At 69.3% G+C, this 230,686-nt stretch carries 189 protein-coding genes, 2 tRNA genes and 1 riboswitch (1 of these 192 cut by a window edge); of the genes, 116 read left to right on the top strand and 75 right to left on the bottom strand.

The window, feature by feature from the left end:
- Positions 1-195: 195 nt before the first annotated feature.
- Complete coding sequence (locus tag L324_RS18660; protein WP_037310189.1) at positions 196-510, bottom strand: DMT family transporter; 315 nt, start codon at positions 508-510, stop codon at positions 196-198.
- A gap of 11 nt (positions 511-521) precedes the next feature.
- A riboswitch (guanidine-III (ykkC-III) riboswitch) is annotated at positions 522-590 on the bottom strand.
- A gap of 326 nt (positions 591-916) precedes the next feature.
- On the opposite strand from L324_RS18660, the gene L324_RS18665 reads away from it, so the two are divergent.
- The 4 genes from L324_RS18665 to L324_RS18680 are packed head-to-tail and all read left to right on the top strand — an operon-like array spanning position 917 to position 9,966.
- Positions 917-2,194, top strand: a complete 1,278-nt coding sequence (locus L324_RS18665) for a hypothetical protein (protein WP_037309757.1) — start codon at positions 917-919, stop codon at positions 2,192-2,194.
- Positions 2,181-4,319 carry a CHAT domain-containing protein gene (locus L324_RS18670; RefSeq protein WP_152546906.1) on the top strand — a complete coding sequence of 713 codons (2,139 nt, stop codon included), beginning with the start codon at positions 2,181-2,183 and terminating at the stop codon, positions 4,317-4,319. Before L324_RS18665 ends, L324_RS18670 begins: the two co-directional genes overlap by 14 nt.
- Positions 4,316-8,956, top strand: a complete 4,641-nt coding sequence (locus tag L324_RS18675) for an ATP-binding protein (protein ID WP_152546907.1) — start codon at positions 4,316-4,318, stop codon at positions 8,954-8,956. Before L324_RS18670 ends, L324_RS18675 begins: the two co-directional genes overlap by 4 nt.
- Positions 8,953-9,966 carry a hypothetical protein gene (locus tag L324_RS18680; protein WP_037309763.1) on the top strand — a complete coding sequence of 338 codons (1,014 nt, stop codon included), beginning with the start codon at positions 8,953-8,955 and terminating at the stop codon, positions 9,964-9,966. Before L324_RS18675 ends, L324_RS18680 begins: the two co-directional genes overlap by 4 nt.
- Before the next feature lie 9 nt (positions 9,967-9,975).
- Here the strand turns inward: L324_RS18680 and mptB are convergent, their stop codons facing one another.
- Positions 9,976-11,415 (bottom strand): polyprenol phosphomannose-dependent alpha 1,6 mannosyltransferase MptB, encoded by a 1,440-nt coding sequence (mptB, locus tag L324_RS18685; RefSeq protein ID WP_037309770.1) that lies wholly within the window; start codon positions 11,413-11,415, stop codon positions 9,976-9,978.
- A 111-nt stretch (positions 11,416-11,526) separates the two neighbouring features.
- On the opposite strand from mptB, the gene L324_RS18690 reads away from it, so the two are divergent.
- A complete protein-coding gene (locus L324_RS18690) occupies positions 11,527-12,162 on the top strand; it encodes a DUF4230 domain-containing protein (RefSeq protein WP_037310194.1) in 636 nt (211 codons plus the stop codon).
- A gap of 146 nt (positions 12,163-12,308) precedes the next feature.
- Entirely contained in the window at positions 12,309-12,818 is a 510-nt protein-coding gene (locus L324_RS18695; RefSeq protein WP_037309773.1) for an SRPBCC family protein, read from the top strand.
- A 4-nt stretch (positions 12,819-12,822) separates the two neighbouring features.
- On the opposite strand, the gene L324_RS18700 is transcribed toward L324_RS18695, so the two are convergent.
- Positions 12,823-14,073: a cation:proton antiporter gene (locus tag L324_RS18700; protein ID WP_037309776.1), complete on the bottom strand. Its 1,251-nt coding sequence runs from the start codon at positions 14,071-14,073 to the stop codon at positions 12,823-12,825.
- Positions 14,074-14,163: 90 nt separating this feature from the next.
- On the bottom strand, positions 14,164-15,120 hold the full coding sequence (locus L324_RS18705; RefSeq protein ID WP_037310197.1) for a helix-turn-helix transcriptional regulator: 957 nt from the start codon (positions 15,118-15,120) through the stop codon (positions 14,164-14,166).
- A 92-nt stretch (positions 15,121-15,212) separates the two neighbouring features.
- Between L324_RS18705 and L324_RS18710 the strand changes: the two genes are divergently transcribed.
- From L324_RS18710 to L324_RS18720, 3 genes are all read left to right on the top strand, one after another.
- On the top strand, positions 15,213-15,776 hold the full coding sequence (locus tag L324_RS18710; RefSeq protein ID WP_037309783.1) for a DinB family protein: 564 nt from the start codon (positions 15,213-15,215) through the stop codon (positions 15,774-15,776).
- 173 nt (positions 15,777-15,949) lie between these two features.
- On the top strand, positions 15,950-16,720 hold the full coding sequence (locus L324_RS18715; RefSeq protein WP_037309786.1) for a carbon-nitrogen hydrolase family protein: 771 nt from the start codon (positions 15,950-15,952) through the stop codon (positions 16,718-16,720).
- Positions 16,717-18,408: a flavin monoamine oxidase family protein gene (locus L324_RS18720; RefSeq protein WP_037309788.1), complete on the top strand. Its 1,692-nt coding sequence runs from the start codon at positions 16,717-16,719 to the stop codon at positions 18,406-18,408. The genes L324_RS18715 and L324_RS18720 overlap by 4 nt, the downstream gene beginning before the upstream one ends.
- On the opposite strand, the gene L324_RS18725 is transcribed toward L324_RS18720, so the two are convergent.
- The 4 genes from L324_RS18725 to L324_RS18740 form a co-directional block, all read right to left on the bottom strand.
- Positions 18,372-18,884 (bottom strand): VanZ family protein, encoded by a 513-nt coding sequence (locus L324_RS18725; protein WP_037309792.1) that lies wholly within the window; start codon positions 18,882-18,884, stop codon positions 18,372-18,374. The genes L324_RS18720 and L324_RS18725 overlap by 37 nt on opposite strands.
- Before the next feature lie 28 nt (positions 18,885-18,912).
- The gene (locus L324_RS18730) at positions 18,913-19,458 is read right to left on the bottom strand and encodes an isochorismatase family protein (RefSeq protein WP_081736393.1); all 546 of its coding nucleotides are present in this window, start codon (positions 19,456-19,458) and stop codon (positions 18,913-18,915) included.
- A 10-nt stretch (positions 19,459-19,468) separates the two neighbouring features.
- The gene (locus tag L324_RS18735; protein ID WP_037310203.1) at positions 19,469-20,452 is read right to left on the bottom strand and encodes a TolB family protein; all 984 of its coding nucleotides are present in this window, start codon (positions 20,450-20,452) and stop codon (positions 19,469-19,471) included.
- Between the two features lie 79 nt (positions 20,453-20,531).
- Positions 20,532-21,395, bottom strand: a complete 864-nt coding sequence (locus L324_RS18740; RefSeq protein WP_037309794.1) for an alkaline phosphatase family protein — start codon at positions 21,393-21,395, stop codon at positions 20,532-20,534.
- Between the two features lie 259 nt (positions 21,396-21,654).
- Here L324_RS18740 and L324_RS18745 point away from each other — a divergent pair, with 259 nt between their 5' ends.
- Positions 21,655-22,332, top strand: a complete 678-nt coding sequence (locus tag L324_RS18745) for a MerR family transcriptional regulator (RefSeq protein ID WP_235783571.1) — start codon at positions 21,655-21,657, stop codon at positions 22,330-22,332.
- A gap of 217 nt (positions 22,333-22,549) precedes the next feature.
- On the opposite strand, the gene L324_RS18750 is transcribed toward L324_RS18745, so the two are convergent.
- The 4 genes from L324_RS18750 to L324_RS18765 form a co-directional block, all read right to left on the bottom strand.
- A complete protein-coding gene (locus tag L324_RS18750; protein ID WP_037309796.1) occupies positions 22,550-24,154 on the bottom strand; it encodes a purple acid phosphatase family protein in 1,605 nt (534 codons plus the stop codon).
- Between the two features lie 164 nt (positions 24,155-24,318).
- A complete protein-coding gene (locus L324_RS18755; RefSeq protein ID WP_037309798.1) occupies positions 24,319-24,597 on the bottom strand; it encodes a hypothetical protein in 279 nt (92 codons plus the stop codon).
- Between the two features lie 183 nt (positions 24,598-24,780).
- The gene (glpK, locus tag L324_RS18760) at positions 24,781-26,730 is read right to left on the bottom strand and encodes a glycerol kinase GlpK (protein WP_037309800.1); all 1,950 of its coding nucleotides are present in this window, start codon (positions 26,728-26,730) and stop codon (positions 24,781-24,783) included.
- 13 nt (positions 26,731-26,743) lie between these two features.
- Complete coding sequence (locus L324_RS18765) at positions 26,744-27,511, bottom strand: IclR family transcriptional regulator (RefSeq protein WP_037310208.1); 768 nt, start codon at positions 27,509-27,511, stop codon at positions 26,744-26,746.
- A gap of 151 nt (positions 27,512-27,662) precedes the next feature.
- On the opposite strand from L324_RS18765, the gene L324_RS18770 reads away from it, so the two are divergent.
- From L324_RS18770 to glpD, 3 genes are read left to right on the top strand one after another with little or no spacing between them, the layout of a single operon-like run.
- Complete coding sequence (locus L324_RS18770; protein WP_037309809.1) at positions 27,663-28,484, top strand: MIP/aquaporin family protein; 822 nt, start codon at positions 27,663-27,665, stop codon at positions 28,482-28,484.
- 24 nt (positions 28,485-28,508) lie between these two features.
- Positions 28,509-30,026: a glycerol kinase GlpK gene (gene glpK, locus L324_RS18775; protein ID WP_037309812.1), complete on the top strand. Its 1,518-nt coding sequence runs from the start codon at positions 28,509-28,511 to the stop codon at positions 30,024-30,026.
- Positions 30,027-30,031: 5 nt separating this feature from the next.
- On the top strand, positions 30,032-31,744 hold the full coding sequence (glpD, locus tag L324_RS18780; RefSeq protein ID WP_037309815.1) for a glycerol-3-phosphate dehydrogenase: 1,713 nt from the start codon (positions 30,032-30,034) through the stop codon (positions 31,742-31,744).
- An 83-nt stretch (positions 31,745-31,827) separates the two neighbouring features.
- Here the strand turns inward: glpD and L324_RS18785 are convergent, their stop codons facing one another.
- Entirely contained in the window at positions 31,828-32,559 is a 732-nt protein-coding gene (locus tag L324_RS18785; RefSeq protein ID WP_037309818.1) for an SDR family oxidoreductase, read from the bottom strand.
- Between the two features lie 115 nt (positions 32,560-32,674).
- Between L324_RS18785 and L324_RS18790 the strand changes: the two genes are divergently transcribed.
- Positions 32,675-33,151 (top strand): RrF2 family transcriptional regulator, encoded by a 477-nt coding sequence (locus L324_RS18790; protein WP_037310211.1) that lies wholly within the window; start codon positions 32,675-32,677, stop codon positions 33,149-33,151.
- Here L324_RS18790 and L324_RS18795 read toward each other — a convergent pair.
- Complete coding sequence (locus tag L324_RS18795) at positions 33,148-34,455, bottom strand: MFS transporter (RefSeq protein ID WP_037310214.1); 1,308 nt, start codon at positions 34,453-34,455, stop codon at positions 33,148-33,150. The genes L324_RS18790 and L324_RS18795 overlap by 4 nt on opposite strands.
- A 67-nt stretch (positions 34,456-34,522) precedes the next feature.
- Between L324_RS18795 and L324_RS18800 the strand changes: the two genes are divergently transcribed.
- The 3 genes from L324_RS18800 to L324_RS18810 all read left to right on the top strand — a co-directional run bounded on the left by L324_RS18800 (position 34,523) and on the right by L324_RS18810 (position 38,544).
- Complete coding sequence (locus tag L324_RS18800; RefSeq protein WP_081736394.1) at positions 34,523-35,473, top strand: Lrp/AsnC family transcriptional regulator; 951 nt, start codon at positions 34,523-34,525, stop codon at positions 35,471-35,473.
- Positions 35,474-35,562: 89 nt separating this feature from the next.
- The gene (locus L324_RS18805; RefSeq protein ID WP_037309821.1) at positions 35,563-35,781 is read left to right on the top strand and encodes a hypothetical protein; all 219 of its coding nucleotides are present in this window, start codon (positions 35,563-35,565) and stop codon (positions 35,779-35,781) included.
- 186 nt (positions 35,782-35,967) lie between these two features.
- Complete coding sequence (locus L324_RS18810) at positions 35,968-38,544, top strand: glycoside hydrolase family 3 protein (RefSeq protein ID WP_037309824.1); 2,577 nt, start codon at positions 35,968-35,970, stop codon at positions 38,542-38,544.
- A 275-nt stretch (positions 38,545-38,819) separates the two neighbouring features.
- Here the strand turns inward: L324_RS18810 and L324_RS18815 are convergent, their stop codons facing one another.
- Positions 38,820-40,019, bottom strand: a complete 1,200-nt coding sequence (locus L324_RS18815; RefSeq protein WP_037309827.1) for an oxygenase MpaB family protein — start codon at positions 40,017-40,019, stop codon at positions 38,820-38,822.
- A 115-nt stretch (positions 40,020-40,134) separates the two neighbouring features.
- Between L324_RS18815 and L324_RS18820 the strand changes: the two genes are divergently transcribed.
- Entirely contained in the window at positions 40,135-40,764 is a 630-nt protein-coding gene (locus L324_RS18820; RefSeq protein WP_152546909.1) for a TetR/AcrR family transcriptional regulator, read from the top strand.
- On the opposite strand, the gene L324_RS18825 is transcribed toward L324_RS18820, so the two are convergent.
- Positions 40,718-41,383: a TetR family transcriptional regulator gene (locus tag L324_RS18825; RefSeq protein ID WP_037309830.1), complete on the bottom strand. Its 666-nt coding sequence runs from the start codon at positions 41,381-41,383 to the stop codon at positions 40,718-40,720. The two genes, L324_RS18820 and L324_RS18825, sit on opposite strands and share 47 nt — an antisense overlap.
- An 80-nt stretch (positions 41,384-41,463) precedes the next feature.
- Between L324_RS18825 and L324_RS18830 the strand changes: the two genes are divergently transcribed.
- Positions 41,464-42,885: an FAD-dependent monooxygenase gene (locus L324_RS18830; protein ID WP_051173965.1), complete on the top strand. Its 1,422-nt coding sequence runs from the start codon at positions 41,464-41,466 to the stop codon at positions 42,883-42,885.
- 25 nt (positions 42,886-42,910) lie between these two features.
- Here the strand turns inward: L324_RS18830 and L324_RS18835 are convergent, their stop codons facing one another.
- Complete coding sequence (locus L324_RS18835; protein WP_037309833.1) at positions 42,911-43,882, bottom strand: aldo/keto reductase; 972 nt, start codon at positions 43,880-43,882, stop codon at positions 42,911-42,913.
- Between the two features lie 2 nt (positions 43,883-43,884).
- The gene (locus tag L324_RS18840; RefSeq protein WP_037309835.1) at positions 43,885-44,685 is read right to left on the bottom strand and encodes an SDR family oxidoreductase; all 801 of its coding nucleotides are present in this window, start codon (positions 44,683-44,685) and stop codon (positions 43,885-43,887) included.
- A 301-nt stretch (positions 44,686-44,986) separates the two neighbouring features.
- On the opposite strand from L324_RS18840, the gene L324_RS18845 reads away from it, so the two are divergent.
- From L324_RS18845 to L324_RS18865, 5 genes are read left to right on the top strand one after another with little or no spacing between them, the layout of a single operon-like run.
- Positions 44,987-51,337, top strand: coding sequence for a type I polyketide synthase (locus L324_RS18845; RefSeq protein ID WP_037309839.1), 6,351 nt, complete (start codon positions 44,987-44,989; stop codon positions 51,335-51,337).
- A gap of 8 nt (positions 51,338-51,345) precedes the next feature.
- Positions 51,346-55,401 carry a beta-ketoacyl synthase N-terminal-like domain-containing protein gene (locus L324_RS18850; protein ID WP_037309842.1) on the top strand — a complete coding sequence of 1,352 codons (4,056 nt, stop codon included), beginning with the start codon at positions 51,346-51,348 and terminating at the stop codon, positions 55,399-55,401.
- Positions 55,402-55,416: 15 nt separating this feature from the next.
- Positions 55,417-55,716, top strand: coding sequence for a phosphopantetheine-binding protein (locus L324_RS18855; protein ID WP_037309845.1), 300 nt, complete (start codon positions 55,417-55,419; stop codon positions 55,714-55,716).
- 4 nt (positions 55,717-55,720) lie between these two features.
- Positions 55,721-56,506 carry an alpha/beta fold hydrolase gene (locus tag L324_RS18860; RefSeq protein ID WP_037309848.1) on the top strand — a complete coding sequence of 262 codons (786 nt, stop codon included), beginning with the start codon at positions 55,721-55,723 and terminating at the stop codon, positions 56,504-56,506.
- Positions 56,503-57,648 carry a glycosyltransferase gene (locus tag L324_RS18865; protein ID WP_037309850.1) on the top strand — a complete coding sequence of 382 codons (1,146 nt, stop codon included), beginning with the start codon at positions 56,503-56,505 and terminating at the stop codon, positions 57,646-57,648. Before L324_RS18860 ends, L324_RS18865 begins: the two co-directional genes overlap by 4 nt.
- A gap of 142 nt (positions 57,649-57,790) precedes the next feature.
- Here L324_RS18865 and L324_RS18870 read toward each other — a convergent pair whose 3' ends face one another.
- Both L324_RS18870 and L324_RS18875 read right to left on the bottom strand, forming a co-directional pair.
- Positions 57,791-58,642 carry an ABC transporter permease gene (locus L324_RS18870; RefSeq protein WP_037309853.1) on the bottom strand — a complete coding sequence of 284 codons (852 nt, stop codon included), beginning with the start codon at positions 58,640-58,642 and terminating at the stop codon, positions 57,791-57,793.
- On the bottom strand, positions 58,639-59,583 hold the full coding sequence (locus L324_RS18875) for an ATP-binding cassette domain-containing protein (protein WP_037309856.1): 945 nt from the start codon (positions 59,581-59,583) through the stop codon (positions 58,639-58,641). Before L324_RS18875 ends, L324_RS18870 begins: the two co-directional genes overlap by 4 nt.
- Before the next feature lie 331 nt (positions 59,584-59,914).
- Here L324_RS18875 and L324_RS18880 point away from each other — a divergent pair, with 331 nt between their 5' ends.
- From L324_RS18880 to L324_RS18930, 11 genes are read left to right on the top strand one after another with little or no spacing between them, the layout of a single operon-like run.
- On the top strand, positions 59,915-60,691 hold the full coding sequence (locus tag L324_RS18880) for a hypothetical protein (protein ID WP_037309859.1): 777 nt from the start codon (positions 59,915-59,917) through the stop codon (positions 60,689-60,691).
- A gap of 2 nt (positions 60,692-60,693) precedes the next feature.
- Positions 60,694-61,497 (top strand): MlaE family ABC transporter permease, encoded by an 804-nt coding sequence (locus L324_RS18885; RefSeq protein WP_037309862.1) that lies wholly within the window; start codon positions 60,694-60,696, stop codon positions 61,495-61,497.
- A gap of 4 nt (positions 61,498-61,501) precedes the next feature.
- Positions 61,502-62,341, top strand: a complete 840-nt coding sequence (locus tag L324_RS18890) for an MlaE family ABC transporter permease (RefSeq protein ID WP_007033208.1) — start codon at positions 61,502-61,504, stop codon at positions 62,339-62,341.
- Positions 62,338-63,561 carry an MCE family protein gene (locus L324_RS18895; RefSeq protein WP_037310227.1) on the top strand — a complete coding sequence of 408 codons (1,224 nt, stop codon included), beginning with the start codon at positions 62,338-62,340 and terminating at the stop codon, positions 63,559-63,561. Before L324_RS18890 ends, L324_RS18895 begins: the two co-directional genes overlap by 4 nt.
- A complete protein-coding gene (locus L324_RS18900; protein WP_037309866.1) occupies positions 63,558-64,571 on the top strand; it encodes an MlaD family protein in 1,014 nt (337 codons plus the stop codon). The genes L324_RS18895 and L324_RS18900 overlap by 4 nt, the downstream gene beginning before the upstream one ends.
- Positions 64,568-65,578: an MCE family protein gene (locus L324_RS18905; RefSeq protein ID WP_235783572.1), complete on the top strand. Its 1,011-nt coding sequence runs from the start codon at positions 64,568-64,570 to the stop codon at positions 65,576-65,578. Before L324_RS18900 ends, L324_RS18905 begins: the two co-directional genes overlap by 4 nt.
- Positions 65,578-66,582, top strand: coding sequence for an MCE family protein (locus L324_RS18910; RefSeq protein WP_037309868.1), 1,005 nt, complete (start codon positions 65,578-65,580; stop codon positions 66,580-66,582). Before L324_RS18905 ends, L324_RS18910 begins: the two co-directional genes overlap by 1 nt.
- A complete protein-coding gene (locus tag L324_RS18915; protein ID WP_037309872.1) occupies positions 66,579-67,553 on the top strand; it encodes an MCE family protein in 975 nt (324 codons plus the stop codon). The genes L324_RS18910 and L324_RS18915 overlap by 4 nt, the downstream gene beginning before the upstream one ends.
- Positions 67,553-68,653, top strand: a complete 1,101-nt coding sequence (locus L324_RS18920; protein ID WP_037309875.1) for an MCE family protein — start codon at positions 67,553-67,555, stop codon at positions 68,651-68,653. The genes L324_RS18915 and L324_RS18920 overlap by 1 nt, the downstream gene beginning before the upstream one ends.
- 5 nt (positions 68,654-68,658) lie before the next feature.
- The gene (locus L324_RS18925) at positions 68,659-69,162 is read left to right on the top strand and encodes an Rv1363c family protein (protein WP_037310233.1); all 504 of its coding nucleotides are present in this window, start codon (positions 68,659-68,661) and stop codon (positions 69,160-69,162) included.
- 10 nt (positions 69,163-69,172) lie between these two features.
- Positions 69,173-69,817 (top strand): hypothetical protein, encoded by a 645-nt coding sequence (locus L324_RS18930; protein ID WP_037309878.1) that lies wholly within the window; start codon positions 69,173-69,175, stop codon positions 69,815-69,817.
- A gap of 481 nt (positions 69,818-70,298) precedes the next feature.
- Here L324_RS18930 and L324_RS18935 read toward each other — a convergent pair whose 3' ends face one another.
- From L324_RS18935 to L324_RS18950, 4 genes are all read right to left on the bottom strand, one after another.
- Positions 70,299-71,543: a PucR family transcriptional regulator gene (locus L324_RS18935; RefSeq protein WP_037309881.1), complete on the bottom strand. Its 1,245-nt coding sequence runs from the start codon at positions 71,541-71,543 to the stop codon at positions 70,299-70,301.
- Between the two features lie 31 nt (positions 71,544-71,574).
- Positions 71,575-72,765: a PucR family transcriptional regulator gene (locus tag L324_RS18940; RefSeq protein WP_037309883.1), complete on the bottom strand. Its 1,191-nt coding sequence runs from the start codon at positions 72,763-72,765 to the stop codon at positions 71,575-71,577.
- Positions 72,766-73,104: 339 nt separating this feature from the next.
- Positions 73,105-74,115: an alpha/beta fold hydrolase gene (locus L324_RS18945; RefSeq protein WP_037309886.1), complete on the bottom strand. Its 1,011-nt coding sequence runs from the start codon at positions 74,113-74,115 to the stop codon at positions 73,105-73,107.
- A 383-nt stretch (positions 74,116-74,498) separates the two neighbouring features.
- On the bottom strand, positions 74,499-75,719 hold the full coding sequence (locus tag L324_RS18950; RefSeq protein WP_152546911.1) for a PucR family transcriptional regulator: 1,221 nt from the start codon (positions 75,717-75,719) through the stop codon (positions 74,499-74,501).
- Between the two features lie 315 nt (positions 75,720-76,034).
- Between L324_RS18950 and L324_RS18955 the strand changes: the two genes are divergently transcribed.
- Positions 76,035-77,231, top strand: a complete 1,197-nt coding sequence (locus L324_RS18955) for a PucR-like N-terminal domain-containing protein (RefSeq protein ID WP_037309889.1) — start codon at positions 76,035-76,037, stop codon at positions 77,229-77,231.
- A gap of 78 nt (positions 77,232-77,309) precedes the next feature.
- Here the strand turns inward: L324_RS18955 and L324_RS18960 are convergent, their stop codons facing one another.
- Together L324_RS18960 and L324_RS18965 are read right to left on the bottom strand one after the other, a co-directional pair.
- Positions 77,310-78,524, bottom strand: coding sequence for a lipase family protein (locus L324_RS18960; protein ID WP_037309892.1), 1,215 nt, complete (start codon positions 78,522-78,524; stop codon positions 77,310-77,312).
- Positions 78,525-78,555: 31 nt separating this feature from the next.
- Positions 78,556-79,128, bottom strand: a complete 573-nt coding sequence (locus tag L324_RS18965; RefSeq protein WP_037309896.1) for a hypothetical protein — start codon at positions 79,126-79,128, stop codon at positions 78,556-78,558.
- A gap of 497 nt (positions 79,129-79,625) precedes the next feature.
- Here L324_RS18965 and L324_RS18970 point away from each other — a divergent pair, with 497 nt between their 5' ends.
- The 7 genes from L324_RS18970 to L324_RS19000 all read left to right on the top strand — a co-directional run bounded on the left by L324_RS18970 (position 79,626) and on the right by L324_RS19000 (position 88,943).
- A complete protein-coding gene (locus L324_RS18970) occupies positions 79,626-80,855 on the top strand; it encodes a DUF6801 domain-containing protein (RefSeq protein ID WP_037309899.1) in 1,230 nt (409 codons plus the stop codon).
- A gap of 73 nt (positions 80,856-80,928) precedes the next feature.
- Positions 80,929-82,050 (top strand): DUF6801 domain-containing protein, encoded by a 1,122-nt coding sequence (locus L324_RS18975; RefSeq protein ID WP_037309902.1) that lies wholly within the window; start codon positions 80,929-80,931, stop codon positions 82,048-82,050.
- Positions 82,051-82,197: 147 nt separating this feature from the next.
- A complete protein-coding gene (locus L324_RS18980) occupies positions 82,198-84,444 on the top strand; it encodes a heavy metal translocating P-type ATPase (RefSeq protein WP_037309905.1) in 2,247 nt (748 codons plus the stop codon).
- Positions 84,445-84,490: 46 nt separating this feature from the next.
- Positions 84,491-86,368 (top strand): serine/threonine-protein kinase, encoded by a 1,878-nt coding sequence (locus L324_RS18985; protein ID WP_037309908.1) that lies wholly within the window; start codon positions 84,491-84,493, stop codon positions 86,366-86,368.
- Positions 86,369-86,813: 445 nt separating this feature from the next.
- Complete coding sequence (locus L324_RS18990) at positions 86,814-88,658, top strand: serine/threonine-protein kinase (protein ID WP_037309915.1); 1,845 nt, start codon at positions 86,814-86,816, stop codon at positions 88,656-88,658.
- 100 nt (positions 88,659-88,758) lie between these two features.
- Positions 88,759-88,833: transfer RNA gene (locus tag L324_RS18995), tRNA-Val, on the top strand.
- Positions 88,834-88,868: 35 nt separating this feature from the next.
- Positions 88,869-88,943, top strand: a tRNA-Val gene (locus tag L324_RS19000).
- 33 nt (positions 88,944-88,976) lie between these two features.
- Here the strand turns inward: L324_RS19000 and L324_RS19005 are convergent.
- Genes L324_RS19005 through L324_RS19020 form a run of 4 tightly spaced genes read right to left on the bottom strand, consistent with a single transcriptional unit; the run spans position 88,977 to position 97,177 of the window.
- Positions 88,977-90,470 (bottom strand): MFS transporter, encoded by a 1,494-nt coding sequence (locus L324_RS19005; RefSeq protein ID WP_037309917.1) that lies wholly within the window; start codon positions 90,468-90,470, stop codon positions 88,977-88,979.
- On the bottom strand, positions 90,467-94,666 hold the full coding sequence (locus L324_RS19010; RefSeq protein WP_037309921.1) for a type I polyketide synthase: 4,200 nt from the start codon (positions 94,664-94,666) through the stop codon (positions 90,467-90,469). The genes L324_RS19005 and L324_RS19010 overlap by 4 nt, the downstream gene beginning before the upstream one ends.
- Positions 94,663-96,408 carry a fatty acyl-AMP ligase gene (locus L324_RS19015; protein WP_037309922.1) on the bottom strand — a complete coding sequence of 582 codons (1,746 nt, stop codon included), beginning with the start codon at positions 96,406-96,408 and terminating at the stop codon, positions 94,663-94,665. Before L324_RS19015 ends, L324_RS19010 begins: the two co-directional genes overlap by 4 nt.
- Positions 96,409-96,445: 37 nt before the next feature.
- Complete coding sequence (locus tag L324_RS19020; protein ID WP_037309924.1) at positions 96,446-97,177, bottom strand: hypothetical protein; 732 nt, start codon at positions 97,175-97,177, stop codon at positions 96,446-96,448.
- A gap of 447 nt (positions 97,178-97,624) precedes the next feature.
- Between L324_RS19020 and L324_RS19025 the strand changes: the two genes are divergently transcribed.
- Genes L324_RS19025 through L324_RS19035 form a run of 3 tightly spaced genes read left to right on the top strand, consistent with a single transcriptional unit; the run spans position 97,625 to position 100,736 of the window.
- On the top strand, positions 97,625-98,671 hold the full coding sequence (locus tag L324_RS19025; RefSeq protein WP_051173966.1) for an alpha/beta hydrolase: 1,047 nt from the start codon (positions 97,625-97,627) through the stop codon (positions 98,669-98,671).
- Complete coding sequence (locus L324_RS19030) at positions 98,668-99,501, top strand: SDR family NAD(P)-dependent oxidoreductase (RefSeq protein WP_037309927.1); 834 nt, start codon at positions 98,668-98,670, stop codon at positions 99,499-99,501. The genes L324_RS19025 and L324_RS19030 overlap by 4 nt, the downstream gene beginning before the upstream one ends.
- The gene (locus tag L324_RS19035) at positions 99,498-100,736 is read left to right on the top strand and encodes a glycosyltransferase (RefSeq protein ID WP_037309930.1); all 1,239 of its coding nucleotides are present in this window, start codon (positions 99,498-99,500) and stop codon (positions 100,734-100,736) included. Before L324_RS19030 ends, L324_RS19035 begins: the two co-directional genes overlap by 4 nt.
- A 123-nt stretch (positions 100,737-100,859) precedes the next feature.
- Here L324_RS19035 and L324_RS19040 read toward each other — a convergent pair whose 3' ends face one another.
- Positions 100,860-101,300 carry an SRPBCC family protein gene (locus L324_RS19040; RefSeq protein WP_037309933.1) on the bottom strand — a complete coding sequence of 147 codons (441 nt, stop codon included), beginning with the start codon at positions 101,298-101,300 and terminating at the stop codon, positions 100,860-100,862.
- Positions 101,301-101,444: 144 nt separating this feature from the next.
- On the opposite strand from L324_RS19040, the gene L324_RS19045 reads away from it, so the two are divergent.
- The 3 genes from L324_RS19045 (at position 101,445) to L324_RS43895 (ending at position 103,592) form a co-directional block, all read left to right on the top strand.
- Positions 101,445-102,248, top strand: a complete 804-nt coding sequence (locus L324_RS19045) for an LLM class flavin-dependent oxidoreductase (RefSeq protein WP_037309936.1) — start codon at positions 101,445-101,447, stop codon at positions 102,246-102,248.
- Positions 102,249-102,488: 240 nt separating this feature from the next.
- Positions 102,489-103,463, top strand: coding sequence for a TerC/Alx family metal homeostasis membrane protein (locus tag L324_RS19050; RefSeq protein ID WP_152546912.1), 975 nt, complete (start codon positions 102,489-102,491; stop codon positions 103,461-103,463).
- A gap of 3 nt (positions 103,464-103,466) precedes the next feature.
- Complete coding sequence (locus L324_RS43895; protein WP_268871925.1) at positions 103,467-103,592, top strand: hypothetical protein; 126 nt, start codon at positions 103,467-103,469, stop codon at positions 103,590-103,592.
- Positions 103,593-103,602: 10 nt separating this feature from the next.
- On the opposite strand, the gene L324_RS19055 is transcribed toward L324_RS43895, so the two are convergent.
- Positions 103,603-103,905 carry a hypothetical protein gene (locus tag L324_RS19055; protein ID WP_081736395.1) on the bottom strand — a complete coding sequence of 101 codons (303 nt, stop codon included), beginning with the start codon at positions 103,903-103,905 and terminating at the stop codon, positions 103,603-103,605.
- On the opposite strand from L324_RS19055, the gene L324_RS43620 reads away from it, so the two are divergent.
- The 3 genes from L324_RS43620 to L324_RS19070 all read left to right on the top strand — a co-directional run bounded on the left by L324_RS43620 (position 103,871) and on the right by L324_RS19070 (position 107,073).
- A complete protein-coding gene (locus L324_RS43620; protein ID WP_081736396.1) occupies positions 103,871-104,230 on the top strand; it encodes a hypothetical protein in 360 nt (119 codons plus the stop codon). The two genes, L324_RS19055 and L324_RS43620, sit on opposite strands and share 35 nt — an antisense overlap.
- Positions 104,231-104,596: 366 nt before the next feature.
- Positions 104,597-105,376, top strand: a complete 780-nt coding sequence (locus tag L324_RS19065) for a hypothetical protein (protein ID WP_051173967.1) — start codon at positions 104,597-104,599, stop codon at positions 105,374-105,376.
- Positions 105,373-107,073, top strand: a complete 1,701-nt coding sequence (locus L324_RS19070; RefSeq protein ID WP_037309948.1) for a serine/threonine-protein kinase — start codon at positions 105,373-105,375, stop codon at positions 107,071-107,073. The genes L324_RS19065 and L324_RS19070 overlap by 4 nt, the downstream gene beginning before the upstream one ends.
- A gap of 45 nt (positions 107,074-107,118) precedes the next feature.
- Here the strand turns inward: L324_RS19070 and L324_RS19075 are convergent, their stop codons facing one another.
- Entirely contained in the window at positions 107,119-107,955 is an 837-nt protein-coding gene (locus L324_RS19075; RefSeq protein ID WP_037309952.1) for a DUF2382 domain-containing protein, read from the bottom strand.
- A gap of 388 nt (positions 107,956-108,343) precedes the next feature.
- Between L324_RS19075 and L324_RS19085 the strand changes: the two genes are divergently transcribed.
- Positions 108,344-109,945 carry an ABC-F family ATP-binding cassette domain-containing protein gene (locus tag L324_RS19085; RefSeq protein ID WP_037309958.1) on the top strand — a complete coding sequence of 534 codons (1,602 nt, stop codon included), beginning with the start codon at positions 108,344-108,346 and terminating at the stop codon, positions 109,943-109,945.
- A 4-nt stretch (positions 109,946-109,949) separates the two neighbouring features.
- Here L324_RS19085 and L324_RS19090 read toward each other — a convergent pair whose 3' ends face one another.
- The 3 genes from L324_RS19090 to L324_RS19100 all read right to left on the bottom strand — a co-directional run bounded on the left by L324_RS19090 (position 109,950) and on the right by L324_RS19100 (position 114,212).
- Entirely contained in the window at positions 109,950-110,774 is an 825-nt protein-coding gene (locus L324_RS19090; protein ID WP_037309963.1) for a class I SAM-dependent methyltransferase, read from the bottom strand.
- Between the two features lie 698 nt (positions 110,775-111,472).
- The gene (locus L324_RS19095) at positions 111,473-112,486 is read right to left on the bottom strand and encodes a YdcF family protein (RefSeq protein WP_037309966.1); all 1,014 of its coding nucleotides are present in this window, start codon (positions 112,484-112,486) and stop codon (positions 111,473-111,475) included.
- 106 nt (positions 112,487-112,592) lie between these two features.
- Entirely contained in the window at positions 112,593-114,212 is a 1,620-nt protein-coding gene (locus tag L324_RS19100) for an ABC-F family ATP-binding cassette domain-containing protein (RefSeq protein WP_037309969.1), read from the bottom strand.
- A gap of 63 nt (positions 114,213-114,275) precedes the next feature.
- Between L324_RS19100 and L324_RS19105 the strand changes: the two genes are divergently transcribed.
- Positions 114,276-114,632 (top strand): DUF6412 domain-containing protein, encoded by a 357-nt coding sequence (locus L324_RS19105; protein WP_037310248.1) that lies wholly within the window; start codon positions 114,276-114,278, stop codon positions 114,630-114,632.
- 69 nt (positions 114,633-114,701) lie between these two features.
- Positions 114,702-115,541 (top strand): membrane protein insertase YidC, encoded by an 840-nt coding sequence (gene yidC, locus L324_RS19110; protein WP_037309972.1) that lies wholly within the window; start codon positions 114,702-114,704, stop codon positions 115,539-115,541.
- A 50-nt stretch (positions 115,542-115,591) separates the two neighbouring features.
- On the opposite strand, the gene L324_RS19115 is transcribed toward yidC, so the two are convergent.
- Entirely contained in the window at positions 115,592-115,987 is a 396-nt protein-coding gene (locus L324_RS19115) for a beta/gamma crystallin domain-containing protein (RefSeq protein WP_235783573.1), read from the bottom strand.
- A gap of 35 nt (positions 115,988-116,022) precedes the next feature.
- The gene (locus L324_RS19120) at positions 116,023-116,589 is read right to left on the bottom strand and encodes a CGNR zinc finger domain-containing protein (RefSeq protein WP_037309974.1); all 567 of its coding nucleotides are present in this window, start codon (positions 116,587-116,589) and stop codon (positions 116,023-116,025) included.
- Positions 116,590-116,670: 81 nt separating this feature from the next.
- On the opposite strand from L324_RS19120, the gene L324_RS19125 reads away from it, so the two are divergent.
- The gene (locus L324_RS19125; protein WP_037309976.1) at positions 116,671-117,843 is read left to right on the top strand and encodes an epoxide hydrolase family protein; all 1,173 of its coding nucleotides are present in this window, start codon (positions 116,671-116,673) and stop codon (positions 117,841-117,843) included.
- 148 nt (positions 117,844-117,991) lie between these two features.
- Here L324_RS19125 and L324_RS19130 read toward each other — a convergent pair whose 3' ends face one another.
- Positions 117,992-120,277, bottom strand: a complete 2,286-nt coding sequence (locus tag L324_RS19130) for an excinuclease ABC subunit UvrA (protein ID WP_051173968.1) — start codon at positions 120,275-120,277, stop codon at positions 117,992-117,994.
- A 57-nt stretch (positions 120,278-120,334) separates the two neighbouring features.
- Between L324_RS19130 and L324_RS19135 the strand changes: the two genes are divergently transcribed.
- Positions 120,335-121,294 (top strand): helix-turn-helix transcriptional regulator, encoded by a 960-nt coding sequence (locus L324_RS19135; protein WP_235783574.1) that lies wholly within the window; start codon positions 120,335-120,337, stop codon positions 121,292-121,294.
- 48 nt (positions 121,295-121,342) lie between these two features.
- On the opposite strand, the gene L324_RS19140 is transcribed toward L324_RS19135, so the two are convergent.
- Entirely contained in the window at positions 121,343-121,810 is a 468-nt protein-coding gene (locus L324_RS19140) for an Lrp/AsnC family transcriptional regulator (protein ID WP_037309983.1), read from the bottom strand.
- A gap of 162 nt (positions 121,811-121,972) precedes the next feature.
- On the opposite strand from L324_RS19140, the gene L324_RS19145 reads away from it, so the two are divergent.
- Complete coding sequence (locus L324_RS19145; RefSeq protein ID WP_037309986.1) at positions 121,973-125,422, top strand: indolepyruvate ferredoxin oxidoreductase family protein; 3,450 nt, start codon at positions 121,973-121,975, stop codon at positions 125,420-125,422.
- A gap of 219 nt (positions 125,423-125,641) precedes the next feature.
- Positions 125,642-125,809, top strand: coding sequence for a hypothetical protein (locus L324_RS42820; RefSeq protein ID WP_161780864.1), 168 nt, complete (start codon positions 125,642-125,644; stop codon positions 125,807-125,809).
- Positions 125,810-126,092: 283 nt separating this feature from the next.
- Here L324_RS42820 and L324_RS19150 read toward each other — a convergent pair whose 3' ends face one another.
- Positions 126,093-127,343 carry a lipase family protein gene (locus L324_RS19150; RefSeq protein ID WP_063624603.1) on the bottom strand — a complete coding sequence of 417 codons (1,251 nt, stop codon included), beginning with the start codon at positions 127,341-127,343 and terminating at the stop codon, positions 126,093-126,095.
- 372 nt (positions 127,344-127,715) lie between these two features.
- Between L324_RS19150 and L324_RS19155 the strand changes: the two genes are divergently transcribed.
- The gene (locus L324_RS19155) at positions 127,716-128,342 is read left to right on the top strand and encodes a DUF1707 SHOCT-like domain-containing protein (protein ID WP_037309990.1); all 627 of its coding nucleotides are present in this window, start codon (positions 127,716-127,718) and stop codon (positions 128,340-128,342) included.
- Positions 128,343-128,350: 8 nt separating this feature from the next.
- Here the strand turns inward: L324_RS19155 and L324_RS19160 are convergent, their stop codons facing one another.
- Entirely contained in the window at positions 128,351-129,643 is a 1,293-nt protein-coding gene (locus L324_RS19160) for an ArsB/NhaD family transporter (protein ID WP_037310260.1), read from the bottom strand.
- A gap of 251 nt (positions 129,644-129,894) precedes the next feature.
- Between L324_RS19160 and L324_RS19165 the strand changes: the two genes are divergently transcribed.
- Positions 129,895-130,341 (top strand): CBS domain-containing protein, encoded by a 447-nt coding sequence (locus L324_RS19165; protein ID WP_037309993.1) that lies wholly within the window; start codon positions 129,895-129,897, stop codon positions 130,339-130,341.
- Positions 130,342-130,348: 7 nt separating this feature from the next.
- On the opposite strand, the gene L324_RS19170 is transcribed toward L324_RS19165, so the two are convergent.
- Positions 130,349-131,137: an ABC transporter permease gene (locus tag L324_RS19170; protein ID WP_235783575.1), complete on the bottom strand. Its 789-nt coding sequence runs from the start codon at positions 131,135-131,137 to the stop codon at positions 130,349-130,351.
- Positions 131,134-132,117, bottom strand: coding sequence for an ABC transporter ATP-binding protein (locus L324_RS19175; RefSeq protein ID WP_235783576.1), 984 nt, complete (start codon positions 132,115-132,117; stop codon positions 131,134-131,136). The genes L324_RS19170 and L324_RS19175 overlap by 4 nt, the downstream gene beginning before the upstream one ends.
- 169 nt (positions 132,118-132,286) lie before the next feature.
- Between L324_RS19175 and L324_RS40975 the strand changes: the two genes are divergently transcribed.
- Complete coding sequence (locus L324_RS40975) at positions 132,287-132,832, top strand: hypothetical protein (RefSeq protein WP_051173970.1); 546 nt, start codon at positions 132,287-132,289, stop codon at positions 132,830-132,832.
- A gap of 77 nt (positions 132,833-132,909) precedes the next feature.
- On the opposite strand, the gene L324_RS19190 is transcribed toward L324_RS40975, so the two are convergent.
- Complete coding sequence (locus L324_RS19190) at positions 132,910-133,332, bottom strand: hypothetical protein (protein WP_037309995.1); 423 nt, start codon at positions 133,330-133,332, stop codon at positions 132,910-132,912.
- Positions 133,333-133,486: 154 nt separating this feature from the next.
- Here L324_RS19190 and L324_RS19195 point away from each other — a divergent pair, with 154 nt between their 5' ends.
- Both L324_RS19195 and L324_RS19200 read left to right on the top strand, forming a co-directional pair.
- Entirely contained in the window at positions 133,487-134,746 is a 1,260-nt protein-coding gene (locus L324_RS19195) for a sensor histidine kinase (protein ID WP_037310274.1), read from the top strand.
- Positions 134,731-135,378 (top strand): response regulator transcription factor, encoded by a 648-nt coding sequence (locus L324_RS19200; RefSeq protein WP_037309998.1) that lies wholly within the window; start codon positions 134,731-134,733, stop codon positions 135,376-135,378. The genes L324_RS19195 and L324_RS19200 overlap by 16 nt, the downstream gene beginning before the upstream one ends.
- Here the strand turns inward: L324_RS19200 and L324_RS19205 are convergent.
- Both L324_RS19205 and L324_RS19210 read right to left on the bottom strand, forming a co-directional pair.
- Positions 135,360-136,040, bottom strand: a complete 681-nt coding sequence (locus L324_RS19205; RefSeq protein WP_037310001.1) for a response regulator — start codon at positions 136,038-136,040, stop codon at positions 135,360-135,362. The genes L324_RS19200 and L324_RS19205 overlap by 19 nt on opposite strands.
- Positions 136,037-137,155, bottom strand: a complete 1,119-nt coding sequence (locus L324_RS19210; protein ID WP_037310003.1) for a sensor histidine kinase — start codon at positions 137,153-137,155, stop codon at positions 136,037-136,039. Before L324_RS19210 ends, L324_RS19205 begins: the two co-directional genes overlap by 4 nt.
- A 49-nt stretch (positions 137,156-137,204) precedes the next feature.
- Here L324_RS19210 and L324_RS42825 point away from each other — a divergent pair, with 49 nt between their 5' ends.
- The 4 genes from L324_RS42825 (at position 137,205) to L324_RS19230 (ending at position 142,171) form a co-directional block, all read left to right on the top strand.
- Positions 137,205-137,699 (top strand): DUF6223 family protein, encoded by a 495-nt coding sequence (locus L324_RS42825; RefSeq protein WP_268871934.1) that lies wholly within the window; start codon positions 137,205-137,207, stop codon positions 137,697-137,699.
- Positions 137,700-137,943: 244 nt separating this feature from the next.
- On the top strand, positions 137,944-138,891 hold the full coding sequence (locus tag L324_RS19220) for a universal stress protein (RefSeq protein WP_037310006.1): 948 nt from the start codon (positions 137,944-137,946) through the stop codon (positions 138,889-138,891).
- On the top strand, positions 138,888-139,787 hold the full coding sequence (locus L324_RS19225; protein ID WP_037310009.1) for a universal stress protein: 900 nt from the start codon (positions 138,888-138,890) through the stop codon (positions 139,785-139,787). The genes L324_RS19220 and L324_RS19225 overlap by 4 nt, the downstream gene beginning before the upstream one ends.
- Entirely contained in the window at positions 139,784-142,171 is a 2,388-nt protein-coding gene (locus tag L324_RS19230) for a phosphoketolase family protein (RefSeq protein ID WP_051173971.1), read from the top strand. Before L324_RS19225 ends, L324_RS19230 begins: the two co-directional genes overlap by 4 nt.
- Before the next feature lie 81 nt (positions 142,172-142,252).
- On the opposite strand, the gene L324_RS19235 is transcribed toward L324_RS19230, so the two are convergent.
- Genes L324_RS19235 through L324_RS19245 form a run of 3 tightly spaced genes read right to left on the bottom strand, consistent with a single transcriptional unit; the run spans position 142,253 to position 144,338 of the window.
- A complete protein-coding gene (locus tag L324_RS19235) occupies positions 142,253-142,729 on the bottom strand; it encodes a universal stress protein (RefSeq protein WP_037310011.1) in 477 nt (158 codons plus the stop codon).
- Positions 142,730-142,764: 35 nt separating this feature from the next.
- Complete coding sequence (locus L324_RS19240; protein ID WP_037310014.1) at positions 142,765-143,430, bottom strand: CBS domain-containing protein; 666 nt, start codon at positions 143,428-143,430, stop codon at positions 142,765-142,767.
- A 14-nt stretch (positions 143,431-143,444) separates the two neighbouring features.
- Complete coding sequence (locus tag L324_RS19245; protein ID WP_037310017.1) at positions 143,445-144,338, bottom strand: universal stress protein; 894 nt, start codon at positions 144,336-144,338, stop codon at positions 143,445-143,447.
- A 146-nt stretch (positions 144,339-144,484) separates the two neighbouring features.
- Between L324_RS19245 and L324_RS19250 the strand changes: the two genes are divergently transcribed.
- Positions 144,485-145,609, top strand: coding sequence for a lycopene cyclase family protein (locus tag L324_RS19250; RefSeq protein ID WP_037310020.1), 1,125 nt, complete (start codon positions 144,485-144,487; stop codon positions 145,607-145,609).
- A gap of 117 nt (positions 145,610-145,726) precedes the next feature.
- On the top strand, positions 145,727-147,448 hold the full coding sequence (locus L324_RS19255; protein ID WP_037310023.1) for a sensor histidine kinase: 1,722 nt from the start codon (positions 145,727-145,729) through the stop codon (positions 147,446-147,448).
- Between the two features lie 3 nt (positions 147,449-147,451).
- Here the strand turns inward: L324_RS19255 and L324_RS19260 are convergent, their stop codons facing one another.
- The gene (locus L324_RS19260; RefSeq protein WP_037310026.1) at positions 147,452-148,114 is read right to left on the bottom strand and encodes a response regulator; all 663 of its coding nucleotides are present in this window, start codon (positions 148,112-148,114) and stop codon (positions 147,452-147,454) included.
- Between the two features lie 218 nt (positions 148,115-148,332).
- Here L324_RS19260 and L324_RS19265 point away from each other — a divergent pair, with 218 nt between their 5' ends.
- Positions 148,333-149,313, top strand: coding sequence for an Acg family FMN-binding oxidoreductase (locus tag L324_RS19265; protein ID WP_037310028.1), 981 nt, complete (start codon positions 148,333-148,335; stop codon positions 149,311-149,313).
- A 91-nt stretch (positions 149,314-149,404) separates the two neighbouring features.
- Here L324_RS19265 and L324_RS19270 read toward each other — a convergent pair whose 3' ends face one another.
- A complete protein-coding gene (locus L324_RS19270; protein WP_037310031.1) occupies positions 149,405-149,920 on the bottom strand; it encodes a MarR family winged helix-turn-helix transcriptional regulator in 516 nt (171 codons plus the stop codon).
- Positions 149,921-150,017: 97 nt separating this feature from the next.
- On the opposite strand from L324_RS19270, the gene L324_RS19275 reads away from it, so the two are divergent.
- Both L324_RS19275 and L324_RS19280 read left to right on the top strand, forming a co-directional pair.
- A complete protein-coding gene (locus L324_RS19275; RefSeq protein ID WP_037310034.1) occupies positions 150,018-150,767 on the top strand; it encodes an arsenate reductase/protein-tyrosine-phosphatase family protein in 750 nt (249 codons plus the stop codon).
- Between the two features lie 14 nt (positions 150,768-150,781).
- Positions 150,782-151,177 (top strand): VOC family protein, encoded by a 396-nt coding sequence (locus L324_RS19280; protein WP_037310037.1) that lies wholly within the window; start codon positions 150,782-150,784, stop codon positions 151,175-151,177.
- A gap of 15 nt (positions 151,178-151,192) precedes the next feature.
- Here L324_RS19280 and L324_RS19285 read toward each other — a convergent pair whose 3' ends face one another.
- The 5 genes from L324_RS19285 to L324_RS19305 all read right to left on the bottom strand — a co-directional run bounded on the left by L324_RS19285 (position 151,193) and on the right by L324_RS19305 (position 157,338).
- Entirely contained in the window at positions 151,193-151,792 is a 600-nt protein-coding gene (locus L324_RS19285; protein ID WP_037310040.1) for a TetR/AcrR family transcriptional regulator, read from the bottom strand.
- A gap of 27 nt (positions 151,793-151,819) precedes the next feature.
- A complete protein-coding gene (locus tag L324_RS19290; protein ID WP_037310043.1) occupies positions 151,820-152,926 on the bottom strand; it encodes a hypothetical protein in 1,107 nt (368 codons plus the stop codon).
- Positions 152,923-154,416 carry an FAD-dependent oxidoreductase gene (locus tag L324_RS19295; protein WP_037310044.1) on the bottom strand — a complete coding sequence of 498 codons (1,494 nt, stop codon included), beginning with the start codon at positions 154,414-154,416 and terminating at the stop codon, positions 152,923-152,925. Before L324_RS19295 ends, L324_RS19290 begins: the two co-directional genes overlap by 4 nt.
- A 167-nt stretch (positions 154,417-154,583) precedes the next feature.
- The gene (locus L324_RS19300) at positions 154,584-155,372 is read right to left on the bottom strand and encodes a pectate lyase (protein WP_037310046.1); all 789 of its coding nucleotides are present in this window, start codon (positions 155,370-155,372) and stop codon (positions 154,584-154,586) included.
- 124 nt (positions 155,373-155,496) lie between these two features.
- Positions 155,497-157,338, bottom strand: coding sequence for a cellulase family glycosylhydrolase (locus L324_RS19305; protein WP_037310049.1), 1,842 nt, complete (start codon positions 157,336-157,338; stop codon positions 155,497-155,499).
- Between the two features lie 174 nt (positions 157,339-157,512).
- On the opposite strand from L324_RS19305, the gene L324_RS19310 reads away from it, so the two are divergent.
- The gene (locus tag L324_RS19310; protein ID WP_037310052.1) at positions 157,513-158,526 is read left to right on the top strand and encodes a LacI family DNA-binding transcriptional regulator; all 1,014 of its coding nucleotides are present in this window, start codon (positions 157,513-157,515) and stop codon (positions 158,524-158,526) included.
- Positions 158,527-158,689: 163 nt separating this feature from the next.
- Here the strand turns inward: L324_RS19310 and L324_RS19315 are convergent, their stop codons facing one another.
- Positions 158,690-159,679: a LacI family DNA-binding transcriptional regulator gene (locus L324_RS19315; RefSeq protein ID WP_037310054.1), complete on the bottom strand. Its 990-nt coding sequence runs from the start codon at positions 159,677-159,679 to the stop codon at positions 158,690-158,692.
- 193 nt (positions 159,680-159,872) lie between these two features.
- Here L324_RS19315 and L324_RS19320 point away from each other — a divergent pair, with 193 nt between their 5' ends.
- A complete protein-coding gene (locus tag L324_RS19320) occupies positions 159,873-161,045 on the top strand; it encodes a Gfo/Idh/MocA family protein (RefSeq protein ID WP_051173972.1) in 1,173 nt (390 codons plus the stop codon).
- Here the strand turns inward: L324_RS19320 and L324_RS19325 are convergent.
- Positions 161,035-161,946 (bottom strand): LacI family DNA-binding transcriptional regulator, encoded by a 912-nt coding sequence (locus L324_RS19325; protein ID WP_051173973.1) that lies wholly within the window; start codon positions 161,944-161,946, stop codon positions 161,035-161,037. The two genes, L324_RS19320 and L324_RS19325, sit on opposite strands and share 11 nt — an antisense overlap.
- A gap of 205 nt (positions 161,947-162,151) precedes the next feature.
- Between L324_RS19325 and L324_RS19330 the strand changes: the two genes are divergently transcribed.
- The 7 genes from L324_RS19330 to L324_RS19360 are packed head-to-tail and all read left to right on the top strand — an operon-like array spanning position 162,152 to position 169,111.
- On the top strand, positions 162,152-163,432 hold the full coding sequence (locus tag L324_RS19330) for an ABC transporter substrate-binding protein (RefSeq protein ID WP_051173974.1): 1,281 nt from the start codon (positions 162,152-162,154) through the stop codon (positions 163,430-163,432).
- A 2-nt stretch (positions 163,433-163,434) separates the two neighbouring features.
- Positions 163,435-164,418, top strand: coding sequence for a carbohydrate ABC transporter permease (locus L324_RS19335; protein ID WP_037310057.1), 984 nt, complete (start codon positions 163,435-163,437; stop codon positions 164,416-164,418).
- The gene (locus L324_RS19340; RefSeq protein ID WP_037310060.1) at positions 164,415-165,251 is read left to right on the top strand and encodes a carbohydrate ABC transporter permease; all 837 of its coding nucleotides are present in this window, start codon (positions 164,415-164,417) and stop codon (positions 165,249-165,251) included. Before L324_RS19335 ends, L324_RS19340 begins: the two co-directional genes overlap by 4 nt.
- 5 nt (positions 165,252-165,256) lie before the next feature.
- A complete protein-coding gene (locus L324_RS19345) occupies positions 165,257-165,805 on the top strand; it encodes a DUF624 domain-containing protein (protein ID WP_081736405.1) in 549 nt (182 codons plus the stop codon).
- The gene (locus L324_RS19350) at positions 165,802-166,920 is read left to right on the top strand and encodes a Gfo/Idh/MocA family protein (RefSeq protein ID WP_037310064.1); all 1,119 of its coding nucleotides are present in this window, start codon (positions 165,802-165,804) and stop codon (positions 166,918-166,920) included. Before L324_RS19345 ends, L324_RS19350 begins: the two co-directional genes overlap by 4 nt.
- A complete protein-coding gene (locus tag L324_RS19355; RefSeq protein ID WP_037310066.1) occupies positions 166,908-167,834 on the top strand; it encodes a DUF6807 domain-containing protein in 927 nt (308 codons plus the stop codon). Before L324_RS19350 ends, L324_RS19355 begins: the two co-directional genes overlap by 13 nt.
- Positions 167,831-169,111 carry a pectate lyase family protein gene (locus tag L324_RS19360; RefSeq protein WP_161780866.1) on the top strand — a complete coding sequence of 427 codons (1,281 nt, stop codon included), beginning with the start codon at positions 167,831-167,833 and terminating at the stop codon, positions 169,109-169,111. The genes L324_RS19355 and L324_RS19360 overlap by 4 nt, the downstream gene beginning before the upstream one ends.
- Positions 169,112-169,285: 174 nt before the next feature.
- Here the strand turns inward: L324_RS19360 and L324_RS19365 are convergent, their stop codons facing one another.
- Positions 169,286-170,224, bottom strand: coding sequence for a pectate lyase family protein (locus L324_RS19365; protein WP_037310069.1), 939 nt, complete (start codon positions 170,222-170,224; stop codon positions 169,286-169,288).
- A 422-nt stretch (positions 170,225-170,646) separates the two neighbouring features.
- On the opposite strand from L324_RS19365, the gene L324_RS19370 reads away from it, so the two are divergent.
- The 10 genes from L324_RS19370 to L324_RS19415 all read left to right on the top strand — a co-directional run bounded on the left by L324_RS19370 (position 170,647) and on the right by L324_RS19415 (position 185,986).
- Positions 170,647-171,639: an SGNH/GDSL hydrolase family protein gene (locus L324_RS19370; RefSeq protein ID WP_037310072.1), complete on the top strand. Its 993-nt coding sequence runs from the start codon at positions 170,647-170,649 to the stop codon at positions 171,637-171,639.
- A 24-nt stretch (positions 171,640-171,663) separates the two neighbouring features.
- Entirely contained in the window at positions 171,664-173,460 is a 1,797-nt protein-coding gene (locus L324_RS19375) for a rhamnogalacturonan lyase (RefSeq protein ID WP_037310075.1), read from the top strand.
- Positions 173,461-173,478: 18 nt separating this feature from the next.
- Complete coding sequence (locus L324_RS43630; protein WP_051173975.1) at positions 173,479-174,342, top strand: SGNH/GDSL hydrolase family protein; 864 nt, start codon at positions 173,479-173,481, stop codon at positions 174,340-174,342.
- Positions 174,343-174,375: 33 nt separating this feature from the next.
- On the top strand, positions 174,376-175,677 hold the full coding sequence (locus L324_RS19385) for a Gfo/Idh/MocA family protein (RefSeq protein ID WP_037310078.1): 1,302 nt from the start codon (positions 174,376-174,378) through the stop codon (positions 175,675-175,677).
- 198 nt (positions 175,678-175,875) lie between these two features.
- Entirely contained in the window at positions 175,876-177,951 is a 2,076-nt protein-coding gene (locus tag L324_RS19390) for a glycoside hydrolase family 2 protein (protein ID WP_081736399.1), read from the top strand.
- Positions 177,948-179,255, top strand: coding sequence for an ABC transporter substrate-binding protein (locus L324_RS19395; RefSeq protein ID WP_235783577.1), 1,308 nt, complete (start codon positions 177,948-177,950; stop codon positions 179,253-179,255). Before L324_RS19390 ends, L324_RS19395 begins: the two co-directional genes overlap by 4 nt.
- On the top strand, positions 179,252-180,136 hold the full coding sequence (locus L324_RS19400) for a carbohydrate ABC transporter permease (protein WP_037310081.1): 885 nt from the start codon (positions 179,252-179,254) through the stop codon (positions 180,134-180,136). The genes L324_RS19395 and L324_RS19400 overlap by 4 nt, the downstream gene beginning before the upstream one ends.
- Positions 180,133-180,945 (top strand): carbohydrate ABC transporter permease, encoded by an 813-nt coding sequence (locus L324_RS19405; RefSeq protein WP_037310084.1) that lies wholly within the window; start codon positions 180,133-180,135, stop codon positions 180,943-180,945. Before L324_RS19400 ends, L324_RS19405 begins: the two co-directional genes overlap by 4 nt.
- Entirely contained in the window at positions 180,942-183,185 is a 2,244-nt protein-coding gene (yicI, locus tag L324_RS19410; RefSeq protein WP_051173976.1) for an alpha-xylosidase, read from the top strand. The genes L324_RS19405 and yicI overlap by 4 nt, the downstream gene beginning before the upstream one ends.
- Positions 183,182-185,986: a beta-galactosidase gene (locus L324_RS19415; RefSeq protein WP_037310087.1), complete on the top strand. Its 2,805-nt coding sequence runs from the start codon at positions 183,182-183,184 to the stop codon at positions 185,984-185,986. The genes yicI and L324_RS19415 overlap by 4 nt, the downstream gene beginning before the upstream one ends.
- Positions 185,987-186,327: 341 nt before the next feature.
- Here the strand turns inward: L324_RS19415 and L324_RS19420 are convergent, their stop codons facing one another.
- Positions 186,328-187,335 (bottom strand): LacI family DNA-binding transcriptional regulator, encoded by a 1,008-nt coding sequence (locus L324_RS19420; protein ID WP_037310089.1) that lies wholly within the window; start codon positions 187,333-187,335, stop codon positions 186,328-186,330.
- A gap of 71 nt (positions 187,336-187,406) precedes the next feature.
- Positions 187,407-189,623, bottom strand: a complete 2,217-nt coding sequence (locus L324_RS19425; RefSeq protein ID WP_037310091.1) for a glycoside hydrolase family 3 C-terminal domain-containing protein — start codon at positions 189,621-189,623, stop codon at positions 187,407-187,409.
- A 323-nt stretch (positions 189,624-189,946) separates the two neighbouring features.
- On the opposite strand from L324_RS19425, the gene L324_RS19430 reads away from it, so the two are divergent.
- The 10 genes from L324_RS19430 (at position 189,947) to L324_RS19475 (ending at position 205,306) form a co-directional block, all read left to right on the top strand.
- Positions 189,947-192,934, top strand: a complete 2,988-nt coding sequence (locus L324_RS19430) for a glycoside hydrolase family 3 protein (protein WP_081736401.1) — start codon at positions 189,947-189,949, stop codon at positions 192,932-192,934.
- A gap of 39 nt (positions 192,935-192,973) precedes the next feature.
- The gene (locus L324_RS19435; protein WP_201769670.1) at positions 192,974-195,394 is read left to right on the top strand and encodes a glycoside hydrolase family 95 protein; all 2,421 of its coding nucleotides are present in this window, start codon (positions 192,974-192,976) and stop codon (positions 195,392-195,394) included.
- A gap of 139 nt (positions 195,395-195,533) precedes the next feature.
- A complete protein-coding gene (locus L324_RS19440; protein ID WP_037310097.1) occupies positions 195,534-196,229 on the top strand; it encodes a glycoside hydrolase family 12 protein in 696 nt (231 codons plus the stop codon).
- An 88-nt stretch (positions 196,230-196,317) separates the two neighbouring features.
- On the top strand, positions 196,318-197,586 hold the full coding sequence (locus tag L324_RS19445) for a GDSL-type esterase/lipase family protein (protein ID WP_037310100.1): 1,269 nt from the start codon (positions 196,318-196,320) through the stop codon (positions 197,584-197,586).
- Between the two features lie 727 nt (positions 197,587-198,313).
- Positions 198,314-199,084, top strand: a complete 771-nt coding sequence (locus L324_RS19450; protein ID WP_037310101.1) for a thioesterase II family protein — start codon at positions 198,314-198,316, stop codon at positions 199,082-199,084.
- Positions 199,081-200,844, top strand: coding sequence for an amino acid adenylation domain-containing protein (locus L324_RS19455; protein WP_037310104.1), 1,764 nt, complete (start codon positions 199,081-199,083; stop codon positions 200,842-200,844). The genes L324_RS19450 and L324_RS19455 overlap by 4 nt, the downstream gene beginning before the upstream one ends.
- Complete coding sequence (locus tag L324_RS19460) at positions 200,826-202,190, top strand: tryptophan 7-halogenase (protein ID WP_037310108.1); 1,365 nt, start codon at positions 200,826-200,828, stop codon at positions 202,188-202,190. The genes L324_RS19455 and L324_RS19460 overlap by 19 nt, the downstream gene beginning before the upstream one ends.
- Positions 202,183-203,355: a cation:proton antiporter gene (locus L324_RS19465; RefSeq protein ID WP_037310111.1), complete on the top strand. Its 1,173-nt coding sequence runs from the start codon at positions 202,183-202,185 to the stop codon at positions 203,353-203,355. Before L324_RS19460 ends, L324_RS19465 begins: the two co-directional genes overlap by 8 nt.
- Positions 203,348-204,790 (top strand): tryptophanase, encoded by a 1,443-nt coding sequence (locus L324_RS19470; protein ID WP_051173977.1) that lies wholly within the window; start codon positions 203,348-203,350, stop codon positions 204,788-204,790. The genes L324_RS19465 and L324_RS19470 overlap by 8 nt, the downstream gene beginning before the upstream one ends.
- Positions 204,791-204,877: 87 nt before the next feature.
- Entirely contained in the window at positions 204,878-205,306 is a 429-nt protein-coding gene (locus tag L324_RS19475; protein ID WP_037310114.1) for a pyridoxamine 5'-phosphate oxidase family protein, read from the top strand.
- A 126-nt stretch (positions 205,307-205,432) separates the two neighbouring features.
- On the opposite strand, the gene L324_RS19480 is transcribed toward L324_RS19475, so the two are convergent.
- Positions 205,433-205,900 (bottom strand): hypothetical protein, encoded by a 468-nt coding sequence (locus L324_RS19480; RefSeq protein ID WP_037310117.1) that lies wholly within the window; start codon positions 205,898-205,900, stop codon positions 205,433-205,435.
- Between the two features lie 103 nt (positions 205,901-206,003).
- Here L324_RS19480 and L324_RS19485 point away from each other — a divergent pair, with 103 nt between their 5' ends.
- The 4 genes from L324_RS19485 (at position 206,004) to L324_RS19500 (ending at position 209,519) form a co-directional block, all read left to right on the top strand.
- The gene (locus L324_RS19485) at positions 206,004-206,756 is read left to right on the top strand and encodes a TetR family transcriptional regulator (RefSeq protein ID WP_037310118.1); all 753 of its coding nucleotides are present in this window, start codon (positions 206,004-206,006) and stop codon (positions 206,754-206,756) included.
- Between the two features lie 102 nt (positions 206,757-206,858).
- Positions 206,859-207,773, top strand: coding sequence for a phosphotransferase (locus L324_RS19490; protein ID WP_037310121.1), 915 nt, complete (start codon positions 206,859-206,861; stop codon positions 207,771-207,773).
- 94 nt (positions 207,774-207,867) lie between these two features.
- Positions 207,868-209,085, top strand: a complete 1,218-nt coding sequence (locus L324_RS19495) for a hypothetical protein (RefSeq protein WP_037310124.1) — start codon at positions 207,868-207,870, stop codon at positions 209,083-209,085.
- The gene (locus tag L324_RS19500) at positions 209,082-209,519 is read left to right on the top strand and encodes a hypothetical protein (protein WP_235783579.1); all 438 of its coding nucleotides are present in this window, start codon (positions 209,082-209,084) and stop codon (positions 209,517-209,519) included. The genes L324_RS19495 and L324_RS19500 overlap by 4 nt, the downstream gene beginning before the upstream one ends.
- Positions 209,520-209,535: 16 nt before the next feature.
- On the opposite strand, the gene L324_RS19505 is transcribed toward L324_RS19500, so the two are convergent.
- Positions 209,536-209,931, bottom strand: coding sequence for a hypothetical protein (locus tag L324_RS19505; RefSeq protein ID WP_037310127.1), 396 nt, complete (start codon positions 209,929-209,931; stop codon positions 209,536-209,538).
- Positions 209,932-210,079: 148 nt separating this feature from the next.
- Here L324_RS19505 and L324_RS19510 point away from each other — a divergent pair, with 148 nt between their 5' ends.
- Positions 210,080-210,658, top strand: a complete 579-nt coding sequence (locus tag L324_RS19510) for an SMI1/KNR4 family protein (RefSeq protein WP_037310129.1) — start codon at positions 210,080-210,082, stop codon at positions 210,656-210,658.
- Between the two features lie 246 nt (positions 210,659-210,904).
- Here L324_RS19510 and L324_RS19515 read toward each other — a convergent pair whose 3' ends face one another.
- Positions 210,905-213,358 (bottom strand): rhomboid family intramembrane serine protease, encoded by a 2,454-nt coding sequence (locus L324_RS19515; protein ID WP_051173978.1) that lies wholly within the window; start codon positions 213,356-213,358, stop codon positions 210,905-210,907.
- Positions 213,355-214,668 (bottom strand): alpha/beta hydrolase, encoded by a 1,314-nt coding sequence (locus L324_RS19520; protein WP_037310135.1) that lies wholly within the window; start codon positions 214,666-214,668, stop codon positions 213,355-213,357. Before L324_RS19520 ends, L324_RS19515 begins: the two co-directional genes overlap by 4 nt.
- A 226-nt stretch (positions 214,669-214,894) precedes the next feature.
- Between L324_RS19520 and L324_RS19525 the strand changes: the two genes are divergently transcribed.
- On the top strand, positions 214,895-216,022 hold the full coding sequence (locus tag L324_RS19525) for a sensor histidine kinase (protein ID WP_235783580.1): 1,128 nt from the start codon (positions 214,895-214,897) through the stop codon (positions 216,020-216,022).
- On the opposite strand, the gene L324_RS19530 is transcribed toward L324_RS19525, so the two are convergent.
- The 4 genes from L324_RS19530 to L324_RS19545 all read right to left on the bottom strand — a co-directional run bounded on the left by L324_RS19530 (position 216,013) and on the right by L324_RS19545 (position 219,782).
- On the bottom strand, positions 216,013-216,675 hold the full coding sequence (locus tag L324_RS19530; RefSeq protein ID WP_037310139.1) for a response regulator: 663 nt from the start codon (positions 216,673-216,675) through the stop codon (positions 216,013-216,015). The two genes, L324_RS19525 and L324_RS19530, sit on opposite strands and share 10 nt — an antisense overlap.
- Positions 216,676-216,749: 74 nt before the next feature.
- Positions 216,750-217,454: a hypothetical protein gene (locus tag L324_RS19535; RefSeq protein WP_037310316.1), complete on the bottom strand. Its 705-nt coding sequence runs from the start codon at positions 217,452-217,454 to the stop codon at positions 216,750-216,752.
- A gap of 94 nt (positions 217,455-217,548) precedes the next feature.
- Positions 217,549-218,853, bottom strand: coding sequence for a DUF418 domain-containing protein (locus L324_RS19540; RefSeq protein ID WP_037310142.1), 1,305 nt, complete (start codon positions 218,851-218,853; stop codon positions 217,549-217,551).
- A gap of 125 nt (positions 218,854-218,978) precedes the next feature.
- Complete coding sequence (locus tag L324_RS19545) at positions 218,979-219,782, bottom strand: VOC family protein (RefSeq protein ID WP_037310145.1); 804 nt, start codon at positions 219,780-219,782, stop codon at positions 218,979-218,981.
- Positions 219,783-220,162: 380 nt separating this feature from the next.
- Here L324_RS19545 and L324_RS19550 point away from each other — a divergent pair, with 380 nt between their 5' ends.
- From L324_RS19550 to L324_RS19580, 7 genes are all read left to right on the top strand, one after another.
- The gene (locus L324_RS19550) at positions 220,163-220,543 is read left to right on the top strand and encodes a hypothetical protein (RefSeq protein ID WP_152546914.1); all 381 of its coding nucleotides are present in this window, start codon (positions 220,163-220,165) and stop codon (positions 220,541-220,543) included.
- A gap of 186 nt (positions 220,544-220,729) precedes the next feature.
- Positions 220,730-221,287, top strand: a complete 558-nt coding sequence (locus L324_RS19555; protein ID WP_051173981.1) for a DUF2076 domain-containing protein — start codon at positions 220,730-220,732, stop codon at positions 221,285-221,287.
- Between the two features lie 141 nt (positions 221,288-221,428).
- Positions 221,429-222,583 carry an alpha/beta hydrolase gene (locus tag L324_RS19560; protein WP_037310150.1) on the top strand — a complete coding sequence of 385 codons (1,155 nt, stop codon included), beginning with the start codon at positions 221,429-221,431 and terminating at the stop codon, positions 222,581-222,583.
- An 18-nt stretch (positions 222,584-222,601) separates the two neighbouring features.
- Positions 222,602-223,108 carry a hypothetical protein gene (locus L324_RS19565; RefSeq protein ID WP_152546915.1) on the top strand — a complete coding sequence of 169 codons (507 nt, stop codon included), beginning with the start codon at positions 222,602-222,604 and terminating at the stop codon, positions 223,106-223,108.
- Between the two features lie 44 nt (positions 223,109-223,152).
- Positions 223,153-223,695 (top strand): TIGR00645 family protein, encoded by a 543-nt coding sequence (locus L324_RS19570; RefSeq protein ID WP_235783581.1) that lies wholly within the window; start codon positions 223,153-223,155, stop codon positions 223,693-223,695.
- On the top strand, positions 223,692-224,342 hold the full coding sequence (locus tag L324_RS19575) for a response regulator (protein WP_037310152.1): 651 nt from the start codon (positions 223,692-223,694) through the stop codon (positions 224,340-224,342). Before L324_RS19570 ends, L324_RS19575 begins: the two co-directional genes overlap by 4 nt.
- A 2-nt stretch (positions 224,343-224,344) precedes the next feature.
- Positions 224,345-225,448, top strand: coding sequence for a sensor histidine kinase (locus L324_RS19580; RefSeq protein ID WP_037310155.1), 1,104 nt, complete (start codon positions 224,345-224,347; stop codon positions 225,446-225,448).
- A 44-nt stretch (positions 225,449-225,492) separates the two neighbouring features.
- Here L324_RS19580 and L324_RS19585 read toward each other — a convergent pair whose 3' ends face one another.
- The gene (locus L324_RS19585) at positions 225,493-227,247 is read right to left on the bottom strand and encodes an ABC transporter ATP-binding protein (RefSeq protein WP_037310158.1); all 1,755 of its coding nucleotides are present in this window, start codon (positions 227,245-227,247) and stop codon (positions 225,493-225,495) included.
- Between the two features lie 277 nt (positions 227,248-227,524).
- Here L324_RS19585 and L324_RS19590 point away from each other — a divergent pair, with 277 nt between their 5' ends.
- Positions 227,525-228,799 (top strand): cation:proton antiporter domain-containing protein, encoded by a 1,275-nt coding sequence (locus tag L324_RS19590; RefSeq protein WP_037310160.1) that lies wholly within the window; start codon positions 227,525-227,527, stop codon positions 228,797-228,799.
- Here L324_RS19590 and L324_RS19595 read toward each other — a convergent pair.
- The 4 genes in view from L324_RS19595 to narH are tightly spaced (each overlapping or abutting the next) and all read right to left on the bottom strand, a layout consistent with a single transcriptional unit that may run on beyond the window.
- Positions 228,699-229,328 carry an HPP family protein gene (locus tag L324_RS19595; protein ID WP_081736404.1) on the bottom strand — a complete coding sequence of 210 codons (630 nt, stop codon included), beginning with the start codon at positions 229,326-229,328 and terminating at the stop codon, positions 228,699-228,701. The genes L324_RS19590 and L324_RS19595 overlap by 101 nt on opposite strands.
- Positions 229,325-230,050 carry a respiratory nitrate reductase subunit gamma gene (narI, locus tag L324_RS19600; protein WP_037310163.1) on the bottom strand — a complete coding sequence of 242 codons (726 nt, stop codon included), beginning with the start codon at positions 230,048-230,050 and terminating at the stop codon, positions 229,325-229,327. The genes L324_RS19595 and narI overlap by 4 nt, the downstream gene beginning before the upstream one ends.
- Entirely contained in the window at positions 230,047-230,658 is a 612-nt protein-coding gene (narJ, locus tag L324_RS19605; RefSeq protein ID WP_037310165.1) for a nitrate reductase molybdenum cofactor assembly chaperone, read from the bottom strand. Before narJ ends, narI begins: the two co-directional genes overlap by 4 nt.
- Positions 230,655-230,686, bottom strand: partial view of a nitrate reductase subunit beta gene (narH, locus tag L324_RS19610; protein WP_037310168.1) — the end only. 1,534 nt of this gene lie beyond the right edge of the window; only the last 32 of its 1,566 coding nucleotides appear in the window; the start codon falls outside the window, past its right edge; it ends in the stop codon at positions 230,655-230,657. The genes narJ and narH overlap by 4 nt, the downstream gene beginning before the upstream one ends.

A 230,686-nucleotide genomic window follows, 5' to 3' on the forward strand; every position in this document is an offset into this window, starting at 1 on the left:
GCCCCCTTTCGGACGTGGAGCGTCTCGAAGGTTCCCTTCAGAACGGGATCCGGGCCCGTGTTTCGGAGCCGGTGTCCCCAATGCGGCATTGGAGACCTTGAACGTCTCCAACGCCACATTGGGGACACATTTGCCCTACCCCTCAATAACAACACTCGCCACTCACGACCCCTGCGCGGGACGGCGACTTTCGTTTCAGTGCAGGACCTTCAGGCCCACCACACAGGCCACGATGCCCACGATAAGCAGAATTCTGGCCAGGGAAACGGTTTCCGCGCCGGACCACATGCCGTAGCCGACGGTGAGCGACGCCCCGATCCCGACCCAGACCGCGTAGGCGGTGCCGACGGGAAGGTCCTTCATCGCGTAACCGAGGCCCACCATGCTCGCCACCAGCGTCACGCCGAAGATCACCGACGGCGTCGGCCGGGAAAGTCCCTCGGACCTGCCGAGGGCGGTGGCCCACACGGCTTCCAGCACACCCGAAACGATCAGTACAAGCCACGACATGACGCGCTCCCAGAGCGCCGTCTTGTCGCTGGCCGGGTACGGCACCCACTCGTCCGGGGACCTCGATCACGAGGTTCCGTACCCAGGATCGCACAAGGGCCGGGCGGGGCGCACTCGGGTTGACGAAGATCACCACGCGACACACCATTGTGGACGGTCATCATGATGCGAGGACATTTACGACGGGTCGGGAAACCGTCAAGGGATAACGATTTTCGCCGCTTTTCGGAAAGGATCGAAAGTTACCGGAATTCCTCCGTTCGGGTGTAACCCTTCGCGGCCGCATACCGACTGACCGGTGTCGGCAAGAGCTGGAGGAAAAGTGTCCTTGATCGGACGGCCCCCGGATACGCTCGATCTCGATACCGGGCGTCTGTCTCGTCGCGTAGCCCGCACCACGGCCGCGATGGACGCGCTGGACGCCGAGATCGGCGCCTGGCTCGTGAGCCGTTCCGGCGATCCGGTGTTCCGGCGGTTCTCGTCTCATTTGCGCACTCTGGAAATCGCGCTGACGCGCATGTGCTCCCGATTACGCGCCGAGATCGAGGCGGTTTCCGGGGACACGGCCGAGGGCTATGCGCATTGCCGCCGCGTCGATCGTGGCCTCACCACGTTGAGACGTCTCTTCCTCTGGTACGCGGAGAAGTACGACCAGCGCGCGGCAGGCGGTCATCAGGCCGTGCTCGCCGCGGCCGACGAACTCGCGCGAAGCTGCTGGAGCGCGGGATTCGCCGCGGTGGGCCGGAAACCACCGACCGGACCACTGTGTTTCGTCGACAACCGGACGGACGCCGTTGCCCGCCGCCGGTGTGACCTGCCGACGGAACTCAGGCCGCCGTCCGACGATCCGCTGATGGAATTCGTGGACCGATTGCCGATCCCGGTGATCGCCCTGCCGGAGCAGGCGGTGCGCGAAGGATGGTGGGTCGTGCTCGCCGCCCATGAGACGGGGCACCACGTGCTCCACGATCTCGATCTCGGCGTTCCGGTGCGGCAAGCGCTCCGGGAGGCGGTTCCGCGAGACCTGGCCGCGAACTGGGTCGCCTGGCACAACGAGGTGTTCGCGGACGTGTTCTCGCTCCTCATGGTCGGGCCGGCCGCCGCGTGGGCGATCGACGAGTTGCAGTACGGCCCACGGGAAGGGATGTCGCTGGCGAGCGGGGGATACCCGCCGCCGTTGGTGCGGCTCGCGTTGCTGGGCGAGACGCTCAAGGCGCTCGGCGCGCCCGCCGGTATCCCGTGCGCCGCCGACGCGGCCGCCGTCGAGGACGCGAAGACCGCGCCGCAGCTGGCCGTCGTCCCCGACGTCGTCGCCGCTCTGCTGGATCTCCCGCTCGGTGACACGAAGCTGCGCTGCCTGGCGCTGGACGAAGTCATCCGTACCGGGCCGAGCGTGCGGGCCTGGTCCGCGCAGCTGACCCGGCCCGAACCCGCGATCGGCGCGATCGAAACGCGCCGGGCCCCGCGGCTGCTGATCGCCGCGGCGGTACACCGCTATCGCGCTCTCGCCCCGGCGGCCGGGGATGCCGTGACCGGAAGGCTGCATACGGCGTTGCTGTCCCTGCTCGGCCGCAGCGGCGTCCCGGGCCTGCTCGCCCCGTCACCGGAGACGGATGTCGAGACCTTGGCGGACGCGCTCGGGGAACTGCTGATCGAAAGGGCCGCCGAAGGTGAACCTGCCTAGAGTCGTCGTCGATGTGGCCCGCCGCGACCCCGGTCCCGGCTGGACCGTCACGGTCACCGGCGACGGCGTCGACGAGCGATTCGAGCTGGACGCCGTGACGATGGACGTCTGCGGCCGCGAATTCACCCTGCCCCATCGCGGAGACCTCGACGTCGAGGACCTTTCCGGCAGGCTGGCGCGGATCGACGACCGCGCGACCGTCGCGGGTGACGTCTGCGCCTACGGCGAATGGCTCTTCCACAGCCTGCTGGAACCCGTCTGGGCCGATGTCCGCAAGCTTCCGTGCGTCGTCGCGGCCCGCGGGGTGGAACTGGCGCTGCGCTGGCCCGTCGACGACACCGCGCTGCATCAGCTGACCTGGGAAGCCATGAGCCACGAGGGGATCCCGCTGGCCAACGATCCCGATCTGCTGGTCGCGATCACCCGGCTGGTCCCGGAGCGGACCGGCCCGGTCCAGACGATCGAGCGGACCCCCAGGGTGCTCTTCGCGGTCGGTGGCGCGTTGCTGGACGACACGATCCGGCCCGGCGCGATGTTCATGGGCCTGGTGCGCGCCTTCGACGCCGACGGGGTCTGCGCGGCCAAGGCGGTGCAGAGCGTCGACAGTGACGAACTCGCCCGCCACTGCTCGGAATTCCAGCCGGACGTCGTGCACCTGGTCGCCCACGGCGACGTCGTCGACGGACACGGCAAGCTGAAGCTGGCCAAGGGTGAATGGGCGGGCGCCGACGTGCTCGTCCCGGCCATGACCAGGACCTCGCGGCCGCTCGCGGTGGTGCTGAGCGCCTGCCGTACGGGTTCGGGCGGGCTCGCGGAACCGACCCCGGCCGGACCGCTCGCCGCCGAACTGGTGGCGGCGGGCATCCCCATCGTGTCCGCGGTCGCGGGCGAGGTGAGCGAACAGGCCTGCAGGCTCTACAGCAGGCGCCTGGTGGAGGCGATCAGCGACGGGACGCCGCTCGCGAAGGCCGTCGCGCAAGGACGTCAAGCGGCGTTGTCCCGGACCGAACCCGGGCTGCAGCTGGATTGGGCGATGCCCGCGCTGTTCGTCTCCGAATCGGTCGATCCCGCCTTCCGCCCGGTGAACCGCGACTCCGCCGAGTGGCTGACCAAGGCGGCCCGGCAGCTGGAGCTGCGGGTGCCGCCGGTGTTCATCGGCCGGGACGCGATCCTCGGCCACGTGGACGACATGTTCGACCACAAGAACCCGCTCGGCGTGATCGGCGTGATCCGCGACGGCTCACTGGAGCGCCTCGGCGGGACCCGGCTGCTCCGGGAAATGGGGTACCAGCTGTTGATGCGCGGGCATCTCCCGATCCTGCTCGGCCCGTACGGGCTCGGGGCCGAACCGGGCGACCTGCGCAGATTCCTCTTCGAGATCTACGACAAACTGAAGGATCTCTCCAAGCGGCTCGGCCTCACCGTGCCGCGCTTCGATCTGCTCGAGGCGGAGTACCCGGACGCCGACGACCCGGACGTCCGGCCGCGTATGCGCAACCACATCGCGGCGCTGGACCGCTTGCGCCGCGGTACCGGGGAGCTGCGACCGGCACTGGCCAGGGAATGCCTGGAGGCGGATTTCGAGAAGCTGGCCGGGGTGGCGGCCGCACGGGGCGAACCGTTCGGTGAGCACACCAGGGTCGTCGTGCTCGCCGACGAGGTCCACCGCTGGCCGTTCGTGGCGGAGCTGGCGGCGTGGCTCCAGACGACGGGTGAGCTGGGCCTCGGTTCCGGCGACAGCCCGGCCCCGTTCGTCTTCACCGCGTCCTCCCAGGACGACGGCGGGCGGCTGCTGAGATCGTTGAGCGATCTGAAGTACGGCCAGCCGGGCTACGCCTTCCCGCCGCTGGACGAGCTGGAGGCGGACGAAGCCCTGCTCGGATTCCAGTGGATCCTGCTGAACCCGTGGCTGAAGGACGACGAGAAACACCGCAAGGTCTACGCCGCGCTGCCGGACGCGGACTGGGAGGTCGTGCGGTCCGCCTTCGATTTCCTCGAAGGAAAACCGGCGATGGTCAAGGAACGCATCTTCTACAAGGTCGCCAACCTCTTGCACGTCAACAAATGTTTCACCGCGGACGACGACTTCGCGACCTGGGACCGATTTCTGGGATTGGGCCGATGATGGAGCATTTTCCGGACGAGCTGCGGCGGCTGCTGACGCAGTGGCAGGACAATCCCGCCGCCGAGTTGCTGGACGAGCTGGGCCTCGATTCCCGGACGCTGTGCCGGGTCAGCCTCTTGCCCGAATGGACCCCCGAACTCGCCGTCCGGCTGCATCTGACGGGGCCGGGCGAGCTGCCCGGCCTGGTCGAAAGGCTGGTCGAGGCCGACCTCATCGAGCGGCGTGCCTCCCGCACCGCCGCCGGTGACGCGCCGGGGCCGTTCTGGATCCGCACCCGGCGACGTCGTGAGGTCGGCGACTACCTGCGGGACAAACTCGGCGTCCAGCGTCTGCAGGCCGAGTACAACCTGTTCTGCGGCGAGGTCAGCAAGCTGGACCACGACGGCCTCGGGGTCTGGTTGCTGGTGCGGCGGTTCTACTCCGATCCCACCGGCGCGCTCCTGCTGGACTGCGTCGAAGGGTTTCTGCGCGAGCGGGATCTCGCGGCCGCGGCGTCCACCGTCGCCACCACCCGGGTGGTCAGCGACGTCATCGGCGGCACCCTCGAAGACGCGGTGAAACGCGCGCAATGGCGGCTGGACCGTGAATACCGGACGAAGGACGACCTCGGCCACCTGAGCGGCTATCACCGGCGGAGCGAGATCGAGGACGTCCTCGAAGAACTGATCCACGGCCGCGACGGGAAATGGGCCGCGCATCTGCTCGGGAACGCGGGCGTCGGCAAGACGATGGCCATCCGATACCTCGCTTCGGGCAAGCTGGCCGGGGATCGCGGACTCGGGCGGTTCCCGGTGGCGCGCGTGGACTTCGACCACCTCGATCCGAGGTACCCGGAGCGCCGCCCGGGGGAGCTGTTGCTCGCGATGACCGACGAGCTGCTCGGCTTCGCGACCACCCGCGACGCCGAGCACCGGTACCGTGCGGTCCGCGACGCCGCCGATGCCCTGCACGAAGAGCTTTCCCGGTCCTTTCCCGATCCCGTGCGGGCGGAACGGCTCCGGCTGGAGGCCATCGAGCGGTTCGCGGATTTCGTGCGGCGCCTCCCGGCACCGGTCGTCCTCGTCCTGGACACCTGCGAAGAACTCGCGAAGCTCTACGCACCGGGTGCGCAGGCGCCCGCCATCGATCAGACCTTCGATCTGGTGGAACGGTTGCACGACCAGGTGCCGAGCGTCCGGGTCCTGTTCGCCGGGCGGCGCAAACTGGTGTCGGCCCCTGGTGACGGACCGCACGGGGGCCCGAGCCTGAAACCGCGCGAGCATGTCCGGATCGTGCCCATGTGTGGCTTCACCCGCTCCGACGCGGAGGGGTATCTCGCCGAACGCGAGGTGCCGGTGGAGGTGTGGCCCGCGCTGCTGGACCGGTCGCTGGAAGACGGCCGGTACAACCCGTTCGAACTCGCGGGGCTCTGCGACTGGGTCCGCGACGAACCAGCGCTCGACCTCGCCGGGCTCACCGGCAAGGACAAGGACCCTTATGTGGAACGCCGGATCCTCGCGCGCATCCAGGACCGGCAGGTCAACTCGGCGCTCCCCGTCGCCGCCGCGTTCGGGGAATTCGACCGCGATCTGATCACCCCCGCGCTCACCAGGGCCAGGGTCGACGTCAAGGCGGCCTTCGACGGGCTCGCGGCACAGGAATGGGTGAACGTCCGCAAACTGGGCAGGGACGGGATGCCCAGCGTGCTCGAGATCGACGAGCACATCCGTGAACGGCTTCGCGCGGTCCTGGACCGGTCGCCGGAGCGTCCTTCACCCGACCCGCACGCGCTCGGTCGCGACGCCGCCGCGGTGATCAAGCAGAAGCCGTTCTCCGAGGTGGCGACGGAGACCGTGGTGGCGGCCGTCCGGCTGCTCCCTCCCGAAGAGGCGGCGGACCTGTGGCGCTGGCTCGACGACGCGATCGTCTCCCGGCGTGAGTGGGCGTGGGCGGAGGGCGTGGCCGCGCGGGTCGCGGCGATGGAACAGGCCAGGGTGACCTCCGGCGGCCCGACGATCCTGGCCGCGGTGCTGGCGACCGCCGCCGCGGCACGCGTCCACAATGGACACAGAGACGGACTGGAGCGACTGTGGTCCGGAGTCGAGGAACACGCGGCGAGAATGCCGGGAAAGGGCTCGGCGGCGCTCCAGGTCCGCGCCCGGCTCGGCCAGATCTCGGTGGACGAGTCCGACGACCTGCCCGACCACGTGGCTTCCTTCCTCGACCTGTGCCTCATCGACGATTCGACGGTCCCGGCGGATTCGATGGTCGCCGCGGTGGAGAACCTGATCACGCGTCCCGCGTCACCTGTCTTCTTCCTTTTGCTCAGGGAAGTGCTGGAACGCTTGATCGAGCGGGCGCAGCCCAGGCTCGCCGCCGCGGCCGCGATCCTGTTGGCCGGGCTCTGGCTGCGACGCGATGTCGAACGGCCGGTGCTGGACGATCTGGAGCGCGCGACGAATCGCCTGCAGGAGTGCCTGCGTGACGAGGACCGGAACCTGTGGGATCCGCCCGAGTACGCGGACTGGGTCGTACCCCGCGGGCTGCTGGAGCGGCTGCGGCTGATGCGGGTCCTGATCGCGCTCTACGGCGGGGAACCCTTGCCCGAGACGGAGTGGCGAGCCTGGTCCGGGGAACTCCGGCTCGCCGGCGACGACATCGACGCCGACCGCCTCCGTGCCGCGCTCCTCGACCACCGACTGGCGTCGACCGTGGACGTGGCGATTCCCCATCTCCGGCTGGAGCCGCTCTCCGGCAGACCGCTTTCCTGGCTGCACAACGGTTTCGGCCGCCCGCTGGTGGTGGCGATCGCCGACGCGATGGGTATGCGGGGTGACTACGACCGGGCCGCGGAACTGCTCGAACGGCAACGGAGACTGGCCGTCGCGGCGGGCGATCAGGCGGAACTCATCGAGAGTTGCGACCTCGCCCTGCTCCGGTTGTGCCGCCAGGAGGGAACGCAGCGGCACGCGCACGTCAGGAGTCTCGCCTACGAGGGCACGCCGAGATTGCGTGACGAGGCGTGCCTCGTGCTCCGGTTGTCCGGGAACATCGTCGGCGACTGGCGTGAGCTCTGCACGCCGTTCGGACGCTGGCGGTGCGATCCACGCGGCACACCACCGGCCCGGGACGAGGCCGACCGGTGGGCCACCGACCACCTCGACCATTGGGAAGCCGAAAGCCTCGGACTGCCACCGCCCGTTTCGAGGCTTCCCGTCGACGGCCCGCTGGCATCCGGACGTGCTTCGCTCATGGCCGGGGAGATCCACGCGAAGCTGGGGCATGTCGAAGAATCCTGGCGTCTGCTCGAAAACGCCGAAGAAGCGTTCTCGTCGTGCGGCTTTCCCGAGGGAATCGATCGTGCTCGCGCGCTGCGGATGCCCTCCGTCGAGGTGGCGCAAGCGTCCTCGAAGCGCGCCAGGCGTCGCCGCTGGACGCCCGAGGTGGTCAGGCTGTTCGCGGCGTTCCTCAGCTACACCGTGGGGGCGTATGTCCACCGCTGCCGCCGCTGGGTGGCGGGGCACACTGGACGGCAGATGAGCTTCGTACTGCTCATGTGCCTTGCCCTCGGTGTCATCGCTTCCGTGTTCAGCGCCGTGTCGGGTGGTTCCGCCGGCTGGGTGATCGGGCTGGGGTTGGGGGTCGCCGTGGTGATGGCCTTGAGCAGGGTGGGGGCGGCCGACATGGAATTCACGGTGCGACGGCTGGAAATCCGGCGACAAGGCCCGGACAGTCTCGCGGCCGACTATCTCTTGACCGGCTATCCCGGGCGGGAACTCGCCAAACTCGCCGAGGAACCGAAAAAGGACCGTGAGCGGAAGTATCTCGCGACCCCGCTCTGGTCCGAGGTCTACCAGCCGGACATCGAGCCGCCCTTCCCGGAGGGCGTGGTGGACCTCCTGGTGGACCTGATGATCCCGACCACCACGGCGATCGTCCTCCTGGAGATCCCCCGCGAGGACCAGTTCGCCTTCCCCTGGGAAAACGATCTCGGCCAGGGAATGCCGACGAAGGACCTGCCCCGGGTCGTGTGGACCCGGTGGCTTCCCGGACCGGTGGCCGAACCCGGTGTCCTGACCCGGCCCGCCGGCGGGAAACTTCTCCACGCCCCGGTGAGCCTGTGGCCGGGCCCGGTGTGGAACGAGGACATGCCCGGATTCAAACGGCTGGTGCACGTGGTGGGCACTCCGGTGCGTTCGTCGGCGGGCTGGCAGTTCCGCGTCCGCGACACGTTCGGGGAAGCGAGCCGCGCGTCGAGCCGTGGTTCGAACAGCCGCGAAGACCTGCTGGACCTGTACTCACTGACCAAGGACCCGGTGGCTTTGGTGGTATTGCAGGCGGAACCGGTGGACGGACCGCCGACACCGCTGGGAAGGGCACGTGAGCCCTTCGTCCGGGCGGCGACGGCGGCGATGGACAAGGCGGTCGACGCGGTGCTGGTCATCCCGCCGCTGCCGGACCGGCTCGCCAGGGACGCCGTCGAGATGATCTGGCGGGCGGCGAACCGTTTCGAGGGGACCACCGGGCCTGCCTTGTTCAGTCTCGTCGCCGATCTGAAGACGATGGTGTACAAGGCGGACCGCGTCGGGACCGACTCGCCGTACGCCTGCCTCGACGTGCTGTTCTTCCTGCGGGACAAGAGAAAGGGAACCTCATGAGCGGAAACATCCGCAAAGTCGGTGACCAGGTGAGGAGCTGGTTCACCACCAACGCGAAACAGCTCACCCTGAGGTTCTACGCCGACGACGGCGCCGAGCCCTTGGACCCGGGCGAAGGGTATGTCCGGTTGTGGCTGGCCGAAGGGTTTCTCGCGACCGCCCGTAGCTGGGGTAACGACCACTTCCCGGCCCTGCACGGCGGGGTGACGCTCAGCTTCGCCGGACGCGCGACTCCGTTCACGCGGTTCACCAAACCCTCGGCGCCGCTTTCGGCCGGGGTGTATCTGGATTACCCGATGACGACGCTGCTTCCGTTCGTCGGTGGCACCGTCGAGCTGGAAGCGGGGCTTTACCGCGCCACGGTCGCCGGGCCGCTGGCCGCGGCGGTCGAGATCGGCGGGAAGCTGGCCTCGCTGATCGGACCGCCGCTCAGCATGGCCGCCGACATCGCGGACAAGATCTCCCAGGGACTCGGCATCGTGCTGGACGCGCAGAAGGAGGCCCCGGTGCTCGGCCTGCACCACACGCTGGTCTCCGACGGCGGTGGCGGGCAGGTTCTGCGCTCCGGGAGCCTCGTGCTCATCAACGCCCAGGAGCACGAACTGCCCGCCGGCCTCCGGATGGAGAACGGCAGGCTACGGAGCGACTCCGGCCTCCTCACCGGGTTCGACTACCTCGTCCTGCGGGTCGAATGCCGGACCGAGCACGACGAACTGCGCTTCCCGCAGCTGGCGTCGCTCCAGCAGCGCGCCGCCACCGAATGGTTGTCCGGTGAGGTGGAGCGGTTCAAGCAGATCCGAGCGCTGGCCATCACCGAAGCCGTCGGCTCGGCCGATCTCATCGCCCGCGACCGGTTCAGGCTCGCGAAGTACGTGGCGGATCAGATCGATCTGGTCAAGGAACTCGGCGCGGTCCCGCAGGAGGACGGGGGCTTCGATCCGGTTCCGGCCCGGCTGCTCCCGGACGCCGAGGAGGTCGCGAAGCTGACTTTGGACGACCTCCTGGCGTGACCCTCATGCTCAGGCCCGGCTCTTGCGGAACCTGATCTCCGGCAAGAGGTTCTTGCGCCTGAGCACGAACAAGGTCCCGCCGATCAGCACGACGGCGATCAGGTAACCCAGTGCCAGGGACACCGCGCCGCCGTTCGCGGGCGGGAGGAGCACCCCGAACACCGCGCTGATCCCGGCGAGGATCCAGCGACCGCGGCCGGTCGTGAGGCTCACGGCGAGCAGCGCGACCGTCCACAGGAGATACCACGGCTGCACGACCGGACCGAGGACCAGCATCGCGGCGAAGGTCAGCCCCGCGCCGTAGAGCGGATGCAGCTTCTCCCGGTAGGTGAGCCACAGCAGCCTGGCCCCCACGGCCAGGCCGAGGATGGCGCCGATGAGCGAGAACACCTTGATCGCGCCGTCGGTCAGGTCCGCGCCGAAGAGCTTGCCGACCCCACCGACGAGGAAGCCGAGTTCGTTGGTGGGCGCCATCCAGCTGTGGACCTGCCCGGAAACCCCGGAAAGTACCCGGACCCAGCCGAAACCGAGCCCGCTGCCGAGGGAGATCGCCACCGTGACCGCGGCGAATCCGGCGGGCAGTCCCAGCGCCACCGCCACCCGGCCGGCGGGGGTCGCCCGGCGGAACAGGTCGACGCCGACGAACAGCAGGGCCGCGACGGCCACGATCTTGACGTTCGCGGCGGCGCTCACCGCGATCACACCGGCCGCGATCAACGCGGGCCGGGCGGCGCCGGTCCTCGCCGCGCCCATGAGGACGAGTTCCAGCCCGGCGACCATCAGGCCGACCATGAGCCCGTCGTTGTGCACGCCCGCCACGACGTGCCACAGCACGAGCGGGTTGAGCAGGGCAAGCCACAGCGCGATCGACGGCGACACCCCGGCGCGGCGGGCGAGCCGGGGGAGCGCCCACGCCATGAGCGCGATCCCCGCCAGCCCCAGCAGGCGATGCAGCAGCACCGTCGCGACCAGCTCGTCCCCGGCGATCCCGGCGATCGTGCGGGCCAGCGCGACGAACGCCGGACCGTACGGCGCGGGCGTGTCCCGCCAGTAGTGGCTGACCGCCAGCGTCACCGGCGAATCGGCGCCGAGCGCCTCGGCCGGTCCGACGAGATAGGTGTCGAAGCCCTTGGCGGCGATCAGGCCCTGTGCCAGATAGCTGTTGATGTCGCCGCTGAACAGCGGCCGCGCGGCCAGCAGCGGTACGCACCACGAGACCGCGATCCAGTACAGCCGCCGTTCCGGCAGTGCGGCGGCGAGCCGTCCGATGCCCAGCCAGGACAGCACCAGGGTGGCCATCCCGGTGACCCCCAGCGCCACCACCAGGACCGAGGGCAGGCCGATCCCGGACGTGACCAGCACCAGCACGGCGATCCCGGTGAATCCCGCCCAGTGGAGTGTCCGGAGGTTCAGCCCGGTCTTCTCCGGCGCGGGCAAGACGTTCTGCATGCGGTCAAACTACTCCAAGTGCGGAGACCGGTTCCGCCGATCGTCCGAGAAACGGTCGCCAGACGCTTCGGCCCGGTGCCGGCCGGGTATCCCCGCCCTGGAGAGGCGGTGGTGGGCGTGAAGAAACGCTGGGTGCGTCTCGGCGCGTTCGCGGTGATCGGGCTCCTGATCGTCGCCGCGGCACTGCAGATAACCGGTCTGCTGCCGAAGATCGACCCGTTCGGAACGTCCACTGTGGACCGTTCGCAGCCCGCGGTGCTCCAGGCCGTCCGCGATCTGAGCCAGTATCACGCGGCGGCCGGTGACTACCAGGTCGTCGTCGACATCGAGAAGGACGTCAAGTGGGTGCCCGCGAGCATCGCCGGGGAGCGGACCCTGTTCGTGGCCGCGGGAACGGTCGACGCCTACATCGATTTCGGGCCGCTGGTGGAGAATTCGCTCACCGTCTCGGAGGACCGGCGGTCGGTCGAGGTGCGGCTGCCGGAACCCCGGCTGGCGAAACCCAATCTGGACCACGAGCGCAGCTACGTCTTCGGCCAGGAACGCGGTCTGATCGACCGGCTCGGGGCACTGGTGTCCGTACCGGATCAGCGGCAGTTCCATCTCGCCGCGGAGCAGCGGATCGCCGAAGCCGCGCAGCATTCCGGTCTGCTCGAACGCGCCAAGGCCAACACCAAGTCGATGCTCACCGGGATGCTGCGGGCCTTGGGCTTCGAGGTGACGTTCCCGGCGGAGCCGGCCACCTGACCTCGCTTCGTACCCGGATGAAGCAGAGCGCGCCCCAAGCACTCATCGCCGCACGATGATTCTCCCGCGAACGTGCTGTGCTTGCCGCACCGCCTTGACCGTGCGGCCGCGTACTGGTGGGCTGGCAGGGTCGAGTGGGAGGCGCGATGGTGACGAAGCCGAGGCAGACCTTGACCTATACCGAGCCGCTCGCCACCGGAGAGGTCTCGATCGACGCCCCGCCGGAGAAGGTGTACCGGTTGATCAGCGACCCCGTCGCGATGGCCGAATGCGCCGAGGAACTCCGCAAGGCCCGCTGGATCCGCGGCGCGACCGAGGCCGCCGTCGGGAACTGGTTCTCCGGCAGCAACCGCAACGGCCTGCGGCGCTGGGTGACCCACGCCGAGATCATCGAAGCCGAACCGGGGCGCCGGTTCGCCTACCGGGTGCGCACGCCGTTCTTCGTGCCGATTTCCCGCTGGGAATACGACATCCGGCCCGACGGCGACGGCAGCCGGGTCACCGTGACCAACTGGCTGCGGGTACCGCCGTGGTTCGTCCCGCTCGCCATCCTCATCACCGGTCAGCCCGATCGCGCCGCGACCAACCGGGCCAATATCGCCGCCACCTTGCGGCGGGTGAAAGCGCGGCTCGAGGGCCGGGAATGGCGCGTTTAGCGGGCTAAACGCGAGGGTGCTGCATGCCCCGCTTCTCGAGTTTGCGCATCACCGGACCGGACAGCAGGCCGTGCACGAGGACCGACACCGCGATCGTGAGCGCCGTGACCCGCCAGAGGGAGTCGGCCATCGGGAAGTCGCCGTGCCCCAGGGCGTAGGACAGGTAGTAGAGACTCCCGATCCCGCGGATGCCGAAGAAGGCGATCGCCGTCGCCGCCGGGCGGGTGGTGGCGCCACCGAGCAGGGCCAGCCCGCCGAACAGCGGGCGCACGACGACCACCGCCACCACCGCCACGAGGATCTCGACGAGCCGCAGATCGGCCAGGAGCCCGTCGCCCAGTGCGACACCGAGGCCGAGCAGGGCCAGCGCGACGAAGAGCCGTTCCAGCTGATCACCGAATTCGTGCAGTACCCCGTGGTACTCGTGGGAGCGTTCGCTGGCGCGGATGGTCGCGGCGGTGGTGAACACCGCGACGAAGCCGATCCCTCCGAGCCATTCGCACAGCGCGAAGGGGAGGAACGCGATGGCCAGCACCACCAGCCCGTCGGAGTACTCGCCCAGGCGCAGCCGCTCGTGCCGCACCCGGAACATGAGCCAGGACAGCAACCGGCCGCAGGCGAGCCCCACCAGCACGGCGACCGCGAGCGGCACGACGACCTCGGTCAGCAGCCACGGCACGGGAGAGGTGCTCGCCGTTCCGGCCAGGACGAGCGCCACCAGCACGAACGGCATCGCCAGCCCGTCGTTGAGCCCGGCTTCCGAGGTGAGCGTGAACCTGATCTCGTTGTCCGCGCCCCGGCCGTCGTCGGTATGCGGCGCGGGGACCTGGACGTCGCTCGCCAGCACCGGATCGGTCGGTGACAGGACGGCGCCCAGCAGCAGCGCGGCCGCCGGGGACAGGGCGAGCGCCCACCAGCCGAGCAGGGCCACCGCGCCGACCGACAGCGGCAGCGTGATCGCCAGCAGCCGCCAGGTCGAGTTCCACGATCGCCAGCCGATCAGCCGGTCGGACTTGAGCCCGGCGCCCACCAGCGACACCAGGACGCCGAGTTCGGTGATCACCTCCACAGCGCCCACATGCGACCGCGGATCGAGCACGCCCTGGCCGTACGGGTATCCGAACGGGAGCAACCCGAAGATCAGCCCGCCCACCAGCAGGACCAGTGGCATCGACAGCGCGCGTTCGTGCAGCAGGTTCGGCAGCACCGCGGCGCACAACGCCAGAACGCCTGCCCCGGCGAGCAATATCTCCATCCGGGCTGGGTACCCGGCGGGGGCCTCGCGCAACCGGGTGGATCATCCGCCGACTTCGAGTCCTTTGTGGACCGGTCCGCATCCAGAGGACTAAACGCGGGCCGCCTGGGCGTAGCGGCGGGCCAGCGAGGCGAAGGCCTCCTTGAGTTCCGGGGGCCCGACGACTTCGATGTCCGCGTCGAACCGTCCGATGCTCGCCGCCAGCCCGGCCCAGGACCACGATCCGAGCACGAGCCGGCACCGGTCCGGCCCGGCTTCTTCGACGACGCCGTCGCGGACGTAGTGCGCGACGGTGGTGGCGGGGAGATCGAGGATCACCTCTCCCTGGCACGGCCAGTCGCCGGAGCCGTCGGAGCCGCGGAACCTGCTCGCGACGAACGTGGCGACGTCGTCGGCGGGCAGGTCCCGCGGCGTGAACCGCGGGCCCGTCGGCGTCCGCGGCGTGATCCTGTCGGCCCGGAAAGTGCGCCAGTCCTCGCGGTCGGAGTCCCAGGCGACGAGGTACCAGCGGCCGTGCCAGGTGACCAGGTGGTGCGGTTCCACCCGGCGCGGCGGCGAAGCGCCCGCGTAGTCGAAGCGCAGGATCTCGCGGGCGTGCACGGCCGCGCCGAGCGTCAGCAGGACGTCGCCGTCGACGCGGGGATCCGCCCGGTTCGCGGGCGACTCGACGGCCGTGACGCGCAAGGTGTCGATGCGGCGCCGCAACCGCGACGGCATCACCTGCCGGACGGTGTGCAGCGCCCGCATGGCCGCTTCCTCGATCCCCGCGCCGCTGGTGGTGGCGATCTGGAGTGCGACGGCCAGCGCGACAGCCTGCTCGTCGTCGAACAGCAGCGGCGGCAGCTCGGAACCGGCGTCGAGCCGGTAGCCACCGTCGGGTCCCTTGATGGTGGCGATGGGGTAACCGAGTTCGCGGAGCCTGTCGACGTCGCGCCGGACCGTGCGCGGGCTGATGTCCAGCCGTTCGGCCAGCAGCGCCCCCGGCCAGTCGCGGCGCGCCTGCAGCAGCGAGAGCATCGACAGCAGGCGGGCGGAGGTCTTCGGCATGTCTTCCATCTTGCCCCGAGTAGAGGCCACAACCTGTCCTCTACCCCTGCGAGAGTCGTCTTGTGCCAGAAAACGACAACCCGGAGGGCCCGATGACCGCCACCATCCTCGACGCCGAGCGCGCCGACCTGATCGAAGCCCTCGACACCGTCCGCGCCACCCTCACCGGCACCGTCCAGGGCCTCACCGATGACCAGCTCGGCGAGCATCCGACGGTCAGCGAGCTGTGCCTCGGCGGCCTGCTCAAGCACGTCGCGTCGATCGAGGAGATGTGGCTGCGGTTCGCCGTCGAGGGACCGTCCGCGATGAGCTACGACCTGCCGGACGGTGTCACCTGGGCCGACCTCGGCGCCGGGACCGCCCGCGAGTTCCCGCAGTGGGCGATCGACCACCGGAACAACTTCCGGATGCTGCCCGGCGACACCCTCGCGGGGATCCTCGAGCAGTACGCGCGGATCGCCGCGCGGACGTCGGAGATCATCGCCTCGATCCCTGACCTGTCCGCCACGCATCCGCTGCCGGAGGCGCCCTGGAACGAGCCGGGGGCGGTGCGCAGTGTGCGTCGGGTGCTGACGCACGTGATCGCCGAGACCGCGCAGCACGCCGGGCACGCCGACATCCTGCGCGAGAGCATCGACGGGCAGAAGTCGACCTGAGATGCCTCGTGAGTGGTAATGACGGTTCTAACCGTCATTACCACTCACGAGACCCTACCCACAACAAACCGCCGCCCTATTGCTCTTTACCACACCAGACCACTGGTCAATTCCGCCACAACGCAACGATCTGCTTGTATCGGCGGCATGAAACGGCAGGTATCGTCGTCGGCATGAAGATCGCCGTCCACCAGGGCCCGTACGCCGAACTGCCCGGCGCGGTCGCGGCGTCCGGCGCCGATCTGGTGATCGCCGCCGAAATGATCACCACCGGCTATCACATCGGCTCCAGGTCCCACGCGCTCGCGGAACCGGCCGACGGCCCCACCGCGGCCCGGATGTCCGCGCTGGCCAGGGAAACCGGTGTCGCGCTGGCCTACGGCTATCCCGAGTCCGACGGCGGCCGGGTCCACAACAGCGTCCAGCTGATCGACGCGGCCGGGCGGCGCCTGGCGAACTACCGCAAGACACATCTGTTCGGCGACATCGACCGGTCGTGGTTCGAGCCGGGCACCGAGGCGGTCGTGCAGGCCGATCTCGGCGGCGTCCGGGTCGGCCTGCTGATCTGCTATGACGTCGAATTCCCCGAACTGGTGCGGGCGCACGCGCTGGCCGGGACCGAACTGCTCGTGGTCCCGACCGCGCTGATGAGCCCGTACGAACTGGTCGCCGAAACGCTGGTTCCCGCCAGAGCCTACGAAAGCCAGCTGTTCGTCGCCTACGCGAACCGCTGCGACACCGAACAGGAACTGACCTACTGCGGCCGCTCCTGCGTCGTCGCCCCGACCGGCGAAATGCTCGCTCGCGCCGGCGGCGGCACGGAGCTGATCAGCGCCGAAGTCACCCGCGAGGCGCTCGTCGCGTCGCGGCGGGAGAACACCCACCTGGCCGACCGACGGCCCGAGCTGTACCGGACACTGACCGACCAAGGAAGCACCGTATGACGTCCGCCGTTCCGACCGCGATCCACCACGACGAACCGGCCGGACGGCCGATCACGATGTTCGGCCCCGATTTCCCGTTCGCCTACGACGATTTCCTCGCCCATCCGGCCGGGCTCGGCTCGCTTCCGGCCGAGCGGCACGGTACCGAGGTCGCGGTGATCGGCGGCGGGCTTTCGGGCATCGTCGCCGCGTACGAGCTGATGAAACTGGGCCTGCGGCCGGTGGTCCACGAGATCGCCGAGATCGGCGGCCGGCTGCGCACCGTCCGGTTCCCCGGCTGCCCGGACGACCTCGTCGCGGAGATGGGCGCGATGCGCTTCCCGCCGGCGTCCACCGCGCTCTTCCACTACATCGACAAGGTCGGCCTGGAGACGACGCCGTTCCCGAACCCGCTGGCACCCGGAACGCCGAGCACGGTCGTCGATCTCAAGGGGGAGAGCCACTACGCGCGCACCGCGGACGAGCTTCCCGCGGTGTTCGGCAAGGTCGCGGCCGCCTGGGACAGCACGCTGTCCGAGCAGGCCGCCTTCGCCGAGATGCAGAAGGCGATCCGCGACCGGGACACGAAGACGATCAAGCGGCTGTGGAACGAACTCGTGCCGCGGCTGGACAACCAGACGTTCTACGGTTTCCTCTGTGACTCACCCGCGTTCGCCTCGTTCCGCGACCGCGAGATCTTCGGGCAGGTCGGCTTCGGCACCGGTGGCTGGGACACCGACTTCCCGAACTCCATCCTCGAGATCCTGCGGGTGGTCTACACCGGCGCCGACGACGAACACCGCAGCATCACCGGCGGGAGCAGGCAGCTTCCCTTGCGGCTGTGGGAACACGCGCCGGAGAACCTCGCGTTCTGGCCGGCCGGAACGAGTTTGAGCACGCTGCACGGCGGACGGCCGAACCCCGGCGTCGCCCGGTTGCACCGCACCGCGCCGAACAACATCACGGTGACCGACACCGAAGGCCGGATCCGCACCTATCCCGCGGCGGTGTTCACCGCGCAGAGCTGGATGCTGCTGTCGAAGATCGAATGCGACGAGGCACTGTTCCCGATCGACCACTGGACGGCGATCGAGCGCACGCACTACATGGAGTCCTCGAAGGTCTTCGTCCCGGTCGACCGGCCGTTCTGGCTGGACAAGGACCCCGTGACCGGGCGCGACACGATGAGCATGACGCTGACCGACCGCATGCCGCGCGGCACCTACCTGCTCGGCGACGACCCGGACGCGCCCGCGGTGATCTGCCTGTCCTACACCTGGGCCGACGATTCGCTGAAGTGGCTGCCGCTTTCGGTCTCCGAACGGGTCGAGGTGATGCTGCAGTCGCTGCGGGAGATCTACCCGGGTGTCGACGTCCGGCGGCACATCATCGGCGACCCGGTGACGGTGTCCTGGGAGGCCGAACCGCATTTCATGGGCGCGTTCAAGGCCAACCTGCCCGGCCACTACCGCTACCAGCACCGGCTGTTCACGCATTTCATGCAGGACAGGCTGGACGAGCGCCATCGGGGCCTCTTCCTGGCGGGCGACGATGTTTCGTGGACGGCGGGGTGGGCGGAAGGCGCGGTCCAGACGGCGCTCAACGCGGTGTGGGGCGTGCTGCACCACTTCGGCGGCGAGACGGATCCGGCGAATCCGGGGCCGGGCGACGTCTACGACGACATCGCGCCCGTCGAGCTGCCGGACTGACACCGGCGGTCCGCCAGCCGTCCCGTGCCGAGCGCGAGGAGCACGCCCAGAACCGCGCCGACGGTGTTCATCAGCCAGTCGTTGGTGTCGCAGGCGCGGCCGATCGCGGGAACGAGCGCCTGCAGCGTTTCGATCACGGCGGACAGTCCAGCGCCCGCCGCGAGCGTCGTCAGCGGCCGCCCCGTCGCCAGCGCGGCGAAGTACGCCGGTGGCAGGAACAGCGCGACGTTGGCCAGGAGTTCCACCGTGCCCAGCGTCGGCATGGCGAACTGGACCGTGCACAGGATCCCGTCGATCCGGTTCACGGTGGGCACCAGCGTCAGCGCGAAGACCGGCAGGAGGCTCAACCCCGCCAGTGCCCACAGGATCCGGCGCCTGCGGGTGAACACACGACCCAGGGCCGCGCAGACGAGCGCGACCAGGAGGATCGCCACCGGTACGAGGGCCGAGTGGTCGAGCAGGAAGTTCGTGATCATGGCCTGCCGATCCTACGAGCACGCCCGCTCACGCGGTGAACACGACCTCCGCCGCGGGCACCACCCGCAGCCTCCCGCCGGGGTGGATCGCGGTGCTCAGCAGGAGATTGTGCCGGGCGATGACCTGTTCGGCGGTCAGGCCGGTGGTCGGATCGCCGTCGGCGGACGGCGAGTGGCCGTCGCCGACCAGCACGACGTCCAGACCGTGGCTCTGCGCGGACCGGGCGGTCGCGTCGACGCAGTAGTCGGTGGCCAGCCCGGTCAGCACCACGGTGTCGACGTCCCGGTCGACGAGCAGTCCCGCCAGGCCGGTGCGGTAGAAGGAATCCGTCGCCGTCTTGTCGACCACCACGTCGACCGGTTCGAGGCCGAGCAGCGAGCTGACCCGGGTGCCGGGTGAGGAAGGATCGAAGTCCGTGCCGACGGCGCCGATCTGCCGCAGGGCGATCACCGGAACGCCTTCCGCGCGAGCCCTGCGCGCCAGTGCGGCGATCCGGAGCGCCAGCTCTTCGCCGCGCCAGACCAGGGGAACGAGCATGTCCTGCATGTCGACGATCAGCAGCGCGGCCTTCATGTCCGGCAGCCTAGGGGAGCGCGGCGGGTGATTCGGCCTCCGGGATGAGCAGGCGCGGGCCACCCGTGCCGTCGGCGGCGACCGCCCAGACGTCCGAGTGCCCCGGCGAACGGGGCAGCGCGTAGGCGACGGTGCGGTCGTCGAGCCAGGCGGGCTGGTCATCGACGCTGCGGGTCTCGCCGAGCGGCGTGACGGTGCCGGTCGCGAGGTCGAGCACCGAGATCCGCCAGCCCTTGACCGGATCGCCGTCGATCGCGGCCTTGTAGGCGACGCGGGTCTCGTCGGGAGAGAGCGACGGGCATTCCACGTTGTCCCGCAGCGTCTTGACGGTACGGGCCTTGACGTCGCCTTCCACGAGATACCGATGGGAACCGGTGGACATCGTGGCGTAGAACCGGTCCGGGTGCCGGGTGAAGGTGACGCCCCAGAAGTTGACGTCCACCGCCCGGTACGGCGCGCCGTCCACGGTCACGGCGAAGTCCTCCAGCGTCGCTTCGACTTCGCCCGTGGTGAGGTCGAGGATGCCGGCGCGGGTGGAGAACCGGCCGCCGTTGTAGGAGTCGCCGGAGACGAACACCGTCCACGCGAGACGGCGTCCGTCGGGCGAGACCCTGGCCCGGTTGGGCACCCCGACCAGCGGGATCTCCTGGGTCACCGCGAGGCCGCCGTCGAGGACGGCGAGCTGATAGGTGGTCAGGCCGGTCTCCGGGCGCAGGCAGATCCCGGTGCCGCCCGCGGCGTGGACCCGGCTACAGGTCACCGTCGACACCGCCCGTGGCCCGCCGGGATCGCTCGTGGCGACACTGGACACGTGCCCGCGGTCGGCGTCGGCGGTGCTGCGGAACAGCAGTCGCGGCCCGGTGAGGGTGACCGCGCCGCTGGTGCCCGCCGACGCGGTGTCCGGATTTCGCGCCATCCCGACGTAGATCACGGCGGCCGCGGCCAGCGCGAGCACTCCGGTGACGGCCAGCAGCGTGCGGGTGCGGGTGTTCACGGTCGGGCCTTCCTGCCTGGCTTCGTCTTGACCGCCCGCGGGCGTGTCCACAGTGGACACGCCCGCGGGGATCGTCCGGTTACTGCCACACACTCGTGATCGGCGGCTTGTTCGCCGCGTTGGCGATGCCAGGAAGGCCGAAAGCGGCCTCCATGGTGCGCAGGATCGAGTAGTGGTTGATGGATTCGCCGTAGTTCCCCGGCTTCACGTGGGCGCCGACGAAGGTGGTGAAGATCTGGTTCACCGACGTTCCGCTGTCCTCGTCGAAGGTGACGATCAGCAGGCTGTTGTGCGTCTTCGCCCACTGGGCGTAGGCGTCCAGGTTGTTCTTCAGCCACTTGTCGCCCGTGTCGACGGAGCAGTCGTGCATGTCGCTGCAGAGGTCAGGGGTCACGAAGGCGACGTGCGGCAGTTTCGTGAAGTCGGACGGGAAAGCGGAGAACCGCTTGTTCGCCGACGCCGGGACGTTGCTGAAGCTCACCCAGCTGTTGTGCTTGCGGGCGTACTTGCCCTTGGTACAGCCCGTGTAGCCGTCCGACGGCATGCTTTCGGCGTAACCGGTGAAGGTCTTGCCGATCCCGGCCAGCTGGGAGGCGATGTTCTCCTTGTTCCCCAGGTCCTGGCACTTGTTGCTGTCCACGCCATGGGTCGAACCCGCGAACTGGGCGATGTAGTTCGGCTGGCTCGGGTGCGTCGTCCCGTACGCCTTGGTGAACTTGGCGCCCTGTGAGGCGAGCTTGGCGAAATACGGGGCCTTGGAGCTGCCGTTGATCTCCTTGTAGTCCTTGTTCTCGAACATCACCAGCACGATGTGGTCGAACGCGGGCACCTTCGCCGCCGCGGGCACCACCGCGGCCGTGGTGGTGCCCTGGTGCGACACCAGCGTGGCCGCGGCCACGCCCGCCGCCGCCACGGCGGCGACCGCGATGCGTTTCCAGAACATGAAACCTCCTGGGGTCAAGGATCGGACTTCGACGACCGGCCATCGGGTTCAGCGGCGCTCCGCGGCGGTGACAAGGTAAGACATCGGATGTCTTGAAGTGCATCTAAACCTTCCGGGGCGCCCCTGCCCACCAAGATCGCCCGACTGGAGCAATCGGGCGGGGGAAATCGAGGCAAAACCGGCGTGGGCTGACATCGAATCGTGCAAACCTGCATCATGCACTTACGCCTGGCGAGCCGAAAAGGAACGGCGCCGGCCCATGGTTAAACTCGAAGTCGTGAAGTCCTTTTCGTCGAGACCGGCCGGATACACGATCGGGGAACTTTCCGCGATCGTCGGGATGTCGCCGCGCAATATCCGGGCGCATCAGACGAGGGGATTACTGCCGCCGCCGGTGCGGCACGGCCGGTCCGCCTATTACGGCCCGGTCCATCTCCGGCGGCTGGAACGTATCACCACGCTGCAGGAACAAGGCTTCAATCTGGCTTCCATCGCGGCGATGCTGGGCACGTCCACCGCGGATCCGGGTGCCGCGCGGACGAATGCGGCGCTGGCCGAGATCGCGCGCGTCCAGCCACCGGTCTTCTGTGCGCTGGAGCGGCACGGTCTGCTCGGCCGGGACGATTCCGGAGCGGCCGCGATCGCGCGGCCGCCCGTCGCGCAGGCGGTCGCGCAGCTGGCGGAGGCCGGAATCCCGCCGGTCGACGTCCTGCGGTTCCTCGGGCAGCTCATGGACCGGATGGCGCCGGTGGCCGACGCTGTCGTCGGCGCGGCCGCGGAGCGGCTGACGGCGGCGGATTCGCCGTCGGGCGGCGCTTCGCCCGACTTGGGACCTTCTCTCGCGGACTTCCTGGTAAGCGCTTTCAGAGCGGCCGTCGAGAACGCGGTCGAACGCACTTTTCCAGGCGGGGGATCAGGGAAACGGTGGCCGAGGTAGCGGTCGGTTCGCGCCGGGAACGGCGATCGGTCTGGTCCTCGTCCCGTTTATGTCATGAACGGGTAACAGTCAGGTCGACGCGATAAGGCTGGTTCACCTTCCCTATTATCTTTCAAAGAAACTCCTCGGCCGATCGGCCGAGGAGAAATGGCTTTTCGGCCGATGTGCCGAGGAGGAACGGCGGCCCCCGGACGGCGGGAACGAGGGCCGCCGTTGGTCAGCTTCGCCGCAGAGTGATCTGATCTATCAGCGTTCCGTCCGCACTGATCGCCCGGACTTCCAGCCCCGCCGGCGTGCCGCCCGCGGCCGGGACGACGTCGACGGCCACCAGGCTGTAGCCGCGGAACCGCACGCGGGACCAGGTGACCTTCTTGGTCGTACTGTGCCCGTCCTCGTACGAGAACTTCATCGGGATGGGGGAGTCGTTGGCGGTCTCGTGCCCGAGATAGGTGTCGGGGGCGGGGAACTCGGAGACGCTGTCCCCGCCGCCGCCCGCGGTGATGTAGGTGGTGCCGTCCTTGACCGGGTTCGCGGTGCCCCGCGACGGGAGCTTCTTGGTGGCCTTGCCCGCGCGGATCGGGTCGGTGCGCTCGTAGATGTGGTTGTGCCCGTTGAGCACCAGGTCGACCTGGTATTTGTCGAACAGCGGCGCCCAGTCCTGCTGCGCGCCGAGTTCGGCCCCGTTGGAATGACAGGTCGAGTACGTGCACTGGTGGCAGTACACGACGACGAAGTCGATCGTGGGGTCCGCGCGGAAGGCCTTGAGGGTCTTCTCGAGCCACGAGAGCTGCTTGCCCTTGGTGTAGCCGAGGTTGGACGGGCTGTTGTAGCAGACGTCGTTGCCGTCGAGGCTGATCATGCCGACGTTCTGGTAGCGCCAGGAGTAGATGCAGGTGGAGCCGCTCCAGGCGTTGTCCGGCATGGTGAAGCGGGCCCGGACGCCGCCGTAGCCGTCTGCGGAGTACCAGCCCTCCATCTCGTGGTTGCCGAGCGCCATCATCCAGGGGATCCGCGAGGTGACGGGCTCGTTCTGGACGAAGAAGGAGTCCCACAGCCGCGCGTCGTAGGTGTCCTCCTCCGGATGCCCGCCTTCGCCGGTGAGGGCGTAACTCAGATCGCCCATGGCGAGGTGGAAGGCGGGGTCCAGGCCCGCGATCAGGCTGCTCGTCGCGACGGCGTTGTAGCCGACGCCCTGATCGCCGAACGCGGTGAAGGTGAACGCGCCGTCGCCGCCCGCCGCCGGGGCGGTGCGGAAGGTGGCCATGTCGGCGAGCCGGCCGCCGGTGGCCGGGTCGTAGCCCTGATGGCCGACGACGTAGTAGTACGTGGTGTCGGGGAGCAGCCTGTCGAGCCGGGCGTGGAGGTAGTACTGCGTGATCGCCTTCGGGGCGTTCGGCGGGACTTCCTCGACCGGATGCTGCCAGGACATCTGGCTGGTCAGCGCCCGCACCTCGGCGGCGATGGGCGGACTGAAGTCGCCGGGGACGGTGCCGATCCGGATGAACGGCGCGGTCACCGCCGCGGGGACCTGCCAGGAGACCACGACCTGCTGGGCCGGATCCGCGCCGAACGCGATATGCCGTCCGAACGGCCGCAGCGCCGAGCCCGCGGTCTTGTCGGCGTTGAGCAGCACGGTCGGGCCGGGTGACGCGGTGGCGGTGCCGGGGAGCAGGACGCCGCCCGCCGCGAGCGCGGCACCGCTGACCGCGCCCACCCGGAACAGGGTCCGCCGTGAGTACTCGTTGACGAATTTGTCGTGCTTCTCGGCAAGGCTGAGCCGACGATAGGCTTGAGACCTGCGGTTTCGGGGAGTCTCAGACATGATCTGAAGTTAAGAAGGCTTCTTAACTATGTCAACGGGTGAACACGACTTCCGTTCTCACCTGCATCGAACCGTGCAAGCTTCCGGCCGACGGGGGGTCGTGAGTGGTAATGAGGGTTCTAACCGTCATTACCACTCACGAGCGGACAAGCGAGTCGGAAGCGTCAGACGAGTTCGGAGGAGACGACCGCGGGCAGCTCCCGCAGCCGCGCCAGCAGGGCCTCGACCTCGGCTTCCTCGACCAGGAGCGCGCACGTCATGGTGCTCTCCCGGACCCCGTCGCGGACGTCGACCGACAGGTCGTGGACCAGCCTGCCGTGCCGCGCGAGCGCGTCGACCAGGCCGGGGATCTGCTCGACGCCGCCGACGAAGTAGGTGGCGATCCGGCGGCGGACCATCAGCGACGAACGAGGGGCGGGAACCGGGAAAGTGGTGAGCGACATCGTGGGTCTCCAGGAACGGGAACGGACTGGCCAGAGGGCCAGGTCCCGGGAAGATGCCCCGTGTCGACGGGTCGCCGGACTGCGCGCCGGCGACCTGGTTTCAGCCGGCGCGCTTGACTACTACGAGTCGGGTGAAGCGCTGCATGGGCGAAAGGCTAGCACGCTACCGGAGGACGTCAACGGCTACAACCGCAACCGGGCGCCTTGCTCACGGATGTGCGCGGCCGAGCCGCAGTCCAGATCGAGTTGCCGCCTGCGCTCCGCGGCGAAGGCGCGCCCCAGCGCCGTACGGTCCGAAGTGGACATCGTGCGGCGGAGTTCGTTCAGTAGTCCGCGCTCCTCGGCCCTGATATGCGCGTCGACCGAATTCTCCAGTGCCACCAAGGCTTTCTCGGAGTCGGTGGACTCCAGCACCGCCAGCAGTTCGTCGGCGAGGCCGCTCTCCGTCCCATCAGGACGGACGATCCGGTCCGTGGCGGTGACGTGGGCGACCAGGGTCGCCGACAGCTCCGCGACCAGTGCCGGGCGATCGGCCTCGTCGTTGCGGAGGTCCCGGAACAGCTGCTCGATCCGGCGGTGATCGGCCAGGACGACCTCGACCAGGTCGGAGCCAGGGGGAGCGGCGGCGGGCCCCGGCCGCATCCAGCCGAACGTCAGCTCCACGGCCTGGCGCCAGTGCGCGTACTCGCTGTCGCGGCGGGCGGGGTTCATGGACGGCAGCCATTGCCCGGCGCGGTGCCAGTTGCGACGCAGCCCCTCCAGGTCCGGCCAGTATCCGACCGACAACCCGGCCGCGTACGCCGCGCCCAGCGACACCGTCTCGGCGACCATCGGGCGGACCACCGGCACGTCGAGGACGTCGGCGACGAACTGCATCAGCAGGTTGTCGGCGGTCATCCCACCGTCCACTTTGAGCGTCGACAGCGCCAGCCCGGAATCGGCGTTCATCGCGTCGACGACCTCGCGTGTCTGCCAGCCCGTCGCCTCCAGCACGGCCCTGGCCAGGTGTCCCTTGGTGATGTACGACGTCAGCCCGGCGATCACGCCGCGTGCCTCGCTGTGCCAGTGCGGCGCGAACAGGCCCGAGAAGGCGGGCACGATGTAACAGCCGCCGTTGTCCTCGACCGTACGGGCCAGCGTCTCGATCTCGGGCGCGCTGCCGATCAGTTCCAGCCCGTCGCGGAACCACTGCACCAGCGACCCGGTGACGGCGATCGAGCCTTCCAGCGCGTACACGGCGGGTTCGTCGCCGATCTTGAAGCCGACCGTGGTCAGCATGCCGTGGTCCGATAGCACCGGCGTCGGGCCGGTGTTGAGCAGCAGGAAACTGCCCGTGCCGTAGGTGCACTTCGCCTCGCCGGGTGCGAAGCAGGTCTGGCCGAACAACGCCGCCTGCTGGTCACCGAGCGCCGCCGCGATCCGGATCCCCGGCACCACCCGCGACGTCGTCCCGTACACCTCGGTCGACGGGCGGATCTCCGGCAGCATCGCGCGCGGGACGTCGAAGAACTCCAGCAGTTCGTCGTCCCACGACAGCGTCCGCAGGTTCATCAGCATGGTGCGGGAGGCGTTGGTGACGTCGGTGACGTGGACGCCGCCGCCCGCCCCGCCGGTCAGGTTCCAGATCAGCCAGCTCTCGACCGTGCCGAACAGGACGTCACCGCGTTCGGCGCGTTCCCGCAGGCCGGAAGTCCGGTCGAGCATCCACCGGATGCGGGGCGCGGAGAAGTACGTCGCCAGCGGCAGCCCGCACAGCTGCCGGACGCGGTCCGCGCCCGGCTCGCGGGCGAGTTGTTCGAGCATCGCGTCGGTGCGGGTGTCCTGCCAGACGATCGCGCGCCCGACCGGGTTGCCGGTGTGCCGGTCCCACAGCACGGTGGTCTCCCGCTGGTTCGCGATGCCGAGGCCGACCACCTGCGCGGCTTCGGCGCCGGCGTCGGCCAGCGCCTGCGGCACGATCCGGCCGACGTTGCGCCAGATCTCCGTCGCGTCGTGTTCCACCCAGCCCGGCCGCGGGAAGTGCTGCTGATGCTCGCGCTGGGCGACCGACACCAGCCTGCCGCGCGCGTCGAACAGGATGCACCTTGTCGAAGTGGTGCCCTGATCGATCGACATCACGTAGCGCTGGACCACGCGAGCACCTCCATCACCATCGGGACGCGCCGAGATCGCGGGAGACCGCCCGTGCCGCGTCGCGCACGTGCCCGAGCAGCCGCGGGATCGGGCTGCCGTCGGCTTCGCAGATCCGTTCCGTCGCGCCGGACACCCCGATCGAGCCGACCACGATGCCGCCGTGACCGCGGATCGGGGCCGCGATCCCGGCCTCGCCGGAGATCATCTCGCCGTTCTCGCTCGCCCAGCCCGCCTCGCGGACCTTGCCGCAGGCGCGTTTGATCGCGGTCTGGGTGACCAGTGTCCGGCGGGTGTAGGCCTCCGGTTCGCCGGTGCGCAACGATGCCACGAGACCGGTGTCGTAGGCCAGCAGGACTTTGCCGAGCGCGGTCGCGTGCAACGGCAGAAGCGTGCCGACGTCGAGGGTCTGCAGGCTGTCATCGGGCCGGAACACGTGGTGCACCACCAAGACCCTGCCCTCCAGCGGCGCGCCGATCCGGACGGCCTCGCCGCTGCGCGCGGCCAGGGCGTCGGCCCAGTTGATCGCCCGTGACCGGAGTTCGTTGACGTCGAGGTAGCTCGTGCCCAGGTGCAGCAGTGCCGCCCCCAGTTGGTATTTCCCGGTGTCGCGGTCCTGTTCGACAAAGCCGACCCCTTGCAGGGTGCGCAGGATCCCGTGCGCCGTTCCCTTGGCGAGTTCGAGGGAATCGGCGATCTCGCCGACCCCGAGTCGGCCGGAACCACGCGCCAGCAACCGCAGGATCGCGGCGGCGCGCTCGATGGACTGGATCGGACCGGGCACGGCCCAACCGTAGCCCGACCGGCCCTGATTCGACAATGTCGAACATCGTCTCCGGGCGTTCGACAATGCCGACCGGTGTCCGTTGACCCCGGGTTTCCCCGAACTTAACTTCGGCCTCAGCAGGGCAACGGTGTCCTTTGTGGAGGAAGCAATGGTGCGAAACCTCAAGGCTCGCGGACTCGCGGGCGAACTGGCGGCGGAGTTCGTCGGGACGATGATCCTCATCCTGTTCGGCTGCGGGGTGGTGGCTCAAGTCGTCGCCGCGGGCATCGGGGACCACGACAGCATCGCGTGGGCGTGGGGAATCGGTGTCACGCTCGGTGTCTACGTGGCTTCACGGATCAGTGGTGCTCATCTGAACCCCGCCATCACGGTGGCCTTGGCGGTGTTCAAGGGTTTTTCCTGGCGCAAGGTCGCCCCGTACGCCTTGGCGCAGACCGCCGGCGCGTTCCTCGCCGCGCTGCTCGTGCGCTGGAACTACACCGAGGTGCTCAACGCCGCCGACCCCGGCCTCACGATCAAGACCCAGGGCGTCTTCTCCACTCTTCCGGGTAACGGCACGCTGCCGGTGGGTGACTGGGGTGCTTTCCGTGACCAGATCATCGGAACCGCGATCCTCGCCTTGGTGATCTTCGCCATCACCGACCTCCGCAACACCGCGCCCGCCGCGAACCTCGCCCCGGTCGTCGTCGGTTTCCTGGTCGTCGCGATCGGCATGGCCTGGGGCACCAACGCCGGTTACGCGATCAACCCCGCCCGTGACTTCGGTCCCCGGCTGATGTCCTGGCTCACCGGCTACGACACCGCGTTCACCGACCAATACGGCTATCCGTACTGGTGGATCCCGATCGTGGCCCCGGTCATCGGCGCGGTCATCGGCGGCGCGATCTACAAGTACTTCATCGAGCGCTACCTGCCCGCCGATCCCGCTCCGGAAGCCTTGCCCGCCAAGGATCTCGAGCCCGCCGCCTGAGCCGTCCTCAAAGGAGAGACAGAGATGCCTGACTACATCGGCGCCGTCGACCAGGGCACCACCAGCACTCGGTTCATGATCTTCGACCACGGTGGCAACGAGATCGCCCGCCACCAGCTCGAACACGAGCAGATCCTGCCGAAGCCGGGCTGGGTCGAACACGATCCGACCGAGATCTGGGAGCGGACCCGGTCGGTCATCGCCACCGCGCTCAACAAGGCGAACCTGACCACGGCCGACCTCGCCGCGCTCGGCATCACCAACCAGCGCGAGACCACCGTCGTGTGGAACCGCCGCACCGGCCGCCCGTACTGCAACGCCATCGTGTGGCAGGACACCCGCACCGACCGGATCGCCTCGGCGCTGGACCGGTCCGGCAAGGGCGACGTCATCCGGCGCAAGGCCGGGCTGCCGCCCGCGACGTACTTCTCCGGCGGCAAGCTGCAGTGGATCCTGGAGAACGTCGACGGCGTCCGCGAAGACGCCGAAAAGGGCGACGCGCTCTTCGGCACCACCGACACCTGGCTGATCTGGAACCTGACCGGCGGGCCCGACGGTGGCGTGCACGTGACCGATCCGACCAACGCGTCGCGCACGATGCTGATGGACCTCGAAACCCTGGCGTGGGACGACGAACTGCTGTCGTTCTTCGACATCCCCAAGCAGATGCTGCCGTCGATCGCGCCGTCCTCGAACAACGGCCGGTTCGGCGTCACCCGCGCGGACGGCCCGCTCGGCGGCGAGGTCGCCATCACCGGTGTCCTCGGCGACCAGCAGGCGGCGACCGTCGGCCAGGTGTGCTTCCGGCCCGGCGAGGCCAAGAACACTTACGGCACCGGCAATTTCCTGTTGCTCAACACCGGTCACGAGGTCGTGCGGTCGAAGCACGGCCTGCTGACGACGCTGGCCTACCAGTTCGGCGACGAGAAGCCGGTCTACGCGCTGGAAGGCTCCATCGCCGTCACCGGTTCCGCCGTGCAGTGGCTGCGCGACCAGCTGGGCATCATCAGCGGTGCCTCGCAGAGCGAGAGCCTCGCCCGCCAGGTCGAGGACAACGGAGGCGTCTACTTCGTCCCCGCGTTCTCCGGGCTTTTCGCACCGTACTGGCGTTCGGACGCGCGCGGCGCGATCGTCGGGCTCACCCGCGCCACCACCAACGCGCATCTGGCGCGGGCGACGCTGGAAGCGATCTGCTACCAGACCCGCGACGTCGTCGAGGCCATGCAGAACGACTCGGGCGTCACGCTCGATGTGCTGCGGGTGGACGGTGGCGTGACCGCGAACGAACTCTGCATGCAGCTGCAGGCCGACATCCTCGGCGTGCCGGTGTCGAAGCCGGTCGTCGCCGAGACCACCGCGCTCGGGGCCGCCTACGCGGCCGGTCTGGCCGTCGGGTTCTGGAAGAACACCGACGAGCTGGAGCAGAACTGGAACGAGGACAAGCGCTGGACTCCGTCGTGGACGGACGAGCAGCGCGCCGAGGGCTACGCGGGCTGGCAGAAGGCCGTCGGCCGCACGCTCGACTGGGTCGAGGTCGAGTGAGCCCGATGAACAGGAGGAACAGAGTGACACCCGTACCGCTTTCCCCGGTCTACCGCGCCGAGGCGCTGCGCAAGCTTGCCCGCGAAGAGATCGACGTCCTGGTCGTGGGCGGGGGAGTGACCGGTGCCGGCGTCGCGCTCGACGCGGCGTCGCGCGGGCTCTCCGTCGCACTCGTCGAGGCCCGCGACTTCGCCGCCGGGACGTCCAGCCGGTCTTCGAAGCTGATCCACGGCGGGCTGCGTTACCTGGAGAACCTCGACTTCAAGCTGGTCCGGGAGGCGCTGAAGGAACGCGGTCTGCTGCTGCAGACGCTGGCGCCGCATCTGGTCCGCCCGGTGAAGTTCCTGGTACCGCTCAAGCACCGTGTCTGGGAACGCGGCTACATCGGCGCGGGTGTCACGCTCTACGACACCCTCGGCGGAGCGCGCGCCCTGCCGCGGCACCGGCATCTGTCCAAACGCGGTGCGGCCAAGGTCGCGCCCGGCCTCGCGGACGACGCCTTGATCGGCGCCATCCAGTACTACGACGCCCAGGTCGACGACGCCCGGCACACGATGACGATCGCACGGACGGCGGCCGAGCAGGGCGCCTCCGTCCTCACCCGTGCCCGCGTCACCTCGCTGATCCGCGATGGTGAGCGTGTCGTCGGCGCCAAGGTCGTCGACCGTGAGAGCGGTGCGGAGATCGAGGTCCGGGCGAAGACGGTCGTCGCGGCCACCGGCGTGTGGAGCGACGACATGGCCGAGGCGGCGGGCATCCCGGCGCCGTTCACCGTGCGCGCGTCGAAGGGCATCCACCTGGTGGTGCCGCGCGAGAAGATCGACCTGGACACCGGGCTGATCCTGCGCACCGAGAAGAGCGTCCTGTTCGTCATCCCGTGGGGACGGCACTGGATCGTCGGCACCACCGACACCGAATGGGATCTCGACCGCGAGCACCCGGCGGCCAGCCAGGCGGACGTCGACTACGTGCTCGATCACCTCAACGCGGTCCTGCGCACGCCGATCACCGCCGACGACATCGAAGGCGTATACGCCGGGCTTCGGCCGCTGCTGGCCGCGAAGGCGACCTCGACGACGAAGCTGTCGCGGGAGCACGCCGTGGCGCATCCGGTGCCCGGTCTGGTGATCGTGGCCGGTGGCAAGTACACGACCTACCGGGTGATGGCCGCGGACGCGGTCGACGTCGCCGTGGAGGACCTCGGCCGCCCGGCGCCGTCGTCGTGGACCGAACGCCTGCCGATCGTGGGTGCCGCGGGGTACCACGAACTGTGGGGCGCGCGGCACTCGCTCGCCCAGCGCGCCGGGCTGCCGATCGGCCGGATCGAGCACCTGCTCCAGCGCTACGGCACCGCGGTGGAGGACATCCTGGAGTCGATCTCGGAGCGTCCCGAACTGGGCGAGCCGATCCCGGGGACGGCGGAGTACCTCAAGGCGGAGGTCGTCTACGCGGTCTCGCACGAGGGCGCGCTGCACCTGGAGGACGTCCTCACGCGCCGTACGCGGATCTCGATCGAGGAGCGGGACCGCGGGGTGACGGCGGCGCCGGTGGTGGCGGAGCTGATGGCGCCGCTGCTGGGCTGGGACTCGCACAAGCGGGAGCGCGAGGTCACCAACTACCTCGCGCGGGTCGAGGCGGAACGCTCCGCCCAGGTCCAGCCGGACGACGAAGCGGCCAACGCCAGCCGTCTGGCCGCCCCGGCCCTGCTGCCGAGCTGACCCCCGCGCCCGTCACGGGCTGCGTTTAGTCCTCTGGATGCGGTTCTTGCGTATGCATCTACCGCATCCAGAGGACTGAATGCTTACTTCAGCCAGTCGAGGTAGCGGGTCGGGGCGAGGCGTGCGCCGTCCTTGGTGGTGAGGACGTCGCCGCGTACGGCGGAGAACATGCCCGCGGTCTCGTCGGTCGTCACCGAACGCGTGTCTCCCTTGGCGGACAACGTGATCCGGCCCAGTTCGTCCAGCGGGTAGACGTCCGGGCCGCCGACGTCGAGGGTCCCGTTCAGCGGCTTCCCGGCCGAGACCTCGGAAACGGTGGCGGCGACGTCGGCCGCGGCGATCGGCTGGATCGGCGTGCCGGGCAGGCGGACCGTGTTCTCGTCGGCGGTCCAGGACAGGACCGCGTCGACGAACTCCATGAACTGGGTGGCGCGGACGATCGAATAGGGGATCCCGCTGCTCTTGAGGATGTCCTCCTGCAGCGTTTTTGCCCGGTAGTAGTCGAGCTCGGGGACCTGGTCGACGCCGACGATCGACAGGATCACGAAATGCCCGGTGCCCGCCTTCTTCGCCGCGGCGACGAGGTTGTCCATCGACGTCCGGAAGAACGCGGGGGACGCCTCGTCGAAGGTCGGGGAATTCGTGAGATTGACGACGACGTCCGCGCCGTCGAGGGCGGCGTCCAGGCCCTGGCCGGTGAGGAGGTCGACCCCGGTGGACGGCGAATGCGGCACCGCCTCGTGCCCGGCGTCGTTCAGGTTCCGCACGACCTGCGAGCCGATCAGCCCGGTCCCGCCGATGATCGCGAATTTCATGGCCCAGTGCCCTTCGTTGAGGGGTGTCCGCTAACCCGGACACCGTATGTCCGAGAATGATACTCGGACACATTGTGTCCGAGTCAAGGGGCGGGTTAGAGTCATCCGGGTGAAGATGTCCGGCGGGGTGGAGTGGGCCCTGCACTGCTGCGTCGTGCTGACCTCGGTCGACGAACCCGCGCCCGCCGCGCGCCTGGCGCAGCTGCACGACGTCTCCCCGAGTTACCTCGCGAAGCAGCTCCAGGCGCTTTCCCGCGCCGGCCTGATCCGGTCGGTGCAAGGGAAGGCGGGCGGCTATGTCCTCACCCGGCCGCCTTCGGAGATCACGGTGCTCGACGTCGTCGAGGCGATCGACGGGCCCGGCCCGGCCTTCGTCTGCACCGAGATCCGGCAACGCGGTCCGATGGCGACGCCGCCCGAAGCGTGCACAGCGCCCTGTGCCATCAGCCGCGCGATGGCCAACGCGGAAGTCCAGTGGCGAGCGGCCCTGCGCGCGGTCTCCATCGCGGATCTGGCCGAGGACGTCCGCGGTGACTACGGGCCGGGCGCGCTCGCCGGGATCGGCGCCTGGTTCAAGGCGGCCGAAGGCTAAACCGTCGCCTTGGCCGTCGTCTTGGCCGGTCGCATCAGCGCGGTGGTCACCATGGTCGCCAGCACCAGCGCGGCCGCCGGCACGAGCGCCTGGATCAGGGAATGGCCGCGCAGGAAGACGGTGCCGAGTACGGCGATCCCGAGCGTCGTGCCCAGTTGCTGCACCGCGTTCAGCAGCCCCGCCGCCGATCCCGTCTCATGTGGACGGACGACGGACAGCGCGGTCGTGAAGAACGGCACCGTGAACAGGCCCAGCCCGAGCCCGCCGATCCCCAGCGCGAGCGGCAGCGGGCCCGCCATCGCCAGCAGGATTCCCGCGAGCAGCAGCGTCAGCCCGGCGAACGCGACCCGCGGCCCGTACCGGGGCACGAGCCACTGGCCCGCCACCCACGACGACACGGCCAGCCCGCCCGACCACGGCAGCAGCGTGAGGCCGGACGCCAGTACGCCGAGCCCCTCATCGAGTTGCTGGTGCAGGACCACGACGAGCATCACACCGTTCATCACCGCGAAGAACAGGGTCGAGGTCACCAGTGCCGCGGGGAATCCGCGGTGACCGAACAAACTCGGCTCCACCAAAGGATTCCGCCGCCTGCGCTGGTGGAAACCGAACACCACCAGCACGGCGGCGCCGCCGGCGAACAGGGTCCAGTCCCACCGGTCGATCAGCGGGTACACCAGCAGTCCGACGCCGAGTGAAGCGAGAAGGGTCCCCGGCACGTCCAGCCGGACCGGATCCGCGGCCCGGTCCTCCGGCAACAGCCGTCGCGCGGCGAGGATCGCGAGCGAGATCGGCACGTTGACCAGGAACGCCGCCCGCCAGGACACCAGATCCGTCAGCAGGGCGCCGAGCAGCGGCCCGCTCACGGCGGACAAGCCCACCACGGGACCGTTCCAGCCCAGTGCCGCGGACAGCGCCGGACCGGTGTACATGGCCTTGATCAACCCGATCGTCTGCGGGATCACCAGTGCGGACGCCAGTCCCTGGACCGCTCGAGCGCCGATCAGCACGCCGGTGTCCGGCGCGAGCGCGCAGCCCAGCGACGCGAGGGCGAACACGGCGACGCCGGACAGGAACACGCGGCGGCGGCCCAGCAGGTCACCGAGCCTCCCGCCGGTGATCAGGAGCATCGCGAACGGGAGGGTGTACGCGGCGCCGAACCACTGGATGTCGGAAGCGGCGCCGCCGAGTTCGGCGTGGATGGCCGGACCGGCGACCTGCGTGATGGTCGCGTCCAGCACGTTCATCGCCTCGGCCGCGAGCAGGGTACCGAGCGCGGCGGAGCGGATCTTGGTTTCTTGCATGACCACGATGATGCGGCGAAGATGGTGATTGTTTCCTGTGTCGCGCGGCGAATGGATGAAATGTTCCATGCTTGACGAAATCGACCGTGGTTTGGTCCATGCGCTGCATCTCGACGCGCGGGCTTCGTTCAGCGGGATCGGGACGGTGCTCGGTGTCTCCACGCAGACCGTCGCCCGCCGCTATCAGCGGCTGCGCGCCGAAGCGGGGTTGCGCGTGGTGGGCCTGCCCGACCCCGGCCGGACGGGGCTGACCCAGTGGCTCGTGCGGCTCACCGCGCAGCCCGCCACTGCGCGGACACTCGCCCGCTCGCTGGCCAGGCGGCCGGACACGTCCTGGGTCAAGCTGACCTCGGGCGGCACGGAGATCGTCACGATCGCGCATACACCGAAGGATTCGCCGAGTGCCATGCTGCTGCACGACATCCCGCGCACCGCGAGTGTCACGGCGGTGTCCGCGCACCTCGTGCTGCACACCTACCTCGGCGGGCCGACGGCGTGGCGCGGGCGGCTCGCCGCACTGACCGAAGACCAGCAGGAAGCGTTGCGGCCCAAGGAAATCGTCGCGGACGACGCGCCGCTGACCACCTCGGACCGCGTCCTGATCGACGCCCTCCGTCCCGACGGCCGGCTGGGCAACGCCGACCTCGCGGCCGCGACCGGCCTCGCCCCGGCGACCGTGGCCCGCCGCCTCGCCGACCTTCGCGCGCGCGGCGTGCTCTTCTTCGACGTCGAGATCAACGCGGCCCTGTACGGCGTGACCACCCAGGCGTTCCTGTGGATGGCCGTCGCGCCCGCCGACCTCGACGAGGTCGCGACGACGCTCGCCACGCACGACGAACTGGCGGTGGTCGCCGCCACGACGGGGCCCACCAACCTGATCGCGCAGGCGCTGTGCCCGGACACCGACGCCCTGCACCGGTACCTCACGCACCGGCTCGGCGCGCAGCGCGCGATCCGCACGCTGCACACCGCGCCGGTGCTGGAGATCGTGAAGGCGGTCGGACCGCTCACGGCTTGAGCCACGGGCACCGATCAGGAATCGAGAAGCGCCGGAACCGGGGATCTCCCTAGCGTCAACGCCATCGGCAACGACCTCAGGAGGTTCCCATGAGCAAGCGAATCCGGACGTTCCACCGCTGGACGTCCCTCGTCTTCGTCGCGACCGTCATCGTCTGCTTCGTCGTCGTGGCGCAGGGCGATCCGGCCCAGTGGGTGCTCTACACGCCCCTGCCGCCGCTCTTCTTGCTGATGTTCAGCGGGCTGTACCTGTTCTTCCTGCCCTACACCGCCAAGCGGCGCGGCAGGCGCGTGGCGGCGGGGAAGTGATCTACCCGTGGCCGGGTGCCATGTCAAGCCTTAGTTCATGGCAAAAATTAACGGTCGGCGTACCTGTCCGAAACTCTTGACTGCATGTCCGCCGCCGGTGAGGATCGGCCGGTCCCCGCCTCCCGCAGAATGGACCAGACCATGGCAAGACGTTCTCGTGCGCACCGAAGTCCGCTCGTCGCCTTGATGAGCCTCGCCCTCCTCGGTGGCACCGTCGCGGCCGCGCCGTCGGTGGGCGCGGCCGAGCAGCCCGTGATCGGGAAGCCCGCCCTCGACCGGGACGGCTGCGCCCGGATCGAGAAGAGCCTGCCGACGCTCGCTGACTGGCCGAAGGTCGAAAGCCGGTTCAAGGGCAAGGCCGGCGACGAGCAGCGGATCGCCCAGCTCCTCAAGGGAATGACCCTCGAGGAGAAGGTCGGGCAGATGACGCAGCCCGAGATCGCGGCCATCACCCCGGACGAGGTCCGCCAGTACTCCATCGGCTCGGTCCTCAACGGCGGCGGTTCGTGGCCGAACCAGGACAAGCACGCCTCGCAGCAGGATTGGCTGAAGCTCGCCGACGCGTACTGGGACGCCGCCAAGAGCAGCCGGACACGGACGCCGGTGATCTGGGGCATCGACGCCGTGCACGGCAACAACAACGTCTACGGCGCCACCGTCTTCCCACACAACATCGGCCTCGGCGCGGCGCACGACCCGTGCCTGGTGCGCGACATCTCCGCGGCGACGGCCCGGCAGATCCGCGCCACCGGCCAGGACTGGGCGTTCGCGCCGACGCTGGCGGTCGTGCGGGACGACCGCTGGGGCCGCACCTATGAAGGGTTCTCCGAGGATCCGCGGATCACGCGGGCCTACGGCTACGAGGCGATCAACGGCCTCCAGGACGGTTCGACCAAGCGCATCGGCTACAACGGCGTGATCGGCACGGCCAAGCACTTCATCGGTGACGGCGGCACCCTCAAGGGGCAGGACCAAGGGGTCAACCCGGCCTCCGAGGCCGAGATGATCAACATGCACGGCCAGGGCTACTACGGCGCGCTCGCGGCGGGTTCCCAGACCGTGATGGTGTCGTTCAACAGCTGGACCAACGCCGAACTCGGGATCAACGAGGGCAAACTGCACGGCAGTGACAAGGCGCTGAACCAGATCCTCAAGGGCAAGATGGGCTTCGACGGCCTCGTCGTGTCCGACTGGAACGGCATCGGCCAGGTGCCGGGCTGCACCAACTCCTCGTGCCCGCAGGCGATCAACGCGGGCATCGACATCGTGATGGTGCCGAACGACTGGAAGGCGTTCATCACCAACACCGTCGCGCAGGTGAACGGCGGGCAGATCCCGGTCTCGCGGATCGACGACGCGGTGACCCGCATCCTGCGCGTCAAGCTGCGCGCCGGGCTGTACGAAGCGCAGAAGCCGTCGGACCGCTCCTACGCGAACTCCGACGAAGCCCTGACGGAGAAGTGGCTCGCGCGCGACGCGGTCCGCTCGTCGCAGACGCTGTTGAAGAACAACGGCGAGGTGCTGCCGCTGAAGCCGAAGTCGAAGGTGCTGGTGGTCGGCAAGAGCGCGGACAGCATCCAGAACCAGACCGGCGGCTGGACGCTGAGCTGGCAGGGGACCGGCAACACCAACGCCGACTTCCCGAACGCCACGTCGATCCTCGCGGGGCTCAAGCAGCAGCTCGGCGATGTCAACGTCACCTTCGACGAGAAGGGCGACACCGACCCGAAGGGCTACGACGCCGTCATCGCCGTCATCGGTGAGACCCCGTACGCGGAAGGCGTCGGCGACCTGACCCGCAAGACGCTCGAAGCCTCGAAGCTCTACCCCGAGGACCTGGCCGTGCTGGACAAGGTCCACGGGAAGGGCACTCCCGTCGTCACGGTCTACGTGGGCGGCCGCCCGCTGTACATGAACAAGGAGATCAACCGCTCGGACGCGTTCGTGGCGGCCTGGCTCCCCGGCACCGAAGGCGGCGGCGTCGCCGACGTGCTCGTCAAGGGCGGCTTCAAGGGCACCCTGCCGTACTCGTGGCCGAAGAGCGCCTGCCAGACGCCGTTGAACGCGGGCGCGGCCGAGTACGACCCGCTGTTCAAACTCGGGTACGGCCTCAAGACCGGGCAGGGTGTCACGGTCGGGCAGCTGGACGAGACCGCCGGGCCGGTGTCGTGCGGCTCGACCGGTGGCGGCGGGACCGCGACCGAGGACCTCGAACTGTTCAACCGGACGGATGTCGCGCCGTACAAGGGTTTCATCGGCTCCGCACAGAACTGGGGCGGCACCGAGATCGGCCCGGACGGCGTCGCCTCGCACGCCGAGATCTCCGTCGTCCAGTCCGATGTGAACGTCCAGCAGGACGGGCTCAAGTCGACCTGGACCGGCACCGGCCCGGCGCAGCTCTACTTCCAGAACCCGGCCGGCACCAACGATCTGCGCGGTTACCTCAACGCCGACGCGGCGCTGGAGTTCGACACCATCGTGCATCAGGCGCCCGCGAACCGGACGGTGATCAGCATGCACTGCGTCTACCCGTGCTTCTCCGAGGTGAACGCCACCAAGCTGTTCACCGATCTGGCGGGCTCGCCGAAGTCGACGGTGAAGATCCCGGTGTCGTGCTTCGCCAACGGGCTGGATCTGGAGAACGTCAACACGCCGTTCCTGGTGTACACGGACGGGCAGTTCTCGGCTTCGTTCGCGAACGTGCGGTGGGTGCCGAAGGGGGCTCAAGATCCCGACGCCCGGCCCTGCTCAAGCCTGAGCTGACCAGTCCCGCTCCGGTCTCGTGAGTGGTAATGACGGTTCTAACCGTCATTACCACTCACGAGGAAGTGGACGTGGGTCGCGCGTGGCTGAAGGGCGCTTTCCCCGCATCGCATGCGGGGAAAGCGCCCTTCGCCGCGTGAGATGAGGGGTAAGGCCCCTTCAGCCACGCCCCCGCGACCCGGAACCCCAGGATTGCACCACTCACGAGGTGGGGAGGGGCCTTGCTTGTCGCAGTTAGTCGACTAAATGCGGCCGGTCACGAGGACGGGAGGGGCTCAGGAAGGCCGGTTCATGTCGGGGATCTCGATGTTCACCGGCCTGCCTTCCGAGAGCCACAGCCGGATGTACTGCCGGATCGCCTCGTCCAGCACCCAGGCGACCGGGGGCACCAGCGGCAGCGGGATGAGCTTCTCGTGGAACGCCACCAGCGCCGGGAACGCGGTGCCGATCAGCGGATCCCAGACCGGCTCCCGCGGGATGCCGTTCCACTCGGAGACCCGGTCGCCGACGATGTACCGCGCCAGCGCGTTGACCATCGGCCGGTCGGCGCCGCCCGGGCTGGTCTGCTCGGCGAGCATGTCGAGGAGGATGTCGGTGAGTTCGACGCCTTCGCGCGTCGGTCCCATCGCCGGATCCAGCACCTGCGCGGACTGCGCGTAGGCCGCGTTCCAGGTCGCGGGCAGGTACTCGTCGCTGATCCCGAGCATATGGCCGGTCACCTGCCAGCTGTGCAGGTAGGCGGCGGAATGCGCGGCGGAGACGCGGACGCGCCAGTCGGTCAGCTTGCGCATGGTGTAGGTCGGCAGGGTGTGCCAGGTGACCAGCATGTCGTTCTGGCTGATCGGGATTCCCTGCTGCCAGTGGGGAGACTGCGGCAGCAGATGCCGGACGGCGGCGTGCACCAGCCGGGTCTTCACCGCCGAGACGATCATCTGGCCGTCTGGCCGGTAGGCGTTGAGCGAACCGACGTCGTAGCCGAGTTTGGCCGTCTTCGCGACGCGGTCCTTCATGTCCGCGCCGCCCTTGGAGTAGTAGACCGCCCTGGCCTCGTTCGGGATGGCGGTGCTCAGCATCCCGCCGCCGAGCCCGTTCAGCAGGTTGACGAACCGCCCGCTGACCTTCATGAAATCGGCCGCCTGGTCCAATTTGGACTGATCGGCCCACGATGGCAGCCGCCGCGCGTGCTCGACGAACTCCCGCAGGTCCGGCGGTAACCCGGACGGCGTCGGCTGGTCGTTCCTGGTCCAGGTCCGCAGCGCCTCGTTGACCGCCGCGACCTGTCCCCGGTCGAGGACCGCGGCGACCACCGGATCGGCCTCGGCGTCCCACACCCATTTCGGATCGGTGCCCGCCCCCGTCCCGGCCACCGAACCGCTCGGACTCCACGCCCAGGCGGGCCGGGCCATCCCCATGGCCCCCAAGAGGGTCGCTCCGCCACTGACGATCAGCATCTTGCGTCGATTGAGTTCGGTCATGCGCCAGTACTCCTCCTTGAGTCCCGGACCTGCGGGTTGGTACTGTGATACAAGTAGTGCAACCGCGTATCTCAAGGAGAGCACAATCATCGCGAAGACGCCAGACCCGGATTCGTTGCTGGAGCGCGCCCTCGCCGACGCGCTCGAACGCGCCGAGGAAGGCGACGAGATCGCGCTTCGGCTACTCGACGCCGCCTACGAACAGTTCTGCCGGATGGGGATCCGCCGGTCCACCATGGAGGACGTCGCCCGCCGCGCCGGTGTCTCCCGGATCACCGCGTATCGCCGGTTCGCCACCAAGGACGCCTTGGTCGAACAGGTCGTCCGCCGCGAGTTCCGGCGCTATTTCGACCAGTTCCTGCTCGACATCCAGCACGCCGAAACCGCCGCGGACCGCGTCGTGCTCGGTTTCGCCAGCGCGTTGCGGGCGATCCGGCACAACCCGTTGATCGGCGGCCTCATGGCGGTCGAGCCCGACGTGCTCGTCCCGTCGATGGTCAGCGACGGCGGGAGCACGCTGGCTACGGTGCGGCGGTTCGTCGCGGGCCAGCTCCGCCGCGAGCAGCACGCGGGCAACGTCTCGGAGGACGTCGACGTCGAACTCGTCGCCGAACTGATGACCCGGGTCTGTTCCTCGTTCCTGATCACGCCGAGTCAGGTCGTCGATCTCGACGACGACGAGCAGGTCCGCGAGGTGGCTAGGCGGTTCCTCGTCCCGATGCTGCGGCCGCGACCAGACCGCTGATCAGCAGATCCAGCGCCCTGGCGAAGTCCCGCTCGGAATCGGCCGCCGCCAGCGAGGGCAGTGCCCGGCTGAAGTGGGGCAGGACGGCAGGGTCGACCCGCCGGAGGTAAGGGTCCATCTGCTCCTGCTCGGCTTCACCGCGGCGTACCGTCGTGAAGCCGACGGTCGTGAGCAACAACGAGCCGAAGATAAGGCTGTTCAGGGCGCCCAGCGTCTCGCGGATCCCGTCGCCCTCGAAGCCGGCTTCGTAGAGCGCGCCGACGAGATCGTCGATCGGCAGCAACGCCTGCAACGAGTTCGGATTGGCCTCGTCGGTGGCCAAGGCCATGGGCACCACCGGGTGCTCGGCGAGTACGCGATAGATGTTCAGCACGGTGACCCGCACCCGCTCCGGCCACGGCGCCGCCGGATCCGCGCGCTCGATGCGGCTGTAAACGCGCTCCGCGATGCCGTCGAGGATGTCGGTCTTGTTCTGGACGTGGTTGTACAGGGCCATCGCCTCGACGCCGAGCGTCTTGGCGAGCTTGCGCATCGAGAGTCCCTTGAGGCCCTCCTCGGCTGCCAGTGCGAGCGCCGCGTCCAGAACCTTCTCCCGGTTCAACGGCTCTCTCCGCGTCATCTCACGTCCTCCGCTTGACAGGTTTACGGTGTATCTATCATATTTACGGTGTACGTTTACACTGTAAATACGGGGGTGCCGTGAACGACGTGATCATCGTGGGCGGCGGACCGGTCGGCCTGCTGCTGGCGGGCGAGCTCCGCCTGGCCGGGGCCGATCCGCTCGTCCTGGAAGCGGCCGACGGGTCGCTTCGCCGGAACCGGAGTTACGGAGTGCGCGGGCTCAACGGCCGCACCTCGCAATCTCTGCGGCTGCGGGGACTGACCGAGGCGTTCTCGGCGGCGCAGGCCGAGATGTTCCAAGTCGCCCGGGGAATCTCGCGCCAGATGAAAGGCAACCGTGCCAGGGGGCACTTCGCCGGTCTGCCGCTGGTCGAGGACGAGGTCCCGCCGGGTGCGGCCGGTGGGTTCATCCTCAAACAGCATGTGCTGGAAGGGATCCTCACCGAGTGGGCGACGGGGCTCGGCGTCCGTGTCCGTCAGGGCAGTGAGGTCGTCGACGTCGTACAAGAGGAGTCGTCGGTCCGCGCTGTGATCGCCGACGGCCGGTCCGAGCGAGCCGGCTACCTGGTGGGCTGCGACGGCGGCCGCAGCGTCGTGCGGAAACGGTCGGGGATCGCGTTCCCCGGTACGGGCGCGACGATGACCGGCCGGATCGCCCGGGCCGAACTCGCCGACCCCGGCGCGGTGAAGTCGTCCATGCACGGTCCCGGCGGGATGCTGAACCTGTCCCTGATCCCGGGTGAGATCGCCACCATGGAGTTCGACGGCGGACCGGGGGACCGGGACGCGCCACTGACGCTGGAGGAGATGCGGGCGAGCATCAGCCGCGTCAGCGGGGTCGACGTGCGAGTCGCCAGGCTGGACGGTGGAATCCGCTTCAGCGACAACACGCGGCAGGCCGCCACCTACCGGCGCGGGCGCGTGCTCCTGGCGGGCGACGCTGCCCATGTGCATTCGCCGGTCGGCGGGCAGGGACTGAACCTCGGCCTCCAGGACGCGATGAACCTCGGCTGGAAACTGGGCCTGGTGGTGCGGGGCGCGGCACCGGAGTCCTTATTGGACACTTACACCACCGAACGGCATCCGGTCGGGGCACGCGTGCTGCGCAACACGCGTGCCCAGATCGCGCTGATGCGTCCCGGTCCGCAGGTCGCCGCGCTCCGGGAGGTGCTGGCGGAGACACTGGAGATCCCGGCGGCCAAGCGGCATTTCATCGCGATGGGGAACGGGACCGAAATCGACTACGCGCCGGACGCCGAGCACCCGCTGGTCGGCCGCTTCGCCCCGGTGCCGCTGGTGTCCGAGGACGGTCGCGCGCTGCTGGTGACCGGCTCCGAGGCGATCAGGAAGACGGCGGACGGCCACGACCGGATCCGGACCATCGAGACGCGCACCGGCCCGGACTTCCTGGCGAGGCCGGACGGGTACGTCGCGTGGGCCACCTCGGACGGTGACACCGCCGGGCTGGCCGAAGCTCTCGCAGGGCTTGGGGTCTCGTGAGTGGTAATGACGGTTCTAACCGTCATTACCACTCACGAGGCAGGGCGGGCGACCAGGTCAGCCGAGGGTCCGTCTGGACGAAGCTGCCCAGCAGCTGATCGATCTGGGTCAGCACGTCGAGGTCCAGCGCCACCCCGGACGCCTTCGCGTTCTCGGTCACCTGCGCGGCGCTGCTCGCCCCGGTCACCACCGAGGCGACGGTGTTGTGCTGGAGCGTCCACGCGAGCGCCAGCTGGGCCATGGTCAGCCCGGCCTCGTCGGCGACGCCGCGCAGCATGCCGACGCGGTCGAGGAGATCCGGCAGGAGCAGCGGCCGGGCCTCGACCGCCTTCGCGGCCCGCGAGTCCGGGGGGATCTCGCCGGCCCGGTACTTGCCGGTCAGCACCCCCTGGGCGAGGGACACCGAGGCGAACTGGCCGATGCCCGCGCGTTCGCACACCGGCATCACCTGTGCCTCGGCGACCCGCCAGAGCATCGAGTAGTGCGGCTGGTTGGCGATGAGCGGGACACCGAGCCGGTCGGCGATCGGCTTGGCCTCCAGCAACTGTTCGGCCGTCCATTCCGCGGTGCCCGCGTAGAGGATCTTCCCTTGCCGCACCAGATCCGACAGCGCGAGGAAGGTCTCCTCCAGCGGGGTGCGGTAGTCGAACCGCAGCAACTGGTAGACGTCGACGTAGTCGGTGCGCAGGCGCCGGAGCGAACCGTGCAGCGACGTCGTCAGGTGCTTGCGGCTGAGACCGGCGTCGTTGACCCCCGGGCCTTCCGGCCAGAACACCCCGGTGCACAGCACGAGATCGTCACGGCGCGCGGAGGCCAGGGCGGCGGCGAGGTTCACTTCGGCGTCGCCGCCGTCCCAGGCCGCGGCGGTGTGGAACGTCGTGATGCCCGCGTCGAGCGCGGCCTGGACGCACTCCGCGCCGTCGCGATGCGTGAGCCAGTTGCCGTAGGAGAGTTCGCTGACGGACAGCCCGCTCGCGCCGAGCCTGCGGTATTCCATGCTCACCTCTTCCTCGCGCCGGCTTCGAGGATGGTGCGGTCGATCCACTCGTCGAGCCCCGCCGCCTTACGCGCGTAGGTCTCCCGCACCGATTCGTGCGGCAGGATCAGGAACTCCTCCGACGCCAGCCCGTGCACGACGGACTCCGCCACGTCCTCCGGTTCCAGCAACGGCGCCGCGGCGGCGATCGCGAGCGCGGCGGGGTGCCCGGCCGCGATCCCCGGCTCCAGCAACGCGGTCCGCACCCCGAGCGGGCACAGCGCGCTGACCCGCACGCCGCGCGGCCGGTAGGTGATGGCCAGCCATTCGGCGAGCCCGACGGCCGCGTGTTTGGTCACCGAGTACGGCGCGTCGCCGGGGGTGCCGAGCAGACCCGCTCCCGAAGCCGTGATCAGCAGATATCCGTGCCCCCGGCTCAGCATCGCGGGGAGCGCGACCTGGGCGGCGTGCACATGCTGCATGACGTTGATCGCCCACGACCGGGACCACTGCTCGTCGGCGGCGTGCACACCCGTCCCGAACGCGGCGCCGGCGTTGGAGCAGAACAGGTCCACCGGGCCGAACGCCGTACGCGCTTCGGTCACCAGCATCTTCAAGTCCTCTTTGGACGACGCGTCGGCGTGGCGCGCGATCGCGGCACCACCCGAGGCCGTGATCCCGGCGACGACCTCCTCCGCCGCGTCGAGATCGAGGTCGGAGACCACCACTCCGGCGGCGCCCTCGGCGGCGAACCGCCGGGCCATGGCGGCGCCGATACCGTGTGCCGCGCCGGTCAGCACGACGACTCGTCCTATCACTTCCACATGCGCTCCATGGTTATCGATACTGCTTTCGATGACAATTCTTCTGTTTTGTTATGCCGGTGAGCAATGCCCCGTCCAAATCTGGAATGGGGGTGATAAAAGTGCAGGTCAGAGGCTTGTTCTGAGCGTGTCGACATATTTGTTTCCGGCGCCGGACTTTAGCATGCGTTCCCTTGTTTTCCGAGTTTTCGCACTGGAGTATTGCGCTCTCTGCGGCAAGTAGGTTATTTCTTGGGAATCCCGCTGAGGATCACCGAACCCGGCGAGGTTCGACCAGCCCAGCCGAACAGGAGGTCCGCCGGTGAAGCATGCGACGGCGCGCACGCGGGTACTCGGCGTCAACCCGCTCGGACGGCCGGATCCCGGGCTGGCGGCCGCCGTCGCCAGGGGCGGCGGGCTCGGCCTCCTGGACATCGGTTCCGCCGGGTCCATCGGGTCCACAGTGGACAAAGGGTTCCCGTTCGGGATCCGGATCCCGGCAGACGGCCGGGTGCGGCCGGAAGAGGTGCGGGAGAGTGGCGCGGGGCTCGTCCTGCTGTCCGAAGGCGCGGTCTGCCAGGGCAGGGTCGAGGCTCCCGTACTGGCCGAGGTGACCGGCGTCGAGCAGGCCGTCCGGATGCTCGGCGCCGGCGCCTCCGGTCTGGTGGCCAGGGGCGCCGAAGCGGGCGGCTCGGACCTCACCACGTTCGTTCTCCTGCAACGGTTGCTGGAGCGGTTCGGCGACGACGTCCCCGTGTGGGCGTACGGCGGCATCGGACCGCGGACCGCGGTGGCCGCGATCGCCGGAGGCGCCGCCGGGGTGGTGCTCGACGGGCTCGGCCTGTTCCCGGAGGCCGATGTGCCCGCCGTGGCCGGGATCGAACTGGCCAGGGCCGACGACGGACTCGCGAACCTGTTCAAGAACCGCTTCGAGGACGCGGAAAGCGCTGTCCGATCGATCGTGCGGTCCCTCGCCGTGCCTCCCTCGGCGCACCCCGCGGACCAGGGCGCGCGCCTGTGCCGCACCCTGGGGACCGGTCTCCCGGTGGTGCAGGGGCCGATGACGCGGGTGAGCGATCAGCCCGGCTTCGCCGCCGCGGTCGCCGCGCACGACGGCTTCCCGTTCGTCGCGGTGGCCACCGCGAACGGCGCCAAGACCACCGAACTGCTCGGCCGCACCGCCGAAGCGCTCGGTGACCGGCCCTGGGGCGCGGGCATCCTCGGCTTCGTCCCGGAGGCACTGCGCGCCGAACAGCTCGCCGCGGTCCGCGCCGCCCGCCCGCGCTGCGTGCTGATCGCGGGCGGGAAACCCGCGCAGGCCAAGGCGCTGGAAGCCGACGGGATCGCGACGTTCCTGCATGTACCCTCGCCGATCCTCCTGCGGCAGTTCCTCGACGCCGGGGTCCGCCGGTTCGTCTTCGAAGGCGCCGAATGCGGTGGGCACATCGGCCCGCGGTCGAGTTTCGTGCTCTGGGAACAGCAGTTGGACGTCCTGCGCGAACACGGCGCCGACGACGTCGAGGTGCTGTTCGCGGGCGGGATCCACGACGCCCGGTCCGCCGCGATGGTCGCCGCGATGGCGGAGCCGCTGAAAGGCGGCGGAACCGGCGTCCTGATGGGCACCGCGTACCTGTTCACCGAGGAGGCCGTCACGCACGGCGCCATCACGGGGGTCTTCCAGGACCGCGTGCTCGGCGCCGGGTCCACGGTCACCCTGGAGACCGCGCCCGGCCATCTCACCCGGTGCCTGCCCAGCCCGTACACCGACGAGTTCGCCGCGCTCAAGGCCGGGCTCCGCGCGGACGGCGTCCCACCGCAGGAGGCCTGGCAACGGCTGGAGGAGCTGAACACCGGACGGTTGCGGATCGCCAGCAAGGGGATCCGGCGTGACGGCGACGCCCTGGTCGAGGTCGACACCCTCGGTCAGCTGGCCGAAGGCATGTACATGGCGGGCCAGGTCACGGTCCTGCGGGAACAGCGCACCGATATCGCCGCCCTGCACCGGGAAGTCACCGACGGCGCGGCGGAACTGCTCGCCGCCCGCGCGGCGCCCGAAGCCATCGAGTCCTCTGTGGACGGTGACATCGCCATCGTCGGCATGGCGTGCGTCTTCCCCGGAGCGCCGGACCTCCCGGCCTTCTGGTCCAACATCCTGCACGGCGCGGACGCCGTCACCGAGGTGCCGGATCAGCGCTGGGACAAGGCGGTCTACGCCGACGAGTCGACGTCGAAATGGGGTGGCTTCCTGCCCGCGGTGGACTTCGACCCGCTCGCGTACGGCATCCCGCCCAAGTCGATGGGCAGCATCGACCCGGCCCAGCTCGTGTCGCTGCAGACGGCGCGGCGCGCTCTCGAAGACGCGGGCTACGGCGACGGCGGCTTCGACCGCGAGCGCACCAGCGTCATCTTCGGCGCCGAAGCCGGGGGAGACCTGGCCAACGCCGGTGTCCTGCGCGCGCTGCTGCCCAGCTATCTCGAAGACGTCCCGGAAGAGCTGCTCGCGCAGCTGCCGGAACTGACCGAAGACTCGTTCCCCGGCACGCTCGCCAACGTCATCTCCGGCCGGATCGCCAACCGGCTCGACCTCGGCGGCGCCAACTACACCGTGGACGCCGCGTGCGGATCGTCGCTGGCGGCGCTGGACCTCGCGGTCAAGGAACTGCGGGCGGGCACCAGCGGGATGGTCCTGTGCGGCGCGGTCGATCTGCACAACGGCATCAACGACTACCTCATGTTCACCTCCGCGGGCGCGCTGTCGCCGACCGGACGGTGCCGTCCGTTCGACGCGGCGGCGGACGGGATCGCGCTCGGCGAGGGCGTCGCGTGCCTCGTGCTCAAGCGGCGTGCCGACGCCGAACGCGACGGCGACCGGGTCTACGCCGTGGTCAAGGGGGTCGGCGCGGCGAGCGACGGCAAGGCGCTCGGTCTCACCGCGCCCCGGCCGGAGGGGCAGCGGCGCGCGCTCGAACGGGCCTACCGCGACGCGGGCGTCTCTCCGGCGGACGTCTCGCTGGTGGAGGCGCACGGCACCGGCACGGTCGTCGGCGACGCCACCGAACTGACCACGCTCACCGAGTTCTTCCTCGACGCGGGCGCCGAGCCGGGCGGCTGCGCGCTGGGTTCGGTGAAGAGCCAGATCGGGCACACGAAATGCGCCGCGGGACTGGCGGGCCTGATGAAGGCGGCGCTGGCGCTGTGGCACGAGATCGTGCCGCCCACCCTGCATCTGAGCAGGCCGAACCCCGCCTGGGACGCCGGGCGCAGTCCCTTCACCTTCTCCACCGGTGCCCGGCCGTCGCCGATTCCGCACGGGCGCGGGTTCGCCGGGGTGAGCGCGTTCGGGTTCGGCGGGACCAATTTCCACGCGGTGCTGGCGGCCCCGGGTGTCCCGCCTGACCGGCGCCACGGGCCGCGGGACTGGGACGCCGAGCTGTTCCTGCTGCGAGGGTCCGATGTGGACGGTGCGAGGGCCGTGCTGCGCGATCTGCTGTCGGGCAGCGATGGTCGTCCGCTGCGAGAGATCGCCGCGCTCGCCGCCGAGCGGGGCGGCTCCGGGCCGGTGCGGCTCGCGGTCGTCGCGAGCGACCTCGCGGAGCTGCGTGAGGCCGCCGAGAACCGCGGCGGGCTCACCGCGGAGGACACGGAACCGGGTGCCGTCGCGTTCCTGTTCCCCGGACAGGGCAGCCAGCGGACCGGCATGCTGGCGGAGCTGTTCGTGCACTTCCCGGAGCTGGCCGACGTCCTGCGGCTCGCGCCGGAGGTCGCCGCGAAGACGTTCCCGCCGCGTGCCTTCGGTGAGGAGGCCCGTGCGGGACAGGACGAGGCGCTCAAGGACACGCGTGTCGCCCAGCCCGCGCTCGGGCTCGTCGAATCGGCCGTCTGCCGCCTGCTCGCCGACCTCGGTGTCCGGCCGGATCTGCTGGCCGGGCACAGCTACGGGGAACTGACCGCGTTGTCGGTCGCCGGCGCCTTCGACACCCCGACCCTGGTGGCGCTCAGCCGCGCCAGGGCCCGCTCGATCGCCGAAGTCGCGGGTGCCGACCCCGGGGCGATGGCCGCGGTGAAGGCGTCCCGTGAGGAGATCGCCGCCACCCTCGATCGGCCCGACGTCGTTCTGGCCAACCACAACGCGCCCGAGCAGACCGTCCTTTCCGGACCGACCGCGGCCGTCGAAGACGCCGTCCGGGAGCTGCGGGAACGGGGGATCGCCGCCAAGCGGATCCCGGTCGCGTGTGCCTTCCACAGTCCGCTGGTGGCCGGGGCGAGCGACGTGTTCGCCGTCGATCTCGACAACGCCGAGATCGGCGACCCCGGCCCGCCGGTGTGGTCGAACCGCACCGCACGGCCGTACGCGCCCGGGGAGGTACGTGCCGGACTGGCCGCGCAGATCGGGTCACCGGTGCGGTTCGTCGAGCTGATCGAGGACATGTACGCCGCGGGCGCGCGCACGTTCGTCGAGGCGGGCCCGGGGCAGGTGCTTTCCCGGCTGGCCAAGGAGATCCTCGGCGACCGGCCGCATACCGTGATCGCCTGCGACCCCGGCGGACCCGGTCTGCGGGGGTTCCTCACCGCACTCGCGCGGCTGGCGCTCACCGGTGTCGACGTGCGCACCGAACGGCTTTTCCGCGGCCGCGTCCGCGTCGGCCCGCCTCCCGCTCCCGCCTGGACCGTGGACGGCCAGACCGTCCGCGCCCCCGGCGGCGAGGTCCCCGCCCATGGGCTCGTGCCCGCCCGACGAATCCCGAGGACGACCATGAACCAGCCCGCGCCCGGTCGTGACCAGGCCGTCGTCGAATTCCTCCGCACCAGCCGCGAGATGCTGGCGGCGCAGCGGGACGTGATGCTGGGGTACCTCGGCACCGCGCCGCTTCCCGTGGCGCCGGTCGCGGCCCCGGTGGCCGCAGTGGACCCGGTACGGCTGCCGCCGGTCGAGGAACCGGTCGTGGCCGCGCCCGCCGCCGACCCGGAGCCCGTCGCCGAGGCCCCGGTCACGGACGTCCTTGCCACCGTGATCGGCGCGATCAGCGAACGCACCGGCTATCCGGCCGAGATGATCGACGCCGATCTCGACCTCGAAGCGGATCTTTCCATCGACTCCATCAAACGCACCGAAATCGCGGGCTCGCTGCTGGCGAAGCTCGGCCTCTCCGGACGGGTGCACGACGACGCCCAGGATCAGCTCAGCCGCGACAGGACGGCGAGCGCGCTGGCCGCGCGGCTGCGGAAATGGCTGGAGCCCGCGGCGCCGGTCGCCGCGACACCGGCGCCCGAGGAGTCCCCGGCGGGCCGCGCGCCCGGCCGGTACCTGCTCAGCCGGGTCGCCGCCCCGCTCGGCACCCCCGATCTCACCAAGGTGGGCGGCAAGACGATCGCGGTGAGCTTCGAACCCGGCCAGGAGGAGCTGGCCGAGTCGGTCCGCGCGGTGTTCGCCGAGGCGGGCGCGCTGCCGGGAGCGTTGGACGACGCGGACGTCCTGCTCGTGCTGAACCCGTTGTCCGAGGCCGAGGAACCGGTCGCGGCGCAGGTCTTCGGGCTGCTCAAGGACGCCAGGGGAGCGGTGGTCGTGGTGGCCGGCCCGGGAGCCGGGCACACCGCCGGGCTGCGTGGCCTGGTCCGCGCCGCGGCCAGGGAACGCACCGAGCCGACCAGACTGGTCGAACTGGAGTCCACAGTGGACCTCGCACGGATAGTGCTGGAAGAGGTGATCGCCGAGGGTCCGGCCGCCGTGCGATACGACACCGCCGGTCGCGCCGCCTTCGAGCCGTCGGCCGGCTCCCTCGGCTCGATCGCGTACGCCGGTGCGGGCCCCGGCGGCGGCGAGACCAAGGCGCTCGGGCTCGGCGCGGATTCGGTGCTGCTGCTGATCGGCGGGGCCCGCGGGATCACCGCGCGGGCGGCGGTCGCGCTGGCGGCGAGTGGCTGCCGGATCGAACTGGCCGGGCGCACGCCGTGGCCCGCCGAACCCGGCGACGAGGACCTGCCCGCCGACGCGCAGGGGATGCGTTCGGCCCTGGCCGCGCGCGGCGGTTCGCTGGCGGAGATCGAACGCCGGGTGCGCACCGTGCTGGCCCAGCGCGAGATCGCCAGGACCCTCGATCAGATCGGCGCCGCCGGTGGTACCGCGGCCTACCGGTCGCTCGACGTCCGCGACGGTACCGCCGTCCGGCAGCTGGTCAAGGATCTGCACACCCGCTACGGCCGGATCGACGGCGTCGTCCACGCGGCCGGGGTGATCGACGACAAGCTCATGGCGGACAAGGACGAGCACTCCTTCCGTACCGTCTACGGGACCAAAGTGGACGGTGCGCGGGCATTGCTCGACGCGCTGGAGCATTTCGGGGTACGGCCCGGGTTCGTCACCTTCTTCGGCAGCATCGCCGCGGTGCTCGGCAACCGGGGCCAAACCGACTACGCGGCGGCGAACGACGCGCTGGAGACCCTCGGAGAGCAGTGGGCGGATCGCACCGGCTGCCGGGTGCTGACCGTCCACTGGGGACCCTGGGCCCCCTCGGACGACCACGCCGGCATGGTGTCCCCGGAACTGGCTCGCGAGTACGAACGCCGCGAGGTCGGGCTGATCGACCCGGACGAAGGCACCGCCGCCCTGCTGCGTGAGCTGGCCTACGGGCCGTCCGACGTCCGCTCGGTGCTGTACACGGCTTCACTGTGGTGAACCAGGCCATGACGAACCAGGAACCGGTCGCGATCGTCGGCATGGGGGTCTTCCTCCCCGGCGCGTCCACTGTGGACGAGTACTGGCAGAACATCGTGTCCGGTACCGACGCGATCACCGAGATCCCGCCGCATCGCTGGGATCCGAGTTTCCATGACGGGGATGGCCGCACCCCCGACCGCACCTACGGGCGGCGCGGGGGCTTCGTCGCCGACAGCCTGGACTTCGACGCGACGGCACTCGGCATCGCGCCAAGTTCGCTCGCCGGGATGGAACCCGACCAGCTGGTCGCGCTGGCCGTCGCCGCTTCCGCCGTCGACGACGCCGGTGGCCTGCGACGGCTGGGCGACCTCGAACGCGTGGGCGTCATCCTCGGCCGGGGCGGTTACCTCTCGCCCGGCCTGCAGCGCTTCGACCAGCGGGTCCGGTCGGTCCGCCAGATCACCGGCGCGGTGAGCGAACTGCTCCCGTCGGCACGGCCGGAGCTGCTCGACCGGCTGCGGAACGCGTTGCTGGAGCCGCTGGGCGAGTTCCGGCCGGACACCGCGATCGGGCTGGTGCCGAACCTCGCCGCGTCGCGGGTGGCCAACCGGCTGGACTTCGGTGGCCCCGCGTACACGGTGGACGCCGCCTGCGCGTCCTCGCTGCTGGCCGTGGACCAGGCGATCGGCGAACTCGCCCGGCGACGCTGCGACGTCGTGCTGGCCGGCGGGGTGCACCACTGCCACGACGACACGCTCTGGTCGATGTTCACCCAGCTCGGCGCCCTTTCGCCGAGCCAGCGGATCAGCCCGTTCTCCCGGGACGCGGACGGTCTGCTGATCGGTGAGGGCACCGCGATCGTGGTGCTGAAACGGTTCTACGACGCACGCCGTGACGGCGACCGGGTCTACGCGATCCTGCGCGGGTCGGGGACTTCGAGCGACGGCAAGGGCGCGAGCCTGCTCAGCCCGGCCGTGGCGGGCCAGACCCTGGCGCTGCGCCGGGCGTGGGCGTCGGCGGGCCTCGACCCCACCGCACCCGGCGCGCTCGGCCTGCTGGAGGCGCACGGGACCGCGACGCCCGCCGGGGACGCGGCCGAACTGGCCACCCTCGCCGAGGTGTTCGGCCCGCCGGATGGAGCTCGCGCCGCGATCGGCGCGGTCAAGGCGATGATCGGGCACACCATGCCGACCGCCGGGGCCGCCGGGCTGATCAAGGCGGCGCTCGCCCTGCACCACGCCGTGCTGCCGCCGACGCTGAACTGTGCGGACCCGAGTCCGCTGCTGGACAAGACCCGGTTCCGGACCTTGACCGCGGCCGAGCGGTGGCTCGCCGGTGACGTGCCACGCCGGGCGGCGGTCAACGCCTTCGGCTTCGGTGGCGTCAACGCGCATGTGGTGCTGGAGGAGGCCGATCCGGCGCCCGCCCGGCCCCGCCGGGCCAAGGTGACCGCGGAACCCGAGCGGGTGCTGCGGCTCGCGGCGGCCACCCCGGACGAACTGCGGGCCCTGCTCGACCGCCCCGACCCGGAATCCGGCGGGCGGGGCCCGTGCCGCATCGGGATCGTCGCGCCGACCGGGAAGCGGCTGGAAGTCGCGCGGAGGGTGCTCGCGAAGGTCGCGGCCGAGGGCAGGTCCTGGCATGGGCCCAACGACATCTGGTGCACTACGGCGCCGTTGCTGGAGCAGGACGGCGCGAAGACCGTGTTCGTCTACCCGGGTCTGGAGGCGGACGCGGAACCACGCTGCGCCGACGTCGCCCGGCATTTCGGGCTGGAGCGACCGGAGTGGTCGACGACCAGCGTGCTGTCACGCGCGTCGAGCGTCTCCCAGGTCGGACTGCTGCTCGACACCGCGTTGCGGCGGCTCGCGATCAGGCCGGACCTGCTCGCCGGGCACAGCGTCGGCGAGTGGACCGCGATGCAGGCCGCCGGGATGTACCCCGGACTGTCCACAGAGGACATGCTGAGCCGGTACTGGCCGCACGGTTTCACCCTGCCCGACGCCGAGTTCCTGGTACTCGGCTGTTCCGCGGAGCGGGCGGCCGCGTTGCTCGCCGCCGAACCGGAACTGATGATCTCCCACGAGAACGCGCCGCGGCAGACGATCGTCTGCGGTGATCCGGCGGCCGCGGCCCGGCTCGCCAGGCTGTGCACGCAGCACGGCGTCGTCGCCAGGACACTGCCGTTCCGATCCGGGTTCCACACCCCCTTGATGCGTTCCCGGCTCGGCCCGTTCACCCGCCTCGCGGCGGAACTGGACCTGAAGGCGCCGCGGATCCCGGTCTGGTCGGCGACCACCGCCGCGCCGTATCCCGCGGATCCGGTGGCGGTCCGCGAGCTGTACCTGGCCCATCTGGTGCGCAGGGTCCGGTTCCGGGAACTCGTCGACGCGCTCCACGCCGACGGCGCCCGCGTGTTCGTGCAGGCGGGCGCCGGTCAGGTCGGCTCGTTCGTTTCGGACACCCTCGGCGAACGGCCGCATCTGGTCATCGCCGCGTCATCGGGCACCCGGCCGGGTCTCGCGCAGCTGCTCCGGGTCGCCACCGCGGTCTGGGTGGAAGGCGGGCGGCCCGCGTTCGACGTGCTGGAGCCGCGCCGGACCCGGATCGACACCGCGGGGACGCTGCTCTCGGTCGCCGACGACGTCAAGGGCATGTTCGACGTCCCCGGCGGCGTTCCGGAACTGGCCGACGGCGTTCCGGAGGCGATCGTCGCGGAGTTCACCGCGCTCCTCGCCGAGACCAGGCAGGCCGCGGCGAGCGTGGTCGACGCGGCGAAGCGACGGGAAGAGCGGACCACCGTTGAGTCCACTGTGGACGTGTCGCTCGATTCGATGCCGTACCTGATCGACCACCGGTTCTTCCGCCAGCGCGACGGATGGCCGGAAGAGGCGGACTTCCGCCCCACCGTCCCCGCGACGACGCTGATCGACATGGCCTGCCGGGCGGCGGAACGCGCCTGGCCGGGGACGATCGCGACCGGGGTGAGCAACGCGGCGTTCTCGCGCTGGCTGATCGCCGCGCCGGCTCGGCAAGTGCCTCTTTCGATGACCCGCGAGGGCGACCGGATCAGTGTCCAGATCGGACCGCACGCCAGTATGGACGTCCAGCTGGCCGCGCGATATCCCACCGCACCCCGGCCGTCCCCCTTGCCGGGCCCGGAAACCGCGCCCCCGCTGAGCGCCGCCGAGATCTACTCACGCCGGGAGATGTTCCACGGCCCCTCGTACCAGGGGCTTTCCCGGTTGATCGGGCTCGGGGAACGGCATATCCGCGGCGATCTCGTCGTACCGTCGGCCCCCGGGGCGCTGCTGGACAACGTCGGGCAGCTGCTGGGGTGCTGGCTGATGGCCACCAAGGCGGACGCGCTGCTGGCGTTCCCGACGTCGATGGGCCGGATCACCTGGTACGGCCCCGAACCGGCGCCGGGTACCACGCTGCGGTGCGTGGTCCGGGTCCGGCTGCCGCGGCCGGAGGTACTGGAGATGGACGCCGAACTGGTGCGCGACGGCACCGTGCTGGCGCGGATCGAACAGTGGCGGGACATCCGTTTCCCCTGCGACCGGGCCGCCCACCGGGTCTACGCCTTCCCCGACCGGCACCGGCTTTCCGAGGACCACCACGGTGCCTGGACGGTGGTGACCGACCGGTGGCCGAGCCCGGCCGCGCGCGACATCTACGCCGGCGTCCACCTCGGCGCGGAGGAACGTGCCGAGTACGCCGCCTGCGCGCCCCGGCGGCAGCGTGGCTGGCTGCTGGAACGGATCGCGATCAAGGACGCGGTCCGGGCCCGGCTCGCCGAGAACGGCGTCGAAGGGGTTTACCCGGCGGAGATCCGCGTGAGCGCCGACGGGACCAGGGTGACCGGACAGTACGGCCGGACGCTGCCGGAGTTCGCCGTCGCCGTCGCCCTCGCGAAGACCGGGGACCTCGCGGTCGCCCTCGTCCGGGAAGCGACGGCGCCACCGCCCCGGATCGCGGTCCGGGCCGAAGGTGACCTGGCCGGGCTGGGTGAGGAGATCGGCGCCGGGGTGGAGTTCGCCGGGATACCCGGGCATGTGGTGGCCTGGAACCGCGGGTAAGAACAGGAGTAGGGCATGACGATCGAACAGCAGAGCCCGGCGTCGGTCTTCGGCACGGTGGCCGAATTGCTGAGGGAACTGGTGGGGGACACCGACGTCCTCGGCATCGAGATCACGCCGGAGACCACCTTCCACGAGGATCTCCAGCTGGAGAGCATCGATCTGGTGACCTTCGCGAGCATCCTCGCCGAGTTCTTCGGCGCGGACGTCAACCTCGCGGAGTTCCTGGCGGAGAAGGATCTCGACGACGTGATCGAACTGCGGGTCGGCGACATCGCCGATTACGTGGCCGCCCGCCTCGGTGAACGGGGCTGAAGCGATGCCGACGATGACCGTCAACGGGCTGCGCACGAACGTGCATCTCGTGCCCGGTGGAGGCACGGAGACGGTGGTGTTCCTGCACGGTATGGGCACCGACAGCCTGGCGAGTTTCTACCTCACGCTGGCCCCGCCGGTCGCCGCCGCCGGGGTGGACGTGATCAGCTACGACCTGCGAGGGCACGGCAAGACCGAACGCCCCGAACGCGGCTACACGATCGCGGACTTCATCGCCGATCTCGACGACCTGCTGTCCCAGCTCGGCCTCGACCGGCCGGTTCACCTGGTGGGCAACAGTTTCGGCGGCACCCTCGCCTACAGCTACGCGGTCGCGAAACCGGAGCGGGTGCGCAGCATCGTCTGCATCGAGTCCGAGCCCGCCACCGAGCTGTGGGCGGGCAAGATGGCGCAGATCCTCGAGCACACCGTGCGATTCCTGAAGGTCGAGGAGAGTTTCGACTGGATCGAGGCCAACTACAGCGCGCATCACCGGCGGCTCGCCAGGATGGCCGCCGAACGGATCATGTCGACGACGATGGCCGAGGAGGTCCCGCTCGGCCCGTTGCTGACCATGGACCAGGTGGCCGCGATCGACTGCCCGGTGCTGTCCATTTTGGGCAGTCACGGCTATCAGGCCGACGATCTCACCGCGCTGACGTCGTTGCTGCCCCGCGGCGAGTTGCACGTGTTCGAGGGGCAGGGGCATTCGGTGCTCGTCGAGCAGCACCGGGAGGTGCGGGAGCTGCTGCTGAACTGGATCGCCCGGCACGGGAGGCCGCGCGGATGAGCCGGTTCCTCCTGGTCGTGCCGCCGCTCACCGGGCATGTGGCACCGCTGCGCGCGGTGGCCGCCGAACTCCTGCGCCGCGGCCACGACGTCGCCTGGTGCGGCCCGGAACCCACGACTTCGGAGCTGACCAGGGCGGGCCGCGTCCACGCGGCGGGCGACGCGCTGGAATTCGCCGTCGAGCGCCGTCCCGAGGGGCTGAGAGGGTTCGCGGCGCTGAAGTTCCTCTGGGAGCGGTACCTGGTCCCGCTCGCCGACGCGATGGTCCCCGGTGTCGAGAAGGCGGTGGACGACTTCCGCCCCGACGTCGTCCTCGCCGACCAGCAGGCCTTCGCGGGCGCCCTGGTGGCGAGCCGCCGGGCCGTCCCGTGGGTGACCTCCGCGTCGACGTCCACCGAACTCGCCGACCCACTGGGCGCGCTGCCGAAGATCGCCGCCTGGGTCGACGGACTGCAGGACGATCTCCGCGCCCGGCACCACGTATCCTGCGGTGACCTGCGCTTTTCGCCTGAGCTGGTGCTCGCGTTCACCACCGTCACGCTGACCGGACCGATCACCGGCCCGAGCGCGGTCCGGTTCGTCGGCCCGGCGCTGGCCCCGGCGCCCCCGATCGGTTTCTCATGGGACAGGCTCGACGGCCGTCCGCTCGTCCTCGCCACCCTCGGTACCGCCAACGCCGCCCTCGGCCGCCGCTTCCTGTCCGAATGCGTCGACGCCCTCGCCGGGATGCCCGAGGTCCAGGGCCTGGTCGTCGATCCCACCGGTGAACTGCTCAGCGACGAAGTGCTGCTGGCCAAGCGGATCCCGCAGGCGGAAGTGGTACGCCAGGCGGCGGCGGTGATCTGCCACGGTGGGCACAACACCGTCAGCGAGACCCTCGCGTCCGGCCTGCCGCTGGTGATCGCGCCGATCCGGGACGACCAGTCGATGCTGGCCCAGCAGGTCGAGGCCGCCGGTGCCGGACTGCGGCTGCGCTTCGACCGCGTCAAGGCGCCGGACATCCGCCGCACCATCACGGAGGTGCTGACCGAACCCGCCTACGCCGCGGCGGCCGCACGGGTGCGGGCCTCGTTCGCGGCCGCCGGGGGAGTGGGGGCCGCCGCGGACCACCTGGAGTCGCTGCTTCAGTCGGGAGTTCGCTGAGTGGGTGTGGTGGGGGTGCGTGGCGGAGCTGAAGGGCGCTTTCCCCGCATCTCATGCAGGGAAAGCGCCCTTCGCCGCATGCGATGCGGTGAAGGGCCCCTTCAGCCCCCTGGACGGAAGTTCCCCACCCAGCCAGGTCGCATCACCTCGGCGCGGCCTCCCGTGGCGACCGGAACGTCCGCGCCGCGATCCAGCCGCCGGCCAGCGCGGCCGCCGCAGCGATCCCGAGTGACACCGGGATCGACCAGCCCGACGGACGTCCCAGCGCGAGCGCCCTCGTCGCGTCGATCGCGTAGGTCAGCGGGTTGATCGCCGAGACCACCCGAAGCCAGGTGGGCATGGTGTCGAGCGGCATGTAGGCGCTGGAGGAGAACATCAGCGGGAACATGACCACGAAGGACGCCATCTGCAGCGTTTCGGCCTTGCGCAGCCAGGTCGTGATCGCGACGAAGATCCAGCTCAGGCACCAGCCGACGAGCAGGGTGAGCAGAAGTGCCGCGGTGACCCCGAAAACACCGCCGGTCGGCCGGAAACCGAGCAGGACCACGCTCGCGAGCGCCGTCACGATCAACTGCACCGCGAGCCGGGCGGAGTCGGAGATCGTGCGGGCCACCAGTACCGACGACAGGCTGATGGGCAGGCACCGCAGACGTCCGGTGAAGCCACTGTAGATCTCCGCGAGCAGTCCGGCGCCCGAGCTCATCGCCGTGGTCATCGCGATGTTCACCAGCGTGGCGGGGACGAGGAAGTTCACGTAACCCTGATAGGCCGCGACGCCGGGCAGGGTGCTGACGCCGTTGAAGACCTGGCTGAACAGCAGGAGCAGCACGATCGGTTGCAGCAGGCCGAAAAACACCAGCCGCCGGTCACCGAACGCGGTCTTCAGCGAGCGGCCGGCGAGGACGCGGACCTGGGTGGCGAACGTGCTCGGCGGCCAGGCGGCCGGATCGGTCAGTACCACCGGTGAGGGTGCGCGGTGCCGTGCCTCGGTCATGACGGGACCGCCGGATTCCGGTGCAGGGAAAGGTAGACGTCGTCGAGCGTGGGCTCGGCGACGGTGAGGTCCTTCATCGGCGCGCCCGCCGCGTCGAGGGCGCGGACCAGCACGGTGATGTCGGCGGGCCCGGACAGGGCGACGCCGACCACCAGCCCGGCCGCCGACGTCGTGCAGCGCATGCCGAGTCTGTGCAGCGCGGCCAGCGCGCGGCGGGCGGCGAGGTCGGTGCCGAAGGTCAGGGTCGCGGTCCGTTCCCCGAGGCGCGCCTTCAGTTCGGACGGCCGCCCGGAAACCGTGACATGCCCCAGTCCCAGCACGATGACGTGATCGGCCAGCCGGTCGGCCTCCTCGAGATACTGCGTGGTGAGCACGACGGTGGTGCCCCTGGCGGCGAGCCGCTCGACGCCGTCCCAGAGACCCGCGCGGCTGACCGGGTCGAGGCCGGTGGTGGGTTCGTCCAGGAAGAGGACGTCGGGGGAGCCGACGAGTCCCGCGGCCAGGTCGAGCCGCCGCCGCATCCCGCCGGAGTACGTCCGCGCGGGGCGGTCCGCCGCGTCGTCGAGGCCGAACATGGCGAGCAGTTCGGCCGCGCGGGCCTTGGCCTGACGCCGGTTCGCGCCCAGCAGCCGGGCGACGAGTTCGAGGTTGCCGCGACCGGACAGCGCGTCGTCGACGGCGGCGAACTGGCCGGTGACCCCGATCCGCCGCCGGACGTGGTGCCCGGCGCGGACGACGTCGAAACCGCAGACCTTGGCGCTGCCGGCGCTCGGTTTGACACGGGTGCTGAGGATGTCGATCAGTGTCGTCTTCCCGGCGCCGTTGTGCCCGAGCACCGCGAGTACGGTGCCCCTGCCGACGCGAAGACCGACACCGGCGAGGGCCGTCACCTCACCGTAGTGCTTGGCGAGGCCGGTCACCTCGATGGCAGCCTGCTCCATCGCCACTCCCTGGGATCTTGTCCGCCGAAACTACCGAGGAATTCGGCGTCGCCGCAATGAACAAAACGGACTCCGGGTGCCCGTCACAATTCCGCGCTCCCTTCTTCGCACGCGCGTCACAAAAGTGCCCGCAACCGGTCTCGTGAGTGGTAATGACGGTTAGAACCGTCATTACCACTCACGAGACCAAAGCCAAAACAGTTACCCCCTTTACAAAAGCCGTCCGGTTTTCCTCAGGCCGCCTGCGCTTGCTTGTTTCCCCGATCTTCCGCCAGTAGCGTGCTGCACAAGTTGGCCGTTCGGCCGGGGAAGTCGAAGTGAGGAAGCCCGAATGTCAGTGCTGACCGGGCGCGTTCTGCGCGCCTTCCTACTCCCGGCGGTGCTGGGGCTGGGGGCGCTTTCGCTGGCTTCCGCCTCCGCCGCCGATCCCGCGCGAACGCGGCAAGCCGAACCCGCACAGCCGCCCGCCGCCGCGCAAGCCGGACTGAAGTTCGGTTTCTACGTCGGCGACGAGCAGCAGCCCACGACGAGCCGGGTCGCGAAACTCGGCTCGGACATCACGTTCCCGCAGGGGCTGTTCGACGGCAAGATCCTCGGCTTCGTCGGCAGGGTGCCGATCGCCGGCAAACTCGCCATCCCGCCGACGTCGAGCTATTTCGTGTCCTTCCGCTTCATGCCCGCCACCGGTGACGTGGAACTGATCCCGGACGGCGACGCCACCGGCACCGTCGAGGTGAAGACCGGCGCCACCACCGGCTGCAAGGCGGTCGGCACCAACCTCTGCGCGGATTCCGACGTCACGAACAAGATGTTCATCAAGCTTTCCAACGTCAAAGTGGACGGCAAGGTCCTCGACGTCGGCCCGAACTGCCGGACAGCGCAATCGGTCGTGGTGAACATCAAAGCGCTGGTGCCGCTCGCGTTCCCCGCCCCGCCGGTGAAGGTCACCACCACCTTCCCCACCCCCGGTTTCGCCGGTTGCGGTGGCCGTGAGGACCTGAGCCCGCTGCTCACCGGTCTGGTGTCCGGGCCGGGCAACACACTGGTCACCCACCTGAAGCTGCGCTGTACCGGCGATGGGCCGCCCCCCAACGGATGCGGAGCCTGACGATGACCAATCCCGTCGCCCTGCTCGCCCGCGCGCCGGAGAAGGCCGCCGCCGCGCTGCGCGAGTTCGGCCGGATGTGCGCCATGGGGATCGACGTCGTCCTCGCGATGTTCCGCCGTCCGGTGCAGATCCGTGAGTTCATCCAGCAGTTCTGGTTCATCGCCAGTGTGTCGATCACGCCGGCGATCCTCGTGTCGATCCCGTTCGGTGCGGTCATCTCCCTGCAGCTCGGTTCCCTCACGAGCCAGATCGGCGCGCAGCAGTTCAACGGCGCCGCCAGCGTTCTCGCCGTCGTGCAGCAGGCCAGCCCGATCGTGACGACGCTGATCATCGCGGGCGCCGGGGGTTCGGCGATCTGCGCGGACCTCGGTGCCCGCTCCATCCGTGAGGAGATCGACGCGATGGAGGTGCTCGGCGTCTCGCCGATCCACCGGCTGATCGTCCCGCGGGTACAGGCCGCCATCGGCGTTTCGGTGCTGCTCAACGGTTTGGTCAGTGTCGTCGGCGTGCTCGGCGGCTATTTCTTCAACGTCATCGTGCAGGGCGGGACGCCGGGCGCGTATCTCGCGAGCTTCAACGCGCTGGCGCAGCTGCCCGACCTCGTCGTCAGCTCGATCAAGGCGTTCATCTTCGGTTTCCTCGCGGGTGTCGTCGCGTCGTACCGGGGCCTCAATCCCCGGGGCGGCCCGAAAGGCGTCGGCGACGTCGTCAACCAGTCGGTGGTGATCACGTTCCTGCTCCTGTTCTTCGTCAACACCATCCTGACCGCGCTGTACCTGCAGCTCGTCCCGGCGAAGGGAACCTGATCCCGTGACCAGCGTCCCCGAACGGGCCCGCGAGGCGTTCAAACGCCCCGGCAACAGTCTTTTCGAACTGGGCGACCAGTTGCTGTTCTACATCCGCGCGCTCGCGGCGATCCCGATGGCGGTCACCCGCTACTTCCGCGAAGTGGTGCGCCTGCTGGCGGAAGTGACCTTCGGCAGCGGCGCCCTCGCGGTCATCGGCGGCACGGTCGGGGTGATGGTCGGCCTGTGCGTGTTCACCGGGATCACGGTGGGGCTGCAGGGTTTCAGCGCACTGAACCAGATCAACATCTCGGCGATGACCGGCTTCCTCACCGCGTACTTCAACACCCGCGAGATCGCGCCGCTCTCGGCCGGGCTCGCGTTGTCCGCGACGGTCGGCGCCGGGTTCACCGCGCAGCTGGGCGCCATGCGGATCTCCGAGGAGATCGACGCGCTCGAAGTGATGGCCGTGCGCAGCATGCCGTACCTGGTCACCACCCGGATCGTGGCCGGGTTCATCGCGATCATCCCGCTCTACGTGATCGGCCTGCTGATCTCCTACCTCGGCTCGCGGGTGACGACGGTCGTCTTCTTCGGCCAGTCCGGCGGGACCTACGACCACTACTTCTCCTTGTTCCTACCGCCTGAAGACGTCTTGTGGTCGTTCGGCAAGGTACTGGTGTTCAGCGTCGGCGTGATCCTCACGCACTGCTTCTACGGCTATCGCGCGGCGGGTGGTCCGGCGGGGGTCGGCGTCGCGGTCGGGCGTGCCGTGCGGACGTCGATCGTCCTGATCAGCGTGCTGGACCTGTTCCTCAGCCTGGCCATTTGGGGCGCGACCACGACGGTGAAGGTGTCCGGATGAGCGCGCGGGCACGGACGCAGGCCGCCGGGGTGATCTTCCTCGTCATCCTGGTGCTGCTCGGCTGGCTCGCCGTCGCCATCTTCAACAAGGACTTCGACCGCGCGGAGCTGGTCACGCTCAAAACCGACCGGGTCGGCAACCAGCTGGCCCCGCCCGCCGAGGTCAAGGTCCGCGGCGTCCCGTTCGGCGAGGTCCGGGCGGTCCGCGGCAGTGCGGACGGCGCCGAGATCGATCTCGCCATCGACCCGGCGAAAATCGATCAGCTGCCGAAGAACGTCTCGGCCCGGCTGCTGCCGAAGACGGTGTTCGGTGAGCGGTACGTCAACCTCGTGCTGCCGGACCGGCCCGCCGGTGGTTCGCTGCGGGACGGCGACGTCATCACCCAGGACCGTTCGGCCAACGCGATCGAACTCGAACGCGTGCTCGGTGATCTGCTGCCCCTGCTGCGGGCGGTGCAGCCGCAGAAGCTCAACAGCTCCCTCGGCGCGATCTCGCTGGCACTCGACAATCGCGGGAAACCCTTGGGGGACAGCATCGTCCAGCTCAACGACCTGCTCGGCCGGGTGAACCCGCTGATGCCCCAGTTCAAGGCCGACATCAGCCGTGCGGCCGACGTCGCCGATCTCTACACCGGGGCCGCGCCGGACATCCTGAACGCTCTTTCGGATCTTTCCACGACGGCGAAGACCATTGTGGACACTCGCGCGGATCTCGACAAGCTGTACACCAGCGTCACCGCCGCCAGTGGTGATCTGAACAAGTTCCTGGTGCAGAACAAGGACAACATCATCGGCGTCAGCGCGAAGAGCAGGCCGACGCTGGAACTGCTCTCGCGGTACTCGCCCGAGTTCCCTTGCCTGTTCGACGCCGTGAACCGGCTCAAGCCGGTGATGGAGAAGGCATTGGGCAAGGGCACCGGCGAGCCGGGGCTGCATGTGACGCTGTCCGTCCACGACGCGCGGGACAAGTACGTGCCGGGCCGTGACGATCCGAGGTTCGACCAGAAGGGCGGACCGAGGTGTTACGGCGGGGGTGGGACTTCGGCGGCGGTGACCTTCGCCGCCGATGGGGACCTCGGCCCGGCCAATTCGAAGGGGGAACGAGGGCTGGTCGCCGAGATGCTGGCGCCGTCGCTCGGGATGCGGCCGGCCGAGGTCCCGGACTGGAGCAGCGTGCTCGTGGGCCCGGCGTTACGCGGTACGGAGGTGACCGTTCAATGAGGAGTGTCGCGGGCCCGGCGATCAAGGGCCTGATCTTCTTCGTGATCACCGCGGTGGCGACCGGTATCCTGGCCATCACCATCGCGAACTCCGGCGTCGGCACGACGGTCGGCTACACCGCCAGGTTCACCGATGCGACCTCGGTCAACCCCGGGGACGAGGTCCGGATGTCCGGGGTCCGGATCGGCCAGGTGGATTCGGTCGCCGTGGTCGAACGCCGCCTCGCGGACGTGCGGTTCTCGATCGAGGACAGGCGCCGTCTCACCGCGGGCGCGTCGATCACCATCCGGTACCGCAACCTCGTCGGCCAGCGGTACCTCGCGATCGACCCCGGTCCCGACGGCCCGCCCGTGCTCGACCGAGGAGCGCTGATCCCGCCCGAGCGGACGCATCCGGCGCTGGACCTCACCGCGTTGTTCAACGGGTTCAAACCGCTGTTCCAGGCGCTGTCGCCGAACGACGTCAACCAGCTGTCGTTCGAGATCGTCCAGGTGCTGCAGGGCGAGGGGAGCACGATCGACAGCCTGCTGGAGCACACCGCGTCGCTGACGAACACCTTGGCGGGCAAGGACGAGGTGATCGGACAGGTGGTCGGGAACCTCAACACGGTCCTCGACACGCTCAACTCCCAGGGCGATCAGTTCGACAAGCTCGTCGACGTCACCGCGCGGCTGGTCTCCGGGCTCGCCGCCGACGCGAAACCCATCGGCCAGGCGATCGGCGGGCTCGGTGAGCTCACCACGGCCACCGCCGGCCTGCTCCAGGACGGCCGCGCGCCGCTGAAGGCGGGCATCGTCACCCTCGGCGATCTGTCGAAGAACCTCGCCGACAACACCCCCGTGTTCGAACAGTTCCTGGCCAACCTCCCGAAGAAGCTGGACCGGATGGGCGCGATGGTCTCGTACGGTTCGTGGTTCAACTTCTACCTCTGCGCGGTCGAATCGGACGCGCGGCCCGCCCCGGGCGGCCCGCCGGTCGGCATCCCGCTGACCCAGGGACGGTGCCGGTGAAAGCGCCAAGGATCAAACCCTTCCGCAGCCGCAACCCGATCGTCGTCGGCGCCGTCACGGCGCTGCTGATGGCGGCGGCGGGCTCGGCGACCTTCTTCTCCGACGACCTCCCGCTGGTCGGCGGTGGTGTCACCTACTCGGCGGAATTCACCGAAGCCGCCGGGCTCAAACGCAACGACGAGGTCCGGGTCGCCGGGGTGAAGGTCGGCGAGGTCACCGACGTCCTCCTGGACGGCGGCCGGGTCAAGGTCCTGTTCCGGGTCAAGAACACCTGGATCGGCAACCGCACCACCGCCGCCATCAAGATCAAGACGTTGCTGGGGCAGAAGAACCTGGTCATCGACCCGGTCGGCAACGCGGAACTGGATCCGGACGAACCGATCCCGGTGCAGCGCACGAGTTCACCCTACGACGTCACCACGGTGTTCAACGACCTCGCGAACACCGTCGGCGCGATCGACACCGATCAGCTGGCGAAAGCGTTCGGGGTGATGTCGGAAACCCTCGGCGCCTCCACTCCGCAGGAAGTCCGGACGGCCTTCGACGGCATCACCGCCCTGTCCAAGACCCTCGCGTCGCGCGACGAGGAACTGGTGAAACTCTTCCAGAACACGAACAAGGTGTCCCGGACGCTCGGCGACCGGACGCAGCAGATCGAGGCGCTGATCCGGGACGGCAACACCCTGCTCACGGAACTGAACGCGCGCAAGGACGCGATCGCGAAGCTGTTCAGCGGCGTGAAGAACCTGTCGGTGCAGCTCAAGGGACTCGTCGCGGACAACCAGAAGACGCTCGGCCCGGCGCTCGACCAGCTCGATCGGGTCGCCACCGTGCTGCAGCGCAACCAGGACAAGCTCAGCGAGAGCCTGCGGCTGGCCGGGCCGTTCTACCGGCTGCTCGGTAACGCGGTCGGCAACGGCCGCTGGATCGACACCTACATCTGCGGGCTCGTCCCGACCGGCGGTCCGCCGGGCAGCTGCATGCCGTCGAGGAACGGGGGACGCTGATGGGGCGCCATTTCACGTTGGCCGATCTCGGGGGACAGGTCCGGCGCCGGGCCTGGGTGCGGCGGCTCGCGCTCGCCGTGGTCGCCGGGCTGCTCGTGACGGCGGCCTGGCCGCTGCTGACCAAACCGGCGGACCGGGTCCTGACCGGGTATTTCACCGCGACCGTCGGGGTCTACCCGAACACCGAGGTGCGCGTGCTCGGCGTCCCGATCGGTTCGGTGACCAAGGTCGAGCCGCGGGGGACGAACGTCGAGGTGACGATGACGATCCGGCCGGACGTCAAACTGCCGGCCGACGTCGGCGCCGTCGTCATCACCCCGAGCCTGGTCGCCGACCGGTACGTGCAGCTCTCCCCGGTGTACGTGGGCGGGCCGGAGCTGGGTGGCGACGCCCGGATCCCCCGCGAACGCACGGTGACCCCGGTCGAGGTCGACGAACTCCTGGGTAGCCTCAACCAGCTGATGACCGCGCTCGGGCCGAAGGGTGCCAACCGGGACGGCGCGGTCAGCGACGTCCTGACCAAGGCCGCGGCCTACCTCGACGGCAACGGCGGCAAACTCGGCGAGGCGATCAAGAACCTCGGCGAATTCGCCCGCACGGCGAGTGATTCCAAGGACGATCTGTTCACTTCCCTCGACAACATCAGCAAGTTCACCGCGATGCTCGCCGCGAACGACGGCCAGGTGAAACAGGCGATCCAGCAGATCTCGTCGATCAGCAAGATCCTGGCCGACCAGCGGGACCAGTTCTCCGGCGCGATGAGCGAACTCACCGAGGCGCTCAGCGTGGTCCAGGGTTTCATCAAGGACAACCGGGGCAAGGTGAAGTCCGATGTGGACAAACTCGCCGAGATCACCAAGGTGCTCGTCCAGCAGAAGGCGTCGCTGGGAGAAGCACTCGACGCGGCGCCGAACGCGCTGACGAACGTGCTCGGCGCCTACAACCAGGGTGCGGGAACGCTCGACGGCCGGGGGAACCTCACCGAATTCTCGGGGGCGAAATGAAAACCCGGCTCGCTGCCGTACTGGTCCTCGTGCTGGCCGCCACCGGCTGCGGCGACGGTGTGGACGTCTACGACATCCCGTTACCGGGCGGTGCCGCCCTGGGCGACCACCCGATCCACGTCACGGCGAGTTTCTCCAACGTGCTGGATCTCGTGCCGCAGTCCGGGGTGAAGGTGAACGACGTCCCGGTCGGCCAGGTGCGGACGGTCGAACTGGCGCCGGACGGGCGCAGCGCCGTCGTCGGGCTCCTGATCGACGGGAACGTGAACCTGCCTGCCAACGCGGTCGCGCGGCTGCGGCAGGCGAGCATCCTCGGCGAGAAGTTCGTCGAACTCGCGCCGCCGGACGAGGCGACCCCGAGCGGACGGCTGGCCGACGGCGCGGTGATCCCGCTGGCGCGCTCGTCGCTGACCCCGGAGATCGAAGAGGTCTTCGGCGCGCTTTCCTTGCTGCTCAATGGTGGAGGCGTCGCGCAGGTGCAGAACATCACCCGCGAACTCAACGACGCGCTCGGCGGCAAGGAAAGCGCGGCACGTAGCCTGTTGTCCAATTTGGACACGTTCGTGCGCGGTCTCGACGAACACAAGGCGGAGATCACCCGTGCCATCGAGAGCGTGAACAAGCTCGCGGCGACCTTGAACGCGAACACGGAGCAGATCAAGGCGACGCTGAACGGGCTCACGCCCGGCATCGAGGTACTGAACCAGCAGCGTCAGGCACTGGTCGGGATGCTGAAATCGCTGGACGGGCTCACCTCGGTCGCGGTCGACACGGTGAACCGCAGCAAGGACGACCTCGTCGCGGACCTGAAGGCGCTCGAACCGATGCTGAGGCGGCTGGCCGACTCCGGGGACAAACTGCCGAAGGCGATGGAGATGATCTTCACCTTCCCGTTCCCCGATGCCGCGCTCGACGCCCTGCGCGGTGACTACCTGAACACCTTCCTGACCTTCAAGAGCGGTGGCCGCTGATGCTGACCAAGTTCGTCCGCGGCCAGCTGGTGGTCTTCGTGGTCGTCGCGGTCCTCGGCGTCGCGTACGTCGGCGCGACGTACGCGGGGCTGGACAAGCTGGTGCTCGATCGCGGCTACACCGTGAAGGTGCGGCTCGCCACCGGAGGCGGGATCTTCAGCAACGCCGAGGTCACCTACCGGGGTGTGCCGATCGGCCGGGTCGGCGAACTGCGGCTGACCTCCTCCGGGATGGAGGTGGACCTCGACATCGAGCCCGGCAGCCCCGAAGTGCCGGCGGACACCGAAGCCGTCATCGCCAACCGATCCGCCGTCGGCGAGCAGTACGTCGACCTGCGGCCGCGCCGCGGCGACGGTGCCATGTTGCGGGACGGTTCGGTGATCAGCGAGGCGGACACGAAGATCCCGCTTCCGGTGGACGTCGTTCTGTCCAGTGTGGACTCGTTCGCCAACTCGGTGCCGAAGCCCGCCTTGCGGACCGTGGTCGACGAGCTGTACAAGGCGACGTCCGACGCGGGCCCGGCCCTGGACCAGCTCGTCGGACGGGGCATCGAGTTCGTCAAGGCGGCGAGTGCTCACGTCGATCCGCTCACCAGGTTCGTGACCGACGCGCAGACCGTGCTCGACACGCAGGTTTCGCAGGCGGACGCGATCCGCTCGTTCGGCGCGAACGCGAAACTGCTCGCCGCGACGCTGAAGAGTTCCGACGGGGATCTGCGCAGGCTGATCCCGGCCGTCCCGGCCGCGGCGAACGAGGTCAGTTCCGTGCTGCGGGAGACCGGGCCGAGCCTCGGCATCCTGCTGGCGAACCTGCTGACCACCGCGGACGTACTGGAAACGCGGCTGGACGGCGTCGAGCAACTGCTGGTCACAGCGCCGAAGGCGGTCGCGGCGGGCGCCGCGATCATGGGCCCGGACGGTGCGCACGTCGGCCTGTCGCTGACGTTCTTCGATCCGCCGCCGTGCGTCACCGGTTACGGGACCGGCTACCGCGACGGACTCGACACGGCACCGCGTCCGTTGAACACCGCCGCGCGCTGCGCGCTGCCGAAGGGGAATCCGACGAACGTCCGCGGTTCGCAGAACGTCCCGGGGAGGTGAAGGTCATGACCAGATTCGCTGCCCTCCTCGCGGTGATCGCCACGGCGTTCGCCGCCTGGTTCGGCTACTCCTGGTGGGACGCGAGCCGCGACGACGGTGTCGCGCGGGCCACGGTCCGGGAGGACGCGCTGACGGCGGGGAGGCAGGCGGTCGCCGCACTGACCACTTTGGACTACCGGCAGGCGGAACAGGGTTACCAGAACTGGCTGAACCTCTCCGGCGGCGCGCTGCACGACGAGCTGGCGCGGGACCGGGAAGGCGGCCTCGGCCGGATCGGCCAGGCGAAGACCGTGACCACCGGCCGGGTCGTCGACGCCGCGGTGACCGAAGTGGACAGTGGCGGCGGGACCGCCGAAGTGATCGCGTCGGTCGAACTCGAGGTCCGGCCCGACGGCGGGGAGGCCGTGACCAAGCACAACCGGTTCCGGGCCGGCCTGAACCGGACGCCGGACGGGTGGCGGGTCACGTCGCTCGGCCAGGTGCCGGTGACCGACACCGGAAAGCCATGACGGAGGACGGATGACCACGAAACGAGCCGTCAAGCCGGTGCGGCGCACCGTGAAGGTGGCCGGGAAAATGGGCGGGAGCACCAAGGTCCTCGACGCGCCCGATGAGGCCGACCCGGTGGACGACGTCCCGGAGGTTTCCGAGGAGACCGTCGCACCGGTGCGGCGTCGGGGCGCTCTGGCTTTCGGCGCGGTCGCGCTGGTGATGGCGGGCCTCGCGGGGTGGTTCGCGATCGAGGCGCGGGACACGACGGCGGTCTTGGCGCACAACACCGCGCTGACCGACGTCGCCGCGACCGCCGAGGTGAGCGACCAGGTCGGCAAGGCGCTCGGCACGATCTTCTCCTACCGGTATGACGATCCCGCCAAGAGCGAACAGGCGGCGAAAGAGGTCCTCTCCGGACCCGCGCTGGGTCAGTACGATCAGCTGTTCGCCCAGGTCCGGAACCTGGCGACGGCGCAGAAACTGGTCGTGACCTCGACCCCGGTGGTCTCGGGCGTCAAGATCCTCGACGGGGACCGGGCGTCGCTGCTGGTGTTCCTCGACCAGACCGGCGTCCGCGGGGACGGGCAGCGGAGTTCCGGTGCGGCGCAGCTGAGCGTCACTGCCGAACGGTCCGAAGGTAGGTGGCGGGTCACCGCCCTCGCCGCCGCCTGACCCACTTGACCCTCCCGCGCATTCAGAGGACTAAACGTGAGGGTGTGGCGCTGGCGCGTTCGGGCGTCCCCAAAGTGGCATTGGGGACGTTCGGTGTCCCCAATGCCACTTTGGGGACACCGGCTCCGTGACGTCGGCCCGGATCCCCGGTTTGAAGGGAACTTTCGAGACGTTCAACGTCCGAAAGGGAGCCTTCAGGACACCTCGGGCCACGAGAGCCTCACCTTGCGCCGGGTTGTGCCAACCCGCTGCGTGACCCGCTGCCGCATTTAGAGGACTAAACGCGAAGGCGCTGACTCGTATGAGCTGAAGGGCCCTTTCCCCGCATGCGATGCGGGGAAAGCGCCCTTCGCCGCGTGACACGCGGGGAAAGGGCCCTTCGCCGCATGAGATGTGGGGAAATGGCCCTTCGCTGCGTGAGATGTGGGGAAAGCGTCCTTCGCGGAGTCGGGTCAGGAGGCGGGGGGGCAGGAGGCGAGGGTCAGGAGGCGGCGGCGCGCAGGGCGAGGATCATCTCGAAGCGTCGCTCGGGGTCCTTCAGCCCGTCCGCGAACAGCGCCTCGAGTTCCTGGGCACGGGACCGCACCGTCTGCGGGTGCACCGCGAGCCGCTCCGCCACCTCACGGACGTTCCCGCACGTCTCCAGCCACGCCAGCAGGGTCCCGGCCAGCCGCGAGTGCTGCTTCCCAGTGAGCCCGGCCAGCGGCCCGAGCCGCTCCCGCACCAGCTCGGCGGCCAGAAACGGTTCCTTGAGCAGCCACAGTCGCGAAAGGTGGTCGGCACACCATGTCACCGGCTCGTCGGCGAGCGCGCCGGACCCGACGAGCCGCAGTGCCTCTCGCGCGGCCCGTAGGGAACGCGCCGCGAAGGAGGGCGGGACGGCGGGGCCGACCGCGGCCCGCCAGCCGGCCAGGTTTTCGGCGAATTGTTCCCGTTCATCCGGTTCCGGCGCGGGCAGCAACAAGCAGGGCGAACTGCTCTCGAAGTCCGCCAGCGCGCTCGAAGCAGCCGCCGGAGCTTCGTCCGACGGCTGGTCGAGTGCGACGGCGACGAGCAGGTCCGGTAGCTGCCAGCGTGCGAGGTCGGCGGCGTGTTTGACGACGTCGGGCGGCGACGGCGGTTCGGCGAGCAGGAGTTCCATCAGCCGGTGACGCCGTCGCTCCAGCGCGCCCGCGGCCTTCTCCCGCGCCTCCGCGTGGCCCTCGACGGACAGCGCCGACAGCTCGTCGATGTAGGCGAAGATGGCCTCCGCGAGCAGGCACAACGTCGCCGAAGGAACGCCCGTGCGCCGCCCGGCCTCGGCCACGCGGCGCCAGGTCACCCTCGCCCCGACCCGGTACGCCGCCTGGAGGACGTCGACGTTGCGGCCCTGGTGGAACTCCTGGACGCCCAGGCTCAGGAACACGCTCCGCCGGTCTTCCGACGGCGCCTCCGGGTTCCCGATCCGCTCCAGGAACTGCAGGAACGCCATCTGGACACCGGTTTTGAGCGCCTTGCCGAACGCGCCGTCCAGCGGCCGGGCGTAGTCGGGGATGGTCCGCTGGATCTCGCGGACCACCTCCCCGGCCACGTCGGCCAGCACCGGCCGGAACACCGTCGCCAGTTCTCGCGGCAGCAGTGCCCAGAGCTGGACGGGACGTCCGCTCGACCCGCCCGGCCGGGCGGGCGTGAGGAGCGGTCCGTACGTCGCCTCGACCCCGCTGCGGCCATCCTGCGGTCGGGTCACCTCGTCACCTCGTTGTGAGTGGGAACGCTGATCAGTCCTCGGCGAGCAAGGCCTCCGCGCGCAGGGCGATCTCCATGTCGAGCCGGTCGTCGGCGTTGTTCAACCGGTCGCCGAAGAGATCGATGAGCTGGTGCATGCGGTACCGGACGGTCTGGGGGTGGACCTTGAGTTTCTTCGCGATCTCCGGAGCGCTGCCCCGGGACTGCAGCCAGATCAGCAACGTCTCCCCGAGCCGCGCCCGCTGCTTGGGCGTGAGATCGTCGAACGGGGCGAGGCTGCGCGTGCACAGCTCGCGGACCAGGAACTCGTCGGCGAGCAGCCACAGGGTGGACAGGTGGTCGCTGTAGCGGGTGACCGGTTTGTCCGGCAGGACCCCGCGCTGGACCAGCCGCAGGGTGCGGCGGGCCCACAGCAGGGAGCGCGGCGCTTCGGTGAGCCGCACGGCCGGGCCGATCACCGCTCGCCAGCCGGGGAGCCGCTCGGCGAGGTCCTTCAGGTGCCTGTCGGGATCCCCGGTGACCAGGCAGGGCTTAGGGCCCTCGAAGTCGACCAGGACGTCGGCGTCGAGGTCGGCGCTGTCGGAGTCGAGGGGGCCGCTCCGGCGTTCCAGCGCGACGACCGTGACCTCGGCGGGCAGCGCCCACTGGGCGTTGGCCGCGTGGGACGCGATCGACTGCGGTGAGGACGGCGGATCGGAGAGCATGAGTTCGAGCAGCCGCCGTCTGCGTCTGGCCCTGGTACCGGCGGCCCGTTCCTGCGCGGCCGTGTAGCCCTCGATGGACAGTGCGGAAATCTCGTCCACGTAAGCGAAAATCGCCTCGGCCGCGGTGCACAGGAGATCGGCGTCCGCTCCGATCGCCTGCCCGAATTCCGAAACGTGCCGCCAGGCGACCCGGCCGCCGACGCGGTAGGCCGTCTGCAGGCAGTCGAGACTGCGGCCCTCCTTGAACTCGACCTTCCCGAGATTGCGGAAGACCGCGGACCACTTGTCGAGCGGGGCCGTCCCCTGACCGACCGTATCGAGGCAATGCAGGATGGCCTGCCGGATACCCTGAGTGATGATCTGTCCGAACGCGCCTTCCAGTGGCTGGGCGTATTCGGGGACGGCTCGTTGTACCTCCTGGAGGATGGCTCGGGCCAAAGGGTCGGCACGCGGCCGGAACCGCTCGCCGAGTTCCCGTGGCAGTGACGCCCACAGTCCATTCGCACCGGTGCTGCGCACAGGTCGGTTCTCCACTGGGGTTCTCGGTGCCGGCGTGAAGGCGCGCGGTCGCTGGACCGGACCCGGTGGCTGGCGGTGCGGGGTGGCGGGGTGACGCACGTCGGGGTCTGGCCGTGCGGTCCGCAGATCGTGCCGCGAGAACCCGGTATCCAAGTCGGTCATGTTTTTATCCTTGGTAGCAACAAAATCAGCCTCTTCAACGGTGAAGCCGATCCAGATTTTGTGGCTCACGCAACATAAAATCCGGCCGAGAGGACTGTCAACGGCTGGCGGGACCTTGATCGGCCACCTGGATGGACTACACCCGAACGGGTGGTCCGATCCGGCGGCGGGTGACATTTAGGCACGCCTGAGATGGGGTCCGGGTGACAACTTTTCCGGGACCTTCTTCACGGCCTTCGCGCGGTTTTCGACCTCATTCGCCGCCTCGCTCGCCTGAACGAGGATCTCGACGACCTCTTCGAGGGTCAGCCGGGCGGGTTCCGTCTCGTCCAGGAAGCGTTCGAGCTCCGCGCCGAACCGGGCCGGGTCGGCTACATGTGGAAAGTGTTTCGCATTTTCGAACACGGTCAAGCGGCTACCCGGCAGCAGTTCTGCCGTCTTTCGGCCGTGCTCGACCGGGATGAGCGGGTCGTGCGCGCCCCAGATCATCAGCGTCGGCACCTGCTCGGCGAGGTAGAGCTTGTCGACGGCGCTCGCGCGCTGGCCGCGGAGGTCGATCAGGCTGCGCGCGATGAAGAGGAACGCCCGGCGGCGGCCCACGTCGGAGAGTGACGAAAGATGCCGGGTCAGCTCCCGGGTCTCCGGGGCCAGCTTCCCGCCGAGCCCGCGGCCCGCGGCGGCGATCCCGCGGGCGATCGCGACGGTGACGGGGTTGACGGCGGCGGCGAGTGCCGCCTTGGCGCCCGGGAGCGCCGTCGCGCGCAGGACCGCGGTCACCTGCGGGCCGAGTCCGGCGCTGCCCACGAGCACCAGCCGGGCGCACATCTCCGGGAACTGGTAGGCGAACTGCATCGCGATCCCGCCGCCGAGGGAGTGCCCGGCGATGGTCGCGTGGTGGTTCCCGGTGACGGCGAGGATGTCGCGGACGACGCTGGCCATCGCGCCGAGGCCGTAGTCGGCCCTCGGTGAGCCGGAGTCGCCGTGGCCGGGCAGATCGGGGACGAGGACGTGCCGCCCGAACCCGGTCCGCTCGAAATGGTCTAGCAGCGGGATCCAGGTCTCCCCGCTGCCGGAGATCCCGTGCAGCAGCACGAGCGGCTCGCCCGTGGTGTCCCTTGTGGACGGCAGGTATTCCCGCAGCCGGATTTCCTGCCCGTGCAGGGTCAGTGTGCGCGCTTCGAGGGCCATGTCCCGCCTTTCCGTTGTCGGGCGTCAAAATAACGTGAGGAAAGCCTGGTTCGTCAGCGTGTCGCCGGACACGTCCGGCAATTGCGGCGGAGGTGACAAGAATGCCGGGGCCGACCCCGGAGCCGGATGCCAAAACCTGGACACCGGAACAATTGCGCATCGACATTTTCCGACCGTGCCGGTATTCAGGAAAGCGTCGGTAAACACCCGTCACCACGGGAGAAAGCATGGCTGCGACGACGCACCGTGCCGGATCGGCGGCCGTTCTCTGATGGCCTGCCGGGCGGACTTCCACATCGATCAGCCGAGGGTGAAGGCCGCCCGCCGCGGCCTGCGCTGGGTACTTCCCACCGTGCGTCCACCGGAACGCCGGGTCCGCCGGGTCAGCTCCCTGGCGCGTCTTCGTCGCGGCGGTGGGCGCGCATGAGCCGCTGGGCGCGCAGCGCGAGGTGCATGCCCAGCCGGTCGTCGGCGTCCTTGAGCCGGTCGCCGAACAGTTCTTCCAGTTGCCGCAGGCGATTCCGCACGGTCTGCGGATGCACCCCCAGCCGTTGCGCGATCTCCGGCGCCCCACCGCGGGTCTCCAGCCAGGCCAGAAGCGTTTCGCTGAGCCGTTCCCGCTGTTTCCCGCTCAGTGACGAGAACGGGTCGAGGCTCCGCTTGGCCAGTTCGGCGGCGAGGAAGTCCTCGGCGAGCAGCCACAGCGTGGCGAGATGATCCCGGCACCAGACGATCGGACCGGGCGCGTCCTCGCTGGTCAGCAGTAGTGCGCGGCGGGCGGTGCGCAGGGCGGCCGGGGCGTCGGCGAGCGGGACCACGGGGGAGACCGCCGCACGCCAGCCGTCCATCGCGTCCTTCAGCGGCGCCAGATCGGTGTCGGGATCCGCGGTGAGCAGGTACGGCTCGGCGGTGTCGAGGTCACGCAGCACGTCGTCGGCCAGGAGGTGGGCGGGGAACTCGCCGGCGCCCGGAGCGCGCTGGAGCGCGACCATGGCCGCGACCCGCGGGACCCGCCACCCGGCCCCCTTCGCCAGGCTCGCGATACTGCACGCGGATCCTTCCGGCGCCTGCGCGATCAGTTCGAGCAGACGGCGCCGCCGGAGCGGGATCGCGCCCGCGGCCTGGGCTTCCGCCTCCTGATAGCCCTCGATCGTCGTCGCGCACAGTTCGTCGACGTAGACGAAGACGGATTCCGCCGCGAGCGCGATGACGTCGGCCCCGACGCCGAGCCCGCGCACGATGGGCCGCATCGCGCGCCAGCCCGCCCGTGCGCCGATCGTCGCGCTGTCGTGCAACGGTTCCAGGCCGCGGCCCTCGGTGAACTCGATCCGCCCGCGCAGGCGGTAGAAGTCGATCCAGCGGTCGTGCGGGACGCCGGGATCGCCGATGCAGTCGACGTAGTGCCGCAGCGCCCGTTCGCAGGAAACGACCAGGACCCGGCCGAAGACGCCGCGCAACGGCTGGGAATACGCGGCGACCGAACGCTGTACCTCTTTGATCATCGCGGCCGTGGCGTGACCGGTATACGGACGCAGTTCGTCGCCGAGCGAACGTGGCAACGCCGCCAGCATGGGGAAACTGCGGTACTCGACCACGAGGACCACCTTTGATTTCGACGAACGGGGTGACGGGAAACATGAATCCCTTTGCACGGCCGCGCCGGATCGACGGGAACGGTGCCGGGAGTGTTTGTACTCGATCGGCCGAGGTCGTGTACCGCGAATGTGACGTTGAATTGGCGACGGAAAGTCGCGGTACCCCGCGCCGGCTCCACGGACGGATGTTTCGCCACGACGGCTTTTGACACGGATGTGGCGCCGGTTCTACGCTCCGTGCATTCGAGTGCGCCGGTGGCGCGCGGACGAAAGGGAATGGGTGCCCGGAATCGTCGGCATACTTCCGAGCGGGGGAACGCATCCGTGAGCTGGCAGCCCGTTGGTTCGTTGTGGGCACGCCTGCCGAGGGAACTCGGTGACGCGGTCCGGCCGTGGATCCCGGCGATCGCCCGGCAGTGCGTCGAGGGCGTGATGGCCGAAATCGGTGAATGCGCCGAGGTTTTCAGCGACGCCGAAGCCCGTGCCGCGGCCGTGGAGCTGACCAGGCGCGGTATCGAACGCGCCATCGACCGCGTCGGTGTCCCCGAACTGCTGCAGAACGACCTCTTGACCGACTTCCGTGAACAGGGCCGGATCGCGTTCCAGCAAGGACTCAGCCGGGAGGCCGCGCAGGCGGCGTTCCGGGTCTCGAGCCGCGTGCTGTGGCGGTCGATCGCCGCGGCAGGCCGTCGGCTGCACCTCTCCGGCGACGTCCTCTACGGCGCGGCCGAATGCCTGTTCGGCGACGTCGTCGAAGTGACGATGGCACTGACCGAGGGCTACAACGCGGCACAGGCCGAGGCCACCGGACCCGCGGAGCAGCGGGCGAGGCTGTTCCGGCTGCTGACCGGCGGCGGCGGGTACGCCCAGGCGGACGTCGGCGCGCTCGCCGTCGCGATCGGCTGGCGGATCCCGCACCGGATCACGGCGGTCGTCTTCACCGCCGCGCCCGGCGCGCCCCCGTTCCCCGCGGGCCTGCTCCCGACAGCGGTACCCGCGGATCTCGTCTCGGACGCGCCCGGTGCGCTGGTGGCCTGCCCCGAAGCCGATCTCGGTGGCCTCCGGGAGCTGCCTGCCGGGTGGACGGCCACGGTCGGGGTGTCCGTCCCGGTGGCGCAGGCCGCCGAGTCGTTCCGGATCGCCCGTCGCGCGGCCGAACTGGCCCAGCGGGGGATGATCACGATGGTCGGCCCGGTGCTGTGGTGCGAGGAGCACATCACCACGTTGCTGTTGCTCGCCGACGAGTTCCTGCTGGACCAGCTGGCCGGAGAGGCACTGGAACCGTTGTCGGGACTGGCGCCACGGCAGCACGAGGAGCTGGCGGCGACGCTGCTCACGCAGGTGCAGACGCGGGGGAGCGCGCCCGAGATCGCCCGGCAGCTCGCTGTGCACCCGCAGACGGTGCGGGCACGCCTGCGCCGTCTCACGGAGTTGTTCGGGGAACGGCTGGAGGATCCGGATCAGCGCCTGCGGATCGAACTCGCGCTGCGCGCCGAACGCCTGCGCCCCGCCGAGTTGTAGCCCACCGCCGCTCAAGCCTCGTGAGTGGTAATGACGGTTCTAACCGTCATTACCACTCACGACCAGAGGGCAGCGGGATCAGCAGTTCGACGTCGCCGGGGTGCCCGCGACCCGGTCCTTGACGAAGGCGAGCACGTCGGCGTTGCCGGTGTAGACCGCGGTGATGTGGTCGGTTTCGTAGGTCTTCCACGTTTCCTTGACACCGGCCGCGCAATAGGTCTTGTGCAGTGCGTCGGCCTGGGAGAACTGCACGAGCTGGTCCTGGGTGGCGTGGTAGAGGAACAGCGGGACCTTGATCGGTGTGCCGCCCAGCTTGTTCTCGGTGAGCCGCTTGACCCATTCCGGCCGGACGTAGCCCGCGCTGGTCGTGTAGTCGGCGATCTTCTGGTTCGCGTAGGTGGTGAGCAGTTCGAACGTGCACGCGCTCTTCTGCATCTCCGCCAGTTTCACGCGGCCGTTGTCGCTGAGGAACGAATCCAGCTTCAGTTCGGGGTAGGCGTTGTCCAGGCCGACGAGGGCGTAGGCGAAGACGCCGAAGCCGAACTTCCCGTCGAGCTGCAGGGTGACCTGGACCAGATCGGCCGGGACACCGCCGGCCGCGACGCCGACGAGGTTCAGTTCCGGCGCATAGGTCGGCTGAAGTTCACCGGCCCAGGCCGCCGCGCCGCCGCCCTGCGAATAGCCGCGGAAGAGCACCTTGGCGTCGGCGGACAGTTTCGCCTCGGGCAGGCGCTGAGCGGCACGGACCGCGTCGATCACCGCCGGGCCTTCGGACCGGCCGACCACGTACGTCGTCTTCGGGTCCTGCCGGTAGCCCTCGTAGTCGGTGAGCGCGACGGCGTAACCGGCGTCGAGGAGGTCGTCGAGGCCGGACTGTTCGTAGAACGCGCCGATGTCGATCATCTTCGACGGCGTACAGGTGAACGCCGGGCCGTGCGTGCCCGCGGCGAACGAGACGATCGGCGCCTTCGCCGGGTCCGCGTTCTTCGGCACCAGCACGGTCCCGGTCACCGCGTCCGGCTGCCCGAGGGCGTTGGTGGACAGGTACATCACCTGCCACGCGTTGACGGAATCCTTACGCGGTCCCGCTTTCGAGACCCGTGAGCGGATGATGTCGCCCGGTTTGCCCGCCGGGAGCGGGGACGGCGGGGTGTAGAACGAGTCGTCGGACGCCGCCGGGACGGCGGAGTTCGCCGGGCCGCCGCTCAGCGCGGTCAGCACGCCGGCGGACAGGACGATCGCCAGCGCGGCGGCGAGCGTCCGGCGGGTCGGACGGGGGAACGAGATCGGCACGGCCGGGCCTCCAGAGAGCACGGGACGGATGTCAGGCGTTGCCGCCGTAGACCTGGCGACAGGTCGGGGATTCGGTGAAGGCGAGGTCGAGTTCCGCGTTGGCGCGGAGGTGCTTGATCGGGCCCTCGGGCTCGCTCAAACCGCTCATCGTGGTGTCGGCGTCGGCCACCACCTTCTGCAGGCTCGCCTGGTCGGTGACCGGCGCGCCCTGCATCTTCGTCAGGGTGTCCGTCACCTTCGTCTTGGTCTCGCCGAGCGTGGTGGTGGCCTTGTCCACCGCGGACTGTCCCTCCGGGACCGGCGGCACCCCGGCGTTCCGGATCCCGCCCGCCATGTCGTCGAGGGCGGCGGAGAGCGAATTCAGGAAGCCCACCATGGCGGTCTTCGTCCCCTGGGGATTGGCGGGGTCGAACGCGGGCGGCTGGGACAGCTTCGCCGACGCCGTCGCGACTCCGGAGCACACCTTGTCCGCCCAGGCGAGCGCGGCGGGGTCGGCGTGGCGGCCGGCGTCGGCGGGCTCGTCGGATCCGCAGGCGCTCAGCAGGCTCACCGCGGCGGTCACGGAGACGGTGGCGAACGCGATTCGCGCTGCCGTGCGGCGCATTCTTTTCATGGTTTCCCCGTCGAATTCGGCGAAAGAGGGGCCGATGGCCGTCGACAGCGGAAAACAACTGTGGTCGACGGCGACCGGCTTGCTGAACTGGGAGGTTACTCACGAAAGATTCCGTCAGGCAAGCCGGTCGGTGCACCATGGAAGCGGGAAAAGGCGCGATTGGCACGCGGGACACAGTTTCACGCCGCTGGATTGTCACCGGCGTCAGTGGTTCCGCCAGGCCCCGCTGGTGGCTCTGTACTGGGGAAACTCGTGTGCTCTTACTAGGAACAGCGGACAGGCACCGTGCCAGGGTGACAATTTGCCGTCCGCCCGTCAACTTTTACGGGTGAGGCCTTGATAGTGGTCCTGTCACGTCGTTAGTTTACTGTTCGGTTGCGATCCGTCAGACATCGTCGCTACCCGGAGAATTCTCTCGGGCCGATATTCATTGCTCTGGGGAATTGTGCGCCGTTTCGTATCATCGTTGATACCACGGAAGGACGATCGTGAGTCACCGTAGAGGAACAAAGAAGGCGGTCGCCGCCGCCGCTGCCGGTGCCGTGGGGCTTGCCACCGCGGTACTCGTGGTCGGGGCGCAGTCCAGTGTCGCCGATCCGATTTCACTGCCGCTCAACTACCACTGCACGTTCCCGCTCGTGGGTTCGCAGTCGCTGAAGGTGGTGATCAACACCGATCTGCCGCTGTCGGTCAAGACCGGTCAGCCGACCGGCACGTTCGACATCAAGGCCGTCTCCACGATCAACGCGGACACGGTCAGCGGGCTGAACCTGATCGGTGCGACCACGCTGGAGGGACAGGCCATCGCGGCGGCGACCGTGGCGGCCCCGGGGCTCAACCTCCCGGTCAAGGTGCCCAACGACATCGCCAAGCAGAACATCCCCACCTCGGGCGAGATGACGGTCAACGCGGCGGGCAAGACCCCCTCGCTGACCTTCAACCAGCCCGGCGAAGCGAAGATCACCGTGGGTGACCTGCAGCTGAAGGTCACCCCGCGCAAGGCCGACGGTTCGGTCACCGGCATCACGCCGGACGGCACGATCGACGCGCCGTGCACCCAGGATCCGGGCCAGAACAACACCCTGGCCACGATCAAGATCGGTGACGGCGGCGGCACCACCACGCCGACCACCACACCGACCACGCCCACCACCACCCCCACGACCCCGACCACGCCGACGACGCCGCCCGCCACCACCACCCCCGGTGGCGGCGGGCTCAAGTACGCCTTCGGCATCAAGGGTCAGACCGCGCTGAAGGCACTCGGCAGCACGGCGCCGATCAACGGTGCCTTCGACGCGGACGTCGACCTCGCGTCGAAGACGTTCACCGGTGATCTGAAGCTCGACCCGTCGCACACCGAATTCAAGCTGTTCGGTTTCGTCCAGGGTGCTTCGGACATCAAGGTCGAACAGGTCGGCAAGCAGACCGGTGAGCTCGTCGGCACCGGTTTCAAGGCGCACATCAAGTTCAACGTGTTCCTGCCGAGCGTGCAGGTCTTCGGGATCCCCATCAGCAGTGACCCGAAGTGCGGCACGGTCAGCCCCTCCACCAGCGAGATGACCACCGGTCCGGACTTCGACCTGCTCAAGGGCGGGAAGCTGACCGGCACCTACTCGCTGTCGGCCCTGCAGAACTGTGGTTCGTTCAACGACATGATCAGCATGTTCGCCAAGAGCGACGGCAACACGCTCGATCTGAACCTCACCAAGAAGTAGCCGGGCAGGCCGGTCCCCGTCGCCTCCCGCGACGGGGACCGGTGCCGTCCCAGCGCCGTCCAGGAAGGCGACCATGCCCTTTCGCATCAACGTCCGGATGCTGCTCGCGGCGGGCCTCATCGTCCTGCTCACCGCCTGCTGCCTGCTGTTCGTCGCGGTCCGCGGCGCGGCGGCGGGTACGCCGGTGGAGAAGAAACTGTCGTTCACCTGCCCGTTCCCGCTGATCGGGCTGCAGAAGCTCGACGCGGTGATCAAGGCCGACTTCGAGGTGCCGGCCGCACCCGGCGGCACGCTCACCACCTCCGGGCTGACGATCACCGTCTCCGTGCCGGACAAGGCGGCGCGCGGGCTCAACCTCGTCGGCGCCACCACGGTCGAAGGCACCGCGGCGGCGGAGGTCACGCTCGTCAACGGCGACGCGAATCCGTTGCCGGTGCGCATTCCGCTGAACGTCGGGAAGACCGAGATCCCGGCGACGGGCTCGTTCAGCCCGGTGGCGACCGGATCCGTGCCCACGGTGACCTTGGCGAAGCCGGGCAAGACCACCCTGACCGTCGGCGACTTCACCACCCGCCTGACGCCGAAGAAGGCCGACGGCTCCTTCACCGGCCTCGGCTCGTTCACTTCGGACTGCACACTCGACCCCGGCCAGGACGCGGTCCTGCTCTCCTTCGACCTCGGCGGGACCCCGGCGGGACGCCACTACACGGTCGCCGGGAAGACCGGTCTCAAGGCGCTGGGCACCACCGCGCCGCTGACCGGCGGATTCGACCTGAGCCCCACCGCGGCCACGGTCTTCGCCGGCGGCCCGGTGTTCGACAGGACGCACGCCGACTTCCGGCTGTTCGGCTTCGTGCCGGGCGCGGCCGACCTCGAATTCGTCGCCGACGGACCACAGGGCGGCGATCTCACCGGGACCGGTTTCGTGGCGCGGCCCCGGTTCACCACCGTCCTCCCGCTCGTCACCCTGCTCGGCATGCCGGTCAGCAGCGGACCCGCGTGCAGGACTTCGAGCCCGTCGACGGCGGAACTCCGGACCGGGGACGGCTTCACGATGGCGGCGGGCGGGGCGCTCACCGGCACCTACGCCTTGGCTCCGCTGACCGGCTGCGGCGCGTTCACCCCGTATCTGAGCACGTTCGTCCAAGGCGACGGCAACACGTTCGATCTCGTGCTGACGCCCCGTAAAGCCTGACCTGGCACACCTGTTCTCACCACCATCGCAGTAGTCGGGCCGGACGCGGGTCCGGTTCCCGGCGGCGGTAATCTGCCTCGCGACACCTCACGGGACACCCGTTCCACCACCAAGGAACCATCGGTGAATCCCTGGGAGTGCCGCACCATGACGATTTCCGCGCCGGAGACCGCCGTCCGCACGGTGGAACTGACCGTGTCGGGGATGACCTGCGCCGCCTGTTCGGCACGCGTGGAACGCACACTGAACAAACTCGACGGCGTCCGCGCGTCGGTGAACTACGCGACCGAGCGCGCCACCGTGCAGGTCCCGGACGAGCTGGCCGACGACGTCCTCGTCGAACGGGTCCGCAAAGCCGGGTACACGGCGGAGATCCGCGGGGAAGAGGATCCGGGCACCGGTTTCGCGCGGGTCCGCGATCTCCGGCGGCGGCTGGTCGTGGCCGCGTTGCTGGCCATCCCGCTGGGGAACCTTTCGATCACCCTCGCGCTGGTGCCGCGGCTGCGCTTCCCCGGCTGGGAACTGCTGTGCCTGGTACTGGCCGTTCCGGTGGTGTTCTGGTCCGCGCTGCCGTTCCACCGCGCCACACTGCGGAATCTGCGACACCGTTCGTCCAGTATGGACACCCTGGTGTCGATCGGCGTGCCCGCCTCGTTCGCCTGGTCCGCGTGGTCGGCGTTCTCCGGGGGTACCGGACCGGGATACTGGATCGGCTTCGGTCCGACGGCGGCCGGAGCGGACGCGATCTACCTCGACGTCGCCGCCGGGGTGACCACCTTCCTGCTGGCGGGCCGCTACTTCGAAAGCCGGTCCCGGCGCAGCGCGGCCGGACTGCTGGCGGCACTGGAGGCGATGGCGGCCAAGGACGTCCGGGTCTCGCGCGACGGGGTCGAGCTGATGGTCCCGATCGGCGAACTGGCCGTCGGAGACCTCTTCGTGGTGAAACCGGGTGAGTCGATCGCCGCGGACGGCGTCGTCGACAGTGGACTGTCCACTGTGGATGTCAGCGCGGTGACCGGCGAACCCGTGCCCGCGGAGGTCGGCGCGGGCGACCGGGTCATCGGGGCCTCGGTGAACCGGGACGGCAGGCTGGTGATCCGGGCGACCGCCGTCGGCGCGCATACCCAGCTGGCCCAGATGACGGCGCTGGCGGAACGCGCGCAGGCCCGCAAAGCCGCCGTGCAGCGTCTGGTCGACCGGATCTGCGCGGTGTTCGTCCCCGCCGTGCTCGGGGTGGCCGCGCTGACCCTGGCGGGGTGGCTGGTCACCGGGGCGCCCGCTCGCGACGGCTTCGCGGCGGCCGTCGCCGTGCTCATCATCGCCTGCCCGTGCGCGCTCGGGCTGGCCACGCCGACGGCGCTCATGGCGGGCGTCGGCCGCGGCGCCCAGCTGGGCATCCTCATCAAGGGACCGGACGCGCTCGAAGCGAGCCGTTCGGTGGACACCGTGGTCCTCGACAAGACCGGCACCGTCACCACCGGGAAGATGACCGTGACCGACTGCCGCCCGGCCGACGGGTTCACCGTGCCGGAAGTGCTCCGGTTCGCCGGGGCGGTGGAGGCCGGATCGGAGCACGCCATCGCCACCGCCGTCGTGACGGCGGCGCGGGCCGGGCTGCCCGGGTTGCCGCCGGTCGAAGGCTTCTGCGCGCTGCCCGGGCTCGGGGCACGGGGCGAGGTCGACGGGCACGAAGTCCTCGTCGGCAACACGCGGCTGCTGGCGGATCGGGGGATTCCCGTCCCGGCCGACCTCGCGAAAGGACTGGCCGCCGCCGAGAGCGAAGGCGCGACGGCGATCCTCGTCGCGGTGGACGGCCGTGTCGCCGGGTGCCTGGTGATCCGGGACGTCGTGAAGCCGTCGGCGCGGGCCGCGGTCGACGCCCTGCACGCCCTCGGCCTGCGGACCGTCCTGCTCACCGGTGACAACGCGGCCGCCGCCCGCGCGGTCGCGGACGAGGTCGGCATCCCCGACGTCCGCGCCGGGGTCCTGCCCGCGGAGAAGGCCCAGGTCATCGAGGCGCTGCGGGCCGGGGGAGCGCGGGTCGCGATGGTCGGCGACGGGATCAACGACGGCCCGGCGCTGGCCACCGCGGATCTGGGGATGGCGATGGCCAAGGGCAGCGACATCGCGCTGCGCTCGGCGGACGTCGTGCTGGTCCGGGAAGACCTGCGCGTGGTCCCCGACGCCATCCGGCTCGCCGACCGCACCCTGCGGATCATCCGGGGGAACCTGGTCTGGGCGTTCGGGTACAACGTCGCCGCGATCCCGCTGGCCGCGCTCGGCCTGCTGAACCCGTTGATCGCCGGGGCGGCGATGTCGCTGTCGTCCGTCCTCGTCGTGTCCAACAGTCTCCGGCTCAAGGATTTCGGCCGGGCGGACCGACGCGCCGCGTGACACTTCCGGGTGGTTTTGTACCATCGCCCCGGACAAGGGGGCCTTCGTGAAGCCGTTGAACACCGGCGAACCCACCGGCGTGGGGCGATACCGGGTGTTCGCCACGCTCGGCGAAGGCGGGATGGGCCGGGTGCTGCTCGGGATCTCCTCCGACGGCCGCCTGGTCGCGATCAAGCAGGTCCACCCGGGTTTCGCGCACGATCCCGGTTTCCGCGAGCGGTTCCGGCGCGAGGTCGACACCTCGCGCCTCGTGTCCGGCGCGTACACCGCTCCGGTCATGGATGCCGACCCGAACGCGCCGACCCCGTGGCTGGCCTCGGTGTTCGTCCCGGGACCGTCGCTGTCGGAGGCCGTCGCCGCCGGCGGGCCGCTGCCGCCGATCGCGGTCCGGCATCTCGCCGCGGGGCTCGCGCTGGCGCTGGGCGACATCCACCGCGCCGGGCTGATCCACCGGGACCTGAAGCCGAGCAACGTCATCCTGACCGGTGACGGCCCCCGGGTGATCGACTTCGGGATCGCCCGCGCCGTCGAAGGCGACTCCGAACTCACGCACACCGGGGCGGTCATCGGCTCGCCCGGGTTCATGTCGCCGGAGCAGGCCGAGGGCAAGCCGCTGACCCCGGCGAGCGACATGTTCTCCTTCGGCGCGCTCCTGGTGATGGCCGCGACCGGGTCGAACCCGTTCACCGGGACGTCCACTCCGCACACCCTCTACAACGTCGTGCACGTCCAGCCCGATCTGCGCTCGCTGGCGCCGGAACTCCGGCAGATCACCGAGCCGTGCCTGGCGAAGAACCCGGCGGACCGGCCGCCCCCGGCCTGGGTGCTGGAGCGCCTTGGCCCGATCGCGCCGATGACCAGTCCCTGGCCGCCGGTCGTGCGGCACCTCATCGACAAGCAGCAGGCCGAGGTCGGGCGGCTGCTCAACCCGCCGAAGCGGTCTCGCCGCGGCCTTTACGCGGGAATCGCCGCTGCCGCCGTCGTACTGCTGGCCGGTGGCACGATCACGGCCGTTTCCCTGAGCAAGGACGATCCGCCTCCCGCCGTCGCGGCGCCGAGCGCGTCCCCGCAGCCGGACGAACCGATCGCCACCCCGGTCAATCCGGATCCGCTCGGCCCGGACAACCTGCGCAAGGTGGACCTGTGCAAGGTGCTCGAAGGCCGCGACGTGCCCGGCTTCGGCAAGCTGAGCACGAAGAACGGTACCCAGTTCGATTGGTGCACGTATTCCTCGTCCGCGGGGAAGTGGCTGGACCTGCGGATCGCAGGCGACCTCTTCCAAGCCGAAGTGGGCGGCGAGCTGGAGGGGCTCCCGTTGGCCGTCAAGGGGGCAGGCGGCTCGTGTGAGGTGGCTGTTCCCGTCACCGGTCTGTTGCACACCAATCTCACCGCCCGCGTGGACTCCTTGTCCACAAAGGACGAGGCTTGCCAGGTGGTCAAGGCGGCCCTCGCCGACGCGGTCAAGCGGATCCGGGCCGGTGGTCACGATCGCGCGCTTCCGGCAGGCACGCTGGCGCCGCTGGACCCGTGCGCGCTGGTCGGCCCCGCGACCGTGGACCGGCTCATCGGCCCGGTGGTGGAGACGATCCGCGAACATCTGCACGAATGCCGGTACGACGCGACGGGCAGTGTCCGGTTGAGCTTCGGGCGGGGAGCCCCGCCGACGGAGGCGACGTACTCGTCTTACGCGGACACCGCCACCCTGGATCTCGGCGGTACCAAGGTGTATCTGGCGAGGTCGGACGATGGCCCCGCTCGCTCCACCTGCTCGCTGATCTGGCTGCATCTGCCGGTCGGTGACCAGGTCGGGGAGAACGTCGAGCTGACCGTCGGCACCAGCGGCGCGGAGAAGAACGCCGACCTGGCCTGCGAGAAGGCGAAGAACTTCGCCGGGGCGCTGCTGCCGAGACTCCCGCGCTCGTGAGTGGAGATGACGGTTATCGAGAGGTAAGGCAAACGTGGCGTGATCGACTCGATGCCGTGAAGGTCCCCTTGCCTACCCTCAAGGTAGCGAAGGAGGCCTTCACTACTTGGCGACCTACGCGGGACTCCCTCACGAGATCGGGGTCTGTCCACAAAGGACAGTTTGCGGCGATCCGGCGTCCGGTTGATGCCTAAATGCACGTTCCTGAACGGGGTCGTGAGTGGCAAAGAGCGTTCTAACGCTCCTTGCCACTCACGACCACCCCGCGAAACCGCACAAACAACCCAAGTCGGACACTTGTCTTCAGAAGAGTGCCTCTCGGAGCCGCGGCCCGGCTTCCGCCAGCCAGCCGGACGCTCGCCGGAGCACGACATCTTTGCCTTACCCCTCAAAATAGAACCGTCACCACCACTCACGACCGACCCGACCAAGGACGAACAGCTCAGTGAAACCGTTGAATCCCGGCGAACCCCGGCAGATCGGCCCGTACCGGATCATCGCCGAGCTCGGCGAGGGCGGCATGGGCCGCGTCGTGCTGGGCCTCGCGCCGGACGGCAGGCTCGTCGCGGTCAAGCAGCTGCACGCCCAGTTCGCGCACGATCCCCGCTTCCGTGAACGGTTCCGGCGCGAGGTCGCCACCTCCCGCCTGGTGTCCGGTGCCTACACCGCCGCGGTCATGGACGCCGACGCGGAAGCGGAAACCCCGTGGCTCGCCTCGGTCTTCGTCACCGGGCCGTCGTTGAAGGAAGCGGTGGACGCCGCCGGGCCGCTGCCCGCCGGATCGGTGCGCCTGCTGGCGTCCGGGCTGGCCGCCGCGCTGACCGAGATCCACCGTGCCGGGCTGATCCACCGGGATCTCAAGCCCAGCAACATCATCCTCACCAGTGACGGGCCCAGGGTGATCGACTTCGGCATCGCGCGGGTGGCCGAGGAGGCACAGGACCTCACCGGGACGGGCGCGATCATCGGGTCGCCCGCGTTCATGTCCCCGGAACAGGCGGGAAGCGGGCAGGTCACCGGGGTGAGCGACGTGTTCTCCCTCGGCGCGATCCTGGTGATGGCGTCGACCGGCCGCGGTCCGTTCACCGGCCCGACCGCACCCCAAACGCTGTACAACGTCGTGCACGCGACCCCGGATCTCACCGGGGTCCCCGACGACATCCGGCGGCTCGCCGAACCGTGCCTCGCCAAGGATCCGGCGCGTCGCCCGACCCCGTACCAGATCCTGGAGTACCTCGGGCCGGTGCCGCCCATCGCGGCTCCCTGGCCGCCGTCCGTGCACGCCCGGATCCAGCAGCAGGACGCCGAAGTGCGCTCGGTGCTGGCGCTGCCGTTGCCGATCTGGCGGCCGCCACCGAAGAAGATGGCGCCGCGGACGAAGAAGATCCTGTTCGGCGCGCTCGCCGCGGTCGTCCTGCTCATGGTCACCGGGATCGTCGCACTCGGTCTCAGCGTCGCCGAATACGCCAAACCCGAGGAGCCGGGCGTGACCTCGCTGTCGGTGTCCGAGGCCTTGAGCCCGGAACGCCTGCGCCTGGTGGACCCGTGCAAGGTCCTCGCCGGCCGGTTCGTGCAGGAGTTCGGCACCCTGACACCGGACACGTATTCGTTCTATCCCGCCCGCTGCAAGTACACCGGCCTCAACGGCGCGACCTTCGAGCTCCGGCTCGGCGAAGGCATGAGCACCAGCGGTGCCGAGCGGACGAACCGGACCGCCGACGGGCTTCCGTTGCTGCGCAGCACGATCAGCGGCGGCTGCGATTCGGTCATCCAGCTTCCGGCCGAGCGGCGGCTCGGCGTCTTCATCTCACATCCGGAAAAGGACGGCGACCCCTGCAAGGCCGCCGACGACATGCTGACCGCCGTTGTCACCCGGCTGCGCACGCACGAGGTCGACCGCGCGAGCGACCCGGCGAGCCTGCTGCCGTTCGACCCGTGCGCCGTCCCCGACACGGCCGTCGTCGCCAAGAATCTGCCGAACGCCCAAGCCGCTCCGCAGACGTTGCGTATCTGCGAGTGGCAGGGCGGTGGCGAGAGACTGACCGTCGAGCTGAGTCGGGGGGCCTACGCGCCCGAGGGCTCCCCGATCGACCTCGGCAACGGCGTCACCGGCGACATCCGGGAGTTCGGTGGCTCGAACTGCACCGTGACCTGGCAGCACCGGCCGCTGCCGGAGCGCGAGGCCGAACACGTCGCCGTCCGGGTGAGCGCCAAGGAGGGGAGCGGAAGCCCCTGCGACCGGACGAAGGAGATCGCCGCCTCGATCGTGCCGAAGCTCCCGAAGCCCTGAACCCGCCTGCTCGCCCACGGTTCGATCGAGAAAGGGGATCCCCTGTGCGGGCCCGGAAACAGGGTCCGCTAAGCTGTCTCCAGTACGAACAACAGCACACGCGCGTTTAGCTCAGCGGGAGAGCGCTTCCCTGACACGGAAGAGGTCACTGGTTCAATCCCAGTATCGCGCACCAGGTTCGCTTCCCCAGCGGACCGGAGTTCGTACCACGGGCGATTAGCTCAGGGGGAGAGCGCTTCGTTCACACCGAAGAGGTCACTGGTTCGATCCCAGTATCGCCCACCATCGCTTCTGGTCTCGTGAGTGGTAATGACGGTTCTAACCGTCATTACCACTCACGAGACCAGATATGGCCGTGGCCATCAAGAACAGTCCGGCGGCGACGCCCGCGGATACCTGAAGCCCCGTAGTGCAGGCGGTTCGTGCCGCGTCGAGCAGTTCGTCGGCTAACTGCGCCGGGAGGCCCGAGGCGGCCGTTTCCGCCTGTGCGGGCCCTGACAAAGCGAGTCGCCGCACCGGTTCCGGGACAGCGGCCGGCACCGCCAGCCGCCCCGCGTACACGGCGGCCGCCAGGGAACCGAACACCGTCGTGCCGAAACCCGCGCCCAGTTCGTAGCCCGTCTTCTCCACCGCCGCGGCGCCTCCGGCCTGGTCCGCCGACGTCGCCGAAAGCAGCGTGTCGGTGCTCGAAGTGAGCGCGAGCGCCATCCCCAGCCCCAATCCCGTCAGCCCGCAGCCGAGCAGCACCGGCGACGTCAGCGCGGCCTGCCCCGACGCCGGGACCAGCAACGCCACCACGGTCACGGCGAATCCGGCCGTGCGGACCCGGGCGTTGCCGAACCGTCCCAGCAACGACGGGGTCACCACACTGCCGACGGCCGACGCGCCGAGCACCAGGAGCAGCCGCGCCGCGGCCGCGGTGGGGGAGAGGTCGAGCACCACCTGCAGATACTGCGCGAACAGCAGGCCGAGCCCGACCAGCGTGCTCATCACCAGCAGCACCCCGCCGACCGCGGCCCGGACGCCCGGCAGCCGGAACAACGTCAGATCCAACAAGGGCGGATCGGTCCGGCGCTGGCGGCGCAGGAACAGTCCGATGAGGACACACCCGGCCGCGGCGGAGGCGATCGCCGTCACCCAGGAACCCGGTTGCCCGACGGCGAACGCGATCCCGAGGACACCGCCCGCCGCCAGCCCCGCGCTGAGCGCGTCCCACGGCCGCCGTCCCGGTGGATTCCGGGGCAGCCACCGCAGCGCCAGCACCACCGCCGCCAGGATCACCGGCGGGTTCAGCAGGAAAGTGGCGCGCCAGCCCCAGGTTTCGACGAGCACGCCGCCGAGGATCGGCCCGAACACCGAGCCGGTGCCCGCGATCCCGCTGCACACCGCGATCGCCGTCCGGCGCCGACGCTGCTCCGGGAAGAGCTCCCGGAGCAGCGACATCGTCACCGGCATGATCATCGCCCCGCCCGCCCCGAGCACCGCGCGGAAGGCGAGCAGCACCGGGACGTTCGGCGCGAACGCGCACCCGAACGACGCGATCCCGAACACGACGTATCCCGTGACCAGCACCCGTCGCCGTCCGTACCGGTCGCCGAGGGTGCCGAACGGCAGGAGCAGGGGCGCGGCGGTCAGCGGGTAGATCGCCACGATCCACACCTGTGCCGCCGCACCCGGCCGTAACTGACGGACGAGGTCGGGCAGCGCGACGTGCAGCACCGTCGCGTCCACCGCCACCAGGAAGAGCCCGGCGCCGAGCACCGCCAGCAGCGGCCAGGCGCGGACCGCCCGCTCGGCCCGGGCCGTGGTCACAGGAGGCCCGCCAGATGCCTCGCCACGACGTCGACATGGGGCGGGTCGACCACCGACAGGTGATGCGCCTCGACCGGGACGATCTCCAGACCCGGGCACAACCCGGCCCAGCCCGCCGCGAGATCCGTGCGGGAGTAGCGCGGCTCCATCGCGAGCCCGGCGGCGTACTGCTCGATCGCCCGGTAGAGCACGACACGGCCGTCGTAACGGCGAGGTGTTCCGCGTTCCGCCGCCAGCGTGTCCAAAAAGGACTGACGCTGGTGCCGGAGCACCCCGGGACTGAGCAGTCCCGCTTCGGCGACCCGGCGCATGGTCAGGTCGATCTGCTCCTCCTCGGGCAGCGGCGCGAGTTCCTCGTGGCCCAGCTGGACTTCCCGGCCATAGGTCCCTTCGACGTACCCGGTGAACCGCAGGAACCGCCGGGCGGACGACGCCCGCGGATCGAGGTCCGGCTCCGGGAGCGGGAGCATGGTGTCGATCAGCGCGACGAACTCGACCTCCTCACCTTCCTCGGCGAGCCGCGCGGCGACGCCGTAGGCCAGCGCCCCGCCGAACGACCAGCCGGCCAGCCGGTACGGCCGGTCGCGACCCTGGGCCCGCACCAGCGGCAGCAGGTGCTCGACGCGGTCTTCGATGCTGATACCGGGAACGCGCTCGAACCCGACGCACGGCACCGCGGCGGGCAGCCGGTCCAGCAGCGGCCGGTAGACGGTGCAGGTGCTGCCGCCGGGGTGGAACAGCAGCAGCGGCGCGACCCCGGCCTCACCGGGCGCGAGGACGTGCACCGGTCCCTTTTCCTCTCGCGTGTCGAGGACGGCGCGGGCGACGTCGGCGATGGCCGCGAGCGAGTCGTGCCGCCGGAGTTCGGCGGCGTCGACGGGAGTGTCGAGTTCCGTGCTGAGTCCCTCGGCGATCAGCTCGGCCAGCCGGTCCGGCCTGCCGGTCTCGGTCAGCCGGACATGCGTACCGGCGGCGTCGGCCCCGGTGTGCTCCTGCCACAGCCGCAGCACCAGACGGTCCGCCGCGTCCCAGGCCCGGCCACGGGCAGGACGCGGATCCTCGTCTTCGCGTGGCGCGAGATCCCGGCTGAGGTCGGCGAGGGTGGCGCCCCGGAGCACGCCCGCCGCGTCGGGCTCGGTGCCGAACTCGCGGCGCACGGCCTCCCGGATCCGATTCGCCATCAGGGAATCGAGGCCGAGTTCGACGAGCGGGACGTCGACGTCGATCCGGTCAGGCCGCAGCCCCATCACGGCGGCGACGATCTCGGTCAGCCGGTCGCCGCCGCTGCGTGCGGGTTCGGCCTCGGGTTTCCGTGCCGCGAACGACGGCGGCTCCTCGACGGCGGTGTACCAGTGCCGTTCGTGCCGCCATGGCATCGGCGGGACGTCGGCCAGCCGGGCGCCGTCGTCCGGATCGGCGGGGGTGATCCGCGTTCCCGCGCAGTAGAGTTCGGCCGCGGCGGCGCCCAGCGCGCGGACCTCGTCCTGGCCCCGGCGCAGGGTCCCGGTGACGACGGCGTCGTGGATTCCCTCGGCTTCGAGCGTCCGCGCCACCGAACCACGCAAGATCGGATGGGGTGAGACCTCGAGGAAGAGGCGGTACCCGTCCGCGGCGGCGGCCGCCACGGCCTGCCGGAACCGCACCGGACGGCGCAGGTGCGCGGCCCAGTATCCGGAGTCGAAGTCCGGCAGCTCGCGGGGATCGGTCAGCACCGTGTCGTACCAGGGGACCGTCGGGCGGCGGCCACCCAGTTCGACGAGCGCCTCCCGGAGCGCGGGCAGGACGGGGTCGACCCGGACGGAATGCCCGGCGACCTCGACCGGCAGGCGGCGCGCGGTCAGCCCGGCGGCCTCCAGCTCCGCGACGAGCAGGTCGAGGACGGTGGCGTCCCCGGCGACGGTCAGCTGTCCCGGCGCGGATTCGACGGCGAGTTCGATGTCCGGGTACAGCTCGAGTTCCTCCGGCGCCAGTTCCACCGCCGCCATCGCGCCACCCGGGCCGATGGTGCCCAGGAGCCGGGCACGCGTCGCGACCAGGTGGACGGCTTCGTCAGCGGTGAGCACACCGCTCACCACCGCGGCGGCCGCGGAACCGAGCGAATGCCCGATGACGGCGGACGGCCGGACGCCGAGCGCCTCCCACTGCGCGGCCAGCGCGACCTGTGTCCCGAAGATGGCCGCCTGGGTTTCGGGCAGGGACAAGGGATCCGCGGTGGTGAGCAGGGAACGCAGTGACCGGCCGGTGTGTTCGGTGAACAGGTCGTGGAGCTTGTCGACCTGCGCGGCGAACGCGGGCTCGGCGGCCAGCAGCCCGCGGCCCATCCCCGGCCACTGGGAGCCGTGGCCGGAGAACACGAACACCGGCCCGCCGGTGGACAGGGTGGTGCCGGTGACCGCGCCCGCCGGGAGCGGATCCGCCCCGGTTCCGACCGCGCGCAGCAGGACCGCCAGTTCCGCGGTGTCCCCGGCGACGACGGCGGCGCGGTGCGGCCCGCCGTTGTCGCGCCGGAACAGGGTGTGGGTGACGTCGGCGAGGGACTGCGACGGCGTGGCCGAGGATTCCAGCCAGTTCGCCAGTTGCGTCGCCCGTTCGGTGAGCCGGTCGCGGGTCCGCGCGGACAGCAGCCCGATCCGGACGTCCGCGCGGTCCGGGGCCGGTTCCAGGTCCGGTGCCTGTTCGAGCACGACGTGCGCGTTGGTCCCGCCGAACCCGAACGCGGACACCCCCGCCGTGGCCCGGCCGGACCGGCGTGACCAAGGCGTCGGTTCGGTCACCACCTTCAGGCGGAGATCGTCGAACGGGATATGCGGGTTGGGCGCGGTGAAGTGCAGCTGGGGCGGCAGTTCGTCGTGGGTCATGGCGAGGACGACCTTGATCAGCCCGGCGATCCCGGCGGCCGCCTCCGCGTGCGCGATGTTCGTCTTCACCGATCCGATCAGCAGGGGAGCGTCGGGCCGCCGGTCCTTGCCGAGCACGGCGCCGAGCGAGCGGGCCTCGATCGGGTCGCCGAGCAGGGTGCCGGTGCCGTGCGCCTCGACGTAGTCCACAGTGGACGGATCGAGGCGGGCGCCGTGGTACGCCGTGCGCAGCATGTCCTGCTGGGCGATGGGGTTCGGGGCGGCGAGGCCCTGCGACCGGCCGTCGGAGTTGACCGCGGTGGAGCGGATCACCGCTAGCACCCGGTCGCCGTCGTATTCGGCGTCCGCCAGCCGTTTGAGCACGACGACCCCACAGCCTTCGGCACGCGCGATGCCGTCGGCGTCCGCGGCGAACGTCTTGCAGCGGCCGTCGCCGGAGAGCAGGCCCGCCGCGGCGAACGCGGCCGTCGGCCCGGGCAGCAGCATGAGGTTCACCCCGGCGGCCAGAGCCAGATCCGCTTCGCCGTCGCGCAGCGCGCGCACGGCGTGGTGCACCGCGACCAGTGAAGACGAGCAGGCGGTGTCCACCGCCATGCTCGGCCCGCGCAGGTCGTAGCTGTAGGACAACCGGTTGGCGGAGATGCTCCCGGCGGCGCCGGTGGCGGTCCACAGATCCACGTCACCGCCGGACATCGTGAGATGCCCGTAGTCGTGGGTCGAGATCCCGGTGAACACGCCGGTCCGGCTGCCGCGCAGGGAGACCGGGGCGATCCCGGCGTGTTCCAGCGCCGCCCAGGTGACCTCCAGGAGCATCCGCTGCTGCGGGTCCATTGTGGACGCTTCGCGCGGGGTGATGCCGAAGTGGTCGGCGTCGAAACCGGCAACGTCGTCGAGGAAGCCACCGACCACCGGCGCGGCGTCGGCGCTCCACCGGCCCGGCGGCGCGGTCCGGACGGCGTCCCGTCCGCTCCGCAGCAGCTCCCAGAATTCGTCAAGGCCGTCCGCCCCCGGCCACCGGCAGCCGAGGCCGACGACGGCGATCGGGTCGGTCCGGCGGCGATCGGTACCGGCCGACTCCGGCTCCGGTTCGGCACCGCCGGTGAGGGACCGGGCGAGGTGGTCGATGGTCGGGCTCTCCCACAGCAGGGTGGCCGGGAGCGGGACACCGAGCAGCTCTTCGAGATCCGCGGCGATGCCGACGGCCTGGCGGGAGGACAGGCCGTAGTCGCTGAGCGGACGGTCGGGTTCGAGCCGGGCGGAGTCCACGCCGGTGTGCTCGGCGACGGTGTCGAGCAGCCAGCGGCGCAGTGCGGGGGTGTCGAACGACGGGTTTCTCATCGCACCAGTGCCTTTCCGTAGTCTCCGGCGAGGTAGTGGTCGCGGCAGGCGCTTCGCGCGATCTTGCCGCTGGAGGTCCGCGGGACCAGGCCCGCCGGGACGAGGACGACGTCGCGCAGGGAGAGGCCGTGCGCGTCGGAAACGAGCCGCCGGATCGAGGCGGCGAGGGCGCGTTCGTCCTCCGTGGTCAGTGCGCTGTGGCCGCGGTGTTCGGCGACGATGACCGCGGCTTCGGTGTCGGTTCCCTCGACGGCGAAAGCGGCGACGCTGCCCGGACGGATGTCGCGGTCGGCCGAAGCCGCCGTCGCTTCGACGTCCTGCGGGTAGTGGTTGCGGCCGTCGACGATCAGCAGGTCCTTGATCCGGCCGGCGATGTAGATCTCGCCGTCGTGGCGGACGCCGAGATCACCGGTGCGCAGCCAGTGCCCTTCCGGGAGTCCACTGTGGTCACCGGTCAGCCGGGCGCCGAAGGTTTCCGTGCTTTCCAAGGGTTTCTGCCAGTAGCCGGTGCCGACGTTGGGCCCGTGGACCCAGATCTCGCCGACCGAGCCGTCGTCCAGCGCGACCCCGGTCTCCGGGTCGACCAGCGCCACGTGCTGGCCGACGGGGACGCCGCAGGCGACCAGTTTGAGGCCCTTGTCCGCCGGCTTCGCGACGCCCGTGCCGAGGGCGGCGCGGTCGAAGGTGGTGACCCGCGGGGGTACGCCGGGACCGGTGGTGACGAAGACGGTCGCCTCGGCCAGTCCGTACGCCGGGCGCGTCTTCTCCGGCCGGTAGCCGGAATCGGCGAAGGCGGCGTGGAACCGGTCGAGTACGTCGGGGTTGATCGGCTCGGCGCCGTTGACGATCGCCGCGACGCGGTCCAGCCGGAGCCGGGCGCGGTCCTCTTCGCGGACCCGGCTCGCGGAGTAGTGGAACGCGAAGTTCGGCGCGGCGCTCCAGCTTCCGTTGTGGTCGCTCAGCAACTCCAGCCAGCGCACCGGCCGCTCGATGAAGGCCAGCGGATCCATCAGCACCGACCGCATGCCCATCGCCAGCGGCGTGATCAGGCCGAGGACGAGACCCATGTCGTGGAAGAGCGGCAGCCACGACACCGTGGTCCCGGCCGACGGATCGATGCCGAGGCCGTGCACCGCCTGGCGGACGTTGGCCAGCACATTGGCGTGGGTCAGCACCACACCGGCCGGGCTGCGGGTCGAACCGGAGGTGTACTGCAGGTACGCCACGTCGTCGGGCGCCGCGTCCGGGGCGGGCCACGCGCGGGCCGGTCCTTCGGCGGGCTGGTCGGCCGCGACGACGGCGACGCGCTCGCCGCCGGGAAGCCCGGCCAGGAACTCCCGGACCGCGTCCTCGGCCGCGGCCGTGGTGACGACGGCGGTGGGCGCGCAGTCGGTGAGCACCGCGGCGAGCCGTCCGGCGTGGCCGGGCAGTCCGGGATCGAACAGCGGGACGGCGATCGCGCCCGCGGTGATCGCGCCGAGGAAACCGACGACGTAGTCGGCGCTCTGCGGGCACAGCACGGCCACCCGGTCGCCGGGCCGGACGGGGAGCGCGGCGGCGACGGCGTCGACCCGCTCGCGGAGTCGCCGCCAGCTCAGGGTCCGCCGCAGACCGGCGCGGTCGACCGCGAAATCGGCGAAGGTGACCGCGGGCCGGTCGCCCGCGACGTCCGCCCAATGCCGAAGGCAGGCGGTGAGGGTGGGGCCGGCCGTGGCGGGCAGGTTTTCGGGGGCCAGGGACATGGCGTCTCCTCGGGGTTCGGCGGGGTACTGCGGGGGTTCAGCGGCCGAGCGGTCCGGCGGCGTGCTGCCACGCGGCGACGGCGAGTGCGTCGAGATCGAGGCCGGTGGTTCCGGCGTCACGGAGCACGACCAGTACGTCGTCGGCGGCGATGGCGACGGTGCGCAGGCGTAGTCCGGGCAGCTCGGGGGGCTGACCGGGCAACGTCAGGAGTTGTCGGTAGGAAAGGGTTTTCGCGCCGGGTACGGCGGGCGCGGGCTGGACGGTGACGGTCGACACCGCGGTACCCGCCGCATCGTCGACCGTCACCTGGGAGCACCGCCCGGCCTGAGCGGACCACGCCGCCAGGTCGGGCGGGTTCGTCGTGCGCGCGACGAGTTCGGAGATCTGCCCGCCGGGTACGGCGGACTGGAAGCCCTGCCCGGTGACGCCTGCCGTCGCGCCGAGGACCCGCCCATGGACGACGTCCTCACAGCCGGCCACGTCGATCCGGCTCTCCTTCCGGCGTGCGGTGTCCGAGGTGGACAGTGCGGTGCCGAGGTCGAAACCGTCGCGCGCGGACGCGTGCGGGACGGCTTCCGGCGGGAGCAGGGCGGCCGGCGGAACGGCCGGAGTGACCGGTGCCGCGGCGGCGGGTGAAGTGGCCTGAATCGATTCTCCGGACGCGCCGGAAATGGTCACCACCGCGGCGGCGGAAGCGACGAGCGCGACTGTGCGGCCCCGCCACTTCGTCGGCGGAAATCGAGGGGTACGGCGAATTCGGGCAGCCATGAATATCCCTTTCGGAAGGGTGCTGAGGACGGTCGCGGTCCCTTCGGTGGGACACCGGCGCCGGGGTCGCGTCAGCGGACGCCGGACCTGGGCGGCACGACGAAGGCTACGGCGGGAAATCGAATACCGGAAGGTATCAAGAGAACGTAAATGTCCTTCGTGTACACGCTGTGACCTGCGGCTTCCGGACTTTTGCCTGGTATGCGAGCCAGTCTGGTACCACCGTGCCACAGTTGCTTACGGTCCGTGAGCGACGGGTCACCCGGATGGGGGAGGTGGGAGCATTTCTTGTTTCCCTGGCATTCACATTGTCCTCCCGGATTGTGGGCAGGACAATTGCCTGGAGGGGCGCCTTCCGCTTAACGTGTCGGCACTCCGGATTTCTTTTGCGGGTAATCGCCGTCACATTTTCGGATTCGATCGATCGACCGGGACAAAGGATTACGTATGCGCACTACTTCGAAGCGGCTGCGCGCCGTCGCGCTCCTGACGGCCGTGGCGTGCGCGCTGCCGGGCGTCGCCACCGCCCCGGCGCGGGCCGAGAGCGGTGTCCCGGACGCCCGCGCGGACGACGGCTCGCACGTCGTCTCCCAGTCCACTGTGGACGGCGATCCGCGGATGCTGGACCTCACCGTGCGCTCGGTCGGCGTCGGGAGCTACGCCATGGTCCGGCTGATCCTGCCTTCGGGCTGGGACGCCGAACCGGGCCGGAAGTGGCCGGCGGTGTACCTGCTCGCCGGGGAGACGCGGTTGCAGGACTACCGCGGCTGGACCGCCAACACCGACGTCCGGAAGCTCGCCGACGACTCCGGCGCGTTGGTGGTGATGCCGGGCTCCGGTTCCGCGGGATTCTTTTCCGACTGGTGGAATCACGGCAAGGACGTCGTGCTCAACCAGTGGGAGACGTTCACCGCGGTCGAGGTCCCGCAGCTGATCGACCGCGCCTATCGCGGGGACGGGCGGCGGGTCGCGGCCGGCCTCTCGCTCGGCGGGTACGGGGCGGTGGAACTCGCCGCGCGGCGGCCGGGGGTGTTCCGGTTCGCCGGGTCGTTCAGCGGCAACCTCAATCCCACCGGTCCGTACGGCGAGCTGCTGACCAGCGCGATCGTCGCCTCGGCCCGGCAGGATCCCGAGGCGCTCTGGGGTGACCGCCGGCGCGAGGCGTCCCGCTGGGACGCGCACGATCCGCTGGTGAACGCCGACCGCCTGCGCGGCACCGAGCTGTACCTGTCGACGGGCAACGGCCTGCCGGGACCGTTCGACGGGAAGCTCCCGGTCGACGTCCTGCCCGGCGCGATGCTGCTCGAATTCCTGTGCTCCACCCAGACCACCGCGATGGCGGACCGGCTGAATCGCCTCGGTGTCCCCGTCATGACGGACTTCTACGGGCCGGGCACGCATCACTGGGCGTACTGGCAGGACCAGCTGCACAAGACCTGGCCGCGGATGCTGCGGGCGCTGGCCGCGCCGGTGAAGACGGGGGAGGCGTCGTGACCCGTCCGTCCTTTGTGGTCACCGGCGCGTCGAGCGGGATCGGCCGGGCCTGTGTCGCCGAGCTGGTCCGCCGGGGTGCCCACGTCTGGGCGGGCGTGCGCACCGACGCGGACGAAACGGATCTCGCCCGCGCGTACGGCGAGGCGGTCACCGTGCTGCGGATGGATCTCCGTGACGCGGCGTCGATCGCGGCGTGCGGGGAGAAGGTCGCGGCGGCGGGACCGTTGCGGGGCTTGGTGAACAACGCCGGGATGGCCCGCCCCGGACCGCTGGAGCATGTCCCGCTCGACGATTTCCGGCACCAGCTGGAGGTCAACGTCACCGGGCAGCTCGCCGTCACGCAGGCGATGTTGCCCGCGCTGCGCGCCGCGTCCGGGGCCAGGGTGGTGACGGTCGGGTCGATGGGCGGGCGGATCGCCGGACCGATGGTCGGCCCGTACCACACCTCGAAGTTCGCCTTGGTCGGTTTGACCGACAGCCTGCGCGCCGAACTCGCCCCGTCCGGGATCGGCGTGATCCTCGTCGAACCCGGTGCGGTCGCCACCGCGATCTGGTCACGCGCCCGCGCCGCGGCCGAGGAGGTGCGCGCCGCGCTGCCGGAAGCCGCGCGGGAAAGGTATGCGGCGCAACTGGAAGAGGCCGAACGCAGTGCGGAACGGTCGGCGCGGGCCGGGGTCCCGCCCGAGCGGGCCGCGCGAGTCGTCGTCCACGCGCTGACCGCCCGCCGCCCCGCGCCGCGGTACCTGGTCGGCCGGGACGCGCGGATCGCGGCGGTACTGGCGAACCTGCCGTTCCGGCTCCGCTACCGGCTGACGGCGGCGAAGCGGTGACCCGGCTGGTCGTGATCGTCGCGCCCGGTTCGCGGGGCGACGTCCAGCCCTGTATCGCCTTGGGGCACGGTCTCGCCGCCGAAGGCGACCGCGTGCGGGTGCTGGCGGCGGAACGCTTCCGGGCGCTGGCGACCGGATACGGCCTGGACTTCGCGCCGCTTTCGGTCGATCCCGGTGAGATCCTCGGTTCGGACGGCGGACGCGAATGGACCGAGGGCGGGCGCAATCCCGCGACGTTCCTGCGCGGATTGCGAGGCGCGCTGGCGCCGGTGCTGGAGCGCCTGCTGGACGATGTCCACAAAGGAGCGGACGGAGCGGATCTCGTGCTCGCGCCGACTTTGGGGTTTCTCGGTGCGCACCTGGGTGCTTCGCTCGGCGTCCCCGACGTCGAACTGCACTACCAGCCCAGCGTGCCGACCCGGGCGTTCGCGCATCCGCTGCTGCCCTGGGCGGCCGGGCTCGGGCCGTGCGGACGGCGGCTGAGCCATCACGCCGTCGACACCGTCGCCTGGCAGCTGCTGCGGCCCGAGGTGGACCGCTGGCGCGGCCGTTCACTCGGCCTGTCCCCGGCCGGATGGCGCGGACCCCGCCGCGCGGAAACCCCCGTACTGTGCGGGTTTTCCGACGCCGTCGTGCCCCGGCCGGAGGACTGGCCGTCGCGGGTCCACGTCACCGGATACTGGTTTCTCGAAACCCCCGCCGGATGGCGGCCGGACCCGCGCCTGCGGGACTTCCTCGCCTCGGGGCCGCCGCCGGTGTACGTCGGCTTCGGCAGCATGCGGCCGTCCGAGGCGGAACGGACCTTCGCCGCCGTCCGCACGGCGCTGCGCCGGGTGGGACTGCGCGGCCTGCTCGGGACCGACACCGGGTTCGACGACGACGAGGACCTGCTGACGGTCCAGGATGTTCCGCACGGGTGGCTCTTCCCGCGCACCGCGGCGGTGGTGCATCACGGAGGCGCGGGCACGACCGCGGCGGCGTTGCGCGCGGGCGTCCCGGCGCTGGTCTGCCCGGTCTTCTCCGATCAGCCCTACTGGGGCGACAGGGTGTCCCGCCTCGGCGCCGGGCCCCGTCCGCTGCCGTTACGGGAGATCACCGCGGACGCCCTGACCGCTCGGCTGTTGGAACTCTCCGGGAATCTGCTGTTCCGCCGCGGGGCGCAGTACGTCGCGGCGCGTCTTCGGGAGGAGGACGGGGTGGCGCGGGCGTGTGAGGTACTGCGGAAAGTGCGTTAGGACGCGTCGCGCTCGGCTACTCACTTCGGGGTCCAGCGTCTCCAATGTGGCATTGGGGACGCTCAGTGTCCCCAATGCCACATTGGAGACACTGGCCTTCGCGGACCGGGCTCAGAATAGGGGTCAGGCGGTCTTTGTCTTGCCGGCCAAGTAAGTGGTGAGGCGGGCGAAGCAGGACTGCCAGCCCTCGACGTGGTTGTCGCGCTCCGCCACGGTCTCGAAGATCTCTTGGTGGAACGTCATCTCCGTTTTGCCGTCCCGATCGGCGAGGACGACGGTGACGAGGGTGTCGTGTCCCCGCGCGCCTTCCTCTTCCCAGGCGAAACTGAAGACGAGCCGTTCCGGCGGGACGATCTCGTGGTAGACCCCCGATGCCCACAGTTCGGTCTCGCCGTCGCTCATGCAGGTGCGCCATCGGCCGCCCTCGGTGAGGTTGACCGTGCAGGACGTGGTGCTGAATCCGTCGGGGCCCCACCACTTCGCGAGATGGTCCGGGTCGGTCCACACCCGGAAGGCGAGTTCGCGGGGTGCGTCGAGCAGACGCGTGATCGTCAGGTCGGCCATCGTTCGATTCTCTTCCGCGCCCCGTGGTTGGCCCATGGCTGTATTCAACCAATGGGTTGAGCAAGGTCCTGGTTGGACTGTAGCGCGTCGGTCCGCCCTGTCAAGTCGCCGCGGGTGGGTGGACTCGGTTCGTATTGTCGGAGGATGAACCTGCGCTCAGCACTGTGGCTGCCGATCTTCGACGAGCTGGCCGATCCCGGGATCATCGCGCGTCTCGCCGCCGAGGCCGAAGAAGCGGGCTGGCACGGCTTGTTCGTCTGGGACCACGTCCGCTGGGACGAGCCGGTGCGCGCGATCGCGGATCCGTGGATCACCCTCGCCGCCGTCGCTTCCGCCACCGAGAACCTCGCCTTCGGTCCGATGGTCACGCCGCTGGCCCGCCGTCGTCCGGTCAAACTCGCCCGCGAGACGGCCACCCTGGACAGGCTGAGCGACGGAAGGCTGATCCTCGGCGCCGGCCTCGGCAGCGACCGGTTCGGCGGGGAGTTCTCCAGGACCGGCGACGAACAGGACGACCGCAAACGCGGCGAGATGCTGGACGAATCGCTCGAGATCCTCACCGCGGCCTGGTCCGGTGAACCGGTGCGGCACCACGGAACGCACTACACCGTCGACGACATCACCTTCATGCCCCGGCCCGTGCGCCCGATACCGGTGTGGTTGGCGGGTTTTCCCGGGAAGCGGAAACCGATGCGCAGGGCCGCGCGGTACGACGGGTTCTTCCCGGTCAACCTGCCGCACGCGGACGAGTTCGCCGAGGCGGTCGAGACGATCACCGCGATGCGCGATGGCGCGGAGGGGCCGTACGACTTCGCGATCGGCGTCCCCGCGGGCACGGATCTCGCGCCGTACGAGAGGGCGGGCGCGACCTGGTGGATGGCCGAATTCCCGTGGGACGACCTGTCCGTCGACGCCGTGCGTGGCGTGCTGCGGGACGGTCCGGCCTGACCGCGCCGGGTGGTCGTGAGTGGTGAGTGACGTTCTAACGACACTCACCACTCACGACCACCGGCGCGGGTGACGTCTTTAACAACCCTTTACTTTGGGCGCGGTCATGGTCGATACTGACGGCGAGGGGAGTACTTCCCAAGCGTCTGCCCGGTCAGTACGGACACTCCGCCGGTGTCCCCGGGAGGCCGCCCGCACTGGGTGAAGGAGACCTCGAACTTGATGTTCGAGGAGGCTCTGATGCCCGGATCCGTGGGCTCCGTATGGCTGTGGTCGATCAGTATCGTGGTCCTGCTGGCCCTGCTCGTCGCCGATTTCGTCGTCACCCGACGCCCGCATGAGGTGTCGATGCGGGAGGCCGTCGGCTGGTCCGTGTTCTACCTGGCGCTCCCCGTGTTCTTCGGGCTCTGGCTGTGGCTCGACTTCGGCAGTGGCCCCGCGGTCGAGTTCATGACGGGCTTCGTGGTGGAGAAGTCGCTGTCGGTGGACAACCTGTTCGTCTTCATGTTGCTGCTCGCCGCCTTCGCCGTCCCGCCCGCCGTACAGCAGCGCGTGCTGCTCTACGGCATCGTCGGCGCGCTCGTGCTCCGAGGCGTCTTCATCGCCGCCGGCGCCGCGATGCTGGCGGCGGGCACCTGGGCGTTCCTCGTCTTCGGCGTGATCCTGTTCGCCTCGGCGGTCAAGATCCTGCGCGAGGCGATGTCCGACGGGAGTACCGAACGGGATCTCTCCCAGCTGCGGTCGGTCCGGTTGCTGCGCAAGCTGATGCCGGTCACCGACGAGTACCGCGGTGCCCGCCTCACGGTGCGGGTGGACGGCCGCCGGGCCCTCACGCCCTTGGCCGTGGTGGTGGTCGCGGTCTTCGCCACCGACGTGGTCTTCGCCGTCGACTCGGTGCCCGCGGTCTACGGCATCACCGAAGACCCGTACCTGGTCTTCGCCACCAACGCCTTCGCCCTGCTCGGCCTGCGCGCCCTCTACTTCGTGCTGCGTTCGGCGCTGGCCAAGCTCGTCCACCTCAACCACGGTCTCGCGCTCATTCTCGCCTTCATCGGGGTGAAACTGGTGCTGCACTGGGCACACGGGATCTGGCCGGGCGTGCCGCAGGTGCCCACCCCGATCTCGCTGGCCGTGATCATCCTCGTGCTCGCCACCGTGATGTTCACGAGCATGCACGCGCGCCGTCGCGAGGCGGCCACGGCCGCGCGGGAGTGACCGATGATCACCGAACTGGTCGTCGGAGTCCTGCTCGACCTCGCCGTCCTCGCCGTGTTCCTCGCCGCGCTGGCACTGGTTTCCGCCGCCCTGCGGCCGCCGAGGCCACCTCGCGGCCCCATGCGGTAGCGGCGATCGGTCAGGGGAAGCGCAGCACGGTGATCCCGGCCAGCACGAAGAACACGAGCACCACCAGGGTTCCGCCGTGTCCACCGGACGAACTGGTCACGACCTGTTCGACGGCGCCGGTCAGCCGCACACCGCAGTCCGCGACGATGGTGTGCCTGCCCGCCTCGATCCGGGTGAACTCGACGGCCGTGGTGAAGGCTCCGGTGTCGTCGGCGTAGGCGCTGCCGACCCGTTCCCCGTCCGACGTCAGGGTGACGGCCTTGCCGGGTACGCAGCCCTTGCCGGTCGCGGAGAGCCGGTCGCCGGGCTGCACGCTCGGCCGGTCGAGGATCAGATCGTTCGGCCCGGCCGGGGTGCTGCTCGGTGCGGGGACGTCCGTCGACGGCGGGGGAGAGTCCGTTGTGGACGGTGGCGTGGTGGTGGGCGGAGTCGTCGTGGTGACCGGGGTGGTGGGCGTGGTGGGTGTCGTGGTCGTCCCCGGCCTGGTCGGGGTGGTCACCGGGACGGTCGGCTTCGTCGTCGGAGGCACCTTCGTCGTCGGCGGCACCGTGGTCACGGTCCCGGTCACGCGGAAGGTCGCGCTCCCGGTCAGCGGCCCGCCGGTCCGCGCGTTCGTGCAGGAGCCCGACACCGGGTAGCTCCCCGGCGTCGCGTTGCCCGGCACCGTCGCGGTGACCTGTCCACTGGGGACCTGGGGTGACGCGTTCGCCGACGCGAGGGGCGCTCCCGACCACGTGAAAGAAACCGGGCCTTTGCACGGGTAGAAATTCCAGGAAATGGTAAAAGAACTCCCGGCGGCACCGCTCGAAGGTTTCAAACCAACCGTGGACTGATAGGGGGATTGTTGCGCGTTACCCGCTCCCACCAGGGCAACTAAAAGCAGAAGTCCGGTCACGGCGGCGAATATCAGCCGAACCACGATACGCATTGGGACGTCCCTCTCCGGTAAGTGCTCGCTGTAGCATTCCGGACCAGTCGGATTACGCAAACAGGGGATGCGCACAATGGGACGTTTCATCGCGGCAGGGGTTGCGTTGGGTCTGGGTGTGCTCCTTCTGGGCGCGCCACCGGCCGCCGCGGCCGGTGGCGGACTCGAACTGGCGGTGACCCTCGACGACCGGCCGATCACGAACGCCACGGTCACGGTCGATCCGGCCAAGCAGATCGAACTCACCGTCACGGCGACCAACAGCGGCGGCACCGCGCTGAAGGTCCGCAGCGTGCGGGTGTCGGGCGTGGCGCTCGCCCTCACCTTCTTCGCCTACGACACCACGGCCCCGTTCGAGGTCCCCGCGCACAGCCGGATCACCAGGACCTTCGTGCTGGACATGGCCGATCTCGACGGCCAGGCGATCGGCCTGCTCCCGACGTCGGTCGAACTGCTCGACGCCCAGCGCGGCACCCTCGGCGAGGCCACCACGGTCGCCGACATCCGCGGGTCCTTCTGGTCCGTCTACGGTGCCTTCGGGCTCGCGATGCTCGTGCTCACCGTGCTGGCGTGGCTGACCGCCCTGCTCGCGCTCGCCCGCCACCGCCTGCCGCCCAACCGCTGGCGCCGCGGCCTGCGCTTCCTGCCCGCCGGATTCGGCACCGGTCTCGTCGCGGTCGTCTCGCTGTCGGTGCTGCGGCTGGTGCCGCCGGAACCGGCGGTCGAGATCCCGGTGGTACTCGGCGCCGCCGTCATCGCGTTCCTGCTCGGCTACCTGACGCCGCATCCGGCGCCGGGGCCCGCCGACGACGAGACGGTCCGCTTTCCCGACGCCACCAAGGAATTCAACCGATGAGCGCACCCGCCGAGGTGGTCGCCGCGCTGCCGCAGTACGAGATCGGGGCCGCGATCGGACAGGGCGGGATGGGGGTCGTCTTCGCCGGCGTCCACCGTTCCCTGCACCGCGACGTCGCGATAAAGCAGCTGCCGTGGGATGTGCTGAACCACGCCGTGAGCAGCGAACTCTTCGATCGCGAAGCGCGTGTGCTGGCCAGCCTCGACCATCCGCACATCGTCCCCGTCTACGACTACGTGCGCACCGGCCGCGAGCATCTGATGGTGATGGAACGCCTCGACGGCGGTACCGTGCACAGCCGTTTCCAGAACGGGGGAGTCACCGCCGAGCAGGCCTGCGCGATCGGCCTGGCGATGCTCGCCGGATTGCACGCGGCGCACGAAGCCGGGGTGCTGCATCTCGACGTCAAGCCCAAGAACCTGCTCTTCACCACGCAGGGCGTGATGAAGGTGGCCGACTTCGGCATCGCGAAGGTGATCAGTGAAGGCGCCACGCTGGTCACCCATGGCGGCGAAGTCCTCGGCACACCCGCCTACATCGCGCCGGAACAGGCGATGGGCAACGCGCTGAGCCCCGCCGCCGACGTCTACTCGGCGGGCACGGTGCTCTACGAACTGCTGTCCGGGAAACTGCCGTTCGACAACACCCGGGGCGCGATCAGCATGATGCGCCAGCACATGTTCACCGATCCGCGCCCGATCGACGGCGTGCCCGCCCCGATCGCCGGGGTCGTCATGCGTAGCCTCGCGCGCGAACTCGACTCCCGCTACCGCGACGCCGAGACGTTCGCGGCGGACCTCGCTTCGGCCGCCACCGCCGTTTACGGGCCAGGGTGGCTGGAGCGCTCCCGGGTTCCGGTACGCCACCTCACCCCGCGGGTCATCTCCGCGCTCAGCACGCCGGTCGCGGCGCCGGTTCCGGCCGGGGACGGCCCGACGCGACCGGTTCACCGGAGCACCCCGGATCCGACGCTTTCGGCGACCCGTGCGGCGTTCGAGCCAGAGTCCCGGCCCGCCGGGAAACCGGGATCGGTGCTGTGGTTCAGGCTCGCGGCGGGGGCGGCCGCGATCGTGCTCGTGGTGCTCGCGCTGCTCAACCCGGAACGGCTGCCACACGAGGCCCGGCTCATGGCCCTCGACGGTGTGCTGCTCACGGCGCCGGTGGAGGTGGATCTCAGCAAGTCGTTCACGGTGACCGGGCCCGGCCTCCCGCGGCAGTTGAGGCTCGACCTGACGGCCGCGGGGATACCGCTGGGTTCCGCGACGGCGACACCGAAGGCCGACGACGCCAACTATCGAGCGGATCTCCAGTTCCCCGCCCTCACCCGCTGGATCGTCGGCGGGGCGGTGACCGCCACGGTGACGATCGACGGCGTGCCTCAGACGTTCACGCTGCTCACCCGGCAGCATCCGCTCGCGAGCGCGCTCGGTGCGGGAAGTCTGATCCTCGCCCTGTTCGCCTTGGCGTATCTGGAATCCGGGTTGCGGACGATCCGGAACGGCCACCGCTGGCGCGGTGCGCTCGTCGCCGGTCCCGTCCTAGGTCTGCTGTTCGGCGCGACGGCGTGGCTGTGCGTTTCGGTGCTGCGGGTGCACGAACCCGCGGTGCTTTCCGGCGTCGGCAGCGCGATCGCGGGCGCGGTGGCGGCGGGTTTCGTCGTCGCGGCCGCCCGCGCGCGACGTCCGCGAACCCACTGATCCGCCAGGGGCGGCCCGGTTCCGAGGGCCGCCCCCGCGACGGGATCAGGACTTGCGGTGCTTGCCCTGGTCGTCCGTGACCTCGAACTGCTCCTTGCGGACCTTGCCGGAGACCGTCTGGTCCTCGGTGACGGTCTCCGTCTTGAGCCTCGCCCGTTCGACCGCGACGGTTTCCTTGTTCACCACCGGTTTCTCGGCGTGCAGCACGACTTCCTGCTCGTCCTCGCCGATTTCGGCCCGTTCACCGCCCGCCTTCGTGATCGGTTCCCGTTCGATGCGCACCTCTTCGTGGCTGACCGGCACGGTGACCTGCTGCTCCTCGGTGACGACGTACTTGCGCAGCCGGACATGGCCGGTCTCGACCTGTTCGGTGCCGACGTTCAGCCGCTCCTCGGAGCGCGTCATGGTGCGCTCGGCGTCCCGGTCCTTCTTGCCGTCGCCCGCGTCCATCCCGGACTTGCCGCGGCCGGTGCCACCCATGGCGCCCTGGCCCGCATCGGCGGGGTTCATCCCGGGACGGCCCCGGCCCTGGGCCCTGTCGTCCATCCGGCCGTCCGGCGACGTCCTCGGCATCGGGAGCCCGTAATGCTTGTACAGCCGCGCGCTCTCCTCCATGGACAGGTGGCCGTCGGCCTCGATGCGGGGCGCGTCGGAGACGGCCTCCTTGTCGACGCGGACGTGCACGCCGTCCTTGTCCGCGTGGGCGCCCGAGAGCGGGACGAAACTCTCCTTGGTGCCGAACAGACCCGTCTTCACGGTGATCCATTCCGGCTGGTGCGTCGCATCGGCGAGGTAGACGTTGCCGACCTTGCCGAGCTTGGTGCCCGTCGGGTCGACCACGGCACTGTCGATGAGTTCCTGCGGCTGCATGGTCTTCGCCATCGATCCTGCTCCTCCCGAACGATGTTGCTGCTGAGAAGCCCACCGTCGGCCGGGCCGATGATCATGGCAACCGTCGTGGTGCACCTGTGGGTGACCCCGGAAAGTGCGGGTTTGAAGGCGGGCGCGCTGGTTAGGCCCGGCGTGTCGTCGCAGGTGGAAGGGGGTGCCCGCCGGGTGACCGGCGGCCGGAGGGATGGCGCGAAGGTGTGGACCTCAGGTCCGCGTCCTCGGAAAACCGGATGCGCGGCCGCGGGGGTCTGTCCTACTCTCCCGATCGTGATGCAGCAACTGCTGTTCCTCTGAGGAACGACGCCTCCACCGGTACCGCGAGCCGCGGTACCGGAGTTCGTTCTTCCTGCTCATCACTTTCCCTGGAGGCAGTTCCTTCATGTCATCCCCTCTTTCTGCCGCGCCGCTGCGCGCGGCTCACGTCCGCCTGTCCGGTGTCCACCTCTCGTTCGGGGGACGGCCCGTGCTCTCCGGCGTCGACCTCGTCGCCGCCGCGGGCGAGCGGGTCGCCGTCGTCGGCGAGAACGGCCGTGGCAAGACCACCCTGCTCCGGGTACTCGCGGGCGAGCTGACCGCGGACCGCGGCGAAGTGCACCGCGCGGGTTCGGCCGGGGTCGCCGACCAGCAGATCCCGCTCGGCGCCACCGACACCGTCGGCGCACTGATCGACCTCGAACTGGCCTCCGTCCGCGATGCCCTGGCCCGCCTGGAGGCCGCGACCGAAGCGCTCGGTGACGGCCGTCCCGGCGCGGACGACCTTTTCGCCGCCGCGCTCGCGGAGGCCGAGGCCCTCGACGCTTGGGACGCCGACCGGCGGGTCGAGGTGTCCTTGGCCGCCCTGAACGCCGTCGACGACCGTGACCGTCCACTCGGGACACTTTCGGTCGGGCAGCGCCATCGGGTGCGGCTGGCCTGTCTGCTCGGGGCCGGGCGTTCCGTGCTGCTGCTCGACGAGCCGACCAACCACCTCGACGCCGCCGGGCTCGAGCACCTCACCGAGCGGTTGCGCGCCTACCCTGGCGTGGTCGTCCTGGTCAGCCACGACCGGGCGTTGCTCGCGGACGTGGCCACCACGGTGCTGGACCTCGATCCGTCGAGCGACGGCAGGCCGCGGGTCTACGGTGGTGGCTACGCGGCGTACCTCGACGCCCGTCAGGCCGAACGTGCTCGCTGGGAGGCCGCGCACGCCGAGCAGATCGCCGAGCGGCAACGGCTCGCCGACGACCTTTCCGCGGCGCGGAACCGGTTGCGCGACAACTGGCGGCCGCCCAAGGGAACCGGCAGGCATGTCCGCGCCACCCGCGCGCCGGGCCTGGTCCGCGCGGTGCACCGGCGACAGGAGGACCTGGCCGGGCATGTGGTGGCGGTCCCGCCGCCGCCCGCCCGGTTCGTCATGCCCGAGCTGCCGGAGCGTCGCGGCTCGACCCTGGTGCGGGCCGCCGGGGTGACGGTGGCCGGGCGGCTCACCCGGCCGGTCGATCTGGTGCTGGACGGCGGCGACCGGCTCGTGGTCACCGGCCCCAACGGCTCGGGCAAGTCGACGCTCCTGACCGTGCTGGCCGGGGAGCTGGAGCCGACCACGGGCACGGTCGTCCGGTCCCGCTCGGCGCGGATCGGGCGGCTGGGACAGGAGTCCGATCTGCCGAGCGGGCGCACGGCGACCGAGCTGTACGACCAGCAGCTCGCCAGGGCGGATACGCGGGGACCCGGATTGGGCGAGCTGGGCCTGCTCGCCGGGTACGACCGCCACCGGCCGGTGGGCGAACTGTCGGTCGGCGCCCGGCGGCGTCTCGACCTGGCACTGGTGCTGGCGCGCCGTCCGCATGTGGTGCTGCTGGACGAGCCGACCAACCACCTGTCCGCGACACTCGTCGATGAGCTGACCGCCGCGCTCGGGAACACCCCGGCCGCGGTGGTGATCGCGACGCACGACCGGCAGTTGTCACGGGACACGGAATCCTGGCCGCGGCTCGCGCTCTGAGCCGTCAACCGCGGTGGGCGATGGTGTAGCGCACGCTCTGCGCCAGCACCACGCTCCCGTCGGGTTCGCGCAACGGCTCGAGTTCCGCGAGCACGGCGCGGCGGACGGCGTCCTGGCGGTCTTCCGGCACCAGTTCCCAGAACATCCGCTGGCCCTGCGACCAGGACCAGGTGATCCACTGGCCGGGGTCGGCGAACTTCACCGGATAGACGCGTTCCACGGACGTGACGCCGGTGAAGCCCGCCGACTCCACGGCCCGGTCGAAGCCGTCGATGGTGGCGAACAGGCTCGCTCTGATGGCCAGGGTCCAGGCCAGTTCCGGCGATACGAACGGTTTGAACACCTCGCGTACGCCGGCCCAGCGGGGATCGTCGTCGCCGAACGTGGTCATCCCCAGCCGTCCGCCCGGTTTGAGCAGCCGGTGCCACGAGCGCAGGCCCTCGATCGGTTCCGGCAGGAAGAACACCACGAACGACGCGAGGGCCACGTCGAAGGCGGCGTCGTCCAGTGTCGGTTCTTGGGCGTCCATAAGGGAAACCGAGGCGTTGGCGGGCCCGCGGTCTTCGATGTCCTTCGCGGTGCGCTCGATCATTTCGGAGGATAAGTCGATGCCCAGCACCGATCCGTCCGCGCCGACCCGCTCGGCCGCGGGGAACAGCACCGCGCCGCGTCCGCAGCCGACGTCCAGCACCCGCTCGCCGGGGACGAGCGCGACCCGGTCGAGCAGTTCCCTGGCGAAGGTGCCGAAGAAGTCGACACCGAGGGCGTCGTAGGTCTTCGCCGTCCGGTCGAACAGCAGCGCCATCGCCTGCCGGGTGTACGCGCTCATCACCGGACGATGGCCCGGCGAAAACGGCGTTGTCAAACGCCGGTCCGGGATTTGTCACGCCGCTTTGAACGGCCGCGTCGCGGTTTCGGGCTGTCGTGAGTGGTAATGACGGTTCTAACCGTCATTACCACTCACGACCACCCTGGGCGCAGGCCGGAGGGGCGGGCGCGGGTGAGAGGGGCGGGCGCGGGTGAGAGGGGCGGGCCCGGGTGAAGGGCGCTTTCCCCGCATGCGATGCGGGGAAAGGGCCCTTCGCCGCATCGCATGCGGTGAAGGGCCCCTTCGGCAACTTGCGGCGGCCGGGTCGTGAGTGGCGAGTGTCGTTAGAACGACACTTACCGCTCACGACCCCCTGCGTTCGTTGCAGGGCGGTGGTTCTGACCGGTGGTGTCATCGGGCGAGTACGCATCACGGGTACTGGGCGGCATGACCAAGGTCGGACCTCGCAAGTAGTCGACTACTTGCGAGGTCTGCACCGCGAGCCAAGATGTGACCGTGCAATGAGCCTTTTCCATCCTGGGTTCGCTGGAGTTCGGTCGGGATTCCGTGAAGGCCTCCTTCCCTACTTTGCGAGTAGGGAAGGAGGCCTTCACGGACTGTGGTCTGGGGTACGGCACGCACGAACGACGGCCACCCCTCCGAAACCGAGGACGAGCGCGATCGTGAGTGGTAAGTGTCGTTAGAACGACACTTACCACTCACGACCAGGCGCGGGACAGCTGGGAAAGGACGATCAGGGCGCAGACGATCAGGTTCTTGATCTTGTGATCGACCAGGATGGCGACGAATTCGCGGATGGTGGCGCTCGGCCAGAAGTACCAGGCCGTCGGCGAACCGATGACCTGGCCGTTCACCTTGGCCCGGCGGGCGATGAGGGCGGCGCGGAGCACGTGGAAGTTGTTCGTGACCACCGTGCACCGGTAATCCGGCTTCCGCTGTTCCATGATTTCGGCGCTGAAGGTGAGATTCTCGAACGTCGTCGTGGACCGGTCCTCCAGAAGGATCCGCTCGCGTGGCAGCCCGGCCTCGACCAGGTAGTCGGCCATGGCGTGTGATTCCGGCAGGTCCTCGTCGGAGCCCTGTCCGCCCGAGGTGACCACCATCGGCTGCCCGCCGCGGCGATCCTCGGTGTCCACGACGGCCTTGGCCCGCTTGAGCCTGCCCGCGAGCAACGGCGGCACCCGGTACCCGTCGAGGAGGCCCGAGCCCAGTACGACGACGAAGTCCACGCCCTTCTCGGTGCGGATACGGCCGTAGACGATCGAGTACAGCAGGAAACAAACGAAGAGGAACGAAACGTAGACGACGATTCCGTTGAGGCTGCCCCGGAGGATGTCGAGGGGTTCCCAGGCCAGTTGCGTGACAGTCGCGTTGAACGCGATCAGCGCGCAGATGCCGATCCCGGTCAGCAGCGACAGCACGTTGGCCGGCCGGTGTCCTTCGCGGCGGAGCATGGTGATCCCGTTGCAGATCAGGAAGACCGTCAGCGCGAGCACCGTGGGCACGATCAGCAGGAGTACCCCGAACGCGACCAGACCCGCCGCCGAGGGCGACACCGAGGCGAGCAGCGCGATGAGGGTGACGCCGATGAAGAGGAGTGCGAAAAAGAGGTAGAAGCCGTTGCGGAGCCGGCGCCGGTCGCGAAGGAAGCTCACCAGGAACACCACGCAGCACACGGCCGCGATGGCGAAGAGGATTGCGGCGGCCTTCACTGGTTCTCCAGCCTTCGGACGATGGCGGCGGCATCGAATCGAAGCACAGACCGGCCTCGCGGGCGACGTCGCCCGTCGGCGTGTCGCTTTTCCTTGCCTGACCGGGTCACCGCGCGCGTTGCACGGGCCGCTCGTCCCACACCGGTTCCGCGGTCTCCCGGACCTTGCCGTCGGTCCCGAAGACGAGATACCGGTCGAAGTCCCGCGCGAACCAGCGATCGTGCGTCACCGCCACCGTGGTCCCTTCATACGCCTCCAGTGCCTGCTGCAGCGCTTCCGCCGAAGCGAGGTCGAGGTTGTCGGTCGGCTCGTCGAGCAACAGGATGGTGGCACCGCCGATTTCCAGCAGCAGGATCTGGAAACGCGCCTGCTGGCCACCGGACAGCTTCTCGAACCGCTGGTCGCCCTGGCCGTCGAGTTCGTAGCGGCGCAGGATGTTCATCGCCGGTCCGCGGCTCCGCGCGTGCTCGGTCCAGAGGATGTCGACGAGCGTCCGCCCGAGCAGTTCGGGGTGGGCATGCGTCTGCGCGAAGTGACCGGGGACGACCCGGGCGCCGAGCTTCCACAGTCCGTCGTGCGCGACGTCCTCACCGGCGAGCAGCCGCAGGAAGTGGGATTTCCCGGAGCCGTTCGAGCCGAGCACCGCGACCCGCTCCCCGTGGAAGATCTCCAGATCGAAGGGTTTCATCAGCCCGCGCAGTTCGAGGCCTGCGCAGGTGACGGCGCGGACACCGGTCCGGCCCCCACGCAGGCGCATGGTGATCTTCTGCTCGCGCGGGGGAGCGGCGGGCGGGCCCGACTCCTCGAATTTGCGCAACCGGGTCTGGGCGGCGTGGTAGCGCGAAGCCATCTCGTCGCTGCGCGCGGCGTACTGGCGCATGTCGACGACGAGTTTCTTGAGCTGGGCGTGCTTTTCGTCCCAGCGACGGCGCAGCTCCTCGAAGCGTTCGAAACGCTCGGCGCGTGCTTGGTGGTAGGTGCCGAAGCCGCCGCCGTGCACCCAGACGTCGCCGCCGTCGGGCCCGGGTTCGACGCTGATGATCTTCTTCGCCGCCCGCGCCAACAACTCCCGGTCGTGCGAAACGAACAGCACGGTCTTCTTGGTCTCGCGCAGCCGCTCTTCCAGCCACTGTTTCCCGGGGACGTCGAGGTAGTTGTCCGGCTCGTCGAGCAAAAGGACGCCGGAACCGCCGAGGAGCAGCGCCTCCAGGACCAGCCGTTTCTGCTCACCGCCGGAGAGGGTGCGGACCTCTCGCCAGCGCGCCTTCTCATACGGCAGGTTGAGCGCGGCCGTCGTGCATTTGTCCCACACGACTTCGGCTTCGTAACCGCGAGCGTCGCCCCAGTCCGCGAGAGCCTGGGCATAGGCCATTTGGGCCGCTTCGTCGTCGCGTTCCATCAACGCGAGTTCGGCCTCGTCGACCGCACGGGCCGCGGCGCGGAGCGCGTCCGGCGACACCGAGACGAGGAGATCCCGCACGGTCCGTTCGTCGCGCACCGACCCGACGAACTGGGGCATCACCCCGAGTCCGCCACTGATCGTCACCGAGCCGCCGTCGGGTTCGAGTTCACCCGAAATCAGCCTCAGCAAGGTGGTCTTGCCCGCCCCGTTGGCGCCGACGAGCGCGCAGACGGTGCCTTCGCCGACCCGGAACGAGACGTCGTCGAGCAGCAGCCGCCCGTCGGGCAGGTGGTATTCGACGTGCGCGACCTCCACATGCCCCATGGCGACAGCCTGCCGTCACGCTCGGGAATCACGCAACGCAATATCTCCGGTAAGGTCGTCGACGTGGAGCGAACCTACTTCGGTGTGCGGCTCAAGCTGATGCTTGCGCTGTTCCTGCCGGAGTTGTTCGTCGTCCTGCCGGTCGTCGGCGGGGTCAACCCGCTGAGCCTGGCCACCGCGCTGACAGCGTCGGTGGCGGTCGCCAACCCGCTGGCGCTGGCCGCCACCATGACCGCGTCCCTCGCCCTCGTCCTGCTCGCGCTCGCCGCGCATTTCCGTCTGGAACCGGCGGCCGCCGCGATGAAGGTGCGCGCCATCACCCTGCGCGAACGCGCGCAGCTGTTCCTGAGCCTGCGCGATCCCGACGCACGCGGCCGCGTCCGGCCCAGGGCTCCGTCACGGGGCATCGTGGCTGCCTGACCTCTCCTTGTTCGAAGGTGAGGCAGTCACTCCTGCCCCTTCACCTTCAAACGACGGAGTGACCTGGTCATGTTCGATGTCTTCCTGTACCCCGTTTCCGCCATTCTCTGGTTCTGGCACAAGGTTTTCGGCGCTGTCTTGAGTCCCGACTCGGGCGTTGCCTGGGTGCTGTCCATCACCTTCCTCGTCTTCACGCTGCGGCTCCTGCTGGTCAAACCCGCTCTCAGTGCCTTGCGGGCAGGCCGCCGCACGCAGGCGCTCGCCCCGCAGATGGCGAAGATCAAGGAGAAATACGGCAAGGATCGCCAGCGGATGGCGAAGGAGATCCAAAAACTCCACGCCGACAACGGTTCCAGCCCGCTGGGCGGCTGCCTCCCGGCGCTGATCCAGCTGCCGGTGTTCCTGTCGCTGTACTGGGTGCTGCGTGATTTCACCCCGGGCGCCCGGTCGAACCACGTTTTCGACCACGCCGGGGTCGAGTCGTTCCTGAACGCCGGACTGTTCGGCGCGAAGCTCGGCAACTGGCTTTCGCAACCGGCGGCGGAGCTGGCCGCGTTCGGCACGGATCACGCCCACATGATCGCGGTCGGGGTGCCGTTGATGCTGGTCGCCGGTCTGGCGACGTTCTTCTCGATGCGCGCGAGCCTCACCCGGCAGACCGCGGCCGCCCCGCAGGCGGCGGGGATCGCCAAGCTGATGATGTATCTGGCACCAGTAGGGATGCTGGTCTCCGGCTCGTTCTTCCCGGTGCCGATCGGGGTGCTGCTGTACTTCCTGGCCACCAACGTGTGGACGCTGGGACAGCAGCATTTCCTCACGAAGGTCGTCGACAGGGAAGAGGAGGAGCGGGTGGCCGCGAAACCGAAGGTGGCGGGCCCGCGCCCCGGGCAGAAACCCCGGCGGGGCTAGGACACGACTCTGGCCGGGCGGTGGGACACCGCCCGGCCCAGGTCGTCACGTCACCAGATGCGCACTTCGTAGACCCGCACGGTCCCGGCGAAGCCGACACCCTGCCAATAGCCGAGGGTCGACGTTTCGTAGCGGCCGTTGCGTTCGTAGTTGACCGTCACCTTGTTGTTGCCCGAAAAGACGTTGTAGACGCCCCTGATGTTCGTGCCGGTGACGCCGGCGTTGGCGAAACAACGGTTGGTGCCCATTCCGTTGCCGAACGAAATGTCCAGCTTCACGAAGTCGTCCCGGTTGCCGCAGGCGACCTCGCCGATGGCGAACGCCGGGGTGGCCGGAACGGCCGCGACCAGGCCGAGCGCGGTCGCGCCGACAACCGCGAGTAGGGCAGAAGCGCCAAGGATGGGCCTGGGCTGGTCGTGAGTGGTAATGACGGTTAGAACCGTCATTACCACTCACGAGCCTGGACCGGCCTCGGGTCGGGTCACTCCGGCGGTTTGGGGTTCTTGCGCTGGTTGGCGAGGAAGCGTGCCTTCTTCTGCCGATTCCCGCACGTGTTCATGTCACACCATTTGCGGGTGCGGCTTTGGCTGGTGTCGAAGAAGGCGGCCCGGCAGGTCGGCGAGGCGCACAAGGCCATTTTCCCGTCTCGTTCGCCCGCGATGATGCTGATCGCGTCGGCGGCGATCACGCCGAGGGCGTCTTCCACACAGGAAACCCGCCATCGCCGCTGCCCCTCGGGCGTCAGGACGGCTGAGGCATGGGCTTGGGCGCTGCGGTCGTTGATGACCTCGACGGCGGGAGTGGGGAGCGCTTCTTGGAGCGCGGTCGCCGTCGCGGCGGCGTGGATCGCTTCCCGCAGTTCCCGGGCGAGGTCGAGCTGGGCTGTGCTGCAGGAGTCCACGGCGAGGCCGCTCACCGCCAGCCAGTCGACGAGTCGTTGCGGCGTGGGGATCCGCTCCACGGCGTCGCCACACCGCTCCGTCAGGGTCGCGGTGAAGCTGGTCGCGAGCACGGTACCGAGGCGGAAGTCGGGGAACCCAGCAGGCATGGAACCACCTTAGCCGGTTGCGGTCCGGCAGGAGAACCTGTTAGAACCGTCTTAGCCGGTTCTCAAATGTCTGGAGGTCTCATGCCCCTTTCGACCAGCGACGTGCAAGCCTTCGAAGCCCGCGCGACGGACGCCGACCTCGACGATCTGCGTACCCGGCTGGCCGCGGCGCGGCTACCGGAGGCCGAAACGGTCCATCGCGCCCCGCCCGGCCCTCGCCGATGGGCACAGGGCGTCCCTCTCGCCGACCTCGTCGAGGTCGTGGACTACTGGCGCACCGGGTACGACTGGCGGGCGTTCGAAGAGCGCCTCGACCGGATCGGCCAGTTCCGCACCACGATCGACGGGCTCGGAATCCACTTCCTGCACCGCCGGTCCCCGCGCGCGGACGCCACTCCTCTGGTGCTGACGCACGGCTGGCCGGGCAGCGTCGCCGAGTTCGTCGATGTGGTGGACGAACTGGCGGATCCGGAAGACGCCGCCGCGCCGGCGTTCCATGTCGTGGCTCCCTCGTTGCCGGGTTTCGGCTACAGCGACAAGCCGGCGACCACCGGCTGGGGAACCGAGAAGATCGCGGCCGCGTGGGTGGAGCTGATGGGAAGGCTCGGCTACGGCGGGTTCCTGGCCCACGGCGGCGACTGGGGAGGCAATATCACCACGGTCCTCGGCGGCAGGTTCCCGGCGCAGGTCCTCGGTATCCACACCACGTTCGCGGAGGGACTGCCCGGATCGACGACGGACGGGCTGACGGCGGTGGAGCGCGAGTGGACCGAGGAGACTCGCGACTTTTGGCTCAACCGCGCGGCGTACGCGAAACAGCAGGCGACCCGGCCGCAGACCATCGGCTACTCGCTCGTCGACTCGCCGGTCGGGCTGCTCGCCTGGATCCTCGACAAGTTCGCCGAGTGGACGGACACCGAAGACAGCCCGTTCGAGACGATCTCCAGGGACCGGATCCTCGACGACGTCACCCTGTACTGGCTGACGCGGTCCGGCGCGTCGGCGGCCCGCATCTACTGGGAAAGCCACAACTCGCTCGATCCCGGGCTCCGGGTCGACGTGCCGTCGGCGATCACCATGTATCCCCGCGACATCGAGAAGAGCCCGCTCGCCTGGGCGCGGGAACGGTACCGGCGGATCGTCCGGTGGAGGTCGCCCGGTAGTGGGGGACACTTCCCGTCGCTGGAGGTTCCCGGGTATTTCGTCAAGGACCTCCAAGAGGGCCTCGCCGCGGTGCTGGCCGCCCGCCGCTGACACCTCGGCCGGGAAGAGCCACGAACTGTTCGGTACCGGCGTGTCGGGAACGGCGTGATGGGGAATCATCTCGCTCTGCCCGGGAACTGTTCCCGGGCGGGTGGGTGTTCCCGGCGCCGTCCGGCGCCGGGAACGCGTAGTCCACCGCTCAGCGAGTCCGCAGGTGGCGGCCGGTGAGCGACTCGGAGTCCTCCGCCAGCGCCGCGGGCGTTCCTTCGAAGACGACCCGTCCGCCGTCGGAACCCGCGCCGGGCCCGATGTCGATGACGTGGTCGGCGTGCGCGATCACCCGCTGGTTGTGTTCGATCAGGACCAGTGTCGCGCCGTCGTCGACGAGGTCGTCGCACAGGGCGAGCAGGCGGTCGACGTCGCTGCCGTGCAGTCCGGCGGTGGGTTCGTCGAGGACCAGGCGCAGGTCGTCCGCCGGACCCGCGTCGGCGAGGTGGCGGGCGAGCAGGAGCCGCTGGCGTTCCCCGCCGGACAGGGTGTCGAGGCTCTGCCCGATCGTCAGGTAGCCGAGCCCGGTCCGGTCCAGCCAGCGCAGCCGCCGCGCGAGGGGGGAGCGCTCGCCGAACAGGGCGGCGGCGTCCGCGGGGTTCATCGCCAGTACGTCGGCGATGCTGTGGCCGTTCAGGCGCGCGGCGAGCGCCGCCGGGTTGAACCGGGTTCCGCCGCAGGCGTCGCAGCCGGTCTGGACGTCGTCGAGGAAGGCGAGGTCGGTGATGATGACGCCCTTGCCCTTGCAGACGGGGCAGGCCCCCCGGCCGTTCGCGCTGAACCACGACGGATGCTTCCCGGTGGCCTTGCCGAAGGCGTCACGGAGGGGTTCGGCGATACCGAGCACCGTGGCGGGGGTCGACCGGATGCCGCCGCGCAGCGGAGCCTGCTCGACGACGACGAAATCGGGATGCTGCCGGGGGAGTTCGCCCGCGATCAGGCTGCTCTTGCCGGAACCGGCGACCCCCGAGACGACGGTCAGCACGCCGAGCGGCACGTCGACGGTGACGTCACGCAGGTTGTGGCTGCGGGCGCGGGAGATCGTCACGGTTCCCTTGGGCACGCGGGTTCGCTGCCGGAAGTCGATCGGGGCGCGCAGGATCCGGCCGGTTTCGGTGCCCGTCGCGGCGAGCCGGGCGGGGGTGCCTTCGAACTGGACTCGGCCGCCGTCGGCGCCGCCTGCCGGCCCGAGGTCGATGACGTGGTCGGCGGCGGTGATCACCGCGGGATGATGTTCGACCACGAGGATCGTGTTGTGCGCGTCGCGGAGCTTGGCCAGCAGTTCGAGGAGCCGGTGCACGTCATGCGGGTGCAGTCCGGTGCTGGGCTCGTCGAACACGTAGCAGACGTCGCTGAGCGCGCTGCCGAGGTGACGGACGATCTTGACGCGCTGGGCCTCGCCGCCGGACAGCGTCCGCGATTCCCTGGCCAGGCTGAGGTAGCCGAGACCGACGGAAGCCAGTGCGTCGAGGCGTTCGCGGATGGCCCGCAGCAGCGGCGCCACCGCCGGATCGCGCACGGTCGTGACGACGTCGCGCAGTTCGCCGACCGGCATCGCCGACCAGTCCGCGATGGACCGCCCGTCGATCAGGCTCTTCCTCGCGGCCTCGGCGAGGCGGGTCCCCGCGCAGTCCGGGCAGGTGCTCCGCGTGACGACTCCGGTGAGCCCTTCCTGCTCCTCGGCGGTGAGGCGGGACGGCGTCTTGCGCAGGTACGAATCCCGCAGCCGCGGGACGACACCCTCGAAGACGCCGTGCTTGGGGTACTCGGGGCCGGGGTTGTCGAGGGGAAGTCCTTCGGCGTGCAGCAGGGTTTCGACCTTCGTGGACGGCAACCGTCCTAACGGGACATCCGGATCGACGAGCCCGGAGTGGACGAGCCGCTTCCAGCGGTAGGTCCCCGGCGCGAACGTCGGGAAGCGCACGGCTCCCTCGCGCAGGCTCAGCGACCGGTCGAGCAGCCGGTCGAGATCGATGTCGTCGACCACGCCGAGCCCTTCGCAGCGCGGGCACATCCCGCTGGGATCGTTGAACGAGTAGGCGGGCGAGAACCCGGCGCTCGGCTCTCCGACGCGGGAGAACAGCAGGCGCAGCAGCGGGGCGATGTCGCTCGCCGTGCCCACCGTCGACCGCGCGTTCCCGGTGAACCGCCGTTGGTCGACGATCGTGGTGAAGACCAGCCCGTCGATCCGGTCGACGTCGGGCGGCGGATGCTGGGGGAGCCGGTTGCGGACGAAGGCGGGATACGTCCCGGTGACCAGGCGTTCGGCTTCGGCCGCGATCGTGTCGAACGCCAGCGACGACTTCCCCGATCCCGATACGCCGGTGAACACCGTCAACCGGTGCTTCGGCACCCGGACCGACACCTCCCGGAGGTTGTGCGTCCTGGCTCCTTCGACCGTGATCCACCGGCCGCGTTCGGACTGCGATGTGGACATGAAACCAAGCTACGATGAGATGTGGCCGGATTACGGCCACAATTAGCGGGAGGTGCGGTGACGGAACCACGGGAACGGATGCTGCGGCTGCTGTCGCTCCTGCAGACCGGCCGCCAGTGGCCCGCCGCTGACCTCGCTTCGGCCATGGAAGTCCCACCCCGCACGCTCCGCCGGGACATCGACCACCTGCGCACGCTGGGCTATCCCGTGGAGAGCACCCGCGGCCCGGGCGGCCATTACCGCCTCGTCGCGGGCGCGGCGCTGCCGCCGCTCATGCTGGAACACGACGAGGCGATCGCCACCGTGCTCGGCCTGCGCCTCGCCGCGGCGGGTGGCACCGGGATCGACCTCACCGCCGAATCGGCGGACCGCGCCGCCACGAAGCTCCGGCGTGTCCTGCCCGCCGCCCTGCGACGGCGCACCGACGAAATGCTCGCCTCGGTCGAATTCGGCGGCGGTGAACAGCCGCAGGTCACTCCTGACGTCCTGAACGTCCTCGCGGCGGCGATCGCGGCTCGCCGATGCCTCGAGTTCGAGTACACCGCCAAGGACGGCCCGTCGTCCCGGACGGTCGAGCCGATGCGCCTGGTCCAGCTCGGCACGCGGTGGTACCTCTACGCCTGGGACCTCGGCAGACGGGACTGGCGGAGTTTCCGCCTCGACCGGATCACCGCGCCGAGGACGACCGAAGTGGCGTTCGAGCCCCGCGCGCTCCCGGTCGACGACGTCGCGGGCCACCTCCAAGAACGGTTCCACAGCCCGAAATCGCTGCGGGTCACGCTGACCTTGCAGGTCGGCGCCGGTGAAGCCGCGGCCCGCCTCCACCGGATCGACGGCACTTTCGAAGCGCTCGGCGACCAGAGCTGCAGGTACGTCGCGTACGTCGATTCCTTCGAGTGGCTGGCCGTCGTGCTGGTGCTCACCGACATCGACTTCACCGTCGAGGAGCCGGCAGAGTTCGGCGAGTACCTCGCGCGGACCGGACGACGTCTGCTTCGCGGGACCGCCGGCTCGTGAGTGGTAATGACGGTTCTAACCGTCATTACCACTCACGACGGGCCTGGGTCAGTCGCCGTCCTGTGGCCATTGCTGGCCGCGGGTCCAGGAGTCCAGCACCATGAGCGTCTTCGTGCCCGTCACCTGGTGGTGCCGCCGGATCTCGTCGATCGTTCGCTGAAGATGGCCCATGTCGCGGACCCGGAGCCAGACGAGCGCGTCGGGATCGCCCGCGATGGTGAACACCGCCTGGGCTTCCGGCATCCGGGTGGTCGTGCGGACGATCTCGCCGACCTTGGTGGTCCCGGTGAACCGCAGTTCGGTGAACGCCTCGATGCCCCAGCCGAGTTTGGCGTGGTCGATCTGGACGGTGTAGCCGACGATGACGCCGTTCTCCTGCATACGGTCGATCCGGCGTTTGACCGCCGCGGTGGACAGCGTGACCCTGGCCCCGATGTCGCCGAGGGTGCGCCGGGCGTCCTCCCGCAGCAGTTCGAGGATTTCGCGATCGGTCTCGTCGATGAGCTGGTCCGCCATGAACCGGGATGGTACGCAGACGCAACGGATATCGGCCAGCGGTGAGTATGGCCCGGATATTTTGCGTGTGAAGGGGCAATAGACTGCGCCTTGTTGCGGCAGGCCCGGACGTCCGGTCTCCTGTCCTGACGTCGCGCGGGGGTGCCGAAGGAGGTAGGTCTGGTGGAGCAGTTCACGTTGGAGGACCGGTATCTACGGGAAGACGGCACCGTCTACCTCAGCGGGGTCCAGGCGCTGGTCAGGATGCTGTTCGACCGCGTCCGGCACGATCGCGCCGCCGGGGCGTCGCCCGCGGTGTTCGTCTCCGGCTACGAGGGCTCGCCGCTGGCGGGCTACGACCTCGAACTCGGCCGCCGGTCGGTCCTGCTCGAGAAGCACAACGTCGTGCACCGTCCCGGGCTGAACGAGGAGCTCGCCGCGACCGCGGTCATGGGCAGCCAGCTCACCGCGTCGGTCGGCTCGTCGTCCGGCGGGGTCACCGGGTTCTGGTACGGCAAGGCGCCCGGCCTCGACCGGGCGACGGACGCCTTGCGGCACGCCAACCTCGCGGGCACCGATCCGGCGGGCGGCGCGGTGGCGCTGGTCGGAGACGACCCGAACGCCAAGTCCTCCTCGGTGCCCTGCGCCTCCGAACTCGCGCTGGCCGACCTGTCCATGCCGGTGTTCTTCCCCGCCGACTCCCAGGACGTGCTGGACTTCGGCCTGCACGCCGTCGAACTGTCCAGGGCGAGCGGGCTCTGGTCGTCGATGAAGCTCGTGGCGAACGTCGCCGACGCCGCGAGCACCGCGCACGTCCATCCACAGTGGACCGCGCCGGAGCTGATGCTGCCCGCGTACCGGCACAAGCCCAGCTCCCGGCTGCTCGGGACCACGCTGATGGCGCTCGAACGCAGTCTCTACACCGAACGCCTGCCGCTGGCCGTCGAATACGTGCGGGCGAGCCGGGTCAACCGGATCGTCCACGAAGGACCGTCGGACCGGATCGGCATCGTCACCGCCGGGAAGTCCTATTTGGACTTGATGCAGGCGTTGCGCCTGCTCGGCCTGGACGCCGACGCGTTGTCCCGGCACGGGATCCGGATCCTCAAGCTCGGCGTCATCCATCCGCTCGAACCCTCGATCGTCCGCCGGTTCGCCGACGGCCTGACCGAGATCGTCGTGGTGGAGGAGAAGCGGTCCTTCGTCGAGGCGGCGATCAAGGAGGTGCTCTACGGTACCGCCGGGGCGCCCGCCGTCCACGGCAAGACCGGACCGGACGGCCGCACCCTGTGCACCGAACTCGGCGAACTCGACCCGGACGCCATCGCCAGGGTGCTCGCCGGACGGCTCAGCGAGCACCACGAGATCCCGTCGGTGACCGCGTGGCGGCGACGCCGTCGCCGTGAGCGCATCTCGGTGCCGCTGCTGACCCGGACGCCGTACTTCTGTTCCGGCTGCCCGCACAACTCCTCGACCAAGGTGCCGGAGGGGACTGTCGTGGGTGGCGGCATCGGCTGTCACGCGATGGCGTTGTTCATGGAACCGGAACAGGTCGGCGACGTCGTCGGCCTGACGCAGATGGGCGGCGAAGGCGCGCAGTGGCTCGGGATGGAGCCGTTCGTCGAGGCCTCGCATTTCGTGCAGAACATCGGCGACGGCACGTTCACCCATTCCGGCAGCCTCGCGGTGCGGGCCGCCGTCGCGGCCGGGGTCAACATCACCTACAAGATCCTCTACAACGCGACCGTCGCGATGACCGGCGGGCAGGACGCCGTCGGCGGGCTTCCGGTGGAACGACTGGCCGCGCTGCTCCTGGTCGAAGGCGTCGCCAAGGTGGTCATCACCAGCGACGAGCCGAAACGCTTCCGCGGCGTCCGCCTTCCCGACGGCGTCGACGTCCGGCACCGCGACGAACTGCTGCGCACCCAGGAGGAACTGGCCGCGGTGCCCGGGGTGACGGTGCTCATCCACGACCAGGAATGCGCCGCGGAGAAACGCCGCAAACGGCGTCGCGGCAAGCTGCCCACCCCGGCCGCCAAGGTCGTGATCAACGAGCGCGTGTGCGAGGGCTGCGGCGACTGCGGCGAGAAGTCGAACTGCCTGTCGGTGCAGCCGGTAGCCACCGAGTTCGGCCGCAAGACCACGATCCACCAGTCTTCGTGCAATGTGGACTATTCGTGCCTGGCGGGGGACTGCCCCTCGTTCATGACCGTGGTCCCGACGGGGCGGAAACCGCGGCGGCGGGCCGGGGAGATCACCGCGGCCGAACTGCCCGATCCCGAAGCAGCCGGAACCGACTTCTCCGTCCGGATCACCGGGGTCGGCGGGACCGGCGTGGTCACCGTCGCGCAGATCCTCGCGACGGCCGCCGTACTCGAAGGCAGGCACGTCCGGACACTGGACCAGACCGGGCTCGCGCAGAAGGGCGGCGCCGTCGTCTCGGATCTGAAGATCACCGCCGAGCCGACGCCGCAGGCCCCGAAACTCGCGGACGGCGAATGCGATCTCTACCTGGCCTGTGACGTCCTGGTCGGTGCCGATCCGGTGCAGCTGACGGTGACCGATCCCGGCCGGACCACCGCCGTGGTCTCCACGACCGAGGTGCCGACCGGCCGGATGGTCGTCGACACCACCGTCTCCTTCCCCGACGCCGCGGCGGTGCGTGGCGCGATCGCGGAGAACGCGGCGCGCACCGTGGCGCTCGACGCCAGGGCGCTGGCGGAGACCCTGTTCGACGACGACCAGTTCGCCAACATCCTCCAGCTCGGCGCGGCGCACCAGACCGGCGCCATCCCGCTGGCCGCGGCCAGCCTGGAACGCGCGATCGAGCTCAACGGGGTCGCGGTCGCGGGCAACCTCCAGGCGTTCCGCCGCGGCAGGCAACTCGTCGCCGATCCCGACGGCCTGCACGCGGCCGTCGCGCCTCCCGCCGTCGCCGCGGCCCCCGCCCCGTCGGAGGCCGCTCTCCGCGCCCGCGCGCTCGTGCACGCCGAGCCGGGCTCGGAACTCGCGCGCCTGCTGGACATCCGCGTCCCCGAACTCGTCCAGTACCAGGACGCCCGCTACGCACGGGAGTACGCCGAGTTCGTCGAGCGCGTCCGTGTCCTGGAAGGGGACTCGACCGCGGTCACCGAAGCGGTGGCGCGCAATCTGCACAAGCTCATGGCCTACAAGGACGAGTACGAGGTCGCGAGGCTCTGTCTCGATCCCGCCGTGCTCGCGGGGATCGAGGCGGAGTTCGGGGAGGGCAGCCGCTACGCCTACCGCCTGCACCCGCCGGTCCTCCGCGCACTCGGGATGAAGCGGAAGATCGCGCTGGGCCCGGGATTCCGCCCGGTGTTCGTCGCGCTGCGCGCCGCGCGGAAACTGCGTGGCACCCGGTGGGATCCGTTCGGCCGGGCCGGGGTCCGGAAGGTCGAGCGCGAACTCGTCGGCCAGTACCGGGAGACGATCCTGGCCGCGTTCGGTGCCGAGGACGCCGATCGCGGCAGGCTGCTCGCGCTGGCCGAACTGCCCGACCTGATCCGCGGCTACGAGGACGTCAAACTGGCGAATGTCGAGGCATATCGCCGGGAACAGGCCGCGCTCCTCGCCGATCTCGTGCCGGGCGACAGGCTCGGCGTGAGCGGCTGACGGGTCGCCGATCACCGGCCCGGATACGTAGTTTCGCGTATGGAGCCGTCGGGCTCGCTCGGCCAGGCTGAAGATCGCCGAACGAGGCGAACTTCAGAGGAGAAGAGCGATGCGCACACGACTGCAACGTCTCAGCGCCGTGGCCGGGCCGGCCATCTGCGCCGCGACTGGGATCGGCGCGGTACCGCCACGGCGGCGGAGATCTCGGCCTGCCCGGACGTGGACCTGATCTTCGCCCGCGGCACCTTCGAGATCCCCGGACTCGGCATCGTGGGCAAACCACTGCTCCCGGCCCTGCAACGAGCCCTGCCCGGTAAGTCGGTCAGCGCGCACGCCTTGCCGAGCAGGCGGCGTACCTCCGCTCCCTCACCACGACGGCCGATGTAGCCGGACGGTTCCGCCGAGGGGGTGGTGGTCTCCGAATGGTCGACGGTGCCACCTCGCACTTCGAGATCAACTGCTGGCCGGGGAAACACGGTAGCGTCCGGCCGGCCAAGGCGTGAAGGACTCCTTCACTACCTTCAGGGTAGGGAAGGGGGCCTTCACGGACCGTGGTCTGGGGTTTCGGTAGGGGCTGAAGGGCGCTTTCCCCGCATCGCATGCGGGGAAAGCGCCCTTCGCCGCATGCGATGAGAGGAAAGGCCCCTTCAGCCCCTCGCGACCGCCGGACTCAGAACCGGCCGCAGTTCCCGCTTCCCGCCTGCCCGTTGAACGCGGCCTTCAGCCACTCGGTGGCGTCATTGGGGGCCGTCATCATGCCCAGCGCGTGGGAGAACAGCGGCGTGAGCGACGCCAAGTCCTTCCACTGGACGTTGGCACCCTTGCCACACCAGTCCTTCGCCATCTGCTTGCCGACGACCGCCGGGATGACGTCGTCCATCGGGCTCTGTTCCACCATGACCGGCATGGCGGGTTTGACGGTGCCGATCCGGTTCTCGGCCACGATCGCGTCGAACGGCGGCTGGGACAGGTAGGAGGACACCGGCTTGCCGTCCTTGGTCAGGGAGCCGGATTGCTTGTACATGAACTGGAAGACCGCGTTCAGCGTGCACGTCTGACGGGCCTTCAGGAACAGGTCGGCACCGGTCGGGTTGGCCAGGTTCATCAACTTGGCCTCCGGGTAGGCCTGGTTGATGCCGATCAGCGCGTAGCCGAGGAACCCGAAGTACATTCCGCCGTCGAGCGACTTCGACAGCGCGGCCTTGTCGGCGGGCGGCGCGCCGGAGTAGACGCCTTTGACGTTCAGTTCGGGCGCGTAGGTGGCGGCCAGTTCGGCGGCGGCCGCGGCGGCACTGCCGCCCTCGGAGTAACCGGCGATGCCGACCGGGCCGTTGGCGGGCAGTCCGGTACCGGGCAGTCGTTGTGCGGCACGGATGACGTCGAGCACGGTATGCGCCTCGGACAACCGGATCACATACGGGTGATCACCGCTGCCCTCCACCCAAGGTCCGATGTAGTCGGTCTGTGCCACGGCGAACCCGGCGCCCAGCAGCGCGTTGACGAAGCCGCCCTGGAAACCGGAGACCATGTCCGAGGCCCCTTCGCCCGCCAGGGTTTTCGACGGCGCGCAATCCGGGCCCATGCCGAAGGTGAACGGCGCGTAGGCCACGATCGGCCGTTCCCCGGGGCCGTTCCACGGATTGTCCGGCACCAGGACCGTGCCGCTCACCGCGACTTGCTTGTCCTTGTTGTCCCGGGACAGGTATTGGATCCGTGTCGCTTTCGCGCCGTTGTAGGTCGAGGGCTGGGACTTGACCACGTCACCGTTCTGGCCGGCGGGAAGCGGTGAAGACGAGGTGTAGACCGAGCCGGTGTCCGCGCTCGCCGCCGGAGCGTTCACCGCCAGAGCCGCCACCGTGCCCGCCGCGACCAGTGACGCGGTCATGGTGGCGATCAGGCCATGGCGAAAGGAAAAAGTCATACTGCACTCCACACTGAGTCGGAACGTGAGGTCGGCTGACGAAATGCCTTGATCGCGAGAGCTTGTCGCACGCCGGGATCTTTTCCCGCACGCTGCACAGATGGAAAACCCGCAGACCCCGGCCAGTCAATGGACGAGGACTCACCGGTCGTCAAATTGTCACGGGGTGACGGTTGAGCATGTCCGCGTCTGTCAACGACGCGACTGATCGATCGCGTCAAAGCTCGAAACATCAGGCTGGTGACACTTTTGTCATTCCCGTAAGTGCGGATCGCCGGAATATGCTCATTGAGATCGAGGCTTGTCGCCGAATTCCTGGAATTGACGATTTTCCCGGGTGATCCGTCGCCGATTCTGGCTAGCATCGTCGTCATGTCCGAACTGAAGCGGTCGGCGATGCGGGTGGCCGATTCCGACCGCGAAAGCGTCGCGCGACTGCTGTACGAAGCCATGGGCGCGGGCCGGATCACCACCGGTGAACTGGAGACGAGACTGGACGCCGTCTACGCGGCCAAGACTTTCGCGGAATTCGAACCCATCGTCGCGGATCTGCCCGCCATCGGTGCGTACGCGGTGTCCCCCGCCGGAGAAGGAGAACAAGGCGGACGGCGTTCGTTCGCCGTCATGTCCTCGACCAGCAGGCGATTCGACGGGCCGTTGCCGTCGAACCATGTCAGCCGGGCCTTCTGGGGGAGTGTGCGTCTCGATCTGAGGCATGCCGACATCCCCGCAGGCATGCGCACGATCAGGGCCGTGGCGGTCATGGGCAGCGTCAAGATCGTGGTCCCCGAGGACTTCGCCGTCGACGTCCGGGGGATCGGCCTGATGGGCGGATTCGGCGCCGGTCGCGGGATCGGCCGAGGGCAGCCGTCGACGGGCGCGCCGGTTCTGCGCGTCACCGGCTTCGCCTGGTGGGGTTCGGTGAAAGTGATCCGGAAGTCGCCGGAGTCGCGGCGGCGCTCCCGGCCGCGGCTACGGCACCTCGGCCGGCGTCGCTGACGTGGTGCTCAGCCGACGACGAAGTACCGCAGCCAGAGGTAGGGCGCGGCGACGACGACGGTGATGAGGGTGACGATCGCGCCTTTGCGGGTGAACTCCCAGAAGGAGATCGGGCTGCCGGCTCTGGCGGCGATGCCGAGGACGACGACGTTGGCGCTGGCGCCGATGGCGGTCATGTTGCCGCCGAAGTCGGCGCCGAGGGCGAGTGACCACCACAGGGCTTCGGAGTGGGTGGGGTCGGCGATGTCGTTGGTGAGCGCGAGCACGAGCGGGCTCATGGTGGCGACGTAAGGGATGTTGTCGATGATCCCGGACAGCAGCGCCGACACGACCAGGATGAGCATGACCGCGAGGAGTGCGTTGCCGCCGGTGGCGTCGGCGGCCAGTTTCGCGAGGTCTTCGATCACGCCGGTCTTCACGAGCGCGCCGATCATGATGAAGAGTCCGGCGAAGAACAGCAGGGTTTCCCATTCGACACCGGCGAGATAGTCGCTGGTCTTCACGTTGGAGACCAGGACCAGGACGCCCGCGCCGAGCAGCGCGACGATCGACGGTTCGATGTGGAACAGCGAGTGGCCGATGAACGCGGTGAAGACGGCGGCCAGCACGACGCCGCATTTGATCAGCAGGCGTTTGTCGTGGATGGCTTCGCGTTCGTTGAGCGCCATGACGTCGGCGACACGGTCCGGGTCGACGGCGAAGGAGCCGCGGAAGAGCCGGGGGAGCACGAGGGTGAACACGAGCAGTTCGATGACGACGATCGGCGCCATGTTGAGCAGGAAGTCGTTGAACGTCAGGCCCCCTCGGCTGCCGATGATGATGTTCGGGGGATCGCCGATCAGGGTGGCGGCTCCGCCGATGTTGGAGGCGAAGACCTCGGCGATGAGGAACGGGACCGGGTTCACGTCGAGGCGGTCGCAGACCAGCAGGGTCACCGGCGCCATCAGCAGGACAGTGGTGACGTTGTCGAGGAACGCCGATGCGACGGCGGTGATGAGGACCAGCAGGATCATCACGCGCAGCGGCGAGCCTTTGGCGCGTTTCGCGGCCCAGATCGCGGTGAACTCGAAGACCCCGGTCTTGCGGAGGACCCCGACGATGATCATCATCCCGAGCAGCAGGAAGACGACGTCCCAGTCGACCCCGGTTTCCTGGGAGTAGAAGGCGTCTTCGGAACCGACGACGCCGAGCGCGAGGACGATACCGGCGCCTGCCAGCGCCGCGACCATCTTCGGGATCTTCTCGGTGGCGATGAACAGGTACGCCACGGCGAAGACGGCCACCGAGACCACGGTGTTCACGCCGGGCACCGTCCCGCGCGCTCGTGAGACCGCACGTCACCCTGATCCCGCACCCGATGCTCCCGCCGTCGTCGACCAAGCCCATCCCGGAAGGAATGGGCCCGCCGACCAGGCTTCCCGACACACCTCGCGTAAAGATGCCGCAAGTACGCCCACGGGGCAAACCCGCGGCCCCCGGCGGGGCATGAAGAACCCGGCAGAAGCACCGGATGATCCCGGCACACCGGGCCGGGTGGTCGTAGGCTGGACCGATGCATGCCAGTGAGATGGCGGAGGAGTTCCCGGTCGTGGACCTGGACTCCGCCGCGCTGGACGCGGCCCGCCTGCTCGCCGAGCACCGGTTGCCGGGGATCGTGGTCACCGACCGTTCCGGCTGCCCGCAATCGGTCCTGCCCGCGTCGCAGGTGGTGCGGTTCCTGGTGCCGAGCTATGTGCAGGACGATCCGTCGCTGGCCGGAGTGCTCGACGAGTCGATGGCGGACAGCGTCGCGGGCAAGCTCGGCGGCAAGAAGGTCCGGTCCCTGTTGCCCGGTGAACCCACCGAGCTGCCGAGGGTGAACGCGGACGACACGATCATCGAGGTCGCCGCGGTCATGGCCAGGCTGCGCTGCCCGCTCGTCGCGGTCATGGAGGGCAAGACCCTGCTCGGCGTGATCTCGGCGTCGCGACTGCTGCAACTGGCGCTCACCCCGCGCTGAACCGTGCTCAGCGGTCCTGGTCGGCACGGATCCACCAGCCGATCGTGGCGGTGACACCGGTGATCCCGGCAGCGGCCACGAGCAGGTAGCCGACCGGTCCCGGCAGGGTTTGGTCCGGGCCGCCCGCGCCGCTGAACAGGGCCGGTACCGACCAGGGGAAGTACGCGCCGTAGCCGAGCAAGGTGATCACCTGCGCCAGGAACACCGTGAGGAACATCGACGCCACCCCGGCGAGATAGCCGCGGCCGACGCTGGCGGCGACCGCGAACGGCGTCACCAGCAGGGCGGTCATGACGGCGGTCGCCAGCACCCGCCACAGTCCGGTGAGGACGACGGCCGCCGACCATCCCGGCAGTCCGAGCGCCGCGCCGATTCCCAGGCCCAGCACACAGGTGAACAGGCCCAGCAGCACACACCAGGCCACCGCGACACCGAATTTGGCGCCGACGATCGTCGCGCGCGACGTCGGCAAGGCGAGGAGGTCTTTGGCGGTGTCCTGGCTGAATTCCCGGCCGAACGTCCACACCACGACGAGCCCGAAGATCAGGAGCCCGCCGACGGCCGTGGCCTGTCCGAGCAAGGCGAAATACGCTGCCCAGCTCGCTTCGCCGCCGGTCAAGGCGGCCTTGGTGCCGAGAAGGCCCAGCGCCTTGGCGCGGCTCACGTCCTGCAGGATGAACATCACCAGGCCCCCGAAACCGGCGGCGATGGTGAACGCGAGCGCGGTGACCCAGGGCAGGTGGGAACGGCGCGCTTTCAGGGTTTCCGCCCACACGGCGGCGGGCAGCGCGCTCATCGCGTCACCGTTTCCGCGTGGCCGACGAGCCGCAGGAAGTACGTCTCCAGATCGTCCTGCTCGACGACGAGGCGGGTCGGCGCCAGCCCGGCCTCGACGAGCAGCGCGGCGACGTCGTCGGGTCTCGTCACCGCGCGTTCGTCGGCGAGTAGCAGTCCGGCCTCGCCGTTCGACTCCGGGGTGAAACCCGCTTCCCGTAAGGATTTCACGGCCGCTTGATCGTCCCTTGTGGACAAGTTGAGCCGCGGCCTCGCCTGCGCGGAGAGCTCGTGTGCGCCGACCTCCCGTACCAGCCGCCCCCGGTCGAGGACACCGATCCGGGTCGCGATCCTGGCGACCTCGGTGAGGATGTGGCTGGACAGCACGACCGTGACCCCTTCCTCGTGGGCGAGATCGTGGAGGAGGTGGCGGATCTCCGCCACCCCGGCGGGGTCCAATCCGTTGGCGGGTTCGTCGAGGATCAGCAGGGCGGGCCGGTGCAGCAGGGCCTTGGCCAGGCCGAGCCGCCGCGCGTTGCCGAGCGACAGGGTGCGGGCCCGGTGCTCGGCGTGGCGCCCCAGGTCGAGGCGGCGCACGACGTCGTCGACCGCGTGCTGGTCCCGCAGCCCGCGTAGCCGGGCGGCGAGCCGGAGGTTCTCGGTCACCGTCAGGTCGGGGTAGGCAGCAGGGGTCTCGACGAGGTAGCCGACATCCGCCCACATCGCCGAGCGCCCGGAACGCACCGGGGAACCGAACAGGGAGACTTCGCCGTCACTGGGCCGGATCATGCCCAGGAGCATCCTGATGGTGGTGGTCTTCCCGGCGCCGTTCAGACCGAGCAGCGCGTAGACCTCGCCGCGATCGACGGTCAAGGACAGGCGATCCACGGCGACCGTGTCACCGTAGCGTTTGGTCAGCGAGGTCGCCTTGATGATCGGGTGCACCGGCATCGAAACCCATTCCGTCCGCGTGACAACGACGCCGACCAGGCTTCCCGGCACTCCACAGATGACTTTACGCGATCCGGGGCGTGGGCGACCGCTGAACGGCCCTGGACACCCTGGGCCGAAAGGCCCAGCAAGCCGGGGGTCCTCGTCCTCCAAACGCGGCCATGGCGTTCGCGACTTACCGGGTACAGAACCATTCCCTGCTCCTGGAGGTCGTCCCGCCATGAAGTTCAACCGCAAGATCGCCGTCGTCGCCGGTGTCGCGGCCAGTGCCGCTCTCGTCTTCGGCGGGGTCGCCCAGGCCTACACGCTGGACCCGGCCACGGGCACCGGTTTCGTCGGCAAGGGCGAGGTCCAGACGCCGTTCGGCTGGAACAACGCCAAGTTGCAGGCCAACGCCGCCGGGGTGAGCTTCACCTACGACGCGACCGACAGCTACGCGGCCGTGTGCACCTGGATCACCGGCGAAGGTACGAAGGGCGAGAAGACCCACAACGTCGAACACGCCACCTCGACCTCCGTCGCCAGCGTCGTCGCCTACGACGTCCGGGTGAAGACCCAGATCACCGGATTCATGCTCAAAGGCTTCGGCGCCACCACCACGACGGGCGAGGTTCCCGTGGTCGGTGGAGCCTGCCCCGGGAATTCGGGCACGGACGGAACGTGGACGAGCGTGACGCAGACCGGCTCCACCGGCGGTCTGTACGCCCGCCACGACGTTCTGGGTTTGACCGCGCTGCTGGTGCCCACCGTGCCGGCCGTCGTCTGACGGAGAACCCCGGCTGAGTCTCGTGAGTGGTAATGATGGTTCTAACCGTCATTACCACTCACGAGCACGAAGTGCGGTCAGGAAGCATCCGCGCCCTTCTTGGGGAAGGCGGAGCCGCGCACGAGGAACGCGAGCCGGATGACGGGCAGCATGCAGACGATCTGCATCACGGCGTACCAAGGCGGGCAGACCCCCGGGATCACGTCGACGCCGATGATCGCGATCGGCATGATCACGGAGAGGGTGCGCACGCGGTCGAAGGCCTTTCGCGACCCCTGGGACGCGGAGACGGCGATGCGGTGGAGCAGCACGGCGACCACCGGCAGCAGGCCCGCCCGGACCCACATGAACGTGTTCACCGGGTGACCACCGCTCGCCACCACGACGACCGTGATCAGGGCGACGACGCTGAGCGCGCCGTAGATCTTGACGCTGTTCTTCGCGGCGCCGAAGGCGGCTCGGGCACGGGGGTTGTCGAGAAGCGCGGTGTTGGTTTCCATGGTCGACGACGTTATGAAGCGCTCGGCCGCGCCGGAATCGGTCTGGGCACACGGCCGGGTGGGTCTAGCCCCACTCCTGGGCCGGACAGGGTGGGCGCGGGTTCCGCGTGGTGCACAGTGGGGAGCACCGAAGCGGAACGTGAAGGACGAAGCGATGAGTCGACTGGGTGCGTGGCTGACGCGAGCCGGTGTGGGGTTCGTGCGGGCCTGTGCCGTGGCGGTGGTCGCGATGGTGATGCCCGCCGTGTGGGCGGCCTCCGTCGGGCTGGGGATCTGGTGGGGGCCGGGCAATCCGTGGTCGTGGCCGGCGCCGTTCGTGCTGGTGTGCGTGGCCACGCTCGTGCTGCCCCGCCCGGTCTGCCGGGCGGTCCGCTTCCTCGTCGCGAGGTGGACGGGCACGGTCATCCCCGGCGGTTACCGGCAGGCCGGGCCGGTGACGCGGCTGTCCACCGGGTACTGGTGGAACGGGTTCTCCTACGAACGCACCCGCCGGGACGCGCTGATGGACCAGAAATGGCGGGTCAGATGGCGTGACCCCGCCAACGGGCGCGATCTGCGATTCGCCGCGATCGTCCCGTTCACCGCGGGTGTGGTCGCCTGCCTCCCGCCCGCCGGTGTGGCCGTGGCCGCCGTCGGATTCGTGCGGCCGGAGCCCACCGCGCGGCTCGTCGGTGTGCTCGGGCTGGTCGTGGCCGTGGTTTCCGCCCCGTACGCCTGGCGTTGCCTCGAGCCCGTCGCCGTCCGGTTCCTGCGGCCGTCGCCCGCGATGGCGCTGGCGGGCCGGGTGAACGAGCTGACCGCCCAGCGCGCGGACACGACGATCGCGCAGGCCGCCGAAATCCGCCGGATAGAACGGGATCTGCACGACGGCGCACAGGCCCGGCTGGTCGGACTGGGACTTTCCCTGGCGACCGCGGAGAAACTGATGGAGAGCGACCCCGAAGCGGCCAGGGCGCTGATGCGCGACGCGCGGGAAGGCGCCACCGCCTCGTTGACCGAGCTCCGTGAGCTGATCCAGGGGATCAGCCCGCCGGTGCTCACCGAACGAGGACTCGCCGACGCGGTGCGCGCTCTCGCGCTGGACCTCCCGCTCGACGTGACGGTCCACGCCGACGCCGGGTTGAAGCTGGACTCGCCGATCGAGTCGGCCGTCTACTTCGGTGTCGTCGAACTGCTGACCAACGCGGTCCGGCACGCCCAGGCGTCGCGGGCCCTGGTCAGCCTCGACCACGACGACGTCGGCCTCGTCGTCGAGGTCGAGGACGACGGCCGAGGCGGCGCCGTCGAGCGGGCCGGGGGCGGCATCGCCGGTCTGCGCCGCCGTCTCGCGGTCTTCGACGGCACCCTGGAGATCACCAGCCCGCCGGGCGGCCCGACCCGGGCCAGGATGATGGTGCCATGCGTGTCGTCGTAGCCGAAGACCTCTACCTCCTGCGGGACGGGATGGTCCGTCTGATCGAGGCGTTCGGGCATCAGGTGGTGGCGACGGCGGCCACCGGACCCGAGACGCTCGACGCGCTGCGGACCTGGCGCCCCGACGTGTCCGTCATCGACGTCCGCATGCCACCGAGCCAGTCGGACGAAGGACTCCGGGCAGCCCTCACCGCCCGGAGCGAGATGCCCGGGCTGCCCGTCCTCATCCTCTCCCAGCACGTCGAGCAGTTGTACGCCCGCGAACTGCTGGCCGACGGCTCCGGCGGCGTCGGCTACCTCCTCAAGGAGAGCGTGTTCGACGCCGAGGGGTTCATCGGCGCGCTGGAGCGGGTCGCGGGCGGCGGGACGGCCATGGATCCGGCCGTCATCGCGAAACTGCTGTCCGGTGGTTCCCGGAACCGGGGGCTCGAGCGGCTCACCGAACGGGAGCATTCCGTGCTGGCCCTGATGGCCGAAGGACTGTCCAATCAGGCCATCGGCCGCCGTGTCTTCCTGAGCGAGAGCACCATCGGCAAGTACACGACGTCGTTGTTCGGCAAGCTCGGCATCACCGATGACGACGACACCAACCGCCGCGTCCGCGCCGTCCTCACCTATCTGAACAGGTCCTGATCGGCTCCGGGCGCGACCAGGCCGGCTTCGTAGGCGAAGACGACGAGCTGGGCCCGGTCGCGGGCGTGGAGTTTCGTCATGGCCCGGTTGACGTGGGTCTTCGCCGTCAGCGGGCTGATCACCATCCGGGCGGCGATCTCGTCATTCGACAGGCCCTGGGCGACCAGGGTGACGGCCTCACGTTCGCGGTTGGTCAGTTCGGCGAGCCCCTGCCGCCCGGTACCAGTGCCGGGCGGCAGGGTGAGGTACCGGTCGATCAGCTTGCGGGTGATCGACGGGGCCAGCAGCGCGTCGCCGCGGGCCGCGACCCGGACGGCGTGCAGGAAGTCCTCCGGCTCGATGTCCTTGACGAGGAATCCGGCGGCGCCCGCCCGCAGCGCCTTGAACACGTATTCGTCGAGACCGTAGTTGGTCAGGATGACGACGTGCACCGAAGCCAGCGCCGGATCCGCGGCGATGCGGCGGGTCGCCTCGATCCCGTCGACCAGCGGCATCTGGACGTCGATGAGGGCGATGTCGGGAAGGTGTTCTCCGGCCAGCCGGACCCCTTCGGCGCCGTCCGTGGCTTCGGCCACGACCTCGATGCCGTCCTCGGCGTCGAGGAGCGCGCGGAATCCGCTGCGGATGAGCGGCTGGTCGTCGACCAGCAGGACCCGGATCACGACGGCCTGGCCACGGGAAGTTCGGCCTCGACGGTGAAGCCGCCCTCGCCCCGGGGCGAGGCCCGGAGACGGCCGCCGAGCGCGGTGACCCGTTCGCGCATGCCGACCAGCCCGACGCCGGGCACCGGAACGCTGTCAGGACCGGCTTTCCCGTCGTCGTCGACCTGGATGACGAGCGCGTCCGGGCGATAGCCGATCCGGATCGAAGCCGAAGCGGCGGCGGCGTGCCGGGTGATGTTGGTCAGCGATTCCTGCACGATCCGGTAGGCGGCCCGGTCCACCGCGGCCGGCAGGTCGGCTCGGCGTCCTTCGACCGTCAAGTGCGCGTCCAGTCCGGTCGTTCTGGCCTGCCGCACCAGTTCCGGGACGGAGTCGAGGCCCCGCGGCGGATGTTCGGCGTCGTCGCGCAGCGCCTCCAGGGTCGCGCGCAGTTCGCCCGCCGCCTCACGGCCCGCCTCCCGGATCGCGAGCAACGCCTCCGGTACCTCTTCACCGCGTTTGCGGGCCAGATGGACGGCGACCTCGGCCTGCACCTTGATGACGGAGATCTGGTGGGTGAGCGAATCGTGCAGTTCCCTGGCGATGTGCAGGCGTTCCTCGTCGGCCCGGCGCAGCGCGGCCTCTTCACGGGTGCGCTCGGCTTCGTCGGCCCGTCGCTCGGCCTGGCGCAGTGCTTCGCCCGCCGCGGCGGCGGCGATCAGCCAGGCCAGTTGCAGGACCTCGCGGCTGTGTGTGAAGGCCTCGCTCACGGAAAAGACGCGCGGGGAGGCCAGGATCGCGAACGGGAGCGCGAGCAGCATGACCACCGAACCGGCCAGCGTGGCGACGCGGTGCCCCGCCCGCATCGTCGCGTACACCGCGAACAGGTACGCGACGGCCGGGACGTCGAAACCCACCAGCTGACAGGCGAGCGCGGACAGTCCAGCCGCTGCGAGCACGAGGACCGGCGCCCGGCGGCTCGCGACCAGGGCCACGCCACCGAGCGCGAAGAAGGCATAGCCGAGCGGTTCGAGAGCTATGCCCGAGTGCTGCCGGGACAGCACGGTGACCACGAGGACCGCCAGAACCCCGGCGGCGATCGCCCAGTCCCTCGCATCGATCCGTGTCTTGCCCATCCCGGAACCCTAGCCGGACGGCGGCGCGGAGAGATCCTCCGTGAAGACCATGGGCGACTACCGCGTCCGTGGTAGTTCCCGGCTTCCTGCCGCGTCGACGGCAGTGCGGGATGTCCGCGTCCGCGCGACGACGGACGGCGGGTCCGGCGGACAGGATCGGCGTGTCCAGCAGCTGAAGGAAAAGGAGCACCGCATGTCCATCCAGATCGCCGCCCAGCAGGCCGTCGATGTCTACTCGCTGAGCCCGGGGCGGATCGGCTCCATCGTGGCCGGGGTGCTCTGCCTGGTCGGCGTCGTCGCCGGTGGCCTCGCCCGGGTCCGGTCGAGGGCCGGTACCGGCTCCGGGCGGCGTGGTGCCCTCGTCGCCGTCGCGACGGGGGCGACCGGCGTGGTGGTGGCCGGAGTGGTCGCCGCCGGCTCCGACGGCGGTATCGGTACCGGCAACGGGCTGGCCGGGGCCTTCGTGGCGCTGGCGCTGGGGCTGGCCGCCCTGGTCCTCGGCGGTCTGACCCTGGCCCGGTCCCGTCCTCGCGGCGACCACTGAGCACAAAGGACACACCGCGACCGCGAGCGTGCCGGGTGCGGTGTGAGGAGTCCTCAGGGCCGGGACCGTAGGCCCCCTCAGGCGGGACTTCGGTCTCTGCTCCCGGGTCCCGCGCTGGTCGAAGCTGGGAAGTGACCAGACGGGAGAGTGAAGATGGAGATCCTCGTAGTGGCGGTGAGCCGCCACGGCGGGACCTGGGACGTCACCGCTTCGACGCACGCCGGTGTCCGGGAGGGGAGTGGCCATGCCGGGCGCGAGTGAGGGCACGGTCGTGGCCGGGATCGACGGTTCGGGTTCGGCCGGGCGGGCAGCGGTCTGGGCCGCGGGCGAAGCCGCGCGGCGGGGCCTGACGTTGCGGCTGGTCCACGTGTACTCGGTACCGCCGGTACGGGCGCCCGCCGTGCTGCCGTCCGCGGAAGCGATCAGGTCGGGATTCGAAGAACGCGGCACGGACTGGCTCGCGGAGGCCCGCGACGCCGTCGCCCGCCGCTATCCGGACCTCGCCGTCGAAACCGCGGTGCGGGAGGGAAGCCCGGTGGCCGCGTTGATCCACGAATCGCGGTCGGCCACGATGATCGTCCTCGGCTCCCGGGGGCTCGGGGGTTTCACCGGCCTCATGGTGGGTTCGACCGCGGTGGCCCTCGCCCAGCACGGCCACTGCCCGATCGTCGTCGCCCGGGGGAAGAAGCCGGACGACGCCCCGCCGGAGACCGGTCCGGTCGTCGTCGGCACCGATGGTTCGGCCTGGAGCGACGCGGCACTGGCCTGCGCCTTCGACGAAGCGGCGTCGCGCGGTACGGACTTGATCGTCGTCCGCGTGTGGAACGAGATCGTCGACCACGGCGCCTTCCGGGCACATCCACTGGCGGTGGATCCGGCCGAGATCGAGACGGCGGAGCGCAAGGCGGCCGAGGAACAACTCGCGCCGTGGCGGGACCGGTTCCCCGCGCTTCCTGTGGAGACCGTGGTCGTCCGCGACCGGCCGGTGCGCGCGTTGCTCGGTTTCGGTGCGCGGGCCCAGCTGCTCGTCGTCGGTTCCCGTGGCCGGGGCGGTTTCGAAGGCATGGTGCTCGGATCGACGAGCCAGGCGCTGGTGGCGCACTCCGAATGTCCGGTGATGGTCGTCCGTCCGGCCGAGGCCGCCACGGGGGTAGCCGAAGCGAAAGCGACTTACCGGGAGGAAGAGCGATGAACACGGCTGAGCGGAAGATCCTCGTCGGGGTGGACGGGACCGGACCGGGGCTGGCGGCCGTCCGCTGGGCCGCGGCCGTCGCCGCGCGCCGACGGCTGAAACTGCTGATCGTGCACGCGCTGCGCGCCGACCAGCCGGCGTACGGCGCGGGCCTGGCGGGACCGGTGCCCTGGTACGGAGACCTGGCCGAGGAAGGCAGGCGCGTCCTGGACGAAGCGACCGAGCAGGCGCGCGCAGTCTCCCCGGAGACCGTGGTGGACACGATCATGCCCACGGACTCGCCCGCGCCGTATCTGATCGACGCGTCGAAGTCGGCCGCGCTGGTGGTCGTCGGCGGCACCGGACGAGGCTTCTTCAACGAGCTGACGCTCGGATCGACGGCGTCGGCGGTGGTCGCGCACGCCCACTGTCCCGTGGTGGTCATGCGGGGCAAGGAGAACACGACCGCCTATCCGGCCGAAGGTCCGGTGGTGGTCGGCATCGACGGCAGCCCGCTGAGCGAACGCGCCCTCGAGGTCGCCTTCGAAGAGGCTTCCTGGCGGAACGCGCGGTTGGTCGCGGTCCACGCGTGGCGCGACGTCACCTACGACGACGCCTATGGGATGGCGAGGCTGGTCGTGCAGTGGGAGTCGATCGAGGAGGAAGAGCGCCGCCTGCTAGCGCAGCGGCTCGCGGGCTGGCAGGAGAAGTACCCGGACGTCGAGGTGGAGCGGGTGCTCGTCCGTGACCAGCCGAGGCACATCCTGCTGGAGTGGAGTGCCAAGGCCCAGCTGGTGGTCGTCGGCAGCCGCGGCCGCGGTGGGTTCACCGGGCAGCTGCTCGGTTCGACCAGCCAGGCGCTCGCGCATCACGCGGAGTGCCCGGTGATGGTGGTCCGGCCGGAGAAGTCGCGGTGACCGTGATCGGGGCACCGGCCGCGCCCGAGACGCTGACTCCGGGCGAACTGTCGCAAGTGGACGCTCAGTGGCGGGCGGCGAACTACCTCGCCGCCTGCCAGATCTATTTGATGGACAACCCGTTGCTGGAGTCGCCGCTGAAGCCCGAGCACGTGAAGCCACGGCTGCTGGGCCATTGGGGCACCTCCCCGGGGTTGAACTTCCTGTACGCCCACCTCAACCGGGCCATCGTGCGGCGGGACCTGAACGCCCTCTTCGTCACCGGGCCCGGGCACGGCGGTCCCGCCCTCTACGCGAACACCTGGCTCGAAGGCAGCTATTCGGAGGCATGGCCGGAAGTGCCGTACGACAAGGACGGGCTGCGTACGCTGTGCCGGCAGTTCTCCTTCCCCGGCGGGGTACCCAGTCATGTCGCGCCGCAGGTCCCGGGATCGATCCATGAAGGCGGCGAACTCGGTTATTCCCTCGCGCACGCCTTCGGGGCCGCGTTCGACAACCCGCACCTCGTCGTCGCCTGCGTCGTCGGCGACGGTGAGGCCGAAACCGGGCCGCTGGCCACGAGCTGGCATTCGGGCAAGTTCCTCAACCCGGTCCGCGACGGCGCGGTGCTGCCGATCCTGCACCTGAACGGCTACAAGATCGCGAACCCCACCGTGCTTTCGCGGATCAGCGGCACCGAGCTCGATGAACTGTTGCGTGGCTACGGGTATTCGCCCAGGTACGTCGAGGGCGACGACCCGGTCGCGATGCATCACGCCATGGCCGACGCGCTGGACGGCGTACTCGACGAGATCGACGGCATCCAGGTGCGGGCGCGTGCCGCGGGCAGGGTCACCGGGTCTCCGCGGTGGCCGATGATCGTCCTGCGCAGTCCCAAGGGCTGGACCGGTCCATCCTTTGTGGACGGTGTCCAGGTCGAAGGGACGTGGCGATCGCATCAGGTCCCGATCCCGGACGCGCGGAGCAATCCGGAGCATCTGCGTCAGCTGGAGGACTGGCTCCGGTCTTACCGTCCGGAGCTGCTCTTCGACGAGGAGGGACGGCCGACCGCCGAGGTCACCGCGCTGATCCCGCACGGCGACCGGCGGATGGGTTCGTCACCCCACGCCAACGGCGGGCTCGTGATACGGCCACTGGCGCTGCCGGACGTCGCGGCACACGCGATCGGCCTCGTCCGGCCGGGCGGCGCGGTCGCGGAACCGACCAGGGTGCTCGGGCGATGGCTGCGGGAGGTGTTCTCACAGAACGCGAAGGCAGGGAACTTCCGCCTGTTCGGCCCGGACGAGACGGCGTCGAACCGGCTCGAAGCCGTTTTCGACGTGACGGGCAAGACCTGGTTGTGCGAGACCGAACCCGTCGACGAACACCTCGCCGCGGACGGACGGGTCATGGAGGTGCTTTCGGAACACCTCTGCCAGGGCTGGCTCGAAGGTTACCTGCTGTCGGGCAGGCATGGGCTCTTCTCGTGCTACGAGGCCTTCGTGCACATCGTCGACTCGATGGTCAACCAGCACGTGAAATGGCTCAAGGTGCACCGCGAGATCCCGTGGCGGCGGCCCGTCGCCTCGCTGACGTATCTGCTGACCTCCCATGTCTGGCGGCAGGACCACAACGGGTTCTCCCATCAGGACCCCGGATTCGTCGACCACGTCGCGAACAAGAGTCCCGAAGTCGTCCGCGTGTACTTCCCGCCCGACGCGAACACCCTGCTGTGGGTCACGGACCACTGCCTCCGTGGCCGGGACTACGTCAACGTGATCGTCGCGGGGAAGAACGACAGCCCGGTCTGGCTCGACAGCGAACAGGCCGCGGTGCACTGCGCCCGGGGCGCGGGGATCTGGGACTGGGCGAGCACCCATCCGGACCGGGAACCCGACGTCGTCCTCGCGTGCGCGGGCGACGCCCCGACGGTCGAGGTGCTCGCCGCCGTCCGGTTGCTGCGCGATCTCCTGCCGGAGCTGGCGGTACGGGTGGTGAACGTCGTCGACCTGATGCGCCTGCAGCCCGCCGCGGAGCATCCGCACGGGATGACCGACCGCGAGTTCGACGCGCTGTTCACCACCGACAAGCCGGTCATCTTCGCCTACCACGGTTATCCCTGGCTGATCCACCGCCTGGCGTACCGGCGCGCGAACCACGACGGCATGCACGTACGCGGCTACATCGAACACGGCACCACGACCACACCGTTCGACATGCTGGTGCGCAACAGCATGGACCGCTTCCAGCTGGTCATCGACGTCATCGACCGGGTGCCGGGCCTGCTCGCCGGTGCCGGCGCCGTCCGGCAGCGGATGACCGACGCGCGGGAACGGCACCGCGGGTGGATCGTCGAGCACGGCGAGGATCTGCCGGAGATCCGTGACTGGGCATGGGAGTCGTGACATCACCGATGTGAACGGACAGCAGGAAGGCCACCGGCGAGTTCGCCGGTGGCCTTCCTGCTGGTGGTGCGAGAAGAATATTCAAGAGGCCGTGGGGCTGAACCGATGCGTCGCGTGGGGTGTCACCACGACGACGGGGCAGGTGGCGTGGCGGACACAGGCCGTCGCGACACTGCCGAAGACGACGCGCTCCAGCCCGTTCCTGTGGCGGGAGCCCAGCACCAGCAGATCCGCCGCTTGTGCGGCGGCGAGCAGTTCGGAGACGGGATTCCCTTGCCGCAGCGAGGTTTTCACGCGCACGTCGGAATGGAGTTCCGCCTGGATCCGCGCGACGGCCTCGTCGAGGGAGTAGTCCGTCCGCACCGGGACGCGGCCGTGCGGCTGAAGGGCGAACGACGTGCCGGGAAGGAGCTCCTCTCGCGGCAGTACCAAGAGGACCTCGACGAAATCACCGACGGCGGCGGCTTCGGTGAGGGCCCATCGGATCGCTTCGTCACCGTCGGCCGAACCGTCGGCACCGACGAGGATCCTGCGGGCGTTGACCGGATTCTGGTTCATGGTTCTTTTCCTTTGCGCGAATGATTCGAGAGGTGTCAAAGCCCGAGTGCGGCGGGCCGGAGGCGGTCGTCGTCCCAGACGAAGTCGAGCCGGTTCCGCACCTCGACCACTCCGGAGACCTCGTTCGCGAGGGCACCCGCGCGATCGACGGCGCCGTGGTTGTCGAGCCTGCCGAGAAGGGTCACAACGCCGTCCTCGACGGTGACGGACGCTTGGCCCGGCGTCACCCGGAGTGTGCCGGCGAGGACGTCGTGCTCGATCTCCTCCCGGATCTCCTCGTCGGATCGGCGGAAGGTGGCCAACAGGTCACGACGGGAGACCACCCCGGTGAGCTTTCCGTCCTCGACGACGAACAGCCGCCGGACGCCCTTCTTGCCGAGCCGGGTCGCCGCGGTCCCGACCGATTCTCCCGCGTCGATCGTGACGACCGGCGTTGTCATCAGGTCTTCGGCGAGGAGCGCGTTCGCCTTGCGCAGCTCGTCCCTGGTGTGGTGGCCGGCGAGCCGGGCGGGCCGTGGCCGCCGGAGGCGGGCCAGGAGGTCGGCCTCGGAGACCACCCCGATCGGCGCTCCCGCGTCGTCGACGACCGGAACGGCGCTGATCCGGTGCCGTGCCAGTACGGTGGCGATCCGTTTGTAGCCGGTGTCCGGCGCGACGGCGACCGGAGCACTCGTCATGACTTCGGAAACCTTGGTGCACATGATCGTTCCTTCGTTCAGGATCCCCCGGTGCGGGCGATCAGTACCGGACAGGCCGCGCGGTGGACGAGGGTTTGCCCGGTCGAACCGAGGAGCAGGCCGCGAAACCCGCCCCGGCCCCGGTTTCCGACGACGATCAGCTGCGCTTTCACGCTCCAGCGCAACAGTTCCTGCCGGGGCTCCTCCTGGACGACCACTTGGCGCACGGTGACCTCGGGATGGGCGCCGGCGAACTTCGCCACTTGTTCGGCGACCATGCGCCGAGCGGACTCGGTGAAGGCACTCCAGCCGTAGTTGCCCGCCGAATCCCCGAAGGACCGCGAAGCCGAGACGTCTTCCCAAGCGTGGACGGCGATCAGTTCCGCGTCCCGGGCGGAGGCTTCGGTGAACGCCGCCACGAGGGCCGTTTCGGCGGCGGCGCTCCCGTCGATGCCGACCACCACCGGACGCTTTCGCGCGCCGGGCAGATCCCAGGTCTTTCCCCGCACCGAGACGACGGGGCAGCGCGCGTGCCCGGCGAGCGCGGTCGTGACGGATCCACCGAACAGCGCGGTGAACCGGCTGTGCTCGGTGGTGCCCAGGACGACCAGCCTGGCGCCGCCGGACGCTTCGATCAGCGCGGAGGCGGCCGGCTCGTCGGCGAGACGGGTGTCGACGGCGGGATCGTCAAGGCGCGCGGTCATCTCCCGCAGAATCGTTTCGCCGCGGACCCGCACCTTGTGCAGGAGTTCGTCGGTCGGCGGAACGGCTCCCAGGTAGTAGTCGGGAAGCCCCAGCGCGTGCACGAGCGTGAGGGAGGTGCCGTACCGATCGGCGGCCTGCAGGCCCCAGGTCACGGCCGCGGGGGATCCGGTGGATCCGTCGACGCCGACGACGATCGGCCCGGCCGTCGGTGGGGTTCGGTTCGTCATCGGCTATTCCCGCTCCTCCCTGCGTCTGTGGCCAACGCTAAGCGGACGGACTTCCCGTCACCGGTGCCGTTGGTCCCGGATGCCCAGGACCTCGGACGCGTCTCTGGTCACTGGCGCGCGTGCGGGCGGGGAGGTGCACTCGAAGGATGACGATCCTCATCGCGGGCGGCGGACTCAGCGGTCTCAGTCTCACGGCGCATCTGGCGGCGAGACCGGAACCGCTGGGGCCGATCGTCGTCGTCGACGATGGTCGCCGTCCGCTCGCGACGGCGGGGTGGGCGTCATGGTCGGCGGAGCCGGGGCTGTTCGGCGAGGCCGTGTCGCGTACCTTCGACCGGTTCCATGTCCACGCGGAGGGGCACGACCGCCGCGTCGATCTCGGCCGCTACCGCTACCGGTACATCCGTGGCGACGATTTCGCCGCCGCCGTCACGAGGATCGCGGCGAGACGGCCGGATATCCGTTTCCTCACCGGGCGGGTCACCGCGATCAGGCAGGCGGGCTCCGGCGCGGAAGCCATTGTGGACGGTCGGGTTCATCACGCGGACTGGGTGTTCGACAGCGTGCTCGGTCCCGCGCGGCCCAAGGCCGCCGCCTGGTTGATCTTCCGCGGCTGGCACGTCCGCACCCCGGAACCCGCGTTCGACCCGGCGGTGCCCACGTTCTTCGACTTCCGTACCCCGCAGCGACGCGGCGCGAGCTTCGTCTACGTGCTCCCGAGAGGCCCCCAGGAAGCCTTGGTCGAACACACCACCTTCGCCCCGCCGGAGTCCCGAGGGATCGCTCGTCCCCAGGAACAGCGAGCCGCGTTGCGCGAGTATTCGTCCGCGATCCTCAAGGTGCGGAACGGCGTGGTGGCGCGGGAGGAATCCGCGTCGATCCCGCTCTCCGCCGCCGCCGTGGATCGCAGACGCGGCTCGATTCTCGCCATCGGGACCAAGGCGGGCATGGTGAAGGCGTCCACCGGTTACGCCTTCGCGCGGATACAGGCCGACAGCGTCGCGATCGCGGAATCCCTGGCGACCCACGGGCATCCGTTCGATCTGCCCGAACCGAAGGCGCGGCACCGCCTGTTCGACGCCGCCCTCCTGGACATGATCACCCGGCATCCGGCTCAGCTGGAACGGGTGTTCTCGGCACTTTTCGACCGGGTGTCCGCCGAACCGGTGCTCCGTTTCCTGGACGAGGAGACTTCGTTCACGCAGGAGGCCAAGCTGTTCGCTGCCCTGCCGCCGTCGCTGTACACGGCCCTCGCCAGGAGGCACCGGTGAAGTTTCCGTGCCCGGCCGATCACTCCACGCCTTGGCAGGAGTGGTGAACTAGTGGAACGCTGGAGCGGTCTGTGGCGACCGTAGAGCGTCACCAGTGGCCTGGAGAGGAGCACCTTGATGCCGTCGGAGCGAGAAGCGGCCGGTGAAGCGCCGTCGAGCGCGGCGGCACTGACCGGGCTGCGGCTCGACGAGCTGTTGCACGAGGTGCAGGAGCGGCTGTCGGAGATCGTCAAGACCCGTGACCGGCTCCAGGGCCTGCTCGACGCGGTGCTGGCCGTCGCGACCGGTCTCGAACTCGATTCCACCCTGCAGCGGATCGTGCAGGCGGCGGTCGAGCTGGTGGACGCCCGGTACGGCGCGCTCGGGGTGCTCGGCGACGAGGACGGGTTGTCGGAGTTCGTCTACGAGGGTATCGATCCGGAGACCCGGTCGAAGATGGGCCATCTGCCCGAAGGCAGGGGGCTGCTCGGACTGCTCATCCACGAGCCGCATCCGGTTCGGGTCGCCGATTTGAGCAAGCATCCGGCTTCGGTCGGGTTCCCGGCGAACCATCCGCCGATGCACAGCTTCCTCGGCGTTCCCGTCCGGGTGCGCGACGAGGTCTTCGGCAACCTCTACATGACCGAGAAGCGCGGGGCGGGCGAGTTCACCGCGGACGACGAGGTCGTGCTGCAGGCACTCGCCGCGGCCGCCGGGGTCGCGATCGACAACGCCCGGTTGTTCGAGCGATCGCGGACGCGGGAGCGATGGCTGGAAGCGGTCGCCGAGGTCAACGGCGAACTGCTGGGCGGCACTTCGGTCATCGACACGTTGAACCTGATCGCCACCCGTGTCCGCGAGCTCTCCGCGGCCGACGAGGTCCTGATCCTGCTGGCCACCGGCCCTGGACAGCCTTTGACCGCGAGCGTCGTCGTGGGGGAGCGGATAGCGGCGCTGAGCGGTTCGTCGCTGACCGGGGGGCACCCGGCGATCGACGAGGTGCTCGAGTCCGGCCAGCCCGCACTCGTCACCGAGCTGGGTACCGCCTCGACCGGGGAGACGGAGCCCGCTTTCGAAGGGCTAGGCCCCGCGGCCGTCATCCCCCTCAACAGCACGTCCGGCGTCGGCGGTGTCCTCGTGGCGGGCAGGGACAAGGGATCGCCGCAGTACAAGGGCGACCAGATCCCGATGTTGTCCTCGCTGGCCGATCAGGCCGCCGTGGCGCTGGAATTCGGGGAGAAACAGCGTAACCAGCGGCTGCTGGACGTCCTCGCCGACCGGGACCGGATCGCGCAGGACCTGCACGACCACGTCATCCAGCGGATGTTCGCCACCGGGATGAGCCTGCAGAGCATCCTGCCGAGGGTGCCCGACGAGCTGGCCCGCAACCGGGTGGCGCAGGCGGTGGAACAGCTGGATCGCACGGTCCGCGAGATCAGGACGTCCATCTTCGACCTGCACAGCTCGGGCTCGGACGCGTCGAAGAGCCTGCGCCGCCGCCTGCTCGACGCGGTCACCGAACTGACCAGCGACGGCACACTGGCGCCCTCGGTCCGGATCTCCGGCGCCGTGGACACGCTCGTCCCACCGGCCTTGCACGAACACGCCGAAGCCGTGGTCCGGGAAGCCCTCAGCAACGCGATCCGGCATTCCGGGGCCGACGAGATCACCATCAGCGTCGAAGCCGACAACGACCTGACCATCGAGGTCGTCGACAACGGGATCGGCATTCCGGAGTCCGGACGGCGCAGCGGCCTGGCGAATCTCGCCGAGCGGGCCAGGCGCTGCGACGGGAACGCGGAGTTCGGCAACCGGACGGAAGGCGGCGCCCGGGTGCTGTGGCGCGCTCCGCTGTCCTGACGGCTACCGATCGCCGAACGGCGGGGGAGAGGTGTCGCGTCTGAGCTGGGTCGCGAGGACCGCGGCCTGGGTACGGCGTTGGATGTTGAGCTTGGCGAGGATGCGGGAGACGTAGTTCTTCACGGTTTTCTCGGCGAGGAACATGCGTTCGCCGATTTCGCGGTTGGTGAGGCCTTCGCCGATGAGGTCGAAGACGGTGCGCTCTTGTTCGGAGAGCGCGGCGGTGGGGTCGTTGTGGTCGCGTTCGCGGCGGATGCGGTTCATCAGTGCGGCGGTGGTGCGGCTGTCGAGCAGGGAGCCACCTGCCGCGATGGTGCGGATGGCGGAGACGAGGTCGTTTCCGAGGACCTGTTTGAGGACGAAACCGGACGCACCGGCCATGATGGCGGTGAAGAGGGCTTCGTCGTCGGCGTAGGACGTGAGCATCAGACAGCGCAGGTCTTTTTCGGTGGACAGCAGTTCGCGGCAGAGTTCGATGCCGGTCCCGTCGGGGAGGCGCACGTCGAGGACGGCGATGTCCGCGTCGCTTTTGGGGATGCGCGCGAGGGCTTCGGACACGGACGCGGCCTCGCCGGCGATGTCGATGTCGGGTTCGTTGCCGAGCAGGTCGGCCAGTCCTCGCCGGACGATTTCGTGATCGTCGACGAGGAACACCTTGGTCGCCATCTTGTTCCTCCTGCGGGGTCCTGGCTGCCCGACCGACGGTACCTGGGCGATGCGGTGGATACAGCCACCTGGACGTCCCAACGAGAAGGGACCTTGGGCCCTAGCCGTGCCCTCCCCGGGTATTTGGTCCCGCGGATCGGTGCCGTCGGTACCTGCTCCCTCCCCGCGGGACCGGCGCACCGTGGAGAAGGTCGAACGAGCGGTGAGGAGGGGATCCCATGGCGACCGGGTGGACGAGGGCGGAGACCGAGGTGCTGGCGAGGGCGTTGGTGCGGGCCCCTTCGGTGCACAACATCCAGCCGTGGCGGCTGGAGTTCGACGGGGAGCGGCTCCTGTTGCGAGAGCGCCGCGACCTGGAACTGCCGCACCACGACCCGCGGGGCCGGGACAGGCTCATCTCGTGCGGCGCCGCTCTCACCAACCTTGAACTCGCGGTGCGGGTACTCGGCCACCGGATCCGTACCGAAACCCTCCCCGACGCCGGCCGCTCGGACGTCATCGCCACGATCGAGACCACCGGCCCGCTGCCGCCGACCGACGTCGAACTGCACCGGTACTCGGCGATCGCGCGGCGCGGCAGCTACCGCCGTCCCTTCTCCGGACGACCGGTCTCACGGCAGGAGATCGGGGATCTGATCGCCGCCGCGGCCCGGAAGGGGGTCGAGGCCCGGCCGGTTCAGGACGAGCTGGAGCTGTCGCAGATCGCGGACCTGCTCGAGTTCGCGGCCGAGGCATACCAGCACGATCGCGCGTACCAGCGTGAACTGGCGATGTGGACCATCCGCGACGAAGGGCTCCGGCGCCACGGTGCCGGGCTCGCCGAGAGCACGATCCCGGCCGGGTCGCTGCCGTGGGCGGGGCTGGTCCGGGCGGCCACCGCCGTACCCGACCGGCGGGTGCTCCAGCGGCGGCTCGCCGGCGAGACCTTGCTCGTCTTCTTGACCATCGACGACAGCGCGCACGATCACCTCCACGCGGGGCGGGCGCTGCAGGACACCTGGCTCGACGCGGTCGACGACGGCCTGGCCGGTTCCGTGCTGACGCAGCCGCTGCATCTGCCGGAGGTGCGTTCCGCGCTGTGCGACGACCTCGAACTACCCGGTTTCCCGCAGGCGCTCATGCGTTTCGGTTACCCCTCGGGTCTGATCCCGCCCAGTCCTCGCCGCGCCATCGACGAGATCCTCGGGACCGGGTTCTGACCCCGCTGCCCGCCGGAGCTGAAGGGGACTTTCCCCTCGTCTCACGCGGTGAAGGGCGCTTTCCCCGCATCGCATGCGGGGAAAGCGCCCTTCAGCTCTTCCGGTCCCGCTCGGCTTGACCGACCGGGCAGACCGCGCCTTGGGTGCAGCTCGCCCGGTCGCACAGCCGGCACAGCAGATCCGCGCTGCCGACGTCCTGGTAAAGCCGGGTCAGCAGTTTGCCCAGCAGACCGGCGAACTGCTCCTGCTCGCGCGGGCTGAGTTCCTCGATCAGGCCGGTCAGTCCCGCGCCGCGCTCCTCGAGCAGCGTATGCGCCATCTCGCGTCCCTCGGCGGTGAGTTCGACGGTCACCTCCCGCCCTTGGCGAGGACGTCGCGCGAAGAACCCGCGCTGTTCCAGCGAGTCGACCATGCGGGCCGCGGCCGATTGACTCAGCCCGATCCGGCGGCCCAGTTCGGTCACGCTCAACGCCGAACCGGCCGACGCCACCACCAAAGCCGCCGCGCCACTGGCGCTGACACCCGCTTTCCGGTGCGCGTCCGCCAGGACCCGGTCGGTCACGGCGAGTGCGGCCGCGCCCAGCAGATTCGCCGTTCTTGCTTGCATGACTCATGCATATCCGCTCCTCCCGCCGCCTTGCAAATCCGCCGGATTCCATCAAAAGTGTTTGATGTATCAATTTCGTTTGATGTATGCTCTTGACATGGTGCCTCCCGCCGCCCCGCCGGCGTTCGTGCGACTGGCAGCCCACCCGCTGAGGTGGCAGCTGTTGAGCGAACTCGCCACCGGCGACTATCGGGTCCGGGAGCTGGTGACGAAGCTGGGGCAACCACAGAACCTGGTGTCCTACCACCTGCGGCTGCTGCGGGACGGCGGGCTGGTCGCCGCCAAACGCAGCAGTTTCGACGGCCGTGACAGCTACTACCACCTGGATCTGGAGTTCTGCGGGGAGGCGCTGACCGACAGTGGCGCCGCGTTGCATCCGGCGCTGCGCCGGGATCCCGCGCCTCCCGCTCCCGCGGCCGGCCGGCGGCGCTACCGCGATGTCGCCGTGCTGTTCGTCTGCACCGGCAACAGCGCTCGCTCGCCGATCGCCGAAGCCCTGCTGCGCCACCACACCGCGGGCCAGGTGACCGTGGCCAGCGCCGGCAGCCATCCGAAGTCGAGCCTGCACCCGGAGACCGTCCGGGTGTTGCGCGAGAAGTTCGGCATCGATGTTTCCGGTCAACGCCCCCGGCGTCTGGACACCGTCACCGCGGACCGGTTCGACCACGTGATCACCTTGTGCGACAAGGCTCGCGAGGTCTGCCCCGAGTTCGGCCGCTCCGCGCGCCACACCCACTGGAGCATCGGCGACCCGGCCGTCGCCGAGCATCCCGCCTTCGAACGGGCCGCGGCGGACATCGACACCCGCGTCCGGCATCTGCTGCCCGCACTCGCCGCCATCGCATGATCGGAGATTTCGCCGTGACCACATCCGACCGGACGGCCAGCGTCCGTTACGTCGTCGACGACGTGCAAACCGCCATCGACTTCTACACCACCCGCCTCGGCTTCACGCTCAACACCAGCGCCGCACCCGCGTTCGCCGACGTGGTCCGCGGCCCGCTGCGCCTGCTGCTGTCCGGACCCGCCAGTTCCGGCGCGCGCGCCACCCCCGACGACGTCGATACCCCCGGCCGCAACCGGATCCACCTCGTCGTCGACGACCTCGACGCCGAGATCGCCCGCCTCGGCGACGCGGGGCAGTCCTTCCTCGGCGACGTCGTCGCCGGTCCCGGCGGACGGCAGATCCTGCTCGCCGACCCGGCGGGCAACCTCGTCGAACTGTTCCAACCCGCCCAGCGGACCGGCGAGGCCTGACCGGACGTATCCCGGTCAGCCGCGCAGAGCCGGTCCGATCCAGCGCCGGATGAGCGTCCGCAGCTCGTCGTTGGTGAGCGGTGGCGTGGAGGGATAACGCAGGAACGACAGGAAGAGCCGCATCAGGATCTCGGCGAGCCCCTGAAGGTCCTCGTCGGTGGTGACACCGACGGCCGCCCAATCGACCGGCACGTTGCGGAGAATCCGCGCGCCGAGGGCGAAGGCCGGGGCGGAGGTGACCTCGACGGTGAAGAAGTCGCTTTCGCCCGCCTCCAGGAGCAGGCCGAGGTAGGGCTCGTTGGGCACCGTCCGGACGGCGAACACCACCGATTCCACGGCCGCCTCGGCGGCGCTGCCGAACGAGGACAGGTGGCGTTCCATCCGCCCGGCGAACTCCTCGACACCCGCGAGCGCGACCGCGCGGAGGATCTCCGCCAGGCTCGGGAAGTAGCGGTACACGGTCTGCCGGGTCACGCCCGCTTCCGCGGCGACGTCGGAGAGGCTGGTCTTGGCGAGCCCGGCGCGGTCGATGCACGCCGTCGCCGCCTCGACGATGCGGCGGCGTGCCGCGTCTTCGGTGCCGGGTGGGTTGCCCTGCCATCCATGGTGACCCATGCGCACATCTTCCCCGAGGGGAACATTTCAGACGGTGGCAGGTGCCTTCCGGTACAGCGTGGCGAGCATCAGGCCTGCCCCGACAAAGCAGACGAGCGCGTAAAGGCCGCTTCCGATCGGAGTGCCGTCTCGGGTGAAGCCGTTCTCCGCGGCGAAGTACGACGGCAGGGCGCTGATCCAGAAGGCGGCCAGCCCGCCCAGGTAGACGGCGGGATAAAAGCGGGCGAAGGCGGACAGCGGTTCGCTTTCCCCGCGATCCGCCGACCGCAGATGCGAGACGAAGATCCAGGTGCCCGCTATCCAGAGCAGACCCAGTTCGACGCCGAGGACCCACGCCTGCGCCACCGGGTCGGGATCGTCCCCGCCGAAGAGGCTCGACGGGATACCGGCGATCGCCATGGTCGGCGGCGTGAGGACACCGGCGGCCAAAACGCGGAGCACGAGAGATCGTCCCCGTCGCGGCCCGCCGTCCGGCGCCGGGCCACCGGTCAGGCGGACGACCAGATAGGTCATGGCCCCCATCGAGACAGAGGCGAACAACAGCATGCTGTTCATCGGCACCGACGCCATCGCGGGATGGTTCACGATCCGGTTGTCCATATTCCAGGCCCACCATTTCAGTTGCGGGCCAAGGTGATCGAAGACCTCGTAGAACACCTGACAAGCGAACGCGACGGCCACCGACCCGGTGAGCGCGCCACGGCGCCGGAAGATCCCGAGCGACCGTACGAGTTCGTAGGCGACCTGACTGATCATCGGATAGAAGGCCACGATGTAGAGCGGCAGCCGATCCGCCATGAACTGCACGGTGAACAGGTTGTGGGCGAAGATGAAGCCGTACCGCTGCTCGAGACCGAACCATTCCGGGAAGTACAACGGCGGTTCGATCACGAAGAGATAGACCAGCGACGCGCACCAGAGCGCCAGGTTGACCGGATCGCCCTCGCGACGGCGGCGGAGCGCGTGCACCAGGGCGAACACGGCGCCGCCGATGACGAGGAGTTCGAGCAGCGGCATCGTCGGTTCGGCGAGATCCCAGGGAAAGCGGAACGAGACGACGGGGGAGACGTCGTGACAGTCGAAGCCGAGCGCGCGGGTGACGGTCTCCGCGTCCGGCCCGCACACCGCGCTCATCGCACGGCCGCGGTCGCCGTGGCGGCGGCGTCGGGGGAGTAGTCGGTGGCGGGTGGTTCGGCCTGGGGATCGAAGCCGAAGGGAACCCGGTGTTTGCCCAGCGCGGCGCGGACGCGGTAGCGCACGAGCCCCGCCAGCACCCGTGGGTTCCGCAGCATCGCCCCCAAGGACTCGTCGAGGTTGAACACCTTGGCGAAGTGTTCGTCGACCACCGCGTCCTCACGCGCGGCGCCGACGATGAGGCTGAACGCCGGGCTGGACAGCGCCGCGACGACGCGGCGCCGCCACTCGGGCAGCTTCTCGGACCCCACCGCGCAGGCGTAGCCGCCGTCCCTGGCCATCGCCAGGCTCCACGGCACGCTGAGCAGTTTGCGTTGCGCGGCAAGGAAACGTGCGGAGAACTTCGAATCGATACGATTGACGCGGGCGAGATGTCCGCGCAGCAGCAGTGCCGAACCCGCCGCGGAACTGATGCCCTGCGCGTAGAACGGATTGAACGCGCAGATCGAGTCGCCGATGGACACCAGACCCTTCGGTGGTGTGCGCAGCAGGTCGTATCGCCGCCACTTGTTGCCGGTCGAGCGGGTCAGGTGCACCTCCGAGGTGGGGGCGCACCGGTCCATGGCGTCGGCGAACAACGGCGTCCGCACCCGGCGGGCCGATTCGACGAACGCGTCGGTGGTCCGGGGCATCTCGATTCCCCACGATCCCATGCAGGCGATGACCCGGTTTCCCTCGATCGGGAAGAAGTTGACCAGGAACTCGTGCTCGGCGGGATGATCGCCCTTGTCCGGCGTCGGCATGATCACCAGGTGATGCCACCACCAGGACGGCGGCCGCTCCGACGGCGAGGGCAGGTCGTACCAGCGTGAGGTGTAGGTGACCTTGGCGTCGAGGGTCCGCACCTCGGGCTCGGGCCAGCCCGCGGCCGCCAGCCAGGCGCCGACCGGGGAGCCGCGGCCCATCGCGTCCACCACGAAGTCGGCGTCGACGTGCTCGACGCCGGCGGAGGTGGAGAAGCCGACCCCGGTGACCTCTCCGTCGGGGGTGCCGCCGGCCCGCGTGGTCAGGCCGGTCACCGAGACACCTTCGCGGATGACGACGTTCGTCAGGCCGCGCACCTTGTCGCGCAGGACGCGCTCGATGAGGATCCGCGAGCTGTAGATCATCGTCATCGTGCCGCGTTTGCGCGCCGACCAGCCCTCCCCGTCGAGGTAGGCCGCGTCCATGGACGGCATCAGATGCAGCCCGCCCGCGGCGATGAGGTCGTCTTCGAAACCGGGGAAGAGCTCGCCGATCGCGCGGCGGCCGGAGTTCAGCAGGAAATGCGGATGTTTGCTCTGCGGCACGCCACGCCGGTGCTCGGCTTCCGCCGGGAGTTCGTCGCGTTCCAGCACCAGCACTTCGTCGAAGTGCGGGGCGAGCGCTCCCGCGGTGCACAGACCGGCGGCGCTGCCACCCAGGACGACGGCGGTCTTGCCGAGCCGCATGCGGATCAACTCCCGTCATTCATACAAACTGGCCTAGAATGTATGAATGACCGAACCCTCGTGTCAAGGACGGCCCCGCCTGCCCACCAGGCCTCGTGAGTGGTAAGGACGGTTAGAACCGTCATTACCACTCACGAGCAACCGCACCGCGTCCGAACGAGCGGGCGCTATTTGTAGATGACGTCGGAAGCGGAGTAGATGCAGTTCTTGCCGTCCGCTCCGGTGCCGACCTTCTTCGACGACCCGTCACCCTTCTTGACACCGTTGTACTTGTCGCAGATCGAGACCTTCTTGCCGCTGTCGCCGACAAGGGTGACCTTGCTCAGCCGCGCGGTGTCGCCGTAGTTCACGTTGATGCTGACGACGTTCTTCGCCGACATCTCGATCCGTACGTTCTCCACCCGCACGTGCCGGTTCTGCGGGTTGTTGCCGCAGTCGCCGCAGGCCCGGTAAAGCTTGCCGATGCCCTGCGCGGCGAAATTCCGGATGATCATCGTGCCGGGACCGTTGTGCTGGAAGACCTTGTCGCTCGCGCTCAGTGCGCCGCCCCCGTCGATGGTCATCGTCTGCGAGGCCGAGGTGCCCTTGAACGTGGCGGCATCCTCGCCCACGTCTTCCCACCACACGTTGCGCAACGTGCAGGTGCCGAGGCAGTGCACGCCATCGGCGCCGGGTTTGCCGATGATCACGTTGGCGAGCGTGGCCCCGTCGGCGAGTTCGAAGACCGCCTTCTGGCTCTCGCTGCCACCGCCGCCGCCCAGTCCTTGAGGGATGATCCGTTTCATCCCGTAGTCCCGCGAGCCGGAAAACCTGACGGTGGCCGTCACGGTTTCTTCGCCGTTCGCCTTCGGTGGTGTGAGTGCTTGCGCGGGTTGCGCGAGCATCACGATCGCGCTCGCCGCGAAGACCACGGCGGCTCCGCTCGACAAGACGCGGCGCCATCCCTTGCTGGTCATGGAAAACCTCCGGTCGTACCTCCTGGTTTGGCTATCCCCGTGGGAAAGCCTGTGCAGCGTGTAAGCCGGGCTCGCAGGTGAGAGTACGGCCGGGAAAGCGCTTTCCGCAAGGCTGCCGTCCGGGTCACGGGAACTTCGCGGCGACCCAGGCCGCCAATTCCGCCCGCGCGGCCTCGCGGTCGGCCGAGGTCACCCCGGATCCGTTGCCGACGACCGCGAAGTGCACGCGACCGCTGTCGGTGGACGCGAGCATCAGCCGGTTGACGCCGGGTTCTCCCGGTTCCGCGGCGATGGACACCGGTTCGGCGCCGGTGTACGACGGCAATCCTGTGGTGGAGCCGAGATCGCTGACCACGGTCGTGCCCGTGCGGGTGAACGAAGAAGGCAGGTGCAGTTCGGTCGGCGCCTTGCCGCCGTTCGAACGCCACACGAGCACTCCGTACTGTCCCGTGCCGACGACCCGTTTGAGCGCGGGCATCGAATCGGGGATCCGGTTCCAGGACGCGACCGCCCGGTCTTCGTAGGTGAACGCTTTGGTGTCACCCGCGACCATGCGCGGGAAGACCCGGTCGACGAGCTTGCCGTCCATGGTGAGGGTCGCGCTGCCGCCGTCGGTCCGCACCGCGGAGAAGTGCTCGTCGTTCATGGCGTCGCCTTCGGTGCGGACCTTGTCCGGGTTGTCGTTCATCAGCTCGTGGTGGCGGTTGTAGTAGATGTCCCAATGCCATTGGCTGCCGGACAACGGCCGCCCGGAGCCCGCCGCGCCGGACCACCAGTTCGCTCCCGTCACCCGGGAATCCAGCGCCTGGTACATCGCCTTGAGTACGGTGGGCGCCTTGTCGGAGGTGTATCCCGCGACAGGATGGCCGAACTCGGAGACGATCCCGGTCGTGCCGAGGGCCTGGGAACGGTCGCGGATCAGGCCGAAGTCCTTGACGTACTCACCATCGTTGGCCGGCCCGGGTTTGAGGACACCGGATTGTGCCTTCCCGTCGTAGAAGTGCGAATTGAACACATAGCGGTTGCCGAGCGAGGCCACGCCGGTCAGGCCGCCGGGTTCGGCGACCAGGTCCACGTTCTGGTTCCAGAACATGTGCGGTTCCACGAAGGCCGCCTTGTCGCCCCAGCCGGATTGGTCCATCCGGGCGCGGAACTGTTGGTAGAACGGCCAAAGCAGGTCGCGTTCCCAGGTCGGGCCGGTCTGCCCGGAGTCGTAGCGGCCGGCATAGGGCTCGTTGAGCGGGTCGGCGCCGAGAACGAGCCGGAACGCGGCGGGGGAGAGGTTCTCCTTGAGGAAGCGCAGGGTTTCGCCCGCCTGATGGACGAACTCGTCCCTGATCCGGATCGGCCCCGCCGCGGTCGAGAGTTCCCGGTTGTGCCAGAAGTCGTACGTCGCGCTGGTGACGGCCTTGTTGTTCTTGACGTTCTGTCCCCAGTGGAAACAGAGACCGCAGGATTCCGGCGGATAACCGCCCGCGCGGACCACCCAAGCGGGTGCCCCGTCGCCGGTGTACCAGCTCCCGGGGTTGAACAGGTACCTCGAAAACAGGTCCTGGTGGAAATCCAGGTAGACCCGGATGCCTTGGCCGGTGAAGGCGGAGATCTGCTCGGCGACCTTGGCGAGATACGTGTAGTCGATCTTCTTCGGCTCCGGTTCGATCCACGCCCAGGTCACCAGGAACCGCACCGCGTTCGCGCCGGTCAGCCGCCGCATGGCCGCGGCGGAGGTCCGGGCGTCGTCCACCGTCGCGAACGGCAGGCCCCGGAATTCGGCGAGCTTGGCCTCCCCGGACACGTTGAATCCGCGCAGGACCACCTCGCGGCCGTGCTCGTCTCGGAAGGCGTCGCCGGAGACGGCCATGGACCCGTTGTCGAACCACAGTGGTGGTGACTCGGCCGCGGCCGCCCCGGCGGGTAGCGGCGCGAGCAGCAGGACCGCGGACAGGAGAAAGAAAAGTCGTTTCATGGCTTCACCTCGGTAGGTAGGACCGCCGAACGGGTCGCTCATCCTGATCCGGAAACATGAGAAATAATCGCGTTAGTGCACTGTAATGGGAGTGTCCCCCACGCGCCAGAGCGTTACGGGATGATGTGCGAGCGGTGGGTATGATGGGAAACCGGTTTCCGGAGCGGGGGCGGCGTGGGTTCGCAGATCACCTTGGCGGATGTCGCCGAGAGGGCCGGTGTTTCGCTGGCCACGGCGTCGAGGGTCGTCAACGGCAGTGAACGTGTTGTGGGCAAGCGGTTCCGCGAGCGGGTGCTCGCGGCCGCGGCCGAACTCGGCTACACCGCGAACGCCTTCGCGCAGGCTGTCGCCCGCGGCCGCAGCGACGTCGTGGGTCTCGTGGTCGCCGACATCCAGGACCCGTACTTCTCGGTGATCGCGGCGGCCGCCCTCACCGTGGTCGAACCGCACGGCGAGCTGATGCTGGGAACGACGCTGCACCGCCCGGAACAGGAACTGCGCTACGTGACGACGATGCGGGCGCGCCAGGTCCGCGGCATCGTGCTGGTCGGCAGCCGGACCACCGACACCGGGCACACCAAGCGGCTGGCCGAGGCGATCGCGGAGTTCGTCTCCGGCGGCGGCCGGGTGGCGGTGATCGGCCAGGACAAGCTGGGCGCCGACACCGTGCTGCCGCAGAACCGGTCCGGTGCCAGGGAACTGGCAACGGCGTTGACCGGGCTGGGCCACCGTTCGTTCGCCGTGCTCGGTGGTCCCAAGAATCTGCTGACGGCGCGGGACCGGGTCGACGGTTTCGTCGACGGGCTCGCCAAACGGGGCAGGCGGGCCGAAGTGGTCGTGCACAGCGAATTCGTGCGGGACGGCGGATACCGGGCGATGAACGAACTCCTCGATCGGCCGCGAAGGCCCGGCTGCGTTTTCGCGGTCAACGACGTGATGGCGATCGGGGCGATGGCCGCTGCGCGTGACCGCGGCCTCCGCGTCCCGGAGGACATCGCGATCGCGGGTTTCGACGACATCCCGTCGCTGCGGGATCTCGCGCCCACGCTGACCACGGTCCGCCTCCCGCTGGAGGAGATGGGCCGGAAGGCCGCGTCGCTGGTGCTCGACGACGCACGGGAGGGCGGTCGCAAGCGGGTGGTCCGGATCAAGGGCGAGGTCGTGCTCCGCGACAGCACTCGCCGCTGAGCCGGGTCCGCGAACGCGCCTCGTGATTGGACCGTTACGCGGATTCGCCTTGCTCCCGAACGAGTTGTCGATAACGTGAATGCGGCTCCGTTGTGTTAACGCTAACGTTCGAGGGAGAACGAGTGGTGGCCGAGCAGGCGCCGTCGCAGCCGGGAACGGCCGCTCAGTGCTGGGTCGCCGACGGTGGCGCGGTGGTGGCCCGGACGATGAGATACGTGTCCAGCGCTTGGTTGACAGCCACCCGGTGGTCGTCTTCGAGCAGGGCGAGCAGGACGTTGACCGCGGCGCGGCCCGCCGCCTCGGCGGGGATCGACACCGTGGTCAGCGGAGGCGCCGAGATCGCGGCGAAGACGAGGTCGTCGAAGCCCACCAGGCTGATTTCGTCCGGCACCGGGACCCCGCGGGCGTTCAGCCGGGCCAGCACACCGAAAGCGACCATGTCGTTGTACGCGACGATGGCGGTGACGCCGGCGGCGAGCGCGAGGTCCGCGCCCTGCAGCCCGCCTTCGAACCGCGCCGGGAACGGCCCGAACTCCGCGACCTCGATCCCGTGCTCTTCCGCGGCGGGCAGCAGTCCGCGCCTGCGGGCCGCCGACGACCAGGAATCCTTCGGCCCGCCGATGAACGCGCATTTCCGGTGGCCGAGCGCGGCGAGGTGCTGGACGGCCTGGCGCATCCCGCCCGGACTGTCCACCACCACCGACGGGATGCCGTCGACCTCGCGGTTCAGCAGGACCAGCCAGGTGTGCCCGGCCAGGTCGTGGAGTTGTTCGTCCGACATGCTGGGGCTGCACAGCACCAGGCCGTCGACCTGTTTGGCCATGCTGCGGGCGAGGTTCTCCTCGACGACAGGGTCTTGGCCGCTGTTGGCGAACAGTACGGCGACGTCGTCCTGCCGGGCCCTGGCCTGCGCCCCGTCGAGGACGCCCGTGAAGAACTGGTTGTCGAGGTCGGAGACGATGATCCCGAGCTGCCCGGTGGATTTCGCCGGTTTGCGCGGCCCGCCGACGGGGGAGTATCCGAGTTCGCCCGCCGCGGCGAGAATGCGGTTCCGTGTCTCGGCCCTGACCAGATCGGGGGTCGTGAACGTCCGGGAGACCGTCGAGATGGACACCTTCGCCCGTTGAGCGACGTCGTAGATGGTGACGGTCACGAAACTCCCTTTGCGCAGACTTGCACAACATCATGTAAACGGTCTGCCGCCTTGTCAATTCGCGACCTCGCGCCGTCCTCCAGCCTGCCCATAAAAGCGGCTCCTACCTGCGTCTTCGTTCTTGACATCGAGGAGCGGCCGCCCCTAGCGTTGGCTCGCAGAAAACGGGCAAACTTGCAGGATCGGAGACCCAATGGCGGGTACCGCACGCCTTGCCGTCGTCGGCACGTCTGGCTACGCGGCCACTTATCTGCGCAGGGCACGCGACCTGCACGACGAGGGCCTCATCGAGTTCGCGGCGCTCTGCGACATCCGTGAGCCGTCTCCCGCCGCACTCGGGCTGCTGCCCGACGGCGCCACCGTGCACCGTGACATCGACGCGCTGATGCGTTCGGAGAGTCCGGACGTCGTGGTGGTCGTGTCGCCTCCCCACACGCATCGGGCGGTGGCCGAGTCGGTTCTGCTGGCAGGGGGCGATCTGCTGATCGAGACGCCGCCGGTACTCGACCTCGACGGGTATCTCGAACTGACCGGACTCGCCGCGCGCTCCGGCCGGATCTGCCAGACGGGGTTCCAGAGTTTCGGATCGGCGGCGCTGCCCCCGCTGGCGGCCGCGATCGCCCGGGGCGAGCTGGGCGAGGTCACCGGGGTCGGCGCGGCGGGCGCGTGGGTCCGCACCGACGCCTACTACGCGCGCAATCCGTGGGCGGGCCGCCGGTGGCTGGACGGCGAGGCGGTGGTGGACGGGGCACTGACGAACCCGTTCTCGCACGCCGTCGCCACCGCGCTGCTGGTCGCCGGCGTCGAGGAACAGGACCCGTCGGACATCGCACTGGAACTGTTCGGCACCCGGGATCTCGAAGCGGACGACACCGCGTGCCTGCGGCTCCGGTTCGATCGGGGCCCGGAGATCGTGGTGGCGGCTTCCCTGTGCGCGGAACAGGATCACGAGCCGTACGTCCTGGTGCACGGCACCGGCGGGCGGGCGAAGTTCTGGTACAAGACCCATCGCCTCGAGATCAACGACGAGCGGATCCCCGTGGCGCCGCCGTCGGATCTGCTGCGCAACCTGATCGAACACCGGCGGAATCCGGAAGAGATCCCGTTGCTCGCCCCGTTGACCAGGACCCGTGCGTTCGCTTCGGTCGTGCAGGCGGTGCGGGACGCCCCCGAACCCGCGCCGATCCCCGACGGCTGGATCCGCAGTGTCGGGGCGGGTCCGGCCCGGCATCCGGTGGTGCGGGGGATCGCAGAAGAGGTCGCCGTGGCCGCGGAACGACTCGCCCTGTTCTCGGAGATCGGCGTGCCGTGGGCGGGCCCGAACCGGTGGTGGCGTGGTGTCCACCGGGTGCCGGTCAGCTCCTGACCCCGGTGGTCCGCCGCACGACGAGTTCGCTGCCGAGCCGGAGCACGCCGGTCCGCGGTGGGGCGCCGATCCCGCACGCGAGCCGTCCCGCTTCGGCGCCCGCCTCCTGCAGTGGAAGCCGGACGGTGGTCAGCGGCGGCCGGGTGTCCCGGCAGAATCCGGCGTCCCCGAAACCGGCGACCGACAGTTGCCCGGGGACGGCCTTCCCCAGTGCGCGGGCGGCGGCCAGCGCACCCCGCGCCATCAGATCGTTCGCCGCGACGATCGCGGTGACGTCGTTGTGCCGCAACAACTCCTGACTGGCCCGCCAGCCCGAATCCCAGGTGAACGCGCCCTCGACCACCAGTCGCGGATCGTGTTCGCGGGTCGCGGCCCGGAACCCGCGCAGGCGTTCCCGGGTCGCGGGGTCGCGCGGCGGACCGGTGAGGTAGCCGATCCGCCGGTGGCCGAGCCCGGTCAGGAACTCGATCAGCCGGACCGTCCCGCCGATGTTGTCGAAGGTGATGGTGCTCGCCCGGTGGAGGCCGGGGAGCGGCGGTCTGCCGCACAGGACGACGTCGACGCCCCGGCGGAGGAAGTCCTTCAGCAGCTTGGAAAGTTCGAGCCGGTGCCGCAGACCGCGGACGGTGCCGCCGATGAGGATGACACCGCGGGCCCGCAACCGCCGCAGCCGTTCCAATTGCGCGATCTCGCGAAGCGGGTCGTCGCCGGTGCTGCACACCAGGGCCAGGTGGTCGGCGAGGAACATCTGGTGCTGGACGCCGTCGATGATCCGCGCGCAGAACGGGTCCGTCAGGTCGGCGACGAGCACCCCGATCACGCCCGAAGCGGTGGCCCGCGCGCCGCCGTCACCGGGGATGACGTCGTCGGCGGGCATCGGCCAGCCGAGGTCCCGACGCATATCGTCCTCCTCTCCGCTTCCTTGCAGAAAGAAATGACATGATCGCGCAGCGCGAGATCCCTTGTCAAATGGCTGGCTAGCCACCTAATCGGCCGTTGACAGCGGCTTTGTGCCGGTCTTACCGTTCACGCTCACAGTCACACTTTCTGAAAGTTGTGCAAGTTGCGCGACTGTGGGTGTTGCGTGACTGGGGATGGAGCTGGGCATGAGCTCACGGAGACTCCGGGTGCGGTCGGCGATCCTCGCCCTCGCGGTGGCGCCGCTGCTGGCCGCGTGCGGATCCGGTGCGGACGGCGCGGGTGGCGAGGTGACCATTTCCTTCGCCTGGTGGGGAAGCGACGGCCGGGCCACGATCACGAAGAAGGCCGTCGAGCTGTTCGAGCAGCGGAACCCGGGCATCAAGGTGAACACCACCTTTTCGGCGTACAACGCCTACTGGGACAAGGTCGCGACCCAGACCGCCGGGGGAAGCCCGCCCGACGTGATGACGATGGACACCCGGTACCTCTCCGAATACGGGGAACGGAAGGTGCTGCTGGACCTCGACGAAGGTGCCGGCAAGCAGGTGTCGCTCGCCGACATCAACCCGGAGCTGGCCGCGACCGGGACGATCGACGGCAAGCGGTTCGCCGTCCCGTGGGCGCAGAACGCCTCTTCGCTGGTGTACGACCCGGACGCGTATCAGGCGGCCGGAGTGGACCTGGGCAAGCCGATGACGTGGGAGGCCTTCCGCGCGGCCGCCGAGAAGGTCAGTGCCGCCGGCGGGTTCACGACCCGGGGCGTGACCGACTTCGGGCTGCTGGACAGCGCGCTGGAGATCTGGTTGCGGCAGCACGGGAAATCCTTCTACACGGCTAAAGGCGAACTGGGTTTCGGAGCCGGGGACCTGCGCGCCTTCTGGGAGCTGGCCGGAAGGTTCCGGACCACCAGGGCCGGGTCGTCCGCCGACGTGACCGCGTCCAACAACACCTCACCGGAGCAGTCACCGCTGGGCAAGAAGCTCACGAACGCGGAATTCGCTTATGACAGCGTGTATCCCGGCTACCAGAAGGCACGCGGCAAGGACCTCGCGGTCGCGCCCTACCCGTCGGACGACCCCGCCAACACCGGTCAGTACCGGCGGCCGGCGATGTTCCTGTCCGTCTCGGCGAGGGGCAAGGCGCAGGAGGCATCCGCGAAACTGGTGAACTTCCTGATCAACGATCCCGAGGCGGGCAAGATCCTCGGCGCGGAACGGGGGCTGCCGCCGAACCTGAAGATCCGCGGTCAGCTGGCAGCGGAGGCGACCGGCACGAACAAGGTGATCTTCGCCTACGAGGCGGCGATCGAACCGAAGCTCGGCCCCGCGCCCGCCGTGCCGCCCAAGGGAGCGGGCGCCATCCAGAAGCTGCTGCAGCGTACCTACGAAGAGGTCGCGTTCGAACGCCTGAGCCTGGACGACGCCGTCGGCAGGTTCATGTCCGAAGCACAGAAGGACCTGAAATAGGGATGACCGTCCTTCGTGGAACGCCGCCGTCCAAGTCGGTGGCGCCGACGGCCCCACGGGATCGCCGCCCCCGTGGGGCCCGACGGCGCCGCGCCGATCACCAGCCGCAGGCCTACGTCTTCCTCACGCCGTGGATCATCGGCGCCGTCGCGCTGACGGTCGGGCCGATGATCGTCTCGCTGTACCTGTCCTTCACCGAGTACGACCTGTTCACCTCGCCACGCTGGGTCGGGTTCGACAACTACGTCCACATGTTCACCGAGGACGACCGCTACCTGCAGTCGGTCAAGGTGACCCTGCTGTACGTCCTCGTCGCGGTCCCGCTGAAACTTGGCGTTTCGCTGCTGGTCGCGATGATGCTGAACACGCGCGCCGCGTCGAACGGCTTCTACCGCGCGGCCTTCTACGCTCCCTCCCTGCTCGGGGCGAGTGTGGCCGCCGCGCTGGTGTGGCGGGCGATGTTCACCGAAGGCGGCACGGTGAACGAGCTGCTGGAGGGAATCGGCTGGGACACCCCCAGCTGGATCGACGACCCCGCGTACACGCTCTGGTCGATCATCCTCCTGACGGTCTGGCAGTTCGGCGCGCCGATGGTGATCTTCCTGGCCGGGCTCAAGCAGATCCCGCGCGAGCTGTACGAAGCGGCCGAAGTGGACGGTGCCGGTGCCACGCGCAGGTTCTGGCACATCACGTTGCCGATGCTCTCACCGGTCATCTTCTTCAACCTGGTGCTGGAGGCCATCCACGCCTTCCAGGTGTTCACCCCCGCCTTCGTGATCGGCGGCGGCCGCGGCGGCCCGGCCGATTCGGCGCTGGTCTACACGTTGTACCTGTACCAGGCCGGTTTCGAGGACTTCGAAATGGGCTACGCCTCGGCGATGGCGTGGGTGCTGCTCGCCGTGATCGCGCTCGTCACCGCGGTGATCTTCCGGTCCGCCCGGTTGTGGGTCTTCTACGGTGACGAGCGTACGGGGACCAAGTCATGACCGTCCGGCTGAAGACGATCATCTGGCACGTCCTGTGCGTGGCCGCCGTCGCGGTGGTGCTGTATCCGCTGGTGTGGCTGGCTTTCGCGTCGGTCAAGCCGCCGGCCGAAGTGCTGTCCAGCCTCAGCCTGCTGCCCAGCGAAATCGTGCTGGACGGCTACCGGCAGGGCTGGGAAGGGGCGGCGGGGATCGGGTTCGGCACGTTCTTCCTGAACTCCTTCCTCGTCGCGTTCGGCTCGGTGCTGGCCAACCTGGTCTCGTGCACCTTGGCGGCGTACGCGTTCGCCCGGCTGCGTTTCCGGTTCTCCGGGCCGCTGTTCGTCTTCATGATCGCGACTCTGATGCTGCCGCACCACGCGACGCTGATCCCGCAGTACGTGATCTTCAAGCAGGCCGGATTCGCCAACACCTTCCTGCCGTTGATCCTGCCGAAACTCCTCGCCACCGAGGCGTTCTTCGTCTTCCTCATCGTTCAGTTCATGCGCGGGATCCCGCGCGAACTGGACGAAGCCGCGACCATCGACGGCTGCGGTGTGTACCGGACGTTCTGGAACGTGGTACTGCCACTGGCGAAACCGGCGCTCGTCACGACGTCGATCTTCACGTTCATCTGGACGTGGAACGACTTCTTCACGCAGATGGTGTACCTCAACGACGCGGAGAAGTTCACCGTCCCACTGGGACTCCGGCTGTTCGTGGACACCAGCAGCCAGTCCAACTTCGGCGCGATGTTCGCGATGTCTGCGCTGGCGCTCGTGCCGATCGTCTTGTTCTTCCTGGTGTTCCAGCGCCTGCTCGTCGAAGGCGTGAACACCAGCGGGATGAAGGGGTGAAAGCGATGAAGGCGACGCGGCTCGACCGGCTGACGGAGTTCTCCGACTGTCTCCTGCTCGGGATGCTCGTATGCCTGGGATCGGTGCCCGTGGTCACCGCCGGACCCGCCTTCGCGGCCGGCTGTGCCGTGGCCCGCAGGTGGCGGGACGGCGATTCGCCGCCGATGTTCCCGGCCTTTCGCGACGCGTTCGTCCGCCACTTGCCAGGGGGAGTCCCGTTCAGCGCCGCCGCGGTCGCGGTGATCACCGTGCTGTGCGCCGACCTGGCCTTGTTCGGAGCGGGTCTTCCCGGCGGCCGGTCGCTCGCGGTGGTGCTCGCGCTCCTGCTGGCCGCGTCGGTGGTCGTGGTCCTGCGGACCTGCTCCGTGGTGGCTCCTGGGGAAGGATGGCGTGCGGCGCTGCGGACGGCCGTGTATCTCAGCCGGGACGTCCGGGGTTCGGCGTTGCTCGCCGCGGCCGTGGGAGTGGCCGGATTCGTGGTCTGGATGCAGCCGCTGATGCTGCTGATCGTGGCCGGGCCGCTGACCCTGGCCGCCGCGGGGACGGCCCCGTGACGGCGCCGAAGGTGGTCGTCTTCGGGACGGCCGGGTACGCGCTGGTGCATCTGCGCCGGGCACGGGTCCTGCATGACGACGGGGAGATCGTCCTCGCCGGTGCCTGTGACGTGCGGGATCCTTCACCGGAGTCGGCGGACCTCCTGCCCCCCGGAGCCGTGCTCACACCGAGCATCGAGGAGTTGCTGAGGCAGGCCGAGCCGGACATCGCGGTGATCGCCACCCCGCCGCATACGCATCTGGACGCCGCACTCGCCGCCGTGGACGCGGGATGTCAGGTACTGCTGGAAAAGCCACCCGTACTCGATCTCGCGGCCTTCGACCTTTTGTCGGAACGGGCGTCCGCCGCGGGGGTGGAATGCCAGGTCGGCTTTCAAAGCTTCGGATCGGCGGCCTTGACGGTGCTGCGCGAGGCCGTCGAAGCCGGTGCCGTGGGCGAACCCCGGGGAGTGGGCACGGCCGGGGCGTGGATCCGCCGTGATTCGTACTACCGGCGCAACGGCTGGGCCGGTCGGCGTGTCCTCGACGGGAAGTCCGTTGTGGACGGTTCGCTGACCAATCCCTTCGCCCACGCGGTGGCCACGGCGACACTCGTGGCGGGCACGGCAGGCTTGCGGCCGCGGCGGATCGACGTCGAACTTCACCGCGCCAGGCCGATCGAAGCGGACGACACCGCGTGCGCGCGGCTGACCTTCGACAACGGCGTCGACGTGGTCGCCGCGGCCACGCTCTGTGCCGACCAGGTCTTCGAGCCGTATGTGGTGCTGCACGGCGCCGAGGGGGCCGCGAGGTGGTGGTACCGATCGGACCGCCTGGAGATCAACGGCGAGACCATGCGGGCCGGACCACCCACCGACCTGCTGCGGAACCTCGTCCGGCACGTCGAAGAGGGGACCCCGCTGGCCGCCCCGCTGAACCAGACGCGAGCGTTCACCGCGTTCGTCGAGGCGGTCCGGGACCATCCGGGGCCGAAAGCCATCGCGCCGGAATGGGTCGACCTCGCCGACGAGGGGCCGGAACAGCGGTACGTCGTGCGTCACGTCGAGAAATTCGTCGAGTCCGCGGCCGAGGAGCTGGCACTGTTCTCCGAACTGGGCGTTCCATGGGTGACCTGACCCTGACCGAGGGGGACGGCCGCGTGGTCGTCACGGCGGCCGACGTCGACCTGGCGGAGTACGTGGTCGAACCGGACGTGCCCCGGCCGGATTCGCCGAAACCGTACCTGCACCCGCTCAGGACCACGGCTGGCGACGTGGTGAGCGCGGTCCGGCCGCATGATCACCCGTGGCACAACGGCGTGCAGTTCACCGTGGCCAACCTGTCCGGGCAGAACTTCTGGGGCGGCCGGACGTTCGTCCGCGGCCGGGGATACGTCCCGCTCGACAACAACGGCTCGACGCGGCATGTGCGGTGGCAGCACACGGAATGCGAGGACGGCCGGGTGCGGTTGCGGCATCGCCTCGACTGGGAGACCAGGGCGGGGGAGCGTTGGCTGGCGGAGGACCGCACCGTCGAGGTCAGCGACGTCGACTTCCTCGACGGTTCCTGGCTGCTCACCTGGAAGACCAGGGTGCGTAACACGAGTGGGGCGCCGTTGCGCTGGGGTAGCCCGGTGACCGAAGGGCGAACGACCGCGGGCTACGGCGGGCTGTTCTGGCGTGGCCCGCGGTCCTTCACCGGCGGCGGCGTCCTCACCTCGACGGGTATCCACGGCGACGACGCGATGGGGACGCGCGCGGCGTGGCTCGCGTTCACCGGACTGCACGATGTCAGCCTCCGTGCGTCCACTGTGGTCTTCGTGGACTGCCCGGCGAATCCCGTGTACCCCACGCCGTGGTACGTCCGCACGACGCCGTTCCCCGTGGTCAGCTTCGCGGTGACCTTCCACGAGCCGTTGCTGCTCGAACCAGACGAGGAACTCGGCCTGACGCATCACGCCGTCATCGCCGATGGCCGGTGGGAGGAGGACCGGATCGAAGACTATCTCGCTCGGCGCATTCATCCCCGCCGGCACGAGGAGAACAGATGATGCTCGCCAAGATCCTCCCCGCCGTACTCGCATTGGGACTCGTTTCGGCGACACCCGCGACCGCCGACTTCGAGCACCTCGGCCGTCAAAAACTCGGCCCACGAGACGGCTGGGCCGCCGCCACGACCGGCACCACCGGCGGTTCGGCCGCCACCCGCGACCATGTGTACACAGTGGACACCCGCTCGGAACTCGTCGCCGCGCTGCGCGTCGCCGGGCCGAAGATCGTCCAGGTCCGCGGCACCATCGAAGGCAATGCCGACGACGCCGACCGTCCCATGACCTGCGAGCAGTACGCCGATCCCGGATACAGCTTGCCGGCGTATCTCACTCAGTACGATCCGGCCACCTGGGGAAAGGTCCCGCCTTCCGGACCGATCGAAGAGGCTCGCGCGAGGTCGCAGGCCAATCAGGCGAGCCGGGTGTTCGTCGACGTCGGGCCCGACACCACGATCGTCGGTCTGGGCGACGACGCCACCTTCCGCGGGCTGACCCTTCGAGCGGCCGGTGTGGACAACGTGATCATCCGCAATCTCCGGTTCGAGGATGCCTACGACTGCTTCCCGCAGTGGGATCCGACGGACGGGCCTGCCGGGAACTGGAATTCGGAGTACGACAACCTGGTGCTTTCGGGCGCCACCCACGTGTGGGTCGACCGGTGCGAGTTCAGCGACGGCGGCAACACCTCGCGTGACGTCCACTTCGGACGCCCGTACGAGGTGCACGACGGCCTGCTCGACGTCGTCCGCGGTGCGGATCTGGTGACGTTGTCCTACAACAACTTCCACGACCATGACAAGTCATTGCTGATCGGCAACACCGACCGGCCGGACGCCGACGCCGGCAAGCTCCGGGTCACCCTGCACCACAACCTGTTCGAGAACCTCGGATCACGCGCGCCGCGGGTCCGGTTCGGGCAGGTCCATGTGTATAACAACCTGTACGCCGTCCCAAAGGCCACCGCGTTCGAATACTCCTGGGGCATCGGCTTCGAGTCGAAGCTCTACGCCGAGAACAACTTCTTCGCGACCGGCCACGACGTGAGCCCGAGCACCTTCGCGAAATGGTGGAAGGGGACGGTGCTCCACGCCACCGGCACCCTGGCGAACGGTCGTCCGGTGGACGTGGTCGCGGCGCACAACGCCGCCTTCGACCCGGATCTCGGCACCGATGTCGGCTGGACCCCCACGCTCGTCCCGCGGCTGGACGCCACCGCGAAGGTGCCGAGGGAAGTGCTGGCAAAGGCCGGGGTGGGTCGGGGTGGTCGTGAGTGGTAAGTGTCGTTCTAACGGCACTTACCACTCACGACCCGCTGTACCGCCCAGCCTCCGTTCGCGCTTCGCGAGGCTGAAGGGGCCTTTCCTCTCATCGCATGCGGCGAAGGGCGCTTTCCTCGCATGCGATGCGAGGAAAGCGCCCTTCAGCCCAGTTGATACCCCGGGATGGAAGGATCAGAGCTTGCCGGTGCCTGCTCCGCTCCGGACCATCGAACTGACGTTCGCGGCCGTGTCGAGTGAGTACGAGTAGGGGAGGCTCTTCACGCTGCCTCCGGCGTCACCGGCGCCGGAGTTGACGAAGTGGTTGTTGCGGGCGACCAGGCTGCCCGCGGGCGAGCTGCCTTCACCGCGGTGGAACGGATCCTTCGTGTTCTCGAAGTAGTTTCCTTCGACCAGGACACCGGCCTCCATTGTGGACGCTACGCCGTAGGAACCGACGCTGGCGTAGTAGTTGTTGTACACGTGGACGGGGTTCCCGAAGCGCACCCGCGGGTGGCGCTGGTTCGTGCCCGCGAACCAGTTGTGGTGGTAGGTCACCCGGAGCTTGCCGCGATCCTCGCCGCCGTTGTCGTCACTGTGTCCCAGCAACATCGTCTTGTCGTGGGAGCTGAACTTGTTCCAGGACACGGTGACGTAGTCCGACGCGCGTTTGACGTCGACGGCGCCGTCGTAGCCGTTCGAGAAGCTGTTGTGATCGATCCAGACCCTGGTCGAGTACTGGACGTTGATCGCGTCGTCCGACCAGTTCCGGAAGTTCAGGTTGCGGACGACCACGTTGGAGACCTTGGTGATGTTGAGCCCGCCGCCGGTGATCTCGGCGCCGGTGCCGACGCCGAGGATCGTCTTGTTGGCGGCGACCTTCTGCATTCCCGAGAGCGCGATGGACCCGGAGACCCGGATCACCGCCGGACTCGAGGACTGCATGGCCGAGATCAACGCCGACGACGTCGACACGGTCACCGGCGTCGCGCTGCCGCCACCGGTCGTACCGTCGCCTTGGGTCGCCCAGCCGGCGAGATCGAACGACGCCGCGGTCGCCGGTGGGGAACCGAGGATGGTCCCCGCCGCCAACACGGTGACGGCGATGGCCGTACGCAAGGTTTTCTTCGTCATGATGATTCCTCCCGCCGGGCGGGCCACGATGCCCGCCTGGGGTCGATGGGATGGGGAAACGCACTTTTCGCCGAGTTCGGAAAGCGCTTTCCCGACCGACGGTAAACAGGCTCCGCGGTGACTGTCAACAGTCCGGTCAGGTGGTGACCGCGAACCGGTCACCAAGAACCGGGCGAACGGGCGAACCATTGTCTCGGTGCGCCGCCTCGGTTAGCATCGTCGTGGCAGCGATGGAAACCGGCTCGGCGCCTCGCGTTCACGATCCCCTCGAAATTCGGTCCCCGCCGACTCCGCGGTGGGGTCCTCGAACATCGTCGAAATGTTCCGCCGCGAACTCTGCAGGCTCGATGGAGTGCCTTATGAGAACCATGACCATGTCGCCCACGTCCGTGAGAAAGCGCTTTCCTCGATGGAGTACGAGAGTGTGCGCCGTCCTAGTCGGAATGCTGGCGGTCGTGGCGACCGCGGCACCGCAGTCAGCGGCCGCGACGGGGGACGGGTCGCCCACCGATTCGAACATCAAGTACTTCGGCCGGTGGGACACGCGGTCGGCGAGCGCCTATGTCTCCGAGTGGGCCGGTGCGTACGTCGTGGTCGGTTTCACCGGGACCACGGTGAAACTGCGCCAGCGGCGGGCGATCGATCTGTTCGCGAGCATCGACGGCGGCCCCTTCGTGTCCTATGTGAATGTCAGTGGGACGGCGAACCTGACGCCGAGGCCGCTCGCGGCGGGAACGCACACCCTGCGGGTGTCGTATCGCCCGGTCGCGGGTTCGTACCACGGTGACGCGGTCTTCCAAGGGGTCACCCTCGATCCGGGCGCCAGAACCGTGGCGCCGACGGTCCCGTCACGGATCATCGAGTTCGTCGGCGACTCGATCACCGTCGGACAGCGGTCCTCCCGCCAGGCGTTGACCGCCTACGGCTGGCTGGTCGGGGAGCGGCTGCGCGCCGGGCACACCCAGATCGCGGTGGGCGGCGCGTGCCTGTATCCGGCCTCCGACGGGTGCATCGGGATGAGTCAGCGGTTCCTCCGGACCGGCTTAGCCCCGGACTCGCCGAACTGGAACTTCGCGCGCTACCAAGCCGACACCGTGGTGATCAATCTCGGCACCAACGACGTCGGGCACGGGGTGACGTCGGAGCAGTTCCGCGGCGCGTACGTGACCTTGCTGCGCAACATCCGCGCGAAGTATCCCAACGCGACCATCCACGCGATGCAGACCTTCCGGAAGCGCTACGTCACCGAGACGAAGGCCGCCGTCAAGACGGTGACCGACGGCGGCGACACCAAGGTCCGCTATATCGACACCACCGGCTGGATCGACGAAGCCACCGACACCGCCGACAACGTCCACCCGAACGACACCGGTCATCGCAAGATCGCCGATCGGCTCGCCCCGCTGCTGGGCTGAAACAACCGTGGAACGGAGTGATCGATGCGTACGCTCGTAATCGCCCTCGTCGGCGCCCTGACCGTCGCACTGGCACCGGCCGCAGTCATGGCGGCCGAAGCGCAAGGGCCGGACAAGCTCGGCCGGGGTGTCCTCAACATCCATGGCGCGGAGGGAAACCAGGTCAGCTGGCGCCTCCTCGCCGATGACCCGCCCGGCGTCCGGTTCAACGTCTACCGCGACGGCCTGAAGGTCGCCGAGGTCGGAGGCCCGACCACCTACCGGGACAAGGGAGCTCCGGCGAACGCGCGCTATTCGGTGCGCGCGGTCGTCGGCGGCGTCGAGCGGCCCGCCGCGGCGGGTGCCGAGGAATCGCTGACCTTCGACGCGGGCGTCGCGGCCGCCACCAGGGACGTGCCGTTGCAGATCCCCGCGGGCGGTACCACTCCGTCCGGTGAGGCGTACACCTACTCCGCCAACGACGCGAGTGTCGGCGACCTCGACGGGGACGGGCAGTACGAGATCGTCCTGAAATGGGATCCCAGTAACGCCAAGGACAACTCGCAGTCCGGCTACACCGGGAACGTCTACCTCGACGCGTACAAGCTCAACGGCACGCGGATGTGGCGGATCGACCTCGGGCGCAACATCCGCGCGGGCGCGCATTACACGCAGTTCCAGGTCTTCGACTACGACGGCGACAACCGCGCCGAAGTCGCCGTCAAGACCTCGGACGGCACCCGCTCGGGAACCGGGCAGGTGATCGGCAACGCCGGCGCCGATCACCGCAATGCGAGCGGCTACATCCTGACCGGGCCCGAGTTCCTGACCGTCTTCCGCGGTACCGACGGCGCGATCCTCGATACGGAGAACTACGTCCCGGCGCGCGGGAACGTCGCCGACTGGGGTGACAACTACGGCAACCGGGTCGACCGCTTCCTCGCCGGGACGGCCTATGTGGACGGTTCCCGGCCGAGCATCATCATGGCCCGCGGCTATTACACCCGCTCGGTGATCTCCGCGTGGGACTTCCGCAACGGGCAGCTGACCCGCCGCTGGACCTACGACTCCGGGAACAGCAACACCGGTGCCTACGGTCAGGGCAACCACAACCTGTCCGTCGCCGACGTGGACGCCGACGGCAGGGACGAGATCGTCTACGGCTCGGCGACCATCGACGACAACGGCACGCTGATGTACCGGACCGGGTTCGGTCACGGCGACGCCATGCACGTCGGCGATCTGGTGCCCAGCCGTGCCGGGCTGGAGGTGTTCACCGTCCACGAATCCAAGACCGCGCCGTCGATGGACGTGCACGATGCCCGGACCGGCCAGGTCATCTACCGGGCACCGACCTGTGGCTGTGACACCGGCCGCGGCGTGGCGGCGGACGTCTGGTCCGGCAACCCCGGCGCGGAGATCTGGTCGTCGACGGACGGCGGGCTGCGCAGTGCGGCGACCGGCGCACAGGTGGCGAGCCGCAAACCCGGTTCGATGAACTTCGTGGTCTGGTGGGACGGCGACGCCCAGCGCGAACTGCTCGACGGTACCCATATCGACAAGTACGGCACCGGCGGTGACACGCGCCTGCTGACCGCCTCCGGGGTGCGGTCCAACAACGGCACCAAGGCGACTCCGGCGCTGTCGGCGGACATCCTCGGTGACTGGCGCGAAGAGGTCATCTGGCCGACGACCGACAACCGGGCGCTGCGGATCTACTCGACGACCGACTCGACCGGCATCTCCCGGCCGTCGCTGATGCAGGACCGCCAGTACCGGGTCGCGGTCGCCTGGCAGAACACCGCCTACAACCAGCCGCCCCACCCGAGTTTCGCGATGTGACCGAGTCAGGAGTGTCCGATGTGGATTCGTTCGAGGAAATGGCTGCTCGCCTTGGTCGTGGGAGCGCTGTTACCGGTGACGATCGGCGGGGAAGCGGCCGCCTCGGCCGCGCCGGTCTGTGACCCCGGCGGTACGGGCCAACGGAGTGCCGCCGACCCGGCCGCGGTCAAGATCAAGGTGTGGCTGGCGGGTGATTCGACGATGGCGGATCCCCGGACCAGCTGCCCGGTCGGCTGGGGCAACCAGTTCGGCCCGTTGTTCACCGGCGACGTCACGGTGGTCAACAACGCGGTGGCCGGCCGGAGCGTGCAGACCTGGCTGTACGAGTCGAACGTGCAGAGCACCATGGATTCCGGCGGGGAATGCGTGGTCAGCCCGAAGACCTACGCCCAGCGCTGGACCTCGATGCTCGACCCGGTGACCGGGATGAAGGCGGGGGACTACCTCTTCATCCAGTTCGGGATCAACGACGGGAGCCGCACCTGCCCCCGGCACGTGGGCCCGGCGCGATACCAGGAACTCCTCGGTGTCATGGTGAAGGCCGCCAAGGACCGCGGGGTCCGGCCCGTGCTGCTGACACCGGTCGCGGCGATCACATGCAGCGGGGCGACCGCGGTCGGCAACCGCGGATTCCTGACCGAGACCATGGCCGCCGGCCGGGCAGCCCAGGTGCCGGTGATCGACCTGCACAAGCTGAGCTACACGTTGTACAACTCGCTCAAGTTCTGTCCGAACGACGGGGACTACACCCGGGGCCCGGTGGGGGCCTTCTTCTGTGCCGATCACACGCATTTCGAAGCCGCCGGAGCACGGCAGATCGCGGGCGTGGTGGCGAAAGCGGTGCGGGATCAGAAGATTCCCCTCGCCTCCTATCTCAGGTGACCTTTGCCCGGGCCGAACGGAAGGTGATCGAACATGGTTCCCCGCCGCTACGCGATAGCCGGGCTCGGGTCGCGTGCCGAACTGTTCGTCCGGGCGATCGCCGAGCACGCCGAACTGGCGGCGTTCTGCGACCGCAACCGGACCCGGATGGCCGTGCACAACGACTGGCTGACCGGCGCGACGGGACGGGCACCCGTCCCGTGTTACCCGGCGGAGGACTTCACGGCCATGCTGGAGAAGGAGCGAATCGACGTCGTCGTCGTGTGCACGCCGGACCATACGCACGCGGGCCTGATCGCGGACGCGCTCGGTGCGGGTTGTGCCGTGATCACCGAGAAGCCGATGGCCGTGGACGCGACGGGATGCCGCCGGATCCTCGAGGCACAGCGGCGGACCGGCGGCCGGGTGACGGTCGGGTTCAACTACCGCTACAACCCGCTGCACCGGCAGGTCCGTGACCTGCTCGCGGACCGGGTCGTCGGCGACGTCGGCTCGGTCGACTTCGAATGGTTGCTGGACACCCAGCACGGTGCCGACTATTTCCGCCGGTGGCATCGGGACAAGGCCGCTTCCGGCGGGCTGCTCGTGCACAAGGCGAGTCACCATTTCGATCTGGTGAACTGGTGGCTCGGCAGCAGGCCGGAGACGGTTTTCGCGATGGGGCGGTTGTTCTTCTACGGCGAGGACAACGGCGGCAGGCACGGTCTGCGCCGGGAGTACGAGCGGGCGACGGGGGACAGCGCGGCCGACGGCGACCCGTTCGCGCTGGACCTGGGGTTCTCGCCCCGGCTGAGCGCGTTGTACCGCGATGCCGAACAGGAGGATCACTACCTGCGGGACCTGAACGTCTTCGGTCCGGGCATCACCATCGAAGACGACATGACCGTGCTCGCGCGATACGAAGGCGGTCCCCAGCTGAGCTATCACCTGGTCGCCTACTCACCGTGGGAGGGCTACCGGGTCGCGTTCACCGGCAGTGAGGGCAGGCTCGAACTCGCGGTGCGGACGAACGACCATGCCCGTCCGGCCACGCCGGGGGAGGTCCCGGTGAGTCTTCCGCCGGGAGCCGACGACGAGGCCGGGAACCGGGCGAGGCTGACGCTGCAGCGGCACTGGGCGCCGCCCGAGACGATCTTCGACGGCCCGGTCGGCGCGGGCCACGGCGGGGGCGACGAGCGGATGCTCGCCGAACTGCTGGCAGGAGGTCAGGGGGAGGCCGATCACCTGGCGGGCATGTGGTCCTTGGCGGTCGGCCTGGCGGCGAACCGCTCCATCGCGACCGGTGAAGCGATCGACGTCCGCGCTCTCGTGACCGAACTCGGAATGCCCTCGTGAGTGGTAATGACGGTTAGAACCGTCATTACCACTCACGAGACGCTCATGACCATCTGTAACGGACAGGGCGAAAATGGTCTGACCTTAGAGGCGGGGGAGTCGCCGGTCAAGACGTTGTGTTGACCGGCCGCGTGGTCCTATCGTGTCGTCGAAGCGCTTCGACAGGTCGGATCACCGCGGATTCCGAGGGAGGCCACGATGGCCAGCGGACATCGCCGCAAGACGGCGGTTTCGATCCTCGTTGTGGTTTTCCTCCTGCTGGGTGACACCGTCGGGTTCGCGTCACCGGTGCCGCCGTCCTCGGGCCGTCAGACCGTCGACCTCAACCGGGACTGGCGGTTCGCCCGCGGGGACGTGCCCGGTGCGGAGACCACCCGGTTCGACGACTCGACGTGGTCGCGGGTGACGGTGCCGCACACTTGGAACGCCGAAGACGGCCAGGACGGCGGCGGTGATTACTACCGCGGAGTCGGCTGGTACCGCCGGTCGCTCGTGGTGCCGCCGCAAGCGGCGGGCCGGAAGCTCTGGCTGCAGTTCGACGGCGCGAACACCACCGCGGTGGTCTGGGTCAACGGCGTCCGGCTCGGTGAGCACAAGGGCGGCTATTCGCGGTTCCGGTTCGACGCGACCTCCGTACTGCGGCCGGGACGGGCCAACGTCGTCGCGGTCAGCGTCAGCAACGCGCCGGACACCACGGTCGCGCCGTTGTCGGGCGACTTCACCATGGGCGGCGGGCTGTACCGCGACGTCAGCCTGGTCGTGACCGATCGGGTGCACGTCGCCATGCTCGACTTCGGTGGCCCGGGCGTCTACCTGCGTCAACGTGACGTGTCGGCGGGACAGGCGACGATCGACGTGACCACCAAGCTCGACGGCGGTAACGCGAAGCTGCGGACCCGGATCACCGGGGAGCACGGCAGGACGGTCGCACAGGCAACGACGGGGGTGCGCCCGGCTGGAACCTCGGTCGCGCAGACACTCGTGATCGACCGGCCGCGCTTCTGGGCAGGCCGCGCGGACCCGTTCACCTATCAGGTCGCGGTCGACGTCCTCGACCCGCGCACGGGACGGGTCATGGATACGGTGACCGAGCCGCTCGGCGTCCGGACCGTCTCCGTGGATCCGGACAAAGGCTTGCACCTCAACGGAAACCACCTGCGCGTCCAGGGCGTGAACCTGCACCAGGACCGGATCGGCAAGGGTTTCGCGATCTCGCCTTCGGAGCTGGCGGAGGACTTCCGGCTGATGTCCGAAATGGGCGTGAACGCCGTGCGGACCGCGCACTACCAGCACGGACCCCGGTTCTACGACCTCGCCGACCGGCACGGATTCCTCGTGTGGACCGAGATCCCGCTGGTCAACCTCACCGACACGGACCCCGGCTTCCGCACCAACATCGAACAGCAGACGAGCGAGCTGGTCCGGCAGAACTTCAACCATCCGTCCGTGGTGTTCTGGGGACTGGGCAACGAACTCTGGAACGACACCCCCGAGGTCAACGAACTCGTCGCCGCGCTGACCCGGCAGGTCACTGCCGAGCGGCCGGGCGGCATGACCGCGTACGCGAGTTGCTGCGTGTGGGACCGCGGCACCTTGAACTCGCACGCCGAGATCAGCGGCTACAACAAGTACTTCGGCTGGTACACCGACTCGACCGCGGACTTCGGGAAATGGGCCGACGAACTGCATGCCGCCGACCCGTGGCGCAGGATCGGCATGAGCGAGTACGGCGCGGGGGCGAGCGTCCACCAGCACGAGGAGCGTCCGGCGCGGCCGGTACCGGATTCGGATTGGCATCCCGAGGAGTACCAAGCCTCCTTCCACGAGGACTACTGGCGCGCGATCGAGAGCCGTCCGTACCTGTGGGGCGGCTTCGTCTGGGTGATGTTCGACTTCGCCTCGGACGGTCGCAGCGAAGGGGACACCTACGGCCGCAACGACAAGGGCCTGGTGACCGGGGACCGCGCGATCCGCAAGGACGCGTACTACTGGTACCAGGCGAACTGGACCCGGACCCCGGTCGTCCACCTCGCCGGCGGCCGCTGGACGGAGCGGACGGTTCCGAAAACCGACGTCAAGGTGTACACGAACGCCGACACCGTCACACTGCACGTCAACGGCACACAGGTCGGGACAGCGCGCAGCGGCGCCGACCGGGTCGTCGTCTGGCCCGAAGTCTCCCTCAGTCCCGGACCCAACGTGGTCACGGTCTCCGGAGTCAAGGACGGCCGTACCCGCACAGACCAGGCCACGTGGACCCTCACCGGCCGATGATCACCGATTTCGTGGAGGAAGCACCGATGTTCAAACGAGGTTTGGCGACCGCCCTGGTCGCCATGCTGGCTCTCGCCGGTTGTGGGTCCGGATCGGACAGTGGTGACCCGAAAACGCTGAAGCTGTGGCACTTCGAGCCACCGGACAGCGCGATGGGCACCGCCTGGGCCGAAGCGATCAAGCAGTTCGAGGCGAGCCACCCCGGAGTCAAGGTCTCCTTCGAGGAGAAGGGCTTCGAGCAGATGCAGAAGACGGCACCGATGGTGCTGAATTCGAAGGACGCGCCGGACATCCTGGAATACAGCAAGGGAAACGCCACCGCGGGGCTGCTGTCCAAGCAGGGGCTGCTGACCGACATCAGCGACGAGGTGACGAAACGGGGCTGGGACAAGCAGCTCAATCCGGCGATGCAGACCACCGCGCGCTACGACGAACGTGGCGTGATGGGGGACGGGAAGTGGTACGGCGTCCCGAACTACGCCGAGTACGTCAAGATCTTCTACAACAAGGACATGTTCGCGAAGCACGGACTCGCGGCGCCCACCACCATCGAACAGCTGACCACGGCGATGGACAAGTTCGCCGGCGCGGGGGTGACCCCGTTGGCGGTGGCCGGGGCGGAGTACCCGGCGCAGCAGGTGATGTACCAGCTCGCGCTGACCAAGGCCGATCGCGACTGGGTGGACCGTTTCCAGCGGTACACCGGCAAGGTGGACTTCCACGACGCCGCTTGGACCTACGGCGCGACCACCTTCGCCGAGTGGGTGAAGAAGGGTTACATCGCCAAGGACTCGGCCGGGCTGAAGGCCGAGGACATGGGGTCCGCGTTCATCCAGGGCAAGTACCCGATCATGATCAGCGGCAGCTGGTGGTACGGCAGGCTGGTCAAGGGCATCAAGAACTTCGAGTGGGGTTCGGTCCGGTGGCCGGGGATCGCCTCCGGTTCGGCGGGCAACATGTGGGTCATCCCCAAGGGGTCCAAGAACCGGGATCTCGCCCTCGACTTCATCGCGATCACGATGTCGCAGCCCATTCAGGACAAGCTGCGTGAAGCCGGTGGTGTGCCGATCGTGAACGCCTCGACGCCTCCCGCCAATCCGCGGCTGAAGGAGCTGGTGGAGGACTTCAACGCCGCGTCGACGGAGAACAACCTGGCGTTCTATCCGGACTGGCCCGCGCCGGGCTACTACGACGTCCTCGCTTCGGCCGTGCAGAAGCTCATCACCTCGAGCGCGACGCCGGCTCAGGCACTCGACGAGATCGCCAAGCCCTACGAAGAGAATCTGGCGAACGTCGGCAAATGACCAAGGGACGGGGAACCTATCTTCTCTTCCTGATCCCCGGTGCGCTGCTGCTGATCGCGGTGATCGTGGTGCCGATGGTGATGAACGTCGGCATCAGCTTCACCCAGTGGTCGGGCGCCGGGGATCCGAAGTGGACAGGGCTGGACAATTACCGGAAGTTGTTCGCGGACGGCACGTTCTGGTCGTCGTTCCGGCACAACCTCGGGCTCGTGGTGGCGATGGCCATCGTCCCGACCGTGCTGGGCCTGGTGATCGCGGCCGCGCTGTTCGACGTCGTCGCGAAGCGGTTCGGGCCGCGCGCGGCGAGCATCCTGCGTGCCTGCGTCTATCTGCCGCAGGTGCTGCCGATCGCCGTCGCGGGCATCGTGTGGGGCTGGATCCTCGCACCGGAAGGCGCGCTGAACGAGTTCCTCGCGAAGATCGGGCTCGGCGGGCTGACGGCGAACTGGCTCGGCGACCCTGATCTCGCGCTGTGGAGCGTGATGGGGGTGATGCTGTGGATCCAGGTCGGCTATCCCGTGGTGATCTTCATGGCGGGGATGCAGCGGGCGGATCCGTCACTGCATGAGGCGGCCGAACTGGACGGCGCGTCGTGGTGGAGCCGGTTCTGGCATGTGACCGTGCCGCAGTTGCGGCCCGAGGTGTTCGTCGTGCTGCTGACCTGCACCATCGCCGCGCTGAAGGTGTTCGGGCCGATCTACGTGCTGACCCGCGGTGGCCCCGGTGGCGCGACGAACGTGCCGTCGTACTTCTCGTTCCAGAACTTCTTCGAGAAGACGCAGGTCGGCTACGGCGCAGCGATCGCGACCGTGCTCATGGTCCTGATCCTGATCCTGACGACGGTGTTCCTTCGAGTGCAGAACCGGGGTGAGCGTTCGTGAAACGCCATGCGACGCTCTGGTCGCTGATCGTCCTCTCGATCGTCATGCTCGCGCCGTTCGTGATCGTGGCGATGAACGCGCTGAAGTCACCGGCCGAGTACGCGGCCGACGGCCCGTTGTCCGTCCCGGACGGTATTCACCTGCAAGGGCTGATCGACTTCTGGGAACGGGTCGGCTTCGGCGAGAAGCTGCTCAACTCCCTCATGATCAGTGGGACAGTCGCGGTGCTCGCGGTGGTGATCTCGGTCTTCAACGCCTACGCGCTGGGCATCGGCAAGGTCCGGGGCCGGGCGTGGATCCTGATCGCCTTCCTGATCGCGAACACGCTGCCGCAGGAGGCCTTGGCCTACCCGCTGTACTTCCTCGCGAACGAGACCGGGCTCTACGACACCCAGTTGTCCGTGATCATCATCTTCACGATCATCCAATCCGCTTTCGGCACCTACCTCCTTTCGTCGACCTACGTCGGTTTCCCGACGGAACTGCTCGAGGCGGCTAGGCTGGACGGCGCCAACAAATGGCAGACCCTGCTGCGGGTCGTCGTGCCGATCAGCAGGCCGACACTCGGGGTTCTGTTCGTCTTCTTCTTCATCTGGACATGGAACGAGTTCTTCCTGCCGCTGATCCTGTTGATCTCCAACGACACCCAGACCGTTCCGGTCGCACTGGGTCTCCTGCAGGGCCAGCGGATGATGGACGCGACCATGGCCAATGCGTCGGCGTTGCTCGGGGTCATCCCGGCGATCGCCTTCTTCCTGATCTTCCAGCGAACGTTGACACGTGGCATTACGGCAGGGGCGGTCAAATGAAGTTCAGCAACGGCTACTGGCTGCTGCGCGACGGGGTACAGGCGGCGCATCCGGTGGAGGTGTACGACCTCACCGCGGGGGACGGCCGGATCGTGGTGCACGCGCCCACCCATCGCATCCGGCATCGCGGCGACCTGTTGAAGGGGCCGGTGGTGACGGTCGGGTTCTCCTCGCCGATGCCGGACGTGATCGGGGTGAGCGTCACGCATTTCGAGGGCGGTCTGCCGGAAGAACCCCGCTTCGGACTGTCGACCGTCGATGACGAGGCGAAGATTTCCGAGGACGGCCACACGCTCACCGCCGGCGCGTTGTCGGTCCGGCTCCACCGCGGCGAGGGGTGGAAGGTCGACTTCGTCGCGGACGGCAAGACGCTCACCACCAGCGGGGCCAAGGGCATGGGCTTCATGAGCCTCGATGGGAAACACCATGTCCGTGACCAGCTGGACCTGGGCGTGGGGACCCAGGTCTACGGGCTCGGCGAGCGGTTCGGGCCGCTGGTGCGCAACGGCCAGGTCGTCGACATCTGGAACGCCGACGCGGGCACGAGCAGCGAACAGGCCTACAAGAACGTGCCGTTCTACCTGACCAACGCCGGTTACGGCGTGTTCGTCAACCATCCGGGACACGTCTCCTTCGAGGTCGCTTCGGAAGCCGTGTCGCGGGTCCAGTTCAGTGTCGAGGGCCAGTCGCTGGAGTACTTCGTCATCTACGGGCCCAGCCCGAAGGAGATCCTGCGCAAGTACACGGCGCTGACCGGCAAGCCGGCGCTCCCGCCCGCGTGGTCGTTCGGGCTGTGGCTGTCGACGTCGTTCACCACGTCCTACGACGAGGAGACCGTCTCGGGCTTCGTCGACGGCATGATCGAACGCGACCTGCCGCTGAGCGTCTTCCACTTCGACTGCTTCTGGATGCGCGAGTTCAACTGGTGCGACTTCGAATGGGATCCGCGGATGTTCCCGGATCCGGTCGGCATGCTGGAGCGGCTGAAAGCCCGGGATCTGCGGATCTCGGTCTGGATCAATCCGTATGTGGCGCAACGATCGCCGTTGTTCGCCGAGGGGGTCGCGGGCGGATACCTGCTGCGGAAACCGAACGGTGACGTCTGGCAGTGGGATCTCTGGCAGCCGGGGATGGCGCTGGTCGACTTCACCAATCCCGCCGCGCGCGAATGGTATGCGGGCAAGCTGGCCGCGCTGCTCGAACAGGGCGTGGACTGCTTCAAGACCGACTTCGGCGAGCGGGTCCCGACGGACGTCGTCTACTACGACGGATCCGATCCCGAGCGGATGCACAACTACTACACCTACCTGTACAACCAGACGGTCTTCGACGTGCTCAAAGAACACCGCGGCGAAGGGGAGGCCGTGGTGTTCGCCCGCTCGGCCACGGCGGGATCCCAGCAGTTCCCGGTGCACTGGGGCGGTGACTGCGAGTCGACCTACGAGTCGATGGCGGAGAGCCTGCGCGGCGGGCTTTCCCTCGGCCTGTCCGGTTTCGGCTACTGGAGCCACGACATCGGCGGCTTCGAAGGCACCCCGGACCCGGCCCTGTTCAAACGCTGGATCGCGTTCGGGATGCTCTCCTCGCACAGCAGGCTGCACGGCAGTTCGTCCTACCGGGTGCCGTGGCTGTTCGACGAGGAGGCGGTCGACGTCCTGCGCGTCTTCTCCAAGCTCAAGGCGCGGCTGATGCCGTACCTGTGGCACGCGGCGACGCAGGCGGCGACGGACGGCACGCCGATGATGCGGGCGATGGCGCTGGAGTTCCCGTCCGATCCGGCGTGCGCCCATCTGGAGCGGCAGTACATGCTCGGCGACTCCCTGCTGGTGGCGCCGGTGTTCTCCGACGACGGCGAAGTGACCTACTACGTGCCCGACGGAGTTTGGACCGACTTCTTCACCGGTGACGAGATCCAGGGACCGCGGTGGGTGACGACCGTCTGCGACATGCTCACCGTTCCGTTGCTCGTACGGCCCAACACCGTCCTGCCGCTGGGCGCCGTCGACGACCGGCCGGACTACGACTACGCCGACGGCGTCACGCTGGGGCTGTACCGCCTGGACGACGGCGCCCGGATCACCACCACCGTCGGCGGCTCGACGTTCCACACGCGCCGGGAGGGCGACAGCGTCCACATCGACGCCGAGTCCGCACCCGGCGCCTGGAAGGTGGCTTTCCCCGAGGGTGAGGATCCGATCGTGGCGACGGGAAGCACCTTGACGATCGAAGGTGTCCAATGAGGATGGTCCTCGCCCTGCTGATGGTGCTGGGCCTGGTCGTCGCACCCGGGGCCGCGGTGAACGCGGCCCCGGCCACGCCGGCGCGGGAACACAAGGTCGGCTACGACAAGTACTCGCTCACCGTCGACGGCGAGCGGATCATGGTGTGGTCGGGGGAGTTCCACTACTTCCGGCTGCCCAGTCCGGAGCTGTGGCGGGACGTGCTGGAGAAGATCCGGGCGGCCGGGTTCACCGGTGTCTCGCTGTACTTCCACTGGGGATACCACTCTCCGGCGCCCGGGGTCTACGACTTCAGCGGAGTGCGGGACGTGGAACGGCTCCTGCGGATGACGGAGGAACTCGGGCTCTACGTGATCGCCCGGCCGGGTCCCTACATCAACGCCGAGACCACCGGCGGTGGCTTTCCCGCCTGGCTCAAGAACGTCGACGGGCGCGCGCGGTCGAGCGACCCCGGCTACACCGCCGCCTACCGGGAATGGCTCGGCCGGATCAACCCGATCCTGGCCCGCCACCAGGTCACCCGCGGCGGTTCGGTGATCGCGTACAACGCGGAGAACGAGTACGGCGCCAACGTCGATCCGCTCTACATGGAACAGATCCAGGAGAAGGCCAGGGCCGACGGGATCGACGTCCCGATCGTGCACAACAACTGCTGCAACGGCGACCTGCCGAACTGGTCGTCGGGACAGGGCGCCGTCCAGATCCCCGGTGTCGACGACTATCCGCAGTCGTTCAACTGCCCGGACCCGAACACCTGGGGGACGTGGGGTGAAGGTGTCACGCGGCGGTTACGTGACGACGCGCCGGTCTACGCCGCCGAATACCAGGCGGGCGCGATCGACCTGAACAACGCGGGTTACGAGAAGTGCCGGGAGCTGACCGGACCCGACTACATGAAGGTGTACTACAAGTCGAACGCCATCGGCAGCGGTGCGACGATGTTCGGGTACTACATGTTGTACGGCGGCACCTCCTGGGGGTGGCTGCCGCAGCCGAACGACGTCTACACCTCCTACGACTACGGCGCGGCGATCACCGAGTCGCGTGGGCTGACCACGAAGTACGACGAGTTCAAGCGGCAGGGCTACTTCATGACCACGGTCGCGCCGTTGCGGAAGACGGACCCGGCCGCGGCGCCGAAGCCGGCCGATCCGGCCGTCTTCACGCAGGCGAGGTCCAATCCGGACACCCGCACGCAGTTCGTCCTTGTCCGGCACACGGATCGGCGGGCATCCTCCGATCTTTCGACCACTGTGGACTGGGCGACACCGGACGGGAACTACTCCGTGCCGGTCCGCGTCGCCGGACGGGACGCCAAAATCCTCGTCGCCGGATACGACCTGGGCGGACAGCGGCTGGTCTGGTCGAACTCGGAGATCCTGACCCACGTGACCGTCGACGGCCGCGACGTCGCGATGCTGTACGGGCGGCAAGGCGAGCAGGGTTCGACGGTGCTGCGGTACTCCTCGGCACCGGAGGTCCGCGTGCTCGAAGGTGACGTGCGAAGCTCGTTCGACGGCAAGGATCTGCGGCTCGACTACACCCATTCCGGGCTGGCCAGGGTGCTCGTCTCCGGTGGGGGACGGCCGCCGATGCTGCTCCTGCTCGGCACCGACGAGACCGCCGCACGGTTCTGGCGGATGGACACCGGGGCCGGGCCGGTACTGGTCCGGGGGACGTCGGTCGTGCGTGACGCGAAGATGGCGGGCGACAAGCTCGTACTCCGGGCGGACACGGACACGCCAGGTGACGTCGAGGTCTTCTCGCCGGCGCGGCGGCTCGTCGTCGGCGGCAAGCACGTGGAGACCCGGCGCACGCCGAGTGGTTCGCTGCTGGGTGCCCTCCCGGGCCCGCGTGCGGTGACGCTGCCCGCGTTGTCGGACTGGCGGTACCGGGCCGAACCGCCCGCCTTCGGTGACACCGGCTGGACCGTCGCGGACAAGACCACGACCGCGAGCCCGATCAAGCCGAAGACCCTGCCGGTCCTGTACTCCGACGACTACGGCTATCACCACGGCAATGTCTGGTACCGCGGGGATTTCACCGCCGAGGGAACCGAGAAGACGGTGTCGCTGAACGCCATCACGGGTAAGGGCGGCAGCTACCTGGTGTGGCTCAACGGTCGCTACCTCGGGTCCGCCCTAGGCGGAACCCAGGCCGATTCGGAAGCTCCCGTGAACCGCGACCCCGGCCGCGGTGACTTCCCGGTGCCGGAAGGGTTGCTGGCCAAGGGGAAGCCCGCCCGGCTCTCGGTGCTGGTGACCAACATGGGCCACAACGACGACTGGACGGCCGACGACACCAGGTTCAAGCAGCCGCGCGGGCTCTTCGGCGCGGTGATCGGCGACGCGAAGGTCTCCTGGCAGATCCGGGGCGCTCGCGACAACGACGTCGAACGCGGCCCGTTGAACACCGGTGGCCTGTACGGCGAACGCGAGGGATGGCATCTGCCGGGCGGGTACGGTCGCTGGGACCGGCCGCCCGCCACCACTGGACCGGGCGTCTCCTGGTACCGCACCGCTTTCCGGTTCGACGCGCCCCGGGACCAGGACGTCTCGGTCGCGCTGCGGTTCGGCGAGCGGGCGGGCAAGTACCGGGTGTTCGTCTTCGTCAACGGGTGGAACATGGGCCAGTACGTCAACGGCGGTCCGCAACGCGACTTCGTGCTCCCGGCCGGGGTCCTCAAGACCGCGAACACCCTGTCACTGGCGGTGGTCTCGACCGAACCCGGGCCGGGTGCTCCGGTGCCGGTGAGCCTCGTCCAGCTGGGAAACCACCGGACCGGCGGGCCTCTGCGGTAGGGAGTCGGTCAAGTGGGTCGTGAGTGGTAAGTGTCGTTCTAACGACACTTACCACTCACGACCCACGCGCCCAACCGCCTACTCGCGGCGGTGTCCGTGAAGGCCCCCTTCCCTCGGCTCAGCAGAGGAAACTCGACCTTCACACCTTCCCCGGTACATGATGGCCCCCTTCCTTGCGCCAGGCGCAAGGAAGGGGGCCATCATGTACTTCACCGCGAGCAAAGCCGCGGCCAGGCTTCCGTCGGCCAGGCCGGACCGGGGCCGCGCGGTAGGAGCTCACACCGGTCTCGTGAGTGGTAATGAGGGTTAGAACCGTCATTACCACTCACGAGCCGAGTCGCCTAGGTGTCGGCCGGGCCGGTGCTGCCTCGTTCGGTCAGCCGGGGTGACAGCAGCCGGACCTCGGCCTGGCCTCCGTCGTCGAGGCGGCGCATCGCCATCTCGACGGCGAGGCTGCCGAGTTCGGCGGCCGGGATGGCGATCGACGTGAGCTGGACCGACTGTGCCTCGGCCATGTCCTCCGGGCAGACCGCCAGCACCGAGATGTCCCGCGGGACCTGCTTGCCGCGCCGGTTCAGTTCGGACAGCAGCGGGCCGAGGATGGCCTCGTTGTGCACGACCAGCCCGGTCACGCCGGGATGCTTGGCGAAGACGTCGTCGAGGCAGGCGCGCAGCGCGTCGTAGGAGGGCGCGCACGGGAACGAACCGGCGCGGATCTTGCGTTTCGTCGCCGTCTGCCGGAAACCACGCAGGAAGCGTCCCGCGTAGCTGGTACCGCGTTTGTAGACCGCGGGGGAGGGGCCGATCAACGCGATCTCGCGGTGGCCGAGATCGGCCAGATGGGTGACGCTCGCGGCACCGGCGGCGGTGAAGTCGAGATCGACGCACGTCAGGTCACCGGGATCGGCGGGAACCCCTATCAGCACCACCGGCCGGTGCAAGGATCTCAGTACCGGCAGGCGGGGTTCGGAGGTTTCGACGTCCATCACGATCAGCGCGTCCGCGATGGCGGACGCGGCGACCCGGCGCAGTCCGTCCGGCCCTTCGTTCTTGGTCAGCAGCAGGACGTCGTGATCATAGGTGCGTGCCTCGGTGACCGTGGCCGCGACGAACTGCATGACCACCGGGACGTTCAGGTCGGTCCGCAGCGGGACGACGAGCGCGAGCACGTTGGTGCGGCTGCTGGCCAGCGCGCGGGCGCCGGCGTTCGGATGGTAACCCAGTTCGCTGATGCTGTGCTGGACGCGGCGACGGGTGTCCTCGGAGATCGAACGCCTGCCCGAAAGCACGTAGGACACGGTGCTCGGGGAAACCCCGGCCGCTCGGGCGACATCTGCGATGGTGACCATCAGCCGATGATAATGCCGAGTCGAATCGATTCGACGGACTCGGGCCCCCTAACGGCGACGCGGAGTCCCGGTCACCCGTCGCCTCGGCCTTTGCTCAGTTCGATCAGCCGCGGGATGCTGCCGTCGGGCAGCTCGATCCCCCGATAGGCCATGAGCTTGGTGAACTGGCGCATCGGCATCGAAGCGATCATGCGCAACCAGTCCGGGCTGTCGGCCGCCTGCCTGCTTTGCTCCCCGGTCAGGCTCGCGGCCAGGAGTTCGCCGAGTTCGGGGCCGGCCACCGGATGGCGGAACCACTCCTCGACCGTGGAATCGAGCGACAGGACCCGGACGATGACGTCGCCCGCCAGGGTGATGGGCGTTTCGGCGACGATCCGCGCCGCGCTCCGCCCGATCTGGACGGTGTACTCGCCGGGCGAGACCACCCACCGGCTCAGTTCGATGTCGTACCAGGCGAAAGCCCGGCGGCCGAGGGTGAGTTCGACCCGCCGGGTCTCGCCCGGTTCGAGGAAGACCTTGGTGAACGCCCGGAGTTCCCGCGCCGGGCTGCGGACCGGGGCCGCGCCGGTGGCGACGTAGACCTGGACGACGTGCTTACCGGCCCGGGCGCCGGTGTTGGTCACGCTCACCGCGACGTCGGCGGTGTCGTCGCCCGTCGCCGTGACCGTCAGGTCCCCGGTCTCGAACGTCGTGTAGGACAGGCCGTGGCCGAAGGGGTACCGGACCGCGACCTCGGCGGTCTCGTAGTAGCGGTAGCCGACCATGACCCCCTCCCCGTACCGGGTGTGCCCCGACTCGCCGGGAAAGGTGAGGTAGCTGGGGTTGTCCTGCAAACGCAGCGGGATGCTCTCGGCGAGATGCCCCGACGGGTTCGTGATCCCGAAGAGCAGGTCGGCGATCGCGCTTCCGCCGGCCTGGCCGAGCAGCCAGCCGTCGAGAACGGCGTCGACGTCGTCGTGCCAGCCCTCCAGCGACACCACGCCGCCGTGGGAGAGAACGACCACGGTGCGCCCGCTCGCCGCCGCGACCGCCTTGATGAGGTCGACCTGGGCTGCGGGGAGGTCGAGGGTCTCCCGGTCGAAGCCTTCGGATTCGTCCGTTTCGCCCAGCCCCGCGAACACCACCGCGACGTCGGCTTCGCGGGCGATCTCGACGGCGTTGTCGGCCAGGCCGCTCGCGTAGGTCACGGACCCGCCGAGCCGCCGCATCGCGTCGAGTGCGGCGTCGACCCGGGTGGGGTTGACGTGGGAGCTGCCACCGCCCTGGAAACGCGGGTTCACCGCGAACTCGCCGATGACCGCCACCGCGGCGCCCCTGGCCAGCGGCAGCGTCTCCCGTTCGTTCTTCAGCAGGACGGCGCAGTCGGCGGCGACCTCCTTCGCCAGCCTGTGCTGCTCGTCGGGATCGACGTCGCCGCCCGGTGGGACCGCCCGGCGGACGAGGGCGAGAACGCGGCGGACACTCCGGTCGACGACGGCTTCGTCCAGCTCGCCGTTCCGGACCGCCACCACGATCTCGGCGTCACCGCTGCCGCCGGTACCCGGCATCTCGAGGTCCAGCCCCGCGGCGAGTGCCGCGACCCGGTCGTTCACCGCGCCCCAGTCCGAGACGACGGCGCCCTCGAAACCCCACTCGTCACGCAGGACTTCGGTGAGCAGACGACGGTTCTGGGAGGCGAGGACGCCGTTGACGCGGTTGTACGAGCACATCACCGTCGCCGGACGTGCCTCGGTCACCACTCGTTCGAACGCCGGGAAGTAGATCTCGCGCAGGGTCCGCTCGTCCACGTCCGCGCTGATCCGCATCCGGTCGGTTTCCTGGTTGTTGGCCGCGAAATGCTTCACCGACGCGCCTGCGCCTTCGGCCTGCAGGGCCCGCACGTAAGCGGTGGCGAGTATTCCGCTCAGCAGCGGATCCTCGGAGTAGTACTCGAAATTGCGGCCGCACAACGGGGACCGTTTGATGTTCACGCCGGGTCCGAGCACCACCGAGACCCCGGCCGCGCGGGCTTCCCTGCCGATGGCCGTGCCGACCCGCGCCGCGACCTCGGGATCCCAGCTGGAACCCACCGCGACCGACGGCGGGAAGCACGTGGCGGAGATGCTGTCGTGGACGTCGAGATTGTCGGCTTCGGCGACCTGCCGCCGAAGCCCGTGCGGGCCGTCGGAGAGCAGGATCGACGGTACACCCGCGGCGTCGATCGCCTCGGTGTGCCAGAAGTCGCGGCCGGACAGCAGCGACGCCTTCTGCTCCAGCGTGAGGTCGGCGGGTTCGGGCTGAGCTGTCAACGGACTTCCTTCCGACGGCGATCTGTCCACTGTGCACTCGACGCCTTCACGCGCCGCGAGGGCTCTCCCGCCAGGGTGCCAGACCGAACCGCCCGCCGCTCCCGACGCGCGGGAAAGCGGTTTCCGCGCGTGAAGAGGGCGGAAAGGGGCCATTGTCTCGCCGGGAACCGTCGGCTAACATCCCCGTAACACGGAGGTCGAATCGTTTCGACGGTCGATTCTCTTTCGCTCGTTCGCTTGACGATCACCACAGTTCGAAAAGCCACCGACAACTCCGCCCCGTCTGTCGAAGCGCTTCGATTCTCCCTCGCGATGGAGTCCCCATGAGCAGAGCAGCTCTCTTCGCCCGCCTCCGCAGGATGGGCATGTTCACCACGGCGATCGCGCTGATGGTGGGCCTCGCCTCACCCGCGGTCGCGGACGAACTGAACTCGTACCCGTTCCGAGATCCCGCCCTCCCGTTGAACACCCGGGTGGACGACCTGGTGAAGCGGCTGACCCTCGCGGAGAAGGTGTCGCTGCTGCACCAGTTCCAGCCGGCGATCCCGCGACTGGGTGTCCCGGAGTTCAAGACGGGGACCGAGGCGCTGCACGGCCTCGGCTGGACGACCGAGCGGACGAACGGCAACGTCGTGACCGCGAACGCCACCGTCTTCCCGCAGGCCGTCGGGCTCGCCTCCACCTGGGACCCGGCCCTGATCAAGAAGATCGGTTCGGTCGTCGGTGACGAGGCGCGGGCCTACCACTCGCAGGACCCGGGGTTCTGGGGCCTGCAGTTGTGGGCGCCGGTGGTGAACCTGCTGCGCGATCCCCGCTGGGGACGCAACGAGGAGGGTTACTCCGAAGACCCGTTGCTGACCGGCGCCATTTCGACGGCGTACGGCAAGGGGATGACGGGTGACCACCCCCAGTACCTGAAGAGCGCTCCGGTGCTGAAGCACTACTTGGCCAACAACAACGAGGTCGACCGCACCACGACGTCGTCCAACCTGCGCCCGCGGGTGCTGCGTGAATACGACGAGCAGGCGTTCAAACCGGCGATCGCGGCCGACGCGGCGACCGGGGTGATGAGCTCGTACAACCTCGTCAACGGACGGCCGGCGACGGTCAACCCCGACCTCAACGACGTCGTGCGGAGCTGGACCGGCAAGACGCTCTACAACGTCAGCGACGCCGCCGGTCCGCACAACCTGACCGGTTCCCAGAAGTACTACGGGACGAGCGAGGAAGGGTTCTCGGCCGCGCTCAAGGCCGGTCTCGACGGCTTCACCGTCGACAACCAGGACTCGGCCCCCACCGTGAAGATCATCAATTCCGCGCTGGCCAAGGGATTGCTCGCCGAGTCGGACATCGACAAGGCGGCGAAGCATGTGCTGAGCGTCCGTTTCCGGCTCGGTGAGTTCGACCCGGACGGCGGACCGTACGCCAAGATCGGCAAGGACGTGGTGAACAGCCCGGCACACCGGGAACTGGCCCGCAAGTCGGCCGGTGAGGCCATGGTCATGCTGAAGAACGACCGCGGCACCCTCCCGCTGGACCCGAAGCGCAGTGTCGCGGTGATCGGGCCGCTGGAGAAGACCCTGTACACGGACTGGTACTCCGGCGGGTTGCCGTACAAGGTGACGCCGGTGGACGGGATCCGGGCCCGGCTGGGTGCGGGCGCCAAGGTCACCGACACCGAGGCCGTCGACCGGATCGCCCTGCGCGACGCCGCCACGGGCAAGTACCTCAGCGGCGGGGCGGGTGACGCGGGCGCGGTGCTCAAGACCGGCGCCACCAGCGTCGGCGCCACCGAGCAGTTCGACGCCTTCGACTGGGGCCAGGGTGTTCTGACCCTGCGCAGTGTCGCCAACGGCAAGTACGTCGAGCGGCAGGGGCTCGCCAACGCCACCAGCCCGTTCGTCAACCAGGCTCCGCAGCCGCGGGACTGGTTCGTCCACCAGCAGTTCAAGCTGGAGGCCGCGGGTGACGGCACGGTCGTGATCAAGTACGCCGGGTACGAGATCCCGAACGACTGGGACGGCCCGAACAGCTACCTCACCGTCGCCGCCGACGGCACGCTGACGCTGGGTTCGCCGAACGCGGCGGGCGCGACCAAGTTCCGCAAGGAACAGGTCACCTCGGGGATCGACAGCGCGGTGAGCGCGGCACGGTCGGCCGAAACGGCGGTCGTGGTGGTGGGCAGCATGCCGTTCATCAACGGCCGGGAAGACCACGACCGCACCACGATGGCGCTGGCGGAGAGCCAGAGCGAGTTGATCAAGGCCGTGCGCGAGGCGAACCCGAACACCGTCGTGGTGGTCGAGAACAGCTATCCCACGACCTTGAACTGGGAGCAGCAGAACGTCCCGGCGATCCTGTGGACGTCCCACGCCGGTCAGGAGACCGGCAACGCGCTCGCCGACGTGCTCTATGGCGACGTGAACCCGGCGGGCCGCCTCACCCAGACCTGGTACCGCTCGGATGCCGACCTCCCGGACATCCTCGACTACGACATCATGAAACGCGGCAGCACGTACCAGTACTTCAACGGCGACCCGCTCTACAGCTTCGGGCACGGCCTGTCCTACACGAACTTCCGCTACAGCGACCTGCGCCTGGGCAAACCGGGTCCACAAGGGACGTTCGAGGCGACCGTGAACGTGACCAACACCGGCAAGCGCGCCGGTGACGAGGTGGTCCAGCTCTACACCCGCCAGCTGATCTCCCGCGACAAGCAGCCGAAGCAGCAGCTCCGTGGCTTCGAGCGGGTGAACCTGCAGCCGGGACAGACCAAGACGGTGCGCCTGTCGGTGCCCGACCTCAGGCATTGGGACGTCACCCGCGGCAAGTGGGTGCTGGAGACCTCCGTCCACGAGGTGATGGTCGGGGCGTCCGCTTCCGACATCCGGCTGCGGTCGGCGCTGCCCGTCCGTGGTGAGCAGATCCCGCCGCGCGATCTGACCAGGGACACGAGGGCGATCGACTTCGACGACTACTCGGGTGTCGAACTGGTCGACGAAAGCAAGGTCCGCGGTGAGGCGGTCGGCGTCGGAGCGGGGGACTGGCTGCGCTTCAGCGACGTGGACTTCCGTTCCGGGGCGAAGACGTTCACCGCCAGGACGGCGCGCGCCGAAGCCGGAACGTCCACTGTGGAGATCCGGCTCGGTGGCCCGCGCGGCAGGCTGGTCGGCACCGCGCAGATCGCCGGCACCGGTGACAAGTACAAGTACTCGACCACCACCACGACCGTGTCGGGGCTGAGTGGACGGCAGGACGTCTACCTCGTGTTCACCTCCGACGCGAGGATCAGCACGTTCTCTTTGCGGTAGCTGGTTTCCCGGTGCTCGACTGAACGAAGGAGGCGTGCCGTGGTGAAGGTCCGGTTCCCGCTGCTGGCCGGCGTGTTGCTGGCAGGCGTGCTCACGCCCTTGCCCGCCTACGCGCTGCCGGGAGCCGCGGCCTGCGGCGCACCTCCGGTCAGGGAACGGCAGGTGCTCTGGTACGACCGGCCAGCCATCGACTGGGAGAGCCAGACCCTCCCCATCGGCAACGGCGCGCTCGGCGCCACCGTCCACGGTGGTGTCGCGCGGGAGCATCTGCAGTTCAACGAGAAATCGTTGTGGTCCGGCGGCCCCGGTGCCGATCCCTCCTACACGGGCGGCAACTGGGAGTCGCCGCGGCCCGCCGCCCTGGCCGAGGCCAGGAAGGCGATCCTGGAGAAAGGGCCGCAGCAGCCCGAAGCGATGGCCGCCCTGCTGGGACAGCCCAAGCGGGCGTACGGCAGCTATCAGAGCTTCGGTGACGTCTACCTGGACGGCGCCGAACCGGCCGAGGTCAAGGACTACCGCCGGGAGCTGGACATCTCCCGGGCGCTGAGCCGCGTCGGGTTCGTGGCCGACGGGGTCCGGTACACGCGGGAGTCCTTCGCGAGCTACCCGGACGGCGTGATCGTCGTCCGGGTGAGCGCGGACCGTCCCGGCGCGGTGTCGTTCACCACGAGACTCACCTCGCCGCATCCACGGTCGGCGGTCTCGGTCTCCGATGGCAGGCTGACGTTGGCAGGCGAACTGGCGGACAACGGGATGGCGCTCGAGGCGCAGTTGCTCGTGCGGAACCAGGGCGGGAGCCGGGTCGATTCCGCCGACGGGGTCGCGGTGTCCGGGGCCGACTCGGTGACGCTGGTACTGGCCGCGGGCACCGACTACGTCCACCGCTACCCGGACTACGTCGGCCGGTCCCCGCATCAGCGCGTCGCCGCGACGATCGATTCAGCCGCGCGGAGGTCGTTCGACGACCTGCTCGCCCGGCACGAGCGCGACTATCGCACCCTGTACGACCGGGTCAGGCTCGACATCGGCCAGCAGACGCCGCCGGTGCCGACCGACCGGCTCCTCGCCGCCTACACCGGCGGGCCGAGCGCCGCCGACCGGGCGCTGGAGGCGCTGTTCTTCAACTACGGCAGGTATCTGCTGGTCAGCTCCTCGCGGTCCGGCTCGCTCCCGGCGAACCTGCAGGGAGTCTGGAACCAGTCCTCGTCGGCGCCGTGGTCGGCCGACTATCACGTGAACATCAATCTGCAGATGAACTACTGGCCCGCCGAAGTCACCAACCTCGGCGAGACCACGCCGCCGCTCTTCGACTTCATCGACCGGCTCCGGCCCCGTGGCCGGGAAACGGCCCGCACCATGTTCGACGCCGGTGGTTTCGTGCTGCACAACGAAACCAACCCCTTCGACTACACCGGTGTCCACGACTGGCCGACCGCGTTCTGGTTCCCCGAGTCCGCCGCCTGGTTGTCACGGCACCTCTGGGAGCACTACGAATTCACCCAGGACCGCGGCTTCCTGCGCGACAAGGCGTACCCGATCCTGCGCGAGGCCGCCCGGTTCTGGCTGGACTCGCTGCAGGCCGATCCCCGCGACGGGAAACTCGTGGCGGTCCCGTCCTATTCGCCAGAACACGGTCCGTACACCGCCGGCGCGGCGATGTCGCAGCAGGTCGTCTGGGACCTGTTCACCAACGTGCTGGACGCGGGTGAGGTCCTCGGCGGCGACCAGGCCTTCCGTTCCCGGGTCGCCGGGGCGCGGGCGAAACTGGATCCCGGTCTGCGCGTCGGTTCATGGGGGCAACTGCAGGAATGGAAAGAGGATCTCGACGATCCCGCGGACACCCATCGGCACGTTTCGCATCTCTACGGGTTGCATCCGGGCAGGCAGATCTCGCCACTCGGCACACCGGAGTTCGCCGCGGCCGCCGAGAAATCGCTGACAGCGCGCGAAGCGGGCGGAACCGCGGGAGCGCCCGGGTGGAGCCGGGCATGGAAGGCCAATTTCTGGGCCCGCTTGTTGAAGGGCGAATCGGCGTTCGAAGCCTTCCGCGATCAATTGCGCTTCCAGACGCTGCCGAATCTGTGGGACACCCATCCGCCCTTCCAGATCGACGGCAATTTCGGGGCCACCGCGGCGGTCGCGGAAATGCTGGTGCAGAGCCAGACCGGAACGGTGCACCTGCTCCCGGCGCTGCCCTCGGCCTGGCCATCCGGGCAGGTCGACGGGCTGCGGGCCCGCGGTGCGTTCACCGTGGGGGCAACCTGGCGGGCAGGTCAGAGCGTCGAGCTTCGGCTCTGCGCCGACAAGGGCGGCCCGGTTTCGGTGAAGAACGATCTGCTCAAGACCTCGTTCCGGGTCCTCGACGCGCATACGGGCAGAACCGTGCGGTGGACACGGACCGGAAACGACACCATCAGGCTGGACACGCGGCCGGGAGGCGCCTATCTCGTGAAGAGGTGAGACAATTTCCGTCGGCCGCTTATCCCGGATTGCTCTTGACCGTTCGGTGAGAGTACTGGGACACTTTGTCGAAGCGCTTCGATATCGGGCGCCGATTTCTCCCATACCCGCGCAATGGTGCACGGAAGGAAACCCGGCCATGCGTAGTCCAGTACGGTCCTTGATGAGCAGTATCGTGATGGCATTGGTCGCCACCCTGGTGATAGGGGGCACGGCACAGGCCGCCACCTGGAGTTCCTCGGACAAATGGGGAAGCTGGTCCAACGGTGGCTATACCGTCCGCAACAACGTCTGGGGCTCCGGCGCCGGCGCGCAGTCGATCTGGGCGAACTCCTACAGCAACTTCGGGGTTTGGGCGGATCACCCGAACACCGGCGGCGTGAAGTCGTATCCGCATTCGGGTAAGAACATCGGCCGCCAGTTGAGCGGGCTGCGGAGCCTTTCCAGCAGCTTCAACGTCTCCAGGCCGGGAAGCGGCGCCTACGCGACGGCGTACGACATCTGGGCGAACAACAACGCCTACGAGATCATGCTGTGGATGAACAAGCAGGGCGCGGTCGGCGCGATCGGCTCGAAGCAGGCGACGGCCACCGTCGGCGGCCACACCTGGGACGTCTACCGGGGGAGCAACGGCCACAACGAGGTGTTCTCCTTCCTGCGGACCTCGAACACGAACGCGGGTTCGGTGGACGTGCTGGCGGTCATGAACTGGATCAAGAACCGCGGCTGGTACGGCGATGTGACACTCGGTGAAGTCCAGTTCGGCTTCGAGATCACGTCGTCCAGCGGCGGGATGAACTTCACTTCGAACAGTTTCTCGGTTTCGTCGTCCTGATGGTCACCTGGGTCGTGAGTGGTAAGTGTCGTTAGAACGGCACTTACCACTCACGACCCACTGAAGTCCGCAGCCTGGGAGCGCCTCCATGGGAATACGTCGATCGGTCGTCCTGCTGGCCGTCGCCGCGTCGGTTCTGACTCCGGCGACGGCGGAGGCCGCGCCCACGAGCGGCGCCTGGCCGCATTCGGTCACGCTGACGGAATCGTCCCTCCAGGGCGTCCACGGCACGGCTCCCGACGCCACGATCCGCAACGTCCTCACCGTCACCGCGGACGGGACTGCGCTGCGGATCCGGCTGGGCAACCCGTTCGGCGGCACCGCGCTGGCCGTGCGGTCGGTGTGGGTCGGCCTTCAGCCTTCGACGCGTTCGCCGGCGCTGGTGCCCGGCTCGAACCGCCGCGCCACGTTCGGGTTCAGGCGCACCGTGACGGTGCCGCCGGGAGGCGGGGTCTGGAGTGACCCGCTGCCGCTGACCGTGCGGGCGGGCGACCACGTCTCGGTGAGCGTGTACGCGCCGGGCTCGCCGATCAACGACCACACCTTCCCGCCGCCGGAGACCAACACCCCGGGGTCGTTCCTGTCGGCCGGACCGGGTGATGCCGGAGCGGACGAGTCGGGAACCGCGTTCGGCGCCTTCTCGCCAGGGAGTCTGTGGTGGGTGGACGCCGTCAGCGCGGTCTCCGCCGCGCGCGGCACCATCGTGGCGCTCGGCGACTCGATCACCGACGGCTACAACGCCTTCGGCGGCGGCCCGCGCTGGACCGACGTGCTGGCGGCGCGGATCGGGAAGCTGCCACCGGGACGACGGCTTTCGGTCGCCAACGCCGGGATCAGCGGCAACACCGTCAGCGTCCAGCCGAATCCGTACGATCCGACGAATCAGTGCTGTGGCCCGCCCGCCCCGCTGCGGCTCGACCGCGACGTCCTCTCCCTGCCCGGCGTGCGCTACGTCCTCCTCTTGGAGGGCACCAACGACCTCGGCGGCGGCGACCACGCGCCGCCCGCCCCCGCGTCCCAGGTCATCGACGCCATGCGGACGATCGCGGCGAGGGTGCACGCCACCGGGCGGAAGATGATCGGCGCCACCATCCTGCCGATGTGCAATCCGGCGGGCAGTTCGAAGGAACAGGCCAGGCTCGCGGTCAACGAGTGGATCCGCACCTCCGGGACGTTCGACGCGGTGGTGGACTTCGACGCCGTCCTGCGTGATCCCGCCGATCCGACGGTGATCCGGCAGGAGTGGCGGAACGACTGCTACCACCCGAACGCCGCGGGTGACCGGATCCTCGGCGAGTCGATCGACCTGTCGGTCTTCGGCCTGCCCGAGCCCGCCGCGCTCCCGCTCGCGGGCTGAGGGACCGCTTTGCGCGTGAAGGCCCCCTTCCCTACGTTGAGGACGAGGACCGGCATGAGGGGTGTGTGGATTTAGGGACGTTCAACGTCCCTAAATCCACACACCCCCACATCGGTCACCGCCCTCGGGTGAACGTCACGCTGGACAGCTGTCTCCAATGTGGCATTGGAGACGTTCAGCGTCCCCAATGCCACATTGGGGACACGGGCCGACACGCGAGGTGGGCAGGGAAGGGGCCTTCACGCGCGTCTTCAGCGGGTGGTCACCCTACGTGAGGTAGCCCGCGTGAGGGAGCAGGACGACGCCCTGGTGGCCTCTTGCAGCACGTTTGATCCCGCCATCAAACTGTTACCCCGGACGGGCTAATGGCGTCGTATCTTTCGCACTAACACCTCTGACGGTTAGTACACAACGGAAGAGATCAGGAAGGAGTCCCTCACCTTTCCCGCGATCGACGCGGTCGCGGAATCACCCAAAGGTGCGGGCAAGGCGAGGCAGGTCTTCGTCAAGGCGCGTCATCCGCGCGGACCCCGGGTCTTCACCGGGATGGCGCGACATCGTGAAAAGCCGCTTGAGGACACGGCGGCCGATATCTCTTCGTCCATCGTGGACACCCGGGCGCGAGGCGTCCGCGGTGTCCCGTCGACGGGAATCGTGCCGTGTCCTCCGGCTTCGTCTTCCGTGACGGCTTCATCCCGTCGACGGACCAGTTCGGGAGAGCGCGGCAATGAACACTGCCATCACACGTCTGTCCACATTGGACACAAAGAGCGGCTTCGGGCATGGGTATCTGTGCTTTCCGCCCGCCGGGGGAACGGTTCTCGGCCTGCGCGGGCTCGCCCAGGCATCGTCCGGTTTCGGGGTGTGGGGCGTCGAGTATCCCGGACGCGGTGAGCGGCTCGCCGAGCCGCCCGCCGCATCGATCGAGGAGCTGGCCGGGGCGATCGCGCAGGAAGCCTTCGACCACTTCGGGGATGAGGGCGTTTCCCGGATAGCGCTGGTCGGATTCAGCATGGGTGCGTTCGTCGCGCTCGAAGTGGCCCACCGCTTCCACAGCCGGGCGCGGACGGCCCCGGCGGCGCTGATCGTCGTCGGTGTGTGCGCGCCGCAGCGGCGAGTGCGGGGGAGATACGCGAGGGCGGACGCCGCCGAAGTCGGGCGGCTGTTCGACCGGGTCGGCCTGGTCGCCATGGCCGGCCGCCCCGGGGCGACCGAGTTCCGGGACTACGCCCTGGGCCTTCTCGACACCGATCTCCGGCTGACCAGCGCCTATCCCGGCCCCGCGAAGCCGATGCTGTCCTGTCCGATCGTCGCGATCCGGGGCGAGGACGATCCGGCGTTCGCGGGCGGCGATGACGCCGTCGGGGCATGGCGGGTCTGGACGACCGGGCGGTTCGAACGCCGTGTCGTGCCCGGTGGCCACCTCGACGTCCTGACACCGGGCCGGGAAGCCGGGTTCTGGGCGCTGCTCCGCCTGCCCGCCGGGGGCGTGCGATGAACGAGCCGTCGGTGCTGCACGGAGTGACACGCAGGCTTCCGCGAGGGACCTGGTGCGATCTGTTCGAGCGACAGGCGCGGCGGACTCCTGCCCGCAGAGGCCTGGTCGCCGACGAGGTCGCCTGGACCTTCGGTGAGCTCGACCTCTGGGGCAACCGGCTCGCCCACGTCCTGCGCGCCGCGGGTGCGGCGCCGGGAACAGTGGTGGCGTGCGCGATGACGAGGTCCGTACGCGCTGTGCTGGGAGTGCTCGCGACGGCGAAGGCGGGGGCGGTCCATCTGCCGATCGATCCCGCCCTGCCCGCCGCCCGCGTGGACGCGATCCTCGGTGACGCCCGGCCCGCCGTCGTGCTGACCGACGTCGCGAGCCTGGCCCCGCGGGCGGACGTGGTGCTGTCCGATGAGGACTGGAAGGCGGAACTCGCCGGTCAGGACGGTCGCCGCCCGCCCCGGTGCGTCCCGGGTCCGGCGTACATCATCTACACCTCCGGTTCGACAGGCCTGCCAAAAGGGGTCGTGGTGGGTCACCGGAGCCTGGTCAACCTGTACGGCGAACTCGCCGCCGGGTTCTTCCCGGCGGGCGGTGGCCCGCAACGGGTCGCGCACGGTTTACCGCTGTCCTTCGACGCCTCGTGGAATCCGCTGTCGTGGCTGGCGGGCGGGCATGAACTGCATCTGGTCCCCGACCTCGTCCGCGCCGATCCGGAGTCCTATGTGGACTTCGTACGCGAACACCGGTTGCCGGTCGTGGAAGCGGTGCCCGCGCAGATGTCGGCACTGCTGGACTCCGGCCTGCTCGACGGCCGGAGCCGACCCCGGCTGCTGCTGATGGGCGGGGAGGCCATCGGCCAGGATCTCTGGACACGCCTGCGGGGAGCCGGGGGCGTCACCGCCGTGAACCTCTACGGGCCGACCGAGGGCACGGTGTTCACCACGGCCTGCCGGCTCGACGAGCGCGAGGCGCCGTCGATCGGGCGTCCCATCGGCAACACCACCGCCCATGTCGTCGATGAAGACCTGCGGCCGGTGCCGCGCGGTGAACCCGGCGAGCTGCTGATCAGCGGATCCTGCCTGGCCCTGGGCTATCTCGGCCTTCCGGAACTGACCGCCGACCGGTTCGTCGGCGCGGGAGAACGCCGGTACCGGACGGGCGACCGGTGCCGTCTCGCGGCGGACGGCAGGCTGGAATGGCTGGGCAGGCTGGACGATCAGGTCAAGATCCGGGGCCATCGGGTGGAACCGGGGGAGGCGGAGCACGCGCTGCTCGCGATGCCCGGTGTCCGGCAGGCCGTCGTCCGGGCCGAAGGCGCCGAGCCGCGGCTGGTCGCCTACGTCGTGCTCGAGACGGGCACCGTCGCCCGGGTGCGGGAACGGCTGCGGGAAACACTGCCCGCGTATCTGGTGCCCTCCGCCGTGATCCCGCTCGACACGATGCCGCTCGGGCCGAACGGGAAGATCGACCGGGCCGCCCTCGCGCCGCTCGACGTGGTCCCGCGGGCGGGCGTGCTGACCCCCACGCAGGAACTCGTCGCCGCCGCGTTCCGTGCCCAGCTGGAGATCCCGGCGGTCGAAGCCGACAGCGACTTCTTCGCCCTCGGCGGCCACAGCCTCTCCGCCGCGGCGCTCGCCGCACGGCTGCGGGCGTGGGGAGTGCCGTGTTCGCTGCGGGACGTCCTCCTGCGCCGCACGGTCGCCCGGCTCGCCGAACTCGTCCCCACCCGCACGGAAGGAGCGACGTCGTCATGGACGATTACGACGTGATCGTCGTGGGCGGTGGCCCTGGTGGCTCCACGGTCGCCGGGCTCACCGCCGCGGAAGGCCACCGGGTGCTGCTGCTGGACAAGGAGAGATTCCCGCGCTACCAGATCGGGGAATCCCTGCTGCCCGCCACGATCCACGGGATCTGCGCGCTGCTCGGGGTACGTGACGAGATCGAACGGGCGGGCTTCGTCCGCAAACGCGGCGGTACCTTCAAGTGGGGCACCGGCGCGGAACCGTGGACCTTCTCCTTCGCCGCTTCCGAACGGATGGCGGGGCCCACCTCGTACGCGTACCAGGTCGAGCGCACCCGGTTCGACACGCTGCTGCTCGACGCCGCCCGCCGTCTCGGCGCCGAAGTCCGGCAAGGACACCGGGCGCTCGGTACGTTCAGGGCCGGGGACCGGATCGGCGGCGTCCGCTACACCGACGACACCGGACACGAACGGCGGGCGACGGCCAGGTTCGTCGTCGACGCCTCCGGGCACGGCAGCAGACTCCATCACGACGTCGGCGGCGCCCGTGAGTATTCGCCGCATTTCCGGAACCTGGCGCTGTTCGGGTATTTCGAAGGCGGCAGGCGGATGCCCGAGCCCGGCTCGGGCAACATCCTGTGCGTCTCGTTCCCCGACGGCTGGTTCTGGTACATCCCGCTGTCGGACACCTTGACCAGCGTCGGAGCCGTCGTCAAACACGAGTCGGCGGACAAGGTGCAGGGCGACCCGGACACCGCCTACACCGCGCTCATCGGCGCTTGCCCGCTGATCGGCGAGTTCCTCCGGGACGCTCGCCGCGCGACCGAACCGCCGTACGACCGGCTCCGCGTGCGGAAGGACTACTCCTACGACCGGACCGTCCTGTGGTGTCCGGGTATGGTGCTCGTCGGTGACGCCGCGTGTTTCATCGACCCGGTGTTCTCCTCGGGGGTGCACCTGGCCACCTACAGCGCGCTGCTGGCCGCCCGGTCGATCAACGGCGCGCTGTCCGGCCTCGTGGACGAGAATCGCTGCTTCGCCGAGTTCGAAGCCCGCTATCGCCGGGAATTCGGGCTGTTCCGGGATTTCCTCATCACCTTCTACGAGCTGGACACCGACGAAGACGATTACTTCCGGCACGCGCGACGACTCACCAGCCATCACGGAGCCGCGGACGAAGCCTTCGCCGACCTCGTCGGCGGAGTGTCCTCAAAGGACTTCTCCCGCAAGATGTTCGGTGACGTGCTCGCCGAAGGGGTGCAGCTGCAGTTACGCGGTCTGCTCGGGGACGCCGCGGGCGACGAGCCGCCGATGTTCCCCGGCGGGCTCGTCCCCACCGCGGACGGCAGGCGCTGGCGGGTGCCCGATGCCTGAGCTCGCCCTGCTGCTCGCCGCCCTCGCCGTACTGCTGAGCCTGGCCAGGGGCTTCGGCTGGGTCTTCACCAGGATCGGGCAGCCCGCCGTCCTCGGGGAGATCACCTGCGGGCTCGTCGCCGGTGTCGCCCTGCGATCCGGGCCGGGCCTGCCCGTCGGGGTCGACACGACGCTGGACGCCCTCGCCCAGCTGGGCCTGGTCCTGTTCCTGTTCGGCGTCGGCGCCCGCCTCGCGCCGTCCATGACCGCGGTGCGGATCAGGACGGCGTTCGTCCCCGCACTCGGCGCGACCGTCGTCCCGGTCGTACTCGGCGTGCCGGTGGCGCTCTGGCTCGCCGGCCGTCATGCTCCCCTCGGGGTCACGCCGTTCGTCCTGTTCACCGCGGTGGCGATGGCGGTGACGGCTTTCCCCGTGCTGGCGCGGATTCTGGCCGAACGACGGATGCTGGACGATCCGCGCGGCCAGTGCGCGCTCACCGCCGCGGCGATCACCGACGCCGTCGCGTGGACGGCGCTCGCCTTCGTCGCCGCGTCGGTCCACAGTGGAACGCGGGCCTGGCCGCTCGTGGCGGCGCTCCCGTTCGTGCTGGGTCTGGTCCTCCTGGCCCGGCCGTGGTTCGGACCGGCGACGGCGCGGCTGTCCGGGCCGACCGCGACCGTGCTCATGGTGGTCCTCGCCTGCGCGGGGGCCGCGGTGACCGACTCGATCGGCCTGCACGCCGCGATCGGCGCGTTCCTCGTCGGCGTCTCCGTCGGGAGGCCCGGGCCGCGCCATGATCCCGTCGCGCTGATCGCGCCGCTCGGTGCCCTGCTGGTCCCGTTGTACTTCGTCCTCATAGGACGGAAGGTCGACCTCGGTGACCTCGACACCGTCCTGGTCGCCGAAATCCTCGCCGTCGTCGCGGTCGCGGTCGCCGGCAAGGGCGGCGGCGCGTATCTCGGTGCCCGTCTCGCCGGGGATCCGCCCCGCCGGGCCGCGGTGTTCGCGACCCTGATGAACACCCGCGGCGTCACCGAACTCGTCTTCCTCGGCATCGGGCTCGGCCTCGGTGTCATCGACAGCGCCTTCTACACCGCGATGGTCGCCATGGCCCTCGTCACGACCGCCATGACCGGCCCGATCCTCGACCGGCTCGAACGAAACAAGGTGACCCGAGATGCCTGACCACCCAGCGGAACCGTGGCGGATCAAGATGGTCGAACCGATCCGCGCCGTCACCCGTGACCAGCGCGAACGGGCGCTCCGGGCCGCCGGCTGGAATCCTTGCCTGCTCCGCTCCGAAGACGTCTACATCGACCTGTTCACCGACTCCGGCACCAACGCCATGTCCGACAGGCAGTGGTCGGCCCTCATGCGCGGCGACGAGGCCTACGCCGGTGCCCAGAGTTTCTACGTCTTCGAACAGGCCGTCCGTGCGCACTACGGGTACGAGCACGTCATCCCCGTCCATCAAGGCCGCGGCGGCGAGAACATCCTCTCCCGCTGTCTCATCCGGCCGGGCGCCCATATCCCCGGCAACATGTACTTCCCCAGCACCCGCGCCCACCAGGAACTCAACGGCGCCACCTTCCACGACGTCATCATCGACGAAGCGCACGAGGCGGGCGGCGGACATCCGTTCAAAGGCAACGTCGACCTCGACAAGCTGCGGGCCGTCATCGCCGAACACGGCGCCGACGCCATCCCTTACGTCTCGCTCGCCGCGACGGTGAACATGGCGGGCGGCCAGCCCATCAGCGTCGCCAATCTCGCCGAGACCTGCGCCCTCGCCCACGCGAACGGGATCCCCGTCTTCCTCGACACCGCCCGCGCCGTCGAAAACGCCTGGTTCGTCCAACAGCGTGAGCCCGGCTGGGCGGACCGCTCGATCGCGGACATCCTGCTCGCCCTCTGCGCTCCCACCGACGGCGCCGTCATGTCCGCGAAGAAGGACTGCCTCGCCAACATCGGTGGCTGGATCGCCCTGCGGGACCCGGGTCTCGCCGAACAGGCACGCGGGCTGGTCCTGCTCTACGAAGGCCTCCACACCTACGGCGGCATGGCGGGCCGTGACATGGAGGCCATCGCGCAAGGCATCGCGGAATCCGTCGACGAACGGCACATCCGCGCGCGGATCGCCCAGGTCGAGTACCTCGGCCACCGGCTCGACGCCGCGGGGGTGCCGATCGTGCACCCCGTCGGTGGTCATTGCGTCTGTATCGACGCCACCGCCGTCCTCGCGCATCTCCCTCGCACCGCGCTGCCCGGCCAGACCCTCGCCGCCGCGGTCTACCTCGACGGCGGGATCCGCGGGGTCGAACGCGGCACGGTGTCGGCCGGCCGCGATCCGGCCACCGGCGAGAACCGTTATCCGGCCTTGGAATTCCTCCGCCTCGCCATTCCCCGGCGCGTGTACACCCAAAGCCACCTCGACCACGTCGCCGACACCGTCATCGGCGTCCACCGCCGGCGCGCCGACATCACCCACGGCCTCACGTTCGTCCATGAACCGCCCCACCTCCGCTTCTTTCAAGCCCACTTCGCCCCCACGAGCGGTGCGAGCATCTACGGAGACCGAAGGCCGGCGGCCGGACGGGAGAATGGGGTCGCTCGGCCGTGATCCTCGGGACCTTCGACCCCGAGGTCATCGAGGGGCCAGGGCGCACCCTGGTCGGCGAAGGGTCGTACGTTTTTTCGGGGAGTGGTCATGGCCGATCGGCACCGTCTCGAGTCCTTGGACCGCGGGGAATGTCTGGAGTTGCTGCGGACCGTGCGGGTCGGCCGCCTGGTGTTCACCGAGGACCTGCTCCCCGCGGTGCAGCCGGTGAACTTCCGGATCCACCGGGGACAGGTGGTGATCCGGGTCGCCGGAGGGGCGAAGCTGACCGCCGCGACCACGGGAGCGGTGGTCGCGTTCCAGGCCGATGAACTGGACCCCGACCTGCGGGCCGGGTGGAGCGTGACCGTGGTGGGGCACGCGAGCCTGGTCACCGACATCGGTGAGCTGGTGGAGCTGGCGGGGACCTTCCTGCAGCCGTGGGTCGACGGCCGTCGCGACCGGTTCGTGCGGATCGGGACCGAGAAGGTGACCGGACGCCGGCTGCTCGCGCCGGTCTCGACCCGGCCCGCGGAGTAGTCCGGCGTCCCGTCCGGGACCTTGATCAACCCCACCGCGTGCACCAGGGGTAGGGGAATTACAGGGTTTCGCCAAGATTTCCGGTGTCCACAAGGGACACCGTCCGCGGTGTCTCCGAGTGTGGGGTTACCGCGGCCGGATTCCGGAGACGACGGCGCTCAGGCTGGGGAGCCACCGCCGCTGGGGGTCGGGCGCCGAGAGCCAGTCCGTGTCGTCGCCGGTACGCCGGGAGCCGACCGGCAGGGGGAGCAGCGAACCCCACGCGAGCAGGTCGAAGTTCCTCGGCAGCTCGGCACGGGAAGGGATGAGGCCGTCCGTCTCGGCGAGCACCGCCACCCGCGGGCCCCGCGGCGTCGACAGGAGGATGGCCGGGCCCTGGCAGCCGGTGGAGGCGAGCCGGGCGAGGACCGGCCCGGAGTCGAGCGTGGGCATGGTCACGGCGCAGATCCCGTTCTCCAGCACCAGGAACGGCTGGGAGCCGCGCCATTTCAGCGGCCAGCCGAAGAGACGGCCGTAGTAGGCGTCGGCCTGATCGCGGACCGGTCCCCGGGGCAGGAGGGACTCGATCGGCTGCAGTTGCTGGTCGAGCGACATTGTTCGACGCCTTCCGCTTGTCGGAGGGTGCATACGGCCGGGATGCCGTCCCAGCTTAACGGCACTGAGTGCCACTAGCAAGTAGGGCTGCTACCGTCCGGCTATGACCGATTCGCCACGTCGCGCGCCGGCGTCCAGGGCCGGGGCGACCCCGGCGGGCAGGCGACGGCTGCGTCGCACCCTCGCCTCCGCCGCGGTGGACCTGTTCGCCGCGAACGGTTACGAGGCCACCACGGTGGACGAGATCGCGGCCGCCGCGGGGATCGGCCGCCGCACCTTCTTCCGGTACTTCGACGCCAAGGACGACGTGCTCTTCGCCAACCACGACGAGATCGTGGCGGAGATGGAAGAGGTGTTCGCCTCGGCGGATCCGAGGCGCGATCCGGTGGAGGTGGCCTGCGCCGCGGTCAGCCTGGTCCTCGACTCCTATGCGGCCGACCTCGAGGTTTCGCTCAAGCGGTTCGATCTCACCCGCACGGTTCCTTCGTTGCGGGACAAGGAGGTCGCGACCGTCGACCGTTACCAGCGGGTGCTCGCGCGGTACCTGCAGGCGCGGTTCGAGGAGCAGGGTGAGGAGGCGGCGAGTCTCCGCGCGGCCGTCATCGCCGCGGCGATCGCGGCCGCCAACAACCATGTGCTCCGGCGCTGGCTGCGCAGCGGCGGGAAGGGCGACATCGCCGCCTGCGCCACCGAGGCGTTCGCGCTCGTCTTCGACGCGTTCCGGCAACGCGACGCCGCCGTGGGGGGCCAGGAAAAGACCGTGGTCGCGGTGATGACGACGGCGACGCCGCTGAGCACGGTCATCGCCGAGCTGAGTGCCGCACTGCGCGACGGCGGCGATCGGCCCCCACGCTGACTCTGGCACTCAGTGTCATCCAGGGCCGGGCTGAAGGGGACTTTCCCCGCATGCGATGCGGGGAAGGCGCCCTTCACCGCGTGAGATGAGGGGAAAGGGCCCATGGACGCTCTACCGCACTGGCTACCGGCGTGGTGCCAGGACCATTTCGGGAGCCGTCCCGCGGAGGTGCTGTTCCAGCACCGATCGATGTCGGCGGTGTTCGGGCTCCGGTTGGCCGACGGCACGGACGTCGTGGTCAAAGCCCGTCCGGTCGAGGACCGGATCGAGGCGTGTGTCGCGGCGCAGACCTGGCTCGCCGGGCACGGCTTCCCGTGTGCACGCCCGCTCACGCCGGTGGTCGCAGTCGGTCCGCTGGCCGTGCACGCCGAGGAATTCCGGCCAGGGGGTGAGATCCTGAGCGGTGACTCGCCGGAGGTGGCGGTCCGCTACGGCGAGGTCTTCGGTCGGCTGATGGCCGGACTGGCGGACTTCGCCGTCGCGCCGCCGCGGCCGAATCCGCGCTGGGTGCGCTGGGATCACGAGGATCCCGGGCTTTGGCCGTCGATCGAGTCACTCGACGAGAAGGATCAGAGCGCGGTTCCCGCATATGTCGTGGAGACAGCCGAAAAGGCCCGTCGGCGCATGCTGGCCGCCGAGCTGCCCCGCGTCCTGGGGCACGCCGACTTCGAGGCGCAGAACCTCCGATGGCATGACCGGCACGTGTGGACGGTGCACGACTGGGACAGTCTGGCTTGGCAGCCGGAAGCCGCACTGGTGGGAGCCGCGAGCGCGGTGTTCCCCAAGCTGGGACCCGCGCTGCTGCCGCCGATCGAAAGCACCGAGGCGTTCCTGGCGGCCTACCAGGACGTGCGGGGCCGCCTGTTCACCGAGGACGAGCATCAGGTCGCGTGGGCGGCGAGCCTGTGGCCGGTGGCCCACGACGTCCGGTGGGAAGCACTCCACGGCTACATCGCGGTTTCCGGCAAAGCGCTGTGGGACCAAGCGGCGGAACGCTTACGCCGGGCCCACGCCTGACCGGCGCTACTCCATTCCAGTGATGTGACATTTTGCCGCAACCTGTCAAACTCAAGCGACGTCGAAGAGGTACTTCGGAGCACGAGGGGGACGAGTGGGGCAAGGTTTCTCGGTCGAGCCGGCCGCGGTACGGGGGCTGGGTGACCTGGTCCTGCGGGCAAGTGGCGGTGCGGACACCTATCGCCTGTGGTTCGACCGCGTGTTCGCCGAAGGGGGCGGCGCCGAAAGCGGTGACGGTTTCCTGGCCGTCGCCTGGCCGACACTGGACGAGTGGCAGCGCACGGCGCTGAACCAGTCGCGGTTCGCGGCCGACCTCGCCGCGGGCGCCGGCCACGAACTGCGCTGCGTGGCGCACTGGTACACCGTGGTGGACGCGCGGGCGGCGGAACTGCTGGACCGGATCAACCCGGAGCCGGACGCCGCGCGTGTCCCGGCGGACGAGGTCCGTGACCCGGCCGGGGCCGCGTCGTTCCGTGACGCCGTCCCGGTGGGTTACGGCGGTCCTGACCCGGCGCAGCTCACCAATCCGGCCTGGTGGCCGGTGAAGGCCGAGAAGGCCGCCGAGGAACTGCTCGATCTCGGCGGGTCCTTGGGCGACGTCGCCGAGCTGATCAAGATGCTCACCGGGTCCGACAAGGACTTCATCTCGATGATCGCCGACCTGCTCGTCGGCGACTGGAGTGTGCTGCAGCGGCAAGCGCTGGTCTACTCCGACGCCGCCGCGGGCTTCGAGAACATCGCGGCCAACATCGACCAGGGCCGGTTCGGGATCCAGGAGCCGTGGACCGGGGAGGGTGCCGACCGGGCGAAGAACTGGCTGACCGGTTACCGCGCCAGTGTGGTCCAACTCGCGCAGTACTTCCGTGGCGCGAGCGTGGCGATCCAGGTGCTTTCGAAGCTCGCCTACCATCTGATGCAGGAGATCAGGCACGGTTACAGCTCGGCGATCGACATCGCGCTGCTGATCTTGACGAAGGGCAAGAAACTCGGGCTGGAGAAAGGGGTCCGGGTGGCGGAGGTGATCAGCGAAGTGCTGTCCGAGCTCGGCCGTGTCGGCAAGCTCATCGATGTGTTCAAGGACGGCGAGCTGAAGGACATCATCCATCTGGTGCTGTCCTTCGATGAAGTCGTCGGAGCCATCCAGACCCTGATCAGCGCCGCGCTCGGACTGGCCCACATGTTCGCGGGGGAGCAGGCGATCGACGAACTGATCGAAGCCCTCAAAGCCATGGGTGATCCGCCGCAGTGGCCGGAGGGCTACGAGCATCGGGACGCCGAGTGTCCCGCCAAGAACAAGCGGGTGCTGCTGTGACGGGCGGACACGCGTTGCCCGATCCGTTCGACTCCGAGCAGGGGGAGCGGGCGCGGCAGACGGCCATGCGGCTCCTGGCGGCGACCGGTGGCGCCGCCGGGGACTTCGCCGCGGAGGTGCTGGCCGGACGAAGGCGGCCACACGAACTTCTGGCCCACCGCCCGGTCCTGGACGAGTTCGTCCAGGAGGCGCGGGGCTGGTGGCAGATCATCGACGCACTGCCTGCCGAGGAGCGGCAACGGCTCGCCGCGGACGCGTGGTCGTCCTTGGAACGGCAGGTCGATGAACTGGCCACTTTGGACGTGGACGACGCCGTCGCCGATCTCGAGGAGCTGGCCGCCTTGCGGCAGGCTCCGGCCCCGCCGGACCGGAAACCTCGTGACGACGACGAGGACGACGACTGGTCCGATCGGTCCTATATGGAGCCGCTCTGACCGGGAAACCGGCGTCTCAAGAGGACACGGAACGCTCGGCCAGCCAACGAGCCGCCGTCCGCCAGATCGCCGTCGGGTCGACCTCGGCGGTGTGCCAGGTGGTCGCGCGGGTGGTGCCGAGATCGCGGTACTTCCGCATGATCTCGACGTGGGCGGGCAGCCCGACGAACCCGCGCAGGCCGGTGCGGTCACACCAGACCGAGACCGATCCCAGCCGCCGTCGCAACGGTTCGGCCCACAGCCACTGGCCGACCGCGCCGGACAGCCGCGGCCACTCGCGGCTGAGCGCATAGCCCGCCCGGTAAGCGCCTGGGGTGCGCCGGAAGTCGTCCAGCGTCAACTCGGTGACGCTGACGAGCACGTCTGCCGTGACACCCGCCGCCGGACCGGCGATCCACTTGCTCCTGATCATGCCCACTCCTCGTCTCACCGCAGCCAAAGGGCTACATCTGCAGATGATACGCATGCGCGTACGAATTTGTCCCCACCGGTAACCTCGCGAAGGAGACTTGTCCCGCGTTCCGGACGGCCCGGCGGCCCGACGGCGACCTGGAGAACACATGACACAAGCACCGAAACGGTCGTACGTCGACGAGATCTGCGAACTCGTCGGCTGGCGGCCCGGGCACTTCCGGCCGGAGCTGGACTGGGCCACCGTCGAACGCGAACTGGGGACACCGCTTCCCGGCGACTACAAGGAGCTGCTCACCCGGTTTCCCTCCGGGGGTTTCCGCGACGTGATCACCGTGTCGAATCCGTGCCAGAGCGCGGAGGAGTGCGTGATCGTCAAGGACCAGAACTCCCAGCTGCTGGAGATCTTCGGCGACGAGGACCTCGGCTACCTGCGGGATGTCCCGTACCGGTTGTTCCCGGAACCCGGCGGCCTCTATCCCTGGGGTGACAACGGTGCGGGGGGAACTTTCTGGTGGATCACCGGAGCGGCGAACCCGGACGAGTGGCAGGTCGCCTACAACAACAGGGACGCCTGGCATGAGGTCCATCCCGGGCCGATGACGCGGGTCATCCGGGACCTGCTGGTGAGCACAGGGGAGGACAACCTCCTCGGCTGGGACATGGCGGGCAAGCCGGTGTCCTTCGCCGGTTACTGGGGAGACCGGTACGTTTCCCATCCCGGCTGACGCACCAGCGTGGCCCCGGTCGTGAGTGGTAAGTGTCGTTCTAACGACACTTACCACTCACGACCACCTGGACGCGGGCGGGGAGGTTCGGGCGCGGGCGAAGGGCGCTTTCCCCGCATCGCATGTGGGGAAAGCGCCCTTCGCCGGATGCGATGCGGTGAAGGGCCCCTTCGGCAACTTGCGGCAGCCGGGTCGTGAGTGGTAAGTGCCGTTCTAACGGCACTTACCACTCACGACCCACGCGCCTCAGCGGCGGGTGATCACCTTGCTGATCAACTGGAACGCCTGCCCGAAGGTGATCCTCGGCAGGTACGCCTTGGCGATGGCATTGCCGATGCTCGGCAATGCCGCCACCCGCGGGTAGGCCATGTACAGCGGGAGATAGGTGGGCTGGAACTTGGCCTTGAACGCCAGAAGTGACCGGAATCCGTAGACCGGTTCCAATGTCTTGCCGACGACGTCGAGCAGCCGTTGCAGGGGAGCGGTCTGCTCGTCCTGGTCGAGCCGCGCGAGCGGCGCGCCGGACAGGCTCAGGTACTCGGCGCCTTCATCGCGGCAGCGGACGACCATGGACGCGATCAGGAACTCCATCACGCCGGGGAACGCGTCCGGGCCGCGGCGCATGAAGTCCAGTGTCCAGGCCACGATCCGCCCTTCGTCGCGAACCGGGAGCCAGCTCGTCACGCCGTGGACCCGCTGCTCGTCGTCGACCGCGACGAGGCAGCGGACGTCGGGATCGGCGAGTTCGTCGAGGCCGCCGAGGGTGAACCGCATCTCCGGCAGGCCCTTGTCCGCCAGCCAATCCCTGGACAGCGCCTTGATCTGGCCGGACATCCACGGCGGGGTGTCCACATAGGACACCCACTCGGCGGTGACGCCGGACTTCTTCGCCTTGTTCATCGCGGTCCGGATGTCCTGCCACTTCTTTCCCCTGAACTCCAGGCCTTCCAGCGGGACGACGGTCTCCTCCGCGACCTGTACCGAGTTCCACGACGGAAGGTGCTGCCGGAGGTCGTCGGTGATGCTGTAGAAGCAGGGAGTCCAGCCGTTCCGGGTACAGAACCGGGAGAACTCCTGTGCCGCGGCGCTTCTCGAGGCGGGAGCGCCGACCGGCTCGCCGGTGGTGAGTGCGACCGAGGAGATGACGCGGTAGGCGATCACGGCCCCGCCGTCCGGCGTGAACCAGTAATCGTTGCCCGGCCAGGTGATCATATGGGACATCGAAGTGCCGCCATGGGCCTCGAGCAGCGCACGGGCGCGGTCGCGGTCGGCCGCGCGTCGTTCGACGATGGCCTTCCGGAACGTGATCAGCCCGCCGGCGAGTACGACGAGCCAGAAGAGCACGCCGATCCACTGGTGCAGCATCGTCGCCGGTCCGCCGTTGGGCAGCACGGCCGTTTCGATGGCACCGAGGTAGCCGGGCGGGGCGAACCGGGTCGGGAGATCGGTGAGGATCCCGCCGATCGTCGCCGTGGGTTCGAACTGGCCGCGAAGCAGATAAGCGCCCCAGACGTAGACGGCGGCGCAGATCAGCAGCGTCTTGGCGGCGAGGCCGGCGAAGGCGCGGTAGGTGCCTCGCGGCGCCGACACGTCGAACTTCGCCTTGGTCAGCACCAGCAGTACGAGGATGGCGATCGGCTGCAGGAGCGGGGCGAGCGTCTGCACCCAGTCCGCTGTGGACCGGGGCAGCGGTTCGTCCACATAGGACGTCATCAGCACGGCGCCGAGCCCGGCGAGTGCGACGTTCAAGGCCATCGTCGCCCACCAGGCGAACTTCCGGCCCCGGCGCAGCCCTTCGGCCAGCACCAGCAGCAAGACGACCGGGACGACCGACATGAAGACGGAGCCGAGACCGCTCATGCGGACCTCGGCGCGCAGCCTGCGGCACTCCACCAGCGCGCCGGGATCGGCACAAGTGGAATCCACGAAGGCGCGATCCGGTTGCGATCCGACCAAGAGATACTGGAACACCGAAAGGGGACCGCTCGCGGTCTGCGACACCGCGGCGACCAGCGGGCCGACCGCCGACGCCGCCACGGCCAAGGCGACCAGGAGCCGGGTCTCACCTCGGGAAGGCGCTGACGGCGCTTCCGGGCGTTCACGTACGACCAAGGTGCCGAGCGCGAGCCCGAGCAGTGCCGCGAAAACCTGTGACAGCTGGGTCAAGGAGCCGACATACAGGGCGAGCATGACCACGGCCAGCAGGAGGAGCAGGCGCAGACGTCGCCGCCAGACGGCGGTCAGCGCGGAGGTCGCGGCGACGGCGACGCCGATGGCACCGGCGGACGGGCCGACCTCGACCGCGGACAGCAGATCGGTGGACCACCATTCGTCGGCGCCCGACCCGATGACGATCACCGCGGTCGCCGTCGTGCCCAGCACCTGGGTGATCAGGAAGATCGACAGGGTTCGCAGGGTCGACATCCGCCGTTCGGCGAAGCCGCACAAGGCCGCGACGAGGAGGGTGTTCCCGAGGTACTGGGCGAGCCCGCCGGACCAGAACATCGAGGTGAGCGGTGTCCACCACTGCCCACGCAGCCAGGGGTCGAAGCCGAAACCGATCTTGTCCAGCAGGTCACCGGGCGGTCCGGACGACAGGCTCCCGGTGAGCGGCCCGATCAGCCAGAGCAGCAGCACCAACGTCGTGGTGAAGGGGACGCCCAGCGGGATCCGGGCGAGTTTGCCGAGCCACGTCTTCACTGCTTGACCAGTCCCATCCGGCCCGCCAGCCAGGCGAGCGAATCGCTCAGCCCCGCGGACCATGCTTGCCAGTTGTGCGAGCCCGGTGTCTCACGCCAGGTCACGGCGATCCCGTTGCGCCGCGCGGCCTCGAAGACACGCTTCTGCTGCGGCAGGAAGACCGAGTCGGACCTGCCGACGCTGAGGACACCCGCGGATCCGGGGTACCCGCGGGTGGCGAGCAGGTCGATCGGGGTGAACCGGCGGAACGCGTTCTCGTCCCCGCCGAACGCCTCACCGACGGTTTTCGCCCGTGAGCCGAGGGTCGGTTCGTCCTGACCCGCGATGTCCACGAACGTGGGGAACGTGCCCGGCCGGCGCAGGGCGAGCTGAAGCGCGCATGTCCCGCCGTAGGAGTAACCCGCCACGGCCCACTTCCTGTTGTCCGGATCGATCTGCAGTGTCGCTTTGATCCAGCCGGGAACATCCCCGGCCAGATAGGTCTCGGCGCGGCCGAGGCGTGAATCCAGGCAGAGCGGATTCCCGAAGGCGTCACCGGTGGCGTCCGGCATCACGACGACCGGCGCGACTCCCCGGTGCGCCGCGGCGAAGCGGTCCATCATCGTCGCGATCTGGCCGCCGTTGATCCAGTCACGCGGTCCGCCGGGCTGCCCGTGGAGCAGCACCAGCACGGGCAGCAAGGGGCGAGGCGAGGTCCGGTAGGCGGGCGGAAGGTAGAGATACGCCTTCCGGGTCACGGGAAAGTGCGACGTCGCCGCGGGAATGGACACCTGGGTCACCACACCGTTCTTCGGCATCGTGGCCGGCGGCTGCCAGCCCTCGAGCAGCGCCCGCTCCGGCGACCGCGGAAGGGGTGTCCCGGTCGCCAGGCCGACGCTCGTGAACGGGACCTCGTTGGCGGGCGGCAGTTCGAAGGCCGCCCGCAGGCTGGGGTAGTGCCCGAAGTGCGCGTTGATGTTCGCTCCGGCTGCCAGCACCACCACGACACCGGCGAGGGCGCTGACACCGCGCAGCGTCCACCGGCGCCGCGGTTGCCACGCGATCGCCAGTCCGGCCCCGCCCAGCGCGACGCCGATCCACGCGACCACGCTCTGCGGAACAGGATCGGGAAAGGGCTTCCACAGGACGTCGACGATCAGCCAGGCAAGGAAGGTCACCACGGCGCACGCGGCCGCGACGATCGGCACCGTCCGGGTCCACCACCGGCGATCCCGCCGGAACAGCAGTACGGCACCGGCGGCCAGGCCGGCCATGGTGACGGTGGCCGGTACGGCCCCGTGCACCAGGTCCCAATCCAGCACTGTGTTCATTCCGGTGACTACTCCCGCTCGCTTTGTCCGAACCGTGGCTTCGTTTCCACGGTAAGCGGCGCCGGTTCGGTCCACCATGGACAGAGCGGGGAACCGGACCCACAACCGGACGGTGGGCCGGAATGTCCGGCCGGTCGGCGGGGGTGGACCGGCCACCCGGCGGATGGACCTCGCGCGCCGCGGGTGAACTTTCGCCGCCGTGGTGGCGGAAGCCCATAATGGCCCGGTGGACGAACGAACAGGCGCCCCCGTGACGCCCCGGTACCGCGTGCCCGCGTGGGCGGAGAGCGCCGCGCTGATCGGCTTGGCCGTGGTGGACGCGTGGCTCGGCCTCGAACACGCCGAGATGAGCTCCACGGTGGCCTCCGGTGTCGCGATCCTCGCGCTCCTGATCCGGCGTCGTCATCCGTTCGTGTGTTTCGCGCTGACCCTGCCGATGCTGGCGTTCTCGTATTCGGTCGTCGCCGTCCTGGTCGCGTTGTACAGCGTCGCCCAGAAAACCCGGGATCGACGGCTTCTGGCGTTGTGTTCGCTGGTCGTGATCCTCGGTTACGTCGCGCCGTGGAACGGTCAGATCGACGTGGAGTCAGGACGATCCGGCCTGATAGACGCGATCTACGCGTTGTTGATGGGTGCGGCGCCCGCCGTCCTCGGGCAGCTTGTGCAGACGCGACGGGATCTGACCTTACGGCTCAAGGAAATCGACGAGGCGCGTGATCACGAGCGGCTGCTGATCGAACAGTCGATCCTGGCCAAGGAACGGGCCCAGCTGGCCCGTGAGATGCACGACGTCGTGTCGCATCAGGTCAGTCTCATCGCGGTGCAGGCCGGGGTGCTGCAGGTCACCCCGGCCGGTCCGGACACAAAGGACGTCGCGTCCTCCATCCGGCGGCTCAGCGTCGACACCCTCGACGAGCTTCGCCACATGGTGGCGCTGCTGCGGGCATCCGGTGGCTCGACGACGGATCTCGCGCCGCAGCCGACGCTCGCCGTTCTGCCCGCCCTGGTCGCCAACAGCGGGATCGAGACCACGATCGAGGGAACGCTACCGTCCGATGTGGACGCCGCCACCCAGCGGGCGGTCTACCGCACCGTCCAGGAAGCGCTGACCAATGTGCGTAAACACGCACCGGGGGCCACCGCCGCCGTGCACCTGTGGCACAACGAGAACGACATGGGGGTCACGATCACCAACGGCCCGCCGACCCGGCCGACGCTTTCCCTGCCGAGCGCCCAGCACGGTTTGATCGGCCTGCGGGAGCGGGCCGAACTGCTGGACGGGACCCTGGACGCCGGGCCGACACCCGGTGGCGGGTACCGGGTGCGGCTCAGTCTTCCCGTGACTCAAGGCTGAGGTCGGTCCCCGTCGCGCAGCAACCCGGCTCGCTGCGCGACCAGCGCCGCCTGCACCCGGCTGTTCACCTTGAGCTTGGTCAGGATCGCGCTGACATGGTCCTTGATCGTGCCCACGCTGAGGTGGACGCGGGCGCCGATGTCCGCATTGGACAGTCCTTCGGCGATCAGTACCAGGACGTCGCGCTCCCGGTCGGTCAGCCGCGACACACTGTCGACGGCAGCCGAACCGGCGCCCGAATCGAGGAAACCGTCCACAACGGACCGGGTGACCTTCGGGGAAAGCACCACCCCGCCGCTCGCCAGCGTCCGCACCAGCTGCGCGAGGTGCTCCGGTTCGGTGTCCTTGAGCAGGAAACCCGCGGCACCCGACCGCAGCGCGGTCGCGATGTACTCGTCCGAGTCGAACGTGGTCAGCATGGCCACGACGGGCGGATCGGGCAGGGCGCGCAGCTGTCGCAGGATGGTCAGGCCGTCGACGTCCGGCATGCGGATGTCGAGCAGCACGACGTCCGGTTTGTGCACCCCGATCTCCCGCAGGGCCTGCGCACCGGTCGCGGTGGCCACCACGTCGATATCACCGGCGGCACGGAGGATCAGCTGGAATCCCGAACGGACCAGCGCCTCATCGTCGACCACCACTACCCGGATCACATTCCACTCCTAAACACGCCGCCGGACCACCGGGAAGAGAATAAGGGCCATCGTCACGATCCCGCGCATCGTGCTCAGAAGTCCCACGCATCGTCGAAACCGACGTCGTCCGGAGCGAACGCGTCCTGCCCGCCCGCGTCGAAACCGTCTTGCCAGGTCTGCGCAGCCGCGACACCCTCCATTCCCACGAACAGCGAACCGAACAGGACAGCCGCTCCGGCGCCCCACGCGCCACCGATCAGCGCCGACTTCCACCACGGCCGGTTGTACCAGCCCTCTGGCACCGGGCGCCCCGCGACCTGGCCACCGGGGTAGTAGTGCGGCGTGTCGTGCCCGGGGGCAGGTGAGGCTTCGTACGTTTCGCCCTCGACTTCGACCTTCCGGTGCTCCGTCACCGTGCCCGCCCGCGCTCTCGCGGCGTCCGTCGGGAGCGCGGGCCCCGGATCCAGGTCCATCGCGACCCGTGCCGCGCGGATGTAGTAGAGGCCTTCCAACGCGGTCTCCTTGGCCAGCCCCGCCTGCTCGACCGTCCGGGCCAGATCCAGCTGCGACCCCGCGGCGGTGTACCGCTCGGACGCGTCCGCCAACGCCTGCTTCGCCGCGGCGTTGGTGCCGGTCAGATGCATGACCTGACCGGCGAGCCGTTCCACCCAGCGGCGCGCCTCGGCCAGTGCGTCGTCCAGCTGTCGTTTCTTGGCCACGGCCTGGAAACGCGTGAAGAGCAGACCGGCCCCGAAGGCGAGGGCGGCCAGGACGACCAGAACGATCGCGAAACTCACGAAGCACACTCCAAAGTAGTGAGGGGATTCGGTTGAGGAGGTCGTGAGTGGTAATGGCGGTTCTAACCGTCATTACCACTCACGACCAGGTGGTTCACCGGACGAATTTCGCGGCCTTGGTGGCGAGGTGGAGCAGGTACTCCAGCGGTCCGCGGCGGAAGAAGCGGGACCAGAGCCAGGCGAAGACGGTGGCCCCGATGATGAACCAGAACAACACCATCGCGGAGTTGTTCCCGGTGCCCTGGCCCTTCCCGAGTGCCCCGAACTGCGCGCCTACCAGGAAGTGTCCGACGTAGAGGGTCAGCGACATGGTGCCCACGGCGATGACCGGGGTCATCAGGCGACGCAGCCACGACAGCCGGGTCAGCAGCACCGTCGCACCCACCAGCACGATGATCGCGATGCCCACGCTGCCGACCAGGTCGAAGGTGGAGGAGCTGTGCGGCCTGGCCAGCAACAGCCCCCAGCCCGATCCGTCCATCCCCTTCGGTCCGCCTTCGACCATCGATTTCCCGCCTTCGGCCATGGCCTTCCCGCCTTCGCCCAGGGTTTTGACGGCCGCTGAACCCGCCTTCTCGGCGCCACGGCCCCATGGCTGCTCCGCGGCTTCCCGAAGGCCGTCGATGAACCTGGTCAACAGCCAGGGCACTCCGTAACCGAAGGCGATGAGCGCGGCGCCGATCGCGGCCAGCCGCCGCCTCACCGCGCTGGAGTCGAGGTCCGCCCGTCCCAGCGCCATCCCGGCGACCACGAACGTCATCCAGGTGATGGTGGGGTAGAGCCCGCTGAGCAGAAGGTCCAGCACGCCGATCTCACTGAGCCGCTTGAGTGGGTCGTACGCGTTGATGGTCTCCATGACCGGCCCGCTCACCAGAGTCGTCAGGCCGAACTTCGCCAGCGGGGTGACGACCGCGAGCACGGCCGCGATGATCGCGAGGGTCTTGGCCCGCAGCCGCAGCAGAGGCAGTGCCAGCAGGAAGTACACCCCGTAGTAGGAGAGGATGACGACGGTTCCGGCGTCGGTCATCGCCAAAAGAACACCCATCGCGAACAGGATCACGGCGCGGATCACGATCCGAACCCGGGCCTGCCGGCCCGCCAAACCGGTCTTCGGCTCCAGCCGTCCGGCGATCAGCATCAGGGAGAACCCCGCGAGGGTGGCGAAAAGCGCCGAGGCCCGGCCTTCCGCCAAGCCCAGCAGCCATCCGCCGAAGCCGCTCACCGCGGTCGGCGCCGGTCCGAGGTGCACGGCGTACATGCCGAATACGGCGAGCGCACGGGCCAGGTCCACCCCGATCAGCCGCGCCGTCGACGGCCCGGCCTCGACCGGCCCGGCGGGTTCGGCGAGTTCGGGTGGTGGGGGAGGTGGCGATCCTGGTGAGGAATCGATCTGCGACATACTCAAAACGTCGCAGCGCCGAGGTCCGCGGACCATCCGGCAGGTGTCGATCGTGGCCATCCGGTCGGCTGGAAGTCCCCGCCGACCGGATGGCCGAAAACCGTTCGTACGTCGAGGATCTGGAGTCAGTCGTCCTCTCCGTCGTCAGCCCGTGAGTCCATGGCCGGGGCGGGGTCCATGATGGCGAAGCGAGTTCCGAGGGGATCGGAGAGCACGGCGACGCGGCCCAGCGGAGAGCCGTACGGCTTGAACCGCAGCCGGCCACCGGAGGAGCATGCGACCCGGACGGTGTCGGTGAAGCCGCGATCCGACGGGACGCCGAAATGCACGATCCAGCGAGGCGGTACCTGTCGTGGGGTGTTCGGTTCCATTCCCACGGTCGCGAGGACCGAGTTCCCGGCGGAGTAGAAGACCCGGTACCTGACCTGGTCGCCGTAGTCGAATCGTTTCTGGGTGAACTCGAAGAGCCGGCTGAGGAAGCGGTTGGCGTGGTGCGGTTGATGGGTCACGTACTCGGCCCAGCCAAGGGAAGATGGTTCGCCTGCCTGGAAATCCCAGTCGGTGCCCGGTTCGCACACGCCGATCGATGCGGCGCCGGGTGCGGTGAGGAGTGATTTGGTGCCGATGCCGGGGACCACATGTCCTTTTTCGGTGATCCGTGCGCCGAGTTGTCCCGCGGTGGTGAGGGTCGACGTCAGATCCGGTGTCGCGAAGTACAGGTTCCACTGGATGGCGCGGGTCGGACTTTGCCGCAATCCGGCCACGGGCACGCCGCCGACGGTCGCTATCACGTAATCCGTCTTGTCGTTGTCATCGCGATGTTCGTACCGCCATCCGAACACGGCTTGGTAGAACCGCATCGTGGTCGTCAAGTCGATGGTCGGGATCTCGACCCAGCACGGGGCTCCCAGCGGGAAAGGGGTCGGCATTGTTCCGTCGCAACCTCTCGTGGCGGTTCAGGACAGCTCAGTGTCGAGTGCGGTGAAAGCCCGGCGCCATCCCCGACCTGGCGGGGGTCACCCCGTCCATCGGCTGGATTCGGCGACGCGGCCAGGACGTCCTGGCCGACCGGATGGCGTTCTCCAGCCACCTGACGGCCGGGAGTCGCCGCCAGTCCGATGAATTCGGCTCAGGGACGCACATACCGTCACCAGGAGACAATGTTCCGGACATCGGGAGAGAATTCATGCGACGCACAGCAGTCGCCGTGGCCGTGGCAACCTGCCTCGTCGTGACGGGATGTGGAGGCCAGGCGAGCAAGTCGTCCTCCACGAGTTCGACCAGCACCTCGAAGAGCGCGGCCCCGCAAGTGATGAAATTCGGCGAAGAGCGGACAGGCAAGCGCGGCGTCGTCTCCGTCGGCAAACCCGCAGGCTACGATTTGCCCGCTGATCCGCAACGGTCGAAAGAACTGACACGGGGCGCGAAGTTCACCGTCACCGTTCGCAACACGACCAAAAAGGCGCTGGAGGCTTCGGCCTTCACCTTCGCCGCGACCACGAACGGTGCCGCATCGGTGAGCATCACCGATGCGGCCAAGGGGATCGGGGACAAGCTACCCGCGGACGTCCTTCCTGGCGCGGAGCGCACCTTCGGGTTCGTCGTGGCGCTACCGGCCAATCCGGCCGAGGTGACGATCAAGGTCGCCTACCAGGGCGTCAATCCGCTCTACTGGACCGGCACCGCCTGACCTGCGCTCTACTGTCCACAAAGGACAGTAGCCGGGCCATGTCTCGGCGCGGACGCGCCGGTGGGCGAGCGGCAGGCGGCCGACCGGTGGGTCGCGGGCAGCCACCTGGCGGGCGTTTCCGGCCGGGTCACCGATACCGGACGCCCCCGGCTTCGCACAGTATTGAGGCAGAGGAAGGGAGATTCCATGGAATACGAAGACCGGCAGCTCATTCTCGGCCTCGCCGACCGACTTCGCCAGGCCCAGCCGGTGCACAAGGACCCGGAGGTCGCCGACCTGATCAGCAGGCAGATCGCCGGTCAGCCGGACGCGCTGTATCTCTTGGTGGGCGCCGTTCTCATGCAGGAGGACGCCCTGCGTAACGCGAAGACACGCATCGCCGAACTGGAGCGTTCCGCGCCTTACCAGGACCCGTATGGCAATCATCGTGACCCGTACGGGGCGCAGCGGGACCCGTACGGCCAGGCTCCGGCGCAGTCCGGCGGCGGCGGATTCTTCTCGGGCATGTTCGGCCGTGGCCGCGATACCGGGCCGGTCGCCGGGGAAGCCCCGCAAGGTCGCCCCGGCGGAGGCGGATTCCTCAAGACGGCCGCCGCGGCCGCGGCCGGTGTCGCCGGTGGCGGTCTGCTGCTCGGCGGGCTCACCGGAGCCTTCGGCGGACACGAGGCCTCGGCGGGCGAGCAACAGCATCACGGCGGACAGGACGACGGGATGGACCACGGCGGCGTCGACGATCAGTGGTGACCCCCCGAAGAACCACCGATGGCTGCTGTCGTCGTCCCCGCGTAGCAGCAGTCGTCGGTACAACCGGCGGCGGCTCGTTCCCCGTGTACCCCGGAGCCGCCGCCGGGCCCCACCCGACGGCCACCGACCGAAGGAGCTGCCTTGGGTGTTTCCGTACCCGCGGTCCCTCGCGAGGTCGTCGAACACGCACAGGCGACCGGCGCACTCGAGTCCCCTTGGATTTGGGGGACTTTCGGGTCGCTGGCCGTCGTGGCCGCGATGCTCGCGGTCCGGTTCCGTGGCCGGACCGGGGCACGCCGAAGCGCCATCGCGGTCATGCTGTGCTGTGTCCTGCTCGGCGCGGTCACCGCCACCAACAGCTACATCGGCTATGTCCGGACGCCACGTGACCTCGCGCTCATGCTCCAGCGTGGCGGTGGACCGCTGCGTGCGCTCGGCGAGATGATCGACGACGGAACCGCCGACTCGCGACCCCGCAGGGCCGGCTTCGTCACTCCCGACGGCGTCCACGCGCCGATCCTCGAGCGTCTCGCCGTTCCCGATCCCGCCAACGCCGTGCCGCGGGGGCGGACGTTCGTGTTGCTTCCGCCGGGGTACCACGACCGCGCCAACGACAACCGGCGTTATCCGGTCACCTACCTCGTGCACGGCTTTCCCGCCGCTCCGGAAGACTGGCTCGGCGCCGGTGACGCGCCGGGGACCCTGCGCATGGCCTATCTGCACCAGGCGATCGCTCCGATGATCGTCGTGTCCGTCGACCTGACCGCGGGGGAGCCAGGACGAGACCTCGACGGTCTCGACATCCCCGGTGGTCCCCGGCTGGAAACCTATCTGGCGCAAACGGTCGTCACCACGATCGACCGGTATTACCGGACGGTCCCCGATCGCACCCACCGGGCACTGGGCGGGATGTCGGGTGGCGCCTTCGCCGCGTTGAACATCGGCTTGCACCACACCGACAAGTTCGCCGCGCTGCTGCTCACCATGCCGTACGACACCACCGACAACGGCGCGTTGCTCGTCGCCGACCCGGCACTCGTCGCCGCCAACACACCACGGACCTACCTGCCCACCATGCCGTTCCCGTACCCGGTCGCCACCATCCTCACCGCCGGAACCGGCGCCCCGGCGGATGTCACCACCGCGAACCGGATCGCCGACGCTCTCCACGCCCGCGGGCAGGGCGCCGTCGTCCACATGCAACGCGGTTACAACCACACGTGGCATACGGCCCGCGCCGCCCTTCCTTACCTGCTCGCCTTCGCGGACCAGGTGTTCAAGAACGGGCCCAGGTAGGCCCCGACGATCGCCTTGGTGGTGCGAGAACGCCCACTCGTCGCCGGTGTGGCCTTACCTTGGAGTGTTTTCGTGAATATTCTGATCGTTTTGATCGTGCTGTCCGGTGTCGCCTTCTTGTGCGGCCTGCTCTACCTGCGGTTCCAGGACATCGCCCGGAAGCGTGAGCTGGATGACGCCCTGTCCGACGCGAGACGCTGGGTGGAACGCCTCGCCGGACAGGTCGCGCATCTGCTCGGTACCAACGCGCCCGCGAAGCAGGCGTTGGCCGCTGCTTCCGAGCGATTCACCCTTGCCTGCTCTCGGCTGGACCTGGCGAAGACCGTCGAGCAGGCGGGACTGGCGAAACAGACGGCGCTGGAGGGGTTTCACCACATCCGCGCGGCACGGGTGGCGATGGGTCTCAATCCGGGACCCCCGTTGCCGGAGGAAGCCGAACGGTCGCGAGCCGGCGGCGAGGTGGCAGGTCGTGCGGTACCGCCGGCGCAGGTCCCCATTCAGTCACTACAGAACGAAAGTCCATGAACGCGGAAAAGAATCTTCCCACCACTGCGCCCAGGCTCGGAGCATTGATCTTCCTGAGCCGCTGGCTGCAGGCACCGCTCTACATCGGCCTCATCGTGGCGCAAGGCGCCTACGTCTGGCAGTTCATGCTCGAATTGTGGCATCTGATCACCAAGATCGGTTCCCTCAACGAATCCGAGATCATGCTCATCGTGCTCGGCCTGGTCGACGTCGTGATGATCGCCAATCTGCTCATCATGGTGATCATCGGCGGCTACGAGACGTTCGTGTCCCGCATCCGCCTGGAGGATCACCCGGACCAGCCCGAATGGCTGTCCCACGTCAACGCCAACGTGCTCAAGGTGAAACTGGCCATGGCCATCATCGGCATCTCGTCGATCCACCTCTTGAGGACCTTCATCCAGGCACAGTCGCTGTACGCGACCACACCGCACGCCGGCCAGATCATCCTGTGGCAGACGGTGATCCACCTCGCCTTCATCATCTCGGCGGTCGCCCTCGCCTGGATAGACAAGGCCGGACGGCCCGGCAAGGCTTCGGTGACGGCGGCGCCGGGCAGACGGAGTCCACAAAGGAGCGTGGCGTGATCCGGGTGGTCGTCGTCGACGACGAGGAACTGGTGCGGACCGGTTTCCGCCTCATCCTTCAGGCGGCCGGGGACATCGAAGTCGTCGCGACGCCGACCGGGGCACAGGCCGTTCGCGAAGTGAGCCTGCACAAGCCCGACGTCGTGCTACTCGACATCCGGATGCCGGACGTGGACGGGCTCACCGTGCTCCGCCGGCTTCGTGGTCTCAAGAATCCTCCCGTCGTGGCCATGCTCACGACGTTCGACTCGGACGAATACATCGCGATGGCGCTGCGATCGGGCGCGGCGGGCTTCATCGTCAAGGACACCGGACCCGAGCAGCTCGCCGAGACCGTCCGCGCCCTCGTCGTCGGTGGCGTGGTGCTCTCGCCCAAGGTCACCCGTACCGTCGTCGACGGCTACCTGGGTTCCGACGCGAGTTCGGCGGCGGAGCAGCTCGATCGGCTGAGTGAACGCGAGCGCGCGGTCCTTGTGCTGATCGCCGAAGGAATGTCCAACACCGACATCGGGATCCACCTGCACCTCAGCGTCGGCACGGTGAAGGACCACGTCAGCGCGATCTTGACCAAGCTGCGGGTGGGCAGCCGGGTGCAGGCGGCGCTGGTGGCCCAGCGCGCCGGTCTGCTCGAAGACGGGGAGCGATGAGCATGACGGAGAGACTTCGCACCACCCTTCTCGACGTCGTGCTGATCGTGGCCGCCGTGGTCGAGGGAGCGTTGACAGCGATCAGTGAGGAGTCGTCGACCGCTCTCGCCCTGTACGTGATCGCGATGCTCGGGGTCCTGGTGCGCGAGCGTTGGCCGCTGACGTCCTTCGTGGTGACTCTGCCCGCTGTGGTGTACTCCGGCGCGATCGTCGCGGCGATAGTCACGCTGTACACCGTGGCCGGCCGCTACCGGAGCTGGTGGCTGCTCGCGGGTTGCTGGCTGGTCACCGCGGGCAGCGTCGCCTTCCCGTTGCTCGACGTCGCTCCGGAGTTTTGGCGAACCGAGATGCTGCTCGGGGTCATCTACTTCACCATGACCGCGGGAGCGCCGATCCTTCTCGGCCGGTTCCTGCACAGCCGGCGCGAGCTGGCCCTGCGGCTGGACGAAGTCAAACAGGCCAGGGAGCACGAGCGGCGGCTGGACGCCCAGGCGGTCCTGGCCAAGGAACGCAACCAGCTGGCCCGCGAGATGCATGACGTCGTCTCGCATCAGGTGAGCCTCATCGCGGTGCAGGCGGGCGCGATGAAGGTCAGCACCACGGACCCCGCGGTGAAGGCGGCGGCGGAGAATGTCCGGCAACTGTCGGTGAACACGCTCGACGAACTGCGGCACATGGTGAACCTGCTGCGCGCCTCCGGTACACCGGCGACCGAGCTCACCCCTCAGCCCACGTTGACCGACCTTCGCCGGCTCATCGACAACAGCGCGCTCGATGCCCGCCTCGTCGGGGACGCCCCCGAGGACCTCGAGCCGCCGGTGCAGCGGGCCATCTACCGCACCATCCAGGAAGCGCTGACCAACGTGCGCAAGCACGCGCCCGGCGCGGGCGTCACCATCGACATCACCCGGGACGACACGGACCTGACCGTCACGGTCACCAACACCCGGCCCACCCGGCCGACACTCGCCCTGCCCAGCGCCCGCCACGGGCTCGTCGGATTGCAGGAACGGGCCGCGCTGCTGGGCGGGAGGCTGTATTCCGGTGCGATGCCCGACGGTGGCTTTCAGCTCAGGCTGCGGCTCCCGCTCACGGCCCATGGATGACGCGGCCCGACCTCCCCGCGCCTGGAGGGGAACCGCGCGTGTGCTCAGTCATCGCGTTCGCCGGTGAGCAGCTGTGTCGCGGCGAAGTCGGCGTACAGCAGATCGTTCGCGAGCAGCTCGTCGTGCGTGCCGGTCGCCCGGACGATTCCGTTGTCCAGCACCACGATCCGGTCAGCCTGCGTGACCGTCGACAGCCGGTGCGCCACCACGATGACGGTCATCGTCTTCGCCACCGTCGTGACCACGTCCCGGATCGCCATCTCGTTCGCCGCGTCCAGTTGTGACGTGATCTCGTCGAGCAGCAGGAGACGAGGGCGCCGGATCAGTGCGCGGGCGAGCGCGACGCGTTGCCGTTCACCGCCGGACAGGAAGTTGCCGCGGTGTCCGACAGCGGTGTCCAGCCCGTCGGGAAGGCGGTCGACGAGCGTGTCCAGCCGGGTCCGCGCCACCGCGTCGCGGATCTCCTCCTCGGTGGCGTCCGGCCTGCCGTAGACGAGGTTGTCCCGCAACGTCCCGGAGAGCAGTGGGGCGTCCTGCTCGACGTATCCGATGTCCGCGCGCAGGCTCGCCAGATCCCAGTCGGCCAGGTCGCGGCCGTCCAGCAGGATCCGGCCGGAGTCCGGCTCGTGGAACCTCTCGACCAGCCCGAAGAGGGTGGATTTGCCCGCACCGGAGGGACCGACGAACGCCGTCATGCCCACCGCCGGGATGTCGGCGCTCACGCCACACAGGACCTCCGGCCGGTCCGGACCGTACCGGAACCGCACGTCTTCGAAGGTGAGGCCTTCTCCTCGACGCCCGGTCGCGTCCGGCTCGGCGCCGGCGGGACCGGTCCGCTCGGTGGGCAGCGTCTCGATCTCGGACAGGCGGCGAATCGCGGCCAGCCCGATCTGCAGCCTGCTGCCCGCGTGGAGCAGCTGCCCGATCGGTTCGTGCAAATAGAACAGGAACAGCAGGAAAGCCACCAAAGAGGACAGTGACATGGCACCGGTCGCGACCCGTGCGCCACCGATGCCGAGCACGGCGAGGAAGGAGGCCTGGACCGCGAGGGTGTTCGCACCGTGCACCAGCGACTCCCACCGCGCCGAACGGACACCGGCACGCCACGCGTCCTCGGCGCCGCGTTCGATCGCGGCGATCTCCCTGGTTTCGGCCCCGGCGGCCTTGACGGTGCGGAAGGCGCCGAGCACACGCTCCAGCCGCGCACCGGTCTCGCCGACGGCGCTCTGAGCGGCGTGGGAAGCCTTTTCGATCATCGGCATTCCGGCGGCGGCGAGCAGGCCGACGATCAGGAGGACGGCCAGGGTGATGCCCAGCAGGGCAAGGTCCATGAAGCCCATCATCACGACCATCACGATGGTCGTCACCGTGCCGGTGACCAGTGCGACGAACGCGTGAGTGCACACCTCGCGCAACAACGTCGTGTCGCCGGTGAACCGGGACAGCAGGTCGCCGGGCTCCGCGCGGTGCACGGCGGGCACCCGCAACGAGATCAGCCGTCGGGCAAGCCGTTTCCTGGCGGCGAGCACGACCGACTCGCCTGCCCGTTCGAGCAGGTAGTCGCCGATCACCGAGATCGCGGCACCGGCCAGTGCGAGCCCGACCAGCAGTGCCAGCAGACCGGTGATCCCGTCACTCGAGCCCAGCCGGTCCACCAGCGCCTTCGCCGCCAGAGGCTGGGCCGCGGCGGCGAGGCCGCCGAGCAGGACGAGTGCTCCTCCGAAGAGGACAGTGCGTCGCTGTGGCTTGACGTAACCCACGAGCATTCGCCAGGCCGAGCGGTCGATCGGGGTGCGCACGGTGGAACAACTCCGTTTTCTCCGGTCACTTGGCTGAAAGAACGCGCCGTCCGGGGACGCGGCCGCGGGCAGGCTCTTCGATCTTCCGGCGCGCGGTGGGCGTCGCGACACCCGCGAGCCGGTCGGACCGTCCAGCCGGGTGGCCGGACCGTGCCCGCCGACCGGCGGGGTGCGATCGGCGCTGTGACCACTGTGGACGATGCCGGGGAGTCCACAATGGTCAAAGGCGCCGGGTAAGCTTCCCGCCGACATCGCAAACGATCCGAAGCACGGTCACATGAACTCGCTACTGCTCATGATCGCGGTCGCCATCGCGATCCGTTCGTTCTTGGCGTCACGGCTGGACCGGTGGAACCTCGGCGCACCGGTCGTCATGGTCGCCGCGGGCGTCGTGATCGGCCTCGTCAACGAGAGTTCCATCGCTATCGCGCTCAACACCGAAGCCATGCTGTACGGGGCGGAGATCGTCCTCGCCGTACTGTTGTTCGTGGACGCCACCGAGGTACGCGGCGGCCGGTTGTGGGGCAGCTCACCCGGTCTGGTGGCCAGGGTGCTGCTCATCGCGATGCCGGTCAGCCTCGTAGCGGCGATGCTGCTCGGCTGGCTGCTGTTCCCGGGCCTGCCGTGGCCGGTGCTGCTGCTGCTCGCCGGGGTGGTCGTGCCCATCGACTTCGCCCCGGCCGAACGGGTCGTGCGCGATCGCGGTCTGTCCGCCCGGGTGCGCAGTGTGCTCAACGTGGAAAGCGGCTACAACGACGGGATCGTTTCACCCCTGTTCCTCTTCGCGTTGATCCTGGCAGGCGACCGGACCCAGCAGCGGACACCACTGGACGCGCTGGGGACCGTGCTGCCCTTCGCGCTCAAAGCCCTGGTGGTCGGAGTGCTGTTCGGTGCGCTTCTGGCGGTGTTGTTGACCGCGGCCCACCGCGCGCACTGGCTCACGGAACAGTCCGGGCGCGTCGTTGTGCTGCTGGTGCCACTGTTGACCTACACCGCCACCGTCGCCATCGACGGCAACGGGTTCGTCGCGTCCTTCATCTGCGGTGTCACGTTCCGTTACGTCCACCGGCTGACCAAGGCCAGGCAGATCCATCGGTCTCCGGCAGGGCGCGACCTGGTGCGCGCCGGTGCGTTGGACGAGGACTTCCGCCTGCTCGAAGACTTCACCTCACTGTTGACCATGACGCTGTGGTTCGTCGTGGGCGTCAGCGCCGTTCTGGCGTTCTCCGCCGGACTCTCGTGGCAGGTCGCACTGTTCTGCTTCGCGGCGGTCACCGTGGTCCGCATCATCCCCGTCCACCTTTCGCTCGCCGGATCTGTGCTGACCCACCGCGAACGCCTGCAGGTCGGGATACTCGGGCCACGCGGCACCACGTCGGTCGTCTTCGGGCTCCTCGCCTTCAATCGCCTTCCCGAGGGGCCCGTCGCCGACACCATCCTGCTCATCACCGTCACCCTGGTCCTGGGCAGCGTGGTGCTGCACGGCATCGGCGCCGGCCCGACCGTGAAGTGGCTGACGCCCGCGAAGTCGGGTCGTCGCTCTCCTTGGTGAGCGCTCCGCGAGGTGGCGCCTCGGCCGTGACGGCGAAGCGCCACCAGGGATAGGGCACGCCGAACAGTTTGTTGATCACCACGGCCAGCAAGGCGATGAGGACGACGCCCACCAGGACGGCGACGAGCTGCGGAGCGGTGTGCAGGAGGCCGAGCGCGATGATCAGCGTCGTGGCCCCGGCGGGCGGATGGGGCAGGTCGAGGGCGGCCATCGCGGCACAGGTGAGACCCAGTGCCACCGCGGCCGCCCCGATCCTGGCCCACGAGGGATGGGTCAGATCCGGGGCGGCGGTGAGCAGCCCGGTGACGGCGAGACCGGCGAGACCGGAGAGGACACCGGCGAGGTGGCCGAGGACCGTGGTGCGCGGGCTCGCGCCGGGTGCTTGCGGACTCGCGAACACCAGGAACGCGGTGGGGCCGAGCGAGGGGAACAGCAGGGGCGCGCCGGTCAGGATCGCGCACAGGCCGATGAGCACGATGCAGCCGAACGAGCTCAGCGCGACGTAGACGGCGCGGCGGATCCGGGTCATTCCCAGCCACGGCGCGGGTCCCGGGTACCGACGGTGCCGGGGGCACGGCGCCGGTAGACCACGTACGGGCGGAACAGGTACCGCACGGGCGCGCTGAAAGCGTGTACCAGCCGGGAAAACGGCCACAGCGCGAACAACAGCATGCCCAGCGCGGTGTGCAGCCGGTAGTCCAGTGGCGCGGACGCCAGCAGCTCCGGCCGCGGATCCAGGAGCAGGATGCCGCGGAACCAGGGGGCGACGGTCTCGCGATAGTCGTATCCGCCGCGGACGCCGTTGTCGACCAGCGTGGTCGCCAGCCCGGCGAGCATCACCAGCACGAGCACCACGTACATGTACCGGTCGCTGACGGACGTGGCGCCGCGGACCGCCGTCACCCGGATCCGCCGCCACAGCAGGAGACCGAGCCCGCCGACGGCGACCAGTCCGGCGAGGCTGCCCATCCCGAGCGAGATCAGGTGGTAGGCGTGTTCGTCGAGCCCGGCGAACTCGGTGACGCCCTTCGGCACGAGCAAGCCCAGCACGTGGCCGCCGATGACCATCAGCAGTCCGACGTGGAAGACCGGGCTGGCCACCCGCAGGAGCCTCGATTCGTGGAGCTGGCTGGACCGGCTGGTCCAGCCGAACTTGTCGTGCCGGTAGCGCCAGACGGTGCCGAACACCAGGAGCGCGATCGACGCGTAGGGCGCGGCGCCCCACAGCAGCAGGTCCGGTCCGGAACTCATCGGCCACCTCCGGCGCCGGTGGGGAACGGGTCGAGGCCGACCGATTCGGCCGGGGGAGCGGCGGGCAGCGGGGCGGGATCGGCGGGCAAGGTGGCCAATACCGCCGAGACGGTGTCACGATACGGAGTGTCCATAGTGGACATATTGCGGTGCAGCAGCTCCAATGCCGGATGGAAGCGCGCTAGTACCTGCTCGGCGGCCGAGGGGTCCGCCGCGGCGGCGAACTCCAGGATGACGGGCAGGAAATCCGGCAGTTCGTTCTCGGCGGGCGCGAATCCGTGACCGCGATAGAACCGGCGGAGCGAGGCCAGTGTCTCGCCGCGGCGGCGGGTGTCGCCGTCGAGGAACCAGCTCAGATGCAGTGTCCGGCGAGGTTTGCGGTCGAAGACCTCGATGTAGTGCGACGCCAGCGCCCCGGGTTCGCCCTGTTCGAGATAGGCCACGGTGCGGGAGAGGGCGTCGTGGCCGGGACCGGCGGTCTCGTCGAGGCAGGCCCGCAGCAGGCCGAGTTTGCCGAGTACCGCGTCGTCGGGGTATTGCAGGCACCAGCCGGCGATCTGGCGCAGCGCGGCGTGATCCCGGCCGGCGCGGGGGCGTAGGAGTCTCACCGGCCCTGCCCCCGCAGCGTGGGGAACA

It is taken from the genome of Amycolatopsis orientalis DSM 40040 = KCTC 9412, from assembly GCF_000478275.1.
GTDB lineage: Bacteria > Actinomycetota > Actinomycetes > Mycobacteriales > Pseudonocardiaceae > Amycolatopsis > Amycolatopsis orientalis.

Bases quoted from the DNA above. Each gene is read 5' to 3' on its own strand.
- L324_RS18660 (WP_037310189.1), bottom strand. From the start codon at position 510: ATGTCGTGGCTTGTACTGATCGTTTCGGGTGTGCTGGAAGCCGTGTGG.
- L324_RS18665 (WP_037309757.1), top strand. From the start codon at position 917: ATGGACGCGCTGGACGCCGAGATCGGCGCCTGGCTCGTGAGCCGTTCC.
- L324_RS18675 (WP_152546907.1), top strand. From the start codon at position 4,316: ATGATGGAGCATTTTCCGGACGAGCTGCGGCGGCTGCTGACGCAGTGG.
- L324_RS18680 (WP_037309763.1), top strand. From the start codon at position 8,953: ATGAGCGGAAACATCCGCAAAGTCGGTGACCAGGTGAGGAGCTGGTTC.
- mptB (WP_037309770.1), bottom strand. From the start codon at position 11,415: ATGCAGAACGTCTTGCCCGCGCCGGAGAAGACCGGGCTGAACCTCCGG.
- L324_RS18695 (WP_037309773.1), top strand. From the start codon at position 12,309: ATGGTGACGAAGCCGAGGCAGACCTTGACCTATACCGAGCCGCTCGCC.
- L324_RS18700 (WP_037309776.1), bottom strand. From the start codon at position 14,073: ATGGAGATATTGCTCGCCGGGGCAGGCGTTCTGGCGTTGTGCGCCGCG.
- L324_RS18705 (WP_037310197.1), bottom strand. From the start codon at position 15,120: ATGCCGAAGACCTCCGCCCGCCTGCTGTCGATGCTCTCGCTGCTGCAG.
- L324_RS18710 (WP_037309783.1), top strand. From the start codon at position 15,213: ATGACCGCCACCATCCTCGACGCCGAGCGCGCCGACCTGATCGAAGCC.
- L324_RS18715 (WP_037309786.1), top strand. From the start codon at position 15,950: ATGAAGATCGCCGTCCACCAGGGCCCGTACGCCGAACTGCCCGGCGCG.
- L324_RS18720 (WP_037309788.1), top strand. From the start codon at position 16,717: ATGACGTCCGCCGTTCCGACCGCGATCCACCACGACGAACCGGCCGGA.
- L324_RS18725 (WP_037309792.1), bottom strand. From the start codon at position 18,884: ATGATCACGAACTTCCTGCTCGACCACTCGGCCCTCGTACCGGTGGCG.
- L324_RS18730 (WP_081736393.1), bottom strand. From the start codon at position 19,458: ATGAAGGCCGCGCTGCTGATCGTCGACATGCAGGACATGCTCGTTCCC.
- L324_RS18740 (WP_037309794.1), bottom strand. From the start codon at position 21,395: ATGTTCTGGAAACGCATCGCGGTCGCCGCCGTGGCGGCGGCGGGCGTG.
- L324_RS18745 (WP_235783571.1), top strand. From the start codon at position 21,655: ATGGTTAAACTCGAAGTCGTGAAGTCCTTTTCGTCGAGACCGGCCGGA.
- L324_RS18750 (WP_037309796.1), bottom strand. From the start codon at position 24,154: ATGTCTGAGACTCCCCGAAACCGCAGGTCTCAAGCCTATCGTCGGCTC.
- L324_RS18755 (WP_037309798.1), bottom strand. From the start codon at position 24,597: ATGTCGCTCACCACTTTCCCGGTTCCCGCCCCTCGTTCGTCGCTGATG.
- L324_RS18770 (WP_037309809.1), top strand. From the start codon at position 27,663: ATGGTGCGAAACCTCAAGGCTCGCGGACTCGCGGGCGAACTGGCGGCG.
- glpK (WP_037309812.1), top strand. From the start codon at position 28,509: ATGCCTGACTACATCGGCGCCGTCGACCAGGGCACCACCAGCACTCGG.
- glpD (WP_037309815.1), top strand. From the start codon at position 30,032: ATGAACAGGAGGAACAGAGTGACACCCGTACCGCTTTCCCCGGTCTAC.
- L324_RS18785 (WP_037309818.1), bottom strand. From the start codon at position 32,559: ATGAAATTCGCGATCATCGGCGGGACCGGGCTGATCGGCTCGCAGGTC.
- L324_RS18790 (WP_037310211.1), top strand. From the start codon at position 32,675: ATGTCCGGCGGGGTGGAGTGGGCCCTGCACTGCTGCGTCGTGCTGACC.
- L324_RS18795 (WP_037310214.1), bottom strand. From the start codon at position 34,455: ATGCAAGAAACCAAGATCCGCTCCGCCGCGCTCGGTACCCTGCTCGCG.
- L324_RS18800 (WP_081736394.1), top strand. From the start codon at position 34,523: ATGCTTGACGAAATCGACCGTGGTTTGGTCCATGCGCTGCATCTCGAC.
- L324_RS18805 (WP_037309821.1), top strand. From the start codon at position 35,563: ATGAGCAAGCGAATCCGGACGTTCCACCGCTGGACGTCCCTCGTCTTC.
- L324_RS18810 (WP_037309824.1), top strand. From the start codon at position 35,968: ATGAGCCTCGCCCTCCTCGGTGGCACCGTCGCGGCCGCGCCGTCGGTG.
- L324_RS18815 (WP_037309827.1), bottom strand. From the start codon at position 40,019: ATGACCGAACTCAATCGACGCAAGATGCTGATCGTCAGTGGCGGAGCG.
- L324_RS18825 (WP_037309830.1), bottom strand. From the start codon at position 41,383: ATGACGCGGAGAGAGCCGTTGAACCGGGAGAAGGTTCTGGACGCGGCG.
- L324_RS18835 (WP_037309833.1), bottom strand. From the start codon at position 43,882: ATGGAATACCGCAGGCTCGGCGCGAGCGGGCTGTCCGTCAGCGAACTC.
- L324_RS18850 (WP_037309842.1), top strand. From the start codon at position 51,346: ATGACGAACCAGGAACCGGTCGCGATCGTCGGCATGGGGGTCTTCCTC.
- L324_RS18855 (WP_037309845.1), top strand. From the start codon at position 55,417: ATGACGATCGAACAGCAGAGCCCGGCGTCGGTCTTCGGCACGGTGGCC.
- L324_RS18860 (WP_037309848.1), top strand. From the start codon at position 55,721: ATGCCGACGATGACCGTCAACGGGCTGCGCACGAACGTGCATCTCGTG.
- L324_RS18865 (WP_037309850.1), top strand. From the start codon at position 56,503: ATGAGCCGGTTCCTCCTGGTCGTGCCGCCGCTCACCGGGCATGTGGCA.
- L324_RS18870 (WP_037309853.1), bottom strand. From the start codon at position 58,642: ATGACCGAGGCACGGCACCGCGCACCCTCACCGGTGGTACTGACCGAT.
- L324_RS18875 (WP_037309856.1), bottom strand. From the start codon at position 59,583: ATGGAGCAGGCTGCCATCGAGGTGACCGGCCTCGCCAAGCACTACGGT.
- L324_RS18880 (WP_037309859.1), top strand. From the start codon at position 59,915: ATGTCAGTGCTGACCGGGCGCGTTCTGCGCGCCTTCCTACTCCCGGCG.
- L324_RS18885 (WP_037309862.1), top strand. From the start codon at position 60,694: ATGACCAATCCCGTCGCCCTGCTCGCCCGCGCGCCGGAGAAGGCCGCC.
- L324_RS18895 (WP_037310227.1), top strand. From the start codon at position 62,338: ATGAGCGCGCGGGCACGGACGCAGGCCGCCGGGGTGATCTTCCTCGTC.
- L324_RS18900 (WP_037309866.1), top strand. From the start codon at position 63,558: ATGAGGAGTGTCGCGGGCCCGGCGATCAAGGGCCTGATCTTCTTCGTG.
- L324_RS18910 (WP_037309868.1), top strand. From the start codon at position 65,578: ATGGGGCGCCATTTCACGTTGGCCGATCTCGGGGGACAGGTCCGGCGC.
- L324_RS18915 (WP_037309872.1), top strand. From the start codon at position 66,579: ATGAAAACCCGGCTCGCTGCCGTACTGGTCCTCGTGCTGGCCGCCACC.
- L324_RS18920 (WP_037309875.1), top strand. From the start codon at position 67,553: ATGCTGACCAAGTTCGTCCGCGGCCAGCTGGTGGTCTTCGTGGTCGTC.
- L324_RS18925 (WP_037310233.1), top strand. From the start codon at position 68,659: ATGACCAGATTCGCTGCCCTCCTCGCGGTGATCGCCACGGCGTTCGCC.
- L324_RS18930 (WP_037309878.1), top strand. From the start codon at position 69,173: ATGACCACGAAACGAGCCGTCAAGCCGGTGCGGCGCACCGTGAAGGTG.
- L324_RS18945 (WP_037309886.1), bottom strand. From the start codon at position 74,115: ATGGCCCTCGAAGCGCGCACACTGACCCTGCACGGGCAGGAAATCCGG.
- L324_RS18965 (WP_037309896.1), bottom strand. From the start codon at position 79,128: ATGCGCCGCACGGCAGCGCGAATCGCGTTCGCCACCGTCTCCGTGACC.
- L324_RS18975 (WP_037309902.1), top strand. From the start codon at position 80,929: ATGCCCTTTCGCATCAACGTCCGGATGCTGCTCGCGGCGGGCCTCATC.
- L324_RS18980 (WP_037309905.1), top strand. From the start codon at position 82,198: ATGACGATTTCCGCGCCGGAGACCGCCGTCCGCACGGTGGAACTGACC.
- L324_RS19010 (WP_037309921.1), bottom strand. From the start codon at position 94,666: ATGAGAAACCCGTCGTTCGACACCCCCGCACTGCGCCGCTGGCTGCTC.
- L324_RS19015 (WP_037309922.1), bottom strand. From the start codon at position 96,408: ATGTCCCTGGCCCCCGAAAACCTGCCCGCCACGGCCGGCCCCACCCTC.
- L324_RS19020 (WP_037309924.1), bottom strand. From the start codon at position 97,177: ATGGCTGCCCGAATTCGCCGTACCCCTCGATTTCCGCCGACGAAGTGG.
- L324_RS19025 (WP_051173966.1), top strand. From the start codon at position 97,625: ATGCGCACTACTTCGAAGCGGCTGCGCGCCGTCGCGCTCCTGACGGCC.
- L324_RS19040 (WP_037309933.1), bottom strand. From the start codon at position 101,300: ATGGCCGACCTGACGATCACGCGTCTGCTCGACGCACCCCGCGAACTC.
- L324_RS19045 (WP_037309936.1), top strand. From the start codon at position 101,445: ATGAACCTGCGCTCAGCACTGTGGCTGCCGATCTTCGACGAGCTGGCC.
- L324_RS19050 (WP_152546912.1), top strand. From the start codon at position 102,489: ATGCCCGGATCCGTGGGCTCCGTATGGCTGTGGTCGATCAGTATCGTG.
- L324_RS43895 (WP_268871925.1), top strand. From the start codon at position 103,467: ATGATCACCGAACTGGTCGTCGGAGTCCTGCTCGACCTCGCCGTCCTC.
- L324_RS19065 (WP_051173967.1), top strand. From the start codon at position 104,597: ATGGGACGTTTCATCGCGGCAGGGGTTGCGTTGGGTCTGGGTGTGCTC.
- L324_RS19070 (WP_037309948.1), top strand. From the start codon at position 105,373: ATGAGCGCACCCGCCGAGGTGGTCGCCGCGCTGCCGCAGTACGAGATC.
- L324_RS19075 (WP_037309952.1), bottom strand. From the start codon at position 107,955: ATGGCGAAGACCATGCAGCCGCAGGAACTCATCGACAGTGCCGTGGTC.
- L324_RS19085 (WP_037309958.1), top strand. From the start codon at position 108,344: ATGTCATCCCCTCTTTCTGCCGCGCCGCTGCGCGCGGCTCACGTCCGC.
- L324_RS19090 (WP_037309963.1), bottom strand. From the start codon at position 110,774: ATGAGCGCGTACACCCGGCAGGCGATGGCGCTGCTGTTCGACCGGACG.
- L324_RS19100 (WP_037309969.1), bottom strand. From the start codon at position 114,212: ATGGGGCATGTGGAGGTCGCGCACGTCGAATACCACCTGCCCGACGGG.
- yidC (WP_037309972.1), top strand. From the start codon at position 114,702: ATGTTCGATGTCTTCCTGTACCCCGTTTCCGCCATTCTCTGGTTCTGG.
- L324_RS19115 (WP_235783573.1), bottom strand. From the start codon at position 115,987: ATGACGGTTCTAACCGTCATTACCACTCACGACCAGCCCAGGCCCATC.
- L324_RS19120 (WP_037309974.1), bottom strand. From the start codon at position 116,589: ATGCCTGCTGGGTTCCCCGACTTCCGCCTCGGTACCGTGCTCGCGACC.
- L324_RS19125 (WP_037309976.1), top strand. From the start codon at position 116,671: ATGCCCCTTTCGACCAGCGACGTGCAAGCCTTCGAAGCCCGCGCGACG.
- L324_RS19130 (WP_051173968.1), bottom strand. From the start codon at position 120,277: ATGTCCACATCGCAGTCCGAACGCGGCCGGTGGATCACGGTCGAAGGA.
- L324_RS19140 (WP_037309983.1), bottom strand. From the start codon at position 121,810: ATGGCGGACCAGCTCATCGACGAGACCGATCGCGAAATCCTCGAACTG.
- L324_RS19150 (WP_063624603.1), bottom strand. From the start codon at position 127,343: ATGACTTTTTCCTTTCGCCATGGCCTGATCGCCACCATGACCGCGTCA.
- L324_RS19155 (WP_037309990.1), top strand. From the start codon at position 127,716: ATGTCCGAACTGAAGCGGTCGGCGATGCGGGTGGCCGATTCCGACCGC.
- L324_RS19165 (WP_037309993.1), top strand. From the start codon at position 129,895: ATGCATGCCAGTGAGATGGCGGAGGAGTTCCCGGTCGTGGACCTGGAC.
- L324_RS19170 (WP_235783575.1), bottom strand. From the start codon at position 131,137: ATGAGCGCGCTGCCCGCCGCCGTGTGGGCGGAAACCCTGAAAGCGCGC.
- L324_RS40975 (WP_051173970.1), top strand. From the start codon at position 132,287: ATGAAGTTCAACCGCAAGATCGCCGTCGTCGCCGGTGTCGCGGCCAGT.
- L324_RS19190 (WP_037309995.1), bottom strand. From the start codon at position 133,332: ATGGAAACCAACACCGCGCTTCTCGACAACCCCCGTGCCCGAGCCGCC.
- L324_RS19195 (WP_037310274.1), top strand. From the start codon at position 133,487: ATGAGTCGACTGGGTGCGTGGCTGACGCGAGCCGGTGTGGGGTTCGTG.
- L324_RS19200 (WP_037309998.1), top strand. From the start codon at position 134,731: ATGCGTGTCGTCGTAGCCGAAGACCTCTACCTCCTGCGGGACGGGATG.
- L324_RS19210 (WP_037310003.1), bottom strand. From the start codon at position 137,155: ATGGGCAAGACACGGATCGATGCGAGGGACTGGGCGATCGCCGCCGGG.
- L324_RS42825 (WP_268871934.1), top strand. From the start codon at position 137,205: ATGGGCGACTACCGCGTCCGTGGTAGTTCCCGGCTTCCTGCCGCGTCG.
- L324_RS19220 (WP_037310006.1), top strand. From the start codon at position 137,944: ATGCCGGGCGCGAGTGAGGGCACGGTCGTGGCCGGGATCGACGGTTCG.
- L324_RS19225 (WP_037310009.1), top strand. From the start codon at position 138,888: ATGAACACGGCTGAGCGGAAGATCCTCGTCGGGGTGGACGGGACCGGA.
- L324_RS19235 (WP_037310011.1), bottom strand. From the start codon at position 142,729: ATGAACCAGAATCCGGTCAACGCCCGCAGGATCCTCGTCGGTGCCGAC.
- L324_RS19240 (WP_037310014.1), bottom strand. From the start codon at position 143,430: ATGTGCACCAAGGTTTCCGAAGTCATGACGAGTGCTCCGGTCGCCGTC.
- L324_RS19245 (WP_037310017.1), bottom strand. From the start codon at position 144,338: ATGACGAACCGAACCCCACCGACGGCCGGGCCGATCGTCGTCGGCGTC.
- L324_RS19250 (WP_037310020.1), top strand. From the start codon at position 144,485: ATGACGATCCTCATCGCGGGCGGCGGACTCAGCGGTCTCAGTCTCACG.
- L324_RS19255 (WP_037310023.1), top strand. From the start codon at position 145,727: ATGCCGTCGGAGCGAGAAGCGGCCGGTGAAGCGCCGTCGAGCGCGGCG.
- L324_RS19260 (WP_037310026.1), bottom strand. From the start codon at position 148,114: ATGGCGACCAAGGTGTTCCTCGTCGACGATCACGAAATCGTCCGGCGA.
- L324_RS19265 (WP_037310028.1), top strand. From the start codon at position 148,333: ATGGCGACCGGGTGGACGAGGGCGGAGACCGAGGTGCTGGCGAGGGCG.
- L324_RS19270 (WP_037310031.1), bottom strand. From the start codon at position 149,920: ATGCAAGCAAGAACGGCGAATCTGCTGGGCGCGGCCGCACTCGCCGTG.
- L324_RS19275 (WP_037310034.1), top strand. From the start codon at position 150,018: ATGGTGCCTCCCGCCGCCCCGCCGGCGTTCGTGCGACTGGCAGCCCAC.
- L324_RS19285 (WP_037310040.1), bottom strand. From the start codon at position 151,792: ATGGGTCACCATGGATGGCAGGGCAACCCACCCGGCACCGAAGACGCG.
- L324_RS19290 (WP_037310043.1), bottom strand. From the start codon at position 152,926: ATGAGCGCGGTGTGCGGGCCGGACGCGGAGACCGTCACCCGCGCGCTC.
- L324_RS19295 (WP_037310044.1), bottom strand. From the start codon at position 154,416: ATGCGGCTCGGCAAGACCGCCGTCGTCCTGGGTGGCAGCGCCGCCGGT.
- L324_RS19300 (WP_037310046.1), bottom strand. From the start codon at position 155,372: ATGACCAGCAAGGGATGGCGCCGCGTCTTGTCGAGCGGAGCCGCCGTG.
- L324_RS19305 (WP_037310049.1), bottom strand. From the start codon at position 157,338: ATGAAACGACTTTTCTTTCTCCTGTCCGCGGTCCTGCTGCTCGCGCCG.
- L324_RS19320 (WP_051173972.1), top strand. From the start codon at position 159,873: ATGGCGGGTACCGCACGCCTTGCCGTCGTCGGCACGTCTGGCTACGCG.
- L324_RS19325 (WP_051173973.1), bottom strand. From the start codon at position 161,946: ATGCGTCGGGACCTCGGCTGGCCGATGCCCGCCGACGACGTCATCCCC.
- L324_RS19330 (WP_051173974.1), top strand. From the start codon at position 162,152: ATGAGCTCACGGAGACTCCGGGTGCGGTCGGCGATCCTCGCCCTCGCG.
- L324_RS19335 (WP_037310057.1), top strand. From the start codon at position 163,435: ATGACCGTCCTTCGTGGAACGCCGCCGTCCAAGTCGGTGGCGCCGACG.
- L324_RS19340 (WP_037310060.1), top strand. From the start codon at position 164,415: ATGACCGTCCGGCTGAAGACGATCATCTGGCACGTCCTGTGCGTGGCC.
- L324_RS19345 (WP_081736405.1), top strand. From the start codon at position 165,257: ATGAAGGCGACGCGGCTCGACCGGCTGACGGAGTTCTCCGACTGTCTC.
- L324_RS19355 (WP_037310066.1), top strand. From the start codon at position 166,908: ATGGGTGACCTGACCCTGACCGAGGGGGACGGCCGCGTGGTCGTCACG.
- L324_RS19360 (WP_161780866.1), top strand. From the start codon at position 167,831: ATGATGCTCGCCAAGATCCTCCCCGCCGTACTCGCATTGGGACTCGTT.
- L324_RS19365 (WP_037310069.1), bottom strand. From the start codon at position 170,224: ATGACGAAGAAAACCTTGCGTACGGCCATCGCCGTCACCGTGTTGGCG.
- L324_RS19375 (WP_037310075.1), top strand. From the start codon at position 171,664: ATGCGTACGCTCGTAATCGCCCTCGTCGGCGCCCTGACCGTCGCACTG.
- L324_RS43630 (WP_051173975.1), top strand. From the start codon at position 173,479: ATGTGGATTCGTTCGAGGAAATGGCTGCTCGCCTTGGTCGTGGGAGCG.
- L324_RS19385 (WP_037310078.1), top strand. From the start codon at position 174,376: ATGGTTCCCCGCCGCTACGCGATAGCCGGGCTCGGGTCGCGTGCCGAA.
- L324_RS19390 (WP_081736399.1), top strand. From the start codon at position 175,876: ATGGCCAGCGGACATCGCCGCAAGACGGCGGTTTCGATCCTCGTTGTG.
- L324_RS19395 (WP_235783577.1), top strand. From the start codon at position 177,948: ATGATCACCGATTTCGTGGAGGAAGCACCGATGTTCAAACGAGGTTTG.
- L324_RS19400 (WP_037310081.1), top strand. From the start codon at position 179,252: ATGACCAAGGGACGGGGAACCTATCTTCTCTTCCTGATCCCCGGTGCG.
- yicI (WP_051173976.1), top strand. From the start codon at position 180,942: ATGAAGTTCAGCAACGGCTACTGGCTGCTGCGCGACGGGGTACAGGCG.
- L324_RS19415 (WP_037310087.1), top strand. From the start codon at position 183,182: ATGAGGATGGTCCTCGCCCTGCTGATGGTGCTGGGCCTGGTCGTCGCA.
- L324_RS19420 (WP_037310089.1), bottom strand. From the start codon at position 187,335: ATGGTCACCATCGCAGATGTCGCCCGAGCGGCCGGGGTTTCCCCGAGC.
- L324_RS19430 (WP_081736401.1), top strand. From the start codon at position 189,947: ATGAGCAGAGCAGCTCTCTTCGCCCGCCTCCGCAGGATGGGCATGTTC.
- L324_RS19440 (WP_037310097.1), top strand. From the start codon at position 195,534: ATGCGTAGTCCAGTACGGTCCTTGATGAGCAGTATCGTGATGGCATTG.
- L324_RS19445 (WP_037310100.1), top strand. From the start codon at position 196,318: ATGGGAATACGTCGATCGGTCGTCCTGCTGGCCGTCGCCGCGTCGGTT.
- L324_RS19450 (WP_037310101.1), top strand. From the start codon at position 198,314: ATGAACACTGCCATCACACGTCTGTCCACATTGGACACAAAGAGCGGC.
- L324_RS19455 (WP_037310104.1), top strand. From the start codon at position 199,081: ATGAACGAGCCGTCGGTGCTGCACGGAGTGACACGCAGGCTTCCGCGA.
- L324_RS19460 (WP_037310108.1), top strand. From the start codon at position 200,826: ATGGACGATTACGACGTGATCGTCGTGGGCGGTGGCCCTGGTGGCTCC.
- L324_RS19465 (WP_037310111.1), top strand. From the start codon at position 202,183: ATGCCTGAGCTCGCCCTGCTGCTCGCCGCCCTCGCCGTACTGCTGAGC.
- L324_RS19470 (WP_051173977.1), top strand. From the start codon at position 203,348: ATGCCTGACCACCCAGCGGAACCGTGGCGGATCAAGATGGTCGAACCG.
- L324_RS19475 (WP_037310114.1), top strand. From the start codon at position 204,878: ATGGCCGATCGGCACCGTCTCGAGTCCTTGGACCGCGGGGAATGTCTG.
- L324_RS19480 (WP_037310117.1), bottom strand. From the start codon at position 205,900: ATGTCGCTCGACCAGCAACTGCAGCCGATCGAGTCCCTCCTGCCCCGG.
- L324_RS19485 (WP_037310118.1), top strand. From the start codon at position 206,004: ATGACCGATTCGCCACGTCGCGCGCCGGCGTCCAGGGCCGGGGCGACC.
- L324_RS19490 (WP_037310121.1), top strand. From the start codon at position 206,859: ATGGACGCTCTACCGCACTGGCTACCGGCGTGGTGCCAGGACCATTTC.
- L324_RS19505 (WP_037310127.1), bottom strand. From the start codon at position 209,931: ATGATCAGGAGCAAGTGGATCGCCGGTCCGGCGGCGGGTGTCACGGCA.
- L324_RS19510 (WP_037310129.1), top strand. From the start codon at position 210,080: ATGACACAAGCACCGAAACGGTCGTACGTCGACGAGATCTGCGAACTC.
- L324_RS19520 (WP_037310135.1), bottom strand. From the start codon at position 214,668: ATGAACACAGTGCTGGATTGGGACCTGGTGCACGGGGCCGTACCGGCC.
- L324_RS19540 (WP_037310142.1), bottom strand. From the start codon at position 218,853: ATGTCGCAGATCGATTCCTCACCAGGATCGCCACCTCCCCCACCACCC.
- L324_RS19545 (WP_037310145.1), bottom strand. From the start codon at position 219,782: ATGCCGACCCCTTTCCCGCTGGGAGCCCCGTGCTGGGTCGAGATCCCG.
- L324_RS19555 (WP_051173981.1), top strand. From the start codon at position 220,730: ATGGAATACGAAGACCGGCAGCTCATTCTCGGCCTCGCCGACCGACTT.
- L324_RS19580 (WP_037310155.1), top strand. From the start codon at position 224,345: ATGACGGAGAGACTTCGCACCACCCTTCTCGACGTCGTGCTGATCGTG.
- L324_RS19590 (WP_037310160.1), top strand. From the start codon at position 227,525: ATGAACTCGCTACTGCTCATGATCGCGGTCGCCATCGCGATCCGTTCG.
- L324_RS19595 (WP_081736404.1), bottom strand. From the start codon at position 229,328: ATGACCCGGATCCGCCGCGCCGTCTACGTCGCGCTGAGCTCGTTCGGC.
- narI (WP_037310163.1), bottom strand. From the start codon at position 230,050: ATGAGTTCCGGACCGGACCTGCTGCTGTGGGGCGCCGCGCCCTACGCG.